Annotated in this window: 182 protein-coding genes, 5 tRNA genes and 1 pseudogene (1 of these 188 cut by a window edge); 82 read left to right on the top strand and 106 right to left on the bottom strand. The window is 60.3% G+C overall.

What is annotated here, in order from left to right; translation table 11 throughout:
• On the bottom strand, nucleotides 1-753 hold the 5' portion of the coding sequence (locus tag IB246_RS20940) for an Ldh family oxidoreductase (protein WP_008042648.1). The gene continues 255 nt to the left of window position 1, outside the view; 753 of the gene's 1,008 nt are visible here — the first part of the coding sequence; its start codon is at nucleotides 751-753; its stop codon lies beyond the left edge, outside the window.
• 264 nt (nucleotides 754-1,017) lie between these two features.
• Between IB246_RS20940 and IB246_RS20935 the strand changes: the two genes are divergently transcribed.
• Nucleotides 1,018-2,148: a carbon-nitrogen hydrolase family protein gene (locus IB246_RS20935; protein WP_008042649.1), complete on the top strand. Its 1,131-nt coding sequence runs from the start codon at nucleotides 1,018-1,020 to the stop codon at nucleotides 2,146-2,148.
• 3 nt (nucleotides 2,149-2,151) lie between these two features.
• Entirely contained in the window at nucleotides 2,152-3,192 is a 1,041-nt protein-coding gene (locus tag IB246_RS20930; RefSeq protein ID WP_008042651.1) for an AraC family transcriptional regulator, read from the top strand.
• A 349-nt stretch (nucleotides 3,193-3,541) separates the two neighbouring features.
• Here IB246_RS20930 and IB246_RS20925 read toward each other — a convergent pair whose 3' ends face one another.
• The 12 genes from IB246_RS20925 to IB246_RS20870 all read right to left on the bottom strand — a co-directional run bounded on the left by IB246_RS20925 (nucleotide 3,542) and on the right by IB246_RS20870 (nucleotide 14,004).
• Nucleotides 3,542-4,375: a DUF2242 domain-containing protein gene (locus IB246_RS20925; protein ID WP_008042653.1), complete on the bottom strand. Its 834-nt coding sequence runs from the start codon at nucleotides 4,373-4,375 to the stop codon at nucleotides 3,542-3,544.
• A 230-nt stretch (nucleotides 4,376-4,605) separates the two neighbouring features.
• On the bottom strand, nucleotides 4,606-6,477 hold the full coding sequence (locus IB246_RS20920; RefSeq protein WP_008042655.1) for a SurA N-terminal domain-containing protein: 1,872 nt from the start codon (nucleotides 6,475-6,477) through the stop codon (nucleotides 4,606-4,608).
• Between the two features lie 102 nt (nucleotides 6,478-6,579).
• Nucleotides 6,580-6,657, bottom strand: a tRNA-Leu gene (locus IB246_RS20915).
• 53 nt (nucleotides 6,658-6,710) lie between these two features.
• Nucleotides 6,711-6,983, bottom strand: coding sequence for an HU family DNA-binding protein (locus tag IB246_RS20910; protein WP_002552737.1), 273 nt, complete (start codon nucleotides 6,981-6,983; stop codon nucleotides 6,711-6,713).
• Between the two features lie 147 nt (nucleotides 6,984-7,130).
• Nucleotides 7,131-9,527, bottom strand: a complete 2,397-nt coding sequence (gene lon, locus IB246_RS20905; protein WP_008034103.1) for an endopeptidase La — start codon at nucleotides 9,525-9,527, stop codon at nucleotides 7,131-7,133.
• 162 nt (nucleotides 9,528-9,689) lie between these two features.
• Entirely contained in the window at nucleotides 9,690-10,973 is a 1,284-nt protein-coding gene (clpX, locus tag IB246_RS20900; protein ID WP_007946893.1) for an ATP-dependent Clp protease ATP-binding subunit ClpX, read from the bottom strand.
• Between the two features lie 112 nt (nucleotides 10,974-11,085).
• Nucleotides 11,086-11,721 carry an ATP-dependent Clp endopeptidase proteolytic subunit ClpP gene (gene clpP / locus IB246_RS20895; RefSeq protein WP_008034105.1) on the bottom strand — a complete coding sequence of 212 codons (636 nt, stop codon included), beginning with the start codon at nucleotides 11,719-11,721 and terminating at the stop codon, nucleotides 11,086-11,088.
• Between the two features lie 93 nt (nucleotides 11,722-11,814).
• Complete coding sequence (tig, locus tag IB246_RS20890; RefSeq protein ID WP_032832734.1) at nucleotides 11,815-13,125, bottom strand: trigger factor; 1,311 nt, start codon at nucleotides 13,123-13,125, stop codon at nucleotides 11,815-11,817.
• Nucleotides 13,126-13,527: 402 nt separating this feature from the next.
• Nucleotides 13,528-13,603: transfer RNA gene (locus IB246_RS20885), tRNA-His, on the bottom strand.
• Between the two features lie 77 nt (nucleotides 13,604-13,680).
• Nucleotides 13,681-13,765: transfer RNA gene (locus IB246_RS20880), tRNA-Leu, on the bottom strand.
• Between the two features lie 54 nt (nucleotides 13,766-13,819).
• Nucleotides 13,820-13,895: transfer RNA gene (locus tag IB246_RS20875), tRNA-His, on the bottom strand.
• Nucleotides 13,896-13,927: 32 nt separating this feature from the next.
• Nucleotides 13,928-14,004: transfer RNA gene (locus IB246_RS20870), tRNA-Arg, on the bottom strand.
• 275 nt (nucleotides 14,005-14,279) lie between these two features.
• Here IB246_RS20870 and folD point away from each other — a divergent pair.
• Nucleotides 14,280-15,134 carry a bifunctional methylenetetrahydrofolate dehydrogenase/methenyltetrahydrofolate cyclohydrolase FolD gene (gene folD, locus IB246_RS20865; RefSeq protein WP_008034109.1) on the top strand — a complete coding sequence of 285 codons (855 nt, stop codon included), beginning with the start codon at nucleotides 14,280-14,282 and terminating at the stop codon, nucleotides 15,132-15,134.
• 238 nt (nucleotides 15,135-15,372) lie between these two features.
• Nucleotides 15,373-16,311 carry a D-alanyl-D-alanine endopeptidase gene (pbpG, locus tag IB246_RS20860; protein ID WP_008042660.1) on the top strand — a complete coding sequence of 313 codons (939 nt, stop codon included), beginning with the start codon at nucleotides 15,373-15,375 and terminating at the stop codon, nucleotides 16,309-16,311.
• Between the two features lie 956 nt (nucleotides 16,312-17,267).
• Here pbpG and IB246_RS20855 read toward each other — a convergent pair.
• From IB246_RS20855 to IB246_RS20850, 3 genes are all read right to left on the bottom strand, one after another.
• A complete protein-coding gene (locus IB246_RS20855; protein WP_008044165.1) occupies nucleotides 17,268-17,462 on the bottom strand; it encodes a hypothetical protein in 195 nt (64 codons plus the stop codon).
• Nucleotides 17,463-17,481: 19 nt separating this feature from the next.
• Nucleotides 17,482-17,688 (bottom strand): DUF6021 family protein, encoded by a 207-nt coding sequence (locus IB246_RS28730; RefSeq protein WP_008033692.1) that lies wholly within the window; start codon nucleotides 17,686-17,688, stop codon nucleotides 17,482-17,484.
• A gap of 96 nt (nucleotides 17,689-17,784) precedes the next feature.
• On the bottom strand, nucleotides 17,785-18,513 hold the full coding sequence (locus IB246_RS20850; protein ID WP_008044164.1) for a hypothetical protein: 729 nt from the start codon (nucleotides 18,511-18,513) through the stop codon (nucleotides 17,785-17,787).
• A 167-nt stretch (nucleotides 18,514-18,680) separates the two neighbouring features.
• On the opposite strand from IB246_RS20850, the gene IB246_RS20845 reads away from it, so the two are divergent.
• Nucleotides 18,681-18,851: a hypothetical protein gene (locus IB246_RS20845; protein WP_177318192.1), complete on the top strand. Its 171-nt coding sequence runs from the start codon at nucleotides 18,681-18,683 to the stop codon at nucleotides 18,849-18,851.
• 81 nt (nucleotides 18,852-18,932) lie between these two features.
• On the opposite strand, the gene IB246_RS20840 is transcribed toward IB246_RS20845, so the two are convergent.
• Both IB246_RS20840 and IB246_RS20835 read right to left on the bottom strand, forming a co-directional pair.
• Nucleotides 18,933-19,682 carry a TerC family protein gene (locus IB246_RS20840; RefSeq protein ID WP_008044163.1) on the bottom strand — a complete coding sequence of 250 codons (750 nt, stop codon included), beginning with the start codon at nucleotides 19,680-19,682 and terminating at the stop codon, nucleotides 18,933-18,935.
• A 29-nt stretch (nucleotides 19,683-19,711) separates the two neighbouring features.
• Complete coding sequence (locus tag IB246_RS20835; RefSeq protein ID WP_008044162.1) at nucleotides 19,712-19,954, bottom strand: hypothetical protein; 243 nt, start codon at nucleotides 19,952-19,954, stop codon at nucleotides 19,712-19,714.
• Nucleotides 19,955-20,089: 135 nt separating this feature from the next.
• On the opposite strand from IB246_RS20835, the gene nhaR reads away from it, so the two are divergent.
• Entirely contained in the window at nucleotides 20,090-20,989 is a 900-nt protein-coding gene (gene nhaR / locus IB246_RS20830; RefSeq protein ID WP_008033698.1) for a transcriptional activator NhaR, read from the top strand.
• A 3-nt stretch (nucleotides 20,990-20,992) separates the two neighbouring features.
• Here the strand turns inward: nhaR and IB246_RS20825 are convergent, their stop codons facing one another.
• Nucleotides 20,993-22,147: an MFS transporter gene (locus tag IB246_RS20825; protein ID WP_008033699.1), complete on the bottom strand. Its 1,155-nt coding sequence runs from the start codon at nucleotides 22,145-22,147 to the stop codon at nucleotides 20,993-20,995.
• 279 nt (nucleotides 22,148-22,426) lie between these two features.
• Between IB246_RS20825 and sstT the strand changes: the two genes are divergently transcribed.
• A complete protein-coding gene (gene sstT / locus IB246_RS20820; protein WP_008033700.1) occupies nucleotides 22,427-23,659 on the top strand; it encodes a serine/threonine transporter SstT in 1,233 nt (410 codons plus the stop codon).
• Between the two features lie 1,021 nt (nucleotides 23,660-24,680).
• Here the strand turns inward: sstT and IB246_RS20815 are convergent.
• From IB246_RS20815 to IB246_RS20795, 5 genes are read right to left on the bottom strand one after another with little or no spacing between them, the layout of a single operon-like run.
• On the bottom strand, nucleotides 24,681-25,190 hold the full coding sequence (locus tag IB246_RS20815) for a DUF1993 family protein (protein ID WP_008030762.1): 510 nt from the start codon (nucleotides 25,188-25,190) through the stop codon (nucleotides 24,681-24,683).
• Nucleotides 25,191-25,230: 40 nt separating this feature from the next.
• On the bottom strand, nucleotides 25,231-26,751 hold the full coding sequence (locus IB246_RS20810) for an ArnT family glycosyltransferase (protein ID WP_008042807.1): 1,521 nt from the start codon (nucleotides 26,749-26,751) through the stop codon (nucleotides 25,231-25,233).
• Nucleotides 26,752-26,754: 3 nt separating this feature from the next.
• Nucleotides 26,755-27,033: a lipid-A-disaccharide synthase N-terminal domain-containing protein gene (locus tag IB246_RS20805; protein WP_008030764.1), complete on the bottom strand. Its 279-nt coding sequence runs from the start codon at nucleotides 27,031-27,033 to the stop codon at nucleotides 26,755-26,757.
• Nucleotides 27,030-27,770, bottom strand: a complete 741-nt coding sequence (locus IB246_RS20800; protein WP_008042808.1) for a glycosyltransferase family 2 protein — start codon at nucleotides 27,768-27,770, stop codon at nucleotides 27,030-27,032. Before IB246_RS20800 ends, IB246_RS20805 begins: the two co-directional genes overlap by 4 nt.
• Before the next feature lie 46 nt (nucleotides 27,771-27,816).
• Nucleotides 27,817-28,794: an NAD-dependent epimerase gene (locus IB246_RS20795; RefSeq protein WP_008042810.1), complete on the bottom strand. Its 978-nt coding sequence runs from the start codon at nucleotides 28,792-28,794 to the stop codon at nucleotides 27,817-27,819.
• A gap of 309 nt (nucleotides 28,795-29,103) precedes the next feature.
• Here IB246_RS20795 and IB246_RS20790 point away from each other — a divergent pair, with 309 nt between their 5' ends.
• Nucleotides 29,104-29,751: a YceH family protein gene (locus tag IB246_RS20790; RefSeq protein ID WP_008030770.1), complete on the top strand. Its 648-nt coding sequence runs from the start codon at nucleotides 29,104-29,106 to the stop codon at nucleotides 29,749-29,751.
• Nucleotides 29,752-29,880: 129 nt separating this feature from the next.
• On the opposite strand, the gene IB246_RS20785 is transcribed toward IB246_RS20790, so the two are convergent.
• Nucleotides 29,881-30,399, bottom strand: coding sequence for a cupin domain-containing protein (locus IB246_RS20785; RefSeq protein ID WP_008042813.1), 519 nt, complete (start codon nucleotides 30,397-30,399; stop codon nucleotides 29,881-29,883).
• 215 nt (nucleotides 30,400-30,614) lie between these two features.
• Nucleotides 30,615-31,433, bottom strand: a complete 819-nt coding sequence (locus IB246_RS20780; RefSeq protein WP_008042815.1) for a shikimate 5-dehydrogenase — start codon at nucleotides 31,431-31,433, stop codon at nucleotides 30,615-30,617.
• A 245-nt stretch (nucleotides 31,434-31,678) separates the two neighbouring features.
• Here IB246_RS20780 and IB246_RS20775 point away from each other — a divergent pair, with 245 nt between their 5' ends.
• From IB246_RS20775 to IB246_RS20765, 3 genes are all read left to right on the top strand, one after another.
• Nucleotides 31,679-32,044, top strand: a complete 366-nt coding sequence (locus IB246_RS20775; protein WP_008042817.1) for a hypothetical protein — start codon at nucleotides 31,679-31,681, stop codon at nucleotides 32,042-32,044.
• Nucleotides 32,045-33,224: 1,180 nt separating this feature from the next.
• Nucleotides 33,225-33,419, top strand: coding sequence for a hypothetical protein (locus IB246_RS20770; protein WP_008033677.1), 195 nt, complete (start codon nucleotides 33,225-33,227; stop codon nucleotides 33,417-33,419).
• A 112-nt stretch (nucleotides 33,420-33,531) separates the two neighbouring features.
• Nucleotides 33,532-33,714 (top strand): hypothetical protein, encoded by a 183-nt coding sequence (locus IB246_RS20765; protein ID WP_008033676.1) that lies wholly within the window; start codon nucleotides 33,532-33,534, stop codon nucleotides 33,712-33,714.
• On the opposite strand, the gene IB246_RS20760 is transcribed toward IB246_RS20765, so the two are convergent.
• Nucleotides 33,711-34,772 (bottom strand): AI-2E family transporter, encoded by a 1,062-nt coding sequence (locus tag IB246_RS20760; protein ID WP_008033675.1) that lies wholly within the window; start codon nucleotides 34,770-34,772, stop codon nucleotides 33,711-33,713. The genes IB246_RS20765 and IB246_RS20760 overlap by 4 nt on opposite strands.
• Nucleotides 34,773-34,946: 174 nt before the next feature.
• Here IB246_RS20760 and yegQ point away from each other — a divergent pair, with 174 nt between their 5' ends.
• Nucleotides 34,947-36,272 carry a tRNA 5-hydroxyuridine modification protein YegQ gene (gene yegQ / locus IB246_RS20755; RefSeq protein WP_008033673.1) on the top strand — a complete coding sequence of 442 codons (1,326 nt, stop codon included), beginning with the start codon at nucleotides 34,947-34,949 and terminating at the stop codon, nucleotides 36,270-36,272.
• A gap of 153 nt (nucleotides 36,273-36,425) precedes the next feature.
• On the opposite strand, the gene IB246_RS20750 is transcribed toward yegQ, so the two are convergent.
• Nucleotides 36,426-37,289, bottom strand: a complete 864-nt coding sequence (locus IB246_RS20750) for a LysR substrate-binding domain-containing protein (RefSeq protein ID WP_008033671.1) — start codon at nucleotides 37,287-37,289, stop codon at nucleotides 36,426-36,428.
• 96 nt (nucleotides 37,290-37,385) lie between these two features.
• Here IB246_RS20750 and IB246_RS20745 point away from each other — a divergent pair, with 96 nt between their 5' ends.
• Nucleotides 37,386-38,294: a DMT family transporter gene (locus IB246_RS20745; protein WP_008044640.1), complete on the top strand. Its 909-nt coding sequence runs from the start codon at nucleotides 37,386-37,388 to the stop codon at nucleotides 38,292-38,294.
• 100 nt (nucleotides 38,295-38,394) lie between these two features.
• Here the strand turns inward: IB246_RS20745 and IB246_RS20740 are convergent, their stop codons facing one another.
• The gene (locus IB246_RS20740) at nucleotides 38,395-39,111 is read right to left on the bottom strand and encodes a FadR/GntR family transcriptional regulator (protein WP_008033665.1); all 717 of its coding nucleotides are present in this window, start codon (nucleotides 39,109-39,111) and stop codon (nucleotides 38,395-38,397) included.
• A 281-nt stretch (nucleotides 39,112-39,392) separates the two neighbouring features.
• On the opposite strand from IB246_RS20740, the gene IB246_RS20735 reads away from it, so the two are divergent.
• Entirely contained in the window at nucleotides 39,393-40,739 is a 1,347-nt protein-coding gene (locus IB246_RS20735; protein WP_008044642.1) for an MFS transporter, read from the top strand.
• 24 nt (nucleotides 40,740-40,763) lie between these two features.
• A complete protein-coding gene (gene gudD / locus IB246_RS20730; RefSeq protein ID WP_008044644.1) occupies nucleotides 40,764-42,107 on the top strand; it encodes a glucarate dehydratase in 1,344 nt (447 codons plus the stop codon).
• 130 nt (nucleotides 42,108-42,237) lie between these two features.
• Here the strand turns inward: gudD and IB246_RS20725 are convergent, their stop codons facing one another.
• Nucleotides 42,238-43,119 (bottom strand): LysR family transcriptional regulator, encoded by an 882-nt coding sequence (locus IB246_RS20725; protein ID WP_008044083.1) that lies wholly within the window; start codon nucleotides 43,117-43,119, stop codon nucleotides 42,238-42,240.
• Nucleotides 43,120-43,278: 159 nt separating this feature from the next.
• On the opposite strand from IB246_RS20725, the gene ampC reads away from it, so the two are divergent.
• On the top strand, nucleotides 43,279-44,445 hold the full coding sequence (gene ampC, locus IB246_RS20720; RefSeq protein ID WP_008044082.1) for a class C beta-lactamase: 1,167 nt from the start codon (nucleotides 43,279-43,281) through the stop codon (nucleotides 44,443-44,445).
• 183 nt (nucleotides 44,446-44,628) lie between these two features.
• Here the strand turns inward: ampC and IB246_RS20715 are convergent, their stop codons facing one another.
• A complete protein-coding gene (locus IB246_RS20715; RefSeq protein WP_008044081.1) occupies nucleotides 44,629-45,177 on the bottom strand; it encodes a DUF4174 domain-containing protein in 549 nt (182 codons plus the stop codon).
• Between the two features lie 176 nt (nucleotides 45,178-45,353).
• Between IB246_RS20715 and IB246_RS20710 the strand changes: the two genes are divergently transcribed.
• A complete protein-coding gene (locus IB246_RS20710) occupies nucleotides 45,354-45,722 on the top strand; it encodes a VOC family protein (protein WP_008033652.1) in 369 nt (122 codons plus the stop codon).
• Nucleotides 45,723-45,743: 21 nt separating this feature from the next.
• On the opposite strand, the gene IB246_RS29120 is transcribed toward IB246_RS20710, so the two are convergent.
• Entirely contained in the window at nucleotides 45,744-45,977 is a 234-nt protein-coding gene (locus IB246_RS29120) for a DUF2798 domain-containing protein (RefSeq protein ID WP_081500232.1), read from the bottom strand.
• A 57-nt stretch (nucleotides 45,978-46,034) separates the two neighbouring features.
• Complete coding sequence (locus IB246_RS20700) at nucleotides 46,035-46,754, bottom strand: cysteine hydrolase (RefSeq protein WP_008044080.1); 720 nt, start codon at nucleotides 46,752-46,754, stop codon at nucleotides 46,035-46,037.
• A 152-nt stretch (nucleotides 46,755-46,906) separates the two neighbouring features.
• Between IB246_RS20700 and IB246_RS20695 the strand changes: the two genes are divergently transcribed.
• From IB246_RS20695 to IB246_RS20685, 3 genes are all read left to right on the top strand, one after another.
• Nucleotides 46,907-47,770 (top strand): helix-turn-helix transcriptional regulator, encoded by an 864-nt coding sequence (locus IB246_RS20695; RefSeq protein WP_008044079.1) that lies wholly within the window; start codon nucleotides 46,907-46,909, stop codon nucleotides 47,768-47,770.
• A 204-nt stretch (nucleotides 47,771-47,974) separates the two neighbouring features.
• On the top strand, nucleotides 47,975-48,325 hold the full coding sequence (locus IB246_RS20690) for a hypothetical protein (RefSeq protein WP_008044078.1): 351 nt from the start codon (nucleotides 47,975-47,977) through the stop codon (nucleotides 48,323-48,325).
• A 628-nt stretch (nucleotides 48,326-48,953) separates the two neighbouring features.
• On the top strand, nucleotides 48,954-51,791 hold the full coding sequence (locus IB246_RS20685) for an EAL domain-containing protein (protein WP_225609109.1): 2,838 nt from the start codon (nucleotides 48,954-48,956) through the stop codon (nucleotides 51,789-51,791).
• A gap of 25 nt (nucleotides 51,792-51,816) precedes the next feature.
• Here IB246_RS20685 and IB246_RS20680 read toward each other — a convergent pair whose 3' ends face one another.
• Both IB246_RS20680 and IB246_RS20675 read right to left on the bottom strand, forming a co-directional pair.
• On the bottom strand, nucleotides 51,817-52,602 hold the full coding sequence (locus tag IB246_RS20680; RefSeq protein WP_008033636.1) for a sulfite exporter TauE/SafE family protein: 786 nt from the start codon (nucleotides 52,600-52,602) through the stop codon (nucleotides 51,817-51,819).
• A gap of 204 nt (nucleotides 52,603-52,806) precedes the next feature.
• Complete coding sequence (locus IB246_RS20675; protein ID WP_008044104.1) at nucleotides 52,807-53,556, bottom strand: hypothetical protein; 750 nt, start codon at nucleotides 53,554-53,556, stop codon at nucleotides 52,807-52,809.
• 248 nt (nucleotides 53,557-53,804) lie between these two features.
• On the opposite strand from IB246_RS20675, the gene IB246_RS20670 reads away from it, so the two are divergent.
• The 3 genes from IB246_RS20670 (at nucleotide 53,805) to IB246_RS20660 (ending at nucleotide 56,774) form a co-directional block, all read left to right on the top strand.
• The gene (locus tag IB246_RS20670; protein ID WP_008044105.1) at nucleotides 53,805-54,953 is read left to right on the top strand and encodes an aldose epimerase family protein; all 1,149 of its coding nucleotides are present in this window, start codon (nucleotides 53,805-53,807) and stop codon (nucleotides 54,951-54,953) included.
• A 499-nt stretch (nucleotides 54,954-55,452) separates the two neighbouring features.
• Complete coding sequence (locus IB246_RS20665) at nucleotides 55,453-56,274, top strand: aldo/keto reductase (RefSeq protein WP_008043885.1); 822 nt, start codon at nucleotides 55,453-55,455, stop codon at nucleotides 56,272-56,274.
• A gap of 29 nt (nucleotides 56,275-56,303) precedes the next feature.
• Nucleotides 56,304-56,774, top strand: a complete 471-nt coding sequence (locus tag IB246_RS20660) for a DUF1810 domain-containing protein (RefSeq protein WP_008043883.1) — start codon at nucleotides 56,304-56,306, stop codon at nucleotides 56,772-56,774.
• Here IB246_RS20660 and IB246_RS20655 read toward each other — a convergent pair.
• Nucleotides 56,739-59,099 (bottom strand): DNA polymerase II, encoded by a 2,361-nt coding sequence (locus IB246_RS20655; RefSeq protein ID WP_162130718.1) that lies wholly within the window; start codon nucleotides 59,097-59,099, stop codon nucleotides 56,739-56,741. The two genes, IB246_RS20660 and IB246_RS20655, sit on opposite strands and share 36 nt — an antisense overlap.
• 324 nt (nucleotides 59,100-59,423) lie before the next feature.
• Here IB246_RS20655 and IB246_RS20650 point away from each other — a divergent pair, with 324 nt between their 5' ends.
• Nucleotides 59,424-59,864 (top strand): CBS domain-containing protein, encoded by a 441-nt coding sequence (locus IB246_RS20650; protein ID WP_007944798.1) that lies wholly within the window; start codon nucleotides 59,424-59,426, stop codon nucleotides 59,862-59,864.
• A 116-nt stretch (nucleotides 59,865-59,980) separates the two neighbouring features.
• Here the strand turns inward: IB246_RS20650 and IB246_RS20645 are convergent, their stop codons facing one another.
• Nucleotides 59,981-60,604: a glutathione S-transferase gene (locus tag IB246_RS20645; protein ID WP_008043873.1), complete on the bottom strand. Its 624-nt coding sequence runs from the start codon at nucleotides 60,602-60,604 to the stop codon at nucleotides 59,981-59,983.
• A 146-nt stretch (nucleotides 60,605-60,750) separates the two neighbouring features.
• Here IB246_RS20645 and IB246_RS20640 point away from each other — a divergent pair, with 146 nt between their 5' ends.
• Nucleotides 60,751-61,545 carry a DUF4349 domain-containing protein gene (locus IB246_RS20640; protein WP_008043871.1) on the top strand — a complete coding sequence of 265 codons (795 nt, stop codon included), beginning with the start codon at nucleotides 60,751-60,753 and terminating at the stop codon, nucleotides 61,543-61,545.
• 177 nt (nucleotides 61,546-61,722) lie between these two features.
• The gene (locus tag IB246_RS20635; RefSeq protein ID WP_192230168.1) at nucleotides 61,723-62,124 is read left to right on the top strand and encodes a hypothetical protein; all 402 of its coding nucleotides are present in this window, start codon (nucleotides 61,723-61,725) and stop codon (nucleotides 62,122-62,124) included.
• Nucleotides 62,125-62,202: 78 nt separating this feature from the next.
• Here the strand turns inward: IB246_RS20635 and IB246_RS20630 are convergent, their stop codons facing one another.
• A complete protein-coding gene (locus tag IB246_RS20630) occupies nucleotides 62,203-63,297 on the bottom strand; it encodes a DUF1615 domain-containing protein (protein ID WP_008045204.1) in 1,095 nt (364 codons plus the stop codon).
• Between the two features lie 279 nt (nucleotides 63,298-63,576).
• Between IB246_RS20630 and IB246_RS20625 the strand changes: the two genes are divergently transcribed.
• The gene (locus tag IB246_RS20625; protein ID WP_008045202.1) at nucleotides 63,577-65,109 is read left to right on the top strand and encodes an FAD-dependent oxidoreductase; all 1,533 of its coding nucleotides are present in this window, start codon (nucleotides 63,577-63,579) and stop codon (nucleotides 65,107-65,109) included.
• A 119-nt stretch (nucleotides 65,110-65,228) separates the two neighbouring features.
• Here IB246_RS20625 and hemB read toward each other — a convergent pair whose 3' ends face one another.
• From hemB to IB246_RS20610, 3 genes are all read right to left on the bottom strand, one after another.
• Nucleotides 65,229-66,203 carry a porphobilinogen synthase gene (gene hemB, locus IB246_RS20620; RefSeq protein ID WP_008045200.1) on the bottom strand — a complete coding sequence of 325 codons (975 nt, stop codon included), beginning with the start codon at nucleotides 66,201-66,203 and terminating at the stop codon, nucleotides 65,229-65,231.
• 230 nt (nucleotides 66,204-66,433) lie between these two features.
• Nucleotides 66,434-67,276, bottom strand: coding sequence for a PhzF family phenazine biosynthesis protein (locus IB246_RS20615; RefSeq protein ID WP_008045198.1), 843 nt, complete (start codon nucleotides 67,274-67,276; stop codon nucleotides 66,434-66,436).
• A 33-nt stretch (nucleotides 67,277-67,309) separates the two neighbouring features.
• Nucleotides 67,310-68,008: a glutathione binding-like protein gene (locus tag IB246_RS20610; protein WP_008045197.1), complete on the bottom strand. Its 699-nt coding sequence runs from the start codon at nucleotides 68,006-68,008 to the stop codon at nucleotides 67,310-67,312.
• Between the two features lie 367 nt (nucleotides 68,009-68,375).
• Between IB246_RS20610 and IB246_RS20605 the strand changes: the two genes are divergently transcribed.
• Nucleotides 68,376-69,050 carry a hypothetical protein gene (locus tag IB246_RS20605; protein WP_008045195.1) on the top strand — a complete coding sequence of 225 codons (675 nt, stop codon included), beginning with the start codon at nucleotides 68,376-68,378 and terminating at the stop codon, nucleotides 69,048-69,050.
• Nucleotides 69,051-69,154: 104 nt separating this feature from the next.
• Here the strand turns inward: IB246_RS20605 and IB246_RS20600 are convergent, their stop codons facing one another.
• From IB246_RS20600 to IB246_RS20590, 3 genes are all read right to left on the bottom strand, one after another.
• Nucleotides 69,155-70,111 carry a quinone oxidoreductase family protein gene (locus IB246_RS20600; RefSeq protein WP_008045193.1) on the bottom strand — a complete coding sequence of 319 codons (957 nt, stop codon included), beginning with the start codon at nucleotides 70,109-70,111 and terminating at the stop codon, nucleotides 69,155-69,157.
• A gap of 31 nt (nucleotides 70,112-70,142) precedes the next feature.
• Nucleotides 70,143-70,316 (bottom strand): DUF1427 family protein, encoded by a 174-nt coding sequence (locus IB246_RS20595; RefSeq protein ID WP_008035179.1) that lies wholly within the window; start codon nucleotides 70,314-70,316, stop codon nucleotides 70,143-70,145.
• A gap of 183 nt (nucleotides 70,317-70,499) precedes the next feature.
• Nucleotides 70,500-71,270, bottom strand: coding sequence for an AraC family transcriptional regulator (locus IB246_RS20590; RefSeq protein ID WP_032832904.1), 771 nt, complete (start codon nucleotides 71,268-71,270; stop codon nucleotides 70,500-70,502).
• A gap of 146 nt (nucleotides 71,271-71,416) precedes the next feature.
• Between IB246_RS20590 and IB246_RS20585 the strand changes: the two genes are divergently transcribed.
• Nucleotides 71,417-71,644, top strand: coding sequence for a DUF6555 family protein (locus IB246_RS20585; protein WP_008035177.1), 228 nt, complete (start codon nucleotides 71,417-71,419; stop codon nucleotides 71,642-71,644).
• A 116-nt stretch (nucleotides 71,645-71,760) separates the two neighbouring features.
• Here the strand turns inward: IB246_RS20585 and IB246_RS20580 are convergent, their stop codons facing one another.
• The 3 genes from IB246_RS20580 to IB246_RS20570 all read right to left on the bottom strand — a co-directional run bounded on the left by IB246_RS20580 (nucleotide 71,761) and on the right by IB246_RS20570 (nucleotide 73,064).
• A complete protein-coding gene (locus IB246_RS20580) occupies nucleotides 71,761-71,925 on the bottom strand; it encodes a metallothionein (RefSeq protein WP_008045190.1) in 165 nt (54 codons plus the stop codon).
• A gap of 198 nt (nucleotides 71,926-72,123) precedes the next feature.
• Complete coding sequence (locus IB246_RS20575; RefSeq protein WP_008035175.1) at nucleotides 72,124-72,579, bottom strand: DMT family transporter; 456 nt, start codon at nucleotides 72,577-72,579, stop codon at nucleotides 72,124-72,126.
• Entirely contained in the window at nucleotides 72,579-73,064 is a 486-nt protein-coding gene (locus IB246_RS20570) for a DMT family transporter (RefSeq protein ID WP_008045188.1), read from the bottom strand. The genes IB246_RS20575 and IB246_RS20570 overlap by 1 nt, the downstream gene beginning before the upstream one ends.
• Nucleotides 73,065-73,277: 213 nt before the next feature.
• Between IB246_RS20570 and IB246_RS20565 the strand changes: the two genes are divergently transcribed.
• Nucleotides 73,278-74,213 (top strand): LysR family transcriptional regulator, encoded by a 936-nt coding sequence (locus IB246_RS20565; protein ID WP_008045186.1) that lies wholly within the window; start codon nucleotides 73,278-73,280, stop codon nucleotides 74,211-74,213.
• 101 nt (nucleotides 74,214-74,314) lie between these two features.
• Here IB246_RS20565 and IB246_RS20560 read toward each other — a convergent pair whose 3' ends face one another.
• Together IB246_RS20560 and IB246_RS20555 are read right to left on the bottom strand one after the other, a co-directional pair.
• A complete protein-coding gene (locus tag IB246_RS20560; protein WP_008035170.1) occupies nucleotides 74,315-75,997 on the bottom strand; it encodes a methyl-accepting chemotaxis protein in 1,683 nt (560 codons plus the stop codon).
• 232 nt (nucleotides 75,998-76,229) lie between these two features.
• Nucleotides 76,230-77,546, bottom strand: coding sequence for a Na+/H+ antiporter family protein (locus IB246_RS20555; protein ID WP_162130708.1), 1,317 nt, complete (start codon nucleotides 77,544-77,546; stop codon nucleotides 76,230-76,232).
• 222 nt (nucleotides 77,547-77,768) lie between these two features.
• On the opposite strand from IB246_RS20555, the pseudogene IB246_RS29115 reads away from it, so the two are divergent.
• Nucleotides 77,769-79,229 (top strand): annotated as a pseudogene (locus IB246_RS29115) (HAMP domain-containing protein); the annotation flags it as partial.
• Between the two features lie 102 nt (nucleotides 79,230-79,331).
• On the top strand, nucleotides 79,332-80,087 hold the full coding sequence (locus IB246_RS29110; protein WP_404943259.1) for a methyl-accepting chemotaxis protein: 756 nt from the start codon (nucleotides 79,332-79,334) through the stop codon (nucleotides 80,085-80,087).
• Nucleotides 80,088-80,189: 102 nt separating this feature from the next.
• Here the strand turns inward: IB246_RS29110 and IB246_RS20545 are convergent, their stop codons facing one another.
• From IB246_RS20545 to IB246_RS20530, 4 genes are read right to left on the bottom strand one after another with little or no spacing between them, the layout of a single operon-like run.
• Entirely contained in the window at nucleotides 80,190-81,503 is a 1,314-nt protein-coding gene (locus IB246_RS20545) for a sensor histidine kinase (protein WP_008038321.1), read from the bottom strand.
• Nucleotides 81,500-82,168: a response regulator transcription factor gene (locus IB246_RS20540; protein WP_008025306.1), complete on the bottom strand. Its 669-nt coding sequence runs from the start codon at nucleotides 82,166-82,168 to the stop codon at nucleotides 81,500-81,502. The genes IB246_RS20545 and IB246_RS20540 overlap by 4 nt, the downstream gene beginning before the upstream one ends.
• Before the next feature lie 3 nt (nucleotides 82,169-82,171).
• Nucleotides 82,172-82,477 carry a PepSY domain-containing protein gene (locus tag IB246_RS20535; RefSeq protein WP_008025305.1) on the bottom strand — a complete coding sequence of 102 codons (306 nt, stop codon included), beginning with the start codon at nucleotides 82,475-82,477 and terminating at the stop codon, nucleotides 82,172-82,174.
• The gene (locus IB246_RS20530) at nucleotides 82,477-82,785 is read right to left on the bottom strand and encodes a PepSY domain-containing protein (RefSeq protein WP_008025303.1); all 309 of its coding nucleotides are present in this window, start codon (nucleotides 82,783-82,785) and stop codon (nucleotides 82,477-82,479) included. The genes IB246_RS20535 and IB246_RS20530 overlap by 1 nt, the downstream gene beginning before the upstream one ends.
• A gap of 279 nt (nucleotides 82,786-83,064) precedes the next feature.
• Between IB246_RS20530 and IB246_RS20525 the strand changes: the two genes are divergently transcribed.
• Together IB246_RS20525 and queD are read left to right on the top strand one after the other, a co-directional pair.
• The gene (locus IB246_RS20525; protein ID WP_008038320.1) at nucleotides 83,065-84,144 is read left to right on the top strand and encodes a hypothetical protein; all 1,080 of its coding nucleotides are present in this window, start codon (nucleotides 83,065-83,067) and stop codon (nucleotides 84,142-84,144) included.
• 74 nt (nucleotides 84,145-84,218) lie between these two features.
• Nucleotides 84,219-84,575 carry a 6-carboxytetrahydropterin synthase QueD gene (queD, locus tag IB246_RS20520; protein ID WP_008025299.1) on the top strand — a complete coding sequence of 119 codons (357 nt, stop codon included), beginning with the start codon at nucleotides 84,219-84,221 and terminating at the stop codon, nucleotides 84,573-84,575.
• Between the two features lie 129 nt (nucleotides 84,576-84,704).
• Here the strand turns inward: queD and IB246_RS20515 are convergent, their stop codons facing one another.
• A complete protein-coding gene (locus tag IB246_RS20515) occupies nucleotides 84,705-87,401 on the bottom strand; it encodes an RHS repeat-associated core domain-containing protein (protein WP_008038318.1) in 2,697 nt (898 codons plus the stop codon).
• Nucleotides 87,402-87,553: 152 nt separating this feature from the next.
• Here IB246_RS20515 and IB246_RS20510 point away from each other — a divergent pair, with 152 nt between their 5' ends.
• Entirely contained in the window at nucleotides 87,554-88,378 is an 825-nt protein-coding gene (locus tag IB246_RS20510) for an alpha/beta fold hydrolase (RefSeq protein WP_008038316.1), read from the top strand.
• Nucleotides 88,379-88,646: 268 nt separating this feature from the next.
• Nucleotides 88,647-89,894, top strand: a complete 1,248-nt coding sequence (gene codA, locus IB246_RS20505) for a cytosine deaminase (RefSeq protein WP_008038314.1) — start codon at nucleotides 88,647-88,649, stop codon at nucleotides 89,892-89,894.
• A 134-nt stretch (nucleotides 89,895-90,028) separates the two neighbouring features.
• Here the strand turns inward: codA and IB246_RS20500 are convergent, their stop codons facing one another.
• Nucleotides 90,029-91,021 carry a diaminopimelate epimerase gene (locus IB246_RS20500; protein WP_008038313.1) on the bottom strand — a complete coding sequence of 331 codons (993 nt, stop codon included), beginning with the start codon at nucleotides 91,019-91,021 and terminating at the stop codon, nucleotides 90,029-90,031.
• Nucleotides 91,022-91,186: 165 nt separating this feature from the next.
• Here IB246_RS20500 and IB246_RS20495 point away from each other — a divergent pair, with 165 nt between their 5' ends.
• Complete coding sequence (locus IB246_RS20495) at nucleotides 91,187-92,338, top strand: MFS transporter (RefSeq protein ID WP_008038310.1); 1,152 nt, start codon at nucleotides 91,187-91,189, stop codon at nucleotides 92,336-92,338.
• Between the two features lie 258 nt (nucleotides 92,339-92,596).
• Here the strand turns inward: IB246_RS20495 and IB246_RS20490 are convergent, their stop codons facing one another.
• The 3 genes from IB246_RS20490 to IB246_RS20480 all read right to left on the bottom strand — a co-directional run bounded on the left by IB246_RS20490 (nucleotide 92,597) and on the right by IB246_RS20480 (nucleotide 96,651).
• A complete protein-coding gene (locus IB246_RS20490) occupies nucleotides 92,597-95,029 on the bottom strand; it encodes a TonB-dependent siderophore receptor (RefSeq protein ID WP_008038308.1) in 2,433 nt (810 codons plus the stop codon).
• A gap of 97 nt (nucleotides 95,030-95,126) precedes the next feature.
• Nucleotides 95,127-96,110, bottom strand: coding sequence for a FecR family protein (locus IB246_RS20485; protein ID WP_008038306.1), 984 nt, complete (start codon nucleotides 96,108-96,110; stop codon nucleotides 95,127-95,129).
• A 40-nt stretch (nucleotides 96,111-96,150) separates the two neighbouring features.
• The gene (locus tag IB246_RS20480) at nucleotides 96,151-96,651 is read right to left on the bottom strand and encodes a sigma-70 family RNA polymerase sigma factor (protein WP_008038304.1); all 501 of its coding nucleotides are present in this window, start codon (nucleotides 96,649-96,651) and stop codon (nucleotides 96,151-96,153) included.
• A gap of 215 nt (nucleotides 96,652-96,866) precedes the next feature.
• Between IB246_RS20480 and tynA the strand changes: the two genes are divergently transcribed.
• Nucleotides 96,867-99,155, top strand: coding sequence for a primary-amine oxidase (gene tynA, locus IB246_RS20475; protein ID WP_008038302.1), 2,289 nt, complete (start codon nucleotides 96,867-96,869; stop codon nucleotides 99,153-99,155).
• A gap of 130 nt (nucleotides 99,156-99,285) precedes the next feature.
• On the opposite strand, the gene feaR is transcribed toward tynA, so the two are convergent.
• The 3 genes from feaR to paaY form a co-directional block, all read right to left on the bottom strand.
• On the bottom strand, nucleotides 99,286-100,200 hold the full coding sequence (gene feaR, locus IB246_RS20470; RefSeq protein WP_008038301.1) for a transcriptional regulator FeaR: 915 nt from the start codon (nucleotides 100,198-100,200) through the stop codon (nucleotides 99,286-99,288).
• Nucleotides 100,201-100,286: 86 nt separating this feature from the next.
• Nucleotides 100,287-101,210 carry a phenylacetic acid degradation operon negative regulatory protein PaaX gene (gene paaX / locus IB246_RS20465; protein WP_008038300.1) on the bottom strand — a complete coding sequence of 308 codons (924 nt, stop codon included), beginning with the start codon at nucleotides 101,208-101,210 and terminating at the stop codon, nucleotides 100,287-100,289.
• A 148-nt stretch (nucleotides 101,211-101,358) separates the two neighbouring features.
• On the bottom strand, nucleotides 101,359-101,955 hold the full coding sequence (paaY, locus tag IB246_RS20460) for a phenylacetic acid degradation protein PaaY (protein ID WP_008038299.1): 597 nt from the start codon (nucleotides 101,953-101,955) through the stop codon (nucleotides 101,359-101,361).
• Between the two features lie 359 nt (nucleotides 101,956-102,314).
• Between paaY and paaF the strand changes: the two genes are divergently transcribed.
• From paaF to paaK, 6 genes are all read left to right on the top strand, one after another.
• A complete protein-coding gene (paaF, locus tag IB246_RS20455) occupies nucleotides 102,315-103,088 on the top strand; it encodes a 2,3-dehydroadipyl-CoA hydratase PaaF (protein ID WP_008038298.1) in 774 nt (257 codons plus the stop codon).
• A gap of 50 nt (nucleotides 103,089-103,138) precedes the next feature.
• Nucleotides 103,139-103,930, top strand: a complete 792-nt coding sequence (gene paaG / locus IB246_RS20450; protein WP_008038297.1) for a 2-(1,2-epoxy-1,2-dihydrophenyl)acetyl-CoA isomerase PaaG — start codon at nucleotides 103,139-103,141, stop codon at nucleotides 103,928-103,930.
• A 3-nt stretch (nucleotides 103,931-103,933) separates the two neighbouring features.
• Complete coding sequence (paaH, locus tag IB246_RS20445) at nucleotides 103,934-105,451, top strand: 3-hydroxyacyl-CoA dehydrogenase PaaH (RefSeq protein ID WP_192230166.1); 1,518 nt, start codon at nucleotides 103,934-103,936, stop codon at nucleotides 105,449-105,451.
• Entirely contained in the window at nucleotides 105,444-105,893 is a 450-nt protein-coding gene (paaI, locus tag IB246_RS20440) for a hydroxyphenylacetyl-CoA thioesterase PaaI (protein ID WP_008025274.1), read from the top strand. Before paaH ends, paaI begins: the two co-directional genes overlap by 8 nt.
• On the top strand, nucleotides 105,886-107,097 hold the full coding sequence (gene pcaF, locus IB246_RS20435) for a 3-oxoadipyl-CoA thiolase (RefSeq protein ID WP_008038293.1): 1,212 nt from the start codon (nucleotides 105,886-105,888) through the stop codon (nucleotides 107,095-107,097). Before paaI ends, pcaF begins: the two co-directional genes overlap by 8 nt.
• A 99-nt stretch (nucleotides 107,098-107,196) precedes the next feature.
• Nucleotides 107,197-108,522, top strand: coding sequence for a phenylacetate--CoA ligase PaaK (paaK, locus tag IB246_RS20430; protein WP_192230164.1), 1,326 nt, complete (start codon nucleotides 107,197-107,199; stop codon nucleotides 108,520-108,522).
• Nucleotides 108,523-109,154: 632 nt separating this feature from the next.
• Here paaK and IB246_RS20425 read toward each other — a convergent pair.
• On the bottom strand, nucleotides 109,155-109,691 hold the full coding sequence (locus IB246_RS20425) for a hypothetical protein (protein ID WP_008044130.1): 537 nt from the start codon (nucleotides 109,689-109,691) through the stop codon (nucleotides 109,155-109,157).
• A gap of 220 nt (nucleotides 109,692-109,911) precedes the next feature.
• On the opposite strand from IB246_RS20425, the gene paaA reads away from it, so the two are divergent.
• The 11 genes from paaA (at nucleotide 109,912) to IB246_RS20370 (ending at nucleotide 122,918) form a co-directional block, all read left to right on the top strand.
• Nucleotides 109,912-110,901 carry a 1,2-phenylacetyl-CoA epoxidase subunit PaaA gene (gene paaA, locus IB246_RS20420; RefSeq protein WP_008032385.1) on the top strand — a complete coding sequence of 330 codons (990 nt, stop codon included), beginning with the start codon at nucleotides 109,912-109,914 and terminating at the stop codon, nucleotides 110,899-110,901.
• Nucleotides 110,902-110,929: 28 nt separating this feature from the next.
• Nucleotides 110,930-111,211: a 1,2-phenylacetyl-CoA epoxidase subunit PaaB gene (paaB, locus tag IB246_RS20415; protein WP_007943393.1), complete on the top strand. Its 282-nt coding sequence runs from the start codon at nucleotides 110,930-110,932 to the stop codon at nucleotides 111,209-111,211.
• Between the two features lie 8 nt (nucleotides 111,212-111,219).
• On the top strand, nucleotides 111,220-111,981 hold the full coding sequence (paaC, locus tag IB246_RS20410) for a 1,2-phenylacetyl-CoA epoxidase subunit PaaC (RefSeq protein ID WP_008044138.1): 762 nt from the start codon (nucleotides 111,220-111,222) through the stop codon (nucleotides 111,979-111,981).
• Entirely contained in the window at nucleotides 111,968-112,501 is a 534-nt protein-coding gene (gene paaD / locus IB246_RS20405; RefSeq protein WP_008032381.1) for a 1,2-phenylacetyl-CoA epoxidase subunit PaaD, read from the top strand. The genes paaC and paaD overlap by 14 nt, the downstream gene beginning before the upstream one ends.
• A 33-nt stretch (nucleotides 112,502-112,534) precedes the next feature.
• Nucleotides 112,535-113,611: a 1,2-phenylacetyl-CoA epoxidase subunit PaaE gene (gene paaE / locus IB246_RS20400; RefSeq protein ID WP_008044139.1), complete on the top strand. Its 1,077-nt coding sequence runs from the start codon at nucleotides 112,535-112,537 to the stop codon at nucleotides 113,609-113,611.
• Between the two features lie 177 nt (nucleotides 113,612-113,788).
• On the top strand, nucleotides 113,789-114,097 hold the full coding sequence (locus IB246_RS20395; protein WP_008032377.1) for a DUF485 domain-containing protein: 309 nt from the start codon (nucleotides 113,789-113,791) through the stop codon (nucleotides 114,095-114,097).
• Nucleotides 114,094-115,740, top strand: a complete 1,647-nt coding sequence (locus tag IB246_RS20390) for a cation acetate symporter (RefSeq protein WP_008032374.1) — start codon at nucleotides 114,094-114,096, stop codon at nucleotides 115,738-115,740. Before IB246_RS20395 ends, IB246_RS20390 begins: the two co-directional genes overlap by 4 nt.
• A gap of 32 nt (nucleotides 115,741-115,772) precedes the next feature.
• Nucleotides 115,773-117,026: an OprD family porin gene (locus tag IB246_RS20385; protein ID WP_008044140.1), complete on the top strand. Its 1,254-nt coding sequence runs from the start codon at nucleotides 115,773-115,775 to the stop codon at nucleotides 117,024-117,026.
• A gap of 58 nt (nucleotides 117,027-117,084) precedes the next feature.
• The gene (gene paaZ, locus IB246_RS20380) at nucleotides 117,085-119,139 is read left to right on the top strand and encodes a phenylacetic acid degradation bifunctional protein PaaZ (protein ID WP_008044141.1); all 2,055 of its coding nucleotides are present in this window, start codon (nucleotides 117,085-117,087) and stop codon (nucleotides 119,137-119,139) included.
• A gap of 1,068 nt (nucleotides 119,140-120,207) precedes the next feature.
• Nucleotides 120,208-121,329, top strand: a complete 1,122-nt coding sequence (locus tag IB246_RS20375) for an HlyD family secretion protein (RefSeq protein ID WP_192230162.1) — start codon at nucleotides 120,208-120,210, stop codon at nucleotides 121,327-121,329.
• Nucleotides 121,326-122,918: a DHA2 family efflux MFS transporter permease subunit gene (locus tag IB246_RS20370; protein WP_008040021.1), complete on the top strand. Its 1,593-nt coding sequence runs from the start codon at nucleotides 121,326-121,328 to the stop codon at nucleotides 122,916-122,918. The genes IB246_RS20375 and IB246_RS20370 overlap by 4 nt, the downstream gene beginning before the upstream one ends.
• On the opposite strand, the gene IB246_RS20365 is transcribed toward IB246_RS20370, so the two are convergent.
• A complete protein-coding gene (locus tag IB246_RS20365) occupies nucleotides 122,919-123,359 on the bottom strand; it encodes a carboxymuconolactone decarboxylase family protein (RefSeq protein WP_192230160.1) in 441 nt (146 codons plus the stop codon).
• Between the two features lie 305 nt (nucleotides 123,360-123,664).
• Between IB246_RS20365 and IB246_RS20360 the strand changes: the two genes are divergently transcribed.
• From IB246_RS20360 to IB246_RS20350, 3 genes are all read left to right on the top strand, one after another.
• On the top strand, nucleotides 123,665-124,171 hold the full coding sequence (locus IB246_RS20360; protein ID WP_008040017.1) for a sigma-70 family RNA polymerase sigma factor: 507 nt from the start codon (nucleotides 123,665-123,667) through the stop codon (nucleotides 124,169-124,171).
• Nucleotides 124,171-125,130: a FecR domain-containing protein gene (locus IB246_RS20355; RefSeq protein WP_008040015.1), complete on the top strand. Its 960-nt coding sequence runs from the start codon at nucleotides 124,171-124,173 to the stop codon at nucleotides 125,128-125,130. The genes IB246_RS20360 and IB246_RS20355 overlap by 1 nt, the downstream gene beginning before the upstream one ends.
• A 101-nt stretch (nucleotides 125,131-125,231) precedes the next feature.
• Nucleotides 125,232-127,661 carry a TonB-dependent receptor gene (locus IB246_RS20350; protein WP_008040013.1) on the top strand — a complete coding sequence of 810 codons (2,430 nt, stop codon included), beginning with the start codon at nucleotides 125,232-125,234 and terminating at the stop codon, nucleotides 127,659-127,661.
• Nucleotides 127,662-127,782: 121 nt separating this feature from the next.
• Here IB246_RS20350 and IB246_RS20345 read toward each other — a convergent pair whose 3' ends face one another.
• The 3 genes from IB246_RS20345 to IB246_RS20335 form a co-directional block, all read right to left on the bottom strand.
• A complete protein-coding gene (locus tag IB246_RS20345) occupies nucleotides 127,783-129,225 on the bottom strand; it encodes a mechanosensitive ion channel domain-containing protein (RefSeq protein ID WP_008040011.1) in 1,443 nt (480 codons plus the stop codon).
• Nucleotides 129,226-129,377: 152 nt separating this feature from the next.
• The gene (ycaC, locus tag IB246_RS20340) at nucleotides 129,378-130,004 is read right to left on the bottom strand and encodes an isochorismate family cysteine hydrolase YcaC (protein WP_008032356.1); all 627 of its coding nucleotides are present in this window, start codon (nucleotides 130,002-130,004) and stop codon (nucleotides 129,378-129,380) included.
• A gap of 126 nt (nucleotides 130,005-130,130) precedes the next feature.
• The gene (locus IB246_RS20335) at nucleotides 130,131-130,997 is read right to left on the bottom strand and encodes a pirin family protein (RefSeq protein ID WP_008040009.1); all 867 of its coding nucleotides are present in this window, start codon (nucleotides 130,995-130,997) and stop codon (nucleotides 130,131-130,133) included.
• A 105-nt stretch (nucleotides 130,998-131,102) separates the two neighbouring features.
• On the opposite strand from IB246_RS20335, the gene IB246_RS20330 reads away from it, so the two are divergent.
• The 3 genes from IB246_RS20330 (at nucleotide 131,103) to dkgB (ending at nucleotide 133,813) form a co-directional block, all read left to right on the top strand.
• A complete protein-coding gene (locus IB246_RS20330) occupies nucleotides 131,103-132,011 on the top strand; it encodes a LysR substrate-binding domain-containing protein (protein ID WP_008032353.1) in 909 nt (302 codons plus the stop codon).
• Between the two features lie 223 nt (nucleotides 132,012-132,234).
• Complete coding sequence (locus tag IB246_RS20325; protein WP_008032351.1) at nucleotides 132,235-132,774, top strand: PaaI family thioesterase; 540 nt, start codon at nucleotides 132,235-132,237, stop codon at nucleotides 132,772-132,774.
• A gap of 235 nt (nucleotides 132,775-133,009) precedes the next feature.
• Entirely contained in the window at nucleotides 133,010-133,813 is an 804-nt protein-coding gene (gene dkgB / locus IB246_RS20320) for a 2,5-didehydrogluconate reductase DkgB (RefSeq protein ID WP_008039993.1), read from the top strand.
• Nucleotides 133,814-133,816: 3 nt separating this feature from the next.
• Here the strand turns inward: dkgB and IB246_RS20315 are convergent, their stop codons facing one another.
• The 7 genes from IB246_RS20315 to IB246_RS20285 form a co-directional block, all read right to left on the bottom strand.
• Complete coding sequence (locus tag IB246_RS20315; RefSeq protein WP_050562988.1) at nucleotides 133,817-137,056, bottom strand: transporter substrate-binding domain-containing protein; 3,240 nt, start codon at nucleotides 137,054-137,056, stop codon at nucleotides 133,817-133,819.
• Nucleotides 137,057-137,683 (bottom strand): response regulator transcription factor, encoded by a 627-nt coding sequence (locus IB246_RS20310; RefSeq protein WP_008039990.1) that lies wholly within the window; start codon nucleotides 137,681-137,683, stop codon nucleotides 137,057-137,059. It abuts the gene before it with no gap.
• Nucleotides 137,684-137,793: 110 nt separating this feature from the next.
• Nucleotides 137,794-138,192 (bottom strand): hypothetical protein, encoded by a 399-nt coding sequence (locus tag IB246_RS20305; RefSeq protein ID WP_032832520.1) that lies wholly within the window; start codon nucleotides 138,190-138,192, stop codon nucleotides 137,794-137,796.
• 123 nt (nucleotides 138,193-138,315) lie between these two features.
• Nucleotides 138,316-139,032 carry an MgtC/SapB family protein gene (locus IB246_RS20300; RefSeq protein WP_008032341.1) on the bottom strand — a complete coding sequence of 239 codons (717 nt, stop codon included), beginning with the start codon at nucleotides 139,030-139,032 and terminating at the stop codon, nucleotides 138,316-138,318.
• Between the two features lie 152 nt (nucleotides 139,033-139,184).
• Nucleotides 139,185-141,887: a magnesium-translocating P-type ATPase gene (gene mgtA, locus IB246_RS20295; RefSeq protein WP_008039988.1), complete on the bottom strand. Its 2,703-nt coding sequence runs from the start codon at nucleotides 141,885-141,887 to the stop codon at nucleotides 139,185-139,187.
• A gap of 520 nt (nucleotides 141,888-142,407) precedes the next feature.
• The gene (locus IB246_RS20290; RefSeq protein WP_008039987.1) at nucleotides 142,408-143,745 is read right to left on the bottom strand and encodes a lysine N(6)-hydroxylase/L-ornithine N(5)-oxygenase family protein; all 1,338 of its coding nucleotides are present in this window, start codon (nucleotides 143,743-143,745) and stop codon (nucleotides 142,408-142,410) included.
• Between the two features lie 149 nt (nucleotides 143,746-143,894).
• Nucleotides 143,895-144,374, bottom strand: a complete 480-nt coding sequence (locus IB246_RS20285; RefSeq protein ID WP_008032335.1) for a sigma-70 family RNA polymerase sigma factor — start codon at nucleotides 144,372-144,374, stop codon at nucleotides 143,895-143,897.
• A 428-nt stretch (nucleotides 144,375-144,802) separates the two neighbouring features.
• Between IB246_RS20285 and IB246_RS20280 the strand changes: the two genes are divergently transcribed.
• From IB246_RS20280 to IB246_RS20270, 3 genes are read left to right on the top strand one after another with little or no spacing between them, the layout of a single operon-like run.
• The gene (locus tag IB246_RS20280) at nucleotides 144,803-145,975 is read left to right on the top strand and encodes an efflux RND transporter periplasmic adaptor subunit (protein WP_008039986.1); all 1,173 of its coding nucleotides are present in this window, start codon (nucleotides 144,803-144,805) and stop codon (nucleotides 145,973-145,975) included.
• Complete coding sequence (locus IB246_RS20275) at nucleotides 145,976-147,949, top strand: MacB family efflux pump subunit (protein WP_008039985.1); 1,974 nt, start codon at nucleotides 145,976-145,978, stop codon at nucleotides 147,947-147,949.
• Between the two features lie 7 nt (nucleotides 147,950-147,956).
• A complete protein-coding gene (locus IB246_RS20270; protein ID WP_008039982.1) occupies nucleotides 147,957-149,351 on the top strand; it encodes an efflux transporter outer membrane subunit in 1,395 nt (464 codons plus the stop codon).
• Nucleotides 149,352-149,481: 130 nt separating this feature from the next.
• On the opposite strand, the gene IB246_RS20265 is transcribed toward IB246_RS20270, so the two are convergent.
• Entirely contained in the window at nucleotides 149,482-151,110 is a 1,629-nt protein-coding gene (locus IB246_RS20265; RefSeq protein WP_008039980.1) for a hypothetical protein, read from the bottom strand.
• A gap of 245 nt (nucleotides 151,111-151,355) precedes the next feature.
• On the opposite strand from IB246_RS20265, the gene pvdM reads away from it, so the two are divergent.
• From pvdM to IB246_RS20225, 8 genes are all read left to right on the top strand, one after another.
• Entirely contained in the window at nucleotides 151,356-152,705 is a 1,350-nt protein-coding gene (gene pvdM, locus IB246_RS20260) for a pyoverdine-tailoring dipeptidase-like protein PvdM (protein ID WP_008039979.1), read from the top strand.
• 28 nt (nucleotides 152,706-152,733) lie between these two features.
• The gene (locus IB246_RS20255; RefSeq protein ID WP_008039978.1) at nucleotides 152,734-154,014 is read left to right on the top strand and encodes an aminotransferase class V-fold PLP-dependent enzyme; all 1,281 of its coding nucleotides are present in this window, start codon (nucleotides 152,734-152,736) and stop codon (nucleotides 154,012-154,014) included.
• A gap of 29 nt (nucleotides 154,015-154,043) precedes the next feature.
• Nucleotides 154,044-154,949: a formylglycine-generating enzyme family protein gene (locus IB246_RS20250; RefSeq protein WP_008032321.1), complete on the top strand. Its 906-nt coding sequence runs from the start codon at nucleotides 154,044-154,046 to the stop codon at nucleotides 154,947-154,949.
• Between the two features lie 104 nt (nucleotides 154,950-155,053).
• Entirely contained in the window at nucleotides 155,054-156,703 is a 1,650-nt protein-coding gene (locus IB246_RS20245) for a cyclic peptide export ABC transporter (protein WP_008039977.1), read from the top strand.
• A 124-nt stretch (nucleotides 156,704-156,827) separates the two neighbouring features.
• Nucleotides 156,828-159,245 (top strand): TonB-dependent siderophore receptor, encoded by a 2,418-nt coding sequence (locus IB246_RS20240; protein WP_008039969.1) that lies wholly within the window; start codon nucleotides 156,828-156,830, stop codon nucleotides 159,243-159,245.
• Nucleotides 159,246-159,562: 317 nt separating this feature from the next.
• Nucleotides 159,563-160,489 (top strand): DUF6216 family protein, encoded by a 927-nt coding sequence (locus tag IB246_RS20235; RefSeq protein WP_008039968.1) that lies wholly within the window; start codon nucleotides 159,563-159,565, stop codon nucleotides 160,487-160,489.
• A 199-nt stretch (nucleotides 160,490-160,688) separates the two neighbouring features.
• Complete coding sequence (locus IB246_RS20230) at nucleotides 160,689-161,549, top strand: hypothetical protein (protein ID WP_008039967.1); 861 nt, start codon at nucleotides 160,689-160,691, stop codon at nucleotides 161,547-161,549.
• Between the two features lie 574 nt (nucleotides 161,550-162,123).
• Complete coding sequence (locus tag IB246_RS20225; RefSeq protein ID WP_008039965.1) at nucleotides 162,124-163,533, top strand: hypothetical protein; 1,410 nt, start codon at nucleotides 162,124-162,126, stop codon at nucleotides 163,531-163,533.
• Between the two features lie 199 nt (nucleotides 163,534-163,732).
• Here IB246_RS20225 and IB246_RS20220 read toward each other — a convergent pair whose 3' ends face one another.
• The 11 genes from IB246_RS20220 to IB246_RS20170 form a co-directional block, all read right to left on the bottom strand.
• On the bottom strand, nucleotides 163,733-165,760 hold the full coding sequence (locus IB246_RS20220; RefSeq protein WP_008039963.1) for a DNA/RNA non-specific endonuclease: 2,028 nt from the start codon (nucleotides 165,758-165,760) through the stop codon (nucleotides 163,733-163,735).
• 310 nt (nucleotides 165,761-166,070) lie between these two features.
• Nucleotides 166,071-166,526 carry a GNAT family N-acetyltransferase gene (locus IB246_RS20215; RefSeq protein ID WP_008039961.1) on the bottom strand — a complete coding sequence of 152 codons (456 nt, stop codon included), beginning with the start codon at nucleotides 166,524-166,526 and terminating at the stop codon, nucleotides 166,071-166,073.
• A 114-nt stretch (nucleotides 166,527-166,640) separates the two neighbouring features.
• On the bottom strand, nucleotides 166,641-166,832 hold the full coding sequence (locus IB246_RS20210; protein ID WP_008039958.1) for a hypothetical protein: 192 nt from the start codon (nucleotides 166,830-166,832) through the stop codon (nucleotides 166,641-166,643).
• A gap of 101 nt (nucleotides 166,833-166,933) precedes the next feature.
• Nucleotides 166,934-167,629, bottom strand: coding sequence for a DUF1963 domain-containing protein (locus IB246_RS20205; protein ID WP_008039957.1), 696 nt, complete (start codon nucleotides 167,627-167,629; stop codon nucleotides 166,934-166,936).
• 273 nt (nucleotides 167,630-167,902) lie between these two features.
• Entirely contained in the window at nucleotides 167,903-168,868 is a 966-nt protein-coding gene (locus IB246_RS20200; protein WP_008039956.1) for an alpha/beta hydrolase, read from the bottom strand.
• A gap of 92 nt (nucleotides 168,869-168,960) precedes the next feature.
• Nucleotides 168,961-180,759, bottom strand: a complete 11,799-nt coding sequence (locus tag IB246_RS20195; protein ID WP_008039955.1) for an amino acid adenylation domain-containing protein — start codon at nucleotides 180,757-180,759, stop codon at nucleotides 168,961-168,963.
• Complete coding sequence (locus tag IB246_RS20190) at nucleotides 180,756-183,854, bottom strand: non-ribosomal peptide synthetase (RefSeq protein WP_008039954.1); 3,099 nt, start codon at nucleotides 183,852-183,854, stop codon at nucleotides 180,756-180,758. The genes IB246_RS20195 and IB246_RS20190 overlap by 4 nt, the downstream gene beginning before the upstream one ends.
• 11 nt (nucleotides 183,855-183,865) lie before the next feature.
• Entirely contained in the window at nucleotides 183,866-184,924 is a 1,059-nt protein-coding gene (locus IB246_RS20185; RefSeq protein WP_008032309.1) for a TauD/TfdA family dioxygenase, read from the bottom strand.
• A gap of 54 nt (nucleotides 184,925-184,978) precedes the next feature.
• Entirely contained in the window at nucleotides 184,979-194,221 is a 9,243-nt protein-coding gene (locus IB246_RS20180) for a non-ribosomal peptide synthetase (protein ID WP_008039953.1), read from the bottom strand.
• 254 nt (nucleotides 194,222-194,475) lie between these two features.
• Nucleotides 194,476-195,210: a thioesterase II family protein gene (locus IB246_RS20175; RefSeq protein ID WP_008032305.1), complete on the bottom strand. Its 735-nt coding sequence runs from the start codon at nucleotides 195,208-195,210 to the stop codon at nucleotides 194,476-194,478.
• Nucleotides 195,211-195,394: 184 nt separating this feature from the next.
• Complete coding sequence (locus IB246_RS20170; protein WP_008039951.1) at nucleotides 195,395-196,567, bottom strand: MFS transporter; 1,173 nt, start codon at nucleotides 196,565-196,567, stop codon at nucleotides 195,395-195,397.
• 334 nt (nucleotides 196,568-196,901) lie between these two features.
• On the opposite strand from IB246_RS20170, the gene IB246_RS20165 reads away from it, so the two are divergent.
• Nucleotides 196,902-197,291 (top strand): hypothetical protein, encoded by a 390-nt coding sequence (locus IB246_RS20165; RefSeq protein ID WP_008027948.1) that lies wholly within the window; start codon nucleotides 196,902-196,904, stop codon nucleotides 197,289-197,291.
• On the opposite strand, the gene IB246_RS20160 is transcribed toward IB246_RS20165, so the two are convergent.
• The gene (locus tag IB246_RS20160; protein WP_008039949.1) at nucleotides 197,267-198,259 is read right to left on the bottom strand and encodes a GlxA family transcriptional regulator; all 993 of its coding nucleotides are present in this window, start codon (nucleotides 198,257-198,259) and stop codon (nucleotides 197,267-197,269) included. The genes IB246_RS20165 and IB246_RS20160 overlap by 25 nt on opposite strands.
• A 90-nt stretch (nucleotides 198,260-198,349) precedes the next feature.
• On the opposite strand from IB246_RS20160, the gene inhA reads away from it, so the two are divergent.
• Entirely contained in the window at nucleotides 198,350-199,033 is a 684-nt protein-coding gene (gene inhA, locus IB246_RS20155; protein ID WP_008039947.1) for an isonitrile hydratase, read from the top strand.
• 481 nt (nucleotides 199,034-199,514) lie between these two features.
• Here the strand turns inward: inhA and IB246_RS20150 are convergent, their stop codons facing one another.
• A complete protein-coding gene (locus IB246_RS20150; protein ID WP_008039944.1) occupies nucleotides 199,515-200,003 on the bottom strand; it encodes an SRPBCC family protein in 489 nt (162 codons plus the stop codon).
• Between the two features lie 198 nt (nucleotides 200,004-200,201).
• Here IB246_RS20150 and IB246_RS20145 point away from each other — a divergent pair, with 198 nt between their 5' ends.
• Nucleotides 200,202-201,125 (top strand): ADP-ribosylglycohydrolase family protein, encoded by a 924-nt coding sequence (locus IB246_RS20145; RefSeq protein WP_008039941.1) that lies wholly within the window; start codon nucleotides 200,202-200,204, stop codon nucleotides 201,123-201,125.
• Nucleotides 201,126-201,173: 48 nt separating this feature from the next.
• A complete protein-coding gene (locus IB246_RS20140; protein ID WP_008039939.1) occupies nucleotides 201,174-201,575 on the top strand; it encodes a lysozyme inhibitor LprI family protein in 402 nt (133 codons plus the stop codon).
• A gap of 113 nt (nucleotides 201,576-201,688) precedes the next feature.
• Here the strand turns inward: IB246_RS20140 and peaD are convergent, their stop codons facing one another.
• The 4 genes from peaD to peaA all read right to left on the bottom strand — a co-directional run bounded on the left by peaD (nucleotide 201,689) and on the right by peaA (nucleotide 206,249).
• Nucleotides 201,689-202,807 (bottom strand): quinohemoprotein amine dehydrogenase subunit beta, encoded by a 1,119-nt coding sequence (gene peaD / locus IB246_RS20135; RefSeq protein WP_008039931.1) that lies wholly within the window; start codon nucleotides 202,805-202,807, stop codon nucleotides 201,689-201,691.
• Between the two features lie 25 nt (nucleotides 202,808-202,832).
• Complete coding sequence (qhpC, locus tag IB246_RS20130; RefSeq protein WP_008027961.1) at nucleotides 202,833-203,156, bottom strand: quinohemoprotein amine dehydrogenase subunit gamma; 324 nt, start codon at nucleotides 203,154-203,156, stop codon at nucleotides 202,833-202,835.
• Nucleotide 203,157: 1 nt separating this feature from the next.
• Complete coding sequence (gene peaB, locus IB246_RS20125) at nucleotides 203,158-204,588, bottom strand: quinohemoprotein amine dehydrogenase maturation protein (RefSeq protein ID WP_008027964.1); 1,431 nt, start codon at nucleotides 204,586-204,588, stop codon at nucleotides 203,158-203,160.
• An 80-nt stretch (nucleotides 204,589-204,668) separates the two neighbouring features.
• Nucleotides 204,669-206,249, bottom strand: a complete 1,581-nt coding sequence (gene peaA / locus IB246_RS20120) for a quinohemoprotein amine dehydrogenase subunit alpha (protein WP_008039923.1) — start codon at nucleotides 206,247-206,249, stop codon at nucleotides 204,669-204,671.
• Nucleotides 206,250-206,594: 345 nt separating this feature from the next.
• Here peaA and IB246_RS20115 point away from each other — a divergent pair, with 345 nt between their 5' ends.
• Complete coding sequence (locus IB246_RS20115) at nucleotides 206,595-206,951, top strand: hypothetical protein (protein ID WP_008039921.1); 357 nt, start codon at nucleotides 206,595-206,597, stop codon at nucleotides 206,949-206,951.
• Nucleotides 206,952-207,001: 50 nt separating this feature from the next.
• Here IB246_RS20115 and IB246_RS20110 read toward each other — a convergent pair whose 3' ends face one another.
• Nucleotides 207,002-207,256 carry a DUF1652 domain-containing protein gene (locus IB246_RS20110; RefSeq protein WP_008027970.1) on the bottom strand — a complete coding sequence of 85 codons (255 nt, stop codon included), beginning with the start codon at nucleotides 207,254-207,256 and terminating at the stop codon, nucleotides 207,002-207,004.
• Nucleotides 207,257-207,457: 201 nt separating this feature from the next.
• On the opposite strand from IB246_RS20110, the gene IB246_RS20105 reads away from it, so the two are divergent.
• Together IB246_RS20105 and IB246_RS20100 are read left to right on the top strand one after the other, a co-directional pair.
• On the top strand, nucleotides 207,458-208,180 hold the full coding sequence (locus IB246_RS20105) for a hypothetical protein (RefSeq protein WP_008039920.1): 723 nt from the start codon (nucleotides 207,458-207,460) through the stop codon (nucleotides 208,178-208,180).
• A 231-nt stretch (nucleotides 208,181-208,411) separates the two neighbouring features.
• Entirely contained in the window at nucleotides 208,412-209,902 is a 1,491-nt protein-coding gene (locus IB246_RS20100) for an aldehyde dehydrogenase family protein (RefSeq protein WP_008039918.1), read from the top strand.
• 112 nt (nucleotides 209,903-210,014) lie between these two features.
• Here IB246_RS20100 and IB246_RS20095 read toward each other — a convergent pair whose 3' ends face one another.
• The 7 genes from IB246_RS20095 to IB246_RS20065 all read right to left on the bottom strand — a co-directional run bounded on the left by IB246_RS20095 (nucleotide 210,015) and on the right by IB246_RS20065 (nucleotide 219,709).
• Complete coding sequence (locus tag IB246_RS20095) at nucleotides 210,015-211,304, bottom strand: NAD(P)/FAD-dependent oxidoreductase (protein ID WP_008045087.1); 1,290 nt, start codon at nucleotides 211,302-211,304, stop codon at nucleotides 210,015-210,017.
• Complete coding sequence (locus tag IB246_RS20090) at nucleotides 211,301-211,978, bottom strand: S8 family serine peptidase (RefSeq protein ID WP_008045085.1); 678 nt, start codon at nucleotides 211,976-211,978, stop codon at nucleotides 211,301-211,303. Before IB246_RS20090 ends, IB246_RS20095 begins: the two co-directional genes overlap by 4 nt.
• Nucleotides 211,968-213,686 (bottom strand): ABC transporter ATP-binding protein, encoded by a 1,719-nt coding sequence (locus IB246_RS20085; RefSeq protein WP_008045084.1) that lies wholly within the window; start codon nucleotides 213,684-213,686, stop codon nucleotides 211,968-211,970. The genes IB246_RS20090 and IB246_RS20085 overlap by 11 nt, the downstream gene beginning before the upstream one ends.
• Nucleotides 213,686-215,590: a sigma-54-dependent Fis family transcriptional regulator gene (locus tag IB246_RS20080; RefSeq protein WP_008045082.1), complete on the bottom strand. Its 1,905-nt coding sequence runs from the start codon at nucleotides 215,588-215,590 to the stop codon at nucleotides 213,686-213,688. Before IB246_RS20080 ends, IB246_RS20085 begins: the two co-directional genes overlap by 1 nt.
• Nucleotides 215,591-215,854: 264 nt before the next feature.
• On the bottom strand, nucleotides 215,855-216,880 hold the full coding sequence (locus IB246_RS20075; protein WP_008045079.1) for a histone deacetylase family protein: 1,026 nt from the start codon (nucleotides 216,878-216,880) through the stop codon (nucleotides 215,855-215,857).
• Between the two features lie 150 nt (nucleotides 216,881-217,030).
• Nucleotides 217,031-218,260, bottom strand: coding sequence for a Zn-dependent hydrolase (locus IB246_RS20070; protein WP_008045077.1), 1,230 nt, complete (start codon nucleotides 218,258-218,260; stop codon nucleotides 217,031-217,033).
• Nucleotides 218,261-218,398: 138 nt separating this feature from the next.
• Nucleotides 218,399-219,709: an MFS transporter gene (locus IB246_RS20065; RefSeq protein ID WP_008045075.1), complete on the bottom strand. Its 1,311-nt coding sequence runs from the start codon at nucleotides 219,707-219,709 to the stop codon at nucleotides 218,399-218,401.
• A 161-nt stretch (nucleotides 219,710-219,870) separates the two neighbouring features.
• Here IB246_RS20065 and IB246_RS20060 point away from each other — a divergent pair, with 161 nt between their 5' ends.
• Nucleotides 219,871-220,803: a LysR family transcriptional regulator gene (locus tag IB246_RS20060; protein WP_008045073.1), complete on the top strand. Its 933-nt coding sequence runs from the start codon at nucleotides 219,871-219,873 to the stop codon at nucleotides 220,801-220,803.
• Here IB246_RS20060 and IB246_RS20055 read toward each other — a convergent pair.
• The 6 genes from IB246_RS20055 to IB246_RS20030 form a co-directional block, all read right to left on the bottom strand.
• Nucleotides 220,800-221,411 (bottom strand): RraA family protein, encoded by a 612-nt coding sequence (locus tag IB246_RS20055; RefSeq protein WP_008045071.1) that lies wholly within the window; start codon nucleotides 221,409-221,411, stop codon nucleotides 220,800-220,802. The two genes, IB246_RS20060 and IB246_RS20055, sit on opposite strands and share 4 nt — an antisense overlap.
• Nucleotides 221,404-221,796, bottom strand: coding sequence for a RidA family protein (locus IB246_RS20050; RefSeq protein WP_008045069.1), 393 nt, complete (start codon nucleotides 221,794-221,796; stop codon nucleotides 221,404-221,406). The genes IB246_RS20055 and IB246_RS20050 overlap by 8 nt, the downstream gene beginning before the upstream one ends.
• 18 nt (nucleotides 221,797-221,814) lie before the next feature.
• Nucleotides 221,815-223,194, bottom strand: coding sequence for an MFS transporter (locus IB246_RS20045; protein WP_008028000.1), 1,380 nt, complete (start codon nucleotides 223,192-223,194; stop codon nucleotides 221,815-221,817).
• A 119-nt stretch (nucleotides 223,195-223,313) separates the two neighbouring features.
• The gene (locus IB246_RS20040) at nucleotides 223,314-224,243 is read right to left on the bottom strand and encodes a 2-hydroxyacid dehydrogenase (RefSeq protein WP_008045065.1); all 930 of its coding nucleotides are present in this window, start codon (nucleotides 224,241-224,243) and stop codon (nucleotides 223,314-223,316) included.
• Nucleotides 224,240-224,995, bottom strand: coding sequence for a class II aldolase/adducin family protein (locus tag IB246_RS20035; protein ID WP_008045063.1), 756 nt, complete (start codon nucleotides 224,993-224,995; stop codon nucleotides 224,240-224,242). Before IB246_RS20035 ends, IB246_RS20040 begins: the two co-directional genes overlap by 4 nt.
• A complete protein-coding gene (locus IB246_RS20030; RefSeq protein WP_008028008.1) occupies nucleotides 224,992-226,293 on the bottom strand; it encodes an MFS transporter in 1,302 nt (433 codons plus the stop codon). Before IB246_RS20030 ends, IB246_RS20035 begins: the two co-directional genes overlap by 4 nt.
• A gap of 156 nt (nucleotides 226,294-226,449) precedes the next feature.
• Between IB246_RS20030 and IB246_RS20025 the strand changes: the two genes are divergently transcribed.
• Nucleotides 226,450-227,406 carry a LysR family transcriptional regulator gene (locus IB246_RS20025; protein WP_008028009.1) on the top strand — a complete coding sequence of 319 codons (957 nt, stop codon included), beginning with the start codon at nucleotides 226,450-226,452 and terminating at the stop codon, nucleotides 227,404-227,406.
• 12 nt (nucleotides 227,407-227,418) lie between these two features.
• Here the strand turns inward: IB246_RS20025 and mrdA are convergent, their stop codons facing one another.
• Complete coding sequence (gene mrdA / locus IB246_RS20020; protein WP_008045061.1) at nucleotides 227,419-229,311, bottom strand: penicillin-binding protein 2; 1,893 nt, start codon at nucleotides 229,309-229,311, stop codon at nucleotides 227,419-227,421.
• 265 nt (nucleotides 229,312-229,576) lie between these two features.
• On the opposite strand from mrdA, the gene IB246_RS20015 reads away from it, so the two are divergent.
• Complete coding sequence (locus IB246_RS20015; protein ID WP_008028013.1) at nucleotides 229,577-230,500, top strand: TIGR03571 family LLM class oxidoreductase; 924 nt, start codon at nucleotides 229,577-229,579, stop codon at nucleotides 230,498-230,500.
• The last annotated feature ends 186 nt before the right edge of the window (nucleotides 230,501-230,686 follow it).

The following is a 230,686-nucleotide window of genomic DNA, read 5'->3' as shown; positions in this document are numbered from 1 at the left end:
CTCTGCGCTGGTCAGGTCGCCAATCAGCGGTCCGGCGATCAGCTCCACCATGGCCGCCAGCGCCGAGCCTTTGTGCCCACCGAACGTCAGCATCGCACCCGCATCGAGCACCACGTTGGCATCGGTGCTTGGCTGCCCCTGCGCGTCCACACCCCAGCCCTCGGGAAGCGCTTTGCCGGCGCGCCGGTGCAACTCGATATCGCCACGGGCAATCGCGCTGGTGGCGAAGTCGAACACAAACGGGTCCTTGCCCGAGCGTGGCCAGCCGAACGCAATGGGATTGGTGCCAAACACCGGTTGGCTGCCGCCCGCTGGCGCCACCCAGGCATGACTGGGATTGCAGGCCAATGCCACGAGACCGGCCGCCGTCAGTTGCTCGATCTCAACCCACAGCGCAGAGAAATGCACGCAGCGATTGATTGCCAGCGCAGCGATACCGTTTGCCCGGGCTTTTTGCGCCAACAACGGCAGCCCCGCCTGGAACGCCAATTGTGAAAAACCACCCGCAGCGTCCACGCGCACGATCGAAGGCGCTTGATCGATGACCTGCGGCTCGGCATCGGCCGCCACTTTGCCTGCCCTGAGTGAGTTGACGCAGCCCAGAATCCGATACAAACCATGGGAGGCGCAGCCATCGCGCTCGCCGGCAATCACTGTGGCTGTCACCGCCTGAGCGTGGGCTAGGTTGAAACCGTTGTGCAGCAAGATCGATTCGGCCAGCTCGCGAGCTTCGGCCAGGGACAGACGGATCATAATCACCTCCTTGAACAGACCGTCCAGCCTGACCCGTTCCAGCCGTCACGGCTTGATCGCTTTAGGCCGACGCCATGACGAATTCGGCACATATGGATCATTGCGATGCGTCTTGGCATTGGTTCGGCAGCGTCGGCCATCAATCGCTGCAAAACCGCAAAAAAATCAAAAAAACCGCCCCTCAACGCGTTGTTTTACCGTAGCCTCGTCCCCCATCCTGAACGCCAATCATGAACCCTGCACACGGCCACTAACTGTTTTCCCATGCGCAAACTTCTGTACCTGACTTTCTCCATGGCATTGATTGCCGCCCTGACGACCTACGCCATGTGGGCCGCGGATCGTCCGGCGGGTCATTACCTGTCGGACTTGCGCATCGATCTCGCCATCGATCAGGGAACGCCTGCCGATCGTGGCAACCTGCTGGGTATCCAGCCCGAACTGTTTCCCACCGACTACCAAAGCACCGAGCGCTTGCACCGCAAACTCGCGGCCTATTTGCAGAAAGCCCAGGAACAGGGGCTGCTGAATGAAAAAACCATCGTCGTGCTGCCCGAACATGTCGGCACCTGGCTGATGGTCAGTGGCGAGAAAGACGAGTTGTATCAAGCCACCACGCTCAAGGAAGCCATGAACTGGCTGGCGGTGAGCAATCCGCTGAAGTTCATCCGCGCGCTGATCGGCGCCAAGGGTGACAACCGCCTCGACGATGCGCACCTGCGCATGAAAGCCAAGAGCATGGCCAAGGATTACCAGGCCCTGTTTGGTGGGCTGGCAAAGGAATTTCACGTGACGCTCGTGGCGGGCTCCATCGTGCTGCCCGAGCCGAGCATCATCGACGGCACGCTGAAAATCGGTCGCGGTGCGCTGTACAACAGCAGCGTGGTGTTCGGCCGCGACGGGCTGCCGATTGGCCAGCCACAGCGCCAGATGCACCCGATCGTCGATGAAAGCGATGTGATCCAGGCCAATGGCGAACACACGCTCAACGTCGTCGACACCCCGGCCGGACGCCTGGGCGTGTTGATCGGCAGCGACAGCTGGTACCCGGACAACTACCGTCAACTCGACGATCAGGGCGCGCAGCTGGTCGCGGTCCCGGCGTTCGTCATCGGTCGCGGCGCCTGGGACAAGCCATGGCGCGGCTACAAGGGTTTATCGACGCCCGATTCCGTCAGCCTCAAGGCTGGCGAACTGAGCGAGGGTCAAGCCTGGCATCGCCTGACGCTGACCGCTCAGCCGCCCGCCAGCCAGGCCATCGCCGGCATGAGCGTGTTCCTGCGTGGGCAGTTCTGGGATCAAGGCAGCGCCGGGCAAAGTTTTCTCAGCAGCAACGGGCAGCATTTCGCCGGTGGAAACTTCCGTGGCGCGCGTTTGCTGAACCTTTGGTTGTAAACCATGAAACCGTTGCCGATGCGTCTGGGCGATCTGTCGGTGGGCTTTGTTCACAGCCTGGCCGACGCGGTGCGCAGTCACGGCATCGATCCTCAGCCCCTGCTCGACCAGTATGGCCTGGACCCCGCCCGGCTTGGCGAAGCCTGCGCCCGGCTGTCGATCCCGCGCTACATGCGCCTGGGCCACGGTGCCATCCAACTGACCGCCGACCCGGCACTGGGTTTACGCATGGGCCAGCTCAGCCGCCTGAGCCAGGCCGGCCTCGCCGGGGTTACCGCCGCGCAAGCACCGACAGTACGCGAAGCGGCACGTTGCCTGATTCGTTTCGAAGCCTTGTACGGCTCCAACTATCGCGGTCAATCGAGCTTCCACGAAGATGCCCAAGGCGCGTGGCTGCGGTTCTATTCCATCAGCCCTTACAACGCCTATAACCGCTTCGTGGTGGATTCGATCATCGCCGGCTGGTTGCAACAATTGTCCAGCGTCAGCCCTGTTCCCCTGAGCGCTGAGCGCATCGAGATCGAGTTCGACGAGCCGGATTACCGGGACGCTTATGCGGTGCTGGGCGATTGCCCGATCCAGTTTGGCGCCGAACAGAACCAACTGCGCCTGAGTCTGGCCAGCCTCGCTCAGCGCAACCCGCTGCACTGCCCGAGTACGTGGCGACACCTGCTGCAATTGTGTGAACGGGAACTGGAACAACTGACACGCACCCGCAGCCTGCGTGAACGCATCATTCAGTTACTGGGGCCGTTGCTCAATGGTGGCCGGGAACCCGACCTGGAAGAAGTGGCGGCACGCCTGAAGCTGCCTACCTGGACCTTGCGCCGCAAACTCACCGAGGAAGGCACGCAGTTTCGTGCAATTCTCAACGACACTCGTCGCGACCTGGCCATGACCTACATTCGTGACACCGAACTGGCGTTCGGTGAAATCGCGTACCTGCTGGGCTTTGCCTCAGCCGAAGCGTTTCAACGTGCTTTCAAACGCTGGAGCGGTCAGACACCCGGCGAGTTTCGCCGCAGTCACCGCCAGTCGGCCTGACGCTTACAGCTCGGTAGCGTCTTCGGCCGGTTCCAGCGGGTCCAGTTCAAAGGCCTGGAACTCGAGCAGCTCTTCTTGATAATCGTCCATTTTGAATCCCCCATCGCTCATTGAAAAAACGCTTGAATAAATGACCTGCACCTTGAGCATAAAGTGCCCGCGTGAAAGAAAAATGACGCAGGCACGACGCTCCGTCGCTACTGAATAAAACGTAGCAGGTGGTCAGGAATTTATCACAGGATTTTTCGATACAGGCCACCGGAATGTGGCCTGGGTTGACGCGGATCAAACTTGAACACGATTCCGGGATCGACAGGCTGCGAGCCGATCCCGGAACGTCAGTCACCGATTATTGGCTGGTCACAGGCATGGCAGGAATCGGCTCGCTCGGAGGAGGCAAATTCGACTGCGCCGGTGGCGTGACGTTTTCCGTCGACGGTGCCGCCGATTCAGCGTTCTCGACCGGTGCGACCGGTGCGGGCTCAGGTGACGGTGCAACCGGTTCCGCAGCAGGTGCCGGCGCAGGCTCAGCTGCCGGAGCTGGAGCTGGAGCTGATTGAGCGGCAGAGGCCGGCTCAGGCGCCGGTGCGGCCTTGGCTTCAGGCACGCCCAGATCGGTTTTCGGCTTTTCGACGATGTGCGCGGCTTTTTTCGCTTCCGGCGGCAGGAACAATTCGACCAGGGCGAAGAAACGCTCGTAGAACTTAGCCGACGAGACGGTTTCGCTGGCGACCTTGACCATCGAGTCGTCGGACGAGCCGATCGGCATCGATACCGAACCCAACACACCGACACCGAGGCTCGCGGAGTTGTTGGTCTTCTTCAGCGCATAGCGGTCCTGCAAGGCGTTGGCGAACATGGTCGCGTGATGGCCTTCGCTGCCATCATCGGCACAGACCACACTGAAGCTGATCTCCATGTGGGTCTCGCCAGTCTGCTGGAAGCTCTTGTGACCACTGATCAGCTTCGGGTCGTTGCTGGTGATGATGTAACCTTGGCTGAGCAACGCGCGACGGGCGGCTTCGCAGGATTGCGCATCGGTGACCGGGTAATTGCGCGAAAAGGTTCCGGAGTCGTCGAAGTTCTCATGCTCATAGATCGGGGCTTTTTTCGAAGAGCAACCGGCCGCAACGGCCAGCACCAACGCCAGCCCGACAACCCGCACGGGAAATGATTTAAACATTGAACATCCTGAGAAAAACGGTCCGGGGCGTATTGTGCAACAGATCGATGCTTAGCGTCGCATCGATTAGTGTCTTGAAACAGTTACAAGTGTAATGACTGCCATTTACAGGAAAAAGTCGCCCGGAAAAAACTCAGCCGACGGACAGCCCCTGCCCGCTTTTTCTGCGCCCACAAAAAACCCCGGCGGTTTGGCCGGGGTTTTTGTGTCGCGGGAAACTCAGTCAGGCATCAGAAACGCTTGATGTCCGCTTCGGCTTCCAGCTGCTTGCGGTAGGCCGCAAAGTCTTGCTGGCCAATACGCGAGGCGAGGAAGCGACGGTATTGAGCCTTCTCTTCTTCGGTCGGCGCAGCGGCTTCGTTGACGCCGTTCAGACGCACGATCACCAGGCTACCATCAGCCAGGGTCACGCTGCTGAAGGTCGGTTTGTCTTTGGCAACCGGCTTCGGCATGCGGAACAACGCTTGCAGCACAGTCGGGTCAATCCCTTCCTGAGCGCGATTCGCCGCAGCGGTGACTTTCCAGCTCTGACCATCAATCGCCTTGTCCAGCGGCGTCTTGCCTTCGCGCAGGCTGGCAATCAGCTCATCAGCCTTGGTCTTGGCGGCAGCACTGGCGTGCTCCTTGGCCAATTGCCCACGGATGGCGGCAGACACGCTTTCCAGCGGCAGTTGCGCAGGCTTCAGGTGTTCCTTGGCACGCAACACGATCACGGTTTCCGGATCGAGTTCGATGGCGGTGCTGTTGGCACCCTCATCCAGCACTTCAGGACTGAACGCGGCAGCGATCACCGCACGGTTGGCTGCAACGCCGTCGCCACCTTCCCGGCCGAACGGCTTGGAGGTGTGAACGGTCAGTTTCAGGTCCTGTGCCGGCTGGGCCAGATCGGAAGATTCGAACGACGAGTCTTCCAGTTGCTTGGTCGCCTCGACGAAACGCTGCTCGACCTGCTGGGTTTTCAGCTCGCGGGTCAGCTTGTCTTTCAGGCTGGCGAAGGTCGGAACTTCCGGCGCCTCGACACCCAACAGCTTGATCAGGTGGAAGCCGAAATCAGTACGAACCGGGGCCGAAACCTGGTCCTTGGCCAACGCATACAGCGCGGTTTCGAACGCTGGATCGTAGACGCCAGGGCCTGCGTAACCGAGGTCACCACCGTTGTTCGCCGAACCTGGATCCTGGGAGAATTCCTTGGCCAGGGCCTCGAACTTCTCGCCTTTGGCCAGACGGGCCTGAACTTCTTCGATCTTGGCCTTGGCTTGCGCCTCGGTCACCTTGTCGTTCACTTCGATCAAAATGTGCGCCGCCCGACGTTGCTCGGACAGGTTGGCGATTTCTTTCTGATACGCCGCTTGCAGGTCTTCGTCTTTCACCGCGACCTGATCAAAGAAGGAAGACTTCTTCAACTCGAGGTAATCGATGATCACCTGATCCGGCGTCATGAATTCCTTGGCGTGTTCGTCGTAGTAGGCCTTGACCTCATCGTCGGTCAGCTTCACAGCCGCCGGGTCAGCCTTGACGTTCAGGGTAGCGAAATCGCGGGTCTGTTTTTCCAGACGGGCGAAAGCCAGCACCTGTGCGTCGGTAACGAAACCGCTGCCAGCCAGGCCAGCGCGCAGTTGGCCGATCAGCATTTCCTGAGCCAGCATCTGGCGGAATTGCATGCGGCTGTAGCCGAGCTGACGAATAACCTGATCGAAACGCTCGGAGCTGAACTTGCCGTCCACCTGGAACTCAGGGGTTTGCAGGATCACTTGGTCCAAAGCCGCTTCGGAAAAAGCGAATTTCGAGTTTTCTGCGCCTTGCAGCAGCAGCTTGCGGTCGATCAAGCCTTTGAGGGCCGATTCGCGCAGCATTTTTTCGTCGAGCAAGGAAGCATCGAAATCCTTGCCCAGCTGTTGCATGAGTTGACGGCGTTGCATATCGACCGCCTGGCTCAGCTCGTTCTGGCTGATTTCTTCGCCGTTGACCTTGGCCGCATCGTTACGATGGGTGGTGGCCTGAAAAATGGCGTCGAAACCGGTCAAAGCCATCAGTGCAACGATGACCCCGATAATGGTCTTGGCAATCCAGCCTTGTGAATTGTCCCTGATATTCTGCAGCATGCGTCCCCCAGAAACGGTTGAACTTCAAAATTAGGCAACCGTGGAGCGTGGGTAGAATCCGGATAGAAGAAAGGCGCATCCGAGGATGCGCCTTCTCGTAACTGGCGGAGCGGACCAAGGGTTCGAACTTGCGACCCTCGGTGTCTCGGACCGGCAACTTGCCGACTGGACTACCGCTCCGCTGCCAGGTCAGGCATGACCCCGACCCGGATAGGCAAAAACCTGAATCGAACTTAGTTGACAGCTTCTTTCAGTGCTTTACCGGCTTTGAAACCTGGTTTTTTGGCTGCTGCGATTTCCAGTGTCTTACCGGTCTGTGGGTTACGACCAATGCGAGCTGGACGATCAGTCACGGAGAAAGTACCGAAACCAACCAGAACAACAGAGTCGCCAGCCTTGAGAGCGCCAGTGACGGATTCGATTACAGCGTCCAGCGCACGGCCAGCAGCAGCTTTCGGGATATCAGCGGATGCAGCGATAGCATCAATCAGTTCCGACTTGTTCACTCTAAGTCCCCTTATATCTATTTGAGTATGATTCTAAGTTTTTTGGTGAAAGCAAAAACGAGTGCTGAATGGCCTACAGACACTTAAGAGCCGCTTTATAACAAGGGCTCTAAAAAGCTGTCAACAAGCCCTCCAGGCAAATGCGTACTAATGCGTGCTAATTCTTTCCTTAGAGTCAGACTCGCGTTTTTCATCCTTTGCAACTATCTCCGGAGCTACATCGGGCAAGGGCTCCGGCGCGTATTGCAGCGCAATTTGCAGGACCTCGTCAATCCATTTAACCGGTTTAATCTGCAGATCTTGCTTGATATTGTCAGGAATTTCCTTCAGATCGCGTACGTTCTCTTCAGGAATGATCACCGTCTTGATCCCGCCACGGTGGGCAGCAAGCAGTTTTTCTTTCAGACCGCCAATCGCCAGCACTTGACCGCGCAAGGTGATTTCACCCGTCATGGCCACGTCAGCGCGCACCGGGATCCCGGTCAACGCCGACACCAGGGCCGTGCACATGCCTACACCGGCGCTAGGGCCGTCCTTCGGGGTCGCCCCTTCCGGCATGTGGATGTGCGTGTCGCGCTTCTCGTGGAAGTCCAGGGGAATGCCCAGGCTCTTCGCGCGGCTGCGGACAACGGTCAGGGCAGCGGTGATCGATTCGACCATCACGTCACCCAGCGAACCGGTCTTGATCAACTGGCCTTTGCCCGGTACGACAGCGGCTTCGATGGTCAGCAATTCGCCGCCCACCTGAGTCCATGCCAGGCCGGTCACCTGACCGATCTGATCCTGCGATTCAGCCAGGCCGTAGCGGAATTTACGCACGCCCAGGAAGTGCTCCAGCATGTCGGCAGTGACCTTCACCGAGAAGCGTTTTTCCAGTGCATGCTCTTTGACCGCCTTGCGGCAAACCTTGGCAATCTGGCGCTCCAGCCCACGTACACCGGCTTCGCGGGTGTAGTAGCGGATGATGTCGCGGATCGCTTCGGCGTCGAATTCCAGCTCGCCTTTCTTCAAACCGTTGGCAGTAATCTGCTTCGGCGAAAGGTACTTGACGGCGATGTTGATTTTCTCGTCTTCGGTGTAACCCGGCAGACGAATCACTTCCATCCGGTCGAGCAGCGCCGGTGGAATATTCATCGAGTTCGAGGTGCACAGGAACATCACATCGGACAGGTCGTAATCGACTTCCAGATAGTGATCGTTGAAGTTGTGGTTCTGCTCCGGATCGAGCACTTCCAGCAACGCCGACGCTGGATCGCCACGCATGTCGCTGCCCATTTTGTCGATTTCATCGAGCAGGAACAGCGGGTTGCGGACGCCCACTTTTGTCATCTTTTGAATCAATCTACCTGGCATCGAACCGATATAAGTCCGGCGATGACCACGAATTTCCGCTTCATCGCGCACACCACCGAGGGCCATGCGCACGAATTTACGGTTGGTGGCGTGAGCAATCGACTCCGCCAGCGAGGTTTTACCCACGCCAGGAGGACCAACCAGGCACAACACCGGGCCACGAATCTTCTTCACGCGCTTCTGTACGGCGAGGTATTCGAGGATGCGTTCTTTGACTTCTTCCAGACCGTAGTGGTCGGCGTCGAGGATGTCTTCTGCACGCGCCAGGTCCAGACGCACTTTGCTCTGAGCCTTCCACGGCACCTGAACCAGCCAGTCGATGTACGAACGCACCACGGTCGCTTCCGCGGACATTGGCGACATTTGCTTCAGCTTGTTCAGTTCGGCCTGGGCCTTGGCCAAGGCGTCTTTCGGCAGGCCGGCGGCATCGATGCGCTTTTTCAGCTCTTCGATTTCGTTGTGGCCTTCATCGCTGTCGCCGAGTTCTTTCTGAATGGCCTTCATCTGCTCATTCAGGTAGTACTCGCGCTGGCTGCGCTCCATTTGTTTTTTGACGCGACCGCGAATGCGTTTTTCGACTTGCAGCAGATCGATCTCGGCATCCAGCAACGCCAGGACGTGCTCGACCCGGGCCGACAAATCGATGATTTCGAGAATTTCCTGCTTCTGCTCGATCTTCAGGGCCATGTGCGCGGCCATGGTGTCGACCAGGCGGCCTGGCTCGTCGATGCTGTTGAGCGACGACAGGACTTCAGCGGGGACTTTCTTGCCCAGCTGCACATATTGTTCGAACTGAGCCAGCAGGCTGCGGACAAACACTTCCGACTCGCGCTCAGGCGCATCGACTTCATCGATCAAGGAGACTTCGGCACGGCAGTGGCCGTCCACTTCGCTGAAGCGCTCCACGGCGCCGCGCTGCTCACCTTCGACCAGAACCTTGACCGTGCCGTCAGGCAACTTGAGCAACTGCAGAACGGTAGCGATCGTACCTACGCGATAAAGTGCTTCTTCACCGGGATCGTCGTCAGCAGGGTTTCTCTGGGCCAGCAGAAGGATCTGCTTGTCGCCCGTCATCGCTGCCTCGAGGGCTTCGATGGATTTCTCGCGCCCCACGAACAGCGGGATAACCATGTGCGGATAAACCACGACATCACGCAATGGCAGGAGAGGCAATTCGATGGTTGTCTTCATGATTTCGCCTCTACGGCGGCCATAAGGCCGTAAACAGATGGAAGTAAGCTTGAAACCAAGATGGGGGCTGCCTTGAAAAAAAACAAGCGCAAAGAGGACGTTAAAAATGCTTTAAAAGAAAAGGGGCCCGAAGGCCCCTTCTTTATTCCAGCTGCGTGACGCTTAAGCGTCTGGCGCGGCCTTGGCAGCCGGCTCACTGTTTTCGTAGATATACAGTGGCTTGGACTTGCCTTCTATAACGCTTTCATCGATCACTACTTTACTCACCTCGGACTGCGAGGGGATTTCATACATAGTGTCGAGCAATACACCTTCGAGAATCGAGCGCAGTCCACGGGCACCGGTCTTGCGTTCCAGGGCACGTTTGGCGACCGATTTGAGTGCGTCGGCCCGGAATTCCAGGTCCACGCCTTCCATCTCGAACAGCTTGGCATACTGTTTGGTCAGAGCATTTTTCGGCTCGGTGAGGATCTGCATCAATGCAGCCTCATCAAGCTCGTCCAGCGTGGCAAGAACCGGTAGACGACCGACGAATTCCGGGATCAGACCGAACTTGACCAGATCGTCAGGCTCGACTTCACGCAGGGATTCACCGACTTTCTTGCCTTCTTCCTTGCTGCGCACTTCTGCGTTGAAACCGATGCCGCCCTTGGTGGAACGGTTTTGAATAACCTTTTCCAGACCAGAGAATGCGCCGCCGCAGATGAACAGGATGTTACGGGTGTCAACCTGAAGGAATTCCTGCTGCGGATGCTTGCGACCACCTTGAGGCGGAACGGAAGCGACCGTACCTTCGATCAGCTTGAGCAGGGCCTGCTGCACGCCTTCACCGGAAACATCCCGGGTGATCGACGGGTTGTCAGACTTGCGCGAGATCTTGTCGATCTCATCGATGTAGACAATGCCCATCTGGGCTTTTTCTACGTCGTAATCGCACTTCTGCAGCAGCTTCTGAATGATGTTCTCGACATCTTCACCCACATAACCCGCCTCGGTGAGGGTGGTTGCGTCGGCGATGGTGAACGGAACGTTCAACAAGCGGGCCAGTGTTTCGGCAAGCAGGGTTTTACCCGAGCCTGTCGGGCCGATCAGCAAGATGTTGCTCTTGCCGAGTTCGACGTCGTCATTCTTTTTGTCACGCTGGTTCAGGCGTTTGTAGTGGTTGTACACCGCTACAGCCAGAACCTTTTTTGCACGCTCCTGACCAATCACGTACTGATCAAGGATGCCGCTGATTTCTTTAGGCGAAGGCAATTTATGCGCGCTGCTTTCCGCCTGGGCTTCCTGCACCTCCTCTCGGATGATGTCATTGCACAGGTCGACGCACTCGTCGCAGATAAAGACCGAGGGGCCGGCAATCAATTTGCGCACTTCATGCTGGCTTTTGCCACAGAAGGAGCAATAGAGCAGCTTGCCGTTGTCCTCGCCGTTGCGGGTGTCAGTCATTCGTTCGATCCAAATCCGATAGGCTTGCAACACAAGATGAAGGCTATTGCGGGCTTTTTCAAGCCCGCTGGTGATCGGACCAGCCGACCCGCCTTATTTTGAGCTGCTTATATTAAGCGGGGCGCTGGGTGATCACTTCATCGATCAACCCGTATTCACGCGCGGCTTCTGCACTCATGAAATTGTCGCGGTTGGTATCGCGCTCGATCTCTTCAAGCGTGCGCCCGCTATGCTTGGCCATCAGCGTGTTGAGACGCTCACGAATGAAGAGGATTTCCTTGGCATGGATTTCGATATCCGAAGCCTGCCCCTGGAAACCGCCCAGTGGCTGGTGAATCATCACGCGTGAGTTCGGCAGGCAGTAACGCTTGCCAGGAGCACCGGCGGTCAGCAGGAATGCGCCCATGCTGCAGGCCTGACCGATACAGGTGGTCGACACGTTTGGCTTGATGAACTGCATGGTGTCGTAGATCGACATGCCTGCCGTCACCGAACCGCCCGGGGAGTTGATATAGAGATGGATGTCCTTGTCCGGGTTTTCCGCTTCAAGGAACAGCAGCTGCGCACAAATCAGGTTGGCCATGTAGTCCTCTACCGGACCCACCAGAAAGATCACCCGCTCCTTGAGAAGACGCGAGTAAATGTCGTAGGCGCGCTCGCCACGAGCAGACTGCTCGACAACCATCGGGACCAGGCCGCCTGCGGCCTGGATATCAGAGTTCTGCTGAATATACGAATTACGGAACATGCTCTGCAGTCACTCCCAAATAGTTATGTCTTGAATACGCATAAGCCAGCACGAAGGCTGGCTTATGGTGTGTGCTTCTTACCGCAGAAAAGATCAGTCGGCTTGTGGAGCTTCTACCGGCTTGACCGCTTCTTCGTAAGAGACCGATTTGTCGGTCACGCTAGCTTTCTGCAGAACAGTATCCACAACTTGCTCTTCCAGCACAACCGAACGGACTTCGTTCAGTTGCTGCTCGTTCTTGTAGTACCAGGACACAACCTGCTCAGGCTCTTGGTAGGCCGAAGCCATTTCCTGGATCATTTCGCGAACGCGGGCTTCGTCAGGCTTGAGGTCGAATTGCTTGACCACTTCAGCCACGATCAGACCCAGAACAACGCGACGCTTGGCTTGCTCTTCGAACAGCTCGGCTGGCAGTTGGTCAGGCTTGATGTTGCCGCCGAACTGCTGAACAGCCTGCACGCGCAGACGGTCAACTTCGTTGGACAGCAGAGCCTTTGGCACTTCGATCGGGTTGGTGGCCAGCAGACCGTCCATTACCTGATTCTTGACCTTGGATTTGATTGCCTGACGCAGCTCACGCTCCATGTTCTTGCGAACTTCGGCGCGGAAGCCTTCCAGACCGGTTTCCTTGATGCCGAATTGAGCGAAGAACTCTTCGTTCAGCTCAGGCAGTTTTGGCTCGGAAACAGTGTTCACAGTTACGGTGAACTCAGCGGTTTTGCCCGCCAGGTCCAGGTTCTGATAGTCAGCTGGGAAGGTCAGGTTCAGAACGCGCTCTTCGCCGGCTTTAGCGCCAACCAGACCGTCTTCGAAACCCGGGATCATGCGGCCGGAACCCAGAACCAGCTGAGTGCCTTTGGCGGAACCGCCAGCGAACACTTCACCGTCAACCTTGCCGACGAAATCGATGTTCAGTTGGTCGTCGTTCTGAGCGGCGCGATCGGCCACTTCGAAACGGGTGTTCTGCTTGCGCAGCACGTCCAGCATTTTGTCCAGATCGGCGTCAGCCACGTCAGCGCTCAGGCGCTCAACGGTGATGCCTTCGAAACCGGCAACGGTGAACTCTGGGAACACTTCGAAAATCGCGACGTATTCCAGGTCTTTGCCAGCTTCCAGGGATTTCGGCTCAATCGAAGGAGCGCCAGCCGGGTTCAGCTTTTGCTCAACTACGGCTTCGTAGAAAGAGGACTGGATGACGTCGCCTACAGCTTCCTGACGTGCATCAGCACCAAAACGGCGCTTGATTTCGCTCATCGGCACTTTGCCTGGACGGAAACCAGCGATCTTGGCCTTTTGGGCGGTCTGCTGCAGACGCTTGTTGACCTGAGTCTCGATGCGCTCAGCCGGCACGGTGATGCTCATGCGGCGCTCAAGAGCAGAAGTATTTTCAACAGAAACTTGCATGGATATTCCTCGTTGCACAGACGTTGGCCGGCCGTTTCCGACCCCAGAATCAAGGGCATGCATTCTAGTAGGTCAAACTCAAGAAGTCACCCTACTGAAAACGGGTAACAACGCAGCAGGCAATTTATAGGTGCGAATGCATGAATGCATCTCGCCCCGGTGGCAAATACAGCCAATCATGCCAGGGCTCTGCGCCAACCCTTCTATATATAGAAGCGATTGCCAGGCATCTCCCTGACAGCCGATCTCGCGAGCAAGACCGGCGAGCAGCACGGCATCATCGAGAAACAAAAATACGACGAAACGCCCTGCGCCTGCGACCCAGAACCTGCAGTCGCGAAACACTCAGACCACTAAAACAAAAAAGGCGCCAGACTGTTAAATCTGGCGCCTTTCGGAATATGGGGTGGACGATGGGGATCGAACCCACGACAACGGGAGTCACAATCCCGTGCTCTACCAACTGAGCTACGCCCACCATATTGCGTAACAAAGAAGCCAAACAACTTCTTCGTTGAGCTCCAGCCAAGCCAGCGGCCTGAATGAAGCTTTATTTGGTGCGGATGAAGAGACTCGAACTCTTACGCCTCGCGGCGCTGGAACCTAAATCCAGTGTGTCTACCAATTCCACCACATCCGCATGTAGCCGTTAAAGCAAAGGCGCCAGACTGTTAATCTGGCGCCTTTCGAAATATGGGGTGGACGATGGGGATCGAACCCACGACAACGGGAGTCACAATCCCGTGCTCTACCAACTGAGCTACGCCCACCATATCGCGTTACTTGTGCCAAAGCTGCCTAATGGCGCACCCGGCAGGACTCGAACCTGCGACCATCCGCTTAGAAGGCGGATGCTCTATCCAGCTGAGCTACGGGCGCCTTGTTAATCTGTACCCTTGAAGGACTACAAACTAAGTGCTTTCCAGCCTTGCAGAATCGTAATTCCACTCGACCTTCTTAACCAGTGCTAGGCTGTGCCCGACAAGTGCGACGAATAGTATAGAGCCCCCCGTAGGGCGTCAAATCCTTTTTAAAAAAAATTCATTTAATTAAAGGGGTTAGAGGAATTTGCAGACCAAGCGCCTTTGCCCTCACCTCATGACATGCGAGAATGCGTTCTCTTTTTTTCCCCTCTCGATGGTTAATCACGCGCAATGACTGCACAACTAATCGACGGCAAATCGATCGCCGCCAGCCTGCGCCAGCAGATCGCCAAACGCGTCACCGAGCGTCGCCAGCAAGGCCTGCGCACTCCCGGTCTCGCGGTGATCCTGGTCGGCAGCGATCCTGCCTCTCAGGTTTATGTCTCGCACAAGCGTAAAGACTGTGAAGAGGTCGGCTTCATTTCCCAAGCCTACGACCTGCCTTCCGAAACCACTCAAGAAGCGCTGACCGCCCTGATCGATCGCCTGAACGACGACCCGGCAATCGACGGCGTTCTGCTTCAGCTTCCGTTGCCTGAACACCTGGACGCGTCCAAATTGCTGGAACGCATTCGTCCGGACAAAGACGTCGACGGCTTCCATCCTTATAACGTCGGTCGTCTGGCCCAGCGCATTCCGCTGCTGCGCCCTTGCACGCCCAAAGGGATCATGACCCTGCTGGAAAGCACCGGGGCCGATCTTTACGGGATGGACGCAGTGGTCGTCGGCGCCTCCAACATTGTCGGGCGACCGATGGCGATGGAATTGCTGCTGGCCGGTTGCACCGTGACCGTCACCCACCGCTTCACCAAGGATCTGGCAGGCCACGTCGGTCGTGCCGATCTGGTGGTGGTCGCCGCCGGCAAGCCGGGCCTGGTCAAGGGTGAATGGATCAAGGAAGGCGCGATCGTGATCGACGTCGGCATCAACCGTCAGGAAGACGGCAAACTGGTCGGAGACGTGATCTACGAAACCGCCCTGCCCCGCGCCGGCTGGATCACTCCAGTACCGGGCGGCGTCGGCCCGATGACCCGCGCCTGCCTGCTGGAAAACACGCTGTACGCAGCGGAAACGCTGCACAGCTGAGTTCACGCCTCGATCCAGGCAACGAACAAAAGAACCCCGCCAATGGCGGGGTTCTTTTTGCCCGCTGAACGGCCCCTACCACTCGCCGGAAACCTGCTGTTTTGTAGGGCTTTTCAAGGACTTTGACTTGTTGATTGAACAACCATCGACAGTTCTTCAGCCATACTCCTAAAATGCGTCGTTTTTAAAGAAACAACCCGTTACAAACGGCTAATCCACACCTTATGAGTCTGCCAGCGTGAAAATCCGTCTTTCCATCCTGAGCCTATTTTTTGCATTTACAGGGACGTTCATCACGCCAGCGGTCAATGCTGCTGAAACCACCGCGGCACCTCGAGATACGAAACAACTCAAGCTGGCTTCCGGCAGCTCCTTGCTGCTGGATATGCAGACCAACAAAGTCATCTATGCCAGCAACCCCGATGTAGTTGTCCCTATCGCCTCCGTCAGCAAATTGATGACCGGTCTTGTCGTGGTCGAAGCCAGACAAAACATGGACGAGTACATCAATATCAACATCAGCGATACGCCAGAAATGAAAGGCGTGTATTCCCGGGTGAAACTCAAAAGCGAATTGCCGCGCAGGGAAATGCTGCTGATCGCGCTGATGTCCTCGGAAAACCGCGCAGCCGCGAGCCTGGCCCACCACTATCCGGGCGGCTATGTCGCATTCATTGCCGCGATGAACGCCAAGGCCAAGGCACTGGGCATGACCAGCACCCACTTCGTCGAACCGACTGGCCTCTCCCCTCGTAACGTTTCTACCGCACGCGACCTGAGCAAATTGCTGATCGCGGCGCACAAGTACCCGTTATTGACCGAGTTGAGCACCACCAAGGAAAAAACCGTCTCGTTTCGCAAACCCAATTACAGCCTGGGTTTCCGCAACACCGACCATCTGGTCGGCAAGCCGAACTGGGACATCAAGTTGACCAAAACCGGCTTTACCAATGAAGCCGGCCACTGCCTGGTGCTGGTGACCAGCATGGGTAATCGTCCGGTGGCGCTGGTGATTCTCGATGCGTACGGCAAGTACACACACTTCGCCGATGCCAGTCGTATTCGCAACTGGGTCGAGACCGGCAAGGGCGCCAATGTTCCGTCTGAGGCCTTGCAGTACAAGTCGGAGAAGAACCTCAAGCACCGTCAGAGTGGTGTGGTTGAGGCTTCGAAGTAGTTGGGGATATATCCGTTTCATCGGTAACGGCGGCTGATGGTTTCGCCCTTACGGCGAGTCACTTTCGAAAAGCGCGAAAGTAACCAAAGCGCTCTTGCCCCTTTCGTTCGGTGCCTCGCCTAGGCTCGGCATGCCCTCGCTCCGGTCCTGCTCCGTGGGCCCGCCGCCATCGGCCATCCATGGCCGGGGGCGGCTAACCCGGCATCCATGCCGGGTTGCCCACTACGCAGAACCTCCACTCGGCCTCTCGTGGGGGCGCTCAGATCAAAAGCTGAAGGCGAGCTAACGCTCGGCCTGATGAGTGGTGGAAATCAAAAGCGTATGCGATTTCCTGTAGGAGCCGGCTTGCCGGCGAAAAGCGTTTGGGCGACGCGTTCATTCAGACAGCCCGCGTTATCGTTGGCGTCCATCGCTGCGATGCGGCGACCCGACAAGCCAGCTCCTACAATTTTGAATCGTGTGAACCCAATCCATTGTAGGAGCCGGCTTGCTGGCGATGGCGTCGATCCAGTTAATAAATATGTTGGATGACCCACCGCTATCGCCAGCAAGCCGGCTCCTACAGGGGGTTGGTGTGCATGTCCGGAATGAGTGAACGCATCAAAGAAGGGCAACACGGACGACTGAAGAGCCAGGTCGGCTTTCAGGCCGCCTCGGCGGCTGTGGCGGTAGTCGCCCCCTCGAGAGGCTGAGCGCAGGTTCTGCGCAGTGGGCAACCCGGCATGGATGCCGGGTTAGCCGCCCCCGGCCATGGATGGCCGATGGCGGCGGGCCCACGGAGCAGGACCGGAGCGAGGGCATGCCGAGCCTAGGCGAGGCACCGAACGAAAGGGGCAAAAGCCCTTTGGTTACTTTGGGGCTTTTCCAAAGTGACTCGCCGTAAGGGCGAAACCAATAGCCGCCGTTACCGCAATAACGGATATACCCCCAATCCACTGAACGCCAAACCGAAAACCTCAATCATTCGGCAACGGCATCTGATCATCATCCGGAATACCATCCCCCGCACTCGGATCCCTTGGCCTCACCACCGGCCTGACCAATGGATCACGCATCGGACTGCCCGGATCCATCACCGGATCAATATCATCCTCCACAGTGGTTGGAACACTGTCCGGACGCTTGTCGTCAAAACTCGAATCAGTAGACATACGCACCTCACACAAAACGTCAGGGTTTCAAATTCGCGAGCGGGTCGTAAGGTTTGGCGGGAGCCTTGCCCGCCTCGCCCGGTTTTACATCCCTTGGCGCCCTGGCTGGTCCGATGGGGTCGACCTGAGGGTCGGCAAGGTCCGGTGAATCCGGATCGAAACCCAACTCATTGCCTGATGAATGCTCGGACGAGTGCGGCCCGGAGGGTGAAGTGGGATGTGTCATGGACGCCTCCTTGGAACGGACCCGGAAACATCCGGGCCCTTATCCTTTAGAGGCCAATCGCAAGTGGCAGTGCCGGGCAGATGACGAACGGGAAGCTTACTGCGAAGTCAGCGCCTTCTTCGCACGGGTAGCGGCCTGCTCCTGGCCGGCCTGAGCCAGATCGTTCGCCGCTTTCAACCAACGCGACTGATCAACGTTGGCCGGAATCTGCTCCGGTTTCTGGATCAGCACCGCCCAACCACCCGCATCCTTGAACGACGACTCAAACGAGCTGAAGCTCATCAACTCCCGACGATTCATTCCCGAGCGCAGCAACACAGTCCGCTTCTGACGGTTGTACCCGGCGAGAATGGCGTAACGCGGTTCAGCCCAGAACGCCGAGCCTTCAGTGAAGCGCACCATCACCGGGTAACCCGCCGCAACCTGGGTCAGCAGCGCAGGCAAATGGCTGTCGAGTGGGTAAACGACCATCCCGTACTCGCGGGCGAGGTTCTGCATGTTCTGCTGCAATTGCGCTTCGGCGCCCGGCAGGTGCAAAGGTTTTTCGAGCAACCCCGGGGTAATCACGATGCCCTGCTGGGCCAACAGACTGGCCAGCACCTGGGGCCCGCTTTGAAAGCTTTGCCCACGGTAGAACGTCCCGCTGAGTTCCACGCGTTCCGGCAGACGCTTGACCTCCGGCGCCACGCTGCCCGCGCAGCCTGCCAGACCTGCAACACAGCCAACAATCAGGGCTGCCGTTCGAATTCGCGAAAATACCCGCACCATCATCACTCTCTTGTTCAGACGCCAGGTGTCCGTGCTCCCGGCTTGGCCGTTGATCATAGGACGCCGCGCGACAGCGGTATAGCCTTAACCGGCAGTTGATTGCGTTCGATAGAGCGAACTGATTGGTCGGCACCGACCTTTGGTCAATAGCCTGCAACATGGCAGCGACTAGACTGTCACTTGCAAAGCGTGTGTGCCCGAAGCAGGGCGAAGAGGAGGCACTGATGAGCCTGACAATGACCATTGTGATGTTGATTTTCAGTTGGCTGGCTGTTGCCGCCGCCATGTTGTGGGGAGTCCTGCGAATTGCCCGCAGGCACCATCACCACCCCGCCCAGCCGGCTCGGGTGACGAAAACCGATAAACCGGTTGCACGTCACGCCACTGCGCACTGACGGACACTTTTTAATACCCCAAATACAAACGGCCGCCTGGACTCTTGCGAGTGCAGGCGGCCGTTTTCGTTTCAGCCCAGGTTACGCTTCAGCGGCAATGCGCTTCTGCTTGGCCCGTCGCGACATCATGTTCAAGCCTTCAATCGTTGCCGAGAACGCCATGGCTGCGTAGACGTAGCCTTTCGGTACGTGGGCGCCGAAGCCTTCGGCGATCAGCGTCATGCCGATCATGATCAGGAAGCCCAGCGCCAGCATCACCACCGTCGGGTTGTCGTTGATGAACTTGGCCAATGGGTCAGCCGCCAACAACATCACCAGCACCGACACCACCACCGCGATGATCATGATCGGCAAATGCTCGGTCATGCCGACAGCGGTAATGATGCTGTCGATGGAGAACACCATGTCCAGCATCAGGATCTGACCGATCGCGGCAGCAAAGCCCAAGGTCACGGTCGAGGTCGCCGACTTCGGATCTTCCGGCGCCGGGTCCATGCTGTGATGGATCTCGGTGGTCGCCTTCCACAACAGGAACAGGCCGCCGGCGATCAGGATCATGTCCTTCCAGGAGAACGCGTGGCCGAGGATCTCGATCACCGGCTCAGTCAACTGGACGATGAACGCGATGGTGCTCAGCAGTGCCAGTCGCAGGATCAGCGCCATGCCGATACCGATGCGCCGCGCCTTCTGCCGATGCTGTTCCGGCAGTTTGTTGGTCAGGATCGAGATGAAGATCAGGTTATCGATGCCAAGCACGATTTCCATCACCACCAGCGTGGCCAGGGCGACCCAGGCGGTGGGGCTTGCAGCAAGTTCTAAAAGGTATTCCATGGGTCAGTCCTGACTCGTTTTAAGACGGTTTAGATTTCCTGGGACGACGATTCGGTTTTCTCTTTGTCGTCGCCCGATGATTCTTTCTTGCTGATCAACCCGCTGGTGGCATCGCTGAGCGCTTGCTCGGCGGCTTTGTGGGTGTCGTCAATCGCTTGCTTGGCGGATTCGGCAGCCTTGCCCATCAGTTGCTGAGCGCTTTTTTCGGCCTGGTCGCAACCGGCCAGCACCAGTAAAGACGCAATCAACAGTGCCGTGGTTTTAAGCTTCATGATGCTTTCCTCGATAGAACAAAACGGGCCGAAACGATGGCCCGTTGATAGCGAGGCATTCTAGGGAGGCAAACACTTCAGGAAAATTCGTATTTTTAGCGGTTATACTTCGGTTTTCACGAACTGTAGGTCGCCATGCTCAACTATCGACAACTGCATTACTTCTGGGTCGTGGCCAAGACCGGCAGCATCGTGCGCGCCTGCGAACAGCTGAACCTGACGCCGCAAACCATCAGCGGGCAGATTTCCTTGCTCGAACAAACGTATGGCATCGAGTTGTTTCGTCGGGTCGGCCGACAGCTGGAACTCACCGAAGCCGGCCGCCAGACCCTGCCCTACGCCGAGCAGATGTTTCAGCTCGGCGGTGAATTGGAGCTGATGCTGCGGGCGCAACCCAATGAGCAACAGATTCTGTTTCGGGTTGGCGTGGCTGATGTGGTGCCCAAATCCATCGTCTACCGCCTGATCGCGCCGACCATGGAGCTGAGCGAACCGCTGCGCATTACCTGTCGCGAAGACAAACTCGAACGCTTGCTCGCCGACCTGGCGATTCAGCGCCTCGATCTGGTGATCTCCGACAGCCCGATGCCGTCGCACCTCGACATCAAGGGCTACAGCCAGAAACTCGGGGAATGCGGAATCAGCTTCTTCGCCACCGCCGAACTGGCGGCGCAGTACGGCCAGGATTTCCCGCGCAGCCTGCACGGCGCACCGCTACTGATTCCGGGGCCGGAAACCGTGGTGCGCAGTCGTTTGCAACGCTGGTTTGCCGAGCAGCAGATTCAGCCGCGCATCGTCGGTGAGTTCGACGACAGCGCGTTGATGCAGGCTTTCGGCCAATCCGGCAGCGGAATTTTCATCGGCCCGAGCGTGATTGCCGATGAGGTGAAGCGTCAGTGCGGCGTGGAATTGATTGGCCAGACCGACGCCGTGACCGAGTCGTTCTACGCCATTTCGGTGGAGCGCAAGGTCAAGCACCCCGGCATCGTTGCGATTACCGAAGGTGCCCGACGCGAGCTGTTCACCGAGATATGAGGGTCAGGCGCAGACTTCGCGGGGCTTGAAGGTCATCAGCGCCATGGCCAACAGGATCGAGATCAGAATAAAACCGGCCGCCGCAAAGCCAAGCCCACCCAGGCCAACGCTGTCGATCACCCGGCCACCGACCATCGCGCCCAGACCGATACCGAGGTTGGCGCCAGCAATGTTCAGCGACGCGGCAAACGCCGGTGCTTCAGGTGCGGCTTTCATCAAACGCACATGGCTGACCAGGAACAACGCCGCTTGTGTCACACCCCAAATGCCCATTGCCGCCGCCAGACCCAGCGGCGAATGGATGTTCGGAACCAGCGTCACCATGCCGGCGATCATGAACGCGCAGAACGTCACGGAAGCGATCAGCGGATGACGATCCACCGCGCGACCGCCCAGCGAGTTGCCGATCAGGCCCACCGCGCCGAAGCCCATCAGGCACCAACCCACCACGGTGCCGTTGAAACCGGCCAACCGCTCAAGAATGTCCGCCAGATAGGTGTAAGCGGTGAACATGCCGCTGAACACCAGGATCGACAGCAACACGTGCCCGATCATCAACGGGCTGCGCAGGATCTTGAACTGCGAACGGAAGCTCACCTGGTGTTGATGCAGGCTGGTTTTCGGCAAGTAGATAAACAGCAGCAACGCCTTGGCAAACGCGATCACCGCCAGAATGCCGAAGGCACTGCGCCAGCCGAACGCATCGGAAATCAACGTACCCACCGGAATCCCGAACACGGTCGCGCAAACGATGCCGAAACCTATCTTGGCAATGGCGCGCCCGGCGTAATCCGGCCCGACGATGTCCACCGCCGTTTCACTGGCCAGGGCCCAGAACACAGGCAGCCCGAGCGCGGGGATCAACCGCGCAACGGCCATCACCCAGATGTTCGGCGCAAACGCCGCGAGGGTGTTGGCCAGACCGAACATGATCAACACCGAGATGAACAGCTTGCGCCGTTCGAACCGGGCGAAGTACGCGGTCAGGAACGGCCCGAACGCGGCGACAGTGAAGGCGAACAACGTCACCAGCAAACCCGCCTGGGGGATGGTCACTTCAAGATCCCGGGCGATTGCCGGCAACAGGCCGACGATGATGAATTCCGTGGTCAGCACCGTGAAACCGGCGGCGGACAACAGAAGGATGGGCAACAGCATGCAGAACTCCAGAAAACGACAACACCAGCGATAGCCCGAAGGCTCGCTGGCAGACATGAAAATGAGGATGCGCAATCTTAACAGAGTGTTTCCAAAGGCGGTTGCACGAACCTGCACATCGCGTTTAACAGGCGGGTGGCAGATCGTCACAGGTCTGAGGGATGCGGACGACGCTGTGATAAAGTCCGCGCCCTGCGATTCGTACACCCTGTTCATCCGCCCTTTAATGGCCGCGATGTCGCGACACCCCGCACCTAATAAAATCAGAGATGCCGTTTTATGACCGCTTCATCCCCTTCGCTATTGCAACGCTTGAAACGCTTGAGCCTGGTTACGCAAATCATCATCGGCCTGCTCGCCGGGATTGCCCTGGCGCTGGTTGCGCCGGACGTGGCGAAGTCCACTGCGTTCATCGGCAAAGTGTTCGTCTCGGCGCTGAAAGCCGTCGCGCCGATTCTGGTGTTCGTGCTGGTCATGGCGTCGATCGCCAACCACAAGCACGGCCAGGAAACCCACATCCGCCCAATTCTGTTTCTGTACTTGCTGGGCACGTTTGCGGCGGCCGTGGTCGCGGTCGTGGCCAGCATGATGTTCCCGTCGAGCCTGGTGCTGTCCACCCACGACGTCGCGGTGACGGCGCCGGGCGGTATCGGCGAAGTGCTGCAAAGCCTGCTGCTGAGCGTGGTGGATAACCCGGTCAGCGCGCTGATGAATGCCAATTTCATCGGCATTCTGGCGTGGGCCATCGGCATGGGCGTCGCCATTCGCCATGCCGGTGACACCACGCGTGAAGTGCTCGGCGACTTGTCCAACGGCGTGACCCTGATCGTGCGCCTGGTGATCCGTTTTGCGCCGCTGGGGATTTTCGGCCTGGTGGCGTCGACCCTCGCCACTTCCGGTTTCGGTGCCTTGATCGGCTACGCGCATCTGCTGGCGGTGTTGCTGGGTTGCATGCTGTTTGTGGCGCTGGTGATGAACCCGGTGATCGTGTTCTGGAAGCTGCGTCGCAACCCGTATCCGCTGGTGATCATGTGTTTGCGTGAAAGTGGCATTACGGCGTTTTTCACCCGCAGTTCGGCGGCGAATATTCCGGTCAATCTGGAGTTGAGCAAGCGCCTGGGTCTGCATGAGGACACTTATTCGGTTTCGATTCCTCTGGGTGCGACGATCAACATGGCGGGTGCTGCGATCACCATTACCGTGCTGACCCTGGCGGCTGTGCATACGCTGGGTATTGCCGTGGACATTCCGACTGCCATCCTGCTGAGTGTCGTTGCGGCGATTTGTGCCTGTGGCGCTTCGGGTGTGGCGGGTGGTTCGTTGTTGCTGATTCCACTGGCGTGCAGTCTGTTCGGCATTCCGAGCGAGATCGCCATGCAGGTGGTGGCGGTTGGTTTCATTATTGGTGTGCTGCAGGATTCGGCGGAGACTGCGCTGAATTCTTCGACTGATGTGCTGTTTACGGCGGCGGCTTGTTTGGGTGAGGACGAGAAGGCTCAGCGTTTGGCGTGACGCGTGGTTTGGTGGTTTGGTTTGGGGCATATCCGTTGCTGCGGTAACGGCCTCTATTGGTTTCGCCCTTACGGCGAGTCACTTGGAAAAGCCCCAAGTAACCAAGGGCTCTTGCCCCTTTCGTTCGGTGCCTCGCCTAGGCTCGGCATGCCCTCGCTCCGGTCCTGCTCCATGGGCCCGCCGCCATCGGCCATCCATGGCCGGGGGCGGCTAACCCGGCATCCATGCCGGGTTGCCCACTACGCAGAACCTCCACTCGGCCTCTCGAGGGGGCGCTCAGATCAAAAGCGGAAGGCGAGCTAACGCTCGGCCTGATGAGCGGTGGAAATCAAAAGCGCACATCGCCCCCTGTAGGAGCCGGCTTGCCGGCGAAAAACGTCCGAACAACGCGTTTATTCAGACAGCCCGCGTTATCGTTGACGTCCATCGCCAGCAAGCTGGCTCCTACAATTTTGAATCGTGTGAACCCAATCCCGTGTAGGAGCCGGCTTGCTGGCGATAGCGTCCGTCCAGTCAATAAATGCGTCGACTGACCCACTGCTATCGCCAGCAAGCCGGCTCCTACAGGGGAATGTGCAAACATCCAACACTGGTGCGGCCATCACAATGCGGGAGTGTGTACACGACCAAAGAGCCAGGTCGGCTTTCAGGCCGCCTCGGCGGCTGTGGCGGTAGTCGCCCCCTCGAGAGGCCGAGTGGAGGTTCTGCGCAGTGGGCAACCCGGCATGGATGCCGGGTTAGCCGCGCACGGCCAGGGATGGCCGATCGCGGCGGGCCCACGGAGCAGGACCGGAGCGAGGGCATGCCGAGCATTAGCGAGGCACCGAACGAAAGGGGCAAAAGCGCTTTGGTTACTTTCGCGCTTTTCGAAAGTGACTCGCTGTAAAAGCGAAACCAATAGAGGCCGTTACCGCAGCAACGGATATGTCCCCAGACAAAAAACCATAACCCCACTCCCACAAGAACAATAAAAAGCCCGCCAAGGCGCAAACCTTGGCGGGCTTTTTTGTACCCGGGCGGTTTAGAACGCGCCCATGTAATCGCGCTTGCCCACTTCCACACCGTTATGACGCAGCAATGCGTAAGCGGTAGTGACGTGGAAGAAGAACTGCGGCAGACCGTAGCTCAGCAAGTAAGCCTGGCCGCTGAAGCGCTTCTCTTTCGGCGTGCCCTGACGGGTGATGATCTCGATGCCTTCCTTGCCATTGATCTGCTCAGGCTTGATCTCGCCAATGTAAGCCAGAACCTTGGTCAGCAGCGCTTGCAGCTCGGCGAAGGTGGTTTCAGTGTCGTCGTACTTCGGCACTTCGATCTCGGCCAGACGCGAAGAAACACCCTTGGCGAAATCAACAGCGATCTGCACCTGACGCACCAGCGGGAACATGTCCGGGTACAGACGGGCTTGCAGGAAAGCGTTCGGATCAATGTTCTTGGCGGTGGCGTGGGCTTCTGCCTTGTTCAGAACGTCGCTCAGGGCGTTGAGCATTTGTTTGAAAACCGGAACGGAAGCGTCGTACAGGGAAATGGTCATGGCAGTCTCGTGTGGTGACAGGAGTGAAACGTGGGGTCGATTATAGCGATGCACGGTCCCAGGTGAAGCGATAGATATGGGCCGGCGGACCAGGATGGCAATTGCCGTTGTCGGCGTCGGCACCGACGATCGACCATTGCGCCCGGGAGGTTTCGCCCAACTCGCGGGCAGCCTGCGGATTGAAGCACTGACCGAGTTGTTCATCCGGCACCAACGCGTACGCCTGCGGATGTTCACGCAACCACTGCGCCGCCTGCTCGACCGTTGAACCGATCATTCCGAAATGCACGATCGGCTGCCTTGCGAACAACCAATGGCCCTCGCGCCAATTGACCAACACCAGGTCTGCGCCACGAGTCATGGTCGCCGCCTGCGCCATCAACGCCTCGTGGGGATTGGCGCCGTCCTTGACCGGCTCGATGAACCCTCGGGCGAACCACAGCGTGAACCAAACCACCGCCACCCCCTGAAAAATCCGCGAACCCAGTTGGCGTTGACGGAACCAGCGCCTGAGCAACCAAGGCACCAGCGGTGCAGCGACCAACACCAATCCCGGCAGCGCCGGATAAATGTACAACTTGCGCTTGCCGCTGCTCAGGCAGAAAAACAGCACCACCAGCACCACCCAACCCAGCAGCACCAACACGCGACCATCATGCTTGCGTAATTGCCGGCGCCAGGCGGGGATCAGCCACGGCAGCGCGAGCACCAGCGGCAACCAATATTGCGGAATGACGCTGACGAAGAAGTACCAGAACGGCTCCCGGTGATCCCAGGCGGCCGCATAACGCCCCGCCGTCTGGCGCAGCAGGATTTCCCGCACGTAGGCAATTTCCTCAGCACCGCCATTGAGAGCAATGGACAGCGCCAAGGGCAGCAGCCAGATACCCACGGCACCGAGCAGCACCACAACACCCAGGCACCATTTGCGCGCTTCGCCCGGCATCGCCACCACGCCGGACCAACCTTTGCGCACCGCGTAGGCATACGGGATCAGCATCAACGCCGGCACAAAGCCGACCCCTTTGGTGATCACGCCGATCCCCATCGCCGCGCAGCCCACGTAAAACCAGTGCCAGGCCGGCCCCAGCAGCAGGTGTCGGGCCAGACCGTACAGGCCCAGCGAGGTGAACAGAATCAGAAAACTGTCGATCTGGCCGGTGCGCAAAATGCTGTAGGTCTGATAGGTCGCCAGGTACAGCAGCGCGGCCGTCCGACCGGTTCGTTGGTTCCAAAGCCTGCGACCCAAGTCGTAGAGCATCGCCGTGACCGAGGTGGCAGACAGCAGCCCCGGAAGGTAAAGAGCAATGGCGGGCATCCCGGTGATCCAGGTGAAAAACGCCACGGTCCACATGAATATGGGTGGTTTATCGCCGTAAATCTCGGCAGCGCGATGGGGAATCAACCACGAACCGTTGTGCAGCATCTCCAGCGCCACGCCGAGGAAGCGCTCCTCGTCCACATTCTGCGGCTGGCGCAACCCGAGCCCTGCGCCGACCAGCAACAGAGCAAGCAGCATCAGCCCCAGGCATTCAACGCCGGGTGAAAGGGTTCGGCGCATGGGTCAGTCCTTCAAGGTTTTGCTGCGGGCAATCAATTGCAGGTTGCGCAAATAGACGATGGAACCGAACGCCTGGCCGATGATGAACACCGGGTCCTGTCGATAGATGGCGTACGCGAACAACAGCGCGCTGCCGATGATGCTCAGGTACCAGAAGCTCACCGGTATCACGCTGCGTTTTTTGTATTCGCTGTACAGCCACTGCAGGACAAAGCGCCCGGTGAAGGCGATCTGGCCGCTGAAACCGACCACCAGCCACAGGGTTTCGCGGGACAGATTCATCCTTCGATCTCCTGCGGCCGGGTGTTCAGGCGTGTGCGCCGGATCAGCCACCAGACGCCGATCAGGTCGAGAACCCCCACCAGCGCGCGGTCGATGTTGCCGTATTTTGAGACGCCGGCCGTGCGCGGTCGATGGTTGACCGGGTGGGTGAGCATGCGGCCGTTGTGGCGCTGGATCAGCGCGGGGATGAAGCGGTGCATGTGGTCGAAGTACGGCAAACGCAGGAACGCCGCGCGCTGGATCAGTTTCAACCCGCAGCCGGTGTCCGGCGTCTGATCCTTGAGCATGCGCCGGCGCAACCCGTTGGCAAACCGCGAAGCCCAGCGCTTGCTGGCAGTGTCGCGACGGTTGACCCGATGTCCGGCGACCAATTGCAGGTCGGCGGCTGCCGGCTCACGACGCACCAGCGCCAGCATGCCGGGGATGTCCGCAGGGTCGTTTTGCCCGTCACCATCAAGGGTTGCCAGCCATTGGCCACGGGCGGCGAGCGCGGCGTGATAGAGCGACGTGCTCTGCCCCAGCGAACGTTCATGTTGCAGGATGCGCAGCGTGTTCAGCCCGTTTTGCCGGGTCTGCCGCAACGCCTGCAACGTGGTGTCAGTGCTGCCATCGTCGACGACGATGACTTCATATGCTTCATCCGCCAGCGCGACGCGGATTTCTTCCAGCAGCGCGGTGAGATTGCTCGCTTCGTTCTTTGCCGGAATCAGCACGGATACAAATAAGTCCTGGCTCATGGAGGCCCCTGTTTTCCTGAATTTTTTATGTTCGAAGATCAACGCTTCAGCGCTGATAAAAGTGGCGATACCACTTCACGAATTGCCCGACGCCGGCCTCGACCGTCACGTGCGGACGAAAGTCGACCCACTGCGCCAATGCCGACACATCCGCCCAGGTCCTGTGCACATCGCCCGCCTGCATCGGCATCAAATTGCGCCGGGCAGGCCGGCCCAGCGCCGCCTCCAGGCATTCGACGAAATCCAGCAGCGCCACCGGCGTGCCGCGCCCGATGTTGAAAATCCGGTTGACGCCCTCCCCGGCGTTCTCCGGCAACGGCGGGCGTGGACGCAGGCGGACGATGCTTTCGACGATGTCGTCGATGTAGGTGAAATCCCGCGACATCAAGCCCTCGTTGTAGAGGTCGATGGGGCGATCGTTGAGGATCGCGTCGGTGAACTTGAACAGCGCCATGTCGGGGCGGCCCCAAGGTCCGTACACGGTAAAAAACCGCAGGCCGCTGGCCTGGAGCCCGTAGAGATGGCAGTAGCTGTGGGCCATCAGCTCATTGGCGCGCTTGCTTGCCGCGTACAGCGAAACCGGGTGATCGACGGCGTCTTCGACGCTGAATGGCAACTTGCTGTTGGTGCCATACACCGAACTGCTCGAGGCATAAATCAGATGATCCGGGCGATGGTGTCGGCAGGCCTCCAGCACATTCAAAAACCCTGTCAGGTTCGATTGCGCGTACACGTCCGGGTTGTCCAGCGAGTAGCGAACACCCGCCTGGGCCGCCAGATGGATGACATCTGTGAAGCGGTGATCCTTGAACAACGCCATCAAGGCAGGCTTGTCGACGATATCCAGCGTCTGGAAACGAAAGCCCGACAAGGCTCTCAGTTCCTTGAGCCGAGCGTGTTTGAGCGCCACGCTGTAGTAGTCGTTGAGGTTATCAATGCCGACCACTTCAAGGCCTTGCTCACACAGGCGCTTGACCGTGTGAAAACCGATGAAACCCGCGGCGCCGGTGACCAGTACGGTCATGGCAGGTGCGCGCCGATCAGCGCATTATTGCCAGTCGATTCCAACGTCAGCGTCATGCCTTGCTCCCGGTTGCAGTCAGTAAGGCCAGTGACGTCGTCGATACGCTCTGACGCCGCGCCCGACAGGCGCGACCGTTATCGCGCGGCCATGCATACGGTGCCCGTCGAATTGTAAAAATCGCGTTATGGATTGATGTAGCTTTTATGACCATTGCCAGGGGACGCGACGAATTCAGTTGCCATTGGCGCCCGCCCATCTAAAGTGCATGCCAGCTGAAGAAGAATATGAACCGGGTAAGGACGCAGCATCATGAGCATTGAGCAAGAAACAACCTTCGACGAGCCACGGCTCAACAGCACAGAAATCCGCATTCTGGGTTCGCTGATCGAGAAACAGGCCACCAGCCCGGAAACCTATCCGCTGACCCTCAATGCCCTGGTGATTGCCTGCAACCAGAAAACCAGCCGCGAACCGGTGATGAACCTCACCCAGGGCCAGGTCGGCCAGAGCCTGCGCGCCCTCGAAGGTCGCGGCTTTGCCAAACTGGTGATGGGCAGTCGTGCCGACCGCTGGGAGCACAAGGTCGACAAGGCACTGGAACTGGTGCCGGCACAGGTGATTCTGACGGGACTGCTGTTTTTGCGTGGTCCGCAGACGGTCAACGAACTGCTGACCCGCAGCGGCCGCATGCATGAGTTCGAAGATGCCGAGCAGGTTGTGCATCAGCTTGAACGGTTGATTGCGCGCGGTCTGGCGCTACTGATTCCGCGCCAGGCGGGGCAGCGTGAAGATCGCTACATGCATGCGCTGGGTGATCCGGCGGACATCGAAGCGATCCTCGCAGCGCGACAGAATCCGGTGGAGCGTGGTGGCGGCAGCGGCGTGTCGGTAGAACGCATCGAAGAGCTCGAAGCGCGGATTGCTGCGCTGGAAGAGCGCCTGGCACGCCTCGAGTAACCGCCACGATCTCCTGTAGGAGCGAGGCTTGCCCGCGAAGGCGATTTCCAATTCGACACAATGTTGGACGTTGAATTGCTTTCGCGGGCAAGTCGGATCGCCGCATCGCTCGCTCCCACAAAGGAAGTGCTACTCGCCGTCCCAGTAATCCACGCCGTCGGCCTGTCTGGCGATGGCAACGAAGCCCGAGGCATTACCCTCGGCATCGACCTTGAAGTCGTCCATCACCGCGTACTTGCCGGAGTCCGGGTATTCGCAGATTTCCGGCGATTGCTGGGTGCTGACCGCCAAATAGCGCAGTTCAGCCTTGCTGGTGTTGATGATCTGGTGCGCCGCTTCCGGACCGCCCGGCGGGCAGGCGATCACGTCACCGGCGCGGATCGGAAAACGCTCGGCGCCAAGACGAATCTCCCCTTCCCCCGCGACGACGTAGAACATCTCCTCGTTGACCCGATGACTGTGAAACGGGCTGCCGCGCATGCCCGGTTCCAGCACGTACAAGCGATAACCGAGCTTTTGCGCACCCAGTTGCTGACCGACGCGAGCCATCCGCTGTTGATAGCGGCCGGCGGTTTCACCGGTGGGCGCGAGGGCTTCGGGCAGCGGTTCGAGTTCGACCTGATGCAGGTTGAGGATGGGGGGATGCATGGGAAACCTCGGGCACGGTTTGATGGGGTGGCAAGTCTTGTTTTGCTGGGGAGCAGTATAGGAAATTTGCTGCGACTGACTGGATACCGAGTCGCAGCCATCGCGAGCGGGCTCGCTCCCACATTTGATCGCATTTCTACTGGAAGCACTCGGTCGAATGTGGGAGCGAGCCCGCTCGCGATGAGGCCAGTACTGCCAACAAATAGCGGAAGGCCTCAACTGCGGGCGAATTCCACCGCCTTCTGAAACTGCTCCTGCGTCGGACGCACGCCGGTGTACAACACGAACTGCTCCAGCGCCTGGATCGCGATCACTTCCAGTCCGGTGATCACCCGCTTGCCTTCGGCACGTCCCCGCACGATCAGCGGTGTTTCCGAGGGGATCGCCACCACATCGAAGACAGTCTCCGCTGCTGCGATGGTTTGCGCATCAAACGCCAGGTGATCGGCCTCAGGCCCGCCGGTCATGCCGATCGGTGTCACGTTGATCAACATTTGCGGGCGCCGGCTGCCCAGTTCGGCTTGCCATTCATAACCCAGCGATTCGGCCAGGGCACGTCCGGCGTGCTCGTTGCGGGCCACAATCAGGCCGTTCTGGTAGCCACCATCGCGCAATGCACTGGCCACCGCCTTGGCCATGCCGCCGCTGCCGCGCAGGGCAAAAGTCGACGCCTTGGGCACCTGGTGGGTTTCCAGCAACTGATCGATGGCGATGTAATCGGTGTTGTAAGCCTTGAGGTGGCCGTCCGTATTGACGATGGTGTTGATCGATTGAATCGCGGCAGCCGATGCGTCCAGTTCATCGACCAGCGCAATGCTGGCTTCCTTGAACGGCATCGACACGCCGCAGCCGCGAATCCCCAGGGCGCGGATGCCTGCGACGGCACCGGTCAGGTCCTGGCTGCGGAACGCCTTGTAGTAGAAATTCAGGCCAAGTTGTTCGTACAGATGATTGTGAAATCGCAGGCCAAAGTTCCCGGGGCGGCCCGACAGGGACATGCACAACTGGGTGTCTTTGTTGGGGTTCATCTGCATGAAAAATCTCCTTCAATTGCACTTTCAGATGGACGGGATTAGCCATGCCATCGCGTTCTGATCGATCATATCCGCGTACCTGCTCGTGGCAGCGAAGTTGGTAAGGAAGCCGGTACAGACCTTACACAAAATTTACCCAACGGCTGTGCTGATTTTCAGAAATACGCTGTCTTAGAAGTATCCCCGCGACAATCCTTGGGTCTATTGCAGACGCAAGCGCCGGGTCGATGAACCGAGGAACTATCATGATCCGTAAAATCCCCACAGTTGCCTTGCTGATCGGTGCTCTTGCTATCGCAGGGCAGGCAGAAGCGCATGGCGGTGGCGGGTGGCAAGGTCCAGCGGTATTTGGTGCGATCGTTGGCTCGGCCATCGTCGGTTCGGCCATCATCAATAGCGGCCGGCCGGTTTATGTGCAGCAACCGGTTTACGTGCAGCCACAGCCGGTTTACGTACAGCAGCCGCCACCGGTTTATTACCAGCCGGCACCGGTTTATGTGCAACAACCGGGTTATTACGGCCCGCCGCCGGTCTACTACGGTCCTCCCCGTGGTTATTACGGCCCGCCGCGTGGCTATTACGGGCCTGCGCATGGTTATGGCCGCTGGTAACAGGCTCGGGCGCTAACCGCGGGTTTTGACTGCGTTTATATCCATTATTTGGTGATGGCGGCTGGCGGTTTCGCCCTTACGGCGAGTCACTTGGAGAAGCGCCAAGTAACCAAGCGCTCTTGCCCCTTTCGTTCGGTGCCTCGCCTAGGCTCGGCATGCCCTCGCTCCGGTCCTGCTCCGTGGGCCCGCCGCGATCGGCCATCCTTGGCCGTGCGCGGCTAACCCGGCATCCTTGCCGGGTTGCCCACTGCGCAGAACCTCCACTCGGCCTCTCGAGGGGGCGCTCAGATCAAAAGCGGAAGGCGAGCTAACGCTCGGCCTGATGAGTGGTGAAAATCTAAAGCGTACGCGATCCCTGTAGGAGCCGGCTTGCCGGCGAAAAACGCCCGGAGACCGCGTTCATTCAGACAGCCCGCGTTATCGTTGACGTCCATCGCCAGCAAGCTGGCTCCTACAATTTTGAATCGTGTGAACCCAATCCCCGTGTAGGAGCCGACTTGCTGGCGATAGCGGTGGGTCAGTCAACGTATGTATTGGCTGGACGGACGCCATCGCCAGCAAGCCGGCTCCTACAGGGGATCGGTGTACATATCCGGAATGAGGGAACGCGCGCACCAAAGAGCCAGGTCGGCTTTCAGGCCGCCTCGGCGGCTGTGGCGGTAGTCGCCCCCTCGAGAGGCCGAGTGGAGGTTCTGCGCAGTGGGCAACCCGGCAAGGATGCCGGGTTAGCCGCCCCCGGCCATGGATGGCCGATGGCGGCGGGCCCACGGAGCAGGACCGGAGCGAGGGCATGCCGAGCATTAGCGAGGCACCGAACGAAAGGGGCAAAAGCGCTTTGGTTACTTTCCGCCGGGCCGCGCAGGCTTTTCGAAAGTGACTCGCCGTAAGGGCGAAACCAATAGCCGCCATCACCGCAGCAACGGATATACCCCCACCCAATCCCAAAAACCTCCTCAACATCACACTCGAACAGCAGTTTTAAGGCCCCACCCGTCGGCAAAAGTCTGGATAAATCGCATCAAGGTCGCTATCGGGACAGTGCTGACGGTTTAAGTTGGCAAGATTGACTCACCCACCCTCACCCCCGCCTTGGGGGAACACGGTCATATTTATGTCATGTCAGGTCCGCAAGCTCGGACCTGTCCGCCAACAACAGGTTGATAACAACAAGGACGACCACATGCCCACACAAAACCCGCACCGTAACCTCGGTTTGTGCACCTCCAGCAAGGTCTACAACGCCCTGACCGAACTCAAGCACCTGGAAGGTCATCGCAGCGCCAAATTTCTTTCGCTACTGGCCGAAAACCTGGTGCGAAAAGGCCTGCTCAACGAACAGGAAGTGGTCCACATGCTGGACCTGGTGGTCGACTGACCGACAGACGGTCGTTTGCACCCGCTGCCGTCAATGTCGACTATCGAAAGCGATGATTGTTCGTTCGCGCAGCAGACCCGTAAGGTAGCTCCATAGATTGATGGAGGTACTTATGTCCCAGGTTCAAATCATGTCCGTTATTGGCAGCGCCGTTCCCGCCTCGCTCAGAGAGCTAGGATTGCTCGCCTGTTGGTATCTGGTCCAGGACGGTGAACAAATCAGCGGTCCGCTCCCATCGCTGACCGCCGCCAAGGCACTGTCACAGAGCTTCGACGCCGGCCGACTCAGCGCTTAAGGCAACTGCACCCGCGGTTTGGTTTCCATGAAAATCGCCCAGCTCGACATAAACAGCGCGGCGATCAACGGTCCGATGACAAAGCCATTGAGCCCGAAAATCGCCAGGCCGCCGAGGGTCGAGATGAGGATCAGATAGTCCGGCATCTTCGTGTCCTTGCCCACCAGGATCGGGCGCAGCACGTTGTCCACCAGGCCAATCACGAACACCCCGAACAGCCCCAGCACCACGCCCTGCCAGATCGCCCCGCTGAACAGGAAAAACGCCGCCACCGGCGCCCAGACAATCCCTGCACCGACCGCCGGCAACAGCGACAGAAACGCCATCAACACCGCCCAGAGCAACGAGCTCGGGATGTCCAGAAACCAGAAAATAAAACCGCCCAATGCGCCTTGAGTGATCGCCACAAAAAGGTTGCCCTTCACCGTGGCACGCACCACGCGGTTGAACTTGAGCTGCAAACGGCGTTTCTGGTGTTCTTCCAGCGGCACGGCGGCGCGCACTTTGCGCGCCAGTTCTGCTCCGTCGCGCAAAAAGAAGAACAACAGGTACAGCATGATGAAAAAACCCACCACGAAATCAAACGTACCCTGACCGAAACTGAAGGCTTTGTTGGCGATGAACTCATTGCCCGTCACCGCACTCTTGATGATTTTCTCCCGCAGCCCCTCCAGCTCACCGATCCCGGCGCGATCGAGCAAGTGCTGGAAGTACGGAGGCAGGCTGTGTTTGAAATGCGTGATGTACCCCGCGATGTCCAGCTCGCCGCTTTCGATGCTCTTGTAAAGCGCCGCCCCTTCCTGGACCAGCAGAATACTGAGGATGATCACCGGCAGGATCGCAATGACCATGCAGATGCTCAACGTCAGCATTGACGTCAGGTTGCGCTCCCAGCCGAACTTCAGTTGCAGTCGCCGCTGCAACGGCGCGAAGAGAATGCCGAGGATCACCGCCCAGAACACCGCGCCGTAGAACGGCAGCAAAATCCAGATAAACGCGGCGGTCACCAACCCCAGCAAAATCACCAGTGATTTGTCTTGTACCTTCTCTTCGTTCATGTCCGATCCATGTCAGTCCGCAGGGCACAGGCCCTTGTACCAAGAGCCGTCCTGATGCTTAGTCCGCCACGGTTCGCGCGAGTGCCATCCGTTTGTTCATCAAGCATAGATCCAGATCAATGAATGCCACGGGCATGCCGATTATCCTCGCCGGCTTTTGCGATCGACCCGCCCATGACCCTTTTCACACCTGAGCTGCTCGCCCCCGCCGGCACCCTGAAAAACATGCGTTATGCCTTCGCCTATGGCGCCGACGCGGTGTACGCCGGTCAGCCTCGCTACAGCCTGCGGGTGCGCAACAACGAATTCGATCACGCCAACCTCGCGCTCGGCATTCGCGAGGCCCAGGCCCAGGGCAAGCGCTTTTACGTGGTGGTAAACATCGCCCCGCACAACGCCAAACTCAAAACCTTCCTCAAGGACCTGGAGCCGGTGATTGCCATGGCACCGGACGCGCTGATCATGTCCGACCCGGGCCTGATCATGCTGGTGCGTCGGCACTTTCCGCAGATGCCGATCCACCTGTCGGTGCAAGCCAACACGGTCAACTGGGCGAGTGTCGAGTTCTGGCAACAACAAGGCTTGAGCCGGATCATCCTGTCGCGGGAACTGTCCCTGGAAGAAATCGCCGAAATCCGCCAGCAAGTGCCCGCCATGGAACTGGAAGTGTTCGTCCACGGCGCGTTGTGCATGGCCTATTCCGGCCGCTGCCTGCTGTCGGGCTACATGAACAAACGCGATGCCAATCAGGGCAGTTGCACCAATGCCTGTCGCTGGAAGTACTCGGCGCAAGAAGCCACGGAAAATCTGCTCGGCGACATCGTGCAGACCTTCCAGCCCGAACCGACGCTGGGGATCGGCGCGCCCACCGATCAAGTGTTCCTGTTGCAGGAAGCCAACCGCCCCGACGAACTGATGCCGGCCTTCGAAGACGAACACGGCACCTACATCATGAACGCCAAGGACCTGCGCGCCGTGCAGCACGTCGAGCGCCTGACGCAGATGGGCGTGCATTCGCTGAAAATCGAAGGCCGGACCAAATCTCACTTTTACTGCGCGCGCACCACTCAGGTTTACCGCCGGGCGATCGACGATGCGGTGGCCGGTCGCGACTTCGACCGGGGCCTGATGACCGATCTGGAATCCCTCGCCCAGCGCGGTTACACCGAAGGTTTTCTGCGGCGTCACGTGCATGACGAATATCAGAATTATCAGAACGGCAGTTCGGTGTCAGAGCGGCAGCAATTTGTCGGTGAATTGACCGGCGAGCGGCGCGACCGGCTGGCGGAAGTCAAAGTGAAGAACCGTTTTGGCCTGGGCGATCACATGGAACTGATGACGCCCAAGGGCAACTTCCACTTCGATTTGCATCAGTTGCAGAACGTCAAAGGCCAACCCATCGATGTGGCGCCGGGGGATGGGCACACCGTGTACCTGCCGATTCCGGATGCGGTGGATTTGCGCTTCGGGTTGTTGATGCGGGATGTGCGCGAGATGTGATCTTCCAACCAATCCGCGAATCACCGCTATCTCGGGAAACGCCGCGCCCTCTGTAGGAGCCGGCTTGCTGGCGATCCAGGCGACGCGGTCTGTCAAATGAACGCGTCGCACGCATCGCCAGCAAGCCGGCTCCTACAGGGGGGCGCGGTGTTCTTACGTGAACTCCTCGCGCAACATCGCCACAAACGCTTCTCGCGCCGGGTGAACCCCGGCGTTTTCATGCCAGTAAAACAGGTTGTCGATGGCGGTCAGTTCAGGGAACTCATACCCCGCGCACCCCGCGCCTTTGGCGTACTGATCGAACACCCCTTTGGGCACCAGCGCGACCCCCGCCCCCGCACTGACGCACCCGACAATCGCGCCGTAACTCGCCAGGCTGACAATCGGCAGCGCCTGCCCCTGGCGCAACAACCAATGTTCCAGCGCCGCACGGTAAGGACACCCCTGGGGCCACATGAACACGGTCTTGTCCTGCAAATCGGCGATCTCGCGCACCGGTCCCAACGACGTCGAGGCAATCAGCAGCAGCTCCTCGCGGTACATCGGCGTGCGCTTGAGTTGTGAGCGCTCGACATCCACCGCGACGATTGCGCCGTCGAGCCGGTGGTTGGCGGTGTCATCGAGCAATTGGCCCCACGTGCCGGTGGTCAGCTCCAGCGCCACCGCCGGATAGCGCTTGTGGAACTTGGCGAGCAAACGCGGCAAGCGACCGGTGGCCGACGATTCGATGGCGCCGATGCGCAACGGGCCGGACGGTTCGGCGGCGGGGTCGACCGCCCGCTTGGCCTCAGCCGTCATGGCAAGAATCTTCGAGGCGTAGGCCAGAAAAGTCTGCCCCGACGGACTGATGCGCAACCCTCTGCCTTCGCGGATAAACAACGCGACGCCCAACTCCGCTTCCAGCGACTTGATCCGTGCCGTGATGTTCGACGGCACGCAATGCAACAGCTCGGCCGCCCGGGCGATGCTGCCGACGTCGGCCACGGTTTTGAACATGCGAATCTGTGCCAGCTCCATACATCACCCAAAGTGAACGGTCAGCGCAGTATAAGTCAGTTGTGGCGAACGGTCCGCGTTCTGATACTCGAAGCATCTGCCCACAGGTGCCCGACCATGCAAGCGCTCTCAACCGCCACCCCCCCCCTCAAAATCATCCTGGCCATGGCCTTCGTCGTCGCGTGCTGGGGCTATTCCCCGACCGGAATTCACATCGGCTTGCAAGCCTATGATCCCGGGCATCTGGCATTGCTGCGGTTTCTGCTGGCGTCGGTGTTCATGGCGCTGGTTGCGGTGTTCAAAGGCATCAGCCTGCCGACCCTTCGCGATTTGCCGCTGCTGTTCGGCCTCGGCTTTTTTGCGGTGAGCCTGCATCACGTGGCGATCAATTTTGGTCAGCAAGGGGTCAGCGCCGGTGCGTCCAGCGTGCTCGCGCAATCGACGCCCTTGTTCAGCACGCTGCTGGCGCGCTTCGTGTTCAAAGACCAGGTGAGCGCGTGGCGCTGGGGCTGTGTTTTTCTGGGATTGATCGGTGTGGTGATTGTGGTGGCGGGCGATCGCGGACTGGGCAGCATCGACGCCCATGGCCTGTTGATTCTGCTGGCGGCGGTGTCCTGGAGTTTCTACTTCGCGTTGCAGAAACATCACTCCGGGCGTTACGACGGGCTGACACTGGTCTGCTACACGGTGTGGTCGGGGACCGCGTTGTTACTGGTTTATCTGCCGGGGTTGGCGGCACAAGTGGTCAACGCGCCGATGCAGGTGCAACTGGCAGTGCTGACGCTGGGCATTTTTCCGAGCGCGCTCGCCTACCTGGCCTGGGCATTTGTGTTGACTCACGTTGATTTGAGCCGGGCGACGATGACGCTGTATCTGGTGCCGCCGACGGCCATGGCGATTGCCTCGTTTGGCTTGGGGGAACGGCCGACGGTGATGATCGTTGTCGGGGGGACGGTGGTGTTGGTCAGTGTGTTGGCGTTGAATCTGGAGCGGCGGTTGGTGGCGATTCGGGTGGCGGGTGTTTGATGGGTGTTTTGTGGTGATGGGGCTGGCGCCTTCGCCGGCAAGCCGGCTCCCACAGGGGATCGCGGTTCGGTTCTGCGCCAGCCGGATTCCGCGAAGGCGGTTAATCGCGATCCGCCAGAAACCGGTCCCGGCTGTTGGTCAGGTGCAGCCACATTGCCGCCCGCGCCGCGTCCGCATCCTGACGCTTGATCGCGTTGAGAATCGCCTCGTGTTCCAGATTGGCCAACTGCCCCAGCTTGCTCAAATCCGCCGCGCCACGTTCAGCCGCATTGACGCGGGTGCGGGGGATCATCGCGCTGCCCAGGTGCTGCATGATTTCCGTGAAGCAGACATTGCCGGTGGCCTCGGCGATCAGCAGATGGAAACGCCTGTCGGCTTCGACGCAGCTGTCGTTATTGGCGAGCAGGCTTTGATAATCGTCCAGCGCTTCGCGCATCTGTGCCAATTGCGGGTCCGTGCGCCGAATCGCCGCCAGTGCGGCGGCCTGGGTTTCGAGGCCCAGGCGCAACTCCAGAATGCTGCGCACGCCCAGCGCGGTATCGACATTCAGTCGTAGCCCCTGCTCCGGTGCGCGCTCGATGACGAACGTGCCGATGCCGTGCCGGGTTTCCACCAGCCCCGACGCCTGCAACTTCGAGATCGCCTCGCGCACCACGGTGCGACTGACCCCGTGCTCCTGAACGATGCTGTTCTCCGACGGCAGCTTGTCCCCCGGCAGCATCTGGCCGAGCAGGATGCTCTGGGTCAGTTTCGCGACCAGGTCATGGGCCAGGTTGTGAGTGCGCTTGCGGGCAGGCGCGTCGAGGTCATCTTGCATGGCAATCATCCGAAAGCAGGGCTAAGCGGATCGTAGCACTGCGGTCGAACGGTTTCTCAAGAAAACCGCATCGAACTTGTATGACAACACTCAACAAAACAGACATCCAAGACAAAAACCAAGCGTACAAACGCCCCTAAACTGAATAAAAAATGACCTTAACCATACTATTTTGTTGAGCATTACCTCTTGCAGGATAAAAAAATGTAGTTGTATGATGTCTAGCAACAACGCCACACCTGCAACACCCCGCATAAAAATAATCAGTGGGAGAAAACCAAGTGAATACATCCGTATCCGGGATGCACGACGGTGCCGATTCGGTCCTGAAGTCCGCCATCTCGAAAGTGAAACGCCACGTTCTGCCGCTGTTCGTCATCATGTTCATCGTCAACTACATCGACCGCGTGAACATCGGCTTCGTCCGAGCCCACATGGAACATGACCTGGGCATTGGCGCTGCCGCCTACGGCCTCGGTGCCGGCCTGTTCTTCATCGGCTACGCGCTGTTCGAAGTCCCCTCCAACATCCTCCTGCAAAAAGTCGGCGCACGAATCTGGCTGACCCGCATCATGCTGACCTGGGGCCTGGTGGCCGCCTGCATGGCGTTCATCCAGAACGAAACCCACTTCTACATCCTGCGATTCCTGCTGGGCGTGGCTGAGGCCGGCTTCTTCCCCGGGGTGATTTATTACTTCACGCGCTGGCTGCCCGGAGTAGAACGCGGCAAGGCCATCGCGATCTTCCTCAGCGGCTCGGCCATTGCCTCGCTGATCTCCGGCCCGTTGTCCGGCCTGCTCCTGCAAATCAGCGGCTTCGGCATGCACGGCTGGCAATGGATGTATTTCATTGAAGGCATGTTCTCGGTCGGGCTGTGCGTATTCGTCTGGTTCTGGCTCGACTCCAAACCCCACGACGCCAAATGGCTGAGCCGCGATGAGCAAGACGCGCTGGTCAAAGCCATCGATGACGAGCAACTGGCCCGCGAAGCCGCGACGCCGATCAAACCGTCGCTGAGCACGCTGCTCAAGGATCGCCAGATCATCCTGTTCTGCCTGATCTACTTCTTCATCCAGCTGACCATTTATGCCGCGACCTTCTGGCTGCCGAGCATCATCAAGAAGATGGGCGACCTCAGCGACGTTCAGGTCGGGCTGTTCAACTCGATCCCGTGGTTGCTGTCGATTGTCGGCATGTACGCCTTCGCATCGCTCTCGACGAAATGGAAACACCAGCAAGCCTGGGTCGCCGCTGCCCTGCTGATCGCTGCGGCGGGGATGTTCATGTCCACCACCGGCGGGCCGGTCTTCGCTTTCGTGGCGATCTGCTTCGCGGCACTGGGGTTCAAATCGGCTTCTTCACTGTTCTGGCCAATTCCCCAGGCGTACCTGGATGCACGGATCGCCGCCGGCGTGATCGCGCTGATCAACTCGGTGGGCAACCTCGGCGGCTTCGTCGCGCCGACCACTTTCGGCCTGCTGGAACAACACACCGGCTCGATTCAGGGCGGCCTTTACGGGTTGGCCGCGACCTCGATCATCGCCGCGGTCATCGTCTTCGCTGCACGCAACACACCGAAAACCGCACCGGCCGTTGCGCTGGGCAAACCAACGCCCAACCACGCCTGATCGCTGCTATTTAAGGACAAGAACATGAACCAACAAGACACTGCAAAAGCCCCGATCATCACCAGCATGCAAGTGGTTCCGGTGGCCGGTCACGATGGCATGCTGCTCAACCTGAGCGGCGCCCATGGCCCGTTTTTCACCCGCAACATCGTGATCCTCAAGGACAACGCCGGGCACACCGGCGTCGGTGAAGTGCCGGGCGGCGAGCGCATTCGCCAGACTCTGGAAGATGCGCGCAGCCTGGTGGTCGGCAGCCCGATCGGCACCTATCAGAGAATTCTCAACCAGGTGCGCCAGACCTTCGCCGACCGCGATGCCGGTGGGCGCGGCTTGCAGACGTTCGACCTGCGCATCACCATTCACGCGGTGACTGGCCTGGAAGCGGCGCTGCTCGATTTGCTCGGCCAGCACCTGGACGTGCCCGTCGCAGCGCTGCTCGGCGAAGGCCAGCAACGCGATGAAGTGAAGATGCTCGGTTATCTGTTTTATGTCGGTGATCGCAACGCTACCGATCTGGCTTATCGCAGCGAACCGGACGCCGACAACGACTGGTTCCGCGTACGCCACGAGAAAGCCATGACCGCCGACGCCGTGGTGCGCCTGGCAGAAGCCGCCCACGCCCGCTACGGGTTCAAGGACTTCAAGCTCAAGGGCGGCGTGCTGAGTGGCGACGAAGAAATCGAAGCGGTCACCGCGCTGGCCGAACGCTTTCCCGACGCGCGCATCACCCTTGATCCGAATGGCGCCTGGTCGCTGAAAGAAGCGATCCGTTTGTGCCGCGATCAGCATCACGTCCTCGCTTATGCCGAAGACCCGTGCGGTGCGGAAAACGGTTATTCAGGCCGGGAAGTCATGGCCGAATTCCGCCGTGCCACCGGCCTGAAAACCGCGACCAACATGATCGCCACCGACTGGCGGGAAATGGGCCACGCGATCCAGTTGCAATCGGTGGACATCCCGCTGGCCGACCCGCACTTCTGGACGATGCAGGGTTCGGTTCGTGTGGCGCAGATGTGCCACGAATGGGGCCTGACATGGGGCTCGCACTCCAACAACCACTTCGATATTTCCCTGGCGATGTTCACCCACGTCGCAGCCGCCGCACCGGGTGAAATCACCGCCATCGACACCCACTGGATCTGGCAGGACGGCCAGCGCCTGACCAAAGCGCCGCTGCAAATCGTCGACGGTTGCGTGCAAGTGCCGAAGAAACCGGGGCTCGGGGTTGAGCTGGACATGGATCAACTGGCCAAGGCCCATGAGCTGTACAAAGGCATGGGGCTGGGTGCGCGGGATGACAGCGTGGCGATGCAGTTTCTGATTCCGGGATGGAAATTCGATAACAAGCGGCCGAGCCTGGTGCGCTAAAACCCTGGAGAACACCGCATACCCCTGTAGGAGCAGAGCTTGCTCGCGAAGGCGGCGGCAGATCTTGCATCGACGTGACTGAGAGACCGCCTTCGCGAGCAAGCTCTGCTCCTACAGGGGTATGCGGTGTTCAATCGTTCATCTGCGCAGCCTGCAACAACCACCCTTTGAACGCCGCCATCGCCGATGTTTCGGGCCGCGACTGCAAGCGGGTCAGCCAGTAGCTGCCGGTGGTGATGCCGATGGCGAACGGTTGCTCGATGACTCCCGCCGCCAGTTGCCGGGCGAACATCAACGGCGGCGCCAAGGCCACACCCGCACCTTGCAACGCCGCCTCCATCATCGCCAGCGAGGAATCAAAGACGATGCTGCGAGGCGGCGCGGCATGGGCAGGCAGGCCGGTAGCCTGAAACCATTCGGGCCACTCATCCGTGCGATAGGAACGCAACAGCGTTTGCTGCAACAGATCGTCCGGCGCGTGCAGTTGCCGGGCAATCTCGGGCACGCACAACACCGACAACGGTGCTTCGATCAACCTGACCGCTTCAATCCCGTGCCACGCTCCCGCGCCAAAGCGAATCGCGTAATCCAGCCCTTCAGCCGCAACGTCCACTCGATTGTTGTGGGTCGACAGGCGCAAATCTATGAACGGATGTTTCGCCTGAAAGTCCGCCAGTCGCGGCAATAGCCAGCCGACCGCAAACGTCCCCACTGCGCCCACCGTCAACACTTCACGAAAATGCCCGCCTTCGAAACGCTCCAGGGTTTCGGCGATTCGATCGAAGGACTCGCGCAGCACCGGCAACAAGGTCTCCCCCTCACTGGTCAGCATCAGCCCGCGTGGCAGGCGTTTGAACAGGGTGACGTTGAGTTGGGCTTCCAGGCTTTTGACCTGATGACTCACCGCGGCTTGCGTGACGCACAACTCCACCGCCGCCCGTGTAAAACTCAGATGACGCGCCGAGGCCTCGAAGTCGCGCAGTGCGTTGAGCGGTAATTGCGGGCGGATCATGCCAACTCCCAAATTTTTCTAATGGCTAAGCCGAGATATTGTCGTTTGTCGAAGCACGGCGAACTGAATAGATTTGGCACGCCCAGCGACGGCCCGATTCATAAACCGCTCGGAGTGTAGCGGGTTTAATCATCAAATCTCATGGACAGTGGCTCAATCATGCACAACTCAACATTCGGCAAGGTCTTATCCTGCAGCGCTTTCGGACTGCTCCTCAATGCAGGTTACTGCGTTGCCGGGAATCAGACGGACGCGCAGATCGAAGCCGCGGTGAATGCCGCGGTTGCCCCGGTCATGCAGCAACAGAACATTCCCGGCATGGCCGTCGCGATCACCGTGAATGGCAAGCAGCATTACTTTAACTACGGCGCGGCCTCGAAGGAAACCGGCACGCCTGTCACCGAAAGCACCCTGTTCGAGATTGGTTCGGTAAGCAAAACCTTCACCGCCACCCTCGCCGCCTACGCCCAGGCCAGCGGCAAACTGTCCCTGTCGGACAAGGCCAGCCATGTCCTGCCGGCATTGCGCGGCAGCGCGTTCGATCACGTCAGCGTGCTGCAACTGGGCACCTACACCGCCGGCGGCCTGCCGCTGCAATTCCCCGACAATGCCGATGCAGCCGACAAGATGCTCGGCTATTTCAAACAGTGGAAACCGGCTTATACCGCCGGCAGCCATCGACTGTATTCGAACCCGAGCCTGGGATTGTTCGGGTATCTGGCGGCCAACAGCATGGGCCAGCCGTTTGATGAGTTGATGGAAAAGACCGTGCTGCCCAAACTCGGGTTGCAGCACACCTACCTCAAGGTGCCGCAGGATCAGATGGCGCTTTACGCTCAGGGTTACACCAAGGAAGACAAACCGGTGCGGGTCGAGCCGGGCGCGCTGGACTCAGAAGCGTATGGCGTAAAAACCAGCGCTTCGGACCTGCTTCGCTACGTCGAGGCGAACATCAAACCGTCTGGCCTTGAAGCGCCGATGCAGCAAGCCATCGCCACGACGCATGCCGGTTACTACACGGTCGGCGACATGACCCAGGGGCTGGGCTGGGAGTTTTACCACTACCCGATCACCCTCGATAAATTGCTCGCCGGCAACTCGTCGCCGATGGCGATGGAAGCGCACAAAGTCCAGTGGCTGAACCCGCCGCAAGCTCAACCGGACAACGTGTTGATCAACAAGACCGGCTCCACCGGTGGCTTCGGTGCGTATGTGGCGTACGTGCCCTCGAAGGACATCGGCATCGTGATCCTGGCCAACAAAAACTACCCGAACCCGGAGCGAGTCAAAATCGCCCATGCAGTGTTGAGCACATTGACTCAATAACCTACGCCCCCCCCTGTAGGAGCGAGCCTGCTCGCGATTGCGGTGTGTCAGGCGAACGGGGTTTCGAATGTTACGCCCTCATCGCGAGCAAGCTTGCTCCTACAAGGATTGGCGCAGGCAAAAAAAAAAATGGGCGACCTGTTGAGGTCGCCCATTTTTGTTAGCGCGTGGCCATCTACGCCTTCAATCGTCAGGCATTTCCGGTGGCTTGGTCGGCTTCGCCGGTTTGCCCGGTTTCGCCCCCTTGGCGCCGTTAGGCGGTGCGGCCTCTGTGACGGGTGGCGGGGTTGGCACCGTGGCTTCTTTCTCGGTGGACGGCAACTGGTCGACCGTACTGAAAATCGTCTTCAGATCAACCGCGTCCGATTGCTCGAGTTTCTTTTCGCCGTCCTTGCCGACCAGAATCACCTTGGTCTTGGCCCCTGCCCCCAACTTGAGCGAACGGATCAAGGCTGCCGTGTCTTGTGGCCCGAGGTCTTTGCCTTCGCGCTGACCCATCAGGTTGAGGACGGTGTACAGAACCATGTTCCGGTCGGTGAATTCCTTGCGATTGGCCGGCTCATCCAGTGACTTTTTCAGGCTGACCCACGCCGGGTCGACCGTGCTTGGCGCGATGACAATCAGCGGCCGGGACCTGCCCTTGTCCATGTCCAGCGGTGAGTCGCCATCGGCGGCGAGCAAGGGGCCGGCGAAAGCCAGCAGGGTTGTCAGGGTCAATGACCTGATGAGCATGCGCATCTCCTTTTGATATCCACGCTCTAATGATTGCGCATCGCGGCGTTCGTTCCGGGGTCGCACCGCAATTGTGTTTCGCCTTGACCCAAGCTTAGGTCAGGGCGGTCATTGCGCAACAGGCTGAGCTAATCTCAAGACTCGATATACACCTGAACCGCCGTGAGGATCCCGCCATGAGCGCTCAGCTGAATCACACCATCGTCTGGTGCCGAAACAAACAGATATCCGCGTCGTTTCTGGTCGAGATTCTCGGCTTGCCCGCCCCCGAACCCTTCGGGCCGATGTTGATTGTGAAACTCGAAAACGGCGTGTCGCTGGACTACTACGACAATGACCCGCCGATTGCCTCTCAGCATTATGCGTTTCTGGTCAGCGACGACGATTTCGATGCGGCGTTCGCTCGCCTGCAAGCCAGGCAGCAAGCGTGGTGGGCTGATCCCTGCAAACAGCAGCCGCAACAGATCAACGATTATGGGGGTGGCAGGCGCGTGTATTTCGATGACCCGGACGGGCATCTGCTGGAGATTTTCACCCGGGAATGACAAACAATGCTGCCGGGCATCTTAAGGATCTTCTTGCACCACAAAGGACGTTAGCCGCCTTATCAGCGGTGTCGCAAGTAACACGAATGGCACAATGGTCATCCAGGCAACCAGCCAGGCTTTTAATCCATACGACAGTAACTGGCTGGCCGAAAGGCTTGAAGGGCTGGCTATGGCCGTAGCAATAGCGCAGGTGATTGCGGACTGGATCACCGCAGAAGTTCGCTGGCGAAATCGCCGATGGAGCTTGGGCATTTCCGGTACTCCCAGACGGCTGCGTCGCAAGTGGCGAGCAGCCGGCTTGCATGGACCTTACTTGGCTTGGAGCAATTCAACAGTCTGCGCAGTCGTCAACAGAGCGTTGGCGATGTAACGGAAGTTGATCAGCGCGGCCAGGTAACCGTCCCCTTCCGGGGTGGTCGGGCCGGCGGTAGCATCACGCACCACCGCCACCTCGAAACCTTGCTCCAGCAATTCACGCAGGTGCGACTCGACGCAAAGGTTGGCCGCCATACCCGCCAGAATAATTTGCGATACACCGTGCTTGCGCAGCTGCAGCGCCAAGTCATTGGTTTCCGGGCCGTAGACCTTGTGTGGCGAAGCGATGATGGTTTTGCCGTCGAGAATGTATGGCTTGAACTCGGGCATGAAGTCCGCACCGGAGTTCTCGAAACCGTCGAGGGTCAACGGGCCCTTGCGATCGAACATGCAGATGCTGTGCATGACCTTTTCCAGCGGCCCGCCGAATTTCCACTCGTGGTCGCACGGATAGTAGTAGTGCGGGGAGACAGCGACCGTGATGCCCGCACCTTTGGCGGCTGCGAACAACTGACCGAGGTGATTGACCACATCGTGCTCGACGATGCTCTTGCCAAACACATCCCAACTCACACCCTCAGGGCTGAGGAAGTCGATTTGGGGGTCGATGACGACCAGCGCAGTGCGGGAAAGGTCAATTTTCATACCTGGATTTGGCAGCGCAGGGCTGGCTGGATCTGCGTAATGTGCGAGGCGTGTTGTGTCGTTGCTCATGCCAATAGACTCCGATCGTGGGTAATAAAGTTGCTCTATGCCATGGCGCCCCTGCGGGCCGTTGCTTACCATCGGCGAGAACTTCATCCTATCCACACCTTCTGATCCGACTTTGTCAGCACGTACAGAGTCTTTATCTGGTCGTCGCTATCATGGATATCCTGTCCGAATTCTTCGAACGCACGAACCTTCAGGGCAGGCTTTTCTTCTCTGGTCGGGTCGACGGCACTCTTGTCCTCGATAAGCCGCCAGGCATGGCGTTCATCCATGTCATCAGCCAGGGCGGTATCGACATGGTTCAGCCTGGGTTACCAAAGATTTCCATTGCCGAGCCCAGCGTGCTGTTCTGTCCGAGCAGTTGCCGGTATCAACTGCGCTCCAATACGATCGAGGGGGCAGAACTGATTTGCGCCTCATTTCAATTTGGGCGAAACACACAACACCCCTTCCCTCTCGGGCTCAAAGAAACCCTGATCTTCCCATTCAGAGAGCTGGAGAATCTCGACCCGGTTATTGGCGCGTTACTCGCCGAGTTTCGGGATCAGGAGGCTGGAAGGACCAAAGCGCTGAATCTGCTGTTGGAATACATATTTGTCCTGATCGTGCGACGCGCCGTTGCAGACGGACTGATATCCAGTGGATTGCTCTATGCCCTGCAGGATGGGCGCCTCGGCGCGGTATTCAACAGCATCCATTCAGTGCCGGATGAGCTTTGGACCGTCGAGAAACTGGCGAGCCTGGCAAACATGTCCAGGTCGAAATTTTCTGCCTGCTTCACTCAGATAATGGGGCAGTCGCCTATGGGGTACGTCACCGCATGGAGGATGAAGGTGGCTCAGGACATGCTTCGTGACGGTGTTCAGATCAAGGTGATCGCCGAGTCGGTCGGTTACAGCTCGCAGGCGTCTTTTTCGAAAAGCTTTCTGAACGTCATTGGTTGTCCTCCAGCCGAGTGGCTGAAACGCGATGCCAGTGCAGAAGCACCCTTGGTGACCGCACACGTGCAGCCGGCATAAGATTTTCTGGTTTCACAGGCGTAACAGAGCAAGGATCGCCTAACCAAAATGAAGTCTTTATGACTACCTATCGAGTCATATTGACTCTTAACAGCCGTTGTATATATGACAACACACAATCCTATCTTGTTGATATATAACAATAAATAAACTGGCACGATTCATGAATTGGTTTTGGAAATGCCTCCAAAGCAGGAAATCATCATGTCTCGTTCCATGCCCCTCAGCTTTACGCTTTGCCTGTTGCTCTCACCCGTGTGCATGGCCGATCAGGTCGTCCGTGAGGTGCCTGATACCACCGCTGGCAAGGGCGCCGGTGCCGTGACGGGATTGATGGTCGGCGCTGTGGGTGGCCCGATTGGAGCGCTCATCGGTGCCGGTGTCGGATTCTTTGCCGGCAGCGCGGTTCAGGAAGCGGCCGGTCTCACGGAAACCGCTTATGAAGTGAAGGACGCCCAGGGCGAAATCAGCACTGTTCGCTCGCCCAATGCCCACTTCGAACCAGGTCAGCAAGTGACGCGCAAAGGCCCGCGCCTGGTGCGTCAGGACAGTTGATCCTGCCATCACCACGAACTTCTTTTTGGGATCCGGCCATGGGTCGGTTCCTCTTTTTTTTCTCGTTTTCGAGGGTGGACGAGCCGCATCTCGTCTGCCCTTTTTTCTTACACCGCGCTTTATCCTTAAAGGCTGCGGAACACCGCAAACACCCTCTTGATGATAATCATCGCAATGAATACTCATCGATCTAACGATAGGTATCAGCCGCAAAAGTCGCTTCATCCAAGGCAATGCAAAAAAACAGCAACTTCATAGCCGGCTGTCAGACAAATATGGATAAGCATCTAACACACAAGCACTTTTATTTGCTTTCCTGACCATTCGGCCAACAAAGACAGCAAAAATTATCCTCGTCGTCACGTTTTAAGCATTTCAATTCAACACTACTTTCTTATAAAATTCCCCGCCTTAATGGCCCCTGGCCAGCAACCTCGGAAAAGCGGCTCTCTCTCCCTTGAAAAGAAAAGCCCGGCGACACCTTGTTGCGACTTTTCCTGACATCATCCGGTACAGCTCCGAACACTGAATTCCTTTCGTACAATCATGAACTGCCAGCCAGGCACTTTCTGCCTGGATGCTCCCTTTACTAACTTTTCCCTATCTGTCCGAGACAGAGGAGGATTATTTGCTTCGCAAGCTTGCACTGCCTTATGGTTTGAGGACGATCCTGACGACTGCGCTGGTATTCCAGTGTGCAACTTTAGTCCTCAGCTTATGGTTAGTGAGCAGCAACCAATCGAGCATTGGAACCCTATCAAGTGTCGCTGTCGATCAAGTCGACGCAGTGGCGGAAACAGTTCAACACTTGATGGAGGCACGCCTCTCCCTGTCGCGAGCCAACACCCGCATCGTACTGTTTAATAAAATTCCGCATGAAATGGTGCAACACGCCCGCGCGGAACTGACACTGGCGAATAAATCGTTTGACCGCTTCCTCACACACACAAAGGTTGATGAAGAAAATCACATCCGAGTCCAGGCTTTAAAAGACGTGTATTCACGTTATGTGGAGGTGCTCAATCAATTGGTCAAGTACACGGGCGCTGGCGACGTCCAATGGGCACTCGCTCAGCCGGTACAGGACATTCAAGAGCAACTCCTTCTGGAACAAAAAAACTTCATAAAATACGGAAACAGCATCAGTCAGACTTCACTTCAGTCCATGGGTGATCGATTTAAAATATACATCGCCGCCGCTGCAATGATACTTCTCATGGTATTAGCAACAACATTCTTCCTGTTGTACATCATAAAGAAAGTAGAGAAGAGTCGACTTCTAAAAATTGCCGTCAATCGAACTGACAGTGCAATTATCGTCACCAATCCGGACAGCATAATTACCTATGTAAACGAGGGTTTTGTGCGCATGCTGGGTTATGAAATATCAGACCTGGTGGGGAAAAAACCGGACGAGGTATTTTATGGCCGCCATACGGATCAGGAAGCAGTCCTTTCTTTCAGAAACAGTATCCAGAAAGGACAAAGCCATACCACTGAATTACTGGTCTACAACAAATCAAAGAATCCATTATGGGTACGCGTGGTCGCCAATCCGGTGCTCGACCCACAGGGTGTTCAGCAGGACGTCGTGGCTATTGTGACGGACATCACCGAAGCCAAGATGAACGACGAGTTGCAGTTCAAGGTCCTCAGTGCCATGGCCCGCGAAGAGCCACTTCCCGACATCATGAAGTTGATTTGTCTGGAGATAGGTCGTATCGCTCCTGAAATCGGCGTTTCAATAAGACAATTTGATGAGCAGGGCTGCCTTCCACTGGTGGCGGAATTCAACCTGCCGGCCGGGTTGATTCAGTCACTGGAAAGCCTTGCCGAAAGGTCCATCCTGAAAAAAATGGACGTGAAAGAAAGCATGATGCTGAATTTCACTGACCCTGCATCGGACCAGGGCGATTGCATCGATCACAAACTCTCGCAATCGTTCGGTTTCACAGCTGGTTGGGTTAACACCATTCGCTCCAACAACGGACGTTGTTTAGGCACATTTACCCTTTACTACCGTGAAAATCACCTCCCTGCGGTCCAACATCACCGGCTGCTTGAAACCAGCCTGAAGCTGTGCGCACTCGCCCTCGAGAGGGACAGCTTTATCAACGATATTGAACGACTGGCCTATTATGACAGCCTGACGATGTTGCCCAATCGGCGACTGTTGATGATGAAAGCAAACTCAATGATTGCCAATGCTCAGCGCTCGCAATCATCAATGGCCGTGTTGTTCATCGACATTAATAAGTTCAAGCAAATCAATGACTCACTTGGGCATGCTGCCGGGGATTTGCTTCTGTCTGAAATAGCCAGGAGGCTTCAGGGTTCTGTGAGGGGCAACGACTTTGTCAGCCGGCTTTCAGGAGATGAATTCGTCATTATTCTGTCTCCCTCCAGCGCTGAACAGGCGATTGCCTTTTCAGAAAGAATGCTCAGCAAACTATCGGAACCCATGATGTTGGCCGATGTAAAAATTGCGCCCTCGGCCAGCATTGGTATTGGTATTTATCCAGACCACGGTAACGACATTCACTCGCTGCTTTTGCATGCCGATCAGGCGATGTACAAAGCCAAGTCCGCAGGCCGCCAGGCAATTGAAGTGTTCGACCAGGTGATCAACGATTCAACCAATGACGAACTGACACTGAGCCTGGCCCTCGAGAATGCCCTGGAGTCCAATCAGCTGACGCTGCATTACCAGCCCCAGATAGCGCTCGACGACAACCAACTTTTTGGTGTCGAGGCACTTGCCCGCTGGTGTCATCCGGAGCTTGGAAACATCCCTCCAAATCGATTCATCCCCTTGGTGCGCGAGGCAGGATTGATGCCCAAGCTCAATCAATGGGTACTCACCGAAGCCTGCCGGCAGATGGCTCAATGGCGCGACTTGGGACTTGCCGTGCCTCGCATGTCGGTAAACATCTTCCCCGTCGCCTTTCGCGACAGAGCCATTATTGATCTCATCCAATCACTGCTGACAAAGCATGGGCTCCTACCCTCCTGCTTGACGCTGGAGGTCACGGAAGACTTCATACTGGACGCCACCGACAATGTCATATCGGTCATTACCGAGGTCCGTCAATTAGGCGTCAGCTTATCCATTGACGATTTTGGCACCGGTTACTCCAGCCTGAGCTACTTGCTGCGATTGCCCGTGGACACCATCAAGCTGGACAAGAGTTTTATCGACGATATCGAAAAAAGTGAAAGCGCCCGGACGCTGGCGCAGTCGATTGCCGGGATCTGCAAGAGCTTGCAATTGAACATTGTTGCCGAGGGTGTTGAAACCAATGCGCAGCTTGAAATCCTTCGAGGCCAGGGATACCAGATAGCGCAAGGTTATTGTTTCTCGCGCCCTTTGGCCCCACAGGATTTGGCTCAATGGATCCGTGAGAGATTCCTTTCCAGCGATGAAAGCGAACGCTACCGAATCTCGGCTCCCAAGAGCTTGCTGTGAGATTTCAAGGGATGTCGTACAGAACCTAGAACGCCAGTTTGTAGCCGATCAGCACCAGCATCGTCGCCAGGCACGGGCGCAACACCTCATCCGAGATGCGGCCGGTCAGGTGGCTGCCCAGGTAAATCCCCGGCAGCGAACCGACCAGCAAGTAGCCCAGCACATGCCAATCCATGTTGCCCATGCTCGCATGGCCGAGACCGGCGACCAGGGTCAGCGGTACGGCGTGGGCGATTTCCGTGCCGACGAGGCGGCGGGTAGGCAACAGCGGATACAGGATGAACAGCGCCACAGTGCCCAGGGCGCCCGCGCCGATGGAGGTCAGGGCGACCATGGTGCCGAGGATCAGGCCGGTGATCACGGTCAGCCCATTCAAGCGTTTGCCGCTTGGGTTGTAGGTGCCACCGGCGCGTTTGTGGGCGAAGTCGAGCAGGCGTTTCTTGAAGAAAATCGCCAGTGCCGTGGCAAACAGGACGAAGCCCAGCGCCTGTTTGATGATGGCGTTCATCGCGTCGGGGGACGTTTGCAAACTGCTCAGGAACCACAACGTCAGCGCGACGGCCGGCACACTGCCGAGCGTCAGCCAACCGGTAATGGCCCAGTCAATGTTCTTGTTCTTGCGATGTACCAGCACACCACTGGATTTGGTAATCGCGGCGTACAGCAGGTCCGTACCCACCGCTGTCGCCGGGTTGATGCCGAACCAAAGCAGGATCGGCGTCATCAGCGAGCCGCCGCCCACGCCGGTCATGCCGACAATGAACCCCACCACCAAACCTGCCACAACCAAACCGAAGTTAACGAAATCCATTAACACGCCCACAAAAACGCATGAAAAAACTGGCCCGCAGCATAGCGATTTTTCTTATAACTACTTATATCGATGCGGTCTATCGTTATTCCTGTCGTGCATTCCTTGTAGGAGCCGGCTTGCCGGCGATAGCGGAATTTCTACAACATTGATTTGACTGACACACCGCAATCGCCAGCAAGCTGGCTCCTACAAGGTCGGGGTTTACTGGACGGGGAGGAAATTGAGGAACAACAGGCTCTGTGCGTAGTTCAGGCCGATCCGCCGGTAGCGCTCGTCCAGCATCTGGGTCAGCAGGTCCAGGCGCGCGACGATCTTGCCGAACTCCACGGCAAAACTCAGGTTGCTGCCCTCCTCCGAGATCTCGTTGGAAAACAGCAAGGGCTCGCCGTTTTTGTTTTGCCGCTGGCTGAGGATCCAGGTGGCTTTCTCGATGTTGCGCGCAGCGTTGCTGACGAAGACCGGGTTGATCGCATCGGTCATGTAAAACTCCAGCCGATTGCCGTGAGCGGTGACCAGCATGCTGCCGATGGCGTAGATGAAAGCGCCGACCCGGTCGCCGAGGAACTCCGGGCTCATGGCGTAATTCAGCGCTGCCAGATCCTTCTTGCCCCCCAGCGTCGGCAGCGGTTGTTGCTGTTCGATGGCCAGGCGCACCTGTTTGCCGGCGGTGCGGGCGTCGAGGAATCCGGACTTCTTCAGCTCCTGCGGGTTGCGCAGGTAGAGCTTGCCCATCAGCAGGTAAAGGCTGTCGAGGTTGTCGCGCATCGCCAGGGTGGCCATGCGGTCGACGCTGGTCTGGAGGAATTCCTGGGGCCTGCCTTCACGAAACTGGCTGACGATGTCCCGGCCCTGCTGCTGACTGCAACCGGTCGTGAAGAGCATCGACAGCACGGCGAGCAGCAGGCAATGGCGGCGGATGTGCACAGCGGTGAGGGGTAAAACTCGGGCCATGGGTGCTTGAACTTGGGCATGGGCCGGCGGAGGGGATCGCCGCAGGCTGACCAAGGGTAGAGCCGTGGATTGCGAAAAAGTGCAGAACCTGCAGTCCGCCCTTTCCCAACAAAGTGAAGGGGATTACTCATTAGTCATACTTTTTAATTGCAACGTCGCACGATTCAGCTATAAATCCTTCCCTGTCGAATTAATAATCGACATTTAGTATGACTACTTTTAAAAAACAATAAAAAGGAAGGTAACCCATGCTTCACTCCAGATACCCGCACTACGCCCTTGGGCTGTCCCTGATGATCGCCACCCTCACCGCACAGGCCAATGGTCTGTCCAGCGAACATAAAGCCTTCGGCAAAACCAATGACGGCACAGCCGTCGAACAATACGTGTTGCGTAACAGCCACGGCATGCAGGCCACCGTGATCACCTACGGAGCGACGCTGCAGTCGCTTGCCGTGCCGGACAAAAACGGCAAGCTCGAAGACGTGGTGCTCGGCTTCGACAACGTACAGGGCTATCAGAGCGGCAAGGCCTACTTCGGCGCGACCATCGGGCGCTTCGGTAATCGCCTGGCTAACGGTGCGTTCGAAATCGATGGCAAGCGCTTTCAGGTGCCGCAAAATGACGGCTCGAATTCACTGCACGGCGGCCCGCAGGGTTTTGACAAACATGTCTGGAAAGCCAAACCGGCGAAGGGCAAGGATTCAGTGGGCGTGACGCTGACATACCTGTCGGCGGACGGCGAAATGGGTTTTCCTGGCAACCTGACAACCGAGGTCACCTACAGCCTCAACGAAAACAACGAGCTGCGCATTGAGTACAAGGCCTCCACCGACAAACCGACGGTGCTGAACCTGACCAATCACAGCTACTTCAACCTGGCCGGCGCGGGTAACGGCGACGTGTTGCAACAGGTCGCAACCTTGCACGCCAGTCACTACACGCCGGTCAACGGTAAGTTGATTCCTACCGGCGAGCTGGCTCCGGTGACCGGTACGCCGATGGACTTCACCCAACCCACCGCCATTGGCAAACACATCAAGGCGGATCATCCGCAGCTGAAATTCGCTGAGCCGAAACAGGGTGGCTTCGATTTCAACTGGGTGCTGGATGCCAAGGGGGACCTCGGCAAACTGGCTGCCGATGTCAGCGACCCGCAGTCTGGGCGTCGTTTGCAGCTCTATACCACTGAGCCTGGCGTGCAGTTCTATACCAGCAACTTCCTTGATGGCTCGGTCAAGGGCAAGGCCGGCAAGACTTACGCACACTGGAGCGCGTTCACTCTGGAAACCCAGCATTACCCGGACGCGCCCAATCAGCCGAACTTCCCGTCTACGCGACTGGATCCGGGCAAGACGTATACCCAGAGTACTGTGTTGAAGTTTTCTGCTCGGTAAGACGTTGGGGGGGGCATCGGCGCTTGGGTGAATATCCATTATTTCGGTGATGGCTGATCGTGGTTTCGCCCTTACGGCGAGTCACTTGGAAGAGCCCCAAGTAACCAAGGGCTCTTGCCCCTTTCGTTCGGTGGCTCGCTAATGCTCGCCATGCCCTCGCTCCGGTCCTGCTCCGTGGGCCCGCCGCGATCGGCCATCCCTGGCCGTGCGCGGCTAACCCGGCATCCATGCCGGGTTGCCCACTGCGCAGAACCTCCACTCGGCCTCTCGAGGGGGCGCTCGGATCAAAAGCGGAAGGCGAGCTAACGCTCGGCCTGATGAGTGGTGGAAATCAAAAGCGCACGCGATCCCTGTAGGAGCCGGCTTGCCGGCGAAAAACGTCTGGGCGACGCGTTCATTCAGACAGCCCGCGTTATCGTTGACACCTACAGCCCGGGGAACCCATGGGCTATTCTGCTGCCAACCGAAGTATCGACCGAATGACATCAAGGAGCTTTGCATGCGGACTCTCGAACTGGCCGGCATCAACGTACCGGTTATCGGCCAGGGCACCTGGCGCATGGGTGAAGATCGCGCTCGACACCACGAGGAAGTCGCCGCGTTGCGCCTGGGCATCGAGTTGGGCATGACCTTGATCGATACCGCGGAAATGTACGGCGAAGGGGGCGCCGAGAAAGTCGTCGGCGAAGCCATTGCCGGCCTGCGCGACAAGGTGTTTCTGGTCAGCAAGGTGTATCCGCACAACGCCAGCCGCAAGGGCATCCCCGAGGCCTGCGAACGCAGCCTGCGGCGGTTGAACACCGATTACATTGATTTGTACCTGCTGCACTGGCGCGGCCAGTACCCCCTTGAAGAAACCGTTGAGGCATTCGAACGCCTGCGCGAGGCCGGCAAGATCGGCCGTTGGGGCGTGTCCAATTTCGACGTGGATGACCTGCAAGAACTGGCCTCCCCGGCCTGCGCCACCAATCAAGTGCTCTACAACCTTGAGGAGCGTGGAATAGAATTTGATTTACTGCCGTGGAGCCAACAGCATCGTCAGCCATTGATGGCGTACTGTCCCATCGGCCAGGGCGGGAGTTTGCTCGCTCACCCGACACTCAAGCAGGTGGCCGTCCGTCACGCGGCGACACCGGCCCAGGTAGCCTTGGCATGGATTCTGCGGCAGGATGGAGTCATTGCCATCCCCAAGGCGGTCCGACCTGAGCATGTGCAACTGAATGCGCATGCCGCGCAATTGAAGCTTGTAGCCGGGGATCTGGAGGCGCTGGACCACGCGTTTCACGCGCCACACCGCAAACAGCGACTGGCCATGGTCTGAGCCATCGCGGTTCTGTCAGAGGGCTTCTCATGAGAAGCACCGATCAGCTCGACGTCTTTGATCTGCAACGCTTTCTACGGGCGCAGGACCCGGTATTCGAACGGGTGAAAAACGAGCTCGTTGCGGGCCGCAAGCGCAGTCACTGGATGTGGTTCATCTTTCCGCAATTCATCGGCCTGGGCGGCAGCGAAATGTCGCAACGATATGCCATTCACTCTGGAGAGGAGGCTTCGGCGTACCTCAAGCATGCGCTGCTGGGCCCACGGCTGCGCACCTGCACGCAGTTGGTGCTGGATATTCCGGAACGCTCCATCATCGAAATTTTCGGCCATCCGGACAATCTGAAGTTCCGCTCGTCGATGACCCTGTTCGCGCAGTTCGCCCCGGATGACAGCCTGTTCCAGCAAGCGCTGATGCGGCACTTCCATGGGATTCCGGATGACTGGACGTTATCGCTGCTGGACTCAAAACAGGCCCAACTGCCCCCCAATCAGGGTTGAGAAATCGTCATCCACGAACGGCAGAATCGCATCCGCCACCGGTTGCAGCTGCCGGGTGACGTAATGGTCGTAATCGATCGGCGCGCTGCGGATCTCCAGCGGCTCGGGCCCGGCGACGGTGATCACGTAGCTGATCCAGCCGCCGTTCTGGTATTGCCGCGGACGGCCCTGTTGATCGTTGTAGTCGTCGGCGATCCGCGCCGCGCGGACATGCGGCGGCACGTTGCGCTCATAGTCATCCAGGGTCCGGCGCAAGCGCTTGCGGTAGATCAGGCGATCATCGAACTCGCCCGCCAGGGTCTTGCGCACGTACTCGCGGACATAGTCCTGATAGGGCTGGCGATGGAAGATCCGTGTGTACAGTTCTTGCTGGAATTGCCGGGCCAGCAGCGACCAGTCGGTGCGCACGGTTTCCAGCCCCTTGTAGACCATCTCGTCGCTGCCGTCGTCACGCGTGACCAGCCCGGCATAACGCTTCTTGCTGCCCTCCTCCGCACCGCGAATGGTCGGCATCAGAAAGCGCTTGTAGTGGGTTTCGAACTGTAACTCCAATGCGCTCTGCAGCCCGTACTCCTCTTGCACATGCACGCGCCACCACTGGTTGACGTGATCCACCAGCGCGTGGCCGATCTGCGCCGCTTCCTGCTGACCGTGGGCGCGGCGCAGCCAGACAAACGTCGAGTCGGTATCGCCATAGATCACTGTGTGCCCCTGGGCTTCGATCAACTGGCGGGTACGCAGCATGATTTCGTGCCCGCGCAACGTGATCGACGAGGCCAGACGCGTATCGAAGAAACGGCAACCGCTGGAACCGAGCACGCCGTAGAAGGCGTTCATGATGATCTTCAGCGCCTGGGACAACGGCGCGTTGTGTTCGCGCTTGGCGGTTTCGCGGCCCTCGGCGACCCGGGCGACAATGGCCGGCAGGCAGTGCCGGGTTCTGGAAAAACGCGCCCCGCGAAAACCGGGCACGGACTCGCTGTCCTCGGGATGCTTGAGCCCTTCGATCAGGCCCACCGGGTCGATGAGGAAGGTGCGGATGATCGATGGATAGAGGCTTTTGTAGTCGAGCACCAGCACCGATTCGTACAGGCCCGGCTGCGAGTCCATGACAAATCCGCCGGGGCTGGCCTGTGCAGGCTTGCTGCCGAGGTTGGGCGCAACGAACCCCTGGCGGTGCATCAGCGGCATGTACAGGTGCGTGAAGGCCGCCACCGAACCGCCACTGCGATCCGCCGGCAAACCGGTCACGCTGGCCCGCTCCAGCAGGAAAGTGAGCAATTGGGTCTTGGCGAAAATCCGCGTGACCAGTTCGCAGTCCTTGAGGTTGTAAGTGGCGAGCGCCGGTTTGTCCTCGGCGAACATGCGGTTGATTTCGTCCATGCGCTGGTACGGCGTGCTGATCGACTTGCCCTCGCCGAGCAGGGTTTGCGCGACGTTTTCCAGGCTGAACGATGGAAAACTCCAGGTCGCCGAACGCAGGGATTCGATGCCGTCGATGATCAATCGCCCGGCGGCCGAGGCGAAGTAATGGTTGCGGCTGCCGTGCTCGCGCCACTGCATTTCCTCACCGCCGCGCCCCAGTTTCAGCGGCACCGCCAGGCGTCGGGCGTGTTCGTGAAGCACGCGCAAATCGAACTGCACGACGTTCCAGCCAATGATTGCGTCAGGGTCGTGCCGGGCGAACCATTCGTTGAGCTTTTTCAGCAGCAGGGTGCGCGACTCGCAATACTCGAGCTGGAAGTCGACCTTGCTGTCGTCGCCGTTGGGCGGGCCGAGCATGTACACCTGACGCTCGCCGCAGCCTTCCAGCGCGATGGAATACAGATCGCCCTGAGCGGTGGTTTCGATGTCCAGGGACACCAGCCTGAGCGTCGGTCGATAGTCGGGATCGGGTTTCATCTGCGCGTCGAGCAGCAGGCCTTCGGCATCGGGTGTGCCACCGAAGATCACCGGCGCGGTGATGAAGCGCTCCATCATGTAGCGTTCCGGGGGGCGTACGTCGGCCTCGAACATCTCGACGCCAGCCTTGCGCAGCGCGGTTTCCAGGCGCATCAGTTGACCGTGTTGCTGGCAATACAGGCCGAGCACCGGGCGATGCTCGAAATCCAGCAGGGCCAGGGGTTTGAGCTCGACGTTTTTTTCGCCGTGCAGCACCTGTTCAGCTTGTTCGCGCTGCTCGGCGGGGATGAACGCCACCGACGGTTGATGCGGCAGGCGAATACGCTGGGGACCGGTGTCGGTCGCCAGCCAGAACTCGACTTCCGTACCGGCCGGGGTATCGCGCCAATGCCGGGTCAGGACGAAGCCCCGCTGTAAATCCACCACTGCAACCTCACCTCTGATTCAGAGCGCAATTCTACGCGGCATTGCGGGGGATAACAGCGAACGCCTGGATTGGAATGAACCCTTGTAGGAGCTGGCTTGCCGGCGATAGCGCCCGTTCAAACGATAAATACGTCGCCTGACCCACCGCTATCGCCGGCAAGCCGGCTCCTACAAGGTCGGTGGGGTGTTCGAAAATGAGAGGTTTATCGAAGAAAAACGGCTGAATGGCGTTTTTTGCGCGTTATCTGCCGTTTTCTGCCTTGCCCTCGGCGCTCGGGTCTACGATTCTTCAAGAACAACGACAACACCCGAGAAGCCACCATGAAAACCGTCGCCCAACTGCTCAAGTTGAAAGATCAGAAAAATCAGGAAGTGCACCAGATCAAACCCGATCACATGGTGCTCGAAGCACTGATGAAGATGGCCGAGAAGAACGTCGGTGCCTTGCTGGTGGTAGAGAATGACGAAGTGCTGGGCATCATCAGTGAACGTGATTACGCGCGCAAACTGGTGCTGCATGGCCGCTCTTCCGTGGGCACGCCGGTGCGCGACATCATGGTGTCGCCAGTCATCACCGTAGACACCCATCAAACCGTCGATACGTGCCTGGGCATCATGTCCGACAGGCGCCTGCGCCACCTGCCGGTGGTGGAGAACGGCAAGTTGATCGGCTTGCTGTCGATCGGCGACCTGGTCAAGGAAGCGATCGCGGAGCAGGCAGAACTGATCCGCCAGCTGGAGCAGTACATTCGCGGCGAGTAATGCGAGCCCTGTAGGAGCGAGGCTTGCCCGCGAAAGCGCCGACTCAGTCAATGAACGTGTCGCCTGACCCAACGCCTTCGCGGGCAAGCCTCGCTCCTACAGGTCATCAGTGATATTCAAACGGGCCAATGCCGCGCAAAAACCGGTGCCAACGTCGGGTGCCGGTCGATTCGCTCAAGCCAGGCGAAAAAACCGGGCCGGGCACTGCGCAAATGCTCCCGGGTGCCCGCCCACCGCGAGATCACCGCCGCCAATACATCCAGCGCACCCGGCGTCTCATCGCCCAGGTACAACTCGCCCGAGAACTGATCGGCAAACACCTCCCAACTCCAGTGCAACCGCTCGCGTGCGCCGGCCATGAGGTTGTCACGCGAGGGTTTGTCCGCCACGAGCAACCAGCGCTCGGGGTAATCGATGATGCCGATCGCCGCATAACAATTGGTGACGATGTACACCAGCCCCCGGATCGCCTGATCGCGCTCGGCGGCGTCTTTGGGCAGCAGTTTCGACTTGGGAAACGTCAACCCGAGATGAATCAAGATCGCCGCACTTTCGGTGAGAACGCTGCCGTCAGGCAGTTGCAGGGTCGGAATCTGCTTCAGCGGGTTGATCTTCTCCAACGCGTGGGCCGCCTCGGTGGATAACTCGACGTCGATGAAGCGGTAAGGAATCTCGCACAGCTCCAACGCAGCTTCGATGGCAGCGGCGCCGGAGTTCTGGTGTCCGTATAGCTGATACATATCGCGCTCCTGGCGAGACGAACAGGTAGTCGGTAGACGAGCGGGCAAAGGTCACGTTCCCTGCCATTTGGCGGATCTATGCAGGTAAGATGCGCGATCCCGGGGCTCTCTTCCAATACCCCCGCAGCACACTTCAAGGAAAGAACATGCGCCAACAGGATGGCCAACGCGCCGCACTTTTTCGTACCTTCGGTTTCATTCTGGCCTGCCTGGCGCTAAGTGCCTGCTCGCCAAGCGACCACTCGTCATCGGCCAGTCTAGCCGGTGAACAAGGGCGTGGCGGGGCCATGCTCGCCTATGAACACAAATTGCAGCTGTTGCTGCCCCAGTCAGAGATTGCCCCGCGTTTGCAGGCCACGCGTGAGGCGTGCGAAACCGCACGCTTCGGCGCCTGCAATGTCTTGCGCATCGAGCAAGGCGCCGGCCGCGCCGACATCACCTTGCGCATTGCTCCTGCCGGCGTCGAGCCGTTGGTGGCGATGGCCGCCGAGGGTGGCGAACTGGGTCAGCGGATCACCAGCGCCGAAGACCTCGCCGATGCCGTGGACGACACCCGCCGACGCCAGGAACGACTCAAGGCCCAGCAGCAACGCCTGGATGAACTGGCGACCCGCAAAGACATCAGCGTCACCGACCTGATCACCCTGAGCAAAGAGCAGGCCGGGATCGAAAACGATCTGCAAGCCCTGGCGCAGATTGCCGCCGGGCACCAGCGGCGTCTCGACACCAATCGGGTCACCTTATCGTTCCTGCCGACCGGCGCCAGCAGTCGCTCGTCGCACTTGAGCCAGGCATTCAGCAATTTGCTCGACAACCTGGCCGACGGCGCCGCCGATGCACTGGAAAAAACCAGTTACGCCCTGCCCTTCCTGATCCTCGCGTTCCCGCTGTTCATGCTGTGGGTCTGGTTGTGGCGCAAGTTCGTTCGGCGTCGGACCTGAGCCGGGCGTCAACCGCGCTCCGCCTGCCGACAACTGAACCATCACGCCTACGCACGGGGAGTTACCTGCTCCATCACTGCCGTCGATGTTCACCATCACGTCAATGAAGTTCTCATAAAAATTGTGCGGCGTACCATCAGCTCCATACCAAACAACTACACCCCGGAGCACACCACCATGAAACGCCAACTCTTCCTCAGCATCGCTTTCTCGGTTTTTGCAGTTAACGCTTTTGCCGCTTCGTCCGCTCACCCTGTTGTCGCTGAAGGCGGCTCGGATCGTTTGATCGAAAATCGTGTGGCCGAAGGTGGTTCCGACCGTCTGATCGAAAACCGCGTCGCTGAAGGTGGTTCCGACCGTCTGATCGAAAACCGCGTTGCCGAAGGTGGCTCTGACCGTCTGATCGAAAACCGCGTCGCCGAAGGTGGTTCCGACCGCCTGATCGAAAACCGCGTCGCCGAAGGTGGTTCCGATCGCCTGATCCAAAACCGCGTCGCCGAAGGTGGTTCTGACCGTCTGATCGAAAGCCGCGTTGCCGAAGGTGGTTCCGACCGTCTGATCGAAAGCCGCGCTGTATGAATGAATGGTTTTGCAGCAACACTCGACAAAAAACCCGGCCTTACCCGCCGGGTTTTTTTATGCATTTTTTGAGACCGGTCACTTCCCCGCCAGCGCCATGCAGCGCTGATAACGCTCGTCGACCCGCTTGGCAAACCAAGCCGTGGTGAGTTTTCGGGTGATTTTCGGGCTCTGCAACGCAATCCCCGGCAATACCGCTCGCGGCAATGAACGGCCTTCGGCCTTCTCGGCCAATTCGAAAACCCGCTGATACAACGTGCTGTCCTCGAACTCGAGGCTTTTGCCCTTCTCCAGTTGATCCCGAATCGTCGGATTGCGCATGCCCAGTTGCTTGCCGAGGGTGCGCACGGCCAGTTCCGTGGTGCCGGGCATGATCGAGTCGTAGCGCACCAGATCACCGTCCAGCGCCAGAGGAATCCCCGAAGCACGGCTCACCGCATTCTGAAATGCGGCGTTTCGACTGGCGTACCAACCGGCGTTGAAATCGGCGAAGCGGTACAGCGGCTGCTTGTAGCTCACCGGATAACCGAGCAAGTGGGCGATGCCGAAATACATACCGCCGCGACGGCTGAACACTTCATGCCGAATCGAGCCGTCCACCGGGTACGGATAACCCCGCGCCTGTTGCTCGGCGAAGTCGATACTGACCTGCATCGGCCCACCGGTGTGCACCGGATTGAAACCACCGAACAGCGTGCGGCCCATGGGCACCCTGCCGATGAAATCATCGAAGATCGCGCTCAGTTCCTTTTCACTGCGCGCAGCATTCAATCGGTCGCTGTAGCTTTTGCCGGTGCTGGAACGTATTTGCAGCGCACCGCTCACCAGCAGGCCGGGGATGTGGGCCTTGGCGGCACGGCGGTCGATTTCCTCTCGGGCGATCTTGCCCAGGCCCGGCACCGGCGGGTCCGCCTGAAAGGTCGACTCCTGCTCGGTGACCGCCAGTACGGAACACAGATTTTGCGTAGAGGGATAAATGTTCTGCGCAGCAAACGCCGCGTAGATGTCCGTGGCCCAGCCTTGGCTATCAACAGTTTTCGTCGGCAGCAGGCGCACGATCTCGGCCTTGACCTCTTTGGGTGTGCGGGCCGGGGCTTCCTGGGTACGCTGAGTTCCGCAACCGGCCAGCACCAACAGCGCCGCGACGCTCGTGATCAATCGATTGGCTTGCATGGCGCTCCATCAGATCCGTTGAACCGGGTTAACCATACGATCAATCGCATGGCGCAGGCTATGACTGTGCCGGCGACACACTGTTCCCGGCACAGACACACTGAACGGTGGGAGCCGGCTTGCTGGCGATGGGAGCACCGAGGTGCATCAAGATGAGCGCGTTATCGTTCATCGCCAGCAAGCCGGCGCCTACAGGGTCTTTTTCCGTTGGGCGGGCTGTCTGACGGCCCTCTTCGGCTGGACCATACTTGAGCCAAGACGCCAGGGGAGAACAGGCGCATGAACCGTAGCGACGTATTGATCATCGGCGCCGGCCCCACCGGTCTGGTGCTCGCGCTGTGGCTGAGCAAACTGGGGATCCGCGTGCGGATTATCGACAAGACCTCGGCCCCCGGCACCACTTCACGGGCGTTGGCCGTGCAAGCGCGCACACTGGAACTGTATCGCCAGCTCGACCTCAACGAGGCCGTGATACACAAAGGGCATCGCGTAGCGGCGGCGAACTTCTGGGTCAAGGGCGAACCCGTGGCGCGTTTGCCGTTGGGCCGGATTGGCGAGGGCCTGACGCCGTACGCGTTCCTGGAAATATTTCCCCAGGACGAGCATGAACAATTGCTGATTGAACGCCTGGAAACCTTTGGCATACGGGTCGAGCGCAACACCGAGCTGGAGAGTTTCGAAGAAACCGGCGATGGCATCACCGCGCGGCTGCGCCTGCCCGATGGTCAAGAGGAAACCTGTCAAGCCTGTTACCTCGCCGGTTGCGACGGTGCCCGCTCGCGGGTGCGCAAAACCCTCGATACCGGATTTCCCGGCGGCACCTACCAGCAGATTTTCTACGTGGCCGACGTACAGGCCAGCGGGCCGGCGCTCAATGGCGAGCTGCACCTGGACCTCGATGAAGCAGACTTTCTCGCGGTGTTTCCCCTCGCCGGCGAAGGTCGCGCGCGGTTGATCGGCACCGTTCGTGACGAACGCGCCGAGCACGTGGAAACCCTGCGATTCGAAGACGTCAGCACCCGCGCCATCGAACACTTGAAAGTGCAGATCGAGCAGGTGAACTGGTTCTCGACCTACCGTGTGCATCATCGGGTGGCCGATCACTTTCGCAGCGGTCGCGCGTTTCTATTGGGCGACGCGGCCCATGTCCACAGCCCGGCGGGCGGCCAGGGCATGAACACCGGCATCGGCGATGCCATCAACCTCGCCTGGAAACTCGCGGCCGTGTTGAGCGGCGGTGCTGCCCCGCATCTGCTCGACACGTATGAAACCGAGCGCATCGCCTTTGCCCGCAAACTGGTCGCCACCACCGACCGGGTGTTCAGTTTTGTCACCGCCGAAGGACGCATGGCAGATTTGCTGCGTACCCGTCTGGCGCCGTTCCTGTTGCCGAAAATGGCTTCGTTCGAGGCTTCCCGGGAATTCCTGTTTCGTACGGTGTCGCAGATCACCCTCAATTATCGTGGAATGCCATTGAGCACCGGCGTCGCCGGGCACGTTCACGGAGGTGACCGCCTGCCGTGGGCACATGATGGTGAAGGGGATAATTTCGGGCCGCTGAAGTGCCCGAACTGGCAGGTGCATGTGTACGGCGACACCAGCGACGAAATGATTGCCTGGTGCAATGAACATCACTTGCCGTTGCATGTGTTTGACTGGCGACCGGCGTTTGAAACATCAGGCCTTGGGCGCAACGGGTTTTATTTGTTGCGGCCGGATACCTACGTGGCGGTGGCCGAGTCGTGCTCGGATCCGAAGGTGATCGAACGGTACTTCCGGGATCGCGGGATACGACCGTATTTTGGGGCCTGAGCGCGCCGCAAATCCTGTAGGAGCAAGCTTGCTCGCGATGAGGCCGGCCCCTCCAGCGTCTCGGGTGACTGGCCCACCGCTTCGCCAGCAAGCTGGCTCCTACAGATTTTGTGTGTTTTTTAGATCCCGGCCAGGGCCAGGTCCATCGCGAAGTAGGTGAAGATCAAATCCGCCCCCGCCCGTTTGATCGCGCCGAGACTCTCGCGCACCACGCGGTCCTCATCGATGGCCCCGGCCTGTGCGCCGAACTTGATCATCGCGTACTCGCCGCTGACCTGGTACGCCGACAGCGGCAGGCGCGAAACCTCGCGAATGTCGCGGATGATGTCCAGGTACGCGCCGGCCGGCTTGACCATCAGCGCGTCGGCGCCTTCCTGCTCGTCCATCAACGACTCACGCACCGCTTCGCGGCGGTTCATCGGGTTCATTTGATAGCTTTTGCGGTCGCCCTTGAGTGCGCTGCCGCCGGCTTCGCGGAACGGGCCGTAGAGCGCCGAGGCGAATTTGGTCGAATAGGCCATGATCGCGGTCTGGGTGAAACCGGCGGCGTCCAGCGCCCGGCGAATCGCCTGGACCTGGCCGTCCATGGCCGCCGACGGCGCGATCACATCGGCACCGGCACGGGCTGCCGCGACGGCTTGTTTACCGAGGTTGATCAGGGTCTGGTCGTTGTCGACTTCGTGGTTGTGCAACACGCCGCAGTGACCGTGGTCGGTGTATTCGCAGAAGCAGGTGTCGGACATCACGATCATCTCCGGCACCGCGTCCTTGGCGATGCGCGCCATGCGCGAGACCAGGCCATTGTCGCTCCAGGTGTCGCTGCCGCTGCTGTCCAGATGATGGGACACGCCGAAGGTCATCACCGACTTGATTCCCGCACGGGCATAGCGCTCGATCTCGCCGGCCAGTTTCGATTCCGGAATCCGCATCACACCGGGCATGCTTTTGATCGGCACGAAGTCGTCGATTTCTTCCTCGACGAAAATCGGCAGCACCAGATCGTTCAAGCTGAATTCGGTTTCCTGGAACAGGCTGCGCAGGCTCGCATTGCGGCGCAGACGGCGTGGACGTGCTTCGGGGAACTGACTGGACATGGGGCTTCCTGAAAAATCGGGGGACGAGACGAAAGTCGTAAGGGGGCGAAAGCTTATGCCCAGTTCGCCGCCGGGCACAAACCTCAGCGGAGTAAAAACCGTTACCGCCACAGCAATAATCACCGGAATCCCTGTGGGAGCGAGCCTGCTCGCGATGGCGGTGTGTCAAACAACAGAGATATTGACTGATACACCGCCATCGCCGGCAAGCCGGTCTCGCTCCCACAGGTTTAGATGTTCAGCGTGCCGGTAATGCACGTAACTACAGAACCACCAATCCAGATCTCATCGCCCACCTGATCGACCTGAATGCGCCCAGCCCGCCCCATGGTCAAGCCCTGACTCACCACGTAAGACGCCGGCGCCAGCCCTTCGCTGAGCAGCCATTGGGCGATGCCGGCATTCAGGCTGCCGGTGGCGGGATCTTCCGGCATGCCGTCGCCGGAAATGAACGCCCGCACTTCGAACTGTGCGTCATCGCCGTCACGCTCGGGATGCCACGGCGCAATCACGCCGACCGCGAGGCCAAGCATCTGCGTATGGTCCGGCTGAAGATCCAGCACCTGCTGACGATCCTCGACCATCACCGCCAGCCAACCCGCGCCGTTATCGACCCACTGCGCCCGCACGATGGCGCCCGGTTCCAATCGGAGCCCGCGTCGTACCCGCTCCACCAGCTCCGCCTGCACCGGCCCGGTCTTGAGCAGTGGCGGTGCGAGAAAGGCCAGTTCCGCGCCTTGCCGGCGCACCCGCACCAGGCCCACGCCGCATTCCTGAATGATCTCCTCGCCCTTGGGCACGCCACCGGCTTCGAGCCAGGCATGGCAGGTGCCCAGGGTCGGGTGACCGGCGAACGGCAACTCGTTCAGGGTGGTGAAAATCCGCACCCGATAATCGGCCCGAGGGTCCTGCGGGGCGAGGATGAACGTGGTTTCACTGAGATTGGTCCAGGTGGCGAACGCCGCCATGCGCTCATCGCTGAGCTCATCGGCGCCGAACACCACGGCCAACGGATTGCCCTTGAGCGCAACGCGGCTGAAGACATCTACTTGCTTGAAATCGAATGCGTGCATGGCCTGCCTTGGTCTTGGTGGATTCGAAAGGTCTTACTTGGGAATTTCCAGCCCGCGCATCACCGCCGGCCGCGCCAGGAAGCGCTCCAGCACCCGCGTCACGTTCGGGAAATCCTTGATGCCCACCAGATCGCCCGCCTCATAGAAGCCGATCAGGTTGCGCACCCACGGGAATGTCGCGATGTCGGCGATGGTGTAGCGCTCGCCCATGATCCAGTCGTGCCCCTGCAGACGTCCATCAAGCACTTTTAACAAACGTTTACTTTCCTCGACATAGCGATCCCGAGGGCGTTTGTCTTCGTAGTCCTTGCCGGCGAATTTGTTGAAAAAACCGAGCTGGCCAAACATCGGCCCGATACCACCCATCTGAAACATCAACCACTGGATCGTCTCGTAACGCGCAGCCGATTCCTGGGCCAGCAACTGCCCGCTCTTGTCGGCGAGGTAAATCAGAATCGCCCCGGACTCGAACAACGGCAGCGGCAGGTCGTCCGGCCCGTGGGGGTCGAGGATCGCCGGGATCTTGTTGTTGGGGTTCAGCGACAGAAACTCGGGCGACAGCTGGTCGCTGGTGTCGAAGCCCACGCGATGCGGCTCGTAGGGCAGGCCGATCTCTTCGAGCATGATCGACACCTTGACGCCGTTGGGGGTCGGCAACGAGTAGAGCTGAATCCACTCAGGGTATTGGGCTGGCCATTTTTGAGTGATAGGGAAAGCAGACAGATCGGTCATCGCATGGATCCACGAAGAGATTGAGAGGCACGATCATAGTGTGAGTGGCCGCAGGCTGCGACGTACGGCGTATCGATATTGATGATTACCAAGATCAATGGATTGCAGTCTTCTCCTGCGACCGCCCCGTGTACTGTGTCCATAAATCCGCAACATCCTGTCGATAACCTCTGCTCCAACCCGTTCATGGTTATCGGTACATTGCTGCGCATGCCGCCGGAATCGAACCAAACGGGCCTCAGTGGACTCTGAGTGTTGCCCTTTCGGAAACGGACCGGATCATCGACATGGAAAACACCCGACGCTGGGAGCGCGTGGTGTAAAGGTTTGTCAGCCTTAACCGAATGCGCTGAAGAACCCTTATTCCATGATGAACCTTATGAAATTGGTCCAACGCTTCAAACATCGCGCTTATATTGTGCTGCCCTCCCTGCTGGCAATCAGTGCGCTGTTCCTGTCGCTGGAAGTCCGTGAAAGCCGCGCCCAGCCGGCTGACGGCACCCAGACGCTGGTCTTCCTGCGCCACGCGGAAAAACCCGCCGGCGGCCTCGGCCAGCTCAATTGCCAGGGCCTGAACCGCGCCATCGACCTGGCCACCCTGCTCCCGGAAAAATTCGGCAAGGCCAACTACGTGTTTGCAGCCAACCCGACGCGCAATGTCGAGGAAGGCGAGCTGGATAATTCCTACAGCTACATTCGCCCCCTGATGACCATCAGCCCCAGCGCCATCAAGCTCGGCTTGCCGGTGAACATCAACTTCTCGGCCAATGACACCAGTGACCTGGCCGACGAACTGCTGCACGACAAGTACCACAACTCGGTGATCTACACCGCGTGGTCCCACGGCTATCTGCCCGAGCTGATCAACAAGGTCGCCGGCGAAGCGGTCGGCAAGAAACAGAACATCACCGATGACTGGGAGTCCAGCGACTACGACTCGCTGTATGTACTCACCCTGACCTGGCACAACGGCAAGGCCAGTCTGCAGAGCCACAGCTACAAGCAAGGCCTGGATAACGGCCGGGAAACCTGCCCGACATAACACGATTTGTGTAGGAGCCGGCTTGCTGGCGATGCAGACACCTCGGTCTTCCCGTTGCACCGAGTTGCCCGCATCGCCAGCAAGCCGGCTCCTACAGGGATGGGTTACGGCAGCAGGATGACTTTGTCGCCACTGCCCTGATTCACTTCGGCATAACGTTCCAGCCCTTCGGCCAGTGGCGATTCGAACAACCCTTGTGGCAACGGCAACAGGTCCTGGTCGAAGAACCGGCCGAACTGATCGAGCATCGCCGCGCACGCTTGCACGCCGTATAGCAACGAGTTGATCCCCACCACCGAACCGCCCTTGCGATACAGCGCCAGGGCCGGCAATTGCACCTGGCCATCCACCGGCGCGGCGATGATCGCGATGCGACCGAACGCGGCCAGCGCGGGGACGGAAGCCGGCAGCCAGAACCCGGTGGTGTCAAAAATCACATCGGCGCCGCCGGTGTAGACCGCATTCACCTGCGCGCCCAAGTCCTCGGGTTTATCCAGCTGCAACGTCTGATACCCCTGAGCCTGCAAGTCCTTGACCTGCTCCGGCCGACGCGCCGCCGCCAGCACCTGGGCGCCACGCACCTTGGCCAGCGCCAGCGCAGCACTGCCGACCGCCCCGCCACCGATCACCAATAACCGCGTTTGTGCGTTCACCAGGCTGCGCTCCAGCGCATCCCACGCCGTGGTGTAAGGCACGCCGAGGCTGGCGGCCTGGGCAAAACTCAGGTGGGTCGGTTTGCGCGCCACGCCGTTGGCCGGCAACTTGACGAATTGCGCATGGGAGCCGTCGGCGAAAAAGCCCAGCTCACGGCCGGTGCCCCACACTTCCTGACCGATCAGCGCCTGTGGGCCTTCGACGACTACACCCGCAAAATCACGCCCGGGAATGCGCGGCAACGTGGTGTAGGGAAAACGCCCCAGCACATTCTTCACATCGCTGGGATTGAGGCCGGCGGCCTTGATTTGCACCAGCACTTCATCGGCGCCGGGCACGGGGGTCGGAACCTCGACATAGCGCAGGGCCGAAAGGTCGCCGGTTTTGTCGAACTGCAATGCTTTCATGGGAGTGTCCATCCAACAGGGGAAAGGGAATTCAGGAGATCCAGCCAGTGACCAGTTGCCGCCCCATGGGCCACAATTTTTCACCGGCGAGCATGCCCAGCAGGCCCACCAGCGCGATGGCCGGTGGTGCGGGGGAACGAAAATCCAGCGCGCCGTAAAGCAAACCGACGCCCAGACCGATGACCAACGAGATGAGGTAGCTCATGGCAGACTCCGTGGGCAATTGAGGGATGCCCAAAGTCTAAAGGCCGGCATCCGCGAGCATCGGCCAAGTGCTTCTGAATTCCGGCCAAACCACCCGCAGTAACTTGTAGGAGCCAGCTTGCTGGCGATAGCTGACGTGAGGGCGATGCAAAATTTGAGGATGCTATCGCCAGCAAGCTGGCTCCTACAGGTTCGTGCAGAACTGCGAGGGCGCGACACCCAGTTCCCGACGGAACATGTCGCTGAAGCTGCTCGGCGAGTAGCCCAGCTCCCGGGCAATCGCACTGACCGGCGCCCCCTGGATCAGCTCCGCGACTGCAGTCGCCAGTTGCACTTGTCGCCGCCACTCGGCGAAGCCCATGCCCAGACCGTCCTTGAACAGCCGCGCCAGGGTGCGCACGCTGGCCCCGGCGTTTTGCGCGTGTTGTTCGAAGGAAACGTCCAGCGATGGCGCGGCCATGACGGCCTGACACAGGTTCATCAGGCGCCGGTCGGAATCATCCGGCAACGGGATTTTCAGCAGCGAACGCCTGGCTCGCCGCAGTTCCAGCAGTGCCAGCCCGACCAGCGCTTCGTAATACTCCGGCGCGCCGTCGTCGCCCTGCTCCACCAGCCCGACGATGAGTTCACGCAGCAACCCGCCCACTTCGATCACCTGGACCGTGTCGTCCAGCGTCGCCGCCAATGCCGGACGCAGGTAGATGTTGCGCATCTGCAGGTCCGAGACCACGCGAATGCCGTGAGGCACGCCCGGCGGCAACCACACCGCCCGTTGCGGCGGCACCACCAGCGCCTCATGCGGCGTTTCGACCCACATCACCCCGCTCATCGCATACAACAACTGGCCCCAGACATGCTCGTGGGGCTCGATGAACAGCCCGCGCGGATAGGTGCGCGCCAGCGGTTGCACGGGCACATCGGTGTCACTCAGGTCGGGGGGCGCGGCAAGGGCCATGGTCAGCATTCATCGGGGATTTTCAGAAAATCCATGGTAACCAGCCGCAGGCCTCGTCGCCACTGGCCGCAGCCGTCTGACAATCCGAATGAATTTTCCGTACCGCCGACGATCCTTCTATTACCACAGGGAGGAATACGGGCTTTATGAATAACGCAAAACTTTTCGTCATTGAATACACCCTTCATGGCGTCCCAAAGTCTTTCATCATTCGCCTGGACAAAATGGACAATGCGCAGGCTTGGCATTGGGCGAGTTGCGACGCCGGCGTGGGCCGGATCCCGCGCTTTGGAAGGGAGAAAGTGCAAAAGACCAGCAAGCCGATGGCGGAAAAATTCGGCGTGGAAAATGTCACTTGGCGGCCAGCAAGCTAACCACGCTTTTCTGTAGGAGCAAGCTTGCTCGCGATGAACGATAACGCGGTCAGCCTGAAGAACCTCGGCGCCTGCATCGTCGGAACGCCGCCCGGACCAAGCTTGCTCCTACACAGTCAGTGTTGAGCGCATTTGCATTCTTTGTGCACGCATTCTTCACCGTGTTCATGGTGTTTGGCGCAGGCCTCACAGCAGTAGTGCTTGCCGTGACGTGCGATCGGATGCTGGCCCAGTTTGCAGTTGCATTTCGGGCAGTCGCAGATGTCTTCACTGTCAATCATGAGTCTGACTCCTCAGGTGGTGGTCGTCGGGGCTTGAAGCTACAACCCGTCTCACCAGTGTAGAAGTTGCCACAGACGACGCAGCCCAAACCTGTAGGAGCGAGGCTTGCCCGCGAAGAACGATAACGCGATGCAACTGTTTAGATCGCGGCATCTGCTTCGCGGGCAAGCCTCGCTCCTACAGGAAAGCGAAAGCGGTCAGGCCTGGCGGGTATTGCTGCGATACATGAACACCAGCGCCAACCCGAGCAACACCATCGCCAGTATCCGGCTGCCGGACAGTTCGATCTGCGGGTTACCCAGCCAGCCGAAGTTATCGATCAGCATCCCCATGCCCAACTGCCCGACGATCACCGCGACCGTCGCCACCGCCGTACCCACCCGTGGCACCGCCCCCACCATCACCATCATGTACACCACGCCGAACAGCGCGCCGCTGAGCTGCCATTTCGGCACGTCCAGCAGGCTCATGGCCTGGGCCGGCTCGAAAAACAGGATCAGCAACCCGGTGCTCACCGCACCCACCACGAACGTCAACAAACTGCTGCGCAGCACACCGACCGTTTCGCCCAGACGCCCATTGATGGCGGCCTGAACACTCAACACCGCACCGGCAGCCACGACCACCGCCAACAAAATAATCAGATTCATCATTAACCCCGCGCAATCAGAACAAGTGCCGCCACAATCAGCAGCAAGGCCAGCCAACGTTCACCGTTGACCTTTTTACGAGTGGCGCCGAACCAGCCGAAGTGGTCGATCAGCACGCTTTTACCGACCTGCCCGGACAGGATCGCGATCATCGTCATCGCAATGCCGATGTACGGCGTGGCCAGGGTCAGCACCACCACGTAGATCGGCCCGAGAAAACCGCCGATCAACTGCCAGCGCGGCAAGTCGCTGAAGGCCGGTCCCTTTTGCGGGCCGCTGAGCAACAGCAGGAAAAACAGGATCGCCGAGCCGACGCCGAAGATGCTCAACGTCGCCCACAAGTGACCGACCTGAACCCCCAGCGGCCCGAGCAGACCGGCCTCCACGGACAGGCCCATACCGGCCAGGATCACCAAAGGCAGCAGCAAAAGCCGCAACCCGGGTTGGGTTGCCGGTGTGACAGCGATATCGATTGAAGAAGATTGCATTGGGAACTCCTGTGTTATCGATCAACACGCGATCCCTGTAGGAGCCGGCTTGCCGGCGATGGCGTCCTCGAGATTGCTATCGCCGGCAAGCCGGCTCCTACACGGGATTTGTGTTGTCGGTGTGATTGGCGCGCATTATCGGCTGGCGCTGCTGTGCGATAAATGGGAGCATCCTGACAACACTTTTGCGTAACTCGCACAGCAGGATTCTTCATGCACGGCCTCAACGAATTGGGTTTCAAGGCACTTCGGCTGTTTGTCGCCGTACTCGACCACGGCAGCTTCTCTGAAGTCGCCCGCCGCGAGGGCCTGGCGCCGTCGTCGATTTCCCGGCAGATCCAGTTGATGGAACAGGCGCTGAGCCAGCAATTGCTTTACCGCCACACCCGCGCGGTCACGCCGACAGAAGCCGGACGCTTGCTCGGCGACCATGCGCGATTGGTGCTGGTGCAGTTGGAGGAAGCCGAACAGGCGTTGCAGGAACAACAAAGCGAGCCGAGCGGGCTGGTGCGGATCAACGCGCCGGTGGTGTTTGGCCAGCGGCACCTGACGCCCTGGCTGGGGCAACTGTGCGAGCGCTACCCGAAATTGCAGCTGGATATCCAGCAGACCGACAGCTACGTCGCACCGTTACAGGAGGGTGCCGACCTGCTGTTTCGCATCGGCCCGCTGCACGATTCGAGCATGCAGGCGCGGATTCTGGCGCCTCAACGCTTTCAGGTGGCGGCGAGCCCGGCGTACTTGAAACGCCATGGCACACCGTTGCATCCCGAAGACCTCGCGGCGCATCAATGCCTGGCCTACAAAGGCGTGGCCGGCCAGCAACGCTGGTTTTTCCGCCAGGGTCAGCAGGACTGGAGGCCCTACTCGGTGAAGGGACCGATCACCGGCAACCACGCCGACACCCTCACACAGGCCGCCGAACAAGGCCTGGGCCTGGTGATGTTTCCTTCGTGGCTGATTGGTGAAGCGGTACGCAACGGCACGCTGGTGCCGGTGCTGGGGGAATATCAGGTGTCCAACAGCCTTGAGCCGCAACAGATCGCCGTGCTCTGGCCCGGGAGCCGACGGTTGTCGGTGAAGGTAAGGACGGTGATTGATTTCTATGTCGAATGCTTTGGGGCTGTGCCGTATTGGGACAGGCCTTAAGGACGATGCGAAATGTTTACTGTAGGAGCCAGGCTTGCCGGCGAAGGCGTCCTCAAGTACGCCTTCGCCGGCAAGCCTGGCTCCTACGGTAGGTTCGGGGGTCAGATGCGGAACTGGCCGACCAGAGTGCCGAGGCGCTGGCCAAGATCAGCCAGGCTGCGGGACGTCTGGGCGCCGAGTTGGGTTTCGCCGGCCACGTTGTCCACGGCCACCGCGATCTGATGCACGCTGCGGTTGATCTCTTCGGCCACGGCGGTCTGCTCCTCGGCGGCGCTGGCGATCTGCGCGTTCATCGAGTTGATGGTGCCGATCAGTTGAGCCATGGTGTCCAGCGAAGCACCCGCTTCGTTGGCCTGCATGGACGTGCCGTCGCCGGCCTCGCTGGAGCGGCGCATCGCTTCCACCGCCGACTGAGTGCCGGCCTGCAAGCGGTCGATCATGCCCTGGATTTCCTGGGTGCTGATTTGCGTGCGGCTGGCCAGCGCACGGACTTCGTCGGCCACCACCGCAAAACCGCGACCGGCCTCACCGGCACGGGCCGCTTCAATGGCGGCGTTGAGCGCCAACAGGTTGGTCTGCTCGGCAATCGAACGGATCACCCCGAGCACGCTGACAATCGATGACACGTCCTTTTGCAGGCTGTCGAGGGACACGCCGCTGCTGCGAATATCGTCGACCAACGCATGAATCTTGACGATGCTGCCAGCCACCACACGCTTGGCCGTCTGGCCTTCTTCGTCGGTCTGCTGCGCCGCCACTGCGGCGTTTTGTGCACTTTTCGCCACTTCTTGCGCGGCGGCCGACATTTCGTTGATCGCCGTGGCCACCTGATCGGTCTCGTGACGTTGACGCTCCATCGCCTGATCCGAACGCTGGGCCTGATCGGAGACCTGGTTCACCAGCCCGGTCAATTGCGAGGTCATTTCGGTGATCTGGCGCACCAGGCCGTGGATCTTGTCGACGAACCGGTTGAACGAGCCGGCGAGTTGGCCGAGTTCATCCTGGCTGGTGATGGTCAGGCGCCGGGTCAGGTCGCCCTCGCCCGCCGCGATGTCGTCGAGGTTGGCTTTCATCAGGTTCAGCGGACGCAGAATGGTGTTGGCCAGCAGCATGCCGGCGGCGGCAATCAGCAGCAGCACGACGGCGGCGATGCCGATGATGCTCAGCAACACGCCTTCCATCCGGTCTTGAACCTTGGCTTCGACCACGGCCACCTGCGCTTCGATACCGTCGAGGTTGACCGAGGTGCCGACCGCCATGTCCCACTTCGGCAGGTATTCGGTGTAGCCGAGTTTTGGTACCAGCACCTGAGTGTTGCCAGGCAATGGCGAGCTGTATTGCAGGTAGTGAGTGCCGTCTTTGGCGACTTTCACCAGATCGCGGTTGACGTAGACGCCGTTCGGGTCGCGGTTGTCCTTGAAGCTCTGGCCCACGCCTTCGGGGCTGTTGGCCTTGAACAGGCGCACGGTGTTGGAGTCGTAGCCGAAGAAGTAGCCTTCCTTGCCGTAGCTGATGCTCGACAGCAATTTGATCACCTGGGCCCGCGCCGCGTCATCGCCAGGGGCGGCGGCCTCGTAGAGCGGTTTGATCGCGGTCATGGCCACGGCGACGTAACTTTGCAGGGTGGCCTTGGCGTCGCTGAGCAGGCGCTGACGCGTCTCCTCGACTTCCTTGCGGGCCTGTTCCTGCAGAACGAACAACGTGGTCAGGCTGATGACCAGCGCAAAGAGCAACACCGGGAGGACGGCAAGGGACAGGACTTTAGCCTTCAGGCTCATGCGCATGACGGTTCACTCTTTTGGTTTTATTGGCGTGGTTAAAGGCTTTAACGGCACGCCAACGCAAAACTGTAGGAGTCCGGCTTGCCGGCGATGGCGTATTTGAAATTGCCATCGCCAGCAAGCCGGCTCCTACAGATTGCGCGATCAACGCTGACCCTACCGACACCTCTGACCTGTAGGAGCCGGCTTGCTGGCGATGGCGTTTTCACAGGCACCATCACCGGGCAGGTTGGAATCAGAGAACCATCGCGGCCACCCAGCCGAACGCCAGCAGCGGCAGGTTGTAATGCAGGAAGGTCGGGACCACGGTGTCCCAGATGTGGTGGTGCTGACCGTCGATGTTCAGGCCGGAGGTCGGGCCGAGCGTCGAGTCGGAAGCAGGCGAACCGGCGTCACCCAGCGCGCCGGCGGTGCCGACGATGCAGACGATGGCGATCGGGCTGAACCCCAGTTGCACGCACAGCGGCACAAAAATCGCCGCCAGAATCGGCACGGTGGAAAACGACGAACCGATGCCCATGGTCACCAGCAGACCGACCAGCAACATCAGCAGCGCACCGATGCCTTTACTGTGGCCGATCCACGACGCCGACGCTTCAACCAGCGTCTGCACCTGACCGGTGGCTTTCATCACTTCGGCAAACCCCGAGGCGGCGATCATGATGAAACCGATCATCGCCATCATCTTCATGCCTTCGGTGAACAGGTCATCGGTGTCGCGCCACTTCACGATGCCCGACACCGAGAAGATCAAAAAGCCTGCCAGTGCACCGATAATCATCGAGTCCAGCAACAACTGAATAATGAACGCCGCCGCAATCGCCACACCCGCAACCATCAGGCTCAGCGGGTTGTACTGCACCGCGACCTGCTCGACCTGTTCGATCTTTTCCAGGTCGTAGACGCGCTTCTTGCGGTAGCTGATAAAGGCTGCCGCAAGCCCCACCACCATGCCCAGCGCCGGAATGCCCATGGCATGGGTGACGTTGATGCCGCTGATATCGACGCCGCTGCGGGCCACGTTGGCCAGCAGGATTTCATTGAGGAAGATGTTGCCGAAGCCCACGGGCAGGAACATGTACGGGGTGATCAGACCGAAGGTCATGACGCAGGCGATCAACCGCCGATCCAGTTGCAGCTTGGTCAGCACATATAGTAGCGGCGGCACCAGCAACGGAATGAAAGCGATATGTATCGGCAGAATATTCTGTGAAGCGATGGCCACCACCCACAGCAGGCCGATCAGCAGCCACTTCACCGAGCCGCCACCGTTGGCGTGCTGGCGGTCAACCATGGCCAGGGCTTTGTCGGCCAGCGCATGGGCCAGGCCGGACTTGGCGATCGCCACCGCAAATGCGCCGAGCAAGGCATAAGACAAGGCCACCGTCGCCCCGCCGCCGAGGCCGCTGTTGAAGGCTTTCAAGGTGGCGTCGATGCCCAGGCCACCGGTCAAACCACCCACCAGCGCGCCGATAATCAGCGCGATCACCACGTGCACGCGGGACAGGCTGAGAATCAGCATGATGCCGACCGCGGCAATTACAGCATTAATCATCGTTACCTCAAGGCAAGCGAAATGAGCCCGGCCGGCAGTCTGCGAAGAGCCGCCAGCGGGATAAGGAATGGGTTTTATTAGAGGGCGCGCACTGTGCCGGACCATCACCGCCTTGTCAAAGCCAGCGACCCGAACGCACGAGCGACGCCGCCCCTGTCGGAACCACACCGCGACCTTTCCGAAACGACACCGCCCCCTGTAGGAGCCGGCTTGCTGGCGATGGCGTCCGTCCAGTCAATAACGGATTGGCTGACCCACCGCTATCGCCAGCAAGCCGGCTCCTACAAGGGTTGTGCGGGTGATTCGATTTCCGTCGGACGGCATAAAGAAAGCAGATTTTCAGCCGTTACAGTGCAAAGTCTCAGATATTTATCGAATAAGGACGTCTCCATGTCGCTCAGACAACTTTCCATTCAATGGAAAATCACCCTGCTGGCCGGGCTTTGCCTCGCCGGTATCGTGACCTTGCTGGTAGGTCTTTCGCTGTATCGCATGGAGCACAGTTCCGAGCTGGTGAAAGCCTCGAGCATGGAGATGCTCACTGAAGCCGCCCAGGCCCGGATCGAGTCCCAGGGCGAAAACCAGGCGCTGAACATTCGCCAGCAGTTCATGGATGCCTATCAATATGGCCACGGCTTTTCGCGTCAGGTGTTGTTCCTGCGCGATCAGGCCGAAAAGCGCTTTCTCGATGCCTTCGACTTGCGTGAAGACCTGACCCGCCAGGTCAAGTCTGCGTTGCAAGCCAACCCGGAATTGCTCGGCCTGTCGCTGGTGTTCGAAGCCAATGCGCTGGACGGCAAGGATGAACTGTTTGCCGGCCAGGCTGAGCTGGGCAGCAACGACAAGGGCCGCTTCGCGCTGTACTGGTCGCAACCGACACCCGGCAAGGTGACGTCGATGGCGCTGCCCGAAACTGACATGGCCGACACCAGCACCGGCCCCAGCGGTGAACCCGCCAACGCCTGGTTCACCTGCCCGCGCACCTCGCTCAAGCCCTGCGTGATCGAACCCTACTTCTATGTGATCGACGGCCAGAACGTGCTGATGACCAGCATCGTGTTCCCGCTGATGGTCAATGGCAAAGTCATCGCCTCGCTGTCGGTGGACATCAACCTCAACAGCCTGCAAGCCGTCAGCCAGGGCGCGAGCAAGAAGCTTTATGACGGCCAGACCAACGTCAGCATCATCAGCCCGGCCGGTTTGCTCGCCGGCTACAGCCCGGACGCCAGCAAACTCGCCCAGCGCCTGGACGCTGTGGATAAAACCAACGGCACCGAACTGATCCGCCTGCTCGCCGCCAGCAGCAAAACCGCCAGCCTGCACAGCAACCAGCAGTTGAAAGTGCTGTCGCCGTTCCAGCCGATCCCCGACGGCAAATCGTGGGGCGTGTTGCTCGATGTGCCGGAAAAAGTCCTGGTCGGCCCCGCCGAAACCCTGAAAAAACAACTCGATGACAGCAACACCGCCGGCACATTGGTCGAACTCGGCCTCGGCGTGCTGGCCGCGTTGATCGGCCTGTTGCTGGTGTGGCTGATGGCGCGCAGCGTGACCAAACCGATCCTCGGCGTGGCGCACATGCTCGAAGACATCGCCAGCGGCGAAGGCGACCTGACCCGGCGCCTGGCCTACGACAAAAAGGATGAGCTGGGCCAGTTGGCCGGCTGGTTCAACCGTTTCCTCGACAAATTGCAGCCGATCATCGCCGAGGTGAAACGCTCGGTACAGGACGCGCGCAGCACGGCGGACCAGTCTTCTGCCATCGCCACGCAGACCAGCGCCGGCATGGAACAGCAATACCGACAGGTCGATCAGGTGGCGACCGCTTCCCACGAAATGAGCGCCACCGCCCAAGACGTTGCCCGCAGCGCGGCACAAGCGGCACAAGCGGCGCGCGATGCCGATCACGCCACCCGCCGTGGCTTGACCGTGATCGACCAGACCACCACCAGCATCGACAACCTCGCCGCCGATATGAGCGCGGCGATGGTGCAGGTCGAAGGTTTGGCGGCCAACAGCGAGAAAATCGGTTCGGTACTGGAAGTGATCCGCGCCATCGCCGAGCAGACCAACCTGCTGGCCCTCAACGCCGCCATCGAAGCGGCCCGTGCCGGTGAGGCCGGACGCGGTTTTGCGGTGGTCGCCGACGAAGTGCGCAACCTGGCGCGGCGTACGCAGGAGTCGGTTGAAGAAACCCGTCTGGTGATCGAGCAGTTGCAGAACGGCACGCAGGATGTGGTGGGGTCGATGAACAACAGCCATCGCCAGGCTCAGGGCAGTGTCGAGCAGGTCAGCCAGGCCGTCACGGCGTTGCGCCAGATCGGCGACGCAGTGACGGTGATCAGCGACATGAACCTGCAGATTGCCTCGGCGGCGGAAGAGCAAAGCGCGGTGGCGGAAGAGATCAACAACAACGTGGCGACGATCCGGGACGTGACCGAGTCGCTGTCGGGGCAGGCCAATGAGTCGGCGCGGGTGAGCCAGTCGCTGAATAGCCTGGCGAATCAGCAGCAGAGCCTGATGGATCAATTCCGCGTCTGACTGACAACACACCCCTTGTAGGAGCCGGCTTGCCGGCGATGGCGATTTTGAAGACGCCATCGCCGGCAAGCCGGCTCCTACAGTAAAGCGGTGTTTCCGGGGTCAGCGCTTGGGCAGTTCGATGACGACCTTCAACCCGCCCCACTCGCTTTCCTCCAGCCGCAACACCCCGCCCCACGTGTCGACGATGTCGCGCACAATCCCCAGCCCCAACCCATGCCCTTGCGCCTGTTCATCCAGCCGCGTACCCCGGCTGAACACCTGAGCACGCTGGTCCTCGGGAATGCCCGGCCCATCATCTTCCACGCTTAGCTCGAACCCTGCGACCGTCTCGACCACGCTCAACCGCACCTCGGCATCCGCCCATTTGCAGGCGTTGTCCAGCAGGTTGCCCAGTAGCTCCAGCAAGTCTTCGCGATCCCAAGGCAACTGCAACCCGGCCGGCGCGCGATAGCTCAGTTCAAGGTGTTCGCCGTGAATCATGTTCAACGTGGCGAGCAATCCCGGCAGTTCCGCATCGCAATCAAACAACGCCCCCGGCAGCGCATCGCCGGACAACCGTGCGCGGTTAAGCTCGCGATTGAGTCGTTGCTGAACCTGTGCCAATTGGTCTTTGAGGATCTTGCGCAACTCGGGATGGGCATCGAGTTTCTCGCTGGACGCCAGGCTCAACAACACCGCCAGCGGGGTTTTCAAGGCATGCCCAAGGTTGCCCAGCGCATTGCGCGAACGCTTGAGGCTGTCTTCGGTGTGAGCGAGCAAATGGTTGATCTGCGCCACCAGCGGCTCAAGTTCCACCGGCACCTGATCATCCAGTTGCGAACGTTGGCCCTGCTGCAACTGGGCAATCTGCTCACGGGCCTTTTCCAGTGGACGCAAGGCGCGGCGCACGGTGATCCGTTGCAACAGCAAAATCAGCAGCAACCCCGCCAGCCCCAGCCCCAGCCCCACTTGCTGCATGCGCTTGAAACTCTCGCGCACCGGCGTGTAATCCTGAGCGACGCTGATGGAGATCGATTGTCCCAAACGGCGATAGTCCGAACGCAAGACCAGCAATTGCTGGCCTTCCGGCCCCAGTTGCAGGTTGCTGTGCAGGCCGGGATGGTCGAGGCGCGGCAACTCCTGATCCCACAACGAACGGGAGCGCCAATGGCTGTCGGCAAAATCTATACGGAAGTAATGCCCGGAAAACGGCCGCTGATAAGCCGGTGACAGATGTCGTTCATCCAGCTGCAAGCCCTGCGGCCCGCGCACCAGCGCCACCAGCAAACTTTCGCTGTCGTTGCGCAGCCCCGCTTCGAGGTAGCGCTGCAAGCCCATTTCGAACAACCACAGGCTGGTTTGCGCCAGCACCAGGCCGACGATCACCATCACGCTGATCAGCCCCAGACTCAAGCGGCGCTGGATCGACCTCACTGCGCTTGCCCGCCGAACAGGTAACCCTGACCGCGACGGGTTTCGATCACACTGCGCCCGAGCTTGCGCCGCAGGTGGTTGACGTGAACTTCCAGCACGTTGGAATCGCGCTCGGTCTCACCGTCGTAGAGGTGTTCGGCGAGGTGGCTTTTGGAAAGAATCTGCTCGGGGTGCAGCATGAAATAGCGCAGCAGGCGAAATTCCGCGGCGGTGAGCTGGATGTCGGCACCGTCGCGGGTCACGCATTGCCGGCCTTCGTCCAGGTGCAATCCAGCCGACTGCAACGTCGGTTGATTGACCTGGCCATGGGAACGGCGCAACAACGCCTGAATGCGCAAATGCAGCTCTTCAGGGTGAAAAGGTTTGCTCAGGTAATCGTCGGCGCCGGCCTTGAGGCCTTCGATCCGTTCGGCCCACGAACCGCGCGCGGTGAGGATCAACACCGGCGTGGCCAGCCCGCCCGCGCGCCATTGCGCCAACACGTCGAGCCCCGGCAAACCCGGCAGACCGAGGTCGAGGATGATCAGGTCATACGGTTCGCTGCTGCCCTGATACACCGCATCTCGCCCGTCGGCCAGCCAATCCACGGCGTAGCCCTGGCGGTTGAGGCCGGCCATCAGTTCGTCGGCCAGGGGCACATGGTCTTCCACCAGCAGCAATCGCATCGGTCAATCTTCCTTGTCTTTCAGTAACTCGCCAGTGGCGGCGTCGAGGTCCAGTTCACGGACCACGCCTTCGGTGGTCAGCAGCTCGACTTCATAAATGTAGACGTCGTGTTTCTCTTCGAGCTCGGCTTCCAGCAGTTTTGAGCCTGGATAACGCTCCAGCGCCTGCTTCACCACTTGCTCGAGCGGCAGGATCACGCCCTGCTGGCGCAGGCGCAGGGCTTCGTCCTGATCAAGGTCGCGGGCCATGACGATCGAGCAAAACGCCAGAAGCACCAGCGCCATGCGTGACAATGAACACACCTTCATTACGTATCCTGATGATCCTTGAGAAGTTGCCCGCTGACCGCGTCTAATTCCAGGTCCCACTCAAGGCCTTGCGGGTCGCGCAGCTCCACCTGATAGATGTACTTGCCGTACTCTTCTTCCAGCTCGGTTTCGGTGACCGTCGAGCCTGGGTGTTTGGCCAGTGCCGTGGCGTTGAGCTTCTCGAAAGACACAATGGTACCAGCGTCGCGCAGCCGCAGGGCTTCGTCGGGGCCCAGGTCGCGAGCGTGGGCGATGCTGACGGTCATGGCGACGATGGAGGCAGTGAACAGGGCAGTCAGGGTTTTCATGGGTGTCTCCGTATTTTTTATGTGTTGCGTACGGAAGGCACCTTAGCGATTCGAACTTAATTGAAACTGAATTGCCATCATCAAGAATGGCATCACGCTATCGTCGGCATACGCCAAACCTGTAGGAGCACGGCTTGCCGGCGAAGGCGCCCTTGACATCGCCTTCGCCGGCAAGCCGTGCTCCTACAGATTCCTGGTGCAACATCGAATGCGAGGTATTGCCGCCCCCTGCAGCCACACTGTTTATAATCCGCCCGCTTGCCAGACATCGAGACCGGTATGACCGCCATCCACATCAAGTTCCCTTCCCTGACCCTCAAGGCCGGCCCGCGTGCCTTGGCGCGCATCCGTGAGCACGGCTTGAACGCCGCCGATGTCGGTACGTTGCCGGGTGCTGCCGGCGGGCCGAAGGCGTTGGGGATTCAAGGTCTGGACCTGGCGCTGTTTGGCGAATGGCTGCCCGCCGCGCCGCGTGAGCGGTCGCTGATCGGCGCCTCGGTCGGCTCCTGGCGCTTCGCCAGTGCCTGCCTGCCGGACGCCGCCGAAGGCATCCGCCGCCTCGGTCACCTGTACACCGAGCAGAACTTCGCCAAGGGCGTGACCATGGCGCAGATCAGCCAGAGCTCGCAACGCATGCTCAATGACCTGCTCGACGGTCGCGATGCAGCGATTCTGAGCAACGCGAATTACCGGCTGAACATCATGGTGGTCAAAAGCCACGGCCTGCTTGCGGACGATCATCGCGGTCGTCTCGGGCTGGGCCTGTCGTCGGTGATCGCCGACAACCTGCGCGGTCGCGCGCGGCTGTCGCGGCATTTCGAGCGGCTGATCATCCACGATCCGCGCCTGGCACCGCCGGTCAACGCGCTGAACGATTTCCCCTCGCGCTTCGTCGCACTGAATACCGGCAACCTGCGCCAGGCCCTGCTCGCCTCGGGCTCGATCCCGATGGTCATGGAAGGCGTGCGCGATCTGCCGGGTGCCGGCACCGGGACGTTCCGCGACGGCGGCCTGCTCGACTATCACCTCGACCTGCCCTACAGCGGCAACGACATCGTGCTCTATCCACACTTCACCGACCGGGTGATTCCCGGCTGGTTCGACAAAACCCTGCCGTGGCGCCGTGCCTGCCCAACGCGCTTGCAGGATGTCCTGTTGCTGGCGCCGTCCAAGGAATACCTGGCCCGCCTGCCCTACGGCAAACTACCGGACCGTAACGACTTCAAGCGTTTCATGGGCGATGCGCCGAGCCGGCAGAAATACTGGCGCGCAACCATGGATGAAAGCCGCAGGCTGGGCGATGAGTTTCTCGAACTGGCCGCCAACGGTCGCCTTGGCGAACGCTTGCTGACCCTTTAGTCAGGACAAACTGTTAAACTCGCCGCCTGCCCACATCGCTGCGGCGATCGCCACCTGACAGAGCTGAAACCACTGTGGAAATCTTCAAAGAATTTACCTTCGAATCCGCCCACCGCCTGCCCCACGTCCCGGAAGGCCACAAGTGCGGCCGCCTGCACGGTCACTCGTTCAAAGTGGCGATTCATTTGAGTGGCGATCTGGATCCGCATACCGGCTGGATTCGCGACTTTTCCGAGATCAAGGCGATCTTCAAGCCGTTGTATGAGCGCCTGGATCATAACTACTTGAATGACATTCCGGGGTTGGAGAATCCGACCAGTGAAGTGTTGGCGAAGTGGATCTGGGTTGAACTCAAGCCATTGCTGCCAGAACTCAGCGCGATCCGTATTCACGAGACGTGTACTAGCGGTTGCATCTATCGCGGGGAGTAAGTTCTGGATTAAAAAACCACCGACCTCGGTGGTTTTCTATGTTTGCCTCTTCGACTTCGGAAACTTACTTATCCGAAGAACGTAAATATAGTTACGCATACCAACTTTGCATGGATGATAACTTTAACGTTACGGCCATTGCCCCCCATGTCTCTGGTTTAGATGTCTTCTTAACGTCGCCTTTGTGCTGCTCCGGCTATTGCAATCTAAATATGGGCAACTGCCTTTAATTTTAGGATGGGTGCCAACATGATGATCACGATCAGATTTCGAATCAAAAACCATATCGCAATCAAGCACGGGACAAGCAAAGCTTTTCACTTTGCTGGTGTGAACCCTTTTCAGTTTAGCCGCGTCATGAACCTCTCGCTTGTGCCTGGCAAGATGACCCGTGGTCCCAAACGCGGCATTACAATTAACTTCACCACAACGGTATGGTTTGTCTCCCGTATGCGACCGCACATGATTAATAAGATCTTTTTTTTGTGAAAACGCTTTAGTGCAATCGCCTCTATCGCATTTGAAAGGCTTTTCACCGGTATGTGTTCGCCTATGTTTAGAACGATTACTTCGCTGCGAAAAAACCTTGTCACAAATATCACAGGGATATTGCTTGTTTGATGTCGGCAAAATCGCTGACGAGGGACCGGCAGCTGGGTGAACTTCAAACTGAAAAAGCAGAGGTGTGGGAGCCACTCCGAGTGACATACGAGCATGCATCGCCTCGTCATCATTTAACGGTGCATTGAATACTCCCGCCAATGAATCTTGTGACTGAAAATCCTGTGAGTCGATATCCAGATTTGGCAGGTCAGCGCTTGCTCTGGAAGAATTCGTAATTTCCCCGGAAAACGATGTTTGAGACTCATCTTCAGGCAATGATTCATGTCCGCTCCACATCCGCCCATCCCGATCCACTCTCCCCATCGGCGAATTCCCCACAAAACAATACAAATTCAACCCATCCACCGCCCCCGCCGGGTCAGGGTTGATCCATCGGCACAGCCACGGCGCAAAGTAGCGATATCCGTAGTAATACAACCCGGTCGCATCCCGTTCCTTGCCCGAATAGCGAATGGTTTTGTACGCACCGCTCTGATCGCGATGATCCTCCCAAGCCGTGCCGCCAAACGGGTAATACACTTCGCGGCTCTGCACCCTGGCGTGTTCATCCAATTCCAGCGTCCCGGACCCGAGATGGTCGGTCAGGTGGTAACGCAACGAATGGTCGGGCGCATCGGCGCCGTGCAGCCACCTCACCCGATTGCGTCCGGCCTCCAGGTCGAGCACTTCATGCTGCTTGCCGCCCGGACGATGATGGATCTCCAGCCCCGGCAGGTAGCGCACTTCGGCGATCACGGTGCGGGCGGCGGCCAGTGCAGTGCGGACTTTGCGCAGGCGTTTGCCACCGCCGCCGTAGAGGTAGCGTTCGGTGTCGTCGTCTTCGTCTTCGTCTTCGCGCACCACCGGTGACACGCTGGCCAACTGGTTACGCGCATCCCAGGTCATGGTTTGGCCAGGCTGCAAATATTGCAGGTTGCCGTTGGCGTCGAAATGGCGGGCGAAATCCGGTGGTTGTTCGCCCTTGAGCAGGCTGCGATTGCTGTCCGGGTCGATGTCCCAGCGCCGGGTGAACGGTTGGACGCCGAGGTGGCGCAGTTCAGTCAGGTTGCCACCCGCGTCGTAGTCGTATTCTTCGCGATAGTTGACCACGGCGTTGGGGTTGGCCGAGGCGCGGTAGGGAGTGCCGGGATAACTGGATGAGCGCTCGGCTTCCCAGCCGGTGGCGTGGGTTAATTGACCAAAGGTGTCGTAGCCGTAGGTACATTGGCCGTCGATGCGCTGGTTGTTGTGGTAACGAATCGGCACTGCGTGATTGTCGATCTGGAGGATGTTGCCCATCGGGTCGACGCTGTATCGCAGGTCTTGCAGCGGTGCGGTGTTCGGCAACCCGGCGCACAAGCGCAGCAGGCGCCCGTCATCAAGCGCGTACTGCGCTTCGGTGATCACGCCATTGCCAGCGGTTTCCCGTTCGACTTTTCCGCCAGGGTTATAGCGGATGTCGTGCACCAGGCAGTGTCCGGGCGCGGCGGTATTGGCCGGTTGCAACCAGCCGTCCTTGAGCTGCCCGGCCACGGTGTAGCTGAAGTGACGACGGTGTTTTTTGGCGTCGGTGAGGCTAAGCAAATCGCCCAACGGGTTATAGGCCCAATGGCTTGCAAGCCCGGGATCAGCTTCCAGCAAGCGATCGCGTGCGGCGCAGTCCAGCGGCCAATCCGGCGGATCGAGGGAGGCCAGAAAGTGGCTGATTTCACTTAACGCGAACCCCCGCAGATCGTACGCCGGCATGTGCCGCGTGCCCGCCGGATCGTCGTGGCGAATCACTCGACCGCATTGATTGGCAGCATCAAAACCGGCCCCGGCGCTGCCGTATTCAAAGCGCTCCACAACCCGTTCCAGCTCTCTTACGGCAACAGGACGCAGCGACGAATCGTACTGCGTATCCTGCCGAGCCCCCCGACTGTCCCATCCACTCAAGACCTCATCCGCTTGCCCGGGCAACAACACCCGCCACCCGGCATCGACACTGTCAGTCGCCAACACCTTGCCGGTCAGGGAGAAACAATGACTCAACGCCGGCGCGGACAACCGCGCATCCCGTTGCTCAATCCCCCTTCCCGCCGCATCGAACACCTGCCGCGTCACCCGCGCCTGCGATGTTTGACCACTCTCCCCACGCCAGTACGCCACGCTGCGCACAGCCAGGCCGCGCGGGTCAATGACCGCCAGAGTGGGCGTTCCGTGATGCAGGCTGAGGTTGTCCATGGGCTGTGGATATCATCCGCCATCAACAGCCGTCTACTGTCACAAATCACAGGTATTCGTCCCGCTGATCCGACAGATCAAAAAAACTGCCGGGACGAGCGGTTTTTTTATGCCTATGCTTTTTCGCTCGCACCCGCCAAGAGGACGTCCCCATGACTGACTGGCCGCTGGCTCAAACCTATCGCTTCAACGGGCACTCCGTCCGTTACGCCGTGCGTGGCGACGGCCCGCCGTTGGTGTTCGTGCATGGCACGCCGTTCTCTTCGTATGTGTGGCACCGGATTGCGCCGCACTTCATCACGTCGCACCGGGTGCATTACTTCGACCTGCTGGGTTATGGGCTGTCCGAGAAGGTCGAGGGCGATGTGTCGCTGGGCGTGCAGAACGAGTTGTTGACGCAGCTGCTGGAGCATTGGGGGCTGGATTGCCCGGATGTGGTGGCCCACGATTTCGGCGGCGCGACGGTGTTGCGCGCGCATCTGCTGAACGGCAAGGACTACCGCAGCCTGACGCTGATTGACCCGGTGGCGTTGACGCCGTGGGGCTCGCCGTTCGTGCAGCAGGTGCGTCAGCATGAAGCGGTGTTCAGCGGCGTGCCCGATTACATTCAGCGGGCGATTGTGTCGGCCTATGTTCGCGGGGCGATCAAGCGCGACATACCCGACGATGAACTCGCGCCCTACGTGCAACCGTGGCTGGGCGATCCGGGGCAAGCGGCGTTTTACCGGCAGATCGCGCAGATGGATCAGCGCTATACCCGTGAGGTCGAGGGGTTGTACCCGACGGTTCGTTGCCCGGTGCAGATTCTGTGGGGCGAGGATGATCAGTGGATCCCCATCGAGCGTGGCCGCGCGCTGCAGCAGATGATTGCGGGGGCGCAGTTTCACCCAATCCCCAATGCCGGGCATCTGGTTCAGGAAGATGCGCCGGAGGCGATCGTTGCCGCGCTGCTGCGTTTTCTCCCAAAAGCCCCCTGAAACACACGGACTCTTGTAGGAGCCGGCTTGCTGGCGATAGCGGTGTGTCATTCGGCACACATGTTGCCTGTTATACCGCTATCGCCAGCAAGCCGGCTCCTACAAAGTACCGTGTTTCTTCAGTTGGTCCCGATCAATGGCGGGCATTTTTCTTTCGCTGCCGTGGTCAAAGTTCGCATCTGACCGATGCTCGATTTCCGTTGCCGCGCTAATGTCTATAACTGACGCGCCAACGCACTACTACAAGATCTCCAAAAGGATTCGCCTGATGCACATCATCAACGCCCGCCTGCGCAACCAAGAAGGCCTGCATGAATTGCACCTGGAAAACGGCCTGATCAGCAATATTGCCCGTCAGACCGAAGCGCCGACCCTGGGCCCCGATGATCTGGACGCCGGCGGCAACCTGGTGGTGCCGCCCTTCGTCGAACCGCACATCCACCTCGACGCCACGCTCACCGCCGGCGAACCGCGCTGGAACATGAGCGGCACGCTGTTCGAAGGCATCGAATGCTGGGGCGAGCGCAAGGTGACGATCACCGAGGAAGACACCAAGACCCGCGCCAGGAAAACCATCCAGGCCCTCGCCGCCCACGGCATCCAGCATGTGCGCACCCATGTCGATGTCACCGACCCACAGCTGACGGCGCTGAGGGCGATGCTCGAAGTGCGCGAGGAAAGCCGGCACCTGATCGACATGCAAATCGTTGCATTCCCCCAGGAAGGCATCGAGTCGTACCGCAACGGTCGTGAACTGATGGAAGAAGCGATCCGCATGGGCGCGGACGTGGTCGGCGGGATTCCGCATTTCGAATACACCCGCGATCAGGGCGTGAGTTCAGTGAAGTTCCTGATGGACCTCGCCGAACGCACCGGTTGCCTGGTGGACGTGCATTGCGATGAAACCGATGACCCACACTCGCGGTTTCTCGAAGTGCTCGCCGAAGAAGCCCGCAGCCGCGACATGGGCTCGCGGGTCACGGCCAGCCACACCACGGCCATGGGCTCTTACGACAACGCGTACTGCGCCAAACTGTTTCGCCTGCTCGGGCATTCGGGGATCAGTTTTGTCTCCTGCCCCACCGAAAGCATTCACCTGCAAGGGCGCTACGACAACTTTCCGAAACGTCGTGGCGTCACTCGGGTGAATGAGTTGCTCGAAGCGGGGATGAACGTGTGCTTCGGCCAGGACTCGATCGTCGACCCGTGGTATCCGCTGGGTAACGGCAACATTTTGCGGGTGCTCGAAGCAGGTCTGCACATCTGTCACATGCTCGGGTATCGCAACCTGCAAAGCGCGCTGGACCTGGTCACCGACAACAGCGCCAGGGCGATGAACCTGGGGGATCGGTATGGACTGGAGCGCGGGCGGCCGGCGAATTTGCTGATTCTTTCGGCGGACAGCGATTACGAGGTGATCCGCAGTCAGGGCTTGCCGCTGTATTCGGTTCGTGATGGGAAGGTGTTGATGAAGCGGCAGATGCCAGTGGTGGAGTTTTTTGGTGAGCAACCCTGAGTTTTGTGTTGGCTGAGCTGACGCCTTCGCGGGCAAGTCGGATCGCCGCATCGCTCGCTCCTACAAGATCAACGCCGACCTTGTAGGAGCGAGCGATGCGGCGATCCGACTTGCCCGCGAAGGCAATCTCAAATTCAACCCATCAACCGCGCCGTACCAAACAAACTGACCCGACTCAATTCCCCGTCTGTTTCCTCCAACAAAATCGGCGCCGTCCCACCAGGCATCACCACCTTCACCTCACCCGCCACCACCCAACCCACCCGCCAAGCCGCACACGCCACCGCGCTCGCACTGGTACCGGACGACGCCGTCGGCCCTTCCCCACGTTCAAACACCCGAGCAGCAATTCGCCCCGCTGACTCGCGCATCGCCCATTGCAAATTAACCCCCGCCGGGCACGGTCGCCCTGCCCCGGTCGGCATGGCATAGGCAATGCGCGTCAACCCTTCGGACAATCGCGCTTCGCGCATCTGCTCATTGGCCGGCAATGCCTCGGCATCGTCCACAAGGGTTACGCAATGCGGATTGCCGACCCGCACGAACTGGCTGCGCGACCAGGCGGGATCCAGCGCCGACAGCGGTTGAACGTGGCTGAGCTCACGGCCGTTGAATGCCACATCGGTCACCCCTTGAGCACTGACCGCCTCGGGCCCGAACGCCGGTTTGCCCAGATCCAGCCAGAAACCCTGCACACCCTCGACCTGCGCGCTGTTCACCAATGTTTCACCAGGCGAAGGCGTGTCGGCCTTGTCGTGATGAACCCTGAGCACACACGCCGCGTTTTCCGGAAACAGTCCTTGATCGCTGAGCGCCTGGGAGAAAATCGTCAGCCCGTTGCCACTGCGCTCGGCCAGAGTGCCGTCGGTGTTGACGATCAACAGATCGAACGGCGGCGGCGTTTGAAACGGGCCGACCAGCAGACCGTCGCAACGATGGTCCTTGCTGCCGGGCGGTTGCGTGCCCGGCGCCCAGGCACAGAACGCCTCGATGGCCGACAATGCCCAGGTCGTGCGGGTTTGCGCCGCCAGACTGGCCTGTTCAGGTAAATCGATCCCTGCGCGGCGCACTGCATCCGGCGCCACTACCGCGTAGATATTGCCTCTAGCATCGTAGAACGGCGTCATGGCGCCTCCCGTGTAAACATCACAGGCGTGCAACATATCGCGAAACCGCGACGGGCTGTGCAAGGATGTCACCCTGCCTGACCGCGAAACCGTCCGGACGCTGATCGAACCTCATGGGTGAGTCACTGTCCCTTGGGGACGCGACGTTTTTTGCCAAGGATCGATATGACCAACCTCAACACGCCCACCACTTTCGTGCCCGGACGCCTGGAACAGATGTCCACGCGCATTGCCTTTTTCATCGCCGGTTTCGGGATTGCCGCATGGGCGCCGCTGGTGCCTTACGCCAAGGCCCGGGCCGGGCTGGATGAAGGCACCCTCGGTTTGCTGCTGTTGTGCCTGGGGGTGGGCTCGATTCTGGCGATGCCGATGGCGGGGCTGCTGGCCACGCGTTTCGGCTGCCGGCGCGTGCTGACGGGCGGTACGTTGTTGATCTGTCTGGCGCTGCCGCTGTTGGCGACGGTGTCCTCGGTCCCGGCGCTGATTGCGGCCTTGTTCATGTTCGGCGCGGGCCTCGGCACGGTGGATTCGACGGTGAACCTGCAAGCGGTGATCGTCGAGCGCGCCAGCGGCAAAACCATGATGTCGGGTTTCCACGGGCTGTTCAGCCTCGGCGGGATTGTCGGGGCGGCGGGCGTCAGTGCCCTGCTCGGCTTCGGGGTTTCTCCGTTGGGAGCGATGCTGGTGGTGATCGTGCTGCTGCTGATCGCACTGTGCAAAGCCGCGCCGCACCTGCTGCCGTATGGCAGCGAAAGTTCCGGGCCGGCCTTTGCCATTCCCCACGGTATCGTGCTGTTTATCGGCGGGATGTGTTTCATCGTGTTCCTTGCCGAGGGCGCGGCACTGGACTGGAGCGCGGTGTTCCTGGCGCAGGAACGCGGGATCGACACGGCCTATGCGGGATTGGGTTATGCGGCGTTTGCGCTGACCATGACGGCCGGGCGCTTGACCGGTGACAAGATCGTCCGGCGCCTAGGCGCGACACGGGTGATCGTGTTCGGTGGGCTGACGGCCGCTACCGGCCTGTTTCTGGCGACGTTTGCACCGAGCTGGGAGATGGCGCTGGTGGGTTATGCACTGCTGGGCGCGGGCTGCTCGAATATCGTGCCGGTGCTGTACACCGCCGTGGGCAAGCAGACGGTCATGCCTGAAAGCATTGCCGTGCCGGCGATTACGACGCTGGGTTACGCGGGGATTCTGGCGGGGCCGGCGGTGATCGGGTTCATCGCCCACGGCAGCAGTTTGAGTTTTGCCTTTGGGCTGATGGCGGTGTTGCTGGTGGCGGTTGCCATTGGCGGGAAGGTGTTGAAGGCCTGAAAAGCATCGCCGGCAAGCCAGCTCCTACAAGGATCGTCAGTGCACACACTATCTATGTGCGAAACAACTGTAGGAGCGAGCGGTGCGGCGATCCGACTTGCCCGCGAAAGCGGTGGGTCAGGCGCCATTTCTATCGACTGGACAGCCATCTTCGCGGGCAAGCCTCGCTCCTACAGGGATCTCCAGCGAACACAGATTCTGTGCACGCCGGCGATCTTGTAGGAGCTGGCTTGCCGGCGATGCAGGCGACTCGGTCTATCAGAACCCGACGCTGGCCTGCACGAAGAACGTGCGCGGTGCGCCGACGTACATGCCCGAGTTGTTGTCGCTGGAGCGGGTGAAGTACTGCTTGTCGAAGATGTTTTTCACCCCGGCGCCGACTTTCAGGTTCGATAGCTGCGCGCCGAAGTCGTAACCGCCCCGCACGTTCCAGGTGACGTAACCGGGAATGTCGCCGTACTGACCGTCGGCAGTGCCTTCGGTGATGTAGTTGTTGGTGAAGCTGCCGTTGGAATTCACGGCAACGCCCGGCGAACGTTGTTTGGACTGGGCAAACGCATCGACGTTGTAGGTCCAGCGGTCGATGTCATATCGCAAGCCGGCAGTCGCGACCTGGCGCGAATAGAACGGCAGGTCACGGCCCTTGAAGCCCGGAATCTCCCCTTCATACACGGCACGTGTGTAGGTGAAACCGGCGTTGGCGCTCAGGCCGTCGAGCCGTGGGTCCAGTGCCGCCATGTCGTAATGCACCGATGCTTCAACGCCTTGGTGCGTGGTTGCGCCGAGGTTGGTCCAGCCCGCATCGTTGCTGATGTACTGCAACTCTTTATCGAAGTCGATGTAGAACAGCGTCACTTCGCCGCCCCAGACATCATCGTTGTAGCGTGTGCCGAGCTCGTAGGTCTTGGCTTTTTCCGGCTCCAGACCGTTGGCGGTGCTGTCACCCGTACCGCCCTGGCCGAGCTGGAAATACTGCAGACTGCCGAACGAAGTCTCGTAGTTGGCGAACAGTTTCCAGGCATCGGAAATGTGATACATCACACTCAAGGCCGGCAGCGGCTCGTTGCTTTCGATGCTGCGGTTCTTCTCTGTCACACGCTTGCCATCGGCATCGCGTACGGGGCGCTCATGCCAGTCGGTGCTGATGTGCTCGAAACGGATGCCGGGGGTAATCGTCCAGTTGCCGACGTCGATCTTGTCGTCGAGGTAAACGGAGTTGGCTTCCGTGCCGCCGGTGCGGTCCTGGTACACATGGCCGTCCGAGGCCTTGGTCGCGACGGGCTCGTTGCTCTTGTTCAGCTCCAGACGAGTCGCCTGTTCGTGCATGCCTTCCTTGAGGTAGCGATAACCGACGCTGACTTCCTGGGTGGTCGGGCCCACGTCGAACACATGGGACACCCGCGGTTCGATGCCGAAGGTGTAATAGGTCCGCGGGAACGAGCCGATAGTCTTCTGGTCGCGGGCGGCGATGTTGCTGCCACGGAAGCTGTCGGAGTAGTACGTCAGCACTTCTGCCTGGGTACGGTCATCGATCTGCCGCGCCCACTTGAACGAGACGTCCTTGCGGCGCCCGCTGAAGTTGTCGTTGTTGCGGTCGGACTGAAACGGATTGGCGTCGTACTGCGCCTGAGTCAGGCCGCCGGGCATGTCGGCGCTGGCGTCGTAGTAATGCAGGTTGAGGCTGAAGTCGTCGACATCGGTCGGCGCCCAGTGGGTCTTGAGCAGCACGTCGTCGATATCGTTGCCGTTGTTACGCTCACGGTAACCGTTGCCGTTCACGCCCGAGTACAACAGCGCCACGCCAATGCCGTTGTCCGCTGTACCGCCGGCAAACGCCGTGTCGATGTGCTTCCAGCCACCGTGCTTGGAAGTTTCCAGGGTGGTGCCGATTTCGGCGGAGGCTTTTTCCGGGATTGCGCGGGTCACGAAGTTGATCACACCGCCAACGTTCTGCGGCCCGTAGCGCACGGAACCGGCACCGCGCACCACGTCGATGCTGTCGAGGTTGCCGGAGGAAATCGGCGCCATGGACAGCTGCGGCTGGCCATACGGCGCGAATGCGGCCGGTACGCCGTCGATCAGCACGGTGGAGCGTGGCGACAGACGCGAAGTCAGGCCGCGCACGCCGACGTTCAGGGAGATATCGCTGCCGCCAGTGCCGTTGGCTTCTTGCACTTGCACGCCGGGCACGCGCTTCAACACGTCGCCGACGTTCATCGCGCCTTGCTCGACCATGGCTTCGCGGCGAATCACCGTGCGGGCGCCGGGGTGGTTCTGCACCACGGCGGCATCGGCGTCACCGAGCCAGTCACCGACGACCTTGATGTCAGTCACGCCCAGTTCCAGCGGGCCATTGGCGGCGGAAGTCGGCGATGGAGCCGGCGTCAGGGTCACCGAACCTTCGTCGATCTGATACTCGAGACCGCTGCCCTGCAGCAATTGGCGCAAGGCCTGCTCCGGCGAAAGGTTGCCATCCACCGCCGGGGCCTGTTTGCCGGCGACCAGTTCTGGACTGAAAAAAACCTGCAACGAGGTTTGCTGGCCGAGCTCGCTCAGCGCCTGACCCAAGGGTTGCGCCGGGATGTGAATGGCATCGGCGGCAAAGGCCTGGGGCAGCGCAGCGTTGACCGCCAGCGCAAGGGCCAGCGGCAACCAAAGGGAGTTGTTGTTTTTAGCGGTGGTTTTTTTCACGTCGAACGTAGTCCTGTGGATCGCAAGAGTGTGCGCCTGTTAATGCAAACCAGTTGCAGTTGGACAGGAAGACGATCAACTCGAAAAAAACCTGAATTTATTTTGAAATTATTTCCTGACTGCCGTCATCGAGGGTGCGCACGGCCACCGGCAAGATGGTCGGCAAGGCCTTGAGCAGCGCGTCGGTGTTGTCGGATTTGAACACGCTGGTCAGGCGCAGATTGCCCACTGTGTCGTTGCCGACGGTGAGTGGCTTGTCCCGATAACGCGATACTTCCTCGGCCACTTCGGCCAGGCTGGCGTTGTTGAACACCAGTTTGCCGTTGCGCCAGGCCGTCAGTTCCGCAGGGTTGACCGCATAGGCCGCGGCCACTTTGCCCTGGGCATCAATGCGCGTTCCCAGGCCAGCGGTAAGGTTGACGAACTCATTGTCCGCCGCGCCGTGCCCCTGAACCCTGACCGTGCCCTGCTCCACCACGACCCGGGTGTCACGAGCGCCGCGACGCACATCGAAGCGCGTGCCGGTGACCGTGACCTTGCCGCTGCCAGCCTCGACCACGAATGGCCGATCGCTGTCGTGGGCGACGCTGAACATTGCCTCGCCTTGCGTCAACTCGATGCCGCGCTGGCCTTTTTCAAAGCGCACCTGAAGACGACTGCGGCTGTTCAGGTCGATCACCGAACCGTCCGGCAGCGCCACCTGACGACGCTCGCCCAACGCTGTCGAATACTCGGCGGTGTAAGGCGCCGGTTGATTCAAACCGCTGAACAGGCCCAGGCCCAGCGCCACGGCCACCACACTGGCCGCCACCGCATAACGCACCAGCGGTCGACGTTTGCTGCGCGCCGGCGGGGTTTCGCACAAGGCTTGCAGTCGCGCACGCGGCACCAGGTCGGCGGCTGTCCACAGGCCCTGAAGCAACTGAAATTCGTCGCGGTGCTGAGGGTGCTCGTTCAGCCAGTGCTCGAAACGCTGGCGCTCTTCGACGTCAATGGCCGGCTCCTGCAAACGCACAAACCACTGCGCCGCCTCATCGCGAACCGTCGTTTGCCCGCACGCGCAATCACGAGTATCCATCATGGAAGTTCCTGTTTGGCTGGGGAAGAGAGTGCACGGCCGATCATGGTTGCAAACCGTCGAGGCGGTCGCGCAGATGCCGCAGGGTGCGGATCATATACTTTTCCACCATGTTCTTGGACAGTCCCAGGCGTTCGGCGATTTCAGCCTGGGTCAGCCCTTCGATCTTCTGCCAAACAAAAACCTTGCGACAGTTGACCGGCAACTCGGTGAGCGCCCGTTCAATGGAATCAGCCAACTGGATCGCATGCATGAAATGCTCCGGGTCGCCGGACGACGACACACTGTGATCAATCGCCTCCGACTCCATGGCGCCCCGCCGATCCTCACGCCGATAACCATCCACCGCGATGTTGCGCGCAGTCTGGTGCAAATACGCCCGGGGCTGCTGCACCGCCGCCGAATCGGACTCAAGCACCCGCACGAAAGTGTCGTGGGCCAGATCCTCGGCCTGCTGACGATTTCTCAGGCGACGGGTCCAGGTGCCAACCAACTCTTCGTAATGCTCGAAAAAGCCGTGTCTGCGGGGCAACTTGGGGGTCATTGCGGTGTGCTGTGATGACGGGGCGTGAATAGTAATGCTTCCTATTAACCGGAAGCAATGGATTCCAGACAGCCAACTCGCCACCACTCGTCAACGAGAAAAGTTGATTTAGGCACACAGCCAAAGGATTCTGGCAGGCATCCAAAAGAAGCCAGCCACAAGCTGTAGCAAAGTGCAGTCATGCCAGTCACCGGCGTTCGTCCAGGAATTCAGACATGTTCACCTCCTTTGCCTCACTGAAAAGAAAACCCCTCGCCCGCCTCGCGCTGGCCATCAGCCTTGGCACGCTTGGCCTGCCTTACTGGGCGGGCACCGCTCAGGCCCATGGCGGGCACGCCGAGATGGTGCCGCTGCAAGCGGGCCTTGAGGAGTTTGGGGCCACGGTGAAATGGGACGACTACGCCGACCTGTTCGTGATTGCCAAGGACGGCGTTTATCTCAAGGTCAAACCGGGCAGCAAGGTCGCCATGCTCAACGGCAAACGGATGGAGCTGAGTGTGCCGGTGGTGTTCAAGGGCAAGACCGCTTTCATGTCCAAGGACTTCATCAATCAGGTGTTCCAGTCCGGCCTGGACAAGACCTTTGTCGTCGAGACGCGCCCTAACCCGCTCAACCCGCTGAGCGCGGATGAGATCAAGACCGCTGTCGAGATCATCAAGCAATCGGAGCACTACAAACCCGGTTTCCGCTTCACGGAAGTCTCGGTCAACGAGCCGCCGAAGGATCAGGTGTGGAGTTTCGTCTACAGCGGGCAAAACGTCGCCCAACCGCGCCAGGCCAACATTGTGGTGCTCGACGGCAAGCATGTGGTTGAAGGCCTGGTCGATCTCGACAGCAAGACGCTCAAATCGTGGAAGCCGATTGAAGGCGCCCACGGCATGGTCTTGCTGGATGATTTTGCGACGGTGCAATCGGCGATTGAAGCGAGCCCCGAGTATGCGCAGGCGCTGACCAAACGCGGTATCAGCGATGTGAAAAAGGTGGTGGCCACGCCGTTGACGGTCGGTTACTTCGACGGCAAGGACGGGCTCGCGCAGGACAAGCGTCTGTTGAAAATCGTCAGCTATCTGAATACCGGTGACGGCAACTATTGGGCGCACCCGATCGAGGGGCTGGTGGCGATTGTCGATCTGGAGCAGAAGAAACTGATCAAGATCGAAGACGACGCGGTCATTCCGGTGCCGATGAAATCGACGCCGTACGACGGACGCGGGCGTAAGGGCACGTCGGTCAAGCCGCTGGAAATCATCGAGCCCGAAGGCAAAAACTACACCATCTCCGGCAACAGCATTCACTGGCAGAACTGGGACTTCCACGTTCGCCTCGACTCGCGGGTCGGCCCGATCCTGTCCACCGTCACTTATGACGACAAGGGCAAGAAACGCAAAATCATGTACGAAGGCTCGCTGGGCGGCATGATCGTGCCTTACGGCGATCCGGATGGCGGCTGGTACTTCAAGGCTTATCTCGACTCGGGCGATTACGGCATGGGCACGCTGACCTCGCCGATTGCGCGCGGTAAAGATGCTCCGGAAAACGCGGTGCTGCTGGACGCCACCATTGCCGACTACACCGGCGCCCCGACCTCGATTCCCCGCGCCATGGCGGTGTTCGAGCGCTACGCCGGCCCGGAATACAAACACCAGGAAATGGGCCAGCCCAACCTCAGCACCGAGCGTCGTGAACTGGTGGTGCGCTGGATCAGCACCGTCGGCAACTACGACTACATTTTCGACTGGGTCTTCCAGCAAAACGGCACCATTGGCATCGATGCCGGCGCCACCGGTATCGAAGCGGTCAAGGGCGTGAAATCGAAAACCATGCACGAAGCCACCGCCAAGGAAGACACGCGCTACGGCACGCTGCTGGACCACAACATCGTCGGCACCACGCACCAGCACATCTACAACTTCCGCCTGGACATGGACGTGGACGGTGAGAACAACTCGCTGGTGGAAGTGAACCCGGTGGTTGCCCCGAACGACCGTGGCGGGCCGCGCACCAGCACGATGCAGACCGAAACCAAAGTCGTCGGCACCGAGCAGCAAGCCGCGCAGAAATTCGACCCCTCGACTGTTCGCCTGCTGACCAATACCAGCAAGGAAAACAAAGTCGGCAACCCGGTTTCCTATCAGTTGATTCCGTATGCCGGCGGTACGCACCCGGTGGCCAAGGGTGCCAATTTCGGCAAGGACGAATGGCTCTATCACCGCCTGAGTTTCATGGACAAACAGCTGTGGGTGACGCGCTACAACCCGGAAGAGAAGTATCCGGAAGGCAAATACCCGAACCGCTCGGACAAGGATGCGGGGCTTGGGCAGTTCACCCACGACAACCAGTCCATCGAAAACAGCGATGACGTGGTCTGGCTGACCACCGGCACCACGCACATCGCCCGTGCGGAGGAATGGCCGATCATGCCGACCGAGTGGGTGCATGTGCTGTTGAAGCCGTGGAATTTCTTTGATGAAACGCCGACGCTGAACCTCAACGTGCCGCAGTAATACGGCACACCCCCTGTAGGAGCCGGCTTGCTGGCGATAGCGGTGTGTCAGTCGAGATTAATGTTTCTGACACACCGCCATCGCCAGCAAGCCGGCTCCTACAGGGGGTAATGTGTTTTCAAGGGGACGGTCAGGCGTGTTTTTTGCGGTACTCGCCGGGCGAAATGCCGAAGCGCGATTTGAACGCGGTGGAAAAGTAGCTCGAATCAGAAAAGCCCCACGAATACCCCAGCACCGACAACTTCTGCTCGGTACGTGTTTGGCGCAGGGACTCCGCGCACAAATCCAGCCGCCGATTCTTGATGTACCGCGCCACCACCAATCCCTTCTTGGCAAACATCCGGTACAAACCACGCGTCGACATTCCCACCTCGCGCGCCAGCCATTCGGGGCAGAGGTCTTCCGAGCGGATGTGCTCATCGATGAAGCCCAGGGTCTTGCGGAAAAGGCGCTCATGCACGTCCGCGCATGCTTCGCTGTGGCTGATGGCCGGACGCAGCAGGCTGACAATCGCCTCCAGCGTCGCTTCGCTTTCTGCCCGGCTCAGGCATTGCTGGTGCGTGGCGTCCAGAATCAGGCGGTGCGAGAGCATCGCGATGGGGGATGTCGCGGCGATCCGGTGACCGCACTGGACCGGATTGAAGCGCAGGGTTTGCTCGACCAGTTGCGACGGCAGAATCAATGACAGCTGCCGGGAGTTTTCACTGTAGGTAAAGTCGCTGGGGCGCGAGGCGTCGATCAGCGTGATATCCCCGGCCGACAGCAACACCTTGCTGTCGCCCTGAGCCATGCCGGCGCTGCCATCGAGCTGAAACACCGCAAAGTATTTACCGTCCTCGCCCGCCGCCACTTCGTGAGGCGTGCGGTACAGCCGTGCCTGGCGGGCATCGACAAAACTGAGCTTCAGCGCGCCGTCCTGGTGCTCGCGGATCTGTCCGGCAAACTCATCGCCCAGAGGTTGCGCATTGAAGGCGCCACAGATCTGGTTGATCTGATGAATCCACTGATCGAAGCCATCACGGCGCTGTGCAATTGAAGAAATCATGTCGGGCCTCACGCAGGCTTGTTTTTATTATCTACGCCAATCCACGGGTTCTCCTGAACAGTGCCGCTCCTACGGAAACAGACGGGTTACTTAAGCCCGCCAAAGCGCCGATAAAAGCTTTCGCCCACGTCCGGCAACGGACCATCGGCGGTTTCCAGTGCATTGTTCAACCACTCTTCGGCCTTGGCGTAGATCAGCCGGTAAATGTTGCGGCACAACTGGCGGGCGGCGCGTCCTTCCCAATCGCCGGGCAACAACTCGTCCGGTAATTGCGGGTCACGCAGCAGCAGTTTGCGGTACTCGTGAATAAGCAGGACCCGTGCCAGGAAGCAGTCCGACGGTTGCAGGTTTTCCTGCTCGCGAAGCGCTTGCCAGAGCGGTCGGAACAGCTGGATGAACTCGCTGTAATGGGCCGCCAGCTCCTCGATGTTCCAGCTCTCGCGCACCTGCAAACGCAGGGCCTTGGAGGCAAGCACGTCTTGTGCGGTGGTTTCGAAGACGATGGTGTCTTCCTGGGCACCCAGGTCGAGCAAGGTCGCGTTGACGTCGGCCCGATCACTGCGCGGGCAGGCCAGCACGGCGGGCGAGATCGCACCAAAACCTTGCCACTCCAGTTCTTCGCGCACTTGTTTGCGCTTGTCCTGGGTCAGTTGCGTGAGCATCACCAGGCACCACGAACCGTCCCAGGCCGGAACGGTGGAGCTGTAGACCCGCTTGAAAGCTTTGTCGAAACGCCGACGGCCGGCGCCGGTCAGGCTGTAGTAGCTGCGACGCCCGACTTTTTCGGCGGTCAGCCAGCCTTCCTTGGTCAGGCGAAAAATCGAGGTGCGGATCAGCCGTTCATTGATGCCGATGGGCTCGAGCAACTGAATCAGGCTGCCCAGCCACACCGTGCCGCCGTGGGGTTCGATGGCATCCCCGTACAGCGTGATGATCAAGGAACTGGCGCGGATCGGCGTCTGCTCCTGGAAGCGGGTAATCAGATGGTTCAAGGGTGTCAGGGACGACATGGGCGTACCGAGCTGAAAAAAGAAAAGGAATATACCGAATTTCCTTTGTAGGAGCCGGCTTGCTGGCGATCGCGGTGTGCCAGAAACATTAATCTCGACTGACACACCGCGATCGCCAGCAAGCCGGCTCCTACAGGGGATTGCGTTCTCATAGAGAACTGCCTTTTGGCCGCAGGCCGCTGTCGCTGATACGCGGGCGGTCGGGCTCCGGTTCGGTCAGCGGCTCGCAGACTTGCATCTGCTCCAGGCAACGCTTGGCCAGTTGCTGATATTCACGAGTGCCCGCCTGCTTCCACGACACCTCTTCATCGCTGAGGCTGCGCTTGACGCTGGCCGGCGCGCCCATGATCAGCGACTGCTCGGGGCCTTCGAAACCGGCCTTGACGAAGGCCGCGGCCGAGACGAATGAGCGGGCACCGATGCGCGCATTATCCATCACCACCGCATTCATCCCCACCAACGCGTCGGCGCCAATCCGGCAGCCGTGCAACACCGCGCCATGGCCGATGTGGCCGTTGCGCTCGACCACGGTGTCGCTGTCCGGAAAACCGTGCATCACGCAGGTGTCCTGCAGATTGGCGCCCTCCTCCAGCACGATCCGGCCGAAGTCACCGCGCAGACTCGCCAGCGGACCGACGTAGCAATGGGGACCGATGATCACGTCGCCGATCAGCACGGCGGACGGATGAACGTAAGCGCTGGGGTCAACCACCGGAGTCAGGCCATCGAGGCTGTAGCAGGTCATGGGGCGTTTCCTTATAGAGCATTCACAAAGCGATGCCGATGCAGACTCATTTTGTATCACATCACTTTTACATTAACAAAGCACAAAAACCGTATCACTTACAAAGCCACGGGCCTGCCGCGTCTATTTAGACGATAAAACCCCGGCTAAAACCAATAAAACAGGCGTATCCAGCGCTTGATCAAAGCCATTCAAACCAAAGCCATAAAACCACAAACCCGACGATAGGACACATTAAATCTATTTTTGTATTGCATTTACGTATCACGTTGTAGGTATACTCCGGCAAAACCGGCCTACGCGCCGATCCAATAATGAGCCGGCATTACAGCCGAGCGTGCACCGTGAGGGCATCCGCCATGCCTCTAACCCTTGCTGTCGAATTCCTCGAACCGGGCGTCCGCCTGATTACGTTGCAGCGTCCGCAAGCGCTGAATGCCCTGACCACCCAATTGCTGGGTGAACTGGCGGACGAACTGACGGCCGCGCAAGCCGATGCCGAGACTCGCGTCGTGGTCCTGACCGGTAGCCGCAAAGCCTTCGCGGCCGGTGCCGACATCAAGGAAATGGCCGAGCGCAATCTGGTCGGCATCCTCGACGACCCGCGCCAGGCGTCGTGGCAAACCATCACCCGCTTCAACAAACCGCTGATCGCCGCCGTCAACGGCTTCGCCCTCGGCGGCGGCTGCGAACTGGCGATGCACGCCGACATCATCATCGCCAGCGAGGACGCACGTTTCGGCCAGCCGGAAATCAACCTCGGAATCATGCCCGGCGCCGGCGGCACTCAACGTTTGCTGCGCGCCGTCGGCAAATCCATGGCCATGCAGATGGTCCTGACCGGCGAGCCGATCGACGCCCGCCAGGCCCAGCGCGCCGGGCTGGTCAGCGAAGTCACCCAACCGGAATTCACCGTCGAGCGTGCGCTGCAGATCGCCCGCAGCATTGCCACGAAAGCACCGCTGGCGGTGCGCCTGGCCAAGGAAGCGCTGCTCAAGGCGATGGACACCGACCTCGCCAGCGGCCTGCGTTTCGAGCGCCACGCCTTCACCGTGCTGGCCGGCACCCGCGACCGTGACGAAGGCATCGCGGCCTTTCAGCAAAAGCGCACGCCGACCTTCACTGGCCAGTAATCCGGCCACCGATAACGCATTCGAACGACCTCCCAGAGAACGCCAAGACCATGAACTTCGAACACATCCTGTTTTCCATCGAGGCCGGCGTTGCCCTGCTGAGCCTCAATCGCCCGGACCAACTCAACAGCTTCAACACGCAGATGCACGGCGAAGTGAAGGAAGCGCTCAAGCAGGTTCGGCAGAACCCGGACGTGCGCGTACTGCTGCTGACCGGTGAAGGTCGCGGATTCTGCGCCGGGCAAGACCTCAGCGACCGCAATGTCGCGCCGGGCAGCGCCGTGCCGGATCTGGGCGAGTCCATCGAGAAGTTCTACAACCCGCTGATCCGCCAGTTGCGCGACCTGCCGCTGCCGGTGATCTGCGCGGTCAATGGCGTGGCGGCCGGCGCCGGCGCCAACATTCCACTGGCTTGCGATCTGGTATTGGCAGCGCGTTCGGCGAGCTTCATCCAGGCCTTCTGCAAGATCGGTTTGATCCCGGATTCCGGCGGCACCTGGACCTTGCCACGCCTGGTCGGCATGGCCCGCGCCAAGGCGCTGGCCTTGCTCGGTAATCGCCTGAGCGCCGAGCAAGCCGAGCAATGGGGGCTGATCTACCGCGTGGTGGATGACGCCGAATTGCGCAATGAAGCCCTGACCCTCGCCCGCCATCTGGCCACGCAACCGACGTACGGCCTGGCGCTGATCAAGCGCAGCCTCAACGCCAGCCTGAGCAACACCTTCGACGAACAACTGGAGCTGGAAAAAGACCTGCAACGCCTGGCCGGGCGCAGCGAGGATTACCGTGAAGGCGTCAGCGCCTTCATGGAAAAACGCAGCCCAAGCTTCAAGGGGCGCTGAGTCATGACCGCACTGAACACTAACGCGCGCATCGCGGTGATCGGCGCCGGCGCCATGGGCGCAGGCATTGCCCAGGTCGCGGCGCAGGCCGGTCATCCGGTATTGCTGCTGGACAATCGCCCCGGCGCTGCGGCCCAGGCCATTGAAGGCATTGATCGACAACTGGGCAAACGGGTCGAGAACGGCAAACTGTCCGCCGAGTCGCGCAGCGCAACGATTGCGCGCCTGCACGCCGTGGAAGCCATCGAAGCGCTGGCCGAGTGCGAGCTGATCATCGAAGCCATCGTCGAAAACCTTGAGGTCAAACGCGCGCTCTTTCGCCAACTGGAAGACATCTGCGGTGAGCACTGCATTCTGGCGAGCAACACCTCGTCGCTGTCGATCACCAGCATCGCTGCGCAGTTGAACCATCCGCAACGCTTGCTCGGTTTGCACTTTTTCAACCCGGCGCCGGTCATGGCGCTGGTGGAAATCGTTTCCGGGCTGGCCAGCGATCCGGCGTTGGCCGAGTGCCTGTACGACACCGCCAAAGCCTGGGGCAAAAAACCCGTACACACCCGCTCTACGCCGAGCTTTATCGTCAACCGCGTCGCCCGCCCGTTCTACGCCGAAAGCCTGCGCCTGCTGCAGGAAGGCGCGGCGGATTGCCCGACGCTGGATGCGCTGATGCGCGAGGCCGGTGGTTTTGCGATGGGCGCCTTCGAACTGACCGACCTGATCGGCCATGACGTCAACTATGCCGTGACCTGTTCGGTGTTTGATGCCTATTACGGGGATACACGTTTTCTGCCTTCGCTGATTCAGAAGGAATTGGTCGACGCCGGGCGCCTGGGTCGCAAGAGCGGCCATGGTTTCTACCGTTATGGCGAGGATGCCTCGCGACCACAGCCGACCTCTATCAGCAGCGATCAGCCGGTTGAAACCTGCGTCGTGGAAGGTGATCTCGGCATCGCCAACGCGTTGATTGCGCGTCTGCGCGAACATCAGATCAACGTCATTCAGCGCGATGGCCAAGGCCTGTTGAAAGTCGGCGATGCCGTGCTGGCGCTTAGCGACGGGCGCATGGCCTGTCAGCGGGCGAAAGAAGACGGGCTGCGCAATCTGATCCTGCTGGACCTGGCCTTCGACTACGGCAAGGCCAGCCGCATCGCCATCAGTTGCTCGGCAGACATCTCCCCTTCGGCACTCGAACACGGCGTCGCACTGCTGCAACGCACTGGATTCAAAGTCAGCCAACTCACCGACAGCCCCGCGCTCGCGGTGTTGCGCACGGTGGCGATGCTCGCCAACGAAGCCGCCGACGCAGTACTGCAAGGCGTGGCCTCGGCCGCCGACATCGATCTGGCGATGCGCGCCGGGGTCAATTACCCGCAAGGCCCGTTGGCCTGGGCCGACGCCATTGGCCTCGCGCACATCCTCAACGTGCTGGAAAACCTGCAAACGAGCTACGGCGAACAACGCTATCGACCGTCGCTGCTGTTGCGCCGCCGCGTCGCTGAAGGGAGGACGTTCCATGACTAATCACGAAGCAATGAACCTGGCCAGCAACTGCGCGCAAACGATGTTCAAGCGCGATGCCGCGAGCCAGGCCATGGGCATGCGTCTGCTTTCGGCGGCACCGGGCTGCGCCCGCGTCGGCATGAGCGTGCGCGCCGACATGATTCAGGGCCACGGCACTTGCCACGGCGGTTACCTGTTCGCCCTCGCCGACTCGGCGTTTGCCTTTGCCTGCAACAGCTACAACGAAGCCACCGTGGCCATCGGTTGCAGCATCGACTACATCGCCCCGGCACGCCTGGGCGACACCTTGACCGCCGATTGCACCGAGCAGAGCCGCTCCGGTCGCACCGGCAACTACGACGTGCGGATTGAAAACCAACTGGGCCAGCTGATCGCGCTGTTCCATGGCAAATCCTACAAAGTGCGCGGCGCTGTGCTCGCGCAGGAGACCCCGAATGAATGACGCCTTGATCATCGACGCCGTGCGGACCCCGATCGGCCGCTACGCTGGTGCCTTGAGCAGCGTACGTGCCGACGACCTCGGTGCAATGCCGATGCGCGAACTGCTGCGCCGCCACCCGCAGGTCAACTGGAATGCCGTGGATGATGTGATCTACGGCTGTGCCAACCAGGCCGGCGAAGACAACCGCAACGTCGCGCGCATGTCGGCGCTGTTGGCCGGGTTGCCGGTCAGCGTGCCGGGCACCACGCTCAACCGCTTGTGCGGTTCCGGGCTGGATGCCATCGGCACCGCAGCGCGGGCGATTCGTTGCGGCGAAGCCGGGCTGATGCTGGTCGGCGGCGTCGAATCGATGTCCCGCGCGCCGTTGGTCATGGGCAAGGCCGAACAGGCCTTCTCTCGGGATGCGCAGGTCTACGACACCACCATCGGCTGGCGCTTCGTCAATCCGCTGATGAAAAAAACCTACGGCATCGACTCGATGCCGGAAACCGCCGAGAACGTCGCCGAGCAGTTCAACATCTCCCGCGCCGACCAGGACGCTTTCGCCCTGCGCAGCCAGCAACGTGCCGGCGCGGCCCAGGCCAGTGGGCGTCTGGCCAAGGAAATCGTCGCGGTGGAAATCCCGCAGCGCAAAGGCCCGGCCAAAGTCGTCGAGCATGACGAACACCCCCGCGGCGACACCACGCTTGAGCAGTTGCAGAAGCTCGGCACGCCGTTTCGCGAAGGTGGCAGCGTCACCGCCGGCAATGCCTCCGGGGTCAATGACGGCGCTTGCGCGCTGTTGCTGGCCAGCCCGGCGGTCGCCAAACGCCACGGCCTGAAGGCTCGCGGCCGGGTTGTGGCCATGGCCACTGCCGGCGTCGAGCCGCGCATCATGGGCATCGGCCCGGTGCCAGCGACGCGCAAAGTGCTGGAACTGGCCAACCTGAGCCTCGCCGACATGGACGTGATCGAACTCAACGAAGCCTTCGCCGCGCAAGGCCTGGCGGTGTTGCGCGAACTGGGTTTGAGCGACACCGACCCGCGGGTCAACCCGAATGGCGGCGCCATCGCCCTCGGCCACCCATTGGGCATGAGCGGCGCGCGGCTGGTGACCACCGCCCTGCACGAACTGGAAGAACGTCAGGGCCGCTACGCGTTGTGCACCATGTGCATCGGCGTCGGCCAGGGCATTGCGCTGATCATTGAGCGCTTGTCCGACTAAAGAATCGCGATTCCCGGGGAGCCTAGAGGTATCCTTGGGGCATGCACTCAAAGCCCGGCTGCGGCCGGGCTGAAACACAAAAATAATTCGAGTGAAGTTATGAACATGCCAATTGCCAAAGCCGTGCTTGATCCCGTGCTGGACCCGCTGGAAATCGCCAGCATTGACGAACTCCGTCAGCACCAGCTGGAACGCCTGCGCTGGAGCCTCAACCACGCCTACAAAAACGTGCCGCTGTACCGTCAGCGCTTTGATGCACTGGGCGTGCACCCGGATGACATCAAGTCCCTGGAAGACCTGGCGAAGTTTCCGTTCACCACCAAATCCGACCTGCGCGACAACTACCCCTACGGCATGTTTGCCGTGCCGATGCAGGACGTGGTGCGCCTGCACGCATCCAGCGGCACCACTGGCAAACCGACCGTCGTCGGTTACACGCAGAACGACATCGACACCTGGGCCAACGTGGTCGCTCGCTCGATCCGCGCAGCCGGTGGCCGACGTGGCGACAAAGTGCACATTTCCTATGGCTACGGCCTGTTCACCGGCGGTCTCGGCGCGCACTACGGTGCCGAACGCCTGGGTTGCACGGTGATTCCGATGTCCGGCGGCCAGACTGAAAAGCAAGTGCAACTGATCAAGGATTTCCAGCCGGACATCATCATGGTCACGCCGTCGTACATGCTCAACATCGCCGATGAAATCGAGCGCCAGGGCATCGACCCGCACAAACTGGCCCTGCGCCTGGGCATCTTCGGTGCCGAGCCGTGGACCGGCGAACTGCGCAGCGCCATCGAGAACCGTTTGGGCATCACCGCACTGGACATCTACGGCCTCTCGGAAATCATGGGGCCGGGCGTCGCCATGGAATGCGCCGAAACCAAGGACGGGCCGACGATCTGGGAAGACCATTTCTACCCGGAAATCATCGACCCGGTCACCGGTGAAGTGCTGCCGGACGGGCAGATGGGCGAGCTGGTGTTCACGTCCCTGAGCAAGGAAGCCTTGCCGATGATCCGCTACCGCACCCGTGACCTGACGCGCCTGCTGCCAGGGACTGCGCGGCCGATGCGGCGGATCGACAAGATCACCGGGCGTAGCGATGACATGTTGATCATTCGCGGGGTTAACGTGTTTCCGACGCAGATCGAGGAGCAGGTACTGAAAATCAAACAGCTTTCAGAGTGTTATGAGATTCATCTGTATCGCAACGGGAACCTGGACAGCGTGGATGTGCATGTCGAGTTGAAGGCTGAACACCAGCACTTGAGCGATGAGCAGCAGAGGGCTGTTTGTGGCGAGTTGAGCAAGCACATCAAGACGTATATCGGGATCAGTTCGCGGATTGTTTTGCAGCCTCTGCATTCGATCAAGCGCTCTGAGGGCAAGGCTTGTCACGTAATGGACAAACGCCCGAAAGCATGACTGCTGCACCCTTTAAGCCCCGCTTTTGCGGGGCTTTTTTTTGGGTGTACGCGTGAGAATCCTGTGGGAGCGAGCCTGCTCGCGAAGGCTTTATAGGCAACCCGATTCTCGTGGATGTACACGGTCCTTGTAGGAGCCGGCTTGCCGGCGATGGCTATATGAGGGTGTACATATCCATTCCTGCGGTAACGGCCGCTAATGGTTTCGCCCTTACGGCGAGTCACTTGGAAAAGCCCCAAGTAACCAAGGGCTCTTGCCCCTTTCGTTCGGTGCCTCGCTAATGCTCACCATGCCCTCGCTCCGGTCCTGCTCCGTGGGCCCGCCGCCATCGGCCATCCATGGCCGGGGGCGGCTAACCCGGCATCCATGCCGGGTTGCCCACTGCGCAGAACCTGCGCTCGGCCTCTCGAGGGGGCGCTCAGATCAAAAGCTGAAGGCGAGCTAACGCTCGGCCTGATGAGTGGTGGAAATCAAAAGCGTACGCGATTCCCTGTAGGAGCCGGCTTGCTGGCGAAAAGCGTCCAGACACCGCGTTCATCCAGACAACCCGCGTCATCGTTGACGCCCATCGCTGCGGTGCGGCGACCCGACAAGCCAGCTCCTACAGGGTCATGTGAACCACAACGAACGAGTCAGAGATTACGCGAGAGCGCTCTTGTGACGACGCGTCTGGCAGTGGCGCGCCTGTCCAGCATGTAGATGTGGTTATCCAGCTCAGGCACCAGTCGTGCTTTGCGCTTGTCGTCGAACTTTCCCACTGTCATTAAATAGATCATCGGCAGCACGATCCCTCCCCACCACTGGCCGGACAGAAAAAAGATGAAAGGCCACGGGATCAACAGAACCGCCAAAATCCACCCGTTGGCGCGCATAGTCGGGATCAATTCCTGGTAGAGAAAATCACTCGATTCCAAGTCGAAACTGAGGGAAAGATTGTGATTGCGCAGAAGCACGGGGTACATGTCTTCCTTGTGTGAACTTCCGGCGTAGATCACGTAAACCTCATGACCTTTGCGTAAATGGAAATCTTCAAAAGCATATTCCAGACGGAGCTCATCGCCTCCCTTCGTTCTGATCCATACCACACGACGGCTCGGCGTATTGCTGATCACCACCCCATGCTCGATGTGAAAATGAATCCTGACCTTACCGAAGGTGAAATCCTGCATGCCCACTCCTTGAAATTCCGTCACCGACGACGAGTCGCCCAGTCGGTAAGCAGCGGATGCTACTAAGGCGCCATCAGGCTGTCCAGAAACCGGACTCGCCCCGTACGTCGAAAGCGATACAAAAAAACATACGACACGATATTTTGTGTTTGATATTAAATTCTGTATCGCTTATAAAGTTCTCCATGCCCTCGATCAGATTCAAGGCGGGAGACCCCCAATGTACGCACAGCTCGTAGAAACCGGCGTTAAGCGCATCAAGGACCTGTCGGAAATGTCCGAACAGGAACGCGCCTTCCAGGAAAAAATCGATTCAGAAATCAAGATCGAAGCGAAAAACTGGATGCCTGATGCCTATCGCCAGACCCTGATCCGGCAGATCTCGCAGCACGCCCACTCGGAAATCGTCGGCATGCTGCCCGAAGGCAACTGGGTCACCCGCGCGCCATCGCTCAAACGCAAACTGCAATTGATGGCCAAGATTCAGGACGAAGCCGGCCACGGCCTGTACCTGTACAGCGCCATGGAAACCCTCGGCGCCGACCGCGACGAAGAAATCGCCAAGCTGCACAGCGGCAAGGCCAAGTACTCGAGCATCTTCAACTACCCGACCCTGAACTGGGCCGACATGGGCGCAGTGGGCTGGCTGGTGGACGGCGCCGCGATCGTCAATCAGGTGGTGTTACAGCGCACCTCATACGGCCCCTACTCCCGGGCCATGGTGCGCATCTGCAAGGAAGAAAGTTTCCACCAGCGCCAAGGCTACGAAATCCTTTTGACCATGATGCGCCACGGCAATCAGGCGCAAAAAGACATGGTCCAGGACGCGATCAACCGCCTGTGGTGGCCGTCGCTGATGATGTTCGGCCCGAGCGACGAACACTCGCCGAACAGCGCCCAGTCCATGGCCTGGAAAATCAAGCGCCAGAGCAACGACGAACTGCGCCAGCGCTTCATCGACCAGACCATCCCGCAACTCGAATTGCTCGGTTGCACCTGCCCCGATCCGGACCTGAAGTGGAACGCCGAACGCGGCCATTACGACTTCGGTGAAATCCAGTGGAGCGAGTTCTACGAAGTGCTCAAGGGCAACGGCCCGTGCAACCAGGAACGCGTCGCCACTCGCCGCAAAGCCATTGAAGACGGCGCCTGGGTCCGCGAAGCCGCAGTTGCCCACGCCCGCAAAAAACAAAACAAGAACGCCGCCTGATTCGGCCACCTGATCTGGAGACACCGCCATGTCCGAATGGACCCTTTTCGAAGTCTTCGTGCGCAGCAAGCACGGCCTCAACCACAAGCACGTCGGCAGCGTGCATGCCGCCGACACCACCATGGCCATCGAGAACGCGCGTGAGTTGTACACCCGTCGCAGTGAAGGCGTGAGCCTGTGGGTCGTGCCGTCGGCACTGATCACCGCCTCGTCGCCGGATGAAAAAGACCCGCTGTTCGACCCGTCGGACGACAAGGTTTATCGCCATGCCAGCTTCTACGAGCTGCCGGCCGAAGTCGGGCACATGTGAGGTCGACCATGAATAACAACACCGATCTGATCGAATACCTGCTGCGCCTCGGCGACAGCGCCCTGATCCAGGGCCAGCGCCTGTGCCAATGGTGCGGCAAGGCGCCGGCGCTGGAAGAAGAACTGGCGCTGATGAACGTCGGCCTCGACCTGGTCGGCCAGGCGCGCAACTGGCTGGAGTACGCCGCTGAACTGCTGGGCGACGATCGCGATGCCGATCACCTGGCGTTCCGTCGCGACGAGCGCGCCTATCGCAACCTGCTGCTGGTGGAACAACCCAACGGCGATTACGCGGTGACCATCCTCAAGCAGTTCCTGTATGACGCCTGGCACCTGGAAGTGCTTAAAGGTCTGAGCCAGTCCAGCGATGAGCGCATCGCCGCGATCGCTGCCAAAGCCGTAAAGGAAGTCACCTATCACCTGCGCCGCTCCAGCGAGTGGGTCGAGCGTCTGGGCGACGGCACCGAGGAAAGCCACAAGCGCATGCTCGCAGCGATCCCTGAGGTCTGGCGCTTTACCGTGGAACTGATCGCCGCCGATGACAGCGAACAGCGTCTGTGCGAAGCCGGCATCACCCCGGACATCGCCACCGTCGCGGCCGCGTGGCAAGCCACAGTCAACAAGATTTTCGCCAGCGCCACCCTGCCCGTGCCTGCCGCGCCGAGCTATTTCTACCTGAATGCGCGCAAGGGGCTGCACACCGAACACCTCGGCATCCTGTTGGCGGAGATGCAATTCCTGCCACGAGCGTACCCCGATGCAACCTGGTGAGCTGATCGCCAGCGACCTCGGCGCCCGGCCGGCCCAACCGACCGACCTGGCCGCCGCGTGGGCGACCCTGGCGCAGGTCATGGACCCGGAAGTGCCGGTGGTCAGCGTGGTCGACCTCGGCATCGTGCGCGATCTCGACTGGCAAGCCGGCCACTTGCACGTGGTGGTCACGCCGACCTACTCCGGCTGCCCCGCCACCGAGGTGATTGAAAGCGACATCCGCGATGCGCTGGAACTTGCCGGCTTCAGGGCACCGCAACTGGAACGCAAATTGACCCCGGCGTGGACCACCGACTGGATCACCGACATTGGCCGCGAACGCCTGCGCGCTTATGGCATCGCACCGCCCGACGGCAGCACCAGCAAACGCAGCCTGCTCGGCGAAAGCCCGGTGATCGTCTGCCCGCAATGCGGCAGCGCGCACACCGAAGTGCTCAGCGAGTTCGGTTCCACCGCGTGCAAGGCGTTGTACCGCTGCGTCGATTGCCGCGAGCCGTTCGACTATTTCAAGTGCATCTGAGCGGCGATCGGCCGTCCCAGCTGGAGAACAATAATGAGCAAATTTCACAGCCTGACCATCAAGGACGTGCGCGCCGAAACCCGTGACGCGGTGTCCATCGCCTTCGATATTCCGCAGCACCTGCAAGACAGTTTTCACTTCACCCAGGGCCAGCACCTGGTGATGCGCACGCAGATGGATGGCGAAGAAGTGCGTCGTTCGTATTCGATTTGCACCGGCGTCAATGACGGCGAACTGCGCGTCGCGATCAAGCGTGTGGCCGGCGGGCGTTTCTCCGCATTCGCCAATGAGCAGCTCAAGGCCGGGCACAGCCTGGAAGTGATGCCGCCGGCCGGGCACTTCTGCGTCGAACTCGACCCACAACGCCACGGTAATTACCTGGCCGTGGCGGCGGGCAGCGGCATCACGCCGATCCTGTCGATCATCAAGACCACCCTGCAAACCGAACCGCACAGCCGCGTCACGCTGCTGTATGGCAACCGCTCAAGTTCCGGCGCGCTGTTCCGTGAACAGCTCGAAGATTTGAAAAACCGCTACTTGCAGCGTCTGAACCTGATCTTCGTGTTCAGCCGCGAGCAGCAGGATGTCGACCTGTACAACGGCCGGATCAACGCCGAGAAATGCGAGCAACTGTTCTCCCGCTGGCTCGATGTCAAAGCCCTCGATGCGGCATTCATCTGTGGCCCGCAGGAGATGACCGAAACCGTGCGCGACAGCCTCAAGGCCAAGGGCATGGCACCGGAGCGCATCCATTTTGAACTGTTCGCCGCCGCTGGCAGCCAGCAAAAACGCGAGGCTCGCGAGGCTGCACGGCAAGTTGATGCGGCGGTCAGTCAGATCACCGTCATCAGCGACGGCCGCGCGCTGGCCTTCGACCTGCCGCGCAACAGCCAGAGCATCCTCGATGCCGGCAACGCCCAGGGCGCCGAACTGCCTTACTCGTGCAAGGCCGGCGTGTGCTCGACGTGCAAATGCAAGGTCATCGAAGGCGAAGTGGAAATGGACAGCAACCACGCCCTGGAAGACTACGAAGTGGCCGCCGGTTACGTGCTGTCGTGCCAGGCGTATCCGGTCAGCGACAAAGTCATCCTGGATTTCGACCAGCTCTGATTATCCGGCAAACACGGAACCTGTAGGAGCGAGGCTTGCCCGCGAAGACTGACCATCAGACGACATCAATGTTGAATCTGCCGGCCTCTTCGCGGGCAAGCCTCGCTCCTACAGGGACCGGGGCGCCCCCAAGAACCTGCTTCACCCCACAACAACAAAAACAACAGAGAGCGTGCCATGACACCCACAGACGTAGAACTCATCCGCCAGCACCCCGATTTCATCCAGCTGGTTCGTCGCAAACAAAACCTGTACTGGTCGCTGTCGCTGATCATGCTGGTGATCTATTTCGGCTTCGTGTTGCTGGTGGCGTTCTCCCCCGCCACCCTCGGCCAATCCTTGAGCGGCGGCGTGACCTCGGTGGGCATGCTGGTCGGTGTGGTGATTGTGGTGTTGGCCTTCGCGCTGACCGGTTTCTACGTCTATCGCGCCAACAACGTGATTGATCCGCTCAACGAAAAGCTGAAACAGGAGTGCGCCCGATGAGCCGGCTCCTGGCGTTGTTCCTGTTGCCGCTGGCAGCGGTCACCGACTTCGCGGTCGCTGCCGACGGCGCGTCCCGCCCATTGAACTGGAACGCCATCGGCATGTTCCTGGTGTTCGTGCTGTTCACCCTCGGCGTCACACGTTGGGCCGCATTGCGTACCCGCTCCGCCAGCGATTTCTACACCGCCGGCGGTGGCATGACTGGCTTCCAGAACGGCCTGGCGATTGCCGGCGACATGATCTCGGCCGCGTCCTTCCTCGGCATCTCGGCGATGATGTTTCTCAATGGCTACGACGGCTTGCTCTACGCCCTGGGCGTGTTGGCGGGCTGGCCGATCATCCTGTTCCTGATCGCTGAGCGCCTGCGCAACCTCGGCAAATATACGTTCGCCGACGTGGTCTCTTATCGCCTGGAACAAACCCCGGTGCGCCTGACCTCGGCGTTCGGCACCCTGACCGTCGCGTTGATGTACCTGGTGGCGCAGATGGTCGGTGCCGGCAAGCTGATCGAGTTGCTGTTCGGCATCGACTACCTCTACGCGGTGATGCTGGTCGGTGTGTTGATGGTGTTCTACGTGACCTTCGGCGGCATGCTCGCCACCACGTGGGTGCAGATCATCAAAGCGGTGATGCTGCTGTTCGGCACCACGTTCATGGCGTTCATGGTGCTCAAGCATTTCGGTTTCAGCACCGAAGCGATGTTCGCCGGCGCCACTGCCGTGCACGCCAAGGGCAGCGCGATCATGGCGCCTGGTGGTTTGCTGTCGAACCCGATCGATGCGATCTCGCTGGGCTTGGGCATGATGTTCGGCACCGCCGGCCTGCCGCATATCCTGATGCGTTTCTTCACCGTCAGCGATGCCAAGGAAGCGCGTAAAAGCGTGTTCTACGCCACCGGTTTCATCGGTTACTTCTACTTGCTGCTGATCATCGTCGGCTTCGGCGCCATCGTCATGGTCGGCACCGATCCTGCGTTCCGCGATGCCAGCGGCGCGATCATCGGCGGCGGCAACATGATCGCCGTGCACCTGGCACAAGCCGTGGGCGGCAACCTGTTCCTCGGCTTCATCTCGGCAGTCGCGTTCGCCACCATTCTGGCGGTGGTTGCAGGGTTGGCGTTGTCCGGCGCCTCGGCGGTGTCCCACGATTTGTATGCCTGCGTGATGCGCAAGGGCCAGGCCACCGAGCAGCAGGAAATCCGCGTCTCGCGCATAGCCACGCTGTGCATCGGCGTGCTGGCGATCATCCTCGGCCTGCTGTTCGAATCGCAGAACATCGCGTTCCTTTCCGGCCTGGTGCTGGCCATCGCCGCGTCGGTGAATTTCCCGGTGCTGTTCCTTTCGATGTACTGGAAAGGCCTGACCACTCGCGGCGCGGTCACCGGCAGCCTGACGGGGCTGGTCTCGGCGATTGTCCTGCTGGTGCTGAGCCCGGCGGTGTGGGTCAACGTGTTGCATCACGACAAGGCGCTGTTCCCGTACTCCAACCCGGCGCTGTTTTCCATGAGCCTCGCGTTTTTCAGTGCCTGGCTGTTTTCGGTCACCGACACCTCGCCGCGAGCGGCCCTTGAGCGCGGCCGCTACCTGGCGCAGTTCATCCGTTCGATGACCGGCATCGGTGCCTCCGGCGCCAGCAAGCACTAATCACGACCGACTGATGGCAGGGAATAAAAACAATGAAGCCCGCACGTTCTGCACCCTACGAATCACTGTTTTCGCTGGCCGCCGTATTGAGCCTGCCCATGGTCGCCCCCAGCGCCATGGCCGACTTCATCGACGACAGCAAGGCCCGCATTGAAATGCGCAACCACTACATCAATCGCGATTTCCGTCAGGACAACGCGGCGCAATCCAAGGCTGAAGAATGGGCGCAGGGTTTCACTGCACGCATCGAGTCCGGGTTCACCGACGGCACTTTAGGCTTCGGTCTCGATGCGTTGGGGGAGCTGGGATTGAAACTCGACTCCAGCCCGGATCGCCGTGGCACCGGGCTGCTGCCCTTCGGTCCGAAAAGCCATGAGCCGGCGGACGAGTTCAGCGAGCTGGGGCTGACCGGCAAGCTGCGGGTATCGAAAAGCGTGTTGAAGCTCGGCACCCTGCAACCCTTGCTGCCGGTGGCGACTTACAACGACACCCGCCTGCTCGGTTCGACGTTCGAAGGTGGCTTGCTGACCAGCCAGGAAATCAATGGCCTGACGCTGAATACCGGGCGCCTGACCAAGGCCAACCTGCGGGATTCCTCCAGCAACGATGACATCGGTTACGCCGCCGCCAGCAGTGATCACTTCGACTTTGCCGGCGGCAGCTACGCGTTCAGTCCGCAACTGAACCTGAGCTACTACTACGGCAAGCTCGATCAGATTTATCGCCAGCAGTTTGTCGGATTGGTGCATACCCAGCCGCTGGGCAACGGTTTCAATCTGCGCAGCGACCTGCGCTATTTCGACAGCCGGGGCGACGGCGCCGAACGCGCCGGGCGCATCGACAACCGCAACTTCAACAGCATGTTCACCGTGTCCCACGGTGCCCACAAGGTCAGCGCCACGTACCAGCAATTGTCCGGCGACAGTGCCTTTCCGTTCCTCAACGGCGGCGATCCGTACGTGGTCAACCTGGTGACCTTCAACACCTACACCCGCGCCGACGAGGACTCCTGGCAGTTGCGTTACGACTACGACTTCGCGGCGCAAGGCATTCCCGGCCTGACCTTCATGACCCGCTACACCGACGGGCGCCACGTCAAGGCCGGCACCGTCGACAACGGTCGTGAGCGCGAGCGCGACACAGACATCAGTTACGTCATCCAGAGCGGCGTGTTCAAGGACGTCAGCCTGCGCTGGCGCAACGTGACCTTCCGCTCCGGCAATGGCCTGAACACCGCCCTTGATGAAAACCGGCTGATCGTCGGTTACACCGTGGCGCTTTGGTAATCCCTGAAGGGCGCGGTTACCGCCGCGCCAACACCTTTCACAACCTGGAGGAATCGTGATGTCTCACGCCCCTACCCTGCAAAGTTTCATCGCCGGTCGCTGGATCGGCCAACACGGTGCCCAGGTGCTGCGCAGCGCCATCGACGGCCACGAGATTGCACGCACCCACGAGGAACGTCCGGACTTCGCCGAAGCCGTCGAGCACGGTCGTCGCCAAGGCATCAGCGGCTTGATGGCGCTGGACTTCCAGCAACGGGCGCAACGCCTCAAGGCACTGGCCTTGTACCTGAGCGAACGCAAGGAGCAGCTCTACGCGATCTCCCACCACAGCGGCGCCACCCGCGCCGACAGCTGGATCGATATCGAGGGCGGCAACAGCACGCTGTTCACCTACGCCAGCCTCGGCTCGCGGGAACTGCCGTCGGGCAACATCGTCCACGAAGGCCCGGCGATGCAGCTGAGCAAGCTCGGCACCTTCGCCGGCACGCACATTCTGGTGCCGCGCGGTGGTCTTGCAGTGCACATCAATGCGTTCAACTTCCCGATCTGGGGCATGCTGGAAAAATTCGCGCCGAGCTTTCTCGCCGGCATGCCGTGCATCGTCAAACCGGCCAGCGCCACCAGCTACTTGACCGAAGCCGTGGTGCGGCTGATGGACGAATCCGGCTTGCTGCCGGCGGGCAGCCTGCAACTGATCATCGGCAGCACCGGTGACTTGCTCGACCGCCTGCAAGGCCAGGACGTGGTGACGTTCACCGGTTCGGCCGACACTGCCGCGAAGCTGCGGGTCAATCCGAACCTGATCCGCAACTCGGTGCCGTTCAACGCCGAAGCCGACTCGCTGAACTGCGCGATCCTCGCCCCGGACGTGACCCCGGACGACGAAGAGTTCGAGCTGTTCATCAAGGAAGTCGCACGGGAAATGACCACCAAGGCCGGGCAGAAATGCACCGCCATCCGCCGCGCCATCGTGCCGGCCAAACACATCGATGCCGTCGCGACCCGTTTGCGCGACCGCCTGAAGAAGGTCGTGGTCGGCGACCCGTCGGTGGAAGGCGTGCGCATGGGGGCACTGGCCTCTCACGATCAGCAAAAAGACGTCGCCGAGCGCCTGGAAAGCCTGCTGCAAAGCAGCGACATGCTGTTTGGCGCTCGCGACGGTTTTGAACCGCGTGGCGAAAACGTCAGCCAGGGTGCGTTCTTCGCGCCGACCCTGTTGCAGGCCCGCGACCCGCACGCTGAAGGCGGCGCGCACGACATCGAAGCGTTCGGCCCGGTCAGCACGCTGATGGCCTACGACGACCTCGACGAAGCACTGGTCCTGGCCGCGCGCGGCAAAGGCAGCCTGGTGGCGAGTCTGATCACCAAGGATCCGCAGATCGCCGCCAAAGCCATTCCTGTCGCGGCAGCCTGGCACGGTCGCTTGCTGGTGCTGGACCGCGAATCCGCCGCAGAATCCACCGGCCACGGCTCGCCCCTGCCACAACTCAAGCATGGCGGACCGGGTCGTGCCGGTGGCGGTGAAGAGCTCGGTGGTCTGCGCGCGGTAAAACACTACCTGCAACGCGCCGCCGTGCAAGGCTCGCCGACCATGCTCGCCGCCGTCACCGGTGAATACGTGCGCGGCGCCAAGGTCATCGAGACTGAAGTACATCCGTTCCGCCGGTTCTTCCAGGACCTGCAGATCGGCGAGTCGCTGCTGACCCACCGTCGCACCGTGACCGAGGCCGATCTGGTGAACTTCGGCTGCCTGTCCGGCGATCACTTCTACATGCACTTCGACGAGATCGCCGCCAAGGAATCGCAATTCGGCAAACGCATCGCCCACGGTTACTTCGTGCTGTCGGCGGCGGCTGGTCTGTTCGTCTCCCCGGCACCGGGCCCGGTGCTGGCCAACTACGGCCTGGATACGTTGCGCTTCATCAACCCGGTGGGCATCGGCGACACCATCCAGGCGCGCCTGACCTGCAAACGCAAAATCGATCAGGGCAAAAAGAGCCCGCAGGGCATTCCGCAGGGCGTGGTGGCGTGGGACGTGGAAGTCACCAACCAGCTGGGTGAACTGGTCGCCAGTTACGACATCCTCACGCTGGTCGTCAAACGCGAGGATTGACGCAGTCCTGTAGGCGCTGGCTTGCCGGCGATGGCGTCCGCATGATCGATGCAAATCCAAAGGCCCCATCGCCAGCAAGCTGGCTCCTACAAGGGTTTTGCGTGAACGCCAGCCTCAACGTTCACACCGATCCACTGTAGGAGCTGGCTTGCCGGCGATGGCGGCTGCATGATCGATGCAAATCCAAAGGCCCCATCGCCAGCAAGCTGGCTCCTACAAGGGTTTTGTGTGAACGCCAGTTTCAACGTTCACACCGATCCACTGTAGGAGCCGGCTTGCCGGCGATGACGTCCGCATGATCGATGCAAATCCCAAGGCCACATCGCCGGCAAGCCGGCTCCTACAAGGGGTTTGTGTGAACGCCAGTCTCAACGTTCACACCGATCCACTGTAGGAGCTGGCTTGCCGGCGATGACGGCCGCATGATCGATGCAAATCCAAAGGCCTCATCGCCGGCAAGCCGGCTCCTACAAGGGTTTTGCGTGAACGCCAGTTTCAACGTTTACACCGATCCACTGTAGGAGCTGGCTTGCCGGCGATGGCGGCTGCATGATCGATGCACATCCAAAGGCCCTATCGCCAGCAAGCCGGCTCCTACAAGGGTTTTGTGTGAACGCCAGTCTCAACGTTCACATCGATCCACTGTAGGAGCCGGCTTGCTGGCGATGGCGTCCGCATGATCGATGCACATCCAAAGGCCCCATCGCCAGCAAGCTGGCTCCTACAAGGGTTTTGCGTGAACGCCAGCCTCAACGTTCACACCGATCCACTGTAGGAGCTGGCTTGCCGGCGATGACGGCCGCATGATCGATGCAAATCCCAAGGCCCATCGCCGGCAAGCCGGTTCCTACTAGGGGCTTTCTGCGAGTTCCTGTTACAGCGCCTTTGCACTGGTTTTTGCCAGTGACTGTGCGTTTATTGCCTTCTTCAGGAGCATGACCGGCATCACCCCTGGCCACTGGCGAAAATAAGCACCTGACGATCGGCAGCAGAAATTAATTGCGACCAAATATTACATGCGTCATATTACGTACGTAATTAAACGCCGATTCCCACAGGTAATCCTCCATGACCAGCATGCCCAGCCTTGAACCCGACGTTGCCGTTGCGGTGAGCACACCCAAGCCTCCCCTGCTCAAGCGCCTGATCCTGCTGACGCTGGCCATTGCTGCCCTGATATGTGCAGGCCTTTACGCCACCCATTGGTGGACCGCCGGGCGTTTCATCGAAGAAACCGACGACGCCTACATTGGCGGCGACGTGACGGTGATCGGGCCGAAGGTCGCGGGTTACATCGAAGAGGTGATGGTCAGCGACAACCAGAAAGTGAAGGCCGGCGATGTGCTGATCCGCCTCGATTCCCGTGACTACCGCGCCAACCTGGCCAAGGCCGAAGGCGCGGTGGCCGCGCAAGAAGCCTTGCTGGCCAACCTCGACGCCACCGAACAACTGCAACACGCGGTGATCGGTCAGGCCCGTGCCGGGATCGATGCCACCGGCGCTGAAACGGCCCGCTCACGGGACGACAATGCACGCTACAAACGCCTGGTCGGCAGCAACGCCGTCTCCGTGGAAAGTGCGCAACGGGCCGACGCCACCTTCAAGACCGCCCAGGCGCTGAGCGCACGGGCCCAGGCTGAACTGCTGGCGGCGCAACGCCAATTGAACGTGATCGACACTCAGAAACAGCAAGCACGTGCCGCGCTGATGCAGGCCAAGGCCGAACGAGACCTGGCGCAATTGAACGTCGGTTATACCGAGTTGCGCGCACCGATGGATGGCGTGATCGGCAATCGCCGGGCTCGTGTCGGTGCGTATGCGCAGGCCGGTTCGCAGCAGTTGTCGGTGGTGCCGGCCAGCGGGCTGTGGGTCGATGCCAACTTCAAGGAAGACCAACTGGCGCACATGACACCGGGACAACCGGTGATCATTCACGCCGACGTGCTCTCCGGGCAGGTATTCCACGGGCACCTCGACAGCCTCGCGCCGGCCAGCGGTTCGCAGTTCAGCGTGTTGCCACCGGAAAACGCCACCGGCAACTTCACCAAAATCGTGCAGCGAGTGCCGGTGCGGATCGTGCTCGATCCTGCCGACGGCGTGCTCGGGCATCTGCGTCCCGGCCTGTCGGTGACCGCTGAAGTCGACACACGCAAGGAGCCTGAAACGCCTGCCGTGGCCAGCGCGTCATGAGCCGCGCCCTCGCCGCCCCCGCACAGCCGTTCAACGCCGCGAACATGGCGACGGCGACTAAGGTGTTCGCCTTCGCCACCATGTGCATCGGCATGTTCATTGCCCTGCTGGATATCCAGATCGTCTCGGCTTCATTGCGCGATATCGGCGGCGGGTTGTCGGCAGGCACTGACGAAACGGCGTGGGTGCAGACCAGCTACCTGATCGCCGAGATCATCGTGATTCCGCTGTCCGGCTGGCTTTCCCGCGTGTTCTCGACCCGCTGGCTGTTCTGCGCATCCGCGGTGGGTTTCACTCTGGCCAGCCTGCTCTGCGGCGCGGCCTGGAACATTCAGAGCATGATCGCCTTCCGCGCCCTGCAAGGGTTTCTTGGCGGCTCGATGATCCCGCTGGTGTTCACCACGGCGTTCTTTTTCTTCACCGGCAAACAACGGGTGATCGCCGCCGCGACCATCGGCGCGGTGGCGTCCTTGGCACCGACACTGGGGCCGGTGATTGGTGGCTGGATCACCGATGTGTCCTCCTGGCACTGGCTGTTCTACATCAACCTGGTGCCGGGGATTTTTGTTGCGGTGGCGGTGCCGATGCTGGTGAAAATCGACCAACCGGAACTGTCCCTGCTCAAGGGCGCCGACTATTTGAGCATGGTGTTTCTGGCGCTGTTTCTCGGCTGCCTGGAATACACCCTCGAAGAAGGCCCGCGCTGGAACTGGTTCAGTGACCGCACGATTCTGACCACCGCATGGATCAGCGGCCTGGCGGGCCTGGCGTTCATCGGCCGGACCTTGCACGTAGCCAATCCGATCGTCGATTTGCGCGCCCTCAAAGACCGCAACTTCGCCCTCGGCTGCTTCTTCTCGTTTGTCACCGGGATCGGCCTGTTTGCCACGATTTACCTGACGCCGCTGTTTCTCGGTCGGGTGCGGGGTTATGGCGCGCTGGACATTGGTCTGGCGGTTTTCTCCACCGGGGTGTTCCAGATCATGGCGATTCCGCTGTACGCCTTTCTGGCCAACCGCATCGATCTGCGCTGGGTCATGATGACCGGCCTTGGGTTGTTCGCTTTGTCGATGTGGGATTTCAGCCCGATCACCCATGACTGGGGAGGCAAGGAGTTGATGCTGCCGCAAGCGCTGCGCGGAATTGCCCAGCAACTGGCGGTGCCACCGGCGGTCACCTTGACCCTTGGCGGTCTGGCGCCGGCGCGACTCAAACACGCTTCCGGGCTGTTCAATCTGATGCGCAACCTGGGCGGAGCCATTGGCATCGCTGCCTGCGCGACGATCCTTAATGACCGCACCAACCTGCACTTCACACGATTGGCGGAGAACCTCAACAGCACCAACGAAGCCCTGAATCAATGGCTGTCCCAGGTCGGCAACAACTTCGCCACGCTCGGCCAAAGCGGTGACGCGGGTGTCACCGCCAGCCTGCACCAGTTATGGCTGCTGACCTATCGCGAAGCGCAGACACAAACCTATGGCGATGCGTTTCTGATGATCATGGTCTGCTTCATCATCGCCACGGCGATGGTGCCCTTGATGCGCAAGGTGCAACCACCGGCCGCGCCGTCAGCGGACGCTCACTGATCAGGCCTGAGGCGTTTTACGGAAGCCTACGGCCAGGCGGTTCCAGCTGTTGATGGTGGAAATCGCCACGGTCAGGTCGACCATTTCCTTGGGGCTGAACTGCGCAGCGACCACTTCGTAATCTTCGTCCGGAGCGTGGGTCAGGCTCAGTTGGGTCAGGGACTCGGTCCAGAGCAACGCAGCACGTTCGCGCTCGGTGAAGAACGGTGCCTCATGCCAGGCGGTCACGGCGAACAGACGACGCGGGGTTTCGCCGCCCTTGATGGCATCGGCGGTGTGCATGTCGATGCAGAAGGCGCAGCCGTTGATTTGCGATGCACGCAACTTGACCAGTTCGATCAGGGTCTTTTCCAGCGGCAGCTTCGAAACGGCGGTTTCCAGGGCGATCATGGCTTTGAGGGCATCAGGGGACGCGGTGTAGAAATCGATACGGGGTTTCATGGCAGGCTCCGGGAGCAAGTGGGGGTGGAGCTAAGTTAGTCCTGCAGGCCGACTGCTGGAATATCCAATTTCTCAAAAGTCGGGGAGACCACTGACGACCCCTTGTAGGAGCCGGCTTGCTGGCGATGCGGGCAACTCGGAGCAAATTGATGAGTGAGGTGATGCTATCGCCAGCAAGCCGGCTCCTACAGGGGGGCGAAAAATAGTCTGTCGGGCTGATTGCCAGCACTCGGTCCTCGCCACTAGAATGCGATCAATTCTTAATTGCATCAGGCCAGGACGCCGGAAAAGAGTATCAGTCCCCCATGTCGTCAGCCGACCAGCCTTTGAACCAGCAAATCCATACCCTCTACAGCGAACACCACGGTTGGCTGCAGGGATGGCTGCAGCGAAAACTCGGCAATCGCTGCGACGCGGCGGACCTGGCCCACGATACGTTCCTGCGTTTGCTGACCCGGCAAGTCGTCAAGCCCTGGGGCAGCGAGCCCCGGGCACTGCTGACGCACATCGCCAAGGGCCTGGTGATTGATCGCTGGCGTCGACAGGACATCGAACGCGCCTATCTGGAGACCATTGCCCACCTGCCGGCCGCGGAGGTGCCGTCACCGGAAACCCGCCTGCTGATTCTCGAAACCCTGATGCGCATCGAAGCGCTGCTGCGCGAATTGCCGGCCATCACTCGAGAAACCTTTCTGCTGTCACAGATCGAAGGGCTGACCTACAACCAGATCGCCGCACGCCTGAATGTGTCGCTGATTACCGTCAAACGGCACATGCGCACCGCGTTCATTGCCTGCCTGAGTGTCGCCTGATGAATTCGTCGATGATCAACCCGCTCATTCTCGGCGAAGCTGCCGACTGGCTGGTGCAGTTGCATTCAGGCAGCGCGACGCCGTCCGACCATCACGCCATTGCCCAATGGCGCAATCGCAGTGCCGAGCATGCGCTGGCCTGGCAACGGGCCGAAGCGCTGCTCGGAGAATTTCGCAGCGTGCCGGCCAACCTGGCCATCCAGACCCTGCAGCGAGCGGCACGCAAGGATGGTCTGAGCCGCCGCCAGACCCTCACGCGTATTGGCTTGCTGCTGATGGCCGGCCCCTTGGGCATCGCCTCGCAACACGTGTCCTGGCAACAATGGACCGCCGATCAGCGCACGGCAGTGGGCGAACAGAAAAACCTGCAACTGCCCGATGGCAGTCAGGTGCTGCTCAACACCGAAAGTGCGGTGGACATTGCCTTTACCCCGCGCGAACGCCGAGTGGTGCTGCTGGATGGCGAAGTGTTGATCAGCACCGCCAAGGACCCCGGTGCCCGGCCCTTTATCGTCGAAACCCCGCAAGGCATCGCACGTGCGCTGGGTACGCGGTTTTGCGTGCGCATCACTGGCTCGCGAAGCCAGGTGTCGGTGCTCGAAGGGCTGGTGGAAGTCACGCCGCAGTTGCTCCAGCAGAGCACGACGCTCAAGGCCGGTGAGCGTCAGAGCTTCAAGCTCAATCGCCTCGACCCGCTCGAACCTTTCGACACCAGCGCCCTGGCCTGGGACAAGGGCATGTTGCTGGCGAGCAATATGCGCCTGGACGAATTGCTCGGCGAATTGAGCCGCTATCGCCCCGGCGTGTTGCGTTGTCATGCGGATGTCGCGGGGTTGCGGGTGTCGGGGGCGTTTTCCCTGCGTGACACCGATGCCAGCCTGCGTCTGCTCAGCGATACGCTGCCGCTGAAAATCAGCAGCCTGACTCGCTACTGGCTGTCGGTCGAGCCGCGGGCCTGAGTGCGCTGAAAAACTATTTCACAGTCCCCTGATACCTTTCCGCGTTTCGTTCGGCGTGTGGATAGACCTCTTCAATTCCACGCGCTCGACAGGAACGCCGAATGACTTCGACACCGCTGCACCGCCCCGCCGATTTCCCGCTCAAGGCCCTGAGCCTGAGCATTGCCCTGGCCTTTACCGCGTTACTGCCGATCAACAGCCATGCCGCTGATACCGTCAGCGAAAGTGCCAGCCGCAACGTCGACATCGGGCCGGGCTTGCTCAGTCATACCCTGGCGCAATTCGCCGTGGCGGTCGGCGTGCCGTTGTCGTTCGATCCGGCGCAACTGGGCAATCGCCAGAGTCCGGGATTGCAAGGCAACTACAGCGTGCAATCAGGCTTCACGCAATTGCTTGAGGGCAGCGGTTTCGAGTTGATCAGCACGGGCGGAAACGGTTACACCGTGGCGCCGCGAGTCTCCGTCAACGGTGCGCTGGAGCTGGGCGCCACCAGCGTCAGCGCCCTGCGCGACGACAACGCGGACACCTACGGTGGCGGTCAGGTCGCCAAGGTTGCGCAGATCGGCATGCTCGGTAACCAGGCCTTGAAAGACCTGCCCTTCAGCGTCACCAGCTACACCGCCAAAACCATCGCCGACCAGCAAGCGCAGACCGTGGGCGATGTGTTGCTCAACGACGCTTCGGTGCGGCAGTCCGCCGGCTTTGGCAACTTCTCCCAGGTGTTCGTGATCCGCGGTTTGCCGCTGCTGTCCGATGACATTTCCTATAACGGTCTTTACGGCATCCTGCCCCGGCAGATCATCGCCACCGAAGCGCTGGAACGGGTCGAGTTGTTCAAGGGACCGAATGCTTTTGTGAATGGTGTTACGCCCAGCGGCAGCGGGATTGGCGGTGGCGTCAACCTGCAACCCAAACGCGCCAGCGATGTGCCGACCCGCAGTGTCACCCTCGATTACAGTGACGATGGCCGGGTCGGCGGGCATCTGGACCTGGGCCAGCGCTTTGGTGAAGACAACCGATTCGGCGCGCGGGTCAATCTGTTGCAACGCGAAGGCGCCACCGCCGTCGATGACGAAGACCGTCGCTCGTCGCTGATCAGCGTCGGCCTGGACTACCGAGGTGATCGCCTGCGGGTGTCGACGGACCTGGGCTATCAGAAACAGGTGATCAATCAGGGCCGCTCGGTGATCTATGTCGATTCGACCTTGAACAAAGCGCCCAAGGTGCCGGATGCCAACGCCGGTTACGCACAGAGCTGGAGCTACTCGCAACTGGAAGACACCTTCGGCATGGCCCGCGCCGAGTACGACCTCAGTGACAACTGGACCGCCTATGTGTCCGGCGGCGCCAAACACACGCGGGAGAACGGCGTGTATTCGTCGCTGACCGTCACCGACCTCAACGGTAATGCCCGGGGCGGCATGCTCTACTCGCCTCACGACGAGGACAACAAAAGCCTGATGACCGGCCTCAACGGCCACTTGAACACCGGGCCGATCAGTCACCAATTGAACCTGGGCCTCGCGGGTATCTGGGGCCAGCAACGCTCGGCGTTCGAAACCATAGGAACCGCCACGCGCTACAGCACCAATCTCTACGACGTCACGGACAAACCGCGCCCAAGCCCCACATCGTTTGCCAGCGACATTCACGACCCGCGCATCGTCGGCAAGAACACCCTGCGCAGCGCGGCGGTGTCCGACACCCTGGGTTTCATCGATGATCGCGTCTTGCTCACCCTCGGCGTACGGCGCCAGACACTCAACGTCGACGGCTGGAACACCACCACCGGCGCGCGCACTTCAAGTTATGAAGAGTCGATCAGCACGCCGGTCTATGGCCTGGTGATCAAGCCATGGGAACACGTTTCGTTCTACGCCAACCGCATCGAAGGCCTGGCCAAGGGCCCGACGCCGCCGACCAGCGCGATCAACCGCGACGAGACCTTCGCCCCGGTGCGCAGCAAGCAAATCGAAGCCGGCGTGCGCCTGGACATGGACACCTATGGCGCGAGCCTGGGCGTGTACCGCATCGAACAACCGTCGAGCTACACCCAGGACGGGATCTTCCGGGTCGATGGCGAGCAGCAAAACAAAGGCGTGGAGTTGAACGTCTATGGCGAGCCGCTTGATGGTCTGCGCCTGCTGAGCGGCGCGACGCTGATGAAGACCGAAATCGAAGGCAGCACCAACGGGGTCAACGACGGCAACCGCGCCGTCGGCGTACCGCGTTTTCAACTCAACGTCGGGGCGGATTGGGACGTACCGGGGATTGAAGGCGCGGCGCTCAGTGCGCGGATGCTGCGCACCGGCGGGCAATACCTGAACGCCGCCAACACCCAGAGCATTCCGGCGTGGAACCGCTTTGATGTGGGGTCGCGGTATGCCTTCAAGATGGATGAGAAGTACATCACCTTGCGCGCCAATCTGGAGAACGTGGCGAACAAGGCCTATTGGGCCTCGGCGAATGGCGGGTACCTGACGCAGGGGACGCCGCGGACGCTGAAGGTGTCGGCGACGCTGGATTTCTGATTTTTTGTGGTGAGGTCAATATAGCCTTCGCGGGCAAGCCTCGCTCCTACAGGTACAACTCATCCCCCTGTAGGAGCGAGGCTTGCCCGCGAACCGCGAAGCGGCCATTCACTACAAACCGCTAAGCCCGACTGCGCAACCACTGCAAAAACCCCTTCTTCTCCACCACCTTCGGCGTTTCCTGGGTCAACGTCTGTGCCTTGTGCAAACGGAAATCCAGCAACGCCTTCATCGCTTCGCCGATGTCATGCCGCGCATCCAGGCACGGTTTGAGGTAGTCCTTTTCGATCCGGTACAGGCTGCAAGCGGTCTTGGCGCTGAAGTCCGCCGGCAGCGCCGTGTCCGACAAGATCCCGCCCTCGCCGATCACTTCGCCCGGCCCCATGCGCCCGGACTCGAACTTGCCCCCGGCGCGGCTCAACGCCACCGAGACCACGCCGGATTCGATGATGAACAGATGATCGCTGACCTCCCCCGCCGGCAGGATCATTTCCCCGGCGCGGAAGTTTTGCAGGGTCATGTGCTGGCTGAAGGTTTCTTTTTCTTCCTGACGCAAAGTCGAGAAGATCGCCGAGCTTTCCAGCAACGCCCGTGGCCGCGACAGGTTCATCGGTGCATTCGATTCGACGCTGGACAACAGGCTCACGCCGGATGCCTGCAAGTGCCGGAACGCCAGATCGAACAGCAGATTGCGCACCATGCGCTTCTGGTCCATCGAGACCACGAAGCCGCTGATTTCGTATTCCACGCCGGTGGCGCTCGAACCTTTGAGCGCGACACACGGCGCCGGCTTGGCCAGCAGGTATCGGCACCCTTCCATCGCCCGCTCCAGCGCATCGATCACCGTTTGCGGACGTGCGTGCGGGCTCAACTGCAAGCTGATCGACACGCCGAAAATGTCGCTCGGCCGGCTGAAGTTGATGATCTTGGCCTTGGCCGCCAGCGAGTTGGGGATCACCGCCATGCTGCCCTGGGACGTTTGCAGGCGCGTGGCGCGCCAATCGATGTCGGTGACCCGACCTTCGGTGCCGTCGATGGAGATCCAGTCATCCAGTTGATAGGGTTTGGTGGTGTTGAGAACGATCCCCGAGAACACGTCGCTCAGGGTGCTTTGCAGCGCCAGGCCGACGATGATCGCCAACGCGCCGGACGTCGCCAGCACGCCTTTGACCGGCAGGTCGAGCACATACGCCAGGGCCGCGATGATCGCGATCAGGAAAATCACCGCACCGAGCAAATCCTGGAGCAGGCGACCGGTGTGCCCGACCCGTTGCATCATCCCTGCGCCGATCAACACCGTCAGGGTGCGTGCGCCGAACAGCCACCAGCCAATCTGCAAGCCGGTCGCCGCCAGGTGCAACGGCACGTTGTCCGCCCAGGGCGCGGGCTCCAGAGGGTTCAGGCCTTCGTTGAACAACAGGATGCTGAACAACGTGAAAATCAGCAGCCGCACCAACAGTTTCCAGTTGCTGCCACTGGCACTGATCAAGCGCCACAGCCCCAGATCGATGATGATCAGGATCAGGGCACAGACCAGCGGGTGATTGGTAAGCAGTGACAGCATCAAGCAACTCCAGCCATGTACGGATGGGCACAGTGTAGGAGCAAACGCAGTCGTTGGAACAACACAAAACACTGTAGGAGCCGGCTTGCCGGCGATGGCGGTTTCAAGATCGCCATCGCCGGCAAGCCGGCTCCTACAGAGAACGTGTGATGTTATTTGCTATTGGTCAGCGTGTTGTAGCTGGTCATCAGGTTGCGGTAGTCCGGGATGTGGTTGGAGAACAGGGTCGCCAGGCCTTCCACGTCGTTGCGCCAGTCGCGATGCAGCTCACAGGCCAGGCCGAACCAGGTCATCAATTGCGCGCCGGAAGACGACATGCGGTCCCAGGCCGATTGGCGGGTCAGCTCGTTGAACGTGCCGGAAGCGTCCGTCACCACAAACACGTCAAAACCTTCCGCCAGTGCCGACAGCGCCGGGAATGCCACGCACACCTCGGTCACAACGCCGGCGATGATCAGTTGCTTCTTGCCGGTGGCCTTGATCGCCTTGACGAAGTCTTCGTTGTCCCAGGCGTTGATCTGGCCAGGACGGGCAATGTAAGGCGCATCCGGAAACAGCGCTTTGAGCTCGGGCACCAGCGGGCCGTTGGGGCCGGTTTCAAAACTGGTGGTGAGGATGGTCGGCAATTTGAAGTACTTGGCCAGGTCGGCCAGGGCCAGCACGTTGTTCTTGAAACGGTCCGGTTCGATGTCCCGCACCAGAGACAGCAGGCCAGCCTGATGATCCACCAACAGAACGGCGGCGTTATCCTTGTCGAGACGTTTGTAAGAAGTAGTCATGGGGTCATCCTCGGTTTTAATCGATGCCGAACAGTTCGGCGTGGGGGTGTTTTGATTGATCATTCAGACGCGGCCAGACAAGCGTAGTCAGTCAAGCCTGGCGCGGTGCAACCATCTATCCGTGTATCAACCGCTCATCCGTCCAAACCGGCCCGATTGAAAATCGGCAAAGGCCTGGTGAATCTCTTGCTCGCTGTTCATCACGAACGGGCCGTGGCCGACGATGGGTTCGTCGATCGGCTCGCCGCTGAGCAGCAACACGACGGCGTCGCTATTGGCTTCCAGACTGATCTGATGGCCATTGCGTTCGAACAACGCCAGCTGCCCTTCGCGCACCAGCTCCAGGCCGTTGACCTGAACCGTGCCACGCAGCACCACCAGTGCGGTGTTGCGACCTTCATGCAGATCGAGGGTCAGCAACTTGCCGCCGTTGAGGCGCAAGTCCCAGACATCGACCGGGGTGAATGTCCGCGCCGGGCCGGTGTGGCCGTCGAATTCGCCAGCGATCAGGCGCAGGCTGCCGGCCTCGTCCTTGAGCGGGATGCTCGGAATGTCGCCGTCGAGAATCGTCTGGTAACCAGCGTCGGCCATTTTGTCTTTAGCCGGCAGGTTGACCCACAGCTGGACCATTTCCAGGGTGCCGCCGGTTTTGGCGAAGCCTTCGGAGTGGAACTCTTCGTGGAGAATCCCTGAGGCGGCGGTCATCCATTGCACATCGCCCGGGCCGATCTTGCCGCCGCTGCCGGTGGAGTCGCGGTGCTCCAGTTCGCCCTTATAAACGATAGTCACGGTTTCGAAACCGCGGTGCGGATGCTGACCAACGCCACGACGCTCGGTGGTCGGGGTGAATTCAGCAGGGCCGGCGTGATCCAGCAGCAAAAACGGGCTGATGTGTTTGCCCAGGTTGTCGTAGGAAAACAGCGTACGAACCGGAAAACCGTCGCCGACCCAATGGGTCCGTGGGCTGGTGTAGATGCCGATGATGTTTTTCATGCTGCCTCCGAAATCTGTGGTTTGACGCGATGGACAAAGCTTAAAACCGAACCCTTTGGTGCGCTAGACTGCAAAAATCAGCCTTAGCGTTCTATATGGAGAACGATGGTGGAAGACCTCAACACCCTCTACTACTTCACCCAAGTGGTGGAACATCAGGGTTTCGCTGCGGCCGGGCGGGCGCTGGACATGCCCAAATCGAAGCTCAGCCGACGCATCGCCGAGCTCGAAGAGCGCCTGGGTGTGCGTCTGTTGCACCGCACCAGCCGGCATTGTTCGCTGACCGAAATCGGCCAGGCGTATTACCAGCGTTGCCTGGCCATGCGCGTGGAAGCGGAAAGCGCCGCCGAACTGATCGAGCGCAACCGCTCCGAACCGCAAGGCCTGGTGCGCATCAGTTGCCCGACCGCGTTGCTCAACTCCTGGGTCGGGCCGATGCTGACCCGCTACATGCTCAAATACCCACTGGTGGAGTTGTTCATCGAGAGCACCAACCGCCGGGTCGACCTGATCCACGAGGGTTTCGACATTGCCTTGCGCGTGCGCTTTCCGCCGCTGGAGAACACCGACATGGTGATGAAGGTGCTGGGCAACAGTACCCAATGCCTGGTGGGCAGCCCGGCCTTTGCCGAACGCTTGTCGACGCCCGCCTCCCCGGCCGACCTTAGCGGTTTGCCCAGCGTGCATTGGGGCGCGGCGCAGCGTGAATATCAGTGGGAATTGTTCGGTGCGAACGGCGCCAGCGCGCTGATTCGACACGCGCCACGCATGGTCACCGATGACTTGCTGGCCCTGCGCCACGCGGTGCTCGCGGGGATTGGCGTCGCGCACCTGCCCAGCGTGGTGGTGCGCGATGACATTGCCGCCGGACGCCTCGTCGAACTGGTGCCGGGCTGGGCGCCCAAGTGCGGGATCGTCCATGCGATCTTCCCGTCCCGCCGTGGGTTGCTGCCGTCGGTGCGGACGTTGATTGACTTTCTCGGTGAGGAATTCACCCACAGCGACATCGCCTAGCCCTTTTTTTGCCGACACGGACGAACCTGTAGGAGCGAGCTTGCTCGCGAAAAACGTGAGAGCTCCGCGGGGGGTCAGACTGGCTGCGTTACCGTTGACCTCCATCGCGAGCAGGCTCGCTCCTACAGCGCCGATGAGTGGGGGCTGGCGGAGTGTTTATTTCGGACATAATATTAGCGCAGATTACAACCATAATATCTGCGCCCGTCCGAGGACACTGAACATGCAAAGCCCCAACCGAGAAGCCACCCTCGCCCAATGGATCGTTCAGGAAGACGCCATGCGCGCACGTCTGGCCGGGCCCGGCAGCCTGTCGCTGGCCGAGGTCAGCGCGCTGTCGCCGGCCGAGTTCTTCGAGGGCATCGGCAACGGTGAACTGCCCTCGCCGCCGATTGGCACGCTGATGGACTTCATCCCTATCGAATGGTCGGCCGGGCTGTTCATCTTCCAGGGCACGCCGGACGCCCGGCATTACAACCCGCTGGGCAGCGTGCATGGTGGCTATGCGGCGACCTTGCTGGATTCGTGCATGGGCTGCGCGATTCATACGCAGCTGAAAAAGGGCCAGGGGTATACGACGCTGGATCTGCGCATCAGTTATGTCCGCGCGTTGACCGGCGCCAGCGGACCGGTGCGGGCCGAGGGCAAGATTGTGCACCTGGGGCGTTCGACGGCGCTGGCCGAGGGGCGGATTTATGATGTGGATGGGCGGTTGTATGCGACGGGGTCGACCACCTGCATGATTCTTGAGGCTCGGGGGTAAGGTTTTAGACCGAGTCGTTGCCTTCGCGGGCAAGCCTCGCTCCTACAGAAACAGTGTACCCCCCTGTAGGAGCGAGGCTTGCCCGCGAAGGGGCCAGACCGGACACCATCAATTTCGCAGACATCCCACTATTCATGACTTGCGGTAAACATTGCTTTGCCCATCCAGCGGTTTTTCTCAAGGATGCAGGCACGGATACTCGTGCCCATTCCCACTGCAACCCCTGGAGTCATTGATGTCTATTCCCGCATTCGGTCTTGGTACGTTTCGCTTGCAAGGCCAGGTGGTCATTGATTCGGTGAGCACTGGCCTGGAACTGGGCTACCGCGCCATCGATACCGCGCAAATCTACGAGAACGAAGCCGAGGTCGGCGAGGCCATCGCGGCCAGCGGCATTGCCCGTGAAGAGCTGTTCATCACCAGCAAGATCTGGGTCGCCAACTTCGCCAAGGACCGCTTGATCGACAGCCTCAAAGAGAGCCTGCAAAAACTGCAGACCGACTACCTCGACCTGACGCTGATCCACTGGCCATCGCCGGAAAACCAGGTGCCGGTCGAAGAATTCATGGGCGCGTTGCTCGAAGCCAAAAAACTCGGATTGACCCGGCAGATCGGCGTCTCCAACTTCACCGTCGACCTGATGAAACAAGCCATCGCCGCCATCGGTGCCGAGCACATCGCCACCAACCAGATCGAATTGCACCCGTACCTGCAAAACCGCAAGGTCGTCGAGTTCGCGCAGAACCAGGATATCCAGATCACCTCCTACATGACCCTGGCATACGGCGAAGTGCTGAAAGACCCGGTCATCCAGCAGATTGCCGAGCGCCTGCAAGCAACGCCTGCGCAAGTCACCCTGGCCTGGGCCATGCAATCGGGTTACGCGGTGATCCCGTCATCCACCAAACGCGCCAACCTGGAAAGCAACCTCAAGGCCTGCGCGCTGACCCTGAGCGACGCCGACATGACGCTGATCGCCGGCCTGGAACGCGCCCACCGCCTGACCAGCCCCAAAGGCATCGCGCCGAACTGGGATTAAGCGTCAACCCTGCGCCAGGCGTCGGTCGAGGCACGTCATGGCCTGCAGCAACTGAACGACGGCTTCGTCGATCAGCCCTGCACGGCCATCACCGCAGGCACGCTCGAGGTCCTCGCAGCATTTGACCAGACCGTCCGCCCGTACCATCAGCGCCCCGCCCTTGATGCGGTGCGCCAACGTGCGCAGGGCATACTGTTCGCCACTGGCATGGGCCTTGCGCAACTCGTCCCGATCCGTGCGATTGGTCGCGGCCAGGTCACTCAACAGTTGATTGATCAGCTCGTCGTCCTTGCCGACGTAGCGCTCCAGACCGCTCAAGTCGATGTCGGCGGTTGAGGGTGTTTCGAGGGGCGGCACCGGTGATCCATCGGCAAACCTGGACGCCAACCAGACGCCCAGATCCGCCAGGCGGATCGGTTTGAACAGGCAGTCGTCCATCCCCGCTTCCAGGCAACGGGCCTTCTCCTCGGGCTGCGCATTGGCGGTCAACCCCAGAATCAGGATCGGTTGCAATCCCTGAGTCCGCTCTTCATCGCGGATGGCCCCGGCCAACTCATAACCGCTGAGCACCGGCATGTTGCAGTCGGTAATCAGCACTTCAACATCATACTCGCGCCATCGATCAAGACCTTGCTGGCCATCCTCGGCGTCCATCACCCGGTGGCCCAGGTAGCTCAACTGCCGTGAGAGCAGCAATCGATTGGCCGGGTAATCATCGACAACCAGAATGGTCAGCGGCCGGGTCTGCGCCTGTTCCTCAAGGTCAGGTAACTCACTGGACGGCAACGGTTGCAACGCGGGCAGATCCAGACAGACATCAATCCGCGTGCCCTTCCCCAACACGCTGGCAAGCTGCAATTGACCGCCCATCATTTCGCACAACGTGCGGCTGATCACCAGCCCCAGACCCGAGCCGTTTCGACCTGTTTGCTGGCTGTTTTGCGCCTGCACAAACGGGCTGAACAGTCGCTGCCGATCGAACTCGCTGATACCGATGCCGGTGTCTTCAATGCGCACCGAGACCGCCAGTTGCCCGGCCGCACGGGGCTCGACCCGCAGCGTCAGGCGCACTTCACCTTCTTCGGTGAACTTGATCGCGTTGCTCAGCAGATTGGACAGCACCTGCTTGAAGCGCGTGGGGTCGATCAACACGTCGGCGTCGCTGTGCTCGCCAAGGTCGACGCGCCACTCCAGGTTCTTCTGCCGGGCCAGGCCTTCAAACACCCGGCACACCGATTCGACCAGCGTGCGCAGGTTGGCCCGTTCCGGCGTCAGGGACAAATGCCCGGACTCGATGCGGGCGATGTCCAGGATGTCGCCAATCAACGCCAGCAATTGTTGCCCGGCATTGGCCGCCACCTCGATTGCCGAGCGGTCGGTGACGCCTTCATCCGCTCGCTTCAGCGCCAGTTCGAGCATGCCAAGCAGCGCATTCATCGGCGTGCGGATCTCATGGCTCATGGTCGCCAGAAACGTGGTCTTGGCACGGTTCGCCTCATCCGCCGCGTCCTTGGCGTCCTGCAGTTGTCTGAGCAATTGCTGACGCAGGCGGATCTGCCGGCGCTGCCAGGCGATCCAGGCCAGCGCCAGCAACAGCAAGGCGCCGGCACCGACAAAGGCCTGGAGAATGTCCTGCCGGTGACGCAGCCAGAAGCTCTGTTCAACCATCAGGTCATTGCGCCAATAACCGGTCATTTCATCGATTTCTTCAGGGGAGATACTCAGCAGCGCCTTGTCCAGGATCGAATGCAGCTCAACGGCCTCGCGACCGGTCGCCAGGGTGCTGCGGGCCGGATCGGTGCCGACGGTGCTGGTCACTTGCAGGCGGTCGCGGTATTGCCGGGAAATCATGATCCGGGCACCGATCAACGAGTTGATGGCGCCGTCCGTCCTGCCCTGGGCGACCATTTCCATCCCGTCTGCGGTCAACGGCGCAGTAACCAGTTCGACCTGCGGGAAATGCTGGCGAATGAATTCGCCGGCACTGTTGCCCTGGGTGATGGCCAGTTTTTTTCCCGCCATCTCATCCAGTGTCTGCGGGCTGTCGGATGCGATGCGGGTCACCAGCACATTCGGGCTGGTCAGAAACGGCCGGGTAAATCGCAGTTCTGTTTCACGCTCAATGCTGGGGCTGATCCCGGCGACCACGTCAACATGACCGCTCCTGATCCACTCGAACAATTCAGCCACTGACCGGGTTGGCTGAATGTCGAATTTCAAGCCTGTACGCAAACTGATTTTCGCCAGCACATCGATGCTGATGCCCCGGTAATTGCCCCCGTCATCGACGAAGGAAATCGGCATGAGGTTTTGGTTGATTGCCACTCGCACGCGTGGATGATTATTGAGCCAGCGTTGCTCGGCGACACTGAAGTGCAGGGCTTGCGTGCCGGCAATGGAAGCCCCGCTGCCGCCCCATCGCCGCAGGATATTCATTCGTTCATTGGTCGGGATCGCCGCCAGCGCCCGGTTGACGATGCGTTGCAACTGGAGGTTGTCGAGGTTCATCGCAAACGCAAAACGCCCGGACTCCATACGGGAGAAATCCGCCAGTTGAACGTTGTTGAGGTAATTTTTGCTGATCAGGTGATTGACGCTGATGGCGTCCCCCAGATAGGCGTCAGACTGACCAAACGCAACGGCGCCCACCGCGCCCAGCGTCGAAGGGAACAGCTGCACATTCGCCTTGGGATAAAAAGCCTGCACTTGCTGCTCGGGCAAATAGTGGTACAGCATCGCCAGCCGTTTACCGGCAAGGTCCGGGTCCAGTGGCAGGGATGAATCGGTGCGCGTGACCAGCACCGGTTGATCATCGGCATAGGCACTGGACATCCGCAGTTGTGGATCCTCGACCTCATAACGGTTGGCCGTTCCCAACAGGTCAGCCGCCCCTTCCTTGATCGCACGCACCGCCTCGTCCCGCGATGCATAGCGGTGAACATCGATCTCAACGTTCAATAGCTGTTTGAGCAGCCCGGCATAGTCAGCCGTCAGCCCTTCGTAGTCGGTGCCGGTGGTGGTGATGTCGAAGGGCGGATAATCCGGCGCCGAGACGGCCAGCACCAGCCGGCCTTTCTGGCGCAGCACACGCGAATCGGCATCCGACAGTTTGACGTCGTAGCCGTCGACGCTGGAGCGTCCGAGCAGGGTCAGTGATTGCGGTTGGGCATAGGCAGTCGATACCCACAAACAGACCGGGAGTACGAGGGATATCAGCCAACGCAATTGCCGAGAGGTACTCACTCAAATCAGACCGTTACGCTGGGCGGTCTCTCTCAAGTGAACCTTGGACTCCACATTGAGTTTTTCCGTCAAACGGGTTTTGTAGGTGCTGATGGTCTTGTGGCTCAGGTTCAAGAGTTTGGCGATTTCCTTGTTGCTTAATCCCTCGGCCAGGTACCGGAATATGGTCAGTTCACGGTCGGAGAGCTTGTCGATCCTCTCCATCTCGCTGAGTTGCATTGTGCTCAACGACACCGAACTCGACGGCAACTTGGCGAAATAGGTGTAACCGGCCATCACCGCCAGCACTGCCTCGTGCAAATGCTTCAAGTCGTTGGCCTTGGAAACATAAGCCCTGGCGCTGGCACGCATGCAGCGGTCCTGATAAAACCTTGGATCTTGCCCGGTGAAAACCAGTACTCGACAACGCTCGTCACTGGCCTGAATGCGGGCCAACACTTCCAGCCCGCCGAGACGGGGCATCATCAGATCCAGCACCACCAGATCGGGTTGATGCTTACGGATCGCTGAAAAGACCTCGTTGCCGTTGGATACCTTATGAATCAGTTTGAATCCCAGCTGTGTAAGCAGCATCGCGACTGCAGTGCACACCACCGGATGATCGTCTGCTATTACCGCTGACTTCATGGCAACTCCCTGTGCAGATACAAGACGATTGGGTAATGAATGCCCATGGGGCAGCCCCCGGCTACACGCAGCAGCTGCGCGAAGACTCTTGCACGGAAACACGTGCCCGACTACCTGACAGAAATGACAGTACCGACGAACGGTAGCTGTGGATCAACGGTCGCCATCAGCCGTTGAATGCACGCCAGATCGGGTAACGCAGCATCGCTCACCTGAACCTTTTGCTGCCCGCAAGCCGGGGTCGGCGGCCCGTCATAGATCAAGGTCTGGTGAACCTGTGGGTGATCGAGGAAGAAGTCGCGCAGGTCCAGGGCCCCGTCCGCCAGCGCGGCATTGATGACCACCAGGTCGAAAGGCACGCCGCCGTACTCGGTCAGGGTCAGCAGTTCGGCAAGGCTTTGCACGGGGGCCACGCGGTAATAGTCGAGCCGGTTGAACAGGCGCTCGATTCTCATCCGCTGAAAATGCTGCTCGTCGGCAATCAGGATACGTAACGCTTTGTTCGGCAACCGGGGCCCCCAGGAGGGTTTCAGATTCGTGAGGCCGCAAGGCTACGGAAGAGCCAACGAGCTTTCTGTAGGACTATTCCTAAAACCCGAGACATTTATTCCGTTGCCAGAGCGGATTCAACGCTATTCCGTCGTACTCGGACTCCAGAATGCCTGCACCACCAGCGTCGATGTCGAAATCCGCGCCACCAGCGCATCCAATTCGTCGCCGTCCACGGACGTCGTCGCGAGGGTCGCCTCCACTTCGATTTCATCTGCGCCGAACGCGTGTACATCAACATCGCTCGCCGGGTAATTGCTGCGCTCAAGTTCCGCTTCCAGCAGCGCCAGCACGGCTTTTTGTTGGGAACGGCGGGCGATCACGTAAACGATGTTGGTGACCTCAGCCGAAATCACATCCAGCGGCTGACGGTTGATGTTGTTGACGATCGGCCGCAGCAAGGTATTGGCCGCCAGTACGAACAGCGTACCGAGCAACGCCTCCAGGACCAGATCGGCCCCCGCGCAGGCACCGACCGCCGCCGAGGCCCACAGCGTTGCCGCGGTGTTGAGGCCACGCACGTTGCCCTCTTCACGCATGATCACCCCGGCACCGAGGAAGCCGATGCCGGAAACCACGTAGGCGACCACCCGCACCGCGCCTTCGGCCCCGCCGAGGCGGTTGGCCATGTCGACGAAAATCGCCGCCCCCACCGCGACCAGCACGTTGGTGCGCAGGCCGGCGGTGCGTTGGCGGTATTGACGCTCAAAGCCGATCAGGCCACCGAGGATGAAGGCCGCGCTGAGGCTGACCAGGGTGTCGACCAGGGAGGTCAGGTTGATGTTGTTGAGTGCTTGCATGAATGTTTTCCTGAATCTTCAGCCTTAATACAATTCCCTGTAGGAGCAAGGCTTGCCCGCGAAGAACGATGACGCGGTTTGCTTTGGAAATGAGGCGCGCCCTTCGCGGGCAAGTCGGATCGCCGCACCGCTCGCTCCTACATCTGGCAGCATTACTGCCAGCCGAACCGGCGGATGTAGAAGCCCTTCACCGCCTGGGTGAGCGCCATGTACGCCAGCAGAATCACCGGCAAAAACACAAAGTACAGCGACGGCAGTGCCTGCAATTTGAAGTAGTGCGCCAAGGGTCCCATCGGCAGGAAGATCCCCACGGCCATGATGATTCCGGTCATCACCAGCAGCGGCATGGCGGCGCGGCTTTGCAGGAACGGAATCTTCGGCGTGCGAATCATGTGCACGATCAGCGTCTGGGTCAGCAGCCCGACCACGAACCAGCCGGACTGGAACAGGGTCTGGTGGTCCGGGGTATTGGCGTCGAACACGTACCACATCAAGGCAAACGTCGTGATGTCGAAGATCGAACTGATCGGGCCGAAGAACAGCATGAAGCGCCCGACATCCGCCGGTTGCCAGCGCTGCGGTTGCTTGAGCATTTCTTCGTCGACGTTATCGAACGGAATGGCGATCTGCGAAATGTCGTAGAGCAGGTTCTGCACCAGCAGGTGCATCGGCAGCATCGGCAGGAACGGGATGAACGCGCTGGCCACCAGTACCGAGAATACGTTGCCGAAGTTCGAACTCGCGGTCATCTTGATGTACTTGAGCATGTTGGCGAAGGTCCGCCGCCCTTCCAGCACGCCCTCCTCCAGGACCATCAGGCTTTTCTCCAGCAGGATGATGTCCGCCGCTTCCTTGGCGATGTCCACGGCGCTGTCCACCGAAATGCCGATGTCGGCGGTGCGTAGCGCAGGGGCGTCGTTGATGCCATCGCCCATAAACCCGACCACATGACCGTTGCCCTTGAGCAGACGGACGATGCGTTCCTTGTGCGACGGTGTCAGTTTGGCGAAGACGTTGGTGGTCTCCACCGCCCGCGCCAGTTCGGCGTCGGTCATGCGCTCGATGTCGTTGCCCATCAACAGGCCTTGCTGCTCCAGACCGACTTCGCGGCAGATCTTCGCGGTCACCAGTTCGTTGTCGCCGGTCAGCACTTTCACCGCCACGCCATGCGCGGCCAGCGCTTTCAAGGCGGGCGCAGTGCTTTCCTTCGGTGGATCGAGAAACGCCACGTAGCCGATCAGCGTCAGGGCCTGTTCGTCCGCCAGGCTGTAAGTGTCGCGCCCCTCGATCATTGGCCGCGCGGCAACCGCCACCACCCGCAGCCCCTCGGCATTGAACGAGGCGGTGACCTGACGAATCCGCGCCAGCAGTTCATCGCTCAGTGCTTCATCGCGTTCGCCGTGACGCACCCGCGTGCACACCGCCAACACCTCTTCCACCGCACCTTTGCAGATCAACAGATGCGGTTGACCGCGCTCGGCGACCACCACCGACATGCGCCGCCGGGTGAAGTCGAACGGGATCTCGTCGACTTTGTGAAACGCCGTGCCGACTTTCAGTTCACGGTGGATTTCGACGTGTTCGAGCACCGCCACGTCCAGCAGGTTTTTCAGGCCGGTCTGGTAGTAGCTGTTGAGGTAGGCCATTTCCAGCACGTCGTCGGAGTCGTTGCCCCAGACGTCGACGTTGCGCGCCAGAAAGATTTTGTCCTGGGTCAGGGTGCCGGTCTTGTCCGTGCACAGCACGTCCATGGCGCCGAAGTTCTGGATCGCGTCGAGGCGCTTGACGATGACTTTTTTGCGCGACAGGAACACCGCCCCTTTCGCCAGCGTCGAGGTGACGATCATCGGCAGCATTTCCGGGGTCAGGCCCACGGCAATCGACAGTGCGAACAGCAGCGCTTCGGTCCAGTCACCTTTGGTGAACCCATTGATGAACAGCACCAGCGGCGCCATGACGAACATGAAGCGGATCAGCAACCAGCTGACTTTGTTGACCCCGGTCTGGAACGACGTCGGCGCGCGATCGGTGGCGCCGACCCGCTGGGCCAGCGCGCCAAAATAGGTGCTGTTGCCCGTGGTCAGAATCACCGCGATCGCCGTGCCGGACACGACGTTGGTGCCCATGAACAGGATGTTGTCCAGGTCCAACGGATTGCTGGTGTCGCTGTCCTGCTGGTGGCGGAATTTTTCCACCGGCATCGATTCGCCGGTCATCGCCGCCTGACTGACGAACAGGTCCTTGGCGCTGAGCACCCGGCAATCGGCGGGAATCATGTCGCCGGCCGAGAGCACGATCAGATCGCCCGGCACCAGTTGTTTGATGGGGACTTCGGTGCGCAGGGCATCACGACGCATCACCGTGGCGGTGTTGCTGACCATCGCCTTGAGCGCGTCGGCCGCCTGGTTGGATTTGGTTTCCTGCCAGAAGCGCAGCAAGGTCGAGAGCACCACCATCGAGAAAATCACGATGGCGGCTTTCATGTCCTCGGTCAGCCACGAGATGACCGCGAGCAATGTCAGCAGCAGGTTGAACGGGTTTTTGTAGCAGTGCCACAGGTGAGTCCACCACGGCAGCGGTTGCTCGTGCTCGACTTCGTTGAGGCCGAATTGCACGCGCAGTGCATCGGCTTCGACTTCGCTCAGGCCGTCGGTGTGGCTGCCGAGGTTGTGCAGCAGTTGGCCGGTGTCGCTGTTGGCGGCGCTCACCAGGGTTTGCGCCAAGGTGGGCGGCACCTCGCGGCTGACCGTGGTGTCGGTGAAGGTTTCCAGCAGCGCCAGGCGACGGAAGTGTCGGGCGATGTGACGGGTGCGCAGGAATCCGGCAAAGAATTCTTTGAGCAGGTTCAGGTTCATGGCAGTTCCCCCAGGGTCAGCCGGGAAACCTTCCAGCAGGCGTGTCGGTGCGCCGCGATGACGACAAAAAGTCGAACATCACGCACGGTTCAGCGTCGATGAGAGGACGTCGGGACACGGACCAGGACTGGCCGCGATCGGGATGCCGCTGCTCGCTATCAGGCGAGACAACGGCACAAAAGGTTGCGCGTTATCTTGCCGGGTTGTTGCCGGTTATCGAAACCGGCCGACTACTGTCACTCGAACAAGTACCCACTGTGGGTCTCCGCTATTGATGAAAACGCGCGAAGCTTACGCCCCGATTTCTGGAGAGTAAACGATGCATTGGCAAGTCGTCGGGGAATTGCCGGGATCTTCAGGAAGGGTTCAGGATTGTGGATTTGTGGCGCTTTTCAGGACCCCATCGCGAGCAGGCTCGCTCCCACAGGGGATCTTCTGTGAACACAGAATTTGTGTACGACAGAGATCAATTGTGGGAGCGAGCCTGCTCGCGATGGCGGCATAACAGGCGCTAAAAATCTCAGCTGGCAGTCGCCAACAACAAATCCACCACCGAACGGCCATGCCCACGGTGCTTGCCATGGTCATACAAAGACCCGGCAATCTCATCCGCGCGAATCGGCAGGATCGACAACAGGGTGTCGCTCAAACCATGGCTCGCCTGGCAGAAGCCCTGCATGTAGATGCCGGCCTTGCAGCGTTCGTCGGTGATCAGCTTGTAGTTGCGGTCCACCTCGAAATCACCGAGGTACTGCTCCAGCGGAGCCAGCAGTTTGCGGTGCATCTGACGCTCATAACCGGTGGCCAGTACCACGGCGTCGTAATGCCGAACCGTAACTTCGCCGGTGGCGTTGTTACGCACTGCCAGTTCGATGCCGCGCTCGGTGGCGGTGGCTTTTTCAATAGTGGTCAGGGTACGGAACGCATGACGCGCGATGCCCGAGACTTTCTGGCGATAGAAGATCCCGTAGATGCGTTCGATCAGGTCAATGTCCACCACCGAATAGTTGGTGTTGTGGTACTCGTTGACCAGACGCTCGCGCTCGCTGCTCGCCTGCTGGAACACCAGGTCGGTGAATTCCGGCGAGAACACTTCGTTGACGAACGGGCTGTCGTCCGCCGGCTTCAGCGCCGAGCCGCGCAGGATCATGTCGACCTGCACCGACGGGAAGCTGTCGTTCAAATCGATGAAGGCTTCCGCCGCGCTCTGCCCGCCACCGATGATCGCAATGCTCATCGGTTGATTATTCACGCACGGCTGCTTGGCCATCTGCGCCAGGTACTGCGAATGGTGGAACACCCGACCGTCATCCTTCAGCGCCTTGAACGCTTCGGGAATGCGCGGTGTTCCGCCAGCACTGACCACCACCGATCGAGCGGTGCGCACGTGTTGCTGGCCTTGGGTATCGCGGGAGATCACGCGCAACGCTTCGACCTGCTGGTTGTGCAGCACCGGCTCGATGGTCAGCACTTCTTCGCCGTAACGGCTCTGCTCGGCGAATTGCCCGGCGACCCAGCACAGGTAGTCGTTGTATTCCATGCGGCACGGATAGAAGGTGCCGAGGTTGATGAAATCCACCAGACGACCGTGGTGCTTGAGGTAGTTGACGAAGGAATACGGGCTGGTCGGATTGCGCAGGGTCACCAGGTCCTTGAGGAAGGAAATCTGCAATTCGCTCTGGGTCACCAGGGTGTTGCCGTGCCAGCGATAGTCCGCCTGCTTGTCGAGAAACAGTACATCCAGCTCGCCCTGGCTCGGCCCGCGCTCTTGCAGTGCGATGGCCAGCGCCAGGTTCGAAGGGCCGAAACCGACGCCGATCAGGTCGTGAACGATGGGCGATGCAATTGCCTGTGTCATTTCCAGTGTCCTCTGGATGAACCCCTCAACAGTGGGGCGTAAGCCTAAGTGACCTGACCAGCCTTGAGCAGGACAGCAGGTCGTCTGTTGATAGGGAACGAGGACAATGAAACAAAATTTAATATTGTTTTTTTACCCACCGGAGAAGATCAGTGGGCATCCCACTGGCGCATCCGCACGCGGCAATGCTTCATCGCATTGACGATGTGCTTCTCGACCAGCGCCCGGGAAATCCCCAGGCGTTCGGCGATTTCCGGGTGCGACAGGCCATCGATCTTGCGCAGCAGGAAACTCTCGCGGCACAGCCGTGGCAATTCCGCCAGGGCACGCTGGAGCATTTCCAGGCGTTGGCCGTGGTCGAGGCTGTTGTGCGGGGACGGGGTGAAATAGCGTTCTTCGTTGTCGAGCACTTCCAGCGATTCGACCTGACGCAAGGCATTGCGCCGATGGTCGTCGATCACCAGATTGAGCGCGGTGCGATAAAGGAATGCCCGGGGCTGCTCGATCGGCGTGTCGCTGGAACGTTCCAGAACCCGCACATAAGCGTCATGCACCACATCTTCGGCCACCTGACGGTTGCCCAGCTTGGCGTTGAGGAAACACACCAGCTCGCGATAGTAGTTTTCCAACCATGACTCCCGGCCGCAGGGGTGCGGTTTCTTTCCTTGAGCCACCGCAACGACCGCCGAAATGGGCAGTGGCACGATAGTGGCAGTTCGAGGTGCGTAATTTATAGTAATTCTCATATAGATTTAAAGTATTGCTTCATCTTGCCCGACAAATAGTCGCGAACCTGTAGGAGCGAGCCTGCTCGCGAAGGACTTGAGGGCGACGCGTTTATTCAGGAAGAAACGCGTTATCGGTGACGTCCATCGCGAGCAGGCTCGCTCCTACAGGGGTGATTGTGTCGGCTTGTGTCCGCGCCTAAATTCCCCGCCGCTTTCCTCGTATTAAGGACAGCTCCCCGTCTCTGTCGGCTTCCCGACAGCGTTCAACTGTTGCCGGATTTTGTGCGCAGGCTGAGCGACGGGCCGATATCCATTGGCCGGAACCCTGCATGAAACGTCCCCGACACACCCGACGCGCCCTGCTTGTAGCACTTTGTCTGATCCCTGTTATCGCCGTGGCTGCCTGGCAGGTCATCCCGCCCGGCCGGGACAAATTCGCCACCGTACAAGTCAGTCGGGGTGACATCGAAAGCAGCGTCACGGCGCTTGGCACCCTGCAACCTCGACGCTACGTGGACGTCGGTGCGCAGGCGTCCGGGCAGATCCAGAAGATCCATGTGGAAGTCGGTGATGTGATCAAGGAAGGCCAGTTGCTGGTGGAAATCGATCCGTCCACGCAACAGGCCAAACTCGACGCCGGGCGTTTTTCCGTGGAAAACCTCAAGGCGCAACTCGAGGAACAACGGGCACAGCACGAGCTGGCCCGGCAAAAGTTCCAGCGCCAGCAGAACCTCAAGGCCGGCGGCGCCACCCGCGAAGAAGACGTACAAACTGCCCAGGCAGAGCTGCGCGCCACCCAGGCGCGCATCGACATGTTCCAGGCGCAGATCCGCCAGGCCCAGGCCAGCCTGCGCAGCGATCAGGCCGAGCTCGGTTACACGCGCATTTACGCGCCGATGTCCGGCACCGTGGTTGCACTCGATGCCCGGGTCGGCCAGACCCTCAACGCGCAACAGCAAACACCGTTGATTCTGCGCATCGCCAAGTTGTCGCCGATGACGGTCTGGGCCGAAGTCTCGGAAGCCGACATCGGTCACGTCAAACCCGGCATGACGGCCTGGTTCACCACCCTCAGCGGTGGCAAGCGGCGCTGGAGCAGCACCGTGCGGCAAATCCTGCCGGTGCCGCCCAAGCCTCTGGACCAGACCAGCCAGGGCGGTGGCAGCCCGACCAGTTCGAGCAAAAGCGGCAGCGCTCGCGTGGTGCTGTACACCGTGCTGCTCGACGTCGATAACGCCGACAACGCACTGATGGCGGAAATGACCACACAAGTGTTCTTCGTGTCCGACCAGGCGAAAGACGTGCTCACCGCGCCTATCGCCGCGTTGCAAGGCGGCACGCAACCGAACATCCAGACCGCGCAGGTCGTTGCCAAAAGCGGCCGCATCGAGCAACGCGACGTTCGCACCGGCATCAGCGATCGCCTGCGGGTGCAAATCCTCGATGGCTTGCAGGAAGGCGATCACCTGTTGATCGGCCCGATCGACGGGAGTGGCGGCTAGATGCTGACGCCCCTGATCGACCTGCAGGACATCCGCAAATCCTACGGCGGCGGCGATTCACCTGAAGTTCACGTGTTGCGCGGCATCGACCTGTCGATCCACGCCGGGGAATTCGTGGCGATTGTTGGCGCGTCCGGTTCCGGCAAGTCGACGCTGATGAACATCCTCGGCTGCCTCGACCGCCCGACGTCCGGCGAATACCGCTTCGCCGGGGAGAACGTCGCCGGGCTCGACAGCGATGAACTGGCCTGGCTGCGCCGCGAAGCCTTCGGTTTTGTGTTCCAGGGCTATCACCTGATTCCGTCCGGCTCGGCCCAGGAAAACGTCGAGATGCCGGCTATCTACGCAGGCACCCCGGCCGCCGAACGCCATGCCCGCGCTGCCGCCCTGCTCGACCGCCTCGGCCTCGCCTCACGCACCGGCAACCGCCCGCACCAACTCTCCGGCGGCCAGCAACAACGCGTATCCATCGCTCGCGCCTTGATGAACGGCGGCCACATCATCCTCGCCGACGAACCCACCGGCGCCCTCGACAGCCACAGCGGTGCCGAGGTGATGACGCTGCTGGATGAACTGGCGAGCCAGGGCCACGTGGTGATCCTCATCACCCACGACCGCGAAGTCGCGGCCCGGGCCAAACGCATCATCGAAATCCGCGACGGGCTGATCATCAGCGACAGCGCCCACGACAACCCCGACGTACAAACCTCGGCCAACCCCGGCGCCCTGCAAGCCGTGGATTTGCGCAAGCGCCTGAGCGAAGGCGCGGAGGCCACGGGGGCCTGGAAAGGCGAACTGGTGGACGCCGTACACGCGGCCTGGCGGGTGATGTGGATCAACAAGTTTCGCACCGCGCTGACCCTGCTCGGGATCATCATCGGCGTTGCGTCGGTGGTGGTGATGCTCGCCGTCGGTGAAGGCAGCAAGCGTCAGGTGATGGCGCAGATGGGCGCGTTCGGCTCGAACATCATTTACCTCAGCGGCTCGGCACCGAACCCGCGAACACCGCTGGGCATCATCACCCTCGATGACGTCGCGGCGGTCGGCAGCCTGCCGCAGGTGACGCGCATCATGCCGGTCAACGGCCAGGAGGCCGGGGTGCGCTTCGGCAACCTCGACCACTTGAGCTACGTCGGCGGCAACGACACCAACTTCCCGGCGATCTTCAATTGGCCGGTGGTGGAAGGCAGCTATTTCACCCAGGACGATGAACGCAACGCGGCGGCCGTCGCAGTGATCGGGCACAAGGTGCGGACCAAATTGCTCAAGGATGTGGCCAACCCGATCGGCCAGTACATCCTGATCGAAAACGTGCCCTTCCAGGTGGTTGGCGTGCTTGCGGAAAAAGGTGCCAGCTCCGGCGACACCGACAGCGACGACCGCATCGCCATCCCGTATTCCGCCGCGAGTGTGCGGCTGTTCGGCACCCACAACCCCGAGTACGTGGCCATCGCCGCGGCCGATGCGCGCAAGGTCAAAGAGACGGAAACCGCCATCGAGCAGTTGATGTTGCGCCTGCACGACGGCAAAAAGGATTTCGAACTGACCAACAACGCCGCAATGATTCAGGCCGAAGCGCGCACGCAAAATACCCTGTCGCTGATGCTCGGTTCGATCGCCGCGATTTCGCTGTTGGTGGGCGGGATTGGCGTGATGAACATCATGCTCATGACCGTGCGCGAACGCACCCGCGAGATCGGCATCCGCATGGCCACCGGCGCCCGTCAGCGCGACATCCTGCGGCAGTTCCTCACCGAAGCGGTAATGCTCTCGGTGGTCGGCGGCCTCGCCGGCATTGCCCTGGCGCTGATCGTCGGCGGCGTGCTGATTCTCAGCGAAGTGGCCGTCGCGTTCTCTTTGATAGCGGTACTCGGTGCCTTCGGCTGCGCCCTGGTCACCGGTGTTGTCTTCGGCTTCATGCCGGCCCGCAAAGCTGCCCGGCTCGACCCGGTCACGGCCCTTACCAGTGAATGATCGATCTATGAAAGCGCCACTCAGCCTGTTGACCCTCTGCGTGTTGCTCAGCGCTTGCGCCAACCCCGACCAGCGCCCGGACAGCGGCCTGCAGCCGCCGCCCTCCTGGCAGTCGGCACACCATGAAAACGCCTTGATGCAGAACGCCCAGTGGTGGACGCACTTTGGCAGCCCGCAGCTCGATCAACTGATTGAACAGGCCCGCATCGGCAGTTATGACCTGGCGGCCGCACTGGCCCGGGTGCGTCAAGCGCAAGCCACCACCGTGATCGCCGGCGGTTCGCTGTTGCCGGAAGTGAAGGCTGCGGGGAACGCCAATCGCCAGAAGCTGATGCGCGGCAACGGCTACAGCCAACTGGACGCCGACGACAGCAACAAGGCGGTGGATTACTTCGACGCCAGCCTCAGCGCCAGTTATGAAATCGATTTCTGGGGCGGCCAGCGCGCCTCCCGTGACAGCGCGCAATTCGGCCTGCGAGCCAGTGAGTTCGATCGCGATACGGTTGAGTTGACGCTACTCAGCGCGGTCGCCAGCACCTACGCGCAAGCGTTGTCATTGCAGGAACAGCACCGTATCGCGCAGCTCAATCTGGCGAACGCGCAGAAGGTTCTGAACCTGGTACAAACCCGCTTCGACTCAGGCTCTGCCACGGCTCTGGAACTGGCCCAGCAAAAAAGCCTGGTGGCCGCGCAACAACGGCAGTTGCCGCTGGTGCAGCAACAAGCCGAAGAAGCACGGATCACCCTCGCCGCCCTCCTCGGCCGTCCGGTTCAGGAACTGAAGCTTGATGATCAGCGCTTCGACCAGCTCAGTTGGCCGGTCATCGGTGCGGGCGTGCCCAGCGATTTGCTCAACCGTCGCCCGGACATCGCTCGCGCCGAAGCGCAACTGGCGGCCGCACGCGCCGATGTGACCGTGGCCCGGGCGAAAATGCTGCCCACCGTGACATTGAGCGCCCAGATCGGTTCTGGCGCCGATACGTTCAGCGATGTGCTGCGCAGCCCGTTCTACAACCTCACCGCCGGATTGGTCGCGCCGATTTTCAACAACGGTCGCCTGAGCGCCGAACGCGACAAGGCCACGGCGCGCCAGGAAGAACTGCTGGAAACCTACCGTGGCGCGATCATCAACGGCTTTGCCGACGTGGAAAAAGCCCTGACCGGCATTCGCGGACTGGACGCCCAGCGCCAATGGCAAAGTGAAGAATTGAATCAGGCGCAAACGGCATTCGACATTGCGCAAAGCCGCTATCAGGCCGGGGCCGAGGATTTGCTGACGGTGCTGGAGACCCAGCGCACGCTGTATGCCGCGCAGGATTTGAATGTGCAGCTGCGGTTGGCGAGGTTGCAGGCGAGTGTTGCGTTGTACAAGGCGCTTGGGGGTGGGTGGCAGGTGTTGTGATTGTATTGATAGCAATGGCCCCTTCGCGGGCAAGCCTCGCTCCTACAGGTTAAGTGTCATGCCCCAATCATGCGGCACACCTGAATCCTGTAGGAGCGAGGCTTGCCCGCGAAGAACGATAACGCGGTAATCAAACCGGACTCTGTTTAGCCTTCAAATTCCGCGCATACCAAGGCCGTTGCGGCACCTTGCGGAACAGATCCTCCAGCTTCTTCTCATCTTCACCAAAGGTAATCCGCAGCGCCAGTTTCATGGTTTCCGGGTCCATTTCCACCGACTTGCCCGCCTGCAACCCCGGTGTGGTGTTGCAGCCATGGGTGCTCGGGCCGAGCCACGGATCGTCGATCTCGACCCAGCGACCGGGCGCAAACCACGGTACGCCATTGACCTCCAGCCGCCTGACTTCCCCCGGATGAAAGCGCTCGTGCGCACGGAACCAGTCTTCGAGACGGTCATCGATCCAGCCATGGAAATGCCAGAACACCGGGTTCACATGGGAGGAAAACGGGTCGCCAAGAAAGTCGTTTTCCGCCGCGAACCAACGGGCGGAAAAGTCTGCGGTGTCCCGCGCAAACGGCACAGGCTGGCCGTTGGACGGATCACGGGGCACCGACGCCCAGCGCATGTGCAGCCAGTCATGCAGCCCGAGTTCGACCTCGGAACCGAACTGCCCCAAGGTCAATTTCGACAGGTAACGCGGGTCACGGTATCGCGACTCCCAGACCTGAAAATTGCTGTGGTAGGTCTCGGCAGTCTTGAGATCGGCCACCCACTGCGAATACTCGTCATCGTCTTCGGCGCGCCAGGCCGGCGGCAAAGCGGTGCCGTCGTGGTTGTCGAAGTAACGGGCAAAGGCCTGGCGATCACGCACCAGCTCCGGTTGCGGCAACGGAAACTGCTGCCACGACGGCAAGTCTTGCAGGGAGCGCGCGGTGCCGAGCATGTGCCGGTGCATGAAGAAAAAGTCGATGCCCGAGCCATTGCGGTCCTTGCGCGGCCCGCGCGCATCGCGCTCCTTGTCCCGCAGCCCCGGCTGCCAGCCGATACCGCGCAAGGCGTTGCGCTTGTCTTCGGACAAGGTGTGCCATTTGTCGCGGGAGGCGTGCCAGAGCTGATGGAACAAGCGGTGCTCGGGCGAAATCAGCCACGCCAGCAACGCCGGGCCCAGGCCCGTGCGCTCACGCGCTTCAGGGAACACCTGTTTGACCGCGACGAAACGGTTGTCCTGGGCGGTCAGGGCCAACGGACGATCCAGACGCAGCACACGCCCACTCAAGGTGCCGCTGCCGGCATTGCCGAACGCGGCCCAGACCTCGTCCAGCTTGAAGGTGAATTCGTAGTCCGGCGTCCCCGTTGGGGATCGGGAATCGATCAGGCGCCAGCTCAGCTCTTTGTTATCTACACCTGTCAGATCGCCGAGGACGCGATAGCGCGGTGGCGGTGCGGCACGCAGCGCCTCGAAAGTATCGAGAAAACCGTTGAGCCCACGGCCCTTGTGACCGACGTCGAGCAGCAGTTGCAAGCCCTCGCGAGGCAAGCCGTCGAGCCCCGCGTCACGCCCCTCGAAGCGAATGTCCCAGACGCCCTGCAAGGTGCTGGCCAAACGCTGACCGGCCAAATCCGCGACGTCGAATGATGCTTCGCCGGGGGTAATGGTCGGGTCCGGTTTTGTCAGTTCGCGATGCCCGTAATACGCCGCAGGCAGGGCGGCACCGGTCAGTGCCAGCCCCGCCAGGAACCATCGTCGAGAAATCGTCATTGCCCTACCTGTGTCAGCCATGGAGCAGGCTTTATCCAAGCTAGAACGTTTGTTGCCTCGACAAATTTAAGAGCTTCGCGGGCAAGCCTCGCTCCTACAGGGGTTGTGCGTTGACCTGTAGGAGCGAGGCTTGCCCGCGAAGAGGCCATCAGCCTCACTAAATTTCCCAGCCAGCCACTCGTTCTTCCCAGATAGCAAAGGCCCCCGCGCCTGCACCCTCGACGGCGAACCTGACTGAGATGGCAATGACAAAACCTCGTTCGAAAAAGGCTCTTTTCATTGGCCTGCCCCTGGCGCTGGCCATCGCTGGCGCGGCAGGGTTTGCGGCCTGGGATTACTGGCTCAACGACAACCCCGGCTACCCGGTCGCGGTGATGAAACAGGCCGATGAACTGCAAGAACGCATCCTCTCGTTCGACAGCCACATCACCGTGCCCATGGATTTCGGCACCGCCGAAAACGAGGCCGACAAGGACGGCAGCGGCCAGTTCGACCTGGTCAAGACAGCGCGTGGCCGCCTGTCCGGCGCGGCGCTGACCATTTTCGGCTGGCCCGAAATCTGGAACGGCGACAACGCCCCGCACCGCCCCACCGCCGGGTTCATCGACGAAGCCCGTCACGAGCAGGAGACCCGCTACAAAATCATCACCACCCTGGTGCGCGACTTCCCCAATCAGGTGGCCATTGCCTACACCCCGGACGACTTCCGACGCCTGCACGGCGAAGGCAAGTTCGCCGTGTTCATCAGCATGCTCAACGCCTACCCGCTGGGCAACGACGTCAACGCCCTGGATAAGTGGGCCGCGCGCGGAATGCGCATGTTCGGCTTCAGTTACGTGGGCAACAACGCCTGGGCCGATTCGTCCCGGCCGCTGCCGTTTTTCAATGATTCCCGTGATGCGCTGGGCGGCCTGTCAGAGCTGGGCAAACAAGCGGTGCATCGCCTGAACGACCTCGGGGTCATCATCGATGTGTCGCAAATGTCGACCAAAGCGCTTGAGCAAGTCAGCCAATTGAGCCGCGCACCGATGGTCGCCTCGCACTCGGCGCCACGGGCGCTGGTGGACATCCCGCGCAACCTCAGCGACAGCGAAATGCAGCTGATCAAGAACAGCGGCGGCGTGGTGCAGATCGTCGGCTTCCCGACCTACATCAAGCCGCTGAGCCAGGGCACCCAGGACAAACTCAATGCCCTGCGTGCGCGTTTCGACCTGCAACCGCTGCAAGGCCTGGAGATGGCGCTGATGCCGGGCGACCCGGTGATCACCGTGTGGTCGGAACAGCGTTTCGGCGAATACGCCAGTCAGCTCTACGGCATTGTCGATGAAGAGCCCAAGGCCACCCTCAAGGATTACGGCGACGCCATCGACTACGCCGTGAAAAAAATCGGCATCGATCACGTCGGCATCAGCTCCGACTTCAACGACGGTGGCGGCCTGAACGGATGGAAAGACGTCAGCGAGGCACGCAACGTTACCGCCGAACTGATCAGCCGCGGTTACAGCGAGGCCGACATCGCCAAGCTCTGGGGCGGCAATTTCCTGCGCGTCTGGGATCAGGTGCAGAAGTCCTCCAGACCCGTCGCCAAACACTGACATTCACTTTGCCAAGCGAACCGAATTCATGACCAACCGTCGTACATTCCTCAAGCAGGCCGGCATTGTCGCGGCCGCCATTCCCCTGGGTTCAGCAGTCAGCCTGCCGGCAGTGGCCGCCACGCCGGCGCCGCTACCCAAAGACAAATGGGCGCAGTTTCGCCAGCTGTTCAATCAGGATCCCGATTACCTGCACTTCGCCAACTTCCTGGTGACCTCACACCCTCGCCCCGTGCGCGAAGCCATCGAGATGCACCGCGCCAACCTCGACCGCAACCCCGGCCTGGCGATGGACTGGCATCGCGGCGAAACCGAACGCCGTGAGGAAGACGTGCGCGTGTGGGCCGGCCACTACTTGAAAGCCAAGCCTTCGCAGATCGCCCTGACCGGCAGCACCACCGAAGGCCTGGCGATGATTTACGCCGGCATTCACGTGCGTCCGGATCAGGAAATCCTGACCAGCGAACATGAGCACTACGCCGCCAACAGCGTGTTTGAATTCCGCACGCAAAAGGACGGAACCAAGGTCCGTAAAATCAAATTGTTCGAAGACCCGTACAAGGTCTCGACGAAAGAAATACTGGCCTCGATTGCCCGCAACATTCGCCCCGAGACTCGCGTGCTCGGCATGACCTGGGTGCATTCCGGCAGCGGTGTGAAGCTGCCCATCGGCGAGATCGGCAAACTGGTCGCCGAGAAAAACCGCGACCGCCAGGAAAAGGATCGCATCCTTTATGTGGTCGATGGCGTCCACGGCTTCGGCGTGGAAAACCTCGATTTCCCGGACATGCATTGCGACTACTTCATCGCCGGCACCCACAAATGGATGTTCGGCCCACGGGGCACCGGGATCATCTGCGCGCGCTCCGATGACATGAAGGACCTCACGCCGACCATCCCGACATTCTCCGAAGCGACCACGTTTTCGACCGTGATGACCTACGGCGGCTATCACTCGTTTGAACACCGCTGGGCGCTGACCGAAGCCTTCAAGTTGCATCTGGACCTGGGCAAGGCCGAGGTTCAGGCACGCATCCATGAAATCAACAGCTACCTGAAAAAGCGCTTGCAGGAGCATCCATCGGTGGAGCTCGTCACGCCGTTGTCGCCGGAGTATTCCGCCGGCTTCACGTTCTTCCGGATCAAGAACCGCGACTGCGAAGAAGTCGCCAATTTCCTGATGGACCAGCGCGTGGTCTGCGATGCCGTGGACCGCGATGTCGGCCCGATCATTCGCCTGTCGCCGGGCCTGCTCAACACCGAGGCGCACATCGACCGCGTAATGACGTTGTTGGCCAGCAAGCTCTGAAACACCGATTTCCTTTAGCGAGAATGCATATGAAAAACATCCTGCACAGACTCGGCTTGTCGCTCCCACAACTCGGGGCGCTGACAATCCTGGCATTGCTCGGCACCGCGTTGCCCGGCGCCGCCCAGGCCACCACCGCACCGCTGCCGGGCAAGGTGTTCAAGGATTGCCGCAACTGCCCGGAAATGGTGGTGCTGCCCGCCGGTACCTTCACCATGGGCACGCCGGAAGGTGAAGTCGGTCGCGAACCCGATGAAGGCCCGATGCACGAAGTGACGTTCGACAAGCCGTTCGCCATGAGCCGGTACCAGATCACCGCCGGCGAATGGGACCAGTACCTGAAAGAAACCGGGATCACCATTCCCGACGGCGACACCCGCCCCGGCCGCGAGTGCATCAACAGCAAGCCGCGTTATCCACAAAGCCCGCGTCAGCCGGCGGTGTGCATGAACTTTGCCGAGGTCAGCGCGTATGTCGCGTGGCTGTCGCTCAAGACCGGCCAGCACTACCACATCGTCAGCGAGGCCCAGCGCGAATACGCCGCCCGCGCCGGTTCAACGGGGCCGTTCCCGTTCCCGTTCGATGAAGGTACCGAGTACAGCATCGCCACCCATGCCAATACTTACGGGCCAACCGACGGCTACAGCTACACCTCCCCGGCCGGCAGCTACCCGCCGAACGCCTTCGGCATGTACGACATGCACGGCAACGTCTACGAGTGGATCGCCGACTGCGAACACAGCGATTACGTCGGCGCCCCCACCGACGGCAGCGCGTGGGTCGAACCCAACTGCGAAGCCTTGCAGATTCGCGGCAATGACTGGGGCGAAGCGCCGGTGTTCTCGCGTTCCGGCAACCGCAACAACATCTACCCGCAAACCCGTGGCGACTGGATCGGTTTCCGCGTCGTGCGTGATCTGCCGTCCAAAGGCTGACACCCCTTCCCCTCGGCCGCCGCCAGTCGGCGGCCGTCTAAATTAAACGCCTGGCCACACGTTCTTCTGGGTATCTGCCTCAAGACCCAAGGAACCCTTTCCTCATGACCCAGCCTACGCGCGGTGCAATTCATGAATTGTTCACCCTCCTGAAACCGTTCCGGCTGGTGGTCAGCCTGTCGATCATTCTGGGCATGGTGGGCGGTCTGAGCGTGACGGTGCTGCTGGCCACGATCAACAATGCCCTGCATTCGGAAAGCGGCCTGACCCAGGGCGTGGTCGCACTGTTCGGCGGGCTTTGCCTGTTGGCGCTGGCGAGTTCGATCTGCTCGGACATCGGCACCAACTACGTCGGCCAGCACATCATCGCCAAGCTGCGCAAAGAGCTGGGGGAAAAGGTGCTGTCGGCGCCCATCGAACAGATCGAACGCTATCGCAGCCACCGATTGATCCCGGTGCTGACCCATGACGTCGACACCATCAGCGACTTCGCGTTTGCCTTCGCGCCGCTGGCCATTTCCCTGACCGTGACCCTCGGCTGCATGGGCTACCTGGCCCTGTTGTCGTGGCCGATGTTCCTGATGATGGTGCTGGCGATTGCCATCGGCACCGGCATCCAGTTCTACGCACAGGGCAAGGGCATCAAGGGCTTCATGGCCGCCCGTGACGCCGAAGACGAATTGCAAAAGCATTACAACGCCATCGCCGGCGGCGCCAAGGAACTGCGCATTCACCGTCCGCGCCGCCAGCGCATGTTCACCTCGGGCATTCAGGGCACGGCGGATTTCATCTGCAACACCCAGGTGCGTTCGATCAATACCTTCGTGATCGCCAAGACGCTGGGGTCGATGCTGTTCTTCGTGGTCATCGGCCTCGCGCTGGCCCTGCAATCGTTCTGGCCCAGCGCCGACAAGTCGGTGATGAGCGGCTTCGTCCTGGTGCTGCTGTACATGAAAGGCCCTATCGAGCATCTGGTCGGCACCTTGCCGGTGGTCAGCCGGGCGCGGATTGCCTTCCGCCGCATCGCTGAACTGTCGAGCCGGTTTTCCTCGCCCGAGCCGCACCTGCTGCTCAACGACACCGGCAAAAAACCGGCCGTGGTCAACAGCCTGCAACTGGACAACGTCAGCTATGCCTTCCCGGCTGCACCGGGCAGCGAAGCATTCCGCCTGGGGCCGGTGAACCTGACCATCGAACAGGGCGACATCATTTTCATCGTCGGCGAAAACGGCTGCGGCAAGACCACGCTGATCAAGTTGTTGCTGGGGCTTTATGCGCCGCAACAAGGCGCAATCCTGCTCAACGGCGAAGGTGTCGATGCGCAGAACCGTGACGACTATCGCCAACTGTTCACCACGATTTTTGCCGACTACTACCTGTTCGATGACGTGGTGCAAGGCGATCAGCACATTCCCGAAGACGCCAACAAATACCTGCAACGCCTGGAAATCGCGCACAAGGTCAGCGTCAAGGACGGCAGTTTCACCACCACCGACCTGTCCACCGGCCAGCGTAAACGCCTGGCACTGGTCAATGCCTGGCTGGAAGAACGCCCGGTGCTGGTGTTTGACGAATGGGCGGCCGACCAGGACCCGACCTTCCGCCGGATCTTCTACACCGAGCTGCTTCCGGACCTGAAGCGCCTGGGCAAAACCATCATCGTCATCTCCCACGACGACCGCTATTTCGACATGGCCGATCAGTTGGTTCGCATGGAATCAGGACGTGTGGTGACGGAGCGGGCGACCGCCTGAGCAGCGTTGAATCCATATACCTCGACTATTTTCGGAGTTTGTTTTCCGGTTTCGTCGGGGTGATGCGTCTAATAATAATTATCATTAACTAAAAAATCTGCACACCTTAGGAGCGATTTGAGCAATGCAAAGCCCTACCCTGTCCCGCGCGCCGTTGGCACTGGCCATCGCGCCGCAAAAGAAATTCCGAACAGTCGTACCGGGTGCGTTGCTGACCCTGTTGCTGCTGGGCACCTCTCAGGTCCAGGCCGCGCCGGTGAACGTCAACGTGCCTGCGCAATCGCTGGCCAGCGCGCTGCAGCAACTGGGTCAACAGACCGACCTGCAGATTCTGTACAGCCAGGACATGGTCAACGGCCTCAAGTCCACGGCGGTTTCCGGCAATCTGGAGCCGGAACAGGCATTGAATACGTTGCTGCTGGGGAGCGGCATTACGTTTCAACTGACTGGCAACACCGTTTCGCTGATTCCGGTCGCGGGTAACTCCAGCGCGCTGCAACTGGGCGCGACCGCCATTTCCGGCGTGGCGCCGGGGCCTACCACTGAAGGCACGCATTCCTACACCACCGATCAAGTGAGCATCGGCAAGGGCAACATCAAGCTCAAGGACATCCCGCAGTCAGTGTCCGTCGTCACGCGCCAGCGCATGGACGACCAGAACATGAACAGCCTGCAAGACGCAATGCGCCAGGTCACCGGCGTCACCATCAAGACGTACAACTCCGGCTCCAGCCTGAACGACGTCTACATGCGCGGCTTCCTCGTCGACCAGGTACAGGTTGACGGCGTATCGCAACCGACCGGCCAGGGCGACTTGGGCACCAGCTTCGACCTCGCGATGTACGATCGTGTCGAAGTGCTGCGCGGCCCATCCGGCCTGTATCAAGGCGCTGGCGAACCCGGCGGCACCATCAACGTGGTGCGCAAGCGTGCCCTGAACAAATTCGCCCTCGGCGGCGAGCTGGGCGCAGGTTCCTATGACCACTACCGCTCGATGGTGGACGTCACCGGCCCGCTGAACGATCAAGGCACCGTGCGCGGTCGCTTCATCACCGCTTACGAAAACAACAAATCCTACGTCGACTCTGCCCAGAACGAACGCCCGATGGTGTACGGTCGCCTGGAGTTCGACCTCGCCCCATCTACCACCCTGTCGGTGGGCGGCGCCTACCAGCAAAACCACTCCACCCCGGCGTTCGGCTTGCCGGCCTTTGCCGACGGCAAGTTGCTGGACGTGCCGCGCTCGACGTTCGTCGATGCCAAGTGGAACACCCTGAACGAGAAAGTCTGGGAGTCCTTTGCCGAGGTCGATCACGCGCTGGACAACGGCGGTCAGTTCAAGACCACCGTCACCTACCGCGACGCGGAAACCCCACAGCGTAACTTCACCTGGGCCGACGGTGCCGTCGATCCGGCTACCGGCGACAGCTCGGCCGTGGCGTACGACTACTACACCCACATCAAAACCATCGGCGTCGACAGCTTCGTCACCACGCCGTTCGAATTCGCGGATCGCAGACACGAGTTCACCGTGGGTGCCGAGTACCAGCACCTCGACAAAGACTTTGAATACGGTGGCGGCGAGTACTTCCCGATCAACGTCTACAACCCGGGCAGTATCGATATTCCCAAGAACGACTACGAGCGCAACAACGGTAACTGGTCAAAATCCGACCAGTACGGCCTCTATACCCGCGCCAAGTTCAACGTCACCGACTGGCTCGACGTGATCGGCGGCAGCCGCGTGACCTGGTACGAAAGTGACGCGAAGAACGCCAACGCCTTCTTCAACAGCTTCGGCGAAGCCCACACCAGCATCAACCGCAAGGTCGTGCCTTACGGCGCCATCATCGCCAAGCTGACCCCGGAACTGTCGGCCTACGCCAGCTACACCGGCGTGTTCAAGCCACAAAGCGAGCTCGACAGCGACAACTCGCCCATTGGACCGCGTAAAGGCAAGCAATATGAAGTCGGCCTCAAGCGCGAGTTCTACGACGGCCGCCTGAACGCCAGCATCGCGATGTTCCGCATCTACGATGAAAACCGTGCTCAATTCAACGCCGACACCGGTGGAAACGAAGCACAAGGCAAGGCGCGCAGCCAGGGCTGGGAAACCGAGTTGAGCGGTAACCTGACCGACAACTGGAGCATCGTCACCGGTTACGCCTTCACCACCACCAAATTGTTGAAATCTGACGACGCGACCGAAGGCAGCACCTTCAGCACCATCACGCCGAAGCACAACTTCAACCTGTGGACCAAATACGAATTCGCTGACGGCCCGCTCAAAGACTTCAGTGTCGGCGGCGGCGTGCGCGTAGTCAGCAAGACCTGGTACCAGCGTGAAGTACGCTTCGAACAAAGCGGCTACGGCATCGCCACCGCGCAGGTTGGCTACAAGTTCAACGAGAACCTGTCGGCGACACTGACTGGCAACAACCTGTTTGATAAAAAGTACTACGATCGCGTGGATGCTTCGTGGGGGACTAACTTCTATGGTGATCCGCGTAATCTGACGTTGACGTTGCGGGCTCAGTACTGAGTTTCGGGATAGTCAAAAAGCTACACACCACCGGGCCGCTTGCGGCCCGGTTTTGGTTTTGAAGATTGGTTGATATGGCCGAGATTGAGTCGTCGGGGGATTGTAGCAACGCCGACGCATTGATCTAACCTGCCATCTCTGGGTGATGGCGCGTTTTTTCCAAGACCCCAATATCAATTAACGGTGATCAGAAAAACCCTAAGTATTGCAATTGATTTACGCCATCTTTAAAGTCTGCCCACCGTCGTACAGGGGCCGTTTGACTGGTCATCACGACGTATCGAAGCCCACTTGGAAAACATAAGGATATTACTGCAATGGATGCTCCAAACAACAGTGCACAATTATTCGATAGCGTTGTAGGCAGTCTCAAGGACATCAACCCTTGGGTCACCGCCGGAATAACATTAACTCTTATTATATGGGCTATATTTCGAGCTCGCTCAGCGCACTTCCTATTTGACCGTATTTGGCGACTTATCGGCGGTGGAAACATAAACCACTCTACGCTAAAACAAGACTGGTCAGATATTCGTGACGTTGAAGGTTTTAGATTTCGCACCGGTATCAACTTCCCATCAATGGAGGTACTACTCACCACACTAGAATGGGCAAAAAAACATAACATCAATATAGGAGACTTATCTTTCTCACGTGGCTGGATGCGTGAGCGCCCATGGATATTCGGAACTCCATGGATGAAAACAATAACATTTTTCGCAGGCACTGCACTCATCCCACTATTTATTCTATTGGCTGGCTCAGCCTACTTTCTTGCCAACGACAGCGTATTATTGACCATCAAGTCATCAAAAGTAAGCTTTTGGACAAATGGCTCTACAGCAACAGATTTCATTCTTGAACGAAGCGTCCCTGAATTTTCAGTCACCCTTCAAAACTGCAACAAACTATCCAATCCAGGTTTAACTAGCGACGACATTAAAGTTATCTGTAAAACACTTGATACAGATAACGCAGAAAAAATCAAAAAAAACATGGTTGAACAAAGACTCATCGCTGCGTATTTCATGGTGTTGCTGACGTTCATTTTAGTGGTGATATTACGGGCAGTAGCTCAAGCTCAAATGGCGAACAGATTACGTATAACGCCTCCACCGACGGCCAATTCGTCTGATTCTCACACTGCTCTCCCATCTGACAAACAAGCTTCTCTCGCCCCAACCCTCCAAGAAGAACAAGAGGTTGTAACACCACCAAACGCTGTCACGCCGCATAATAGTTGATGTATTTATGTTTGATCCGGATTTTTACTGATTTAAGCCAGTCCTGATTTTTACGGACACCGAGACGTGTGAAACGCAAAACACCGCCTCTATTAGAACTGGCAAATCAGCCCCCCCCAAAAAAACATCAATCAATAACCGAAGGGGCACTTACACTCCTTCATCGCATCAGCCCCCTGAATATTAAATGCAGGAAAACATGGCTCTCCACCTTCTAAATTCCGAAGATTTACGCTCAGCATGTCGACAACGATTAGAATCATGTGAGCTTTGGCTTCGCGCCTTGATTCATGACACGCTGCTACGAGAGTTTGGCGAGAATTACACTGACACTGCAAAAATTGGCGACCTCAGCGTTTTCCAATCAAAAATCAAAGAGCGGATACAATCTTATCAAAACGAAAATCCATCGCAGTACCCTAGGCCTGTCGACACGTTAACATTTGAACATCTTGGAAGTATTATAGGAAGAGATGACAACTACAATAAGTTTTTCAGGGCATCTCTGGAATCTGAATTTATTTTTAGCTCAAAGCATGTAAAACACATAGTTAGCATTCTGGCAGGACATAGAAATGCTTTATATCATGCAAACTCACCGACCTTATCGCTTCATGCCGTCGAACAAATACTATGTTATGGAAATGACATAATTGAATCCATCAAGGCACACTACTCCAAGATGAGCGCTCAAGACAAATTCCCTGCCCCTACATTCACCAGATATTCGGACTCACTTGGAAACGTCAAATATCTAAACGAAATACAAAATCATTTTTCCCTCACTACAAAACCTTTATTCTTAGGCGACACAGTAAGATTCGAAGTCGAAGTTGATTCGAGCTACTCCCCTGACGAATACACTATTACTTGGCGCATCAAGGGTGAGCCGGTAGCTAATGGATACGTGTGCGAGCTGGAGTTAAAAAACAATCACGTGGGACAAAAATTTGGACTGCAAGTAGACTTGACCTCAAAGAAAGACTGGCATCGAATGGGTGGAAACTTAGATGCATTACTAACATTGAATTACGAGGTACTCCCAATGCCGCACATATAGATACATACAACCTGACTTTTGCAGCAGTGCTTGTTTAAAACAAACACCTGAACCGATTATTTCTCATAGGATAATCAGTGGATTCATAATCGTCTTTGTCCATTTCAGGGTGAGGTGGGGCACTCAACGGGACGAGAGACGCAATAAGAGATCCAGCTCAGGCTGTATCGTCCAGATGATTGCCAAAGGTGGCTTGAACCACCGTTTATATTTGTGGCCAGTCGGATGCCGCTGTGCTGCATTCGACCCACTCAAATTCTGCGATGGAGTAGACGCAGTAGCGCGCTACTTTTGTAATCTCTGCTCCCTGTAGTTATAAAAGGCGTGGCCAAATCGTTGCCGCTCGAATGCTCCTTGGTTCCAAAGGGTTAAGAATTCATCGAAGGCAGTGCTCTCAATTTCCCAACCCAACCTGCTTTCCACGTGAACCCCGACCTCTGGTGAGTGCTAGCAGATCTACCTACTAGGTTGACTCGAAATTAAGCCGTTTCCTGCTAGTCTCCAGCTGGTGGCTTTTTTCCGTTTCCGGTGAAGCAACAACTCTGTGGTCTCAAATATATGGAGAGCTTGAGTAATGAATAAATTCAGGAGCGTCACGAAAAAAACAAACAGCAGATTCATGCCAATCCCGACGTTCGCGTTTTCAATACTTATTTCCTACGCCTGCAGCGTAAACGCTCTCTCTTACACTCCTGGCTTTGAAAACTCAACGCCACCTCGTAAGGGAGAGGTCGCTGAATGGCCGAAAGAGAAATTCAAAGCTAATTACAATTTTCCGATGACAGTGGCAGACCAATCGAATCAGCCTTGGATGGTGAAGAATCCAAAGATATTGAGCGAGCGAGCGGACTACTACAAGGCGGTCCTCGATTATGGTTTGCAAGCACTGGACGGTGATATGACCAATGGGTGCCCACAAGCTTCAGCGGATTGGTTTCATGCACCGTGGATGACACGTGGTCCTAGCGGTAGAGAACCATTATGTGGTTTAACAAAAGAGCGCAGTACAAGAGCAGGCTATGTCTACCCCTCCCTAACAACAAAACGTCAAGCATGGGCTGTCGGATTATATAACAACACAGGTGGATACCAGTTTGGTCAAGTATGGAAAGACAAAAACAATCCAGATCTGACTAAATTAAATTTTCAGAATGGCTCATTTGTAATTAAATTTCTGTTTGTGGATATTGATAAGAATGATAAGGAATACACCCATCTGATTGGATCGCCAGAGTGGAAAGCGCACGTCTATCTAGATGAGAAGGAGTCAACAGTTATAGATCGTGAAGGCAAACGCAAAACTAAGCCCATGAAGTTAATTCAGATTGACTTTGGTGTTAAGGATCAACGTTTCTCATCAACTACTGGCTGGATCTTCGGAACCTTTATGTACAACAATCAAACCGGGGAAGAGCCTGCAAACTGGAGGGATAACCTCGTCCCCGTAGGTTTAGCCTGGGGTAACGATCCAGGAAAAACAGATAGTGCATCTTTTTCTGAAGGTTTTTTGAGTGATGAGATAAAATCGCTTAGAAGTACTGGGGTTCTGTTCGACCCTAATAAAAGAACATATTTTGGTGCGAATGATCGCGTAAATGGCCCCATTGACAACCCAGAGTCTTCATGCCTGTCTTGCCACGGAACTGCTCAGGTTCATGCCAAAAAAAGCATTTGGCAACCAATAACGCCAGCGATAAAAAATGGCGCTAATGCCCCTGAAGAAATTAGAATGCTGTGGTTCAGGAATATCAAATCAGGTGAGCCTTTTGTTTTTACGGACGCTCAACTTAGCGAAGTCAGCAACCCAGTGGGCCAGCCAATTGAATGGACTCCTCCGCTCATGAAAGAGTTCGTCTCCACCGATTACTCGCTTCAAATGCGCATGGGCATCGAAAACAAATACGAAGAAGAGTTGACAAAAAAGGCAAAAACACCGCAGCAATTCAAAGATTTGAATATGTTTTACCATAAGATCTCTCGGTAAAAACTACACAAACTTAGATACTAGCCCGCGAAGCGGGCTTTCTACCTTCGATTAGCTAGCCGGCTTTTATTATTCATTATCGTCAACTCTCTGCACCTTAACGTCGATATTAATCCGCAAGCGACCACCTACATCATTATCGGGCTAGCAAAGTTCACGCCTAAGACTAACCCGCATTCGTAGCTACGGTAGCAAGCAGTCACTTGTACGTGTCAGCTACTCGCAGTTGATTAAAAAGGAGACCTGTACGAGCTTCAATTTCTTTGATGGAGGTCTGCGAATATGCGCCAAAGTAGATTTCATCGGTAATTGGCCCTTGCTTTCGTATTTCGTCTGACTGGTCGAGTACAAAGCCTGCGGTTTGAAGTCGATCTTGCTCAACCCAAGCCACGATCTTCCAAAACCTGGAAGGAACGCGCATTCCCTTGAACCGATTTGACTCCGGTACTGAAGCCTTCAATTCGTAAAAAAATTTGTCCTCCACATCGAAAATAGGCCCAGCGAAATAACTCACACGATTCCCTTCTTCAAGGTGCCGGGTGATAAGGTCTTCGAGATCCCCCCATTCGACGTTGTTGAAATTGGCAATCATCGGGGTTGCGTTTGTGATGACAAACGAGTGTTGGTCGGCAAGGGATAACGTTTCATCATTAGCCCCTTGCACCGCGTCCTCGCGCTTGAACAGATGCCCCCTCTGTATGGCGGTACTAAATATCGAGTCGTCAGGTTGATGCTGATCGTCAAGTCTGGGGTCAAGTGTCCAGCTAGGTCTCTTGGGCATTGCTCCTTGCATTATCTTTTTCCACAGTAAAGAGCCATTCACATTTCCTGCTGCATAGATTGCCGTGCGCCGTCGTGCGTGCATGACAACCGAGTAATTCAGGTACTTCAGCACGTACTCGTCTAGATCCCGCAGTTTTGCTACCTCTTTGATCACTTCATGTGATAGTTCGGGTAGACCCACCTCAAATCCTTCGCCGAGAAAACTCGATTGATAGCCTGCGGCACCATTGAACAGGCTTGGTTTACGACGAATAAGTTTCTCTTGAGTATCACTCAGATCTAAAGCTAATGGTCCAGGAGTAATCAGGGGGGCGGTAGACCTGTCCACAGGTCCGAGCTTGGGATCTTGAGATACAGCCAATATGTGATTCAGAGCAGCTTGCGCATGAATGGAGGCTTCATTATCGAGTAGTGCTTTCTGCCTTAGAGATGCATAAATGCGGCTCACTCTTGTGCCTTCATTGGCCACATAAGCAATGCTGCTTTTCGCATCGCCATCACGGGCCAGCGTATCGTCCAGGCGCATAACCCTGAGCTCGCCGTTTACAGCTTTCATCAAAGGAACGCCACCTCTATGCAACGCCACAACGAACCACTCATCAGTGCATACCGGTGCCCCGGATGAGCCCTTCAGTGTGTCAGAGCCATAGAACAGTGAATTGAGCTTACCCGAGTTATCCAGCACATCTTTTGGCGGTTCCATGAAATAGTTGTCACGAAGGACAATTTTCTTTCCTTGGCCAAGAGGGTGTTGAATTATATTTGCCGCCTGTCTGCGATTCGGATCGAGCTTTCCTGTCTGTTCAAACATCCGAAGGAAGCCAAACTGCGAAAGCTCATCACCTTGCGAAGTCGTTGGGCTGACAGCAACAAAGCAGTAATCCAACTCACTGTCCGCGATATAAAGCTCTGATGGCTGAAGGTCAAACAGTTTCGGAGACTTAGGCTTTCCATCAAGTCCGTCCTCCATGTCAAAGGCTACAAAGGAAGTAGCTGCAAAATCCTCTGAGGGTAGAACATGATGATTCGTAAGTAACAGGCCCGGAGCTACAAGAAACCCTGTCGCGTCTCCCTCCGTATCCACATATCCGCGCACCGTAATTTTTCCAACGGCTCGGGCAGCCAGGAGCGCTACATGAAGGAATCGAATCGGGCGCAGGTCGTTGTCGGCAAAAGAGGCCTCGTTGCGTGCATCGGCGACGTCCAAGAACTGTGGCAGTTCTGGTGGAATATCTATGCCAGGCTCAAGCTTTGGCAGATTCTCCTTTAGAACATTAGCGATTACGCTGAGGCGATCAGTTGTTGATGTAAATAGATTGGCATTGCGCAAGCCAAGTCTTAGTCGCTCAACAGCGACAATAGGCGTTGGAGCTTCAGCTTGTGCCTCAACAAACTCTTTGTAACGCTCTGCTGCCTTTTCAAGGTCCGCCAGTGTGACGTCCATGTGCAAGCCTCCGAAATTGGTCAGAATCTGATCCTTAGAATAGACACTCGCCTGAGATTTGTTGGGTTGAAAGCTTATTGAACATAAGCGTCCGCCCTGCGCACCTCGCGTGGTTAGATGGGCACTCAGATCAATCCCACTGCGGACACGACACTGGCGGAGATTTTAGAAACGGCTGAGTGGGCAGGGCTGACGCAAATTGAGATTTTCGAGTACATCGGTTGATGCGACGTGCAGCGACCATCGACGCGCGCCTCGGCAGATGGACCGCTACTGGCTGATAGTTGCTTTGGGAATTCGCAGATACCAGCTACAACTCTAACCTTTGCTCCATGATGATCGTGCGCTCGGCACCGTGAAATTCGTCTCGGACTTTTTTGAATCCAAGCGATGCGTAAAAGCCTACTGCGGTAATTGAAGAAGGGACGCGCAACAGCTTGATGCCCACGCCTACGGCGGCTGACTGGATCTTTACCATTAGCTGTTTTCCAATGCCCTTCCCTTGATGGGAGGGGTTGACGAACACACTTCGAACGACGTCCTGATCGAGACTGGCAGTTGCAACAACTTGGTGACCAATTGTTGCTACGTAGACCTGACGTTGAGTCAGAAAATGAAGGATCGCCTCTGGGGAGAAGCTTTGCTCCACTAGATCGATGACGGTTGGTGTGTAGTCCTTCGCGTTGGTTTCACGTAGCGCGTCGCAGACGACTCGGCTAATGGCGATTGCGTCTTCGCTTGTGGCAATTCGGATCAGGCAGTCCATTTGAGTGCTTCTTTCCGTGTGGTTGGCTGATCGTAAAGGGAGGCGGCTTGTTGGCCCAGTCTGTCGTTACCTTTGCTGAACGACAACTTGTTCGACCGCAGGTTGAACCGACATTCAACCAGCATCGTGCGTGTTGCGCTTTGATTCGATGAGGGCTCGCATATCAGCCATCACCTGATCATGCGGGACATTCGGTCGTGGATCATCGAGCGAAGCTTGCACTTTTGCACGAAACCAAAGGTCGTAACTGGCAGCCTGCTCTTCGGTTTCGAACTCTGAAACAGTGGGGGAAAGTTCGGCACTCATAGTCAGCTCCAGTGCTCATTATTCATCAGCCTAATGGGTATGCGGCTGGCTGTCCGCCCCCCTACCAAACTGGATGCAGGCCATTCGCTTCAGTACCCGACCTAGTAGAAGTCGTAGTAAAGCACCCACTCCCCCGTACTTTTGCTCTTCCAGAACATCAGGCTCCCGCAATCCACCACGTTCAGGTTGATTTTCGTGTCGGAGGAAATCTGGAACACGAATTCAAAATCATCACCGAGGTCCACGCCGGACTGGCAGAACGAGGGGTAGCCGCCAATCTTGTGTTCGTAGGTGTGAGTCACGAGGTCTGAGTAGCTTTCTATCTCGCCCGTCCGCTGAAGGCTGCAAATTTCCTCTTCAAGGTCCGCCGGTGCACCACCGCCATCCCACAGTGGAAAGTCCTCTGCGACCCGTTCGGCCAGCAACGGAAAGGGCTTGAGGTATGAACCTGCTACCGGCAGCTCTTTGCGGACAAGTACATCGTCAAATCCATACTCCCTGATCAGCCAGTTGTTCCCCATCGGGTCCAGCGCTTCCGGCAAGGGACTGGAAACAAACAAGGTAAGGACGCGAACGCCGTCCAGCGCCGGACTGTTAAACGGCAGGCTGGGGAGGTGGAATTGTGCAAAGGGATGCAGTTCAGCTCCGGCGTCGTTTCTCGGGACGCATTCATCCGGGCGAAACAGGAATACGTTTCCAAGCCAGCTTTCGTCATCCGTATGGGTGGGACGAAATCCGCCGGCGACGAATTTTGTAGCGGGTCTGGCCAAGCGTCTTTTGATTTCCTGGATGTTCATACCGGTACATCACTCCATTGCCAACTGCAGGGAGCCACAACGCTATACGGCGAACGTCCGAGCGCCAACCCTAAAAAGATGTCGGAAATTTCCCCGGAATTTTCGCGTTTTACCTCGGGTGTAGGAAGCCGGTGAATGGCGCGGTAGGCGGTCAGTCAGACCGCGTTATCGTTTATCGCCAGCAAGCCGGCTCCTACAGGCGATCCGGGCGACACGGTTTGTCTGGTTCACCGCGGGGGCCATCGCCGGCAAGCCGGCTCCTACAGATCACGATTAACCCAGGCTTTCAGTGATCTGCGCCGCCAGTTGCTCCAGCATCGCCGGTACTTCCTGGACCATCTCCCCCATCCGTGCGAAGTCGTGGGTCATTCCGGCTTTCACGTCCAGCACTACGGGTTGTCCGGCGGCACGCAATTTTTCGGCCCAGGCCAGGCCTTCATCCAGCAACGGATCGTATTCGGCCAGCCACAGTACGGTCGGTGTCAGCCCTTGCAGGGTCTCGGCGAACAACGGGGAAAAGCGCCAGTCGCGGCGATCATCAATGCTGCGTTGATACTGCTGATAGAACCATTCCAGCGTGGTCGCTTCCAGCAGGTAGCCTTCGGCGAAACGTGCAAGCGACGGGCGTTTTTCCACGGCGTCGATCACCGGGTACAACAGCACTTGCAGCCGTGGCGTGAGCAGCCAGGCCTGTGGGTCCTGGGCGATAGCAATCGACAAGGAAGCCACCAGGCTGCCACCGACGCTGTCTCCCGCCAATGCGATACGTGCCGGGTCCAGCCCGAGCGCACCGGCGCCGGTGGTGGCGAGCCAGTGCGTCACGTCTTCGGCATCCTCGTAGGCGACAGGAAAACGGTGTTCCGGGGCCAGTCGATAATCCGCCGACAGCACCGCAAAACCACCCGCCAGCGCCAGTCGGCGACACAGGGTGTCGTGGGAATCGAGGCTGCCGACCACGTAACCGCCGCCATGGAAATACAGCAGCACCGGGCGCTCCTGCGTGCCCAGTGATGGGCGAGCGTAGAGGCGCGCATTGAGCAGATGGCCGTCGCGGGCCGGAATGCTGACCGCAGTCACGGTCAGCGCGCCCATCGGTGCGGCGTCGAGCAGCTGCGAGGTTTGTTCGAATTGCTGGCGCGCTTCGGTCGGGTCCAGCTCGTGCATGGGCAGGCTTTTGCCGGTGAGGCGGCCGAACTCGGCCAGCTCTAGAAAACCTTCGATGTCCGGGTGCAGTGCCATGGGCGGTGGTCTCCAAAAAATAAAAAGCTCGCCCTATAAACGAACCGTGAGGGCCGTTCATTAGGGCGAGCTTGTTTTGGCGCGGTAAAACCTTAGTCCTGCACCACCACCTCGCGACCAAGTGCCGTCACCACGGCGCTCAGGCATTCATCCCGTTGCAGGATATCGAAGTGGCTGGCGGTGACGGTTTGTACTTTGCGCAGCCGTGGTTGCTGACGCTCCAGCGTCGCGCGTTCGGCCGTCGGGTTGCCATCGGCCCACCAGCAGCACAGTTCGGCGTGCGGCAGTGGCAAGGTCTCGACCTGCCGCGACAGCGCCTTCAAGCGCGTGCTGACCATGAACGTCTGCGCCAACTCATCGGCACCCAGCAATGCGTAACCGCTGGCCTGCTCGCCTTCGGTGTCGATCACCGTGCGAATGATCCGCGCGACAGCGTCCTGATCACCCGTGGTTTCGACACTCAATGCCTGGGCAATGACATCGCTGTCCATGCTCAAGGTTGCACCGAGGAACTCGCGCAGGTCCGCCCGCCACTCATCAACACTGGCGACGGCGTTGGCCTGGGTCGGCACAAAGCTGTCCACCAGGCCGACGAATGCCACACGCTGGCCCTGCTGTTCAAGCAGGTCGCCGACCATCAACGCCAACGCCCCGCCCAATGACCAGCCCAGCAAGTGATACGGACCTTGCGGTTGTTTGCGGCGGATCGCTTCGACGTAGTCCGCAGCCATTTGCTGCAGCGAAGTGTCGTGCCACTGGCGGTCGAGCAGCATGCGGCATTGCACGCCGTACACGGTGCGCTGACCTTCCAGTCGACGGGCCAGCGGTTCGTAGTCGAACACCGTGCCGAACCCGGCGTGCAGGCAGAACAGCGCCGGTTGATCGTCCACCGGCTGGTTCAACAGCAGCAGCGGTTCCGGGCTCTGTTTCAGCGGTTGCTCATCGACACCGGACAACCCGGCGATGGTCGGTTTGGCCATCATGTCGCGCAGTTTCAGCTGGAAGTCCGGCTGATTCAGCGCCCGCACCTTCGAGATCACTTTGAGGGTGCGCAACGAGTCGCCGCCCAACTCGAAGAAATTGTCGGTGATGCCGACTTTGTCGACGCCCAGCACTTGCTGCCAGATCTCGGCCAGCGCCCATTCCAGCGGCGTACGCGGGGCCACGTAGTCGCGGCCTTCGAAAGTCGGGTCGGGCAAGGCCTTGCGGTCGAGCTTGCCGTTCGGTGTCAGCGGGAAACGCGGCAACACCACGACCTGTGTCGGCACCATGTAATCCGGCAGGCTTTCACGCAGGGCCGCCTGGCAACGCAGGCCCAGGCCGTCGTCTTCAACCGCGACCACATAGCCGATCAGTTGCGGCCCCTGCCCGCCGTCACGCACCACCACCAGCGCGTCATTGACCCCGACTTGCTCACGCAGACGAGCTTCGATTTCCCCCAGTTCGATGCGGAAGCCGCGCACTTTGACCTGATGGTCGATGCGCCCCACGTAATCGAACACGCCATCCTCGCGGCGGCGCACCAGGTCACCGGTGCGGTACAAACGGCCGCCGTCGCGGCTGAACGGGTCGGCGACAAAACGCTCGGCGGTTTGCCACGGGTGACGGTGGTAGCCACGCGCAACGCCACGACCGCCGATGTACAGTTCGCCGACCATGCCCACCGGCAACGGATTGAGGTCCATGTCCAGCACATGCAGGCTGCGGGTGCCGACGCGGCGGCCAATCGGCGCATACATCGCCTCGCAGTGACCATCGGCAGCGATTTTCCACAGCAGCGGCGTGACCACGGTTTCCGTCGGGCCGTAACCGTTCACCAGGTATTGCGGTTTGAGCGTGTGCTTGACCCGTTCGAACGTGGCGTCCGGCACCGCATCGCCACCGAAGCAATAGATGCGCACGGTTGGTGGATGGCCGCCCTGCAACTCGGCGTGTTCGGCCAGTTGCAGCAAGTACGCCGGCGGGAAACAGGCGACGGTGATGCGCTGGCGGTGCAACACCGCCAGGGTCTGCTCGGCGGTCCACAAGGTGTTGTCACGCACCACCAGGGTCGAGCCGCTGATCAGCGCGGTGATCCAGCGTTCATGGGCACCGTCGAAAGCAAACGACATGAAATGCAGTTCACGGTTGGCGGGGTCCATTTCGTACAGCTCGGCAATCGCCTGCACGTGCATGCTCAACGGCCCGTGGGCCACCGCCACGCTTTTCGGTTTGCCGGTCGAGCCCGAGGTGTAAATCAGGTAAGCCAGTTGCTCGGCGTGTACGTTGCTTTGTGGCGCCGACACCTCGACGTCGAGGTTCAAGCGATCCACGGCGACCATCGGCGTGCCCGGATTGAGTTGCGCCGTGTCACGCAAACGCTCCTGGGTCAGCAGCAAACGCATGTCGCTGTCGGCCATCATGTAGCGCAGACGTTCCTGCGGGTATTGCGGGTCCAGCGGCACATACGCGGCACCGCACTTCATCACCGCCAGCAGCGAAACCACCAGTTCCAGCGAGCGCTCCATGAACACGCCGATCACGTCTTCGGCCTGCACGCCCTGCTCCATCAGGTGCACCGCAAGTGCATCGGAACGACGATCCAGCTCGGCATAACTCAGGTGTTCAGCGTCGCGGTCAGCGTAGCTGAGCACCAACGCGGTGTGTTCCGGTTGCAGCCGCGCTCGCTCACGGATCAGCTCGTGCACCGGCCGTTCGTGGTCGTCGGCCAGCGTCGGCAGCTCGCCGTCCAGTTGCCGGCCTTGGTCCAGCGTCAGCAAACCGATCTCGCCCACGGCGCGCCCGGCGTTGTCGCACAGACGCTGCATCAGGCTTTCCATGTGGCTGCGCAGCACTTCAACGGTGGCGAGGTCGAACTGATCGCGCTGGTGCATGTACTCGATGCGCAACCCTTCATCGAGGCTGACCATCAAGTCCATCGCAAAGCTGGTCAGGCCGAAGTCGGAGACGTCTTCGAAGCGCAGGGAATCGCCGTTCCACTCGCGCAACGTGCGGTCCACCGGCTGGTTTTCGAAAACGATGATGCTGTCGAACAGCGACTGCCCGCCCTGCCCGGCCCAGCGTTGAATGTCGCTGAGCGGGGTTTGCTGGAAGTCGCGGATGTCGAGGTTGTAGGCCTGGATCTCGCGCAGCCAGTCACCGACGCTCACCTCGGTCGGCACGCTGTTGACCACCGGCAAGGTGTTGATGAACAGCCCGAGCATGTTCTCCGAACCGTTGAGGGTTTCCGGTCGGCCCGACACCGTGGCGCCGAACGTCACCGTGCGCTGGCCGGTATAACGCTGCAACAGCAGCAGCCACGCGGCTTGCACCAGGGTGTTGAGCGTGACTTGCTGTTGCTGGGCAAACGCCTGCAAACGTGCGGTCTGCTGCGCATTCAGGTGCGTGTAAATCGCGTGATAACCCGCTTGCGGCGCCTTCACCGGTAATGCGCGGGCCAGGTGCGTGGCGCCTTCGAGGGCATTGAGTTTGTCTTTCCAGAACGCTTCGCTGGCCTCGGCGACTTGCTGGCCGAGCCAGTCGATGTAGTCGCGATAGGCGGCCACCGGTTCCTGTGCGTCGCCACTGTAATGACGCAGCACTTCACCGATCAGGCGCGACACACTCCAGCCGTCCATGAGGATGTGGTGATAGGTCCAGATCAGGCGATAACGGTCGTCTTCCAGACGCACCAGCAGCAGGCGCAGCAACGGCGCACGGTTCAGCAAGAAGCCACGTTCACGTTCATCGGCGGCCAATTGGCGCACACGCTCGACCTGGTTATCCAGACCGCGCCAGTCCAGCTCGGTCAGCAGCGCCGGAGCGTTGCGCAACACCACTTGCAGCGGCTCTTTGTCGCCCTCCCACAGGAACGCGGTGCGCAGGATCGCGTGACGCTGCGCGGCATCGGCCCAGGCCTCGCGGAAACGCGGACCGTCAACGCCACGCACGCCCACTTCGATCTGGTTGACGTACAGCCCCGAGTCGCCGTCCTGCACCGAGTGGAACAGCATGCCCTGCTGCATCGGCGACAGCGGATAAACGTCGTCCACCTCGTCTGCGGTCAATGCGAGCGCCTGATATTGCGCGGCGCTCAGTTCGATCTTCAGCGCCGGCGCAGCCACTACCGGCGCGGCTTCCTCGGCTTCCACAGCCTGGGCGACGGTCGCCAGTTCGGCGATGGTCGGGTGACTGAACACGTGCTTCGGCGAAATGTTCAGGCCGGCCTTGCGCGCACGGCTGACCGCCTGGATCGACACGATGGAGTCGCCGCCCAGCTCGAAGAAGTTGTCCTGAATCCCGACCGGCACTTCGAACAGCGCCTGCCAGACTTCTTGCAGCGTCGCCTCCACGGCATTGCGCGGCGCGACGTATTCACCAACCTGCTGATCGGGTTGCGGCAACGCGCGGCGATCGAGCTTGCCGTTCGGCGTCACCGGCAGTTGCTCCAGCAACATCACATGGCTCGGTTGCATGTGCTCGGGCAACGCGTTGCGCAGGTGCTGCTTCAGCCCATCGAGCCCCAACGACTGGCCGACCACGTAAGCCACCAATTGCTTGGACTTGCCGACATCCAGCGCGATCACCACCGCCTCGCGCACCTTCGGATGTTCCAGCAGGCAGGCTTCGATTTCACCCAGTTCGATGCGCAAGCCACGGATCTTCACTTGATGGTCGATGCGGCCGACGTATTCGATCACGCCGTCATCGCGATAACGCGCCAGGTCGCCGGTGCGATACAGCCGCTCGCCCTGTGCGCCGAACGGGCTGGCAACAAAACGCTCGGCCGTCAGGTCCGGACGGCGATGGTAACCCCGCGCCAGACCGATGCCGCCCAAGTACAGCTCACCGACGCAGCCCGCCACTTGCGGTTGCAGGCTGTCATCGAGAATGTAGGTCACCAGGTTGGCGATCGGGTAACCGATCGGCACGCTGATCGAGCCGTCATCGACGCACGTCCAGTGGGTCACGTCGATGGCGGCTTCGGTCGGCCCGTACAGGTTGTACAAAGCAACGCCGGGCAGCACGCGGAACAGGCTGTTCTGCAAATCCGCCGACAACGCTTCGCCGCTGCACATGATCTGCCGCAGGCTGGCGCAACGCTCAAAGCCTTCGCCCTGAACAAATGCCTGCAACATCGACGGCACGAAATGCAGGGTGCTCACCTGATATTGCTCGATCAAACGCACCAGCTGCGCCGGGTCGCGATGGGCGCCCGGTTCGGCCACCGCAAGGCGCGCACCGACCATCAGCGGCCAGAAGAACTCCCACACCGACACGTCAAAACTGAACGGTGTCTTTTGCAGTACGGTGTCGCGACCGTCCAGCGGGTACGCGCCCTGCATCCACTCAATGCGGTTGAACAACGCATCGTGACGGTTGGCCGCGCCCTTCGGTTTACCGGTGGAGCCGGAGGTGTAAATCATGTACGCCAGCGATTGCAGCTCGACCACGCACGGCAGGTTTTCGTTGCTCAAGCCTTCGACTAACTGAGCGCTGTCGTCCAGGCAGATCGCCGTGGTCCCGGCGGGAATCGGCAATTGCGCCAGCAGATGACGCTGGGTCAACAGCACGTGCACGCCGCTGTCCTCGAACATGTGCTCCAGGCGCTCGCGCGGGTAATCCGGGTCCAGCGGCACATAGGCGCCACCGGCCTTCATGATCGCGAGCAAACCGATCACCAGTTCCAGCGAACGCTCGGCGGCAATCCCCACCAGCACTTCGGCGCCGACACCTTGGGCGCGCAGGTAGTGCGCCAGGCGGTTGGCCTGCTGGTTGAGTTGACGATACGTCAGGCTCCGACCGGCAAACACCAACGCCTGGGCGTCCGGAGTTTTCAGCACCTGGGCTTCGAAGCACAGGTGGACCGGGCGCACGTCGGGCCAGGTCACGGCGGTGTCGTTGAAGCCTTGCACTTGCTGTGCGGTCTGCGCAGCGTCGAGCAGGCTCAGGCGGCCCAAGGCTTGCTGCGGTTCGCGCACCATGGCATCGAGCAACGCCACCAGACGCTTGCTCAGGCCGTCGATGGCCTCGGCGGTAAACAGCGCGGTGTCGTAATTGAAACGCAGATCCAGGCACTCGCCCAGCTCGGCGGCGATGGCCAGCGGGAAACTGGTTTGATCGTGATTGCTGATACCGGAAAACTTCAGCGCGCTCGGATTACCGCCCTCCAGCGCCTCGGCGACCGGGTAGTTTTCGAACACCAGCAGCGTGTCGAACAGCGACTCGCCGGAGTGCCCGGCCCAACGCTGCACATCGGCCAGCGGCGTGTATTCGACATCGCGCAGTTTGAGATTGAGCGCCTGCACCTCGTCCACCCATTGGCTGACCGTGCGCTCAGGATGCGGCGTGGCGATCACCGGCAAGGTGTTGATGAACAGGCCGACTTGCTGCTCGATCCCCTGCAACTCGCTCGGACGCCCCGACACCGTGGCGCCGAACGCGACGGTGCGCTGGCCGGTGTAGCGCTGCAACAGCAACAGCCACGCCGCTTGCAGCAAGGTGTTCGGCGTCACGCGGGCCTGCCGGGCAAAGCCGCTCAGGCGTTCGCTGGCCGCCCGGTCCAGGCTCAGGTGAACGGTGCGATGACCATCGCCCTGCCCTGCGACCGGTCCCGGCATCGCGCCGGCCAAACGGGTCGGCTCGTTGAACGCCTGCAACTGCTCCAGCCAGAACGCTTCGCACGCAGCGCGATCACGCCCGCCCAGCCACGTCATGTAATCACGATAACGACCGCCGCTCGCCACCGGCATCACACCGGAGTAACGCTGCAACACTTCGCCGAACAGCTGCGAGGTGCTCCAGCCGTCCAGCAGAATGTGGTGGTTGGTGAAGATCAGGTGATGGGTGTCGTTTGCAGTCTGTACCAGGGTCAGGCGCAGCAACGGCGCAGCTGTCAGGTCGAAACCGCGCAAGCGATCGTCTTCGGCCAGACGTTCCAGGGCGTGTGCCTGATCCGCTTCATTGCGCCAATCGAGCACGGTCACCGGCAACGTGGCGTTGGCCAGAATCACTTGCAGCGGCTGCGAGCCAAGGCTCTCGCTGAAGAACGCGGCGCGCAACACTTCATGGTTTTCCAGCGTCTGTTGCCAGGCGCTGCGGAACGCCTCGACGTCGATGCCCTGCACGTCCACGCGCATTTGCGGGATGTAGGCGCCGGCGTCCGGGGCGAACAGGCTGTGGAACAACATGCCTTCCTGCATCGGCGACAGCGGGAAGATGTTTTCGATCTCACGCGCCGCCAGCGGCAGTGCATCGAGTTGCGCCTGATCGACGCGGACCAGCGGCACGTCACTCGGCGTCAGGCCACCGGCACCGCTGAGGCAGTGTTCGATCAGTCGTTGCAGCTCAGCGGCATAGGCGTCGGCCAGGCGCTGCACGGTGTGCTCGGCAAACACGTCGCGGCTGAAGGTCCAGCTCAGGCGCAATTGCCCGGCGTACACCTGACCGTTAATGCTCAGGCCACGGTCCAGCGCGGCCGAAGCGCCCTGCTCGGCGCCCCCGCTTTCACGGGCCGGGCGCCACGGTGCCTGCTCATCGAAACTGGCATCGAACTGGCCCATGTAGTTGAACGTGACTTGCGGTTGCGGCAAATCCTCAAGACCGGCCTGCGCCAGATACCGCAGGATGCCGAAACCGATGCCTTTGTCCGGCACGGCGCGCAGCTGTTCCTTGACCGCCTTGATGCTCCCGGCCAGATCACTGGCCGGGGTCAACTTGACCGGGAAAATCGAGGTGAACCAGCCCACGGTGCGGGTCAGGTCGATGTCGTCGAACAGGTCTTCACGACCATGACCTTCCAGTTTGACCAGGGTCGAAGGCTGGCCGGTCCAGTTGCCCAACACCCGCGCCAACGCCGTCAGCAACAGGTCGTTGACCTGCGTGCGGTACGCCGCTGGCGCGTCTTGCAGCAGTTGGCGGGTGAAGGTGCTGTCGAGCACGGTTTCCACGCTCACGGCGTGTTGGCTGGCGAGGCTGCCTTGGGGATTATCGGCGGGCAGGTCCACCACCACGTCGTGGTATTGGCGCTGCCAGTAAGCGGCCTGACTCGCCAGTTCGGGACTTTGCGCATGGGTTTGCAAACGCGCCGCCCAGGCTTGATAGGCGCTGGACTTGGCCGGCAGGCGCACAGGTTGAGCCTGACGCGCCTGGTCGTAGGCCGTTTGCAAATCTTCGAGCAACAGACGCCAGGACACACCGTCCACCGCCAAATGATGCACCACCAGCAGCAAGCGCTGACCGGCCGCGCCCATGTCCACCAGCAAGGCGCGCAACAATGGGCCATCGCGCAAATTCAGGCTGGCCTGTGCGGCGTTGCAGTGCTCAAGCAGCTCGTCGGCGTTCGCGGCCTGACGCTGCCACATCAGTTCGGCGTTGTTCCAGTGCTCGGCCTGAGCCTGTTGCCACACGCCATTCACTTGACTCAATCGCAGGCGCAATGCGTCGTGATGTTCCAGCAACGCGGCCAATGCCTGTTGCAGGCACGCGCTGTCGAGCGGCTCGCGAAGTTCCAGCAGCACCGATTGGTTCCAGTGGTCCCGGGCCTCGATGGCCTGCTCGAAAAACCAGTGCTGGATCGGTGTCAGCAGCACATCACCGCGCACCGGGCCCTGATCGCTGAGCAGACCGGCGCTGCGCTGCGCGACCTTCGCCAGACTCTGCACGGTCTGGTGTTGAAACAGGTCACGCGGGGTAATACGAATCCCGGCCTGACGCGCACGGCTGACCACCTGAATCGAGATGATCGAATCGCCGCCCAGTTCGAAGAAGTTGTCGTCGATCCCCACACGCTCAAGCTTGAGCACGTCTTGCCAGATCGCCGCCAACTCGGCTTGCAGGTCGTCCACCGGTGCCGTGTAAACCTGTTGCGCCAGGGCAGCATCAGGCTTGGGCAACGCGTTGCGGTCGAGCTTGCCGTTGCTGGTCAGCGGCCACTGATCAAGCTTGAGCAAATGCGCCGGCACCATGTAATCCGGCAGACCGGCCTGCAAATGTTCACGCAGCGCCTGACGCAAATCGGCGACGTCCTGGGTGACGGTGAACCAGGCGACCAGTTGCTGACTGCCATTGATCTCGGGCGCCAGCACCAGCGCCTGTTCAATGGCCGGGTGACTTTGCAGACGGTCCTGGATTTCCCCCAGCTCAATGCGGAAGCCACGAATCTTCACTTGATGGTCAATGCGTCCGGCGTACTCGATGCTGCCATCGGCGCAATAGCGCGCCAGATCGCCGGTGCGATACAGGCGCGCACCCGCCTCGGCGGCGAACAGGTCCGGGACAAACCGCGTGGCGGTCAGATCGGCGCGTTGGTGATAACCCCGCGCCAGACCGGCACCGCCGACGTACAGCTCGCCGACGCAACCCTTGGTCACCGGGTTCAGGCGCGGATCGAGCACGTACCAGCGCAGGTCGGCAATCGGCTCGCCCAGCGGCGAGTTGTTGGCACCGTCGAGGTCGGCGCGGGACAACGGCCGGTAGGTCACGTGCACCGTGGTTTCGGTGATGCCGTACATGTTGATCAGCAACGGCTGTTGGTCGTCGAACGCGTCGTACCACGGACGCAGGCTCGCGACGTCCAGCGCCTCGCCGCCGAACACCACATAACGCAGGGCCATGCCCTGGGCATTGGCGCAGGCAAACGGCATCAGCTGACGGAACGCAGACGGGGTCTGGTTGAGCACCGTGACCTGCTCATCACACAGCAGGCGGGCGAACTCTTCCGGGGAACGGCTGATGGCGTGCGGCACCACCACCAACTTGCCGCCGTAGAACAACGCGCCAAAGATTTCCCACACCGAGAAGTCGAAGGCGTAGGAATGGAACAGGCTCCAGACATCGTCCGCGTTGAAACCGAACCAGTGTTCGGTGGCGCTGAACAGGCGGGTCAGGTTGCTGTGCGGCAACAAGGTGCCTTTGGGTTTACCGGTGGAACCGGAGGTGTAGATGACGTACGCGAGGTTTTCCGGGCAGGTCAGGTTCGGCAGGTTCTCGACGGACGCCTCATTCAGCCAGTCACTGGCGTGGTCGAGGCAAATCACTTCGATGCCTTCGGACAATGGCAAACGCGGCAGCAGCGCGGAATCGGTCAGCAGCAAGCGCGTGCCGCTGTCGGCCAGCATGTAGGCCAGACGATCCTGCGGGTATTCCGGGTCCAGCGGCACGTACGCGCCGCCGGCCTTGAGGATCGCCAGCACGCTGACGATCATTTCCAGCGACCGCTCCAGCGCGATCCCCACCAACACATCCGGCCCGACGCCGCGTTCGCGCAGACGCTGGGCGATGCGGTTGGCCTGTTGGTTCAGTTGCGCGTAGCTGAGGGTCGCGCCGTCGCAGGTCACCGCGATGTTGTGCGGGTGCGCGGCGGCCTGAGCTTCGATCAGTTGATGCGCGCACAGCGTGTTCGTGGCCTGCGCAGCGGCGCTGCGGTTCCAGTCCAGCAACGTGGCGTGCTGCTCGGTTGCGGCGAGCATGTTCAGGTCGGCCAAGGCGACCGAGCCGTCGGCACAGATCGCCTGCAACAAGTTCAGCCAATGCTGACCGAGACGCTCGATGGTCGAAGCGTCGAACAATTCGGTGGCATACACGAACGAGGCGTGGATGCCGTCGTCGCTCTCCACGGTGTCGAGCATCAGCTCGAATTTGGTGGTCTTTTCGTCCCAGATCAGCGGCTCGACGCTCAGGCCCGGCAAGTCCCAGCGCTGTTCGCCGCCGGCATCGCGCTGGTGGTTGAACATCACCTGGAACAACGGCGTGTGGCTCAGGCTGCGCTCAACATCCAGGCCATCGACCAACTGTTCAAAAGGCAAATCCTGATGCGCCTGCGCGCCCAGTGCCGCCGCCTTGACCTCGGCCAGCAACTGCAAAAATGGCTGGTCGGCATGGGGTTGGGTACGCAACACCTGGGTGTTGACGAAAAAGCCCAGCAGGTTTTCCACGTCCTGACGGGTACGGTTGGCAATCGGCACGCCGACGCGAATGTCCCGTTCGCCGCTGTAGCGATGCAACAGGGTTTGCAACGAGGCCATCAGCACCATGAACAGCGTGCAGCCTTCGCGACGGGCGAGATCTTTCAGAGCAGACGCCAGGGCCGCCGGCACATTCAGCTCGACGCTGGCGCCCTGCTGGCTCGGGATCGCCGGGCGACGACGGTCGGTCGGCAGGTTCAGCGGTGGATGCTCGCGCCCCAATTGTTCACGCCAGTAAGCAAGCTGACGCTCGGCCTCGCCGGCCTCCAGCCACAAGCGCTGCCAGCGCGCAAAATCGGCGTACTGAATGCCCAGCGCCGGCAGTTGCGGCGCTTGCCCGGCGCTGAGTTGCGCGTAGAGCCGGGTGAATTCCTGCAACAGAATCGGCAACGAGCCGCCGTCGGTGACGATGTGATGGAACGTCAGCACCAGCACATGCTGCTGCGCGTCGAGGCGGATCAACCGGCAGCGCATCAGCGGACCGTGCTGCAAGTCGAACGGCTGCTCGGCGTTGAGGCCGACCTGGCGATGCAGTTCGGTGTCGTCGGCGGCGTTTGCCTCGACCAGCGGCGCGTCCATCTGCGGGTGGATTTTTTGCAGCACCTGCTGCTCATCGAACACGAAGGTGGTGCGCAGCACTTCATGACGCTGCACCAGCGCAGCGAGGGTTTGCCCCAGCGCGGCGCGGTTCAGCTCACCGCTCAGGCGAAAGGCACCGGTCAGGTTGTACGCGGTCGCCTGCGGCTGCATCTGCCACAAAAACCACAAGCGCTGCTGCGCGTACGACGCCGGCAGCGTGTCGACCGCCGGGTCCCTTGGCGGGATCGGCAGCAGCTCAAGGGTCAGGCCTTGCGCGTGCATCTTTTCTTGCAAGGCACGCCGCGCGTCCAGGCTCAAGCCGCAGAAACGCTGGGCCAGGGTCATCATTCTGTCCGGTGCAGCACTCATCGCGTGTGTTCCTCATCCACTTCGTCGAACAACGCTTCCAGCGCGTCTACATCGTTTTCTTTGTGTTCACTGTGCTGACGGAACTGCTCGATTTCCGCCGCCAGGCGTTCCAGGGTGTCGCCCTCGAAGAACAGCTTCAGCGGGATCGCCAGGTTCAGTTCTTCCTGAATCCGCGCACGAATCCGCGTTGCCAACAGCGAGTGACCGCCGAGCTCGAAGAAGCTGTCGTGCACGCCGACCCGCTCCACGTGCAGCGCTTCGGCCCAGATCGCCGCCAGGACTTTTTCCAGGTCGGTGCGCGGGGCGACGAAGGCACTGCGGCGCACGTCGAGGTCGAGCAAGGCCTGGCGATTGAGCTTGCCGTTGGGCATCAGCGGGAAGCGTTCCAGCACCTGCAAGCGTGCAGGTTGCATGTGCTCCGGCAGCGCTTCGCTGAGGTGGCTGCGCAATTCGTTGAGGCGGATGTCGGCGGTGTCGGCCGGGGAAATCACGAAGCCCAGCAGTTGCGGACCGGTCGGCGTTTCACGGGCGATGACGGCGGCGTCTTCAATACCGGGGGCGCTGCGCATGGCGGATTCGATCTCGCCCAGTTCGATGCGGAAACCACGGATTTTCACTTGATGATCGACCCGGCCGAGGTACTCCAGCACACCATCGGCGCGGTAGCGTGCGAGGTCGCCGGTGCGGTACAGGCGTTGACCGGCCTGCTTCGCAAACAGATCGGGAACAAAACGTTCGGCGGTCAGCGGGGCGCGCTTGAGATAGCCACGGGCAATGCCGGCGCCGCCGACATACAGCTCACCTTCGACACCCACGGCCACCGGCATCAAGTCCGGGCCCAGCACATGAATGCGCATCCCCGGAATCGGCTGGCCAATCGGGATGGTGTCGTCATCCTGACCGAGCGGCAGTTCCCACGCCGAGCACCAGACCGTGCCTTCGGTCGGGCCGTATTCGTTGACCAGTGCCACGTGCGGCAAGGCCTCGCGATGGCGTGCGACCAGGGCGTTGCTGCACGCTTCGCCGGCCACGATCACGCACGCCAGGGCATGGCTGTCGAGGTGCTCCAGAATCTGTGCGTGGTAAGACGGCAAGGTCAGGTAGTGGGAAACCTCTTCACGCTGGATCAGCGCCGCCAGCAGCGCCGGGTCCTTGTAGCTGTCTTCGTCCGGCAGGCACAGGGTCGCGCCCTGCCCCAACGCCCAGAAAACCCCGGCCACCGAGCTGTCGAAGGAGAACGACGAGAGCATCAGGAACGCGCGTAACGGCTGACGATAGAACGCGCTGCGTGCGAGGGTCGAGGCCACTGCGTTGGCGTGACTGATCATCACACCCTTGGGCTGGCCCGTGGAGCCGGAGGTGTAAATCACGTACGCGAGATTGGCACTGTCGCCCAGCGGCGAAGGCTGCTCTTGTGAGGCGGACCAGACTTCGGCTTCCGGCATCAGCGAAATCACCCGCGCGCCGTGCAACGCTTCCGGCAGCGGCTGACAGGCCAGCACCTGACGCGCAGCGGCGTCTTGCAACATGAACGCCAGACGCTCGATCGGGTAGTTCGGATCGAGCGGCAGGTAAGCGGCGCCGGCCTTGAGTGTGCCCAGCAGCGCAATAACGATTTCCAGCGAACGCTGTCCGTAGACCGCGACGATTTCATCCGGCGCCAAGCCTTGGGCGCGCAGGGTATTGGCGACTTGGTTGGAGCGTGCATCCAGTTCGGCGTAGTTCAGGCGTTGGCCATTAACGCTGACGGCGATGCGCTGCGGATGCAGGCGTGCCTGTTCGGTGAACAGGTCTTGCAGGTAGCGATGCGGCAGTGCCTGCTCGGCGGCCAGCGGGTTGAAGTCTTCGATCAAGCGGGTCAGTTGCACCGCGTTGACCTGAGTGGCCTGGCCCAGGGTCAGCTCGGGCGAGGTCAGCAACTGGCGGCTGAATTCGACAAACTGTTCCAGCCACGCCGCCAGCATCGACTCGGGCACCGCGCCGGCCAGGCACGACAGCTGCAACTGTTCGCCTTGAACCCGCAGGCGCAGGACTTCCGGGTTGGCATCGTCCACTTCAATGTTCGCGTCGGCATCGGCCTGATACACCAGGCCATAACGCAGCGGCGTCGCGACTTCGGCGCTCAGTTCAAACTCGTTGAGACAGTCGAGCCAGGACAGCGATTGCTCGACGTTGCCAGCAAACGAGGCCAGCGCTTGCGCCAGGGTTTCGTGGCTGCGGTGATCGAACGCCACTGGCAAACGACGGGCGAAACGCCCCAAGGTCGCTTCGGTCTGCTCGTTGCGCCCGGCCACTTCCCAGCCCATCAGCAACTTTTCCTGATTGCCGATGCGCGCCACGAACGCGCTCCACAACAGCAACGCCACGCGCTGCGCTTCGACGCCCTGAGCGGCGGCCAGCCGTTGCACATCAGCCAGCCATGCCGCGTCATCAAGCGTCGCCTGATGGCGAGCCAGCGTCACTTCAACAGCCTTTTCAAAAGGCAGATGATGGGCCTGCGCGAACTGCTGTTGCAGGTTGCGCCAGAACGCGGCGCCTTGATGGCCGATGTCTTCTTCGCGCAGTTCTTCCTGCCACGCGGTGTAGTCCAGGTACTGCAAGTCTTCCTGATTGTCGGCCAGTGTTTCGCCGCGCAACAGGCTCGCCAGTTCCACTGACAGCACCCGCAGCGATGCTGCATCGAGGCTGCTGGCCAGCGCCAGCAACGTGACGAAATGCAGCCCGTCTGCGGTTTCCACTGGTGCCACCACCAGCACCCGATCCGACGCCTCAGCCAGGGTTTCGCGGCTGCGACTCAGCGCTTCATCCAGCGAAGACACGCGCCCCAACAACGCGACCGGCAACTCGTCGCACAGGCTCTGTACCGGCCATTTCATCCCCGGCAAACGGCGATAGACCGTGCGCAGGGTTTCATGGCGCAGGCCCAGTTCATCCAGTGCCGCACGCAATGCCTGCGCCTCCACAGCCTGGGCGACCGGCACGGTCAGGGCGGCGAACAGCGGCTGTCCGCCCAGCTCCTGAGCGCGCAAATAAAAGGCCTGCTGAGCCGAAGTCTGGAAAACGTCTACCGAAGGTTCGAGGGCGGTGGTGTTCATGTCGAGGGTCCTTATTCCTGATCCAGGTCGGCGCTTTTCTGCGCGATGGCCATGGCCGTGAGGATTTTTCTGTAGCCAGTGAATTCGTTGCGCGCATGCACGCTGAGGATGTTGTCCAGCAGGACCACGTCGCCCTTCTCCCAGGCGAACTCGACCATCACGTCGCGGTAGATGCCTTGCAGGTGGCGGATCACGTCGTCGGGGATGGCCGAGCCGTCGCCGAAGAAGGTGTTTTGCGGCAGGTCCAGCGGGCCGAATTCACGCAGCAGGTTGTCGCGGATGCTGTCCGGCAGGGTCAGCGCGTTGAAGAAGGTGCCGTGGTTGAACCAGATGCGCTCGCCCGTCAGCGGATGGCGCACGATGGCCGGGCCGTTTTGCCGGGTGCGCAGGCGATTGCCGGACTTCCACTCGGCCTGAATGCCGATCTTGGCGCAGTAGGCTTCGACTTCGCCGCGATCTTCGCTCTGGAACACGGTTTGCCATGGCAGCCCCATGCCGTCGCCGTAGTTGCGCACGTACATGATGCGTTTACGCTGAAACTCCTCGCGCACGGCCGGGTCGATTCGCGCGAGGATTTCGCGGGTGTCGCCGAACGGGGTTTCGCCGCCGGTGGTCGAGGGCGTGTCGCAGTAGAAGTACAGGTGACGCGGGAACACCGGCGAATAGGAATGCTCGTTGTGCGGGAAGATTTTCTCCGCCGCCGGGTAATCGGTGGAGCTGTAGATCTTGAACTGACCGGTGATCTGGGTCCGTGGCGAGGCGCGGAACAGGTACTCCAGGGCGCCGTCGGAAATCGCCGCCACACAGCGATTGAATTCGGCGATGTCGGCCACCTGGAAGCCACGGAACAGAATCACCGCGTGATCAAGCAGCTTGCTTTCGATCAGGGCGCGATTCTCCGTCGCCCATTCCACCAGGCTCACACCAGGCACTGCCGGGCGGCACACCAGCGGCATGCTGGCGCCGTCGAACATCGGCGCAAAACTCACCAGCCGGGTCGGGTCGGTGGACAGGCTCTTGCGCGCACCGCGGCCGATTTTGGGAATGGACTTGGTGGTTGAAACAGTCATAAACCCCTCCAGAAAATGATGACGGCGGCGCCCGGTTGGCACCGCCGCAATGAATCAGTCCGCCGCGCCTTGCGTTGCCGGCGTGCCGCGACGACGCTTGATCGCCATGGGCCCGCCCAGCAACGCCTTGCGCTGCTCGTTCAATCGCGCATCGGCACGGCGCTGCACCTCGGTGGCCAGTTCCAGCAGATCGCTGACCGTCAGCTCGTCGGCGCGCAACAACGCTTGCAGTACCGCCTCGATTTGTTCGAACAGGCTTTGCAGCGTGCTCGGCAAGTACTGCCCGGCGGGTGTTTCGAAACTCAGGTGAATGTGTTCGGCCTCGTTGTAGAACGCAGCGACCATGCCGATCTCGGCAGCTTGCCGACCCGACGGGAAGTCCTCGACCAACAAGCCGTCCATGGAGGGCAAGCGACCGACGCCTTCCTGATAGATCAACTTGATGTCGAACAACGGCGAACGCCCGGCCCGACGAGGCAAGCGCAACGCTTCCACCAATCGCTCGAACGGCAGGTCCTGATGGTCCGAAGCCTCCAGAACCGCACGGCGACAGGCTTGCAAAAGTTGCCCGGCAGCCTGGTCGGCATCGACCTCCACTTGCAGCACTAATTGGTTAACGAAGAAGCCGACCATTTGTTCAAGCTCAACTTGATTTCGGTTGGCGATATCGGTGCCGATGCGCACGCGGCTGACCTCGGTGCGCTGACGCAACACCAGGGTAAAGCCGGCCAATAGCACCATGAACAGCGACAATCCACGCTGTTGGGCGAAGTCGCGCAACTGCTGACTCAAGGTCGAATTCAAGGTGAAATGTTGGCTGGCGCCTTCCTGCGCCTGACGCTGATCGCCGTCGCCCGGCAGCTCCAGCACGGCTTGCGGCTGGCCGAGGCGCGCCTGCCAGTAATCGAGCTGACGTTGCAGCTCGCCGCCCTGCTCCAGCCACTGACGCTGCCATTTGGCGAAGTCTGCGTATTGCACGCTGTGCTCCGGCAACTGCGCGACACCACCCCGGTTGAGAGTCGGGTACAGCGTGACGAATTCATTGATCAGAATCCGGAACGACCAGTCATCCGCCGCGATGTGGTGCACCGTCAGCAGCAGCACATGCTCCTGATCCGCAACCTGCAACACCCGCACCCGCAGCAAAGGCCCGTTGCGCAGATCGAACGACCGGGCGACTTCTTCACGGGCCAACTGCGCGGCTTCGACGTCCGGGGCCGGCAAATGCCGCAGGTCGCTGATGGCGAAATCCAGCGGCAGTTCGGCGTGTACCCGCTGCCAGGCCTGGCTGTCTTCCTCATAGAACGTGGTGCGCAACACGGCGTGGCGTTGCACCAGGGTTTCGAAGGTTTGCTGCAACGCCGACAGGTTCAACGCGCCGCGCAACCGCAAGGCGCCGGGCATGTTGTACATCGAGCTGTCGGGTTCGAGGTTCCACAGGAACCACAACCGCTGCTGGGCAAAGGACAACGGCTGGCGTTCGCCGGAGTGGTCCGCCACCAGCGCCGGGCGTTCGCAGACATTGGCGGCGTGCCGCAGGCCTTGCACCTGCGCCGCGAAATCCTGCAGGCGCGGGTGCTCGAACAGGCTGCGCAAACTCACCGACAGGCCCAGGCGCTGACGAATCTGCGAGACGATCTGCGTGGCCAGCAACGAATGGCCGCCCAATTCGAAGAAGCTGTTTTCGCGATCGACACGGGCAACTTGCAATACCTGCTGCCAGATCTGCGCCAGCTCGATTTCCAGCTCACCTTGCGGTGCGGTGCCGGCCACGGCTTCCCAGACTTCGGGTGCGGGCAGCGCCGCGCGGTCGAGTTTGCCGTTGCGGTTGAGCGGCAATGCGCTCATCACCACCAGTTGCGCCGGGAGCATGTAGTCCGGCAGACGCTCACCCAAAACCTGGCGCACGGTTTCGGTGAGTTGACGGGAATCGGCGTTCGGCAACACCGGCACCACATAACCGATCAGTTGCTTGCCACCGACGCCTTCGTGCACCAGCACTGCGGCTTCGCTGATCATCGGCAAGCCTTGCAGGTGCGCTTCCAGTTCACCGAGTTCAACGCGGAAACCGCGAATTTTCACCTGATGGTCGATGCGACCCAGGTACTCCAGCGCGCCGTCCTCGCGATACCGCGCCAGGTCGCCGCTGCGGTACAAGCGTGCGCCGGGCGTGGTGGAAAACGGATCGGCAATAAAGCGTTCGGCGCTCAGCCCCGGACGCTGGTGATAGTGCTGGGCAATGCCGGCGTCACCGCCGATGCACAACTCGCCCACGCAACCGGTTGGCAGCAGATGGCCTTCGGTGTCCAGCACGTACAACGCCCGGCCGGGCAAGGCGCGGCCAATCGGCACGCCGATCAGGTTTTGCGTGTCGGCCAGGGTGCACAGGTGGGTGCTGGAAACCACCGTGGCTTCGGTCGGCCCATAGGTGTTGAGCAGGCGTACGTCGCCGAGACCGGCGGCATGCCAGAGCTTCAGGCCCTCCAGCGACATGGCTTCGCCACCGACATGAACCTGCCGCAACCGACCTTTGTCGCGCTGAGGCTGCGCGGCCCATTCCTGGGCCAGCAAATACCAATAGGCCGCTGGCAAGTCCGCCAGGGTCACGCCCTGTTCGATGATCTGTCGGTACAAGGTGTCGGTGTCCCACAGCTCATCGCCGCGCAACACCAGCGCCGCACCCACGCAAAGTGGCGGGTAGCACTGCTCGACAAAGCCGTCGAAGCTGAACGTGGCGAATTGCAGCACGCGGTCGTCGGCGCTGAGTTGCGAATAGTCCGCCGCAATCACGCAAAACTCGCGCAGCGCGGCATGGGCCAGGCACACGCCTTTCGGCCGCCCGGTGGAACCGGAGGTGTAAATCAGGTACGCGAGGTCTTCGGCACAGGCGAGGTTGACCGGGTTGGCCGTGGAATAGCCGGCCAGCGACGCCGTCGTCAGCGCCAGGCGCGGCAAGCCTTCGGGCAGCGCGACATCGTTCAGCAACTCCGGTTGCGCCAGCAGCAGGTCCATGCCGCTGTCTTCGATCATGTAGGCCAGGCGTTCGGCCGGGTAGTCCGGGTCCAGCGGCACGTAACCGGCACCGGACTTGAGGATGGCCATGAGGCTGACGATCATCTGCGCATTGCGCCGCACCGACAGGCCGACCCGTTGTCCCGGCGCCACACCGTGTTCGCGCAGGCGATGGGCGAGCTGGTTGGCCTGGGCGTTGAGCTGTGCATAAGTCAGTCGCTCGTCGCCGGCAATTACGGCCCATGCATCGGGCGTGCGGGCCGCTTGCTGCTCGAAACGCTGATGCGCCAACAGCGGACTGTCCAGCAGCGGCGCGGCGGGACGCGATCCCAGCAGTACCTGTGCTTTTTGCTTCGCATCCAACAGACTGACGGCGCCCAGCACTTGCTGCGGCTGCGCAACAAACTGCTCCAGCACATGCAGCAGGTTCGCACTCAAACGCTCGATCTGCGCAGCGCTGAACAAGGCCCGGTCGAAACTGAATTCCAGACGCAGGCTGGCGCCGACTTCGATGCCGAGGGTCAGCGGGTAGCTGGTGATTTCGTGATTGCGCAATGCGCCGAAGGTCAGTCCCGCCGGTGCACCTTGCTTCAGCGCTTCGGCCACCGGGAAGTTTTCGAACACCAGCAAGCTGTCGAACAGCGCGTTGCCCTGCTGCCCGGCCCAGCCCTGAATGTCGTAGAGCGGCACATGCTCGAACTCACGCAGGCTCAGGTTCAGCGCTTGCAACTCATTAAGCCATTGGCTGACCGGATGCGCGGACGACGGCGCGTCGATGATCGGCAAGGTGTTGATGAACAGACCCAACTGTTGCTCGATGCCCGGCAACGGTGCGGATCGCCCGGCAATCGTCGCGCCGAAGGCCACGCACGATTGGCCGGTGTAGCGCTGCAACAGCAGGCCCCACGCGCCCTGCAACAAGGTGTTGAGGGTGATTTTCTGCTGCCGGGCAAACTCAGCCAGACGCTGCATCGCGGCGCTTTCAAGCGTCAGGTGATGCTCGCCCATGCCGCGCCCTTCGACCGGCGTCGGCAAGGCTTGCGCCAATAAAGTCGGCGTTTCGAGTGCGGCCAGCGCCTGTTTCCAGAACTGTTCGCCCGCCGCCGGTGGCTGCTGCTGAATCCAGCCGAGGTAGTCGCGGTATTGCCCCAAAGGTTTGGCCAGTGTTTGCCCGGCGTAATGCTGAATCACCTCGCCGAGCAACTGCGCGTTGCTCCAACCGTCCATGAGGATGTGATGACTGGTGTAGATCAGATGCCAGGCGTCGCTGCTCTGGCGCACCAGCATCAGGCGGAACAGCGGCGCGGCACTGAGTTCGAAACCACGGCTGCGCTCCTCGGCGGCCAGTGCATCGAGGTCGATATCGGCCGCTTCGATCACCTGCAATTGCAGGTCGATCTGGCGATGAATCACCTGATGCGCAGCTTCCAGGCCCAACCAGTGGAAGCTGCTGCGCAGAATGTCGTGACGGTTGATCGCCGCCTGCCACGCCCGACCGAAGGCCGCCAGTTCCAGCCCCTGAATATCCAGGCGCAGTTGGTTGATATAGGCCTCGGCCTGCGGCTCATACAAGGTGTGGAACAGCATGCCCTGCTGCATCGGCGTCAACGGATAAATGTCTTCGATGGCCGGGGCTGCGACGGGCAAGGCGTCCAGCTGCGCCTGATTGATCCGTGCCAGCGGGAAGTCCGACGGCGTGACCTGGCCCGCCGGCGTGACGCAGCAGTGTTCGATCAGTGCGGTGAGTTCTTCGGTGTAGGCGTCGGCCAGTTTTTGAACGGTGCTGTCGGCGAACATGTCGCGACTGAAACCCCATTGCAGCGAGAGTTGACCGCCATAGACCTGGCTTTCCAGCGTCAGCCAGTTGGCCAGAGGCGCATCGTCACCCTGGGCCTGACCGCCGCTTTCCGCTGCGGGTACAAACAGCGCGTCTTCATCGAACTGGCGGTCGAACTGGCCAAGGTAGTTGAAGGTGATGCATGGCGCCGGCAACCCTTGCAACGCTTCACGCTGGGCCGGTTCGCCGAGGTAACGCAGCAGGCCGTATCCCAGGCCTTTGTCGGGGATGGCGCGCAGTTGTTCCTTGATCGCCTTGATCGTGTTCGCCGTTTGCGCGTGAGGTTGCAGGCGCACCGGGAACAGGCTGGTGAACCAGCCCACGGTGCGCGTCAGGTCGAGCTCGTCGAACAGGTCTTCACGGCCATGGCCTTCGAGCTGGATCAGCGTCGAGTTGTGCCCGGTCCAGCGGCAGATCACCCGCGCCAGTGCGGTCAACAGCAGGTCGTTGACCTGAGTGCGATAGGCCGCCGGCGCCGTTTGCAACAACTGCCGCGTCAACCCGGCGTCGAGCTTCGATTCGATTTTGTGGCCGTGGCGATGCTGCAAGCTGCCCAGCGGATTTTCACACGGCAGGTCGCGGGCATCGGCGTGTTGTGCCTGCCAGTACGGCAGTTGCTGATCCAGCGTGCGAGCATGCGCTTGCAGGTGTTTGGCCCAGTGTTGATAAGCGCTGGTTTTGTCCGGCAACGTCGCGGCGCTGCCACCCGCCAATTGCGCGTAGGCCTGCTGCAGGTCTTCGAGCAGCACCCGCCAGGACACGCCGTCCACCGCCAGATGGTGGACCGCCAGCAGCAGGCGTTGCGAGCCATCGTCGAGGCTGACCAGCAGCGCGCGCAGCAACGGCCCATCGGCCAGATTGAGGCTGCGTTGTGCTTCATCGCACAAGTCCGTCAACGCCTCGGTCGACGCCGCGTGACGCTGCCACAATCCGGCCGTTTCGACCTGTGGTCCATGAGACTGCTGCCAGCCATCGACACTCGCGGCAAACCGCAGGCGCAAGGCATCGTGATGGTTAATCAGCGCAACCAGCGCGGCTTCCAGTGCTTGCGGGTTCAGCGCCTCGCGCGGCGTCAACAGCAAGGACTGGTTCCAGTGTTGCGGTTGCGCGATGGCCTGTTCGAAGAAGTAGTGTTGCGCCGGGGTCAGCTGCACTTCGCCGCTGACCGGTCCTTGGTCGATGGCACTGCGGTTGTCGAACGTCGCCACCAGCGCCAGGCTGCGCACGGTCTGGTACTGAAACAGGTCGCGCGGGCTGAGACGGATACCGGCCTGACGGGCGCGGCTGACCACTTGAATGGAGATGATCGAATCACCGCCCAGTTCGAAGAAGTTGTCTTCGAGGCCCACACGCTCCAGGCCCAGTACGTCCTGCCAGATCTGCGCCAATGCCATCTGCATCGCATCTTGCGGCGCGACGAACGCCTGTTGTGGCGCCGCGTCCGGTTGCGGCAGGGCCTTGCGGTCCAGTTTGCCGTTGGCGGTAACTGGCAATGCATCCAGCGGCATCAGGTAAGTGGGCACCATGTATTCCGGCAGGCTATTGAGCAGCCAGCCCTTGAGGGTTTCCGGCCACTGCGCCTCGGCGTTTTCCAGCACCAGGTACGCCACCAGATGTTTGCCGCCCTGCACCAGGACCACCCCCTCGCGCACCAGCGGATGCTGCATCAATCGGGTTTCGATTTCCCCGAGCTCGATACGCAGGCCGCGCAGTTTCACTTGATGGTCGAGGCGACCGAGGTACTCGATCACCCCGTCGGCACGCTGGCGCACGCGGTCGCCGGTGCGGTACAGGCGTGCGCCGTCATGGAACGGGCACGGCACAAACCGCTCGGCCGTCAGCCCCGGACGCCGGTGATAACTGCGCGCCAGGCCGGCGCCGCCCAGGTACAACTCCCCCGCCACGCCTGCCGGCACCGGCAGCAACTGCGCGTCCAGAACGTGGGTGCGCAGGTTGGCAATCGGCCGGCCGATGGGCACGCTGTCGGCGCCCTCGTCAACGCACGTCCAGTGGGTCACGTCGATGGCCGCTTCGGTCGGCCCGTACAAGTTGAACAACCCGGCGCCCGGCAGCTTGGCGAACACTTGAAGCTGGGCATCCAGCGGCAGGGCTTCACCGCTGCACGCGATGCGTTTGAGGCTGGTGCAGGCTTCTACGCCCGGTTCGTGGATAAACGCCTGAAGCATCGACGGCACGAAGTGCAAGGTGCTGATGCCGAACTCGCCGATGAGGCCGATCAACCGCGCCGGCTCGCGATGCGCGCCCGGCGGTGCCACCACCAGACGGGCACCGGTCATCAACGGCCAGAAGAACTCCCAGACCGAGACGTCGAAGCTGAACGGGGTTTTCTGCAACACCGAGTCGCTGCCGTCCAGCCCGTACGCCTGTTGCATCCAGCACAAACGGTTGACCAGCGCCGCATGGCTGTTGCCGGCGCCCTTGGGTTTGCCGGTGGAACCGGAGGTGTAAATCACATAGGCCAGGTTCAGCGGATTTACCGACACCGGCGGGCAATTTTCGCTGTAACCGGCCAGCCAGTCCTCGTCCTGATCCAGTGCGATGACCTTGATGCCTTCGGTCGGCAGCGTGCCAGCCAGGGCGCTCTGGGTCAGCAACACGCCAATCGCACTGTCTTCGATCATGTAGGCCAGGCGTTCCGCCGGGTATTCCGGATCGAGCGGCACGTAAGCACCGCCGGCCTTGAGAATCGCCAACAGGCCAATGACCATTTCCAGCGAACGCTCGACGGCGATCCCCACCAGCACATCGGGACCGACACCCTGCTCGCGCAGGTAATGCGCCAATTGACTGGTGCGCGCATCGAGCTGTGCATAAGTCAGCTGACGGTCGCCAAACACCAGCGCCGGCGCCTCGGGTGTGCGCAAGGCCTGGGCGTGGATCAGTTCATGAATGCATTGCTCGACGGGATAAGTTTCGGCGGTGCGGTTCCAGTCATGCACCAGCACCTGTTGTTCATCCGCCGCCAGCATCGGCAGCTCGCCGACCCGTTGATGTGTGTCGATCACCATCGCCTGCAACAGCCGCGTCCAGTGCTGCGCCATACGCGCGATGGTCGGTGCGTCGAACAGGTCGCTGGCGTAGGTCAGCGCGGCGTGCAGCTTGCCGCTCTTTTCATAGGTGTCGAGGGTCAGGTCGAACTGCGTGGTGCGCCCTTCCCACTCGATCGTGCCCAGCACCAGGCCGGAGGCGGTGCTGATGCTGGACATGTCCGCGACCTGCGTCTGGTGGTTGTACATCACCTGGAACAGCGGCGTGTGGCTGAGGCTGCGCTCCAGTTTCAGCGCTTCGACCAGACGCTCGAACGGCAAATCCTGATGGGCCTGGGCACCGAGCGCAGTCTCCTTGATGGCACGCAGCAGATCGTCAACGCGGGTGTGGCCATCGAGCCGGGTGCGCAGCACTTGGGTGTTGACGAAGAAGCCGATCAGGCCTTCGATTTCCGCTCGGTTGCGGTTGGCAATCGGCACCCCGACACGGATGTCGGTCTGTCCGGTGTAGCGATGCAACAATGCGTTGAACGCCCCGAGCAACAGCATGAACAGGGTGATGTTGTGTTTCTGCGCGGTGGCGCGCAGTTGCTCGGCCAGTTGCGTGTCGACGGCGAATTCGTAGCGCGTGCCGCGATAGCTCGGCATCGCCGGGCGCGAGTGGTCGGTGGGCAACTCCAGCACCGGGTGCTCATCGCCGAGTTGCGCTTGCCAGTAATCGAGTTGGCGCGCTTGCTCGCCCGCCTCCAGCCAGCGGCGTTGCCACAAGGCGTAGTCGCTGTACTGGATCGGCAGCGGCGCGAGTTGCGGTTGTGCACCGGCCTCGAAGGCGTCGTAGCAGCGGATGAACTCGTCGATCAGCACGTTCATCGACCAGCCATCGGAGACGATGTGGTGCAGGGTCAGCAGCAGGACGTGTTCCTGCTCGGCGAGTTTGAGCAAGGTCACCCGCAGCAGCGGGCCGATGGACAGATCGAAAGGCAGTACGGATTGCTGTTCGGCCGCTTGGGCGACGGCACGTTCGCGCTCCGTTTCCGGCAAGGCGCTGAAGTCCACGTGCTTGATGATCAGCGGCGCGCTGGCCGGCACTTGCAGCAAGGTGTCGTCGGCCTGGCGCTGGAACACCGTGCGCAGGGTTTCGTGACGCTCCACGAGGCTGACGAAGGCTTGTTCCAGCGCCGACAGGTTCAACGCACCAGTCAAACGCACCGCGCCCGGCAGGTTGTAGGCGCCACTTTGCGCGTCCAGTTGCCAGAGAAACCACATGCGTTGCTGGGCATACGACAGCGCCTGGCGATCCTCGGCCTCGACGCCGGCAGGAATGGGGAACCGGGCGAAATCAATGCCTTCCTTTTGCAAGGCCGCAAGGAACATCTGGCGCTTTTCCAGGGGCAACCCGATAAACCGGCGAGCAAGTTTCAAGGAGTCATCAGCATTCATTTCTAAGCATCCGGATCAGTGGCGGGAAGCACAAAGGCACGTCGTCCCTATAAAACGAATGCAGACCGGAAAAATTAGCGAATGAGAATAAGTGTCAGCGGGGAGATGGATCGAGGTCTGTGGACCGCCAAAAATCATTGTGGGAGCGAGCCTGCTCGCGATTGCGGTCGATCATTCAACATTGATGTTGACTGAACCACCGCAATCGCGAGCAGGCTCGCTCCCACAGGGGGATAGGTGATTTTGAGATTGTATTAAGCAGTGGCTGCCATGGCGTGCCGACGATGGTGAACGTCGAGCTGGTCCTTGATCACGCGCAGCACCTTGGCTTCGTGCTCATGGATGAAGAAGTGACCGCCGGCCAGCATGTCCACGGAAAAACTGCCGTGGGTTTCCTTGCTCCAGCCGATCAGCTGTTCGGTGGTTGCGCGATCCTCTTTGCCGCCGAGCACGTGCACCGGGCATTTCAGCAGCGGACGCTGGATCGGCTCGAAACGGCCGCACAGCAGGAAGTCCGCGCGCAGGATCGGCAGTGTCAGACTCATCAGTTCTTCATTGGCCAGCACTTCTTCGCTGGTGCCATTGAGGGTGCGCAGTTGCTCGATCAGCTCGGCATCGGTTTTCGGATCGGCGAAACCCTGATCGTAATCAGCCCGCATCGTCGGCGCAGCGGTGCCCGAGGCGAACAGCGCCACTGGTTCCGGGCAACCCAGCGAGCGCAAGGCATGGGCCATTTCACAGGCCAGCAACGCGCCGAGACTGTGGCCGAACAGCGCGTACGGCGCCTTGAGCGTGGCTTTCTGTTCCTGGGCGAGTTGCAGCGCCAGGCGCCGCATGTCGGTGTGCAACGGTTCGCCGAACCGAGCGCCACGGCCCGGCAGTTCCACCGGCTGCAGCTTGAGCCACTCCGGCAGCTTGCGCCGCCAGCGGCTGTAAACCATGGCGCTCGCGCCTGAATAGGGCAGGCACAGCAATGTCAGCTGGGTCACCGGGCTTACCTCGAAAAGTTGTCTGCTAAGAGAACGGACGAGCGCCGCAGGGAATTAGTCGACGGTGATGACGCCTTCGCGGGCAAGCCTCGCTCCTACAGGACGCACTGAAGCCTGTGGGAGCGAGCGGGCGGCGATCCGACTTGCCCGCGAAGAAGACAGCGAGAAGTCACTGAATGAATACTTACCTAAGGTGGCGATAGGTTGGGACCGCGGAACCAAGCACCACCGCCCCCGCCGCAATCGCCACCCAAAACCCGCTGCGCGCGCCAAACGCATCCACCAGCCAACCCGAGCTGGCCGCGCCAATCGCCACGCCGATGCTCATCCCCGTCACCAGCCAGGTCAGGCCTTCGGTGAGTTTGGCCGGCGGCACGATGCGTTCCACCAATGCCATGGCGACAATCAGCGTCGGCGCAAAAGACAGACCCGCGACGAACACGGCCAGCGCCAATCCGACAATATTGGTCGCCAGCAGCAACGGCAACGTAGTCACCGCCGTCGCCACCCCGCCGTACAGAAACAGTCGCGGCAGCGGCACTTTCGAGCGCAACGCGCCGAACGCCAAACCGGCCAGGCATGAACCGATGGCATACACCGACAACACAATGCTCGCCGCCGCCGGTTGCCCTTGATGCTGGGCGAAGGCCACGCTGACCACATCCACCACGCCGACAATGGTGCCCATGGCGACCATCAACAACATCAGCAACTGAATCTCGCTGGAACGAATGATCGAGCCCTGATGGTGTTCTTCATGGGGATGTATCGCCGGTTCGGTGTCCCGTTGCAGAACGAACGCCGTGACGCCAATCGCCAGCATCAGCAGGGCCGCCAATGGCCCCGCTTCGGGGAACACCACCACGCACAAGCCTACCGACAGCGGCGGCCCGACAATAAAACAGACTTCGTCGAGCACCGACTCCAGAGCGTACGCGGTTTGCAGTTGCGGCTGGCCGCGATAGACCTCGGTCCAGCGCGCCCGCACCATCGCCGACATGCTCGGCATGCAACCGGCCAGCGCGGCAAACACAAACAGTGTCCATTGCGGTGCCTGCAAACGCGTGCACAACAACACCAGCAACAACGCGCCGCCACCGATCAGTGCCGACACCGGCAAAATCCGACGCTGCCCGAAACGGTCCACCAGCCGCGAAACCTGCGGCGCGCAAAACGCCGTGGCCAAGGCAAACGTCGCCGCCACAGCACCGGCCAATCCGTAGCCGCCTTGCAGCTGCGAGAGCATGGTGATCAGGCCGATGCCGGTCATGGAAATCGGCATGCGCGCGATCATCCCGGCCAGCACAAAGGCTCGGCTGCCCGGGGCTTTGAACAGTTCGCGGTAGGGGTTGGCCATGGCTCGGCTCTCGACAAGGGCCTGCAAGTTGCCATAAGGCTGGTTGAGGGGAAAGCGGGTAATTGTTGGTTGAATGTGAAGGCCCCATCGCCGGCAAGCCGGCTCCTACAGTGAAACGCGATCAATTGTAGGAGCCGGCTTGCTGGCGATGAACGTTAACTCGGTCCGCCTGCTAAAACACTAAGGCTCTGTGGCCCACACACCTACAAGCACTAAACAAAACCGCACCGCCCCCGGAAAATCGTTTGTTGCCACTCATTACATCCCCACCTAACATCCCTCCTCAACGGGTACAGCGGAGCTGTCCAACAAAACCCGAATTCAAGGAAACAGAATGAGCCAGCGCATCTATCGCAGCATCGACACCCCACTCCGATCCGGCCTGAACCGCGATGAACTGTGGGAAGGCCCCGACAAAGGCCTGATCAAATGCTGGGAAATCGGCCGCCAACGCGCCGCCCGTTTTCCCGAAATGGCCCAACAATGCCTGGCCGGTGAACTGCCGGTGCTGGGCTGGAAAGGGGGCGTCAGCCGCAGCCTGAAGAAACTCGAAAAGTACGGATCCCTCAAATACCTCGCCCAGTGGCAAGGTTTGCGCGGGGAAGACCTGGACGTTGACCTGGCTGAAGAGCGGGCATTGACCTGCTCGCGAACCGGAATGGTGGTGACGTTTACGCCGGATCGGGCGAAGTACTTCAATCAGGTCATGGAAACGGAAGTCTGATCTGCCTCGGAACTCACTGAAAACCGCTCCCGATAGGCTTGCGGCGTCACGCCCATCGCCCGCAGGAAGCTGCGCCGCAACGTCTCTTCGCTGCCAAACCCGCACTGCACCGCGACCCGTTTGATCGGCACGCCGGTATCGCTGAGTAACCGCCGCGCCGTTTCGACCCGAATCAGTTCGATGGCCCGCGCGGGCGTCTGGCCGGTGTCGGCGCGGTAGTGACGGACGAAGCTGCGTTCGCTCATGCCAGCCTGCAAGGCGAGGGTCGGAACGCCCAGGTCCATGGTGAGGTTTTCGCTGATCCAGGCGTGAAGATCGTCGAAGCGGTTGCCTTCCTTTTGCAACGACAGGGTCACGCTGAACTGTGATTGACCGCCCGGACGCTTCAAAAACACCACCAACTGCTGCGCCACTTCCAGCGCCATGGTGCGACCGAGGTCCTCTTCGACCATGGCCAGCGCGAGGTCGATGCCGGCAGTGACGCCGGCCGAGGTCCAGACCGGGCCGTCATTGATAAAGATTGGATTGGGTTCGACACGCAAGCGCGGGTGTTTTTGCGCCAACTGCTCGCAACGGGTCCAGTGAGTGACCACCCGCCGGCCATCGAGCCAACCGCTGGCCGCCAGCAAAAATGCCCCGGTGCACACCGATGACACCCGCCGACACCCCGCCGCATGCTCACGCACCCAAGCCACCAGCGCCTCATCCTCAGCCGCCGCATAAACGCCCCAGCCGCCGGCAATGATCAGGGTGTCGCTGCCCTGCCCGGGCAACGGTTCCGTCACCAGCGCCAAGCCCGCCGACGACGTCACCGCCCCGCCGCCGCTGGCAATCACCGTCGGCGCGTAAGGCGGCGGCAAGCCTTTCTGGCGGGCAATGTCATTGGCCGAGGCGAATACCTGCAGCGGCCCGGTGACGTCGAGCAGTTGCACGTTGGTGAAGGCGAGCACATGGATAGTCTTGGGCATGCTTGGCGTAATTCGTGGGGTAATTGGCGTATACGCCAAATCCTACGAGCCTACAGTGAAGCCGTCCACCCACTTCACGAGAAAAACACCATGACGTTGCAGATCGGTTTTCTGTTGTTCCCGCAGGTTCAGCAACTGGACCTGACCGGCCCTTACGACGTGCTCGCCTCGCTGCCGGACGTGAAGGTGCATTTGATCTGGAAAGACCTGATGCCGGTCACCGCGAGCACCGGCCTGGTGCTCAAGCCCACCACCACTTTCGATGATTGCCCGGCGCTGGATGTGATCTGCGTTCCCGGCGGCAGCGGTGTCGGGCCGTTGATGGAGGATGAGCAGACGTTGGCGTTCATCAAGACGCAGGCGGTCAATGCGCGGTATGTCACCTCGGTGTGCACCGGCGCGCTGGTACTCGGCGCGGCAGGTTTGCTCAAGGGTAAGCGCGCCACGACTCACTGGGCGTATCACGAGTTGCTTGGACCCTTGGGTGCAATCCCGGTGAAGGATCGGGTGGTGCGCGATGGCAATCTGCTGACCGGTGGCGGGATCACCGCCGGGATCGACTTTGCCCTGACCCTGGCGGCTGAATTGTTCGATAAGGACACGGCGCAATTGGTGCAGTTGCAGCTGGAGTACGCGCCGGCGCCGCCGTTTGAATCTGGCAGCCCGGAATCAGCGCCTCAGAGTGTTTTGGCAGAGGCTCATCGGCGTACGGCGCCATCGTTGCAGCAGCGGACGCTGATCACTGAACGGGCCGCAGCAAATCTCGGCTTGTAGGTAATCAATGCGGGCTCAGGTTCGCTCACACTCTGTGTACGACGGGGATGAATTGTAGGAGCCGGCTTGCTGGCGATAGCGGTGGGTCAGTCAACAGATTTATCGCCTGAACACACGCCATCGCCAGCAAGCCGGCTCCTACAGTTGATGTGTGTGATGGCCGAATCACTTTTCTACGGGCGAAAAAAAACCCGCCAGAGGCGGGTTTTTCCCAAGACCATTGTCGACTCCCTGTCGGTAGCGAATCCTTGCTGATGGTCGATCATCCGTGATCCTGAAGCGCTTCCTGTGCTTCAGTTGATGTGGCTAGATTACGCATCGGATCCAATGTGCAATAGAAGACATAGCTACCATCGCGTGTAAGACATTCGCTATACCAGCCCTTCCGAAAACCCTTAGACGCCTCAGGTATCGAGCGCTCAAGCCGCGAGTTTCGCGGCCTGCAGCGGAGCTACGACGGGTAGGGTCTGCGCCATGGTGATCATTCTTCCTGTCTCACCCGGGCTTTGGCGGTTTCAGCCAAAAACTGTTCAATGTTGTTCATCTGTTCCTCCCAGCCCCGGCTGTCCATGCGGAAAGCCTTTTCGCGGCGTGTCTGGGGGATGTGATCGAAACCGGACTCGGACACCTTGAGCAACGTACCTTCAGGGTGGTCCTCCAGCTCGAACTTCACCAGCGTGGTGGGTTCCTGGGAATAGTCGACATCCGCGCGCACCGCGTAGGGGTGCCAGCGAAACGAAAACACTCGCTCCGGCTCGACCCGCTCCACCAGCACATTCCACAAAACGTGCTCATAACCGGGGTACGTGACCTGCCCCTGAGTCCACTCACCGGCGACAAAACGCTTGCCTTCCAATGCCACGCCAAACCATTGCCCGAACGCTTCGGCATGGGCCAGCACACGCCAGACCTGCGAGCGCGGGGCTTTAAGCAGGATCTTCCTTTCGATGCGATCTGATGCTGGGTTCATAAGTCACCTCCTGTACTGAACAGTAGGCCTGTGTGACCACAAGTCCAACCCTAAAGTTGTACCAATCGGGCCTCTCAATCAACCTGCCTGAAATATTCGGCCGCACATCCGGGCCAAAGTTCGGCGCTGCGAACAAGAGTCATCAGGCGGGAGCTGCTACCGTTTGCAGGGACGACATTGACCGGACAAGGAAGATTCATGCAGCCCTCACTCATGGAACGTTATCGCGGCGCCCTGCTGGGCCTGGCCTGCGGTGATGCCGTCGGCACCACGGTCGAGTTTCAGCCACGCGGCTCGTTCAGGCCCCTGACCGACATGGTGGGCGGCGGCCCATTCAACCTGAAACCCGGGCAATGGACCGATGACACCTCAATGGCGTTGTGCCTGGCCGAAAGCCTGCTGAGCAAAAACGGCTTCGATGCCGCCGACCAGATGGGCCGCTACCTCAATTGGTGGCAACGGGGTTACATGAGTTCGACCGGGGAATGCTTCGACATCGGCATGACGGTGAGCGAGGCTTTGGCCCGGTATCAGCAAACCGGCGAACCCTTCGCGGGCTCAACCGATCCCTACACGGCGGGAAATGGCTCGTTGATGCGGCTGGTGCCGGTGGTTTTGTATTTCTTCCCCGACCGCGACCGGATCAGGGCGTTTTCCGCAAACAGTTCCCGCACGACCCACGCCGCGCCTGAAGCCGTTGAGTGCTGCCAATTGCTCGCCGAGCTGATAGGTCACGCGTTACAGGGCGCGGCCAAAGCGGATTTACTCCGCTTGCCGGCCACGACCTTCCTGGAGCCAAAAGTCGCCGCCATCGCACGCGGCGATTATTTCGACAAACCTGAAAGCGCTATCCGTGGCAGCGGTTACTGCGTCGCCTCGCTGGAAGCCGCGCTGTGGTGTTTTCATCACACCGACAGCTTCGAAGCCGCCATCCTGACGGCCGCCAACCTGGGCGATGACGCCGATACCACCGCCGCCATCGTCGGTCAGTTGGCCGGGGCTTTCTACGGTGTCCAGGCCATTCCCGAACGTTGGCTGGCGAAGTTATACCTGCGCGAAGACATCGAGGCTTGCGCGGATCAATTGCTCAAGGCTTCCGGCGCTGACACCGCAAGTGAATGAGGCTTCGCTACACTGCACCTCTTCTTTTCCTGTCACAGCGAGTTTCCCATGAACCCACGCGTGCTCCTGGCGCTGACGCCGTTGCTGTTCACCACCGTTGCCCATGCCGTCGATTGCGACAACGCCACCGACCAGGCCACGATGAATCAATGCGCGGCGCAGCAGAACAAGGCGGCGGACAAGGAGTTGAATGCGCTTTACCAGCAGATCAACGCGCGCTTGAAGGACAGCCCCGAGAGCAAGAAGCAGTTGATTGGCGCGCAACGGGCATGGATCGGGTTCCGGGATGCCGAGTGCAGGTTTTCGGCGTCCGGGGTTGAGGGCGGGAGTGTTTATCCGTTGATTTACAGCAATTGCATCACGGACCTGACCAAGGCTCGGGTGGAGGCTTTCAAAACTTACTTGAAGTGCCAGGAGGGGGATTTGAGTTGCCCGGTGCCGGGGCAGTAAGTTCTCTAGCGTTTTCCATGGCCTCTTCGCGGGCAAGCCTCGCTCCTACAAGGAATCACCGAAACCCGTAGGAGCGAGGCTTGCCCGCGAAGGCGTCCTTTCAAACGCCGCGATTACCGGACAAATATCTGCGCCGTGGTAATCGCCATATCCCCACCCGGCAACTTGATGCTGCCCACCTGTTTCAGGCTGTCGGCATCAAAAATCGCCACATCGTTGAACGTCCCCGCCAGGTAAATCTTGCTGCCGTCCTTGTTGAAGGAAATGCAGTAGTAGGAATGATCCAGCGTCGCCGCCTGGAGCATTTTCTTTTCCTTGATGTCGTACTTCGCCAGGCGATTGAGCACGCCGAACATCAGGTTCGGGTCCTTCGGCGAGCGCATGCCGCTGAAGTAGATTTCCGTCAGCGGGCCGAAGTCGGTGGTTTCGGTCTTGCCGGTTTTCAGGTCGATGCTGAACAGCCCGTACAGGTACTCGGCGGTCAACGGATCCTGCTTCTTGTCCTTGAACTTTGCCGCGGTGTAGAGCAGCGAGAAGTCATGGCGATAGGTCTGCTGGTTCCACACGTAGAGCACGTCCGGTGCGCTGTAGTTCGCCCGTTTCCAGTGACGACTGGGGATCAGCACATCGAATTTTCCGGTTTTCACATCGACCTTGTAGACGTCCGCCCCGGCGACATACAGCGTGCCGTCATCGCCACTCTGCATGATGGTCAGCTGCCGTGGCGCCGGGAAGCTGCGCACGGGTTTGGCATCCATGCCGGCGTCGGTGGCGTAGACATCCAGTCGTGGCTGCTGAACTTCGTAGCGGTCATTGAGCATCAACGTCGGGTTGGCAACGGTGAACAGCTCCTTGCCGTCATGACTGAGGGTGAAGGCGAACATCGACTTCGCTTTCTCCCCCGGCTTTTGGGTGATGCTGGCGTGGAACACCTGTTTGCAGCTGTCCAGTTCGACGCCGTAGACATCCGCGTAGTGATTGTTCAGCACGTAGGCGGTCTTGCGGTCCGGCGACAACTGGACGGTGCCCGGACCAAAGGCGTCGGGCATCTTGCAGGTCTTGAACAGCGTGTCCGTGGCCAGGTCGATCACGTGCAGGTTGTTCGGGTAATTGGTGGTCAACATGTACTCGTGACCGTCTTGCAGAGCAGTGTTTTCATCGGCCAGAACAGTGAGCGAACAGGTGCTCAGGACGGCAAACGCGGCCAGGCCGCAGGCTTTGATGCTAGGCATGCTGGAATCCTTCTTGTCTGTCCGATCACTTGTCTTTAGGGAAGACAGTGCCAAGGTTGCGCCAGTTGTCGTTGGACGCCTGGGCATCCTTGTTCCAGTCCGGGTAGGTGCTCATCATGTCCGGCACCTGGGCCGGCCACCAGCAAGGGTCGGAGCAGCCGTAAAGGTCGGCTTCCATCGGCTGGCACAGCGACGACACACCGCCAAACGCATCGATTTCCCAGCCCGGGTCGGTGGTCGAGGCGCAGCCCGCGACAGAGCTCATCGCCACCACTTCTTCGATACGGTTTTCGGCCGCGGCTTCATCGAGTTTCAACGCTTTGTTATTGATTGCCTTGAGATGTTTCATATCAGTGAGCCTTGCGCGGAGTGATGTAGCTGCTGATAAACGCAGGGTTGTTGGCCATGATCCGGGTGTAGACCTCGATGCCGAAGTCCACCCAGTCACGCATCAGTTCGCAGTAGTGATAGGTCGGGTGGGTCGGGTCGCCGTAACGGGCGTAACTCTCGTGGTAGCAGCCACCGGAGCAGAGGTTGCGGATCTGGCAGTCTTCGCAGCCGGTGTTGGTACGGTCGAGACGCTGGGACAGGAAGTCATTCAACTCCACCTGTTTCACCCCGCTGTGCACGTTGCCGAAGGTCGGCAAGGACGAGCCGGTGAAGCGGTGGCACAGGTTCAGTTCGCCCTTGTGATCCACCGCCAGCATCTTCAGGCCCGCGCCACACGGCAGGGCTTTTTTGTGGCCTTCGTGGATGTCGGTGATCAACTGGTGAAGGTTGGAGAAGCCGATGTTGCGGTGCTCCAGCGCCGCTTCCAGATAACGCCGACCGAGCGCCTTCATGTTGGCGAACACCTGCACCAGTTCATCGCTGGTGAGGTTGAAGCTGCTGATGTCGCCGGAAGTCACCGGAGCAAAGCCGACTTCGGCAAACCCCAGCTCGTTGAACAAGTGATCCCAGATGGTTTCGACGTCGGTGACGCCGGTGGTCAACGTCACTCGCGCGCCAACCGGACGGCTGTTGTACCGCGACAGCAGCATCTCGGCCTTGCGCCGCACCACGTCGTACGTGCCCTGCCCGCCCACGGTGATGCGGTTGCGGTCGTGCACGGTTTTCGGCCCGTCGATACTGACGGAGAGCCCGAAACGGTGGGCGTTGAGGTAGTCCACGGTTTCTTCGGTGAGCAGCGTGGCGTTGGTGGTCATCACGAACTCGACAAACTTGCCGGCTTCGCGAAAACGCTTCTCACAGTAATCGACCATGTACTCGATCAGCTTGCGATTGCTCAACGGTTCGCCGCCGAAGAACACCACGGTGAAACGCTCTTCATCCGGGGATTCGCGCAGCAGCATTTCCACTGAAGCGATGGCCGTTTCAACGTCCATTTTCTTGCCCGCCGACGGCTTGTCGAGGTCTTCCTTGTAGCAGTAGGTGCAGCTCAGGTTGCAGCCGGTGTTGACGTTGAGCACCACGGTATTGATCGCGGTGCGCTCGACCCGTTTGGTGCCGATGTCCGGGGTCAGCGGCGAGCCGTCGCTGACCAGTTCCAGCGAGATCAGTTCGCGCAGGGTCTCGGTGATTTCTTCGCCGTTGAAACGTGCGGCCAGGCGCTGGATCAGGTCGTCCGACGAACAGCCTGGACCGCGCAAGGTGTCGATGATGGTGCCCGTCAGCTCATCGCTGGCGAACAGCGAACTGCTGGGAATGTGGAACAGCATGCGGTCGGCGTCGACGTGCACTTCGTGCAGATTCCGCTCGACCAGATTCAAAATAGCGCCCATTGCAACCTCCTGTGCAGACCTCCTTCACGAGGCCTGCGGTCATTCCAAAAAGTGTCTGAAACGGTTAACGGTCAGCCAACTCATGGAATGGGTGGATTGTTCCAGCGTTGCACGGTGACGATCATGTGGCCCTCGCCGGTCAGGGATTTCCCTGCGTCGTCGACGGCGGCGATCACCTTGAGGTTGCCGGCATTGTTGGTGGACATTTTGCGTTGCGGGTTCGGCCCGGCATCGCCCGGTGTGAACACGCCGCTGTCAGCCTGCATGGTGCCGGCGAACTTGACGTCTTCGTCTTCCTTGGCGCGGTCGTCGAAGGCTTCGACTTTCCATTGCGCCGGGAACACGCCGATGCGATACGGTTTGCCGTCAGCGCCCTTGCCCCAGGCTTCGGCGTCAAAACGGCCCTGGACTTTCGGCGTCGAACCACCGCCCTCGCCGATCCGCGCCACCGAGAACTCGGGCACGACTTTGACTTCGGCGATTTTGCTGTAGACCGACAGGGTCGGGCCTTTCAGCGTGCCGACGGTGACGTTGCGCAGCCCCGGCTGGGCATTGGCGGCTGCCTTGAGCTTGACGCGCATACGCTGCGGACTTTGCTCCAGCACTTCGACCACTTCCACACCTTTGCCGAAGCTCGGCTTACCGCTGAGACCGCTGCCGATCAGGGTCACTTCTGACACGCTGCCGGCCTTGAGGTAACCCGGCTGCACCGCGAGCAAACGACTGCTGCCTTGCTTGGCCGCGACGAAGTCCAGACCCCGTTCATCGTGCTCGGCCTCGAACATCCGGCCTTGCATCGCATTGCCTTGGGCGGCGAACACCTGGCGCATGGTCACGCCGTCGATGGTCACGTTGCCGCGCCATTCGTAGCCGGTGTAGAGAATCGCGCTGCCGTCGCCATTGAACGGCGTGCCGTCGGCGTATTGGCCTTTGACGCTGACCTTGAAGGTGTCGTCGCCAGCGGCGGTCACGCTCATTACACCGGCCAGTTCACCTTTGCCCGGCAAGTGGCCGCTGAAGCTCCAGTCACCGGCAAACGCTTCGGCTTTGGGTGCTGCGCTCAGCCATTTTTTCCAGGCCGGGTTGTCCAGCGGATACCGCTTGGCCAACAGCGGCACCATGTCTTTGCGGGCAATGTCGAACCAGTCGCGGTCGCGGGCCAATGCCTGGTATTCGAGGGACGGCCATTGACCGAGGTGGAAATTCACCAGGCGTTCCCATTCCTGGGCCGGACGCCGTTGCAAGGCGACCCGCGCACCGGAGTGGCAACGACCGCACATCTGGCTGGTCTGGTCGTCGAACTTCTCGACGGTATTGAGTCGACGCTCCAGCGCGTAACGCACGCCGTCCGTCTCGCTCGGCGCCAGGCCCTGGGTGTCGGCCAGGTATTTGACCAGGGTACGGCGGTCGTCATCGCTGATCTGCAAACCATGCATGGTCTGCATCCGGGCGATGCTCATCAGCCAGCCTTCCGGGGTTTTGCGCTGGTGGCTGATGCGGCTCAGGGTGTTTTCGGCTTCAGGGGTGTGACAGCCCTGACAGGTTTCCTTGAGGATGGTCTGGGCGTCGCGGGCTGCCAGGCTGTCAGGCGAATGCAGCGCCACACACGCGGCCACGGCCAGCAGACTGACGCTCAGGCCTGATCGGAGTTTTCTCTTCATCAACGTCGAACCTCGCACGGTGCTTTCTTATTTTTGTGGCTTATCGTTTTTATGGTTTCTGCCGCCGGCGGCGCACCGCAGACGGAGGCAAGAGAAACGTCTGCGATGAGCAATACACGGAGCGTGCCAGCTTGCCGATTACCTTTTTTATCAAGCGTTTGCGTGAAGTTGAATGCGATTGGCCATGCTTGATCGAGAGCGCGTGCGTCTAATATCGCGACAGTTGTTGCAGTCTGAGACAAGCATAGATGCCTTAACCGGGACAGCTCATCGCCCGGCGATTGACGACAGTCCCGTGCGGGGGCGAAATGGTTGTTCACCAATTGCCGTTCAGGGGATAACGAAATGGCAAACATCACTGTCCTGGCGGGGGACTTTCTGCAGGGTGACGGAGAGTACAGAGACGGCGTTTTCACCTTGAGAACGTCGCTTCACCCGTGGCCCGGCATCACCCTGCCACTCTCCTCGTTCAAAAGCGTGGAAGTCGCCAACGAAGAGTCGATCAACAACATCAAGGACGCCATCGGCTTTGGCGTCGCCGGCGCCATGCTGCTGGGGCCCATCGGCGCGATTGCCGGTTTCATGCTGGCCGGAAAAGAAACCGAAGTGACCTTTCTGGCAACGCTGAAAGACGACAAAAAGCTGCTGGCCGCCGTTGATAGCAACACGTTCGACGAGATTTCCCGGAAAATAGCAGCCTGATTGCCTGACGCGAGCCGCACCGGCCTTCAACGGTGCGGCTTGTCGCCGGTTCAGATGGAATAGGTGGGATGAATGCTCTTGTGCGCCTCGATTTCCTGGCGCATGTCCGCCACCAGCGTGGCGATGGCATGGGGACTGTCCAGTGTCCACACCGGAACGTGGGTGGCGATCAGGTCCACTTTGCCCGTCATGCAGTCACAGACCCGGATCGTCATGGACTGGTCCGCTTCCATGTTGCAGGTGCAGACGGCGGGTAGAAAACTGTGTTCGATGATGCTTTGAATTTCCAGGGTTGAAAGGAACATCGCAACCTCCCTTACGCCAGATGTATAGCAGGGGAAATGCTCCGTCATTTCACCACCGAGCCTGAAAATTCTATTCCCCAAAAGTAGGGGGCTCAAGGGCGCAACCCGGTTGCTCGTCGTCTCGACGGGTGGTCATCGGCGCTCAAGTTATCGCGCTTTGCGCCGATAACCTGCTACACCAAACGTTAAGGGAATGACGACATGGCAATTTCTTTAAATGCAGCCTTGATCCAGCCATCGGCCGCTCAGCTCAGCCAGTCCAGCCAACCATTGACCGCGAAAACGCTGACTGAAGACCTGCAGAAAACAGCGGTCAACATCAATCCGGCAGCGATTTACCATCCAGGCGACGAAGCCCCGGCACCCAGTCCGACAATGGAATCGATCGAGACCTGGGTCGGCCGATCCCAGTCACCTGACTTCCCGCAGGTTGCCGAGCGGCACAAAAATGCCCATCAATCGCTGAAATATTCCTTCGAAGAATTCCAGTCAGCGTTGGCCCACGCCTATCCGGATCTCGCCGACAAAAAATTCGGCTTCACCATTCAAGCGGATGGAAGCCTCAAAGCCCTCAACAGTTCAGGCCAGCTCAGTTCTTCCGATATGAACCGGCTGAACAATCTGCTGAATGCTTCCAGTTCGCTGAAATCGGCAGCGAGCAGTTACCGCGACGCCTCCATCGACCTGGTGGCCGCCGACTCCGTATGGGGCGGCAGCTACGTGGGCGGGTACAACCTGAACAAGGAAAACTTCGCCAACACCATCGATCTGGGTGCCCTGTTCTTGAAGAAAGGCTCGGTGCCAAACGCTGAAACCCTGAACGGCTTCTTCTCTTCCCAGTTGTGGAGTAAAGGCGAGCGGATGACGCGGGAGACGGAAACGGTGATGCTGGCCGAGCGCAATAAGATCGACGTGACGGCCTGATTCCGACAACAGGCGCGGAGTGCCCGAATCAGCTCAGGCCACATCGTTGGCCTGAGCTGAAAAAACCGTCTCTTGAATCTCAGCTGCCGTCGCGATTTGCGACAACACGGCGGAACCCGACGGCCCCGAATTACATCCCACGCCCGCCGCCAAAGGGCTATCCGGCCCTTCCGGACAGTTGGCACAGCCATTGCGAAAGCCTCGTTCTCACGAACAACAAGAGGCCTCGCCATGACGCTCCCCTACCTGCTTCCCGCCACCTCGGCGTTCATCCAGCGCGCCCCGCGCATGCTTATCGGCGGCGACTGGGTCGAGGCTGCCGACGGCCAGACCATGCCACTGCACAACCCGGCCACCGGCGAAGTGCTGTGCGTGGTGCCGCGGGCCACGCCCGAAGACGTTGACCGTGCGGTGCTCGCGGCGCGTCAGGCGTTCGATGATTCCGCCTGGACCCGCACCCGCCCCCGCGAGCGGCAGAATTTGCTGTGGAAACTCGCCGACCTGATGGAACGCGACGCCGAACTGCTGGCGCAGCTGGAATGCCTGAACAACGGCAAGAGCGCGGCGGTGGCCCAGGTGATGGACGTGCAACTGTCCATCGACTTCCTGCGCTACATGGCCGGTTGGGCGACCAAGATCGAAGGCTCCAGCGTGGAAGTGTCGTTGCCGCTGATGCCAAACGATCAGTTCCACAGTTTCATTCGTCGCGAAGCGGTGGGCGTGGTCGGCGCCATCGTCGCCTGGAACTTCCCGCTGCTGCTGGCCTGCTGGAAACTCGGCCCGGCCCTGGCCACCGGTTGCACCGTGGTGCTCAAACCCGCCGACGAAACCCCGCTGACTGCCTTGAAACTCGCTGAGCTGGTGCTGGAAGCCGGTTACCCCGAAGGCGTGTTCAACGTGGTCACCGGCACCGGCATCACCGCCGGTTCGGCGCTGACCCACAACCCGCTGGTGGACAAGCTGACCTTCACCGGCTCCACCGCCGTCGGCAAGCAGATCGGCAAGATCGCCATGGATTCCATGACCCGCGTCACCCTGGAACTGGGCGGCAAATCGCCGACCATCGTCATGGCCGACGCTGACCTGAAGACCGCCGCCGCAGGCGCTGCCAGCGCGATTTTCTTCAACCAGGGCCAGGTCTGCTGTGCCGGTTCGAGGCTGTATGTGCAGCGCAAGCATTTCGACAATGTGGTGGCGGACATCGCCGACATTGCCAACGCCATGAAGCTCGGCAACGGGCTGGACCCGAGTGTCGAGATGGGGCCGCTGATCTCGGCGCGCCAGCAGGAACGGGTTTACGGGTACATCGAAAAAGGTCGGGAAAGCGGTGCGACGATTGCCTGCGGCGGTGAGCAATTCGGGCCGGGATTCTTCGTCAAACCGACAGTGATCGTGGATGTCGACCAGAAGCACTCGCTGGTGCAGGAAGAGATCTTCGGGCCGGTGCTGGTGGCGATTCCATTTGATGATGAAGCCGACGCGTTGCGCATGGCCAACGACAGTCCCTACGGGCTTGGCGCGAGCATCTGGTCGAATGATCTGGCGGCGGTGCACCGGATGATTCCGCGGATCAAATCCGGTTCGGTGTGGGTCAATTGCCACAGCGCCCTGGACCCGGCGCTGCCGTTTGGCGGGTACAAGATGTCGGGGGTCGGGCGGGAGATGGGGTATGCGGCGATTGAGCATTACACCGAGTTGAAGTCGGTGTTGATCAAGCTTTGATCTTTATCGTCCTTTAGGCCGTCTTCGCGGGCAAGCCTCGCTCCTACAAGGGCACGAAAACCTGTAGGAGCGAGGCTTGCCCGCGAAGAGGCCAGACCAATCGCTACAAATATCAGGGCTTGAACCCCTGCCCCAACAACCAACTGCGAACCATCCTGCCTTGCTCCATCGTCAACCCGGCCAAAGCTTGTTCCGCCGGTTCAGTGCGCAACCGCCGCACCAACGGCGCCAACTCAACCCCCTGCACATGCCAGATCCCCAACGGCTGATCCGCTGTAATCACCACCTCGGCCTCATCCACAAACCCATCCTTCAACACCGGCGCCCGCTCGATCCGCAGCGCGGCAAAATCCGCCTCGGCATGCGCCACCTCGGCATCCGGCCACTGCCGCCGCGCCTGCCAGAATGGTTGATCCAGCCAACGCTGCTCATCGGCATAAAAGTCCCGCCCGATCCGCGCAAAACGCAAAAACAACTGCTCTACCCGCTGCTGATGAAAGCGCTGGGCCAACGCCGACCGCTCAGGTTTTCGCAACAACGTGTTGATCACCGTCGGCGCCTGCAACGCCGAGGACAAGGACTGAAAGATGCCATTGCCCGACAGCGGGTCGACCGCCATCGCCGCATCGCCGACCCGAATCCAGTTTTCGCCGCACACCTGCGGGCTCAGAATCGCGGTGCTGCTGCGGGCGTGCAGCTGTAGATCGACCTCATGTTCGACACCAAAAAACTCACGCGCCAACGAGGAACCCTGGCGCTGCCCGCGACAGTAATCGAGCAACTGCGCCTTGCCCGGCAGCTCGGCGCTGGCGACGTCCACCGTCCATTGCCAATAACACTGACCGTCCGCCCGCCGCGCCATCCACGCCCAGCCGTCCGCAAGACTTTCCACGGCACTGGCGGTGTTGCCCGGCGCGCCTTGCCAGCGATTGAGCAGGCTGACCGTCTCCGGCCCGCGCAGCCCCTTGCCGAGTGCGGGTGCCTGGCGTCCGCGCGCCTCCACCAGAAAATCGGCAACCAGCGCTTCGTGCCCTTCAATCTCGACCCGATGTCCCTCCGCCGAGGTCTGAACGCTCAGCACCCGACCTTCAATCAGCTCAACGCCCGCCAGGCGCAGGTCCTCGCGCAGTCCTCGATCAAAGCTCGGGCGGTCCAGCAGGAATTCGATGTTTTGCGCATGCTGCTGACCGTTCCACGACACCTGCCGCTGCGACGGCAACGCCGCATCCGCCAGCGCCTGATGCAGACCGGCACCGCGCAAGGCCTCCAGCACCCGCAGCGAAACGCCTTCCAGCGCAGCGAACCGGCGCCACTCGCTGACCAGCGTCACGGGGTAACCGAGCCGCCGCAAGCCCAAGGCAACCGCCGCCCCCGCTGGCCCCGCGCCCAGAATCAGGATCATGCTCCGAAGCGCCGTTCAGGACCGCGATAACGGGCATTCTTGCGCAGCCAGTCGATGATCTGTTCGTTGCTCGCCTCGGGCTGTGAAACGAGGAACCCGGCAATGTGCCCGCTCAACGCCGCGCAGCCCAGACTGGCACCGGACTGCCCCGGATACGTCCCGTGCACGCACGCCGCGAAATCCGCCTGAGCGCTGTTGAGCCATGACCATTCCTGTTCGGCGCAACGTGCATCGCCGGTCACCCGCAGCACCTGTGGATAATTCGCCGGGAACACGCCATCGCCCTGCGCCGGGCTCGACGCACACAGCAGAATGCCTTGCGCTACCGCTGCCGCGCAGGCTTCGCGCAACAGACTGCGGTCCTGGCGCAAACCGAGGCTCAGATTGATCAGCCGTACGTCCTGCGCCACCAGCCAGTCAATCGCCGTGGCGATCTGCAAAGCGCTGGTGACGCCACGCTGGTCGAACACCTGAGCCACGCAGAACACCGCAGAAGGAGCCCGATGACTGATGGCTTCGATCACCGCACTGCCGTGGCCGAGCGGGTCGTCGCGCAAGTCACTTTCGGCCAGACTGTCCGCCAGCAACGAGAACCGTCGTCCGGCGATCACCTGCACCCGCTGCGCCGCCGAATGGCCGCTGTCCACTACACCGATTCGCAGTTCAGACTTCATGCTGCACCGTTTTCGACGTGAGCACGCCGTCGAGCAATTCAAAGCGCAGGTCGGCATCGGCCAGGGTCGAGGGGCGATGACTGATGAGGATGCGCGTGCGTCCGGCAAACAGTCGGTCGATGGCCTCGATCACTTCGCGCTCGGTGGCTTCATCCACCGCCGAAGTGGCTTCGTCGAGCACCAGAATCAGCGGGTCCTGCAACAGTGCCCGGGCAATTGCGATGCGCTGTTTCTGCCCGCCGGACAACTGCTGACCGCGTTCGCCCAACGGACTGTCGAGGCCTTCGGGCAAAGAGGCGATCAGGCTGTCGAGTTGCGCCAGCCGCGCCACGTCGGCGATTGCTTCGCGGCTGGCGTCGGGCACCGCGTAGGCCAGGTTATCGGCGAGGCTGCCGCGAAACAGCACGATGTCCTGACTGACCACGGCAATCCGCCGGCGCAACTGGAACAGGTCCAGTTCCCGCAGGTCGACTTCGCCGAGCAGCACCCGCCCGGACTGTGGATCGTGATGCCGTTGCAGCAAATCGATCAGCGTTGATTTGCCGACGCCGGAGCCGCCGCTCAGGGCGACTTTCAATCCGTAGGGAATCCGCGCTTCGATGCCGCGCAAGGTGCTCGGCCGACCGGGATGGCCGAAGTGCACGTCGTCGAAACGCAATTCGCCGGAGGTCGGCATTGGCTGGGGTGCAACGGGGCTCAGCACGGTCGGTTCTTCACCGCGCAATTCCATGACGCGCCCCAGACTGACCGTCATCCGCTGAATCGCCACGTAGAGACCAAGCAGACTTTGAACCGGTCCGACCGCCATCCCCAGGTAGGTGGAAAATGCGATCAGCGCGCCGAGTTGCCACGTCCCTTGCACCACCCAATAACCGCCAATCAAAAACGCACAGGCACGGGACAGCGAGGTCAGCGTGCCCGGCACCGCCTGGGTGAAAAATTCGGTGACTTGAAGACGCAGCAATTGACTCATGTAGCCCTGCCCCAACGCCTCCAGACGCCGCGACTCACGTTGCTGCTGACCGGCCGACTGAATGAATTTCATCACCGGCAGGGTCTCGACCATGAACGACGACATGTCCGCCGAACGCTCGCGCAACTGGCGCACATCGCGCTCGACCTTGCGCCGCATCCAGCGCAGCCAGAGCACATCGAGAGGAATCAGCACCAGCGCCAGCAGCGACAACTTCCACGACAACGTCAGCAACATCGCCACGGCGACCACCAGGCCGATCACGCTCGACACTGCCGAGAACAGCGAATCCACGGCGAAGCGCTGGATCTCCGCAACATCGCCATCGAGGCGCGACATCAGGTCGCCAATCCGCCGTTGCCCGTAGAAGCTCGGCGACAGGGTTTGCAAATGCCGATAAAGGTCGTCGCGCAGCGAGAACAGAATCCGCCCGGACAGCCGCGTGTGCAGGTAACGATTGATCCCCGAGAGCGCCGTGCCGAGCAGCCCGGCGACGATCATCAACCCGGCGATCAGCACCAGCATGGGGAAGTTGCGCGCCAGCAAGCCATCGTCGATCAACAGCTTGGTCAGCCAGGGTTGCACCAGCACCAGCGACGAGGCGCAGACCGATAAACCGAGCAGTCCGGCAATCGCCAGACGATGCGGGCGCACAAAACTGTAGAGCCAGCGCAACGCCGCTTGCAGGGCTTCGGGATTCTGGCTGTCGATCAGCCGAACGATCAGGCGCTGCATCACGAACGCAACTGTTTGAGCTTGCGGTACAAGGTTGCGCGGCTGATGCCCAAGGCGTCGGCGGCGGCCGAGACGTTGCCCTGATGGCTGTCCAGGGACTGGCGAATCAGCTCCAGTTCGTTTTCGCGAATGCTCCCGGACGCCGGCCGCTCGCTGGCGTTCAGTTCGTCGAGCATGCTGTCGGGCAAGTGATCGAGGGTGAGGACGGTGTCCCCCGGTTCGCGCATGGCCAGCGCCGTGCGCAAGACCATTTCCAGTTGGCGGATGTTGCCCGGCCAGTGGTAACCCGCGAGCAAGCGGTTCAAGTCGTCATGCAGGAGCATGGCCGGTGCATCTAGCCTGGCCAGCAGACGACCGACCAGCGCGTTGAAATCGTCGCGTTCGCGCAGGGCCGGCAGCATCACGCTGATACCGTTGACCCGATAGAACAGGTCTTCACGGAAGTGTTTTTCTTCGACCAGGCGTTTGAGGTCGCGGTGGGTCGCGCAGATCAGGGCGACGTCGATGTCCTGTTCTTCACCGGCGCCCAAAGGCGCGACCTTGCGGTCCTGCAATACGCGCAGCAGACGCGCCTGCAACGCCAGTGGCATGTCGCCGATTTCGTCGAGAAACAACGTGCCGCCATGGGCCTGTTGCAGACGCCCGACCATGCCGCCGCGACGGGAACCGGTGAACGCACCTTCGCGGTAGCCGAACAGTTCCGACTCGATCAGGCCTTCGGGGATCGCCGCGCAGTTCACCGCGACAAAGGGCTTGTCGCAGCGGCTGCCAGCCATGTGCAAGGCGCGCGCGATCATTTCCTTGCCTGTGCCGGTTTCGCCGAGCAGCAACACCGGCAACTCGTTGGCCAGCCCCTGACGGGCCATGCGCAAGGCGCGGGCATAACGGTCGTTGCTGCCGGCCAGGGCGTCGAGATCCGGTTGAGGTTTGGCGGTTTTCGCCGGGCTGCGCGGCGGCGTGCTGACGTTGATCGAGCGCTGCGGCGCACGCAGGGTTTTGTAGAAGAACTCACCTTTGGCGGTCTGCAAACTGCCGACGCCGCCCTGATGCAAACGCGACAACAGTTGTAAGCCATCGACGCCGAGAAACTCTTCGCAACGGCGACCGACCAGCGCCGAGCGTTCGGCATGGAGCAACTGACACGCCTGGGCGCTGACCGCAAGAATCTGCCCGCCAAGGCTCACCGCCAGCAAGCCCTGCCAAGGGGATTCGAGGTACTGCCGGCGGCTGTGGAACGCCAGCACGATCTGGTCGGGGAAACTGGCGTTGAACACCCGGCTTTCAATCTGGCTGACCGCCATGGCCAACAGCGCGGTGCTGTCGTGAACGCGGCCGAGCGGGCCTTCGCGGGTCAGGTCGAGGACGCCGAGGATGTCGCCTTGCGGGCAATAAATCGGCACTGAGGTGCAGGAGAAATCGGTCAGGCGATCGAGGTAATGCTCGCCGCAATCGATCATCGTCGGCCGGGCTTCCACCAGCGCGGTGCCCAGCGCGTTGGTGCCGCGAGCGGCTTCGCTCCAGCAGGCGCCAAGGGTGATGTCTTGCAGGCCGCTGCCCTTGAGGCGATCGGCACGGCCTTCGACCGCGAGGATGGTGGCGTCGGAGTTGGCGAGGATGATCAGGCCTTCCTTGCCCTGGCGGTCGGCCAGGTAATCGATCGCCGGCAATGCCGCGTCGATCAGCAGGCGATTGTTCGCCAGCAGCACGTCGAGGCTCGCGCTCGATTCCAGCGCCAGTTCATGCTTGCTGTTGAAATGCACGCCATGGCTGAGGCTGCGTCGCCACGATGCATCGATTTCCGCCCGCAACACGCCATCGGGGACTTCACCCTCAAGATGGAGTTTTTCCCGGGCCAGCCGGGCTTCACGGTGCAGCTTGGGGGAAGTTGTTTTTATTAGCGTCATCAAGCGCTCCGGATCGGTCCGCCCTGCGCTCTTTTAAGTTCAGCGCCCTGCCGCAATCTTTACGTTAACGTCAGGGCGATGGCAAGTGTGTTTCATCCGTTGTACCGCGTTATCGTTCTTCGCGGGCAAGTCGGGTCGCCGCACCGCTCGCTCCTACAGGTTCAGCGTCGCCCACAAACAGGCGAGTCAACTCAGGCACTGTAGGAGCGAGCGGTGCGGCGACCCGACTTGCCCGCGAAGGCGATCATCCAGGCACCCCACAACTCAGATCCGCCACACCTCGGGCCCGACAAAAAACGCCCGTGCATTGTCCTCAAGACTCTCCAGGTGATACCCACCCTCCTGCACAATCAGGCACGGCAACCCAAGGCTGCGAATCCGCTCACCCAGCCGCGCAAACCCTTCCCGCGTCACCGCCACTTTGCTCTGCGGGTCCAGCTCGAAAATGTCGAACCCCAGGGACAGCACCAACACCTCGGCAGCGAAATCCTTCACCGCCGCCAGCGCCACCTCCAGTTGCCCAAGAAAGTCCGCCTCACTCGAACCATGGGCCATCGGCAAATTCAGGTTGTACCCCTCGCCCGCGCCGACACCGCGCTCATCCGCAAACCCGGCAACCCCCGGATAGAAGTTGGTCGGATCGCCATGCACCGAGACATACAGCACATCATCGCGGTCGTAGAAAATCTCCTGAATCCCCTGACCGTGGTGCATGTCGGTGTCGAGCACCGCAACGCGTTCAAACCCGCCGCGCAACACCTGAGCCGCCACCGCCGCGTTGTTCACATAGCAGAAACCACCGGCCGCTTCGGCCCGGGCGTGATGCCCCGGTGGACGGCACAACGCATAAGCCGCCGGCTCGCCATCAAGCAACGCCTGCGCGCCGGCCACTGCGCTTTGCGCCGACCAATAGGCCGAACGCCAGGTCTGTTCGCCCACCGGGCAACTGCCATCCGCCAGATAACGTGCGGCCTGAGCCAGGATTCCGCGCAGAGCGTTTGGCTCACGGACGAAGATATTCGACATCACTTCGTCGCCCCAATCTTCCGGGATTTCCTTCCAGCGCTGATGCGCTTCCTGGAGAAACGCCAGGTACGGCGCACCGTGCACCGCCAGCAGCGGATCAAGTCCGGCATCCACCGGCTGCTCGACTTTGAAACCCAGCGAGCGAGACGCCTGCACCAGTCGCTGCGCACGCTCCGGCACTTCCTGCGGCGTGCGCATCTGTCCGCGGGAGTAATAGCTGCGTGGATGGTGAAGCAATTGTTCGGGATGGAAAAAACTGCGCATGGGCCTGATTCCTGTCAGTTAACGTAATTCTCGAATCCGAGTGCACCCTCCTGTAGGAGCGAGGCTTGCCCGCGAAGGCGGTGTGTCAGTCAAACGTCGATGTTGTGCTGACGCCTTCGCGGGCAAGCCTCGCTCCTACAGGGATCGGGTTTATTCAGTTCTGCCGGCGCGGGACAGCACGGCGTTGAGCAGCACGTCGGTGCCTTGCCGCACGTCTTCCGGCAGAACGTCTTCGGCTTCGTTATGACTCAAGCCGCCGACACACGGGATGAACACCATCGCCGTCGGGCAGAACCGCGCCAGGTGAATCGCGTCATGCCCGGCACCGCTGACAATCGATTGCTGAGCGTAGCCCAGGGCATCCACAGCGTGCTGCACCGCCGCCACGCAGTCTGCGTCGAACGGTGTCGCCGGGCTGATCCAGTGCGGGGTGATCGTCAGGTTGAGGCCGCGACCGTCGGCAATCGCCTGCAGCCGCGCGCGCACTTGCTGCTCCATCGCATCGATGGCGTCGTCGTGGTGATGACGCAGGTCGACGGTAAAATTCACCAACCCGGGAATGGTGTTGCGCGACGACTTGTTGATGCTCAACTCACCAACGGTGGTCAGGCCCTCCGGGGCGAAATCGGTGGCCAGACTTTCAATCGCCTGAATCATCCGCGCCACGCCGTACAGTGCATCCTTGCGCAGGGGCATCGGCGTGGTGCCGGCGTGAGCGGCCATGCCTTCGACCCGCACGTCGAGCCAGCGAATCGCCTGGCCGCCGCTGACCACGCCGATGCTCTTGGCGTTGTCTTCAAGGATCGGGCCTTGTTCGATGTGAGCTTCAAAATACGCATCCACCGCGCCGCCCAACGGACGCTCGCCGGCATAGCCGGTACGCTTCAGTTCATCACCGACGCTGATGCCGTCGGCATCCCGCACCGCCAGCGCCGCGTCCAATTGCATGATGCCGGTGAACACCGCCGAGCCGAACATCGCCGGGGTGAAGCGCGCGCCTTCTTCGTTGGTCCACACCGCCACTTCCAGCGGCTTGCGGGTCTGGATGCCGAGATCGTTGAGGCAGCGCACCACTTCGAGGCCGGCGAGCACACCGTACACGCCGTCGAAGCGTCCGCCTTCAGGCTGAGTGTCGAGATGGCTGCCCATCATCACCGGCGCAGCGTCCGGGTCAGTGCCGGCGCGGCGGGCGAACAGGTTGCCGATGGCGTCCACGCTCAGGGTCATGCCGGCTTCGCGGCACCAGTGGGCAAACAGTTCACGACCGGCCTTGTCTTCATCGCTCAAGGCCAGTCGGCAACTGCCGCCACGGGCGGTGGCGCCGATTTCGGCCATCGCCATCAGACTCGCCCACAGGCGTTCGCCATTAATCTTCAACATAAGATCCTCCAAGACAATTCAAATCCCTGTAGGAGCCGGCTTGCCGGCGATGGGTCCTTCAAGACATGCACTAATCTTTCGGACGCCATCGCCGGCAAGCCGGCTCCTACAGGTTCGGTTGTGCGTAATTGATCGGTGTCAGGCGTTGGCCAGCTCAACGCGTTCAGCGTTGGCATGGCGACGGGCAAGGGACAGCACGCAGACCAGCGAAGTCGCGGCAATCAGGCTGTAGAACAGCGCCATCGGCCACCATTGACCGGCGAATTTATGCGCCAGCAGCGTGCCGATCAGCGGCGTCAAACCACCGGCCACGGCGCCACAGATCTGATACGCCAGCGAAATCGCCGTGTAGCGCACGCGGGTCTCGAACATGCCGCTGACGTACCCGGCGATCACCGCGTAGAACGACGCCATGCACGCCACTGCCAGCGCGATGCCAAGGATGATCAGCGGTGCCTGGCCCGAGCTGACCAGCACGAACATCGGGTACGGCGAAGCCATCGCCAACAACGACACCAGGCACAGGAAACGCGTGGCGCCGATTTTTTCCGCGAGCCACGCCGCCAGCGGCTGGATGCAGAACTGAATGATCGCCACCACAAACAGGCACTCGAGGATCAGCGAGCGCGGCAACTGCAGTTGCTGGGTGGTGTAGGCGATCATGAAGGTATTGGTGAAATACACCCCGGCAATCCCCAGGGTGTTGGCGCCGATGCACAACAACAGCGGACGCCACGCGGTGCGCAGGACTTCCATGACCGGCGCCTGCTCTTTACGCGTGCTCTTGGCGGCGAGTTCGCGACTGGCGAGGAACTCCGGTGACTCGTTCACGCCCAGGCGAATCGCCAGCCCCACCAGCAGCAGCAACGAACTGGCGAGGAACGGCAAGCGCCAGCCCCAGCTCATCAGGTCTTCTTCCGGCAAACGGGTGACTGCGCTGAATGCCAGCAGCGACAGGATCAAACCGGCCGGGCTGCCAAGTTGCGCAAAGGACGCGAAGAAATTGCGGCGACCTTTCGGCGCATGCTCGCCGGCCATCAAGACCGCCCCGCCCCACTCGCCACCCACGGCAATGCCCTGGACGATGCGCAGCAGAATCAGCAGTACCGGCGCTGCGGCGCCGATCTGTGCATAAGTCGGCAGCAAACCGATGCAGACCGTGACCACGCCCATCATCAGCAAGGTGATGATCAGCGATTTCTTGCGCCCGATGCGGTCACCGATGTGGCCGAAGATGATCCCGCCCAACGGCCGCGCAAAGAAGCCCACGGCGAAAGTGCCGAACGCGGCCATGGTGCTGAACAGTTTGTCGTCGGAGGGGAAGAACAGCGCACCGAACACCAGCGCGGCGGCGGTGGCGTAAATGTAAAAGTCGTACCACTCGATCATGGTGCCGATGAAGGCTGCGGCTGCCGCACGGCGTGGCTGGGAAGAAGCTGGGGGCTTCATGGTTCGGACTCCATTGATTGTTTTTTTGGCAGGAGAAAAGCAGTAAATCCAAGGCACTCTGACGGCGCCTGTCTGGGAGTGATTTATCGTCCCGAGGCTATGATTAGTCAATTTTCTATTTATTATGCGCAGTATTACGACAGCTTATAATCGAGAGCCACATGGTCGAACGCGATGTGCAACGCCTGCTCAATGACCGACTGGACTGGAACCTGCTGCGCACCTTTCGGGTGATCGGCCAGGAGCTGAGCATCAGCCGCGCCGCCGCCCGCCTGCACCTGACACAACCCGCCGTGAGCCAGGCATTGAAGCGTCTGGAAGAACAACTCGGCCGCCAACTGATCGCCCGTCGCGGTCCACGTTTTGCCCTGACCGAAGTCGGCGAGCAGATCTTCGCACTGGCCGGGGAAATCTATGGGCAGATGTCCCAGGTCAGCAGCGTGCTGGAGCAACCGGCCGACGAAGTGATCGGCAAGGTGCGCCTGCTGATCATCAGCCGGATCTACTCGGAACGCTTCGATGACTTCCTCGCGGACTTCCATCGGCAGCACCCGCGGGTCGATCTGGAGGTGGACGTGATGCGCAGCTCCGACATCGTCAGTGCGCTTCAGGAAAAAACCGCGACGCTGGGGCTGAGCCTCAATCGCCGCCCGCAACCGCGCCTGGAACAACGGTTGTTCCTGCGTCAGCGCTATGCGTTTTTCTGCGGCAAGCATCATGCAATGTTCGGCCAGCAGAACGTCGATCAAGGGGATTTGCAGCGGGAGAATTTCGTCAGTTTTACCAGCGACCAGATCGGCGGCATGCTCTCGCCGCTGACGATTTTTCGCGATCAGCAGGGCTTCAGTGGACGCATCGTGGCGTCGTCACCGAGCCTGGAAGAAGTGCGGCGACTGGTGATCGCCGGGTTCGGTATCGGTTGTTTGCCCGAGCACGTGGTGGCGGCGGACATCGACGCCGGATTGCTCTGGCGCCTGCCGCCCCACGAAGGGATTGCCGACGTGGACATTCATTTGCTGTGGAACCGCGAGCAGCGCATGAGCCGGGCCGAGACGATATTCATCGAGAGCCTGCAACGCTGCCTGACGGCTTAGACCCGCAACACCTGCGCGACCGGTTCACCGGCGCGCAAACGTTCGAGCAAGCGCGGTTCGGCATGATCAGACGCCAGCGCCTGCTCGATGACACCGGCCGCAGTGTGCCAATCGAGAAACAGCACGCCGTTGTCGTCCGCCAGCACCAGATCACCCGGCTGCACGGTGACGCCTGCGCAGTGAATCGGCTGGTTGATCTGGCTGTCGCCGCGACCGTGCAGCTTGGTGGTCAGCAGGCTGGTGCCGCGAGCGAAGACCGGCAATCCGCCCTCACGCAGCTCCAGCAAATCAGTCACGGCGCCGTCGACCACGATGCCCGCCGCCCCGGCACAACTCGCGGCACAACTGGTCACCGCGCCGACCGGTGCGTGTTGCCAGTCGCCATCGGTGTCGATAACCAACACGTCGCCCGGCTTTATCAGCGCCAACGCCTGGTTGACGGCAATGGCATCGGCGCCCACCAATTTCAGGGTTAGCGCACGGCCCACCAGTTTCACGTTGGGCACCATCGCCCGCAGTTGCGAGTCGGCAAAACCCGCCTCCAGAAAATGGCCAAGGGTCGGAAAGCTCACCGCTTTGAACTGCTCGATCAACTGTGACTCATCCATTCTGCGGCTCCCTGGCAATCACCTCGGCCACACAGTCGATTTCCAGCGACACGCCCCAAAGCGCCACGCACACCGTGGTTCGCGCCGGCGGCGCATGGCCGAGAAACTCGCGATACACCGCATTGAACGGCTCCAGTTGCGCCGGATCGGTGAGGTACGCGTTGACCTTGATCACGTGGCTGAAACCCGAACCGGCTTCAATCAGGATCGCCTCGAGATTGCGCAAGGTTTGCCGCACCTGTTCGGTGAAGTCCGCGGGCTGCTCATCGAGTGTGCTTTGGGCCGGAATCTGCCCGGCGGTGAACACCAGATGGCCGCTGACCACCGCTTGAGAGTAAGGCCCGACCGGGCCGATGAAGCCCGGAGCGGATTGAATTCTGCGCATGTTGTTGAGCTCCATGAATCAGGCCGCAGCCGATTTGAAAGGTTTGCGAACGGGTTGATCGGCAGCCGGACCCGCCGCCGGGATTTCGCTGATGTCGCGCTTGAACGTCTCGGTCAGCAGCAACAGCGCCAGCAAGGAAATCAGCGCCGCGCCGATCATGTACCAGGCCACCGACGAGCCTTTGCCGGTCGCTGCGAGCAACGCAGTGGTGACGATGGGCGTTGCGGCGCTGCCGAGCAGGCCGGACAGCATGTAGCTGATCGACAGTCCCGAATAACGCACGCGGGTGCCGAACAACTCCGCCAGGAAAGTCGCGATAGGCCCGTAGTTGGCGGCAAATGCGGTCATCAACAGCAAGTAGCCGAAGATCACCAGCGACAGCTCCTTGGTGTCCATCAGCCAGAACATCGGGAACGCGACCAACGCCTCGGCAACGATGCCGGCGACAATGATCGGCTTGCGACCGAAACGGTCCGACAACGCGCCGAACACCGGCAGCATGACGATGCACCAGGCACAGGACAGCAGCACCACGCCCAGCATCACGCTGCGACTGAAACCGAGATTCTGCGTGCCGTACGTCAGGCCGAACGCGACGATGATGTTGAACGACGCGCCGGTCGACATCGTCGCAATACCGCCGAGCACCACTTGCTTCCAGTACTTGCGAAAGACTTCGGCCAGCGGCATTTTCACCTGCACTTCCGCTTCCTTGACCTTGTTGAAGGCCGGGGTTTCGGCGATGTTCAGGCGGATGTACAAACCGACGGCAATCAGCAAGACGCTGGCCAGAAACGGAATGCGCCAGCCCCAGGCCAACAGGTCCTCAGGCGACAGCCACGCGGCGATCACCAGGAACGCCAGGTTGGCAATCATGGTCCCGGCCGGGACGCCGATCTGCACCCAGGAACCGTACAGGCCGCGCTTGTTGGCCGGCGCATGTTCCACCGCCATCAACACCGCCCCGCCCCACTCACCACCCAGCGCCAGGCCTTGAATCACCCTCAGCAATAACAACAGGATCGGCGCCCATATCCCGATGGCCGCGTAATTGGGTAACAAGCCGATCGCGAACGTGGCGGCGCCCATGGTCAACAGCGAAATCAACAACATTGACTTGCGACCCAAGCGATCACCGAAGTGCCCGAACAACGCCGCACCGACAATCCGCGCCAGATACGCCGAAGCGAAGGTGCCAAATGCCAGCAATGTGCCGATCAGCGGCACGAAGTCCGGGAAGAACACCTTGTTGAAGACCAGCGCCGACGCGGTGGCGAAAACAAACAGGTCGTACCATTCCACCGTGGTGCCGATGACACTGGCCACGGCAACTTTTTTCATGCTGATTGCAACTTCCGGCGGGGCACCGGACTTTTCTGCGGACGATAGATCGCTCATCACTGACTCCAGGAATTCTTCAGAACTCGTTTATTTAATTGTTTTGACTGGCAGTAAATCGTTTGAGAGTGAGGGATTGTTGTTATGTATCGCCCAACTGAGTGGGCGAGTTTTTATATTCAGTAACCCAGTAATCGGTCCGCGTTATTCAATAAAGGTTCGCCGGCATTTAAACGGCGAAAGTTCTCCGCAACTTGTTCGGCAATGCAGTCGTGGGAGGCTGCCGAAGCCATGTGCGGCGTAATCGTCACACCGGGCATTGTCCAGAGACGGTGATCAACCGGCAGTGGTTCTTGCTCGAAAACATCCAGCAGCGCGCCGCGCAGTTTTCCTCGTTTCAGGGCGTGTTCGAGGTCGTCGATATTGAGATGACCGCCCCGGCCGCAATTCACCAGCGCAGCGCCATTGGCCAATTGTTCGAAAGTTGAATGACCAAGAATGCCGCGGGTTTCGCTGGTCAGCGGCAACAAGTTGATCAGCAACTCCACACCCTCGAGAAATGGTTTCAGGTTTGCCGCACCGGCGAAGGTCTGGACGCCGTTTATCGACTTGCCACTGCGCGCCCAGCCACGAACGTCGTAACCGGAAGCGGCCAGATCCTGAGCGATGGCGCTGCCCAGCGATCCCAGCCCCATCACTCCCACCTTGAATTGCCCCGCCGCCCGTTGCAGCGGCCGCTCCCAGCGCTGCTCCTGTTGCTGCAACAGCACATGATCGAAACCACGGTGATAGTGAATCACCGCCCAGCGTACGTATTCGGTCATGCCCTGACGGTGGCCGGGATCGACCACCCGGCACACCGGCAGATCCGGGCACGACGGGTCGTGATCGAGGTGATCAATGCCGGCCGCCACCGAGTGAATCACCTGAAGGTTCGGTAACGCGGCGAGGCTGCCCGGCAAAGGGAACCAGCACGCGGCAATCTGCGCATTTTTGGCCAGCGGATCATCCGCCAGCACGGTGGTGAGCTGCGGCGCGCTGCGGGCGAACGCGGCTTGCAGTTGCTTGAGCAGCAAGGTGTCGCGGGACAGCAAAACCACGGTGTTCATGACAGATAGGACTCGCGCTGGGATTCGATCAGAGTTAAAGCGGCCTCCCAGGCCAGGTCGATGATGTTGTCCTGCTCATCGCGGTCAAACTGCTCGGCGGTGTGTGCACACACTTCCGGCGACGGGTAATGCAACGCGGAACCGCCAGCCAGCGCCGCCACCTGCGCCTGGCAGGCCCGCTCCAGAAAGTGGATCTCCTGGAACGCCTGAGCCACGCCGGAGCCACCGACCAGCAAACCGTGATTGCGCAGGATCATTGCCCGGTGCGGCCCCAGATCAGCAATCAACCGCTCGCGCTCATCCAGCGACAACGCAATGCCTTCATAGGTGTGATACGCCAATTTGCCGTAGAACTTCAGCGCGTGCTGACTGATCGGCAACAGGCCCTGCTTCTGCGCCGCAACGGCCATGCCGGCGGCGGTGTGGGTATGGATCACGCAATTCAGGTCCGGACGGGCCATGTGGATCGCCGAATGAATGACGAACCCTGCGGCGTTGACCCGATGACCTTCGTAATGCGGGTCGACGACTCGCCCTTCCTGATCGATGCGCACCAGATCCGAGGCGCGCATGCGGTCGAAAATCACCCCATAGCGGTTGATCAGAAAGTGATGCTCAGGCCCTGGAATCCGCAGGGTGATGTGGGTGTCGATCAAATCGGTCATGCGAAAGTGCGCGACCAGCCGATACAGCGCAGCCAGTTCGCAACGGGCCTTCCATTCAACCGGGCCGATGTGTTCAGGTTTACTCACGAATACACCTCTTTAGCAGCGTGGGTGACGACCGGGTTGGCGCGCAGGCGGGCCAGCCCGCAAACACCGATCAGGGACAGGGCCGAAAGCAAGGTGAAGAACACCGCCAACGGCAGCCATTGTCCGGAAAACTTGCTCGCCAGCAGCGTGCCGATCAGCGGCGTGGTGCCGCCAGCCAATGCACAACTCAACTGGTAAGCGATGGAAATGCCCGAGTAGCGCAGGTGCACCGGGAACGCCTGGGTCATGTAACCGGCGATCACCGCGTACAGCGCCGAAAGGATCACTACCGCGAGGGCGATGCCGAGGGTCATCAACAGAATGTTTTGCGTGCCCACCAGCAAGAACATCGGGTACGGCGTGACCATGCACAGCAGCGCAACGAGCTTGAGAAAACGACCTTCGCCGATGCGCTCGGCGAGCAGTGCGCTAAGCGGTTGCGAGAGCAACTGAATGACGGTCACCAGGAACAGGCAATCGAGAATCGTCGAGCGTGCGATGCCCTGATACTGGGTGACGTAGGTGATCATGAAAGTGTTGGTGAAGAAGAACCCGGCCGAGCCGATGGTCACTGCGGCGGCAGCGAACAGGATCTGCCGCCAGCACGTGCGAATCACGTCTTTCACCGGGTATTTGGCGGTCTCGTTGTTGTCCCGCGCCTTGGCGAATTCCGGCGACTCATGAACGCCGGAGCGGATCATCAGGCCGACCATCATCAGCACACCACTGGCGAGGAACGGCAGACGCCAGCCCCAAGCCAGGAAGTCTTCGGGTTCGAGTGATGTCACCAAGCGAAAAGCAATCAACGCCAGTAACAAACCGGCCGGGCTGCCGAGTTGGGCGAATGATGCGTAGAAGGTTTTGCGCTTGGCTGGCGCGTGTTCGCTGGCCATCAACACGGCCCCGCCCCACTCGCCTCCGACGGAAATGCCCTGGATCAAACGCAGCACGATCAGGCCGATCGGTGCCCAGATACCGGCGCTGGCGTAACTCGGTAACAGACCGATGCCGGCAGTTGCCACGCCCATCAGCGCCATCGTCACCAGCAACATTTTCTTGCGGCCCAGACGGTCGCCCAGATGTCCGAAAACCATGCCGGCCATGGGACGGGCGATGAAGCCGACGGCGAAACTGCCAAAAGCCGCCAGGGTACTCATCACCGGGTCGCTGCTGGGAAAGAACACTTGCCCAAGCACCAACGCTGCCGCTGTGGCGTAAATGTAAAAGTCGTAGAACTCGATGGTCGTGCCAATGAAGGCAGCGGCCGCCGCTCGACGCGGCTGTGCGGTGGTGTGCATGCAAGGACCCTGTGTATTTATAGTTTTGGGCAGGTACTGAAGGCTGTTTACGGTTGCGCTCTGTGGCGCTTGTGGGCTTTATCGCTTCCATGCCAGGATTAGTCAATTTTCATATTCTTATCTTTACTATTAGCACTGCTACTACATGGGATTGTCATGACTTCCACTAACCCCTGGGTGGGCCGACGTTTTCTGAATGATCGCCTCGACTGGAACCTGCTGCGCACCTACCTTGTGATCGGCCAGGAAGGCAGCATGAGCCGTGCCGCAGCGCGGTTGCACATCACGCAGTCAGCCGTCAGCCAAGCGTTGAAACGGCTGGAAGAACAACTGGAATGTGTGTTGATTGCCCGTAGCGGGAGACGGTTTGACCTGACGGAAACCGGGGAAGAAGTCCTGCGCATTGCGACGGATATCTACGGCGATATTTCGCGATTGGGCACCGTGGTGGAGAGTCGTCACGATGACGTGGTGGGCAAGATCCGCATTCTCACCGTCAGCGGTGTGCAGGCGCGGCATTACGACGAGTTCCTCGCCGATTTCCATGAAACCCACCCGAAAATCGAGCTGGAAGTCGAAGTGATGGGCAGCTCGAACATCATCAGTTCGTTGCTGCAGAAGACCGCGACCATTGGCGTCGGCCTGTGTCGTTTACCGCAGCCGCGGCTGGAACAGCGGGTGCTGTTCCGCGAGCGTTATGCGTATTTTTGCGGGCAGCGTCATCGGCTGTTCGGACAAGAGAATCTGACGCTGGAACAGCTCGCCGCAGAAAACTTCGTCAGTTTCACCAGCGACCAGCTCGGCGGTAATCTTTCACCTCTGACGCTGTTTCGCGACCAGCAGGGTTTTACCGGCAAGATCGTTGCTTCATCGACGAGCTTCGAAGAGATTTACCGATTGATTTGCGCAGGTTACGGGATTGGCTGCCTGCCGACGCATTTGGTGAAAAGGGATGTCGAGCAAGGGTTGCTGTGGCGGTTGCCGCCGGAGGATGGGGTGGTGGATTTTGATATTCAGCTGCTGTGGAATCGTGAGCAGAAGATGAGTCAGGCGGAAACCGTGTTCCTCGAAAGCTTCCAGCACATGCTCAGCATTCGTGAGCCTGTGCTGTGAAGCCTTGATCGGTTAAACGTGAGGATCGCCAGGCGGTTTGCTCGGCGTGGCGTATTGCGGCTTCAGGTGGCCGTCCTGATCGAGTAACCAGGCGTCCATGATCTGTCGCACCACAGGCCCGGCGACGCGACCGCCGGCCTCGCCGTTTTCGATCATCACCGAGATGACAATCTTCGGGTGCTCGGCTGGCGCGAAGCCGACAAACAAGGCGTTGTCGCGGTTCCGCTCCAGGGTTTTCGCCCGGTTGTAGCGCTCGCCCTGTTTGATCGCGACCACTTGCGCGGTACCACTTTTCCCGGCGATGCGATATTGGGCACCTTGGGCCGCCGCTCGGGCGATCCCGCGAGCGTCGTGCATGACCATTTGCATGCCGTGGTTGACCTGCTCCCAGTCACGCGGGTCTTTCAACAGGATGTTTGGCATCGGATGCTCATCCACTGGCGTCACACCGTCCACGGTCTTGGCCAGGTGCGGACGGTTCCAGACACCTTTGTTGGCGATCAGCGCAGTGGCTTGAGCCAGCTGCAGCGGCGTGACCTGCATGTAACCCTGGCCGATGCCGAGGATCACCGTTTCGCCGGGGAACCACGCCTGACGGCGCGTGGCGCGCTTCCAGGCCTGAGACGGCATCAAGCCGGCAGACTCTTCGAACATATCCAGCGAGACCTTCTCGCCGAGCCCGAACATCGCCATGTAGTCGTGCAGGCGATCGATGCCCAGCTTGTGCGCCAGGTCGTAGAAGTAGGTGTCGTTGGAGCGCATGATCGCCGCGTCCATGTCCACCCAACCGTCGCCGCTGTGGTTCCAGTTACGGTACTTGTGATCGAAGTCCGGGAGCTGGTAATAACCCGGGTCGAAGACGCGGGTCTGCGGGGTCACGACACCCGCATCCAGGCCGGCAATCGCCACTTCAGGCTTGATGGTCGAACCGGGCGCATAAAGACCGCGCAGTACGCGATTGAACAGCGGCCGATCGATGGAGTCATGCAGTGCCGCGTACTCCTTGAAGCTGATCCCGGTCACGAACAGGTTCGGGTCAAAGCTTGGCTTGCTGACCATGGCCAGCACTTCACCGGTCGATGGATCGAGCGCGACCACTGAACCGCGACGATCCCCCAAGGCTTCTTCGGCGGCTTCCTGAAGTTTGACGTCGAGGCTCAGGACGATGTTTTTACCGGGTACTGGATCGGTGTGTTTGAGCACTCGCAGCACGCGACCCTGGGCGTTGGTTTCGACTTCTTCGTAACCGACGTGGCCGTGCAATTCTGATTCATAAAACTTTTCAATCCCGGTTTTGCCGATGGATTGGGTTCCGCGGTATTCGACAGTGTCCAGGGCCTTGGATTCTTTCTCGTTGATTCGACCGACATAGCCGATGGAATGGGCGAAGTGCGCGCCCATCGGGTAATGGCGGACGAACTGCGGCTCTACGTCGATTCCTGGCAGGCGGAATTCGTTGACGGCGAGTACAGCGATTTGCTCTTCACTGAGTTCGTAGAACAGCGTGACGGGCACAAAGGGGTGGCGCGCCTGCTTCATCGCCTTGTCGAACAGCGTCCGGTCTTCAGCGGGCAGGTGCAGGAGATTGACCACCTCGTCCAGCTCTTCTTTGACGTCAGCGGCGCGTTCGCGGGTGATGGTCAGGTTGAAGCTGGGGCGGTTGTCGGCGAGGACCACGCCGTTGCGGTCGTAGATCAATCCGCGCGTGGGGGTGATCGGCAATACGTGGACGCGATTGTTTTCGGAGATGGTCGAGTGATAGTCAAACTCGACGACTTGCAGCACGTACATGCGCACCACCAGTGCGCAGGTGATAGCGACAACGAACAAGGCGCAAGCCATCAGTCTTTTGTTGACCAGGCGCGTCTCTTTTTCGTGGTCCTTGATCGGTATCGGTTGGGGCATTTCTGCAGCTGCTCTTTAACTAAAAAGGGGCGCCGATCCGTAGGCTTGAAATCAGTCCGTTAAAAAACGAGCTGCACCATACCAAAAACCGTGCGGTCACTTTAGTGCGATTTCCTCTAACGGTTGTCCTTGAGGGCCAAAACGACGGTTGGTTTTTTCTGACTCGTGCGATTTGTTCAAAATTGATATTCCGATTCATGCATTTTTCTTGCAGATAGGCCTGTGGATACTGGGTGCATGTCATTCCCTTTTTTGGAGTCATTTCATGCATCCACGATTTACGCGATTACTCGGTTCGAACGGTTTTTCCATTGGGCTGGAGCTGCCACTGGATAACGATTGGTCCAGCGACGGCCAGCGCCGACGAATTGCCGAAGACCGCCCTTTCGGTGTTCCGGATCTGAAGCAACATGCAGCGATGGCGAGGCTGGCGGACAAGGCTGGGTTCCGTGCTCTGTGGGTCCGCGATGTACCGGTTTACGACCCGAATTTCGGCGATGCCGCACAGGTTTTCGAAACCTTTTCCTACCTTGGGTACCTGGCCGGAATCACCGACAACATCATGTTGGGTACGGCGGCGGTTGTACTTCCATTGCGTCAGCCTTGGCTCACCTTGAAGTCAGCAAACAGTGTTGATGAGTTGAGCGATGGGCGTTTACTGCTTGGCGTGGCCAGTGGTGACCGGCCTATGGAATATCCATTGTTTGGGGTCGATTACGATCAGAGGGGAGAGATTTTTCGCGACACGGTGGAGTTATTGCGCGACCAGGGTGAAGGCCGCCTGCCTGAAGGTGCGCACTTGCTTCCGCAACGAGATGAAGCGGCTCCATTATTGGTGGCAGGTCTTGGTCAGCAATCACCCGCATGGATTGGTGAGCACATGGATGGCTGGCTCGCCTACCCGGGTACGCCAGATGAACATCGGCGCCGGGTCGGGTTGTGGCGCGAGGTGGGTGGGGATAAACCTTACATCAGCTTTGTCCACCTTGATCTGGCAGCCAATCCTCACGCCCCGATGCGACGTGTGCGTTTCGGCGGCATTTGCGGGCGGTTGGCGCTGATTGATGAGCTTCAAGCATTACGTGAAGCCGGGGTACAACATGTTGGCCTGCATGTGCGTCGTAGCGAACGCCCGGTTGCCGAGGTTATTGAAGAGATTGCTGAATACGTTCTGCCAAAGTTCCACTGACAATGCAGTGCCTTCAAGGGCCGCCAATGTGGCTGCCCTTTTTTCGCCACTTTCCTGCGGGCAAAACAAAACCCCAACTGCTTTCGCAATTGGGGTTTCGGAATTTAATCTTGACGATGACCTACTCTCACATGGGGAAACCCCACACTACCATCGGCGATGCATCGTTTCACTGCTGAGTTCGGG

This window comes from Pseudomonas sp. PDM01 (genome assembly GCF_014852325.1).
GTDB classification, from domain to species: domain Bacteria; phylum Pseudomonadota; class Gammaproteobacteria; order Pseudomonadales; family Pseudomonadaceae; genus Aquipseudomonas; species Aquipseudomonas migulae.
This window is presented reverse-complemented; position numbering and strand designations above follow the sequence as displayed.

Bases quoted from the DNA above. Each gene is read 5' to 3' on its own strand.
- IB246_RS28730 (WP_008033692.1), bottom strand. From the start codon at position 17,688: ATGACACATCCCACTTCACCCTCCGGGCCGCACTCGTCCGAGCATTCA.
- ycaC (WP_008032356.1), bottom strand. From the start codon at position 130,004: ATGACTACTTCTTACAAACGTCTCGACAAGGATAACGCCGCCGTTCTG.
- sstT (WP_008033700.1), top strand. From the start codon at position 22,427: ATGACCGCTTCATCCCCTTCGCTATTGCAACGCTTGAAACGCTTGAGC.
- IB246_RS20925 (WP_008042653.1), bottom strand. From the start codon at position 4,375: ATGTTTAAATCATTTCCCGTGCGGGTTGTCGGGCTGGCGTTGGTGCTG.
- IB246_RS20065 (WP_008045075.1), bottom strand. From the start codon at position 219,709: ATGAAGCCCCCAGCTTCTTCCCAGCCACGCCGTGCGGCAGCCGCAGCC.
- IB246_RS29120 (WP_081500232.1), bottom strand. From the start codon at position 45,977: ATGCCCAAGCTCCATCGGCGATTTCGCCAGCGAACTTCTGCGGTGATC.
- IB246_RS20195 (WP_008039955.1), bottom strand. From the start codon at position 180,759: ATGAGTGCTGCACCGGACAGAATGATGACCCTGGCCCAGCGTTTCTGC.
- IB246_RS20150 (WP_008039944.1), bottom strand. From the start codon at position 200,003: ATGAACCCAGCATCAGATCGCATCGAAAGGAAGATCCTGCTTAAAGCC.
- IB246_RS20075 (WP_008045079.1), bottom strand. From the start codon at position 216,880: ATGCGCAGTTTTTTCCATCCCGAACAATTGCTTCACCATCCACGCAGC.
- IB246_RS20920 (WP_008042655.1), bottom strand. From the start codon at position 6,477: ATGCTGCAGAATATCAGGGACAATTCACAAGGCTGGATTGCCAAGACC.
- IB246_RS20725 (WP_008044083.1), bottom strand. From the start codon at position 43,119: ATGATCCGCCCGCAATTACCGCTCAACGCACTGCGCGACTTCGAGGCC.
- IB246_RS20215 (WP_008039961.1), bottom strand. From the start codon at position 166,526: ATGGACTGCCTGATCCGAATTGCCACAAGCGAAGACGCAATCGCCATT.
- IB246_RS20180 (WP_008039953.1), bottom strand. From the start codon at position 194,221: ATGAATGCTGATGACTCCTTGAAACTTGCTCGCCGGTTTATCGGGTTG.
- IB246_RS20060 (WP_008045073.1), top strand. From the start codon at position 219,871: ATGGTCGAACGCGATGTGCAACGCCTGCTCAATGACCGACTGGACTGG.
- IB246_RS20220 (WP_008039963.1), bottom strand. From the start codon at position 165,760: ATGGACGTCACACTGGCGGACCTTGAAAAGGCAGCAGAGCGTTACAAA.
- IB246_RS20565 (WP_008045186.1), top strand. From the start codon at position 73,278: ATGCACGGCCTCAACGAATTGGGTTTCAAGGCACTTCGGCTGTTTGTC.
- pvdM (WP_008039979.1), top strand. From the start codon at position 151,356: ATGACAAAACCTCGTTCGAAAAAGGCTCTTTTCATTGGCCTGCCCCTG.
- IB246_RS20230 (WP_008039967.1), top strand. From the start codon at position 160,689: ATGGCTCTCCACCTTCTAAATTCCGAAGATTTACGCTCAGCATGTCGA.
- paaX (WP_008038300.1), bottom strand. From the start codon at position 101,210: ATGTCGTCCCTGACACCCTTGAACCATCTGATTACCCGCTTCCAGGAG.
- IB246_RS20090 (WP_008045085.1), bottom strand. From the start codon at position 211,978: ATGAAGTCTGAACTGCGAATCGGTGTAGTGGACAGCGGCCATTCGGCG.
- clpX (WP_007946893.1), bottom strand. From the start codon at position 10,973: ATGACTGACACCCGCAACGGCGAGGACAACGGCAAGCTGCTCTATTGC.
- IB246_RS20255 (WP_008039978.1), top strand. From the start codon at position 152,734: ATGACCAACCGTCGTACATTCCTCAAGCAGGCCGGCATTGTCGCGGCC.
- IB246_RS20115 (WP_008039921.1), top strand. From the start codon at position 206,595: ATGGCAAACATCACTGTCCTGGCGGGGGACTTTCTGCAGGGTGACGGA.
- IB246_RS20745 (WP_008044640.1), top strand. From the start codon at position 37,386: ATGCAAGCGCTCTCAACCGCCACCCCCCCCCTCAAAATCATCCTGGCC.
- IB246_RS20265 (WP_008039980.1), bottom strand. From the start codon at position 151,110: ATGACGATTTCTCGACGATGGTTCCTGGCGGGGCTGGCACTGACCGGT.
- IB246_RS20335 (WP_008040009.1), bottom strand. From the start codon at position 130,997: ATGAAAAACATCATCGGCATCTACACCAGCCCACGGACCCATTGGGTC.
- IB246_RS20345 (WP_008040011.1), bottom strand. From the start codon at position 129,225: ATGCTGTCACTGCTTACCAATCACCCGCTGGTCTGTGCCCTGATCCTG.
- IB246_RS20330 (WP_008032353.1), top strand. From the start codon at position 131,103: ATGGTGGAAGACCTCAACACCCTCTACTACTTCACCCAAGTGGTGGAA.
- IB246_RS20615 (WP_008045198.1), bottom strand. From the start codon at position 67,276: ATGCACGCATTCGATTTCAAGCAAGTAGATGTCTTCAGCCGCGTTGCG.
- IB246_RS20485 (WP_008038306.1), bottom strand. From the start codon at position 96,110: ATGATGGATACTCGTGATTGCGCGTGCGGGCAAACGACGGTTCGCGAT.
- IB246_RS20015 (WP_008028013.1), top strand. From the start codon at position 229,577: ATGCATCCACGATTTACGCGATTACTCGGTTCGAACGGTTTTTCCATT.
- IB246_RS20710 (WP_008033652.1), top strand. From the start codon at position 45,354: ATGAGCGCTCAGCTGAATCACACCATCGTCTGGTGCCGAAACAAACAG.
- IB246_RS20250 (WP_008032321.1), top strand. From the start codon at position 154,044: ATGAAAAACATCCTGCACAGACTCGGCTTGTCGCTCCCACAACTCGGG.
- IB246_RS20635 (WP_192230168.1), top strand. From the start codon at position 61,723: ATGAAACGCCAACTCTTCCTCAGCATCGCTTTCTCGGTTTTTGCAGTT.
- IB246_RS20200 (WP_008039956.1), bottom strand. From the start codon at position 168,868: ATGGCACTGCACCCGGACATCGAAGGTTTTCTAGAGCTGGCCGAGTTC.
- IB246_RS20190 (WP_008039954.1), bottom strand. From the start codon at position 183,854: ATGAACACCACCGCCCTCGAACCTTCGGTAGACGTTTTCCAGACTTCG.
- IB246_RS20080 (WP_008045082.1), bottom strand. From the start codon at position 215,590: ATGACGCTAATAAAAACAACTTCCCCCAAGCTGCACCGTGAAGCCCGG.
- IB246_RS20780 (WP_008042815.1), bottom strand. From the start codon at position 31,433: ATGCAGATGAACCCCAACAAAGACACCCAGTTGTGCATGTCCCTGTCG.
- IB246_RS20360 (WP_008040017.1), top strand. From the start codon at position 123,665: ATGTCGTCAGCCGACCAGCCTTTGAACCAGCAAATCCATACCCTCTAC.
- IB246_RS20385 (WP_008044140.1), top strand. From the start codon at position 115,773: ATGAAGCCCGCACGTTCTGCACCCTACGAATCACTGTTTTCGCTGGCC.
- IB246_RS20595 (WP_008035179.1), bottom strand. From the start codon at position 70,316: ATGAGCTACCTCATCTCGTTGGTCATCGGTCTGGGCGTCGGTTTGCTT.
- IB246_RS20275 (WP_008039985.1), top strand. From the start codon at position 145,976: ATGCTGACGCCCCTGATCGACCTGCAGGACATCCGCAAATCCTACGGC.
- IB246_RS20540 (WP_008025306.1), bottom strand. From the start codon at position 82,168: ATGCGATTGCTGCTGGTGGAAGACCATGTGCCCCTGGCCGACGAACTG.
- dkgB (WP_008039993.1), top strand. From the start codon at position 133,010: ATGTCTATTCCCGCATTCGGTCTTGGTACGTTTCGCTTGCAAGGCCAG.
- IB246_RS20100 (WP_008039918.1), top strand. From the start codon at position 208,412: ATGACGCTCCCCTACCTGCTTCCCGCCACCTCGGCGTTCATCCAGCGC.
- IB246_RS20515 (WP_008038318.1), bottom strand. From the start codon at position 87,401: ATGGACAACCTCAGCCTGCATCACGGAACGCCCACTCTGGCGGTCATT.
- paaE (WP_008044139.1), top strand. From the start codon at position 112,535: ATGAGCAAATTTCACAGCCTGACCATCAAGGACGTGCGCGCCGAAACC.
- mrdA (WP_008045061.1), bottom strand. From the start codon at position 229,311: ATGCCCCAACCGATACCGATCAAGGACCACGAAAAAGAGACGCGCCTG.
- ampC (WP_008044082.1), top strand. From the start codon at position 43,279: ATGCACAACTCAACATTCGGCAAGGTCTTATCCTGCAGCGCTTTCGGA.
- IB246_RS20325 (WP_008032351.1), top strand. From the start codon at position 132,235: ATGCAAAGCCCCAACCGAGAAGCCACCCTCGCCCAATGGATCGTTCAG.
- IB246_RS20805 (WP_008030764.1), bottom strand. From the start codon at position 27,033: ATGAATCTGTCCCGCGAAACCCTGTGGCTGGTGGTCGGTTTCAGCGGC.
- IB246_RS20170 (WP_008039951.1), bottom strand. From the start codon at position 196,567: ATGGCCAACCCCTACCGCGAACTGTTCAAAGCCCCGGGCAGCCGAGCC.
- IB246_RS20625 (WP_008045202.1), top strand. From the start codon at position 63,577: ATGAACCGTAGCGACGTATTGATCATCGGCGCCGGCCCCACCGGTCTG.
- inhA (WP_008039947.1), top strand. From the start codon at position 198,350: ATGACGTTGCAGATCGGTTTTCTGTTGTTCCCGCAGGTTCAGCAACTG.
- IB246_RS20660 (WP_008043883.1), top strand. From the start codon at position 56,304: ATGAGAAGCACCGATCAGCTCGACGTCTTTGATCTGCAACGCTTTCTA.
- IB246_RS20795 (WP_008042810.1), bottom strand. From the start codon at position 28,794: ATGACCGTACTGGTCACCGGCGCCGCGGGTTTCATCGGTTTTCACACG.
- IB246_RS20810 (WP_008042807.1), bottom strand. From the start codon at position 26,751: ATGCGCCGAACCCTTTCACCCGGCGTTGAATGCCTGGGGCTGATGCTG.
- IB246_RS20070 (WP_008045077.1), bottom strand. From the start codon at position 218,260: ATGTTGAAGATTAATGGCGAACGCCTGTGGGCGAGTCTGATGGCGATG.
- IB246_RS20600 (WP_008045193.1), bottom strand. From the start codon at position 70,111: ATGAAAGCATTGCAGTTCGACAAAACCGGCGACCTTTCGGCCCTGCGC.
- IB246_RS20930 (WP_008042651.1), top strand. From the start codon at position 2,152: ATGAAACCGTTGCCGATGCGTCTGGGCGATCTGTCGGTGGGCTTTGTT.
- paaK (WP_192230164.1), top strand. From the start codon at position 107,197: ATGAACATGCCAATTGCCAAAGCCGTGCTTGATCCCGTGCTGGACCCG.
- IB246_RS20665 (WP_008043885.1), top strand. From the start codon at position 55,453: ATGCGGACTCTCGAACTGGCCGGCATCAACGTACCGGTTATCGGCCAG.
- nhaR (WP_008033698.1), top strand. From the start codon at position 20,090: ATGCTCAACTATCGACAACTGCATTACTTCTGGGTCGTGGCCAAGACC.
- IB246_RS20210 (WP_008039958.1), bottom strand. From the start codon at position 166,832: ATGAGTGCCGAACTTTCCCCCACTGTTTCAGAGTTCGAAACCGAAGAG.
- IB246_RS20160 (WP_008039949.1), bottom strand. From the start codon at position 198,259: ATGCCCAAGACTATCCATGTGCTCGCCTTCACCAACGTGCAACTGCTC.
- IB246_RS20770 (WP_008033677.1), top strand. From the start codon at position 33,225: ATGCCCACACAAAACCCGCACCGTAACCTCGGTTTGTGCACCTCCAGC.
- peaB (WP_008027964.1), bottom strand. From the start codon at position 204,588: ATGGGCGCTATTTTGAATCTGGTCGAGCGGAATCTGCACGAAGTGCAC.
- IB246_RS20270 (WP_008039982.1), top strand. From the start codon at position 147,957: ATGAAAGCGCCACTCAGCCTGTTGACCCTCTGCGTGTTGCTCAGCGCT.
- peaA (WP_008039923.1), bottom strand. From the start codon at position 206,249: ATGAAGAGAAAACTCCGATCAGGCCTGAGCGTCAGTCTGCTGGCCGTG.
- IB246_RS20235 (WP_008039968.1), top strand. From the start codon at position 159,563: ATGGATGCTCCAAACAACAGTGCACAATTATTCGATAGCGTTGTAGGC.
- IB246_RS20785 (WP_008042813.1), bottom strand. From the start codon at position 30,399: ATGCATCCCCCCATCCTCAACCTGCATCAGGTCGAACTCGAACCGCTG.
- IB246_RS20525 (WP_008038320.1), top strand. From the start codon at position 83,065: ATGACCGCCATCCACATCAAGTTCCCTTCCCTGACCCTCAAGGCCGGC.
- IB246_RS20530 (WP_008025303.1), bottom strand. From the start codon at position 82,785: ATGAAAACCCTGACTGCCCTGTTCACTGCCTCCATCGTCGCCATGACC.
- IB246_RS20085 (WP_008045084.1), bottom strand. From the start codon at position 213,686: ATGCAGCGCCTGATCGTTCGGCTGATCGACAGCCAGAATCCCGAAGCC.
- IB246_RS20825 (WP_008033699.1), bottom strand. From the start codon at position 22,147: ATGCTGTTGCCCATCCTTCTGTTGTCCGCCGCCGGTTTCACGGTGCTG.
- hemB (WP_008045200.1), bottom strand. From the start codon at position 66,203: ATGTCCAGTCAGTTCCCCGAAGCACGTCCACGCCGTCTGCGCCGCAAT.
- IB246_RS20500 (WP_008038313.1), bottom strand. From the start codon at position 91,021: ATGACGCCGTTCTACGATGCTAGAGGCAATATCTACGCGGTAGTGGCG.
- IB246_RS20630 (WP_008045204.1), bottom strand. From the start codon at position 63,297: ATGCAAGCCAATCGATTGATCACGAGCGTCGCGGCGCTGTTGGTGCTG.
- IB246_RS20775 (WP_008042817.1), top strand. From the start codon at position 31,679: ATGATCCGTAAAATCCCCACAGTTGCCTTGCTGATCGGTGCTCTTGCT.
- IB246_RS20575 (WP_008035175.1), bottom strand. From the start codon at position 72,579: ATGATGAATCTGATTATTTTGTTGGCGGTGGTCGTGGCTGCCGGTGCG.
- clpP (WP_008034105.1), bottom strand. From the start codon at position 11,721: ATGTTCCGTAATTCGTATATTCAGCAGAACTCTGATATCCAGGCCGCA.
- IB246_RS20245 (WP_008039977.1), top strand. From the start codon at position 155,054: ATGACCCAGCCTACGCGCGGTGCAATTCATGAATTGTTCACCCTCCTG.
- IB246_RS20280 (WP_008039986.1), top strand. From the start codon at position 144,803: ATGAAACGTCCCCGACACACCCGACGCGCCCTGCTTGTAGCACTTTGT.
- IB246_RS20375 (WP_192230162.1), top strand. From the start codon at position 120,208: ATGACCAGCATGCCCAGCCTTGAACCCGACGTTGCCGTTGCGGTGAGC.
- IB246_RS20425 (WP_008044130.1), bottom strand. From the start codon at position 109,691: ATGCAGGATTTCACCTTCGGTAAGGTCAGGATTCATTTTCACATCGAG.
- IB246_RS20645 (WP_008043873.1), bottom strand. From the start codon at position 60,604: ATGTATCAGCTATACGGACACCAGAACTCCGGCGCCGCTGCCATCGAA.
- IB246_RS20225 (WP_008039965.1), top strand. From the start codon at position 162,124: ATGAATAAATTCAGGAGCGTCACGAAAAAAACAAACAGCAGATTCATG.
- IB246_RS20935 (WP_008042649.1), top strand. From the start codon at position 1,018: ATGCGCAAACTTCTGTACCTGACTTTCTCCATGGCATTGATTGCCGCC.
- IB246_RS20740 (WP_008033665.1), bottom strand. From the start codon at position 39,111: ATGCAAGATGACCTCGACGCGCCTGCCCGCAAGCGCACTCACAACCTG.
- IB246_RS20140 (WP_008039939.1), top strand. From the start codon at position 201,174: ATGAACCCACGCGTGCTCCTGGCGCTGACGCCGTTGCTGTTCACCACC.
- IB246_RS20055 (WP_008045071.1), bottom strand. From the start codon at position 221,411: ATGGATGAGTCACAGTTGATCGAGCAGTTCAAAGCGGTGAGCTTTCCG.
- paaA (WP_008032385.1), top strand. From the start codon at position 109,912: ATGTACGCACAGCTCGTAGAAACCGGCGTTAAGCGCATCAAGGACCTG.
- paaH (WP_192230166.1), top strand. From the start codon at position 103,934: ATGACCGCACTGAACACTAACGCGCGCATCGCGGTGATCGGCGCCGGC.
- IB246_RS20145 (WP_008039941.1), top strand. From the start codon at position 200,202: ATGCAGCCCTCACTCATGGAACGTTATCGCGGCGCCCTGCTGGGCCTG.
- IB246_RS20690 (WP_008044078.1), top strand. From the start codon at position 47,975: ATGTCTCGTTCCATGCCCCTCAGCTTTACGCTTTGCCTGTTGCTCTCA.
- IB246_RS20570 (WP_008045188.1), bottom strand. From the start codon at position 73,064: ATGCAATCTTCTTCAATCGATATCGCTGTCACACCGGCAACCCAACCC.
- IB246_RS20750 (WP_008033671.1), bottom strand. From the start codon at position 37,289: ATGGAGCTGGCACAGATTCGCATGTTCAAAACCGTGGCCGACGTCGGC.
- IB246_RS20105 (WP_008039920.1), top strand. From the start codon at position 207,458: ATGGCAATTTCTTTAAATGCAGCCTTGATCCAGCCATCGGCCGCTCAG.
- IB246_RS20850 (WP_008044164.1), bottom strand. From the start codon at position 18,513: ATGATCAACGGCCAAGCCGGGAGCACGGACACCTGGCGTCTGAACAAG.
- IB246_RS20715 (WP_008044081.1), bottom strand. From the start codon at position 45,177: ATGCTCATCAGGTCATTGACCCTGACAACCCTGCTGGCTTTCGCCGGC.
- IB246_RS20695 (WP_008044079.1), top strand. From the start codon at position 46,907: ATGGATATCCTGTCCGAATTCTTCGAACGCACGAACCTTCAGGGCAGG.
- IB246_RS20480 (WP_008038304.1), bottom strand. From the start codon at position 96,651: ATGACCCCCAAGTTGCCCCGCAGACACGGCTTTTTCGAGCATTACGAA.
- gudD (WP_008044644.1), top strand. From the start codon at position 40,764: ATGAACCAACAAGACACTGCAAAAGCCCCGATCATCACCAGCATGCAA.
- pcaF (WP_008038293.1), top strand. From the start codon at position 105,886: ATGAATGACGCCTTGATCATCGACGCCGTGCGGACCCCGATCGGCCGC.
- IB246_RS20030 (WP_008028008.1), bottom strand. From the start codon at position 226,293: ATGCACACCACCGCACAGCCGCGTCGAGCGGCGGCCGCTGCCTTCATT.
- paaD (WP_008032381.1), top strand. From the start codon at position 111,968: ATGCAACCTGGTGAGCTGATCGCCAGCGACCTCGGCGCCCGGCCGGCC.
- IB246_RS20670 (WP_008044105.1), top strand. From the start codon at position 53,805: ATGCTTCACTCCAGATACCCGCACTACGCCCTTGGGCTGTCCCTGATG.
- IB246_RS20815 (WP_008030762.1), bottom strand. From the start codon at position 25,190: ATGACCATTTCCCTGTACGACGCTTCCGTTCCGGTTTTCAAACAAATG.
- paaB (WP_007943393.1), top strand. From the start codon at position 110,930: ATGTCCGAATGGACCCTTTTCGAAGTCTTCGTGCGCAGCAAGCACGGC.
- IB246_RS20365 (WP_192230160.1), bottom strand. From the start codon at position 123,359: ATGAAACCCCGTATCGATTTCTACACCGCGTCCCCTGATGCCCTCAAA.
- IB246_RS20580 (WP_008045190.1), bottom strand. From the start codon at position 71,925: ATGATTGACAGTGAAGACATCTGCGACTGCCCGAAATGCAACTGCAAA.
- IB246_RS20185 (WP_008032309.1), bottom strand. From the start codon at position 184,924: ATGACTGTTTCAACCACCAAGTCCATTCCCAAAATCGGCCGCGGTGCG.
- IB246_RS20855 (WP_008044165.1), bottom strand. From the start codon at position 17,462: ATGTCTACTGATTCGAGTTTTGACGACAAGCGTCCGGACAGTGTTCCA.
- IB246_RS20050 (WP_008045069.1), bottom strand. From the start codon at position 221,796: ATGCGCAGAATTCAATCCGCTCCGGGCTTCATCGGCCCGGTCGGGCCT.
- IB246_RS20840 (WP_008044163.1), bottom strand. From the start codon at position 19,682: ATGGAATACCTTTTAGAACTTGCTGCAAGCCCCACCGCCTGGGTCGCC.
- tig (WP_032832734.1), bottom strand. From the start codon at position 13,125: ATGCAAGTTTCTGTTGAAAATACTTCTGCTCTTGAGCGCCGCATGAGC.
- paaF (WP_008038298.1), top strand. From the start codon at position 102,315: ATGCCTCTAACCCTTGCTGTCGAATTCCTCGAACCGGGCGTCCGCCTG.
- qhpC (WP_008027961.1), bottom strand. From the start codon at position 203,156: ATGAAACATCTCAAGGCAATCAATAACAAAGCGTTGAAACTCGATGAA.
- IB246_RS20510 (WP_008038316.1), top strand. From the start codon at position 87,554: ATGACTGACTGGCCGCTGGCTCAAACCTATCGCTTCAACGGGCACTCC.
- IB246_RS20535 (WP_008025305.1), bottom strand. From the start codon at position 82,477: ATGAAGGTGTGTTCATTGTCACGCATGGCGCTGGTGCTTCTGGCGTTT.
- paaI (WP_008025274.1), top strand. From the start codon at position 105,444: ATGACTAATCACGAAGCAATGAACCTGGCCAGCAACTGCGCGCAAACG.
- mgtA (WP_008039988.1), bottom strand. From the start codon at position 141,887: ATGAACCTGAACCTGCTCAAAGAATTCTTTGCCGGATTCCTGCGCACC.
- IB246_RS20110 (WP_008027970.1), bottom strand. From the start codon at position 207,256: ATGTTCCTTTCAACCCTGGAAATTCAAAGCATCATCGAACACAGTTTT.
- IB246_RS20650 (WP_007944798.1), top strand. From the start codon at position 59,424: ATGAAAACCGTCGCCCAACTGCTCAAGTTGAAAGATCAGAAAAATCAG.
- IB246_RS20350 (WP_008040013.1), top strand. From the start codon at position 125,232: ATGACTTCGACACCGCTGCACCGCCCCGCCGATTTCCCGCTCAAGGCC.
- IB246_RS20240 (WP_008039969.1), top strand. From the start codon at position 156,828: ATGCAAAGCCCTACCCTGTCCCGCGCGCCGTTGGCACTGGCCATCGCG.
- IB246_RS20800 (WP_008042808.1), bottom strand. From the start codon at position 27,770: ATGAGCCAGGACTTATTTGTATCCGTGCTGATTCCGGCAAAGAACGAA.
- IB246_RS20355 (WP_008040015.1), top strand. From the start codon at position 124,171: ATGAATTCGTCGATGATCAACCCGCTCATTCTCGGCGAAGCTGCCGAC.
- IB246_RS20790 (WP_008030770.1), top strand. From the start codon at position 29,104: ATGAGCATTGAGCAAGAAACAACCTTCGACGAGCCACGGCTCAACAGC.
- IB246_RS20395 (WP_008032377.1), top strand. From the start codon at position 113,789: ATGACACCCACAGACGTAGAACTCATCCGCCAGCACCCCGATTTCATC.
- IB246_RS20640 (WP_008043871.1), top strand. From the start codon at position 60,751: ATGCGCCAACAGGATGGCCAACGCGCCGCACTTTTTCGTACCTTCGGT.
- paaY (WP_008038299.1), bottom strand. From the start codon at position 101,955: ATGACCTGCTACAGCCTCGATGGCCTGACTCCGGTGGTTGACCCCAGC.
- IB246_RS20560 (WP_008035170.1), bottom strand. From the start codon at position 75,997: ATGCGCATGAGCCTGAAGGCTAAAGTCCTGTCCCTTGCCGTCCTCCCG.
- IB246_RS20370 (WP_008040021.1), top strand. From the start codon at position 121,326: ATGAGCCGCGCCCTCGCCGCCCCCGCACAGCCGTTCAACGCCGCGAAC.
- IB246_RS20700 (WP_008044080.1), bottom strand. From the start codon at position 46,754: ATGAGCAACGACACAACACGCCTCGCACATTACGCAGATCCAGCCAGC.
- folD (WP_008034109.1), top strand. From the start codon at position 14,280: ATGACTGCACAACTAATCGACGGCAAATCGATCGCCGCCAGCCTGCGC.
- IB246_RS20045 (WP_008028000.1), bottom strand. From the start codon at position 223,194: ATGAGCGATCTATCGTCCGCAGAAAAGTCCGGTGCCCCGCCGGAAGTT.
- IB246_RS20300 (WP_008032341.1), bottom strand. From the start codon at position 139,032: ATGCAAGCACTCAACAACATCAACCTGACCTCCCTGGTCGACACCCTG.
- IB246_RS20310 (WP_008039990.1), bottom strand. From the start codon at position 137,683: ATGAAGTCAGCGGTAATAGCAGACGATCATCCGGTGGTGTGCACTGCA.
- IB246_RS29110 (WP_404943259.1), top strand. From the start codon at position 79,332: ATGGAACAGCAATACCGACAGGTCGATCAGGTGGCGACCGCTTCCCAC.
- IB246_RS20765 (WP_008033676.1), top strand. From the start codon at position 33,532: ATGTCCCAGGTTCAAATCATGTCCGTTATTGGCAGCGCCGTTCCCGCC.
- IB246_RS20835 (WP_008044162.1), bottom strand. From the start codon at position 19,954: ATGAAGCTTAAAACCACGGCACTGTTGATTGCGTCTTTACTGGTGCTG.
- IB246_RS20495 (WP_008038310.1), top strand. From the start codon at position 91,187: ATGACCAACCTCAACACGCCCACCACTTTCGTGCCCGGACGCCTGGAA.
- paaC (WP_008044138.1), top strand. From the start codon at position 111,220: ATGAATAACAACACCGATCTGATCGAATACCTGCTGCGCCTCGGCGAC.
- feaR (WP_008038301.1), bottom strand. From the start codon at position 100,200: ATGATTTCTTCAATTGCACAGCGCCGTGATGGCTTCGATCAGTGGATT.
- IB246_RS20040 (WP_008045065.1), bottom strand. From the start codon at position 224,243: ATGAACACCGTGGTTTTGCTGTCCCGCGACACCTTGCTGCTCAAGCAA.
- IB246_RS20760 (WP_008033675.1), bottom strand. From the start codon at position 34,772: ATGAACGAAGAGAAGGTACAAGACAAATCACTGGTGATTTTGCTGGGG.
- IB246_RS20205 (WP_008039957.1), bottom strand. From the start codon at position 167,629: ATGAACATCCAGGAAATCAAAAGACGCTTGGCCAGACCCGCTACAAAA.
- IB246_RS20590 (WP_032832904.1), bottom strand. From the start codon at position 71,270: ATGGCCCTTGCCGCGCCCCCCGACCTGAGTGACACCGATGTGCCCGTG.
- paaZ (WP_008044141.1), top strand. From the start codon at position 117,085: ATGTCTCACGCCCCTACCCTGCAAAGTTTCATCGCCGGTCGCTGGATC.
- IB246_RS20610 (WP_008045197.1), bottom strand. From the start codon at position 68,008: ATGACCGATCTGTCTGCTTTCCCTATCACTCAAAAATGGCCAGCCCAA.
- IB246_RS20025 (WP_008028009.1), top strand. From the start codon at position 226,450: ATGACTTCCACTAACCCCTGGGTGGGCCGACGTTTTCTGAATGATCGC.
- IB246_RS20585 (WP_008035177.1), top strand. From the start codon at position 71,417: ATGAATAACGCAAAACTTTTCGTCATTGAATACACCCTTCATGGCGTC.
- IB246_RS20290 (WP_008039987.1), bottom strand. From the start codon at position 143,745: ATGACACAGGCAATTGCATCGCCCATCGTTCACGACCTGATCGGCGTC.
- IB246_RS20605 (WP_008045195.1), top strand. From the start codon at position 68,376: ATGATGAACCTTATGAAATTGGTCCAACGCTTCAAACATCGCGCTTAT.
- IB246_RS20680 (WP_008033636.1), bottom strand. From the start codon at position 52,602: ATGGATTTCGTTAACTTCGGTTTGGTTGTGGCAGGTTTGGTGGTGGGG.
- paaG (WP_008038297.1), top strand. From the start codon at position 103,139: ATGAACTTCGAACACATCCTGTTTTCCATCGAGGCCGGCGTTGCCCTG.
- yegQ (WP_008033673.1), top strand. From the start codon at position 34,947: ATGACCCTTTTCACACCTGAGCTGCTCGCCCCCGCCGGCACCCTGAAA.
- IB246_RS20165 (WP_008027948.1), top strand. From the start codon at position 196,902: ATGAGCCAGCGCATCTATCGCAGCATCGACACCCCACTCCGATCCGGC.
- IB246_RS20845 (WP_177318192.1), top strand. From the start codon at position 18,681: ATGAGCCTGACAATGACCATTGTGATGTTGATTTTCAGTTGGCTGGCT.
- IB246_RS20095 (WP_008045087.1), bottom strand. From the start codon at position 211,304: ATGATCCTGATTCTGGGCGCGGGGCCAGCGGGGGCGGCGGTTGCCTTG.
- lon (WP_008034103.1), bottom strand. From the start codon at position 9,527: ATGAAGACAACCATCGAATTGCCTCTCCTGCCATTGCGTGATGTCGTG.
- codA (WP_008038314.1), top strand. From the start codon at position 88,647: ATGCACATCATCAACGCCCGCCTGCGCAACCAAGAAGGCCTGCATGAA.
- peaD (WP_008039931.1), bottom strand. From the start codon at position 202,807: ATGCCTAGCATCAAAGCCTGCGGCCTGGCCGCGTTTGCCGTCCTGAGC.
- tynA (WP_008038302.1), top strand. From the start codon at position 96,867: ATGTTCACCTCCTTTGCCTCACTGAAAAGAAAACCCCTCGCCCGCCTC.
- IB246_RS20675 (WP_008044104.1), bottom strand. From the start codon at position 53,556: ATGGCCCGAGTTTTACCCCTCACCGCTGTGCACATCCGCCGCCATTGC.
- IB246_RS20390 (WP_008032374.1), top strand. From the start codon at position 114,094: ATGAGCCGGCTCCTGGCGTTGTTCCTGTTGCCGCTGGCAGCGGTCACC.